A 230,686-nucleotide genomic window follows, 5' to 3' on the forward strand; every position below is an offset into this window, starting at 1 on the left:
ACAGAAGAAATTGATAGCCAAGTGAAGTTGTTTAAGATGGCGTATCAAAATACAGATGCTGAATAATGAAAAAAGTAAAAACCTCTTATGTCTATAAGAGGTTTTTACTTTTTTCTACTCATATGCTCCCAAAATGGGAGGATGAGTAGAAACAATAGTTTTATTATAAGCGTGTAATAAGGTGGCTCGTTGAGAGAATAACATTTGAAATAATCGTTATTTTAACTTAGTAATAGTATGGTTGTTGACATGGTCCACCGTAACAAGGATAAGGTGCTGGCGGCGGGAAAGGTGGTGGATAAGGTGGGTAAAATGGTCGAGGGCCGAAAGCTAATGCTCCGCCGAGTAATCCACCAGCAATTCCAGCTAGAAAGGGAACGCCAAAAAACGGGAAGAAGCGTGAGTCGCCTACTGGACCAATAGGTGCTGAACGGACTGGGATTGGTTGATAATATGGATACATGAACATACCTCCTTTATTGGACTCACTTTCATCATATGGTAAATGAAACGTGGATGAGCGCGTACAAGAAAGGATATGCAAGAAAATAGGCGAATTATTACGAATGTTGGAGTGTAAAAAGTGTAATTTCAGGTTTTGACATAAAACGGAATGGAACACGCGTTCTTCCTAGGCCTCGATTAACATAGAGAGTTAAATCTTGAATTGTATAGAAGCCTTCAATATAGTCTTTGGCGAGTGATGGTGTAATAATAGCTCCTAAAAAAGGAATTTGTACTTGTCCGCCGTGGCTATGACCAGAAAGTTGCAAGTTGATTGGATATCTGGAAACTTGGGGCGCGATATCTGGTTCGTGAACAAGAACAATGTTATAAGTATTTTGTCGTGCATGCTCTAATGTTTTCTCTATTTTGGGTTTGCCTAGTAGTATATCATCGAGACCGAAAATAGAAATCTCACTATTATCCATTAGACGAATTCTTTTTTCATTATTTAGCAATAGTTCAAATCCAGATTCACGCATGATGTGCTCATAGTATTCAGTTCCATATCCACCGTGATCATGGTTACCATAAATAGCGAATTTACCGAAGGGGGCTTGTATATTTTTTAAAATGGATGCAACGAAAGGAGTGTCAGTATACGTTTGGTAATTATCAATGAGATCTCCAGTAAAAAGGACAATATCTGGATTTACAGCATTAATTTTAGAAACAACTTGAGATAAATGTTGAAGCGAGAAATAGTATCCAAGATGTAAATCGCTGAATTGAAGAATTTTCATACCATGAAAACTTTTTGGGATGAGTTGTGATTTTAATGTGTGCTGTGTAAAAGAAATGAAATGGGGTTCTATATATTTAGCATAGTAGTATCCAATGCCACTGGTTATAAATGAATAGAGACAAGTGCGCATACCAATTTTTAAAAAATTTCTTCTTGTAATGTGCTTCATAAAAATATGAGTATACCTCAATGTTTTTATTCCATTTATAGGCTACTCGAATCTCCTTTCAGTTTATTTAAAATATACTTTACATAATAAAAATTTAGTATAGATTACGAAAAAAATGAATGAAAAGAAAATTCTTTACATTAAAATATCAGAAAAGTTTAAAAATATAAAGATTTCTATTAAATAAAGTGATAAAATGAATGTGTATTCATTTTTTGGAGGGGATGTATGTGAAAGAGAAGGTAGTTATTATAACAGGTGGATCGAGTGGAATGGGAAAAGGAATGGCGACTCGTTTTGCAAAAGAAGGGGCACGAGTTGTTATTACAGGACGTACAAAGGAAAAACTAGAGGAAACAAAGTTGGAAATTGAACAATTTCCGGGGCAAGTATTACCTGTACAAATGGATGTAAGAAATACGGATGACATTCAGAAAATGATTGAACAGATTGATGAGAAGTTTGGTCGAATTGATGTTTTAATAAATAATGCAGCTGGAAACTTTATTTGTCCAGCAGAAGATTTATCTGTGAATGGTTGGAATTCAGTCATTAATATTGTGTTAAACGGTACATTTTACTGTAGCCATGCTGTCGGAAAATATTGGATTGAAAAAGGTATAAAAGGGAATATCATTAACATGGTAGCAACATATGCATGGGATGCAGGTCCAGGAGTTATTCATTCGGCTGCAGCGAAGGCAGGGGTATTAGCGATGACGAAGACGCTCGCTGTTGAGTGGGGACGTAAATATGGAATACGAGTTAACGCTATCGCGCCAGGACCAATTGAACGTACGGGCGGTGCTGATAAATTATGGATTTCAGAAGAAATGGCTAAGCGTACGATACAAAGTGTTCCGCTTGGAAGGCTGGGTACGCCAGAAGAAATCGCTGGTCTAGCTTATTATTTATGCTCAGATGAAGCTGCGTACATAAATGGAACTTGCATGACAATGGATGGAGGACAACATTTACATCAATATCCATTTTAAAAGGGATAAAAAAATGAATGTTTGATTCATTTTTTTATGGTTAAATGTGACGGAATTGTGACATATGAAAGAAAAGTGTTTACAAGAGGTCATATATACGTTATATTTAAGACCTCTTTTTTCTTCATAGTAGAATTGCTAATTCCCCTTAGCATTTTACCCCTCTAATCCCTTCAGGAAAACTGAAGGGATTTTTTATTATTTTTCCGTAAATATCATGTTATAATTTTTGAAAAGTAAAGGGAGGGAAGCACGTTGATAGATGCATTAGATGTAATGAGTAACTTGGATAAAGTCCTTCCTTATTATCAAGCTATTTTTAGTGCTGATGAGCATACTGTAATTGGATATGAAGTAGTAGGACGTATTCAAACAGAAGAGGGCATACAAAGTTTAGCTTCTTTCTTTCACGATGATTCGATTCCAAGTGAATTTCAACTGGAAGCGGATAATATTATAGTAGAAAAAGCTTTAAATCGTTATTTAGAAAGCGATCAAAAATTATTATTATTTATACATCGGAATGCTAATGTATTAATGAATGATGATGATGAAAGCTTGCTTCAACTTTTATTGAGGTATGAAGAACAAGGTTTAAATTTAAAACAAATTGTTTTAGAGATTACAGAACATGAATGTAAAGAAGATATAGAGCAATTTAATCATTTGCTTATGTATTATCGTACATATGGTATTCAAATTTCGATTAATAAAGTCGGAACGGGCACAAGTAATTTAGAGCGTATTAGCGTGTTAGCACCTGATATTTTAAAAGTAGATTTAACGAATTTAAGGCAAACAGCACTTTTACAATCTTATCAAGATATTTTATATTCTTTATCATTACTTGCTAGAAGAATTGGTGCAACTTTGTTATATGAAGAAATAGATGCTTTTTATCAACTGCAATATGCTTGGAAGAACGGCGGAAGATATTATCAAGGTAATTATTTGAAAGAATGTTTACCTGATTTTATTGAAACGAATGTTTTGAAAGAGCGACTTGGTAATGAATGTCATCAGTTTATTCAGCATGAAAAGAAGAAGTTACAAAAAATTTATAATTTGACAGAGATGTTACGCGATCGCATTGGCGATGTTTTATCAAAACAAAAAAAGAATGAAGATATAAATGATTGGTTATTACAATTTAGTCAAAGTGTATCACAGTGTAGTTTTCGTATATTTATTTGTAATGAAGATGGTTTCCAACAATCAGGAAATGTTATGAAAAAAGATGGAGAATGGATTGTGATGCCGGATTATTATATGAAGAACTGGAGTTGGCGCCCGTATTTTCTCGAGAATATCATGAAAATGCGTTTTGAGAATAAGGCAAGGCTTTCAGATTTATATGCAGATATCGAAACGGGCGAAATGGTACGAACATTTTCTTTCCCAATAGATGATGACAACTTTTTATTTATAGATTTATCTTATGAATATTTATATGAAGAAGATGTTTTATTTTAATGCACGAAGAGATTCGTGCATTTTTTGTTTGTTTTTATCATAAATTGGTAATAGTGAAAATGGTGATGAAAATGCTGTCTATCGTTGTAAAGATTTTACGAACGAAATCTGTCCTTTCTTTGCATAATCATTGTTACAATGAATACTACAAAGACAAGTTCTTTTAAAAGGAAGGTGAAAAAATGAGGAAATATGGAATATGGCTTGTTCTATTTGTATGTGTTGCCTTTCTAGTTGGTTATAGTGTTACGACTGTTTTAGGGAAAGAGGAAGTGAAAGTTGATCGGAAAGAAGTATTTACAACGATACAAAAAGGCTATGAAACCCAGTTTTCAATTCGTGGGAAGCATTTGCCGATGAATAAGATGATAGAGACGTTATCACCGTATTTTACAGATAATTTCCTTCAAGTGTTTACAGATGAAAATAGCAGAAGTGATAAACAAAGTGGTGAATATTTACTTCCGGCAAAAGAAGCACCGTTTTCTTTTAATTCAGAAACGAAAATATCGTATGATGAAGAACATAAAAATTTATATGTATATGAGCGGACAAAAAGTGGACAATATCAAATTGTAACATTGAAAAGGGATCAAGATAAATGGAAGTTAGCAGGATATCATGAAAGTCAGGAACTCTTAACTGAAATAAAAAGGTTGCAACAATTATAAAGTGAAACTTTTAATCAGTGGGAGGGATTACTAGCCCATCTAACTCCTTTGCTTTAGCTAAATTTTTTGGGTTTTACTACCTACAAATAGCGGGATAAGAATAGGAATAGGTATTTACCTATTCCTATTCTATATTGAGTAGTTTTTGTAACTTTTCAATTTGAAAACCTGCAACTACTTCGCCATCAATTACGACTGTTGGAGTTGAATAAGAATCATAGTCGTTTAAAAGACGATTGCGAGCAGCAGCGTCTTTTTTTACGTCAAATTCTTCATATGCAACGTTATTATGCTTCAAAAATTCTTTAACAATAACACATGGCGGACAATCAGGTTGTGTATAAACCTCAATTTTTTTCATTGTAATTCCTCCTTTTTTCTGTTTTTTATTATATTCTTCCAGTATAAAAACCGCAATAAAGAAGGGGAAATATGTTCTTTCTGTTTTTTCCTTCGCATTTCGACAAATTTTTAGTTGAGTTTCTGGCCAATAACCTTTATCCTAGAGTGTGGAACATTTTTTCTGTTATGACGGATAGAATGAGTATAGCTGTAAAACCTATTGGTAGGAAGATCAGAGAAAGGAGAGATTTCATGTCTCTACTCCAAGGAATTTTAACTCGACTTGTTAGTCTACAAGAACAAGCTGAAAGCGGTGAAGTAGCACAACGCTATTTTGAAGTGAACGGTGAGCGCAAATGTAGCGTGAAATTTTTCGATAAAAGTGAAATGTATGAGTTAGAAGTGTATCAACAAGGTGAAAAACCTCAAGTGTACCAATTCGATAATATCGACATGGTTGCAATTGAGATTTACGATATCATTTCTTGATACATATAAAAAAGGTACTGCCATATGGCAGTACCTTTTTTAGTTCTATTACTTTCCAGCGTAATGTATAGAATTTTTTTATTTTTCCTACAATGGTATTAAAATGAAAATTTAATCTGTGTAAGTTTGCCTATCCATGTGGATAAGTAGTCCCGCCAACCGGATGAATATGTGAAGCTAAACTTCTCACAATTGCTGGGTTCTGCAAATAGTGGGAGAAATATAACTAGGAGGTTATCGTATGGAACATTTACCAGTTGTGATTTGTCCTAATTGTCAAAGCTCTGCTGAGATTACTCATGTATTAACGGCTCAATCTAATCAAAATGTAATTTATACGTGCCAAGTTTGTCACTTTGTAATTCGAAATATTGAAACGAATAAAGGATAGGAAGTTATAATTTTAGTTTTTGTCCCATACAATGAGAATACGAAAAGTCTGTCTAATTGAAAGGACGTGACTCTGTGGACGGTGCACATAAATTTTACAATGTTTCAGAGAGACATTTAAATTTTGATATGGTCTTTAGCCGTATTTGTAGTTTCATTGAAAAGGATCCACGAAATTTATATCGATTATCCATTGGGACAGACTCGCAAGCACATCAAAAGGATACGAGGTTTATTACAGCAATCCATATTCATCGTGTTGGAAAAGGTGCCTGGGGTTGTTTACACCATAGATCAGTAAAAGATAAGCCAGCAACCTTACGTGAGAAAATATATTTAGAAACGCAGTTTAGTCAAGAAATCGCATGTCTATTTACACCTACTCATATACAAACAATATGGGAGTTATTGCATCCTTATGCTCAAGATGGGGCTGGATTCATAATGGAAATTCATTTAGACATTGGGAATGATGGTTTAACAAAGGAATTTATTTTAGATATGACAGAAAAAATTCGAGCGATGGGATTAACTGCAAAAATTAAGCCGGATGCTTATGCGGCGTTTAGCTATGCAAATCGATATACGAAATGACTTTTTGTATGTTTACAATTGCTACATATCTTTTGGTAAAAACTGAATATTACATCTATTAAATAGGTTAAATTTTTTATATAATAAGAGTAACGATGCGATTGTAAGGAGAGGGGTATATGCAAAGGGAAGTTGTTTTAACGAAGGAAGAAGAAAGTTTACTACTAGATATTTTATTTCAGCAAAATTATGCAAGTGAAATTTTAGCTGTGGAACTTACAGATATTGAGAATGGTTTGAAACAGACGGATGTGATGCAATATAAAAAAATCACAAGGTTATTTTACAGATTAAAAAATAAAGGGTATTAAGCGCTACCGGAATGGTAGTCTTTTTTTTGTGCTGTATGCTAAAATAGCTGTGTGATTGTATTTTTATTGAAATAAATTTAGGACAAAATAATAATATGAAAACGCTGTCATAAAATGTGAATAGAGTTATGAACATAAGCAGGAAAAAGGGAAAATGGGGGATGTAATATGATTAGTATTCCGAAAGACGAATTTCAACAAATTCTTGTGAAGGATTTAATGATTTCATCGGAAAAAGTAGCTCATGTCCAAATTGGAAATGGTTTAGAACATGCTTTACTCGTTCTTGTGAAATCTGGATATTCGGCGATACCTGTCTTAGATCCAATGTATAAATTACATGGTTTGATTAGTACTGCCATGATATTAGATGGTATGTTAGGATTAGAGCGTATTGAGTTTGAAAGACTTGATGATATGAAAGTAGAGCAGGTGATGAAGGAAGATATACCTTTTCTTAAATTAGAAGATTCATTTGCAAAAGCTTTAGAAATGACAATTGATCATCCTTTTATTTGTGCTGTTAATGAAGAAGGCTATTTTGAGGGGATTTTAACACGTCGTGCTATTTTAAAATTGTTGAATAAGAAAGTAAGGCAACATAATCGATAACGTGAGAAAAGTGACTTCATAGAAACGAAGAAGTCACTTTTTTTCGTGCATATCACTTGTGTATGTATTATATTTAAAAAGACATAAAACATAAGGAAAGTTTGCGCTGGAAAATTGTATTTTCTGAATGAAAGCTTGTTGAAATAAGGTGTATGGAAGCTAAGGAAAGAGGGAGAAAGTTGCAAATTGATGATTTTCAAATGATGGTTGTGTTAGCTCAGGAATCAAATATGAGAAAAGCGGCGGAACGTTTATTTGTTTCCCAACCTGCGCTGAGTCAACGATTACAATCTATGGAGAAACAATGGGGAATGAAGTTTTTTATTCGCTCACAAAAAGGATTGACAATTACACCTGAAGGGGAAAAAGTTGCAAATTATGCCAAAGAAATGTTGCAAAAGGAAGAGGATATAAAAAGTGAGCTAGCTGTTTTTAGAACGGAAACTCATGGAACGTTAAAAATAGCTGTTGCATCAGTTATTGGTCAATATTGGCTTCCTCCTGTTTTGAAAAAGTTTGTGCATAAATATCCTTCTGTAAAGATATCGCTGTTTACTGGATGGAGTAGTGAAGTGCAAAAGCAGTTTTATGAAGGAGACGTTCATGTTGCTATACTGAGGGGAACACAAGAATATAAAGGTCAAAAGCAAAAATTATTTGAAGATGAACTGTATTTAGTTGATAAAGAAATAAAAGATATTTCGATGCTAAAAGAAACAAATAGGCCGTTCATTCAATTTAAAAGTGACTCGACTTATTATGGACAAATACAAAATTGGTGGTATGGTTTATTTTCTAATCCGCCTAAGCGAACGATTGTAGTTGACCAAATTGAAACATGCAAACAACTTGTTTTAAATGGTATAGGTTATGCCCTTTTACCTTCTACTGTTTTAAAGGAAGTACAGGAAAATATGTATAAAACACCTGTTCAATTGACGAGAGAAACATGGTTGTTAACAAGTGACTCAGCAAGGCAGTTGAAGCAAGTACAAGCATTTTTAGAAATTATAGAAGAAATTCAAAGGGAAAAATAAGATTATTATCTTGCTACTCGCTCTTTCGTTTGGTAGAGTAACATTATAAATGGATTTAGGAGGCAACAAGAATGAAAATGATGGACGCTAACGAAATTATTTCGTTTATTCAAAAAAGTGAAAAGAAAACTCCTGTAAAGGTATACATAAAAGGGGATTTAAAAGAAGTAACATTCCCTGAAACAGTACAAGCATTTGTGAATAAAAAATCAGGTGTATTATTCGGAGAATGGTCTGAAATTAAGACAATTCTTGATGAGAATAATAAGCACATCGTTGACTACGTTGTAGAAAACGATCGTCGTAATTCTGCAATCTCAATGCTTGATTTAAAAGGTATTAAAGCTCGCATCGAGCCCGGTGCTATTATTCGTGACCATGTTGAAATTGGTGACAACGCTGTAATTATGATGAATGCAACAATTAACATTGGTGCTGTAATTGGTGAAGGTTCTATGATCGACATGAACGCAGTACTTGGTGGACGTGCAACAGTCGGTAAAAACTGTCACGTAGGTGCAGGTGCTGTACTTGCAGGTGTTATTGAGCCACCTTCTGCAAAACCAGTTATCGTTGAAGATGATGTAGTAATCGGTGCAAACGTAGTTGTTTTAGAGGGTGTTACAGTAGGTAAAGGTGCAGTTGTAGCAGCGGGAGCTGTTGTAACAGAAGATGTGCCTCCATACACAGTTGTTGCAGGTACTCCAGCACGTGTAATTAAAGAAATTGATGAGAAGACAAAAGCAAAAACAGAAATTAAACAAGAGCTTCGTCAATTAAACCCAGAGAAATAAAAAGAAAAAAAAGCGTAAGAGCGTAAATGGGCTCTTACGCTTTTTATAGATAGAGGTGCAAAAATGACAGTAAGCAAATTTGTCCAAATTCGTAGAGATCTACATAGAATTCCAGAAATTGGATTTAAGGAATGGGAAACACAACAGTATATTTTAGATTATATAGGAACACTTTCTCTTGAATTTGTGGAAGTGAAGACATGGAAAACGGGTGTAATCGTTAAAGTAAATGGAAAAAATCCAGAAAAAATAATAGGTTATCGTGCAGATATAGATGGTCTGCCAATTACAGAGGAAACTGGATATGAGTTTGCTTCTATTCATGAAGGAATGATGCATGCATGTGGCCACGATGTACATACAACAATCGGTTTAGGCCTTCTAACGAAAGCTGTGAGCGAAAGAATAGATGATGACCTTGTATTTCTATTCCAGCCAGCAGAAGAAGGACCAGGCGGTGCTCTTCCTATGTTAGAAAGTGAAGAGTTAAAAGAATGGAAACCAAATATAATTCTTGGTCTTCATATTGCACCAGAATACGCTGTAGGGACAATTGCAACGAAAGAAGGACTGTTATTTGCTAATACTTCAGAATTATATATTGATTTAAAAGGGAAAGGTGGCCATGCTGCCTATCCGCATACTGCAAATGATATGATTGTTGCAGCGAGTCATCTTGTTACACAGCTTCAATCCGTTATTAGTCGCAATGTAAATCCTCTTGATAGTGCAGTAATTACAATCGGGAAAATTACAGGTGGTACGGTTCAAAATATTATTGCAGAAAAATCTCGTTTAGAAGGAACGATTCGAACATTATCAGTGGAATCAATGAAGCGTGTGAAAAGCAGAATTGAGGCAATTGTTGCAGGTATCGAAGCTTCTTTCCAGTGTGAGGCGATTATAGATTACGGAGCAATGTATCATCAAGTATATAACCATGAAGAGTTAACAAGAGAGTTTATGCAATTTGTACATAAACAAACAGATATGAATGTTATTACATGTACTGAGGCAATGACAGGTGAAGATTTTGGTTATATGCTTCGAGAAATCCCTGGATTTATGTTTTGGCTTGGAGTAAATTCAGAATATGGTTTACATCATGCAAAATTAAAACCAGACGAAGAAGTGATTGAAAAGGCAATTACATTTTTAAGCCAATACGTAAAGTGGAAAGGGAATAGAAAATAAAACTTCCGCTTTATTGAAGGTTCCAAAAAACTTTTTGTTATGAGGTGTAAGTAACGCTCGTATAGAGTGATTTTAGACATTTACATACAAATGAAAGAATAAAGTTAATTGGACTGTTTTAATAATGAGCAGGGGGTTTTTAGCCACTGCTCATTATTAATTATTTGACTAACTTATATATGTTTACTTTTAGTATGAAAAGTGTGTAAAATCAATGTGAAACATAGAAAAAAGGGTGGGGAATTACGTGCAAATTAGCAGTGCGATTTTATGTTTCGTCTTATATGCGTATGTTATTATTGCGGCGGTTTATTTTGGGATAAGTTTTTATGCCTATCGTCTAGTAGATAATAATGAATATGACGAAACATACAAATGGGTGAAGAGATATTTATCACCTGTACTAGAAATTATGAATGGGTTTGTGCTCTTTTTATTTATTGGATTAATTGCTTTCTCAACGAGTTTAGTAGGGAATAAAACTACGTTATTTGTATTGGGTATCATTATTTTTATGCTGTTAGGAATAAGGATTGGTAATACGGTCTTTTGGAATGAAAGAAAAGTAGATGGTTGGACGGGAATGTTAATTCCGTGTATGTTAGCTGCAATCGTGACAAATATAGAACATGAATATTATCAATTACATTTTTGGCTCATTATCGTTTTAACAATTCTTTCTGTTTTGTATATAAGCACAGTAGTACTAACATATATTGCACATGAAAAAGGAGATGTTAAAGGCACTCGTTTCTTTAGAGGACGGGCATTATTTTGGAGTGTGCCGACGATGGCAGTTATCGCGCTTATTGCGATATTAGTAAATGGATATCAATTTTCTAATTGGCAACTATTTTTAGAAAATTGGTGGATCTTTATCTTTTCGTTTATTGCTTTTTTAGGTGCAACGCATTATTTATTTCATCAACATCATTACATATGGGCGTTGTTATTTGCATTCATACAGCTGCTATTTGCCTTTTTTGGTCAAGAAACATTATTATTCGTTTTTGAAACATTTAGTTCGTTTGGAAATATATTTGTATTTGCTATGTTACTTGTTGGTATCGCTTTTTACTTGCAACAATATTTTTATATACAAAAACAAAAATAAGAGCTAATTACAGTTTTTGTGACGCATATAAAGTGTGTTACACTGAAAATAAATAGTACTTGAAGTTATTGGAGGAATTCCTGTGGGTGAGAAAGAAAAAGAGTTTGCTGTCATTGGACTTGGTCGCTTTGGTGGAAGTATTTGCCGAGAACTAGCTCAATTAGGTATGGAAGTAATGGCAATCGATTCAGATGAGGATAAAATTAATGAATTTGCAAATATAGCTTCGCATGCTGTAATTGCAGATTCAACAGATGAGATGGTATTAAAAAGCCTTGGTATTCGAAATTTTGATCACGTAGTCGTTGCTATTGGAGATAATTTAAATTCAAGTATTTTAACTACTTTGATTTTGAAAGAATTGGGTGTAAAAAATATTACTGTAAAAGCTCAAAATGATTATCATGAAAAAGTGTTAAGTAAAATAGGTGCAGATCATATTGTGCATCCAGAACGTGATATGGGAAAAAGGATTGCTAATAATATTGCATCAAGCAATGTGTTAGACTACCTTGAGCTTTCAGATGAGCATAGTATTGTAGAGATTATTGCGAATAAAAAAATTGATGGGCACTCTTTAATTGAATTAGATATTCGTGCGAAGTTTGGATTGAATATTGTAGCAATTAAACGAGGTAAAGAAGTTATCGTATCCCCTCGGGCTACGGAGAATATTCAAGCAGGAGATATATTAATTGTCATTGGTCATGACGATGAAGTGGATCGATTTAAACACTTTTTAAGATAAGAGAAAAGAAAAGGACAATGCCTTCATAGCATTGTCCTTTTTCTTATATTTCCATAATGATTGGTAAAATCATTGGACGGCGTTTCGTTTTCTCATATAGGAATGGAGCTAATGTGTCTGTAATTTCATTTTTAATTTCAGACCATTGTGTTGTTTTACGCTCCATTACTTTTTCTAAATGAGTTGTAATTAATGTTTGTGCATCATTGATTAAATCGCTGCTTTCACGCATGTAAACGAAACCGCGTGAGATGATATCAGGTCCTGCTGCAACTTTAAATTCTTTCATATCAATGCTTACAACTACAATTACAAGTCCTTCTTCAGAAAGGATACGACGATCTCGTAATACGATATTGCCGATATCCCCAATACCGTTTCCATCAATGTAGACCGAACCAGATGGGATTTTTCCAGCTACGCTAGCTTCATCAGAACGTAAAGCAAGAACATCGCCATTATCCATAATGAAGCAATTTTCTTCAGGGATACCACAATCATTTGCTATGTTCATGTGCATACGCTGCATACGATATTCACCATGAATTGGCATGAAGTACTTCGGTTTAATTAGACGTAACATTAACTTTTGTTCTTCTTGCCCACCGTGTCCACTTGTATGGATATTTGAAAGTTTCCCGTGAATTACATCAGCGCCAGCGCGGTACAACATGTTAATTGTACGACTTACGCTAATTGTATTTCCTGGAATTGGTGAAGAAGAGAAAACAACTGTATCTCCAGGAATAATTTGAATTTGGCGGTGTGTACCGTTTGCAATACGTGAAAGTGCTGCCATCGGTTCACCTTGACTACCTGTACATAAAATAACAACTTTATTAGCTGGTAAGCGGTTTAGTTGAGATGCATCTATGAATGTATCTTTCGGGCAACGAATATAACCAAGGTTTTGTCCGATTTCAATCGCTGCTTCCATACTTCGACCAAACACAGCTACTTTACGGTTGTTTTCAACAGCAGCTTCAATAACTTGTTGTAAGCGGTGAATATTTGATGCAAAGGTTGCGAATATAATCCGTCCGTCTACTTTACGGAAAATGTCTTGAATGCTATCACCAACGCGACGCTCAGACATAGTAAAGTTTGGAACTTCACTGTTCGTACTATCAGATAATAGACATAGCACGCCATCTTTACCGATTTCAGCCATTTTTGTTAAATCAGCTGGTTCACCAACTGGTGTGAAATCAAATTTGAAATCACCTGTATGAACAACTTGACCTTGAGGTGTTTTCACAACAACGCCGTACGAATCTGGAATACTGTGAGTTGTACGGAAGAAGGATACAGACGTTTTTTTGAATTTAATAACGTCATCTTCTTGAATTTCGTAAAGTTTTGCTTTACGAAGTAAGCCGTGTTCTTCTAATTTGTTTTTGATGAGTGCAATTGCTAATTTTCCGCCGTAAATCGGGATGTTCACTTGACGTAATAGGTAAGGGATTCCGCCGATATGATCTTCGTGACCATGTGTAATGAATAACCCTTTAATTTTATCTTCGTTTCGCACAAAATAAGTGTAGTCTGGTATTACATAATCGATTCCGAGAAGTTCGTCCTCTGGAAATTTAATTCCAGCATCAATTATAATAATTTCATCTTGAAATTGAACAGCGTATGTATTTTTACCGATTTCACCAAGCCCACCGAGAGCAAATACAGCAACTTGGTCGTTTTTTAGAAATTTCATATCGCTATACGATTTCCGCTAATGTTAAATCAGCGTTTTCTTTTTCATATTCAAGATGAGCGCCAGTAACAGACTGAACAAACTCGATATTATATGCGAACTTATTTAATTTTGTACGAACATCCTTTTCAGACGTAGCCTCTAAATATAAAACTTTTGTATTTTCACGTACTGGAACCTCAGTTAATTTTTCTTGATAAAATACTTTAAAAATCATTTGGAAAACCTCTCCTTGTCTATGTTTTGCATTATCTGTTACTTATTATAAAGCAAACAGTCACGATTTTCATGTTTTTTCGAATGAGAATGAAGAAAAAGCCCGAAATGGGCACAATTTAAGCGATTGTCTTTTTACGGACTAGACCGTTTAAATAACGCTTGAGCTTTTTCTTCAGCTTCTTCAGCATGATTACTCCTTCCTTTCCTTATTTTAAACATGCATATTACTAGTGAAAATTCTATCTCTGATATAAGAGATAGGACAAAAGTGAATGGTGAGTCTTGTCCTTTCCCATACAGTGAAAGTTATTCTATAGTAACGATTAGTAGCCGTTAGTTATAGGTATAGTATGAGGAAGAATGGAAAAGAAAATTCATCCGAACAAGTATCCACATGTTTTACTAATATATATATGCAAAGTTTACAAATAAGGTCAGAAAGGGAACGCTTTCTTCACAGATGTTTAATATGTTATACTTTTTTTTAGAATTTGAAAAGTGATATTCAAAATAGGAATATAGAGTGCCAGAAAGGATTTTGACAAATGAATGATAAAATTGTCTTTTTTGATATTGATGGAACATTATTAGATCATGATAAAAAAATTCCACAATCTACACGAGATGCAGTAAAACAGTTACAAGAAAAAGGTGTACATGTAGCAATTGCGACAGGGCGCGCGCCATTTATGTTCGAAGATATTCGTAAGGAACTTGATATACATAATTATGTTAGTTTTAATGGACAATACGTTGTCTTTGAAGATGAGGTAATATTTAATAATCCGTTACATCCAGATTCTTTACATAAGTTTACTCAGTTTGCAAAACAAGAAGGATATCCACTTGTATATCTTGACCATCAAGATATGAGAGCATCAGTGGAATATCATGATTATGTGAAAGAAGGCTTTGGAAGCTTAAACTTTGAGCATCCACCATATGAGCCTAATTTTTATGAGGAACGTAATATTTATCAAACACTACTTTTTTGTGAAGAAAATGAAGAGGAAAAGTTTATTAATCATTATCCAGATTTTCATTTTATTCGTTGGCATGCGTATTCAATGGATATCATTCCGAATGGTGGTTCTAAGGCAAAAGGAATTGAGAAATACATTGAAAAGTTAGGTTTTAATCGTGATCAAGTGTATGCATTTGGAGATGGTTTAAATGATTTAGAAATGATCGAAGCCGTTGGCACAGGTATTGTGATGGGAAATGGCCATGAAGACTTGAAAAAACTTGCAAATCATGTGACAAAGGATGTTAGTGAAGACGGTATATATCATGGACTAAAGTGGGCTGGATTGCTATAAGTGAATATGGAACCCATTTCATAATAAAGAGGCGGAAGATTAACTTCCGCCTCTTTATTATTATCGCTCTAGAGGTTTGGAATCATCAGGAGCGGCAAAAGGATTTTCTTTATTGATATGGTCATAGAACATAACGCCATTTAAATGGTCAATCTCGTGTTGGAATACGATTGCTGGTAAACCTTTTAAACGTAATTTTACTTCTTCCCCGTTAATAGAAGTTGCTTTTACTGTAATTCTTGTATAACGAGGAACATAACCAGGTACTTCGCGGTCTACAGATAGACAGCCTTCACCGCCCTGTAAATATGTACGTTCAACAGAATGGCTAATGATTTTTGGATTGAATAATGCATGGCTATATAATGTACCGTCCGCATCGGTTACATGAACTGCAATCATTTTTTTTGAAACACCGATTTGCGGAGCCGCTAATCCGATTCCAGGGCGTAAACTATATTTTTCAGCCATTTCAGGATCTTGGCTATTTATTACAAATTCAATCATTTCTTTTAGGGTAGTTGTATCTTTTTCGCTTGCCGGTAATGAAACATCTTCTGCAACGTTGCGCAAAATAGGATCTCCTTCGCGAATAACATCTTTCATTGTAAGCATATGTAATCTCTCCTTTTCTCTTTAGTCTACCAAAGGAGATGGAAAAAGTCATCGGCAAGAAAGGGAAGGTATTTTGGAAATCGTTCTATTATAGAGTATTTATGTATGTGATAAACAGAAAAAGACGGCAAAGCCGTCTTTTTCTTTCCATAGTTGTTTCGTTTTACATTAGCGAATGCAAGCAGCACCAACGATAATTAAAAGAATAAACAACACAACGATTAAGGCGAAGCCGCGTCCAGACCCGCCACAAGAACCGCCATAACCGTAGGAAGGATATGAACAAGTTGGATAGCAATATGAGTATCCGTACATGAGATGACCTCCTTTATCATTTCCCGCTAATACTGCGGTTACTATAATGTATGGAAGAGAGGGTAGAAATGTATAGGTATTTACCTAAAAAAGGAAGGATAGTTTGTATATTTTTGTTACGAAGAGAGAAAAACTAAAGAGAATTAAATCGTTTACATATTATTCTAAGAGAAAAAATAAGTGAAAAAGGGAATAATATAACAGTAGGTCAATGCTTACTAATACAGATGTAAAAAATAAAAACACGTTTGTGTAGTAGAAACCTGCATATTATTTATAAAAAAACGTATTCAAAGTAATTGACATCGTAATTAGAATAGTTGTAAACTAAAAAACGTGATCAAGATTGTATTAATATGTTTCTGAAAAAACATTAGTACAGATTGTTAGGTACACAAAATTATTCTCAACCGACAGATAAACATGTTGGTTTACATCGTTGCGCTTTTTAAACTGGAAAATAGCCAGTGAAAGCGTTTCAGAATATGGTTCAAGAGAGGAAGAGGTGAACGGAATGGGTACTAAAACAAAAAAGACCCTATTTAATGTTGATGAGCAAATGAAAGCTATCGCAGCTCAATTTGAAACATTACAAATTTTAAATGAAAACGGTGAAGTTGTGAATGAAGCAGCTATGCCTGAATTATCTGATGATCAATTAAAAGAATTAATGCGTCGTATGGTGTATACTCGCGTATTAGATCAACGTTCTATTTCTTTAAACCGTCAAGGACGTTTAGGTTTCTACGCACCTACAGCTGGACAAGAAGCTTCTCAATTAGCGAGTCATTTCGCACTTGAAGCAGAAGACTTCATCTTACCAGGATACCGTGATGTACCACAATTAGTATGGCACGGACTTCCATTATATCAAGCATTCTTATTCTCTCGTGGACACTTCATGGGTAACCAAATGCCTGAGAATGTAAATGCATTAGCTCCACAAATCATTATCGGTGCGCAAATCATCCAAACTGCTGGTGTTGCGTTAGGTATGAAACTACGTGGTAAAAAATCTGTTGCAATTACTTACACTGGTGACGGTGGTGCTTCACAAGGTGACTTCTACGAAGGTATGAACTTTGCAGGTGCATTCAAAGCTCCAGCAATCTTCGTTGTTCAAAACAACCGTTATGCAATCTCTACTCCAGTAGAAAAGCAATCTGCAGCTAAAACTGTAGCACAAAAAGCAGTAGCAGCAGGTATTTACGGAATTCAAGTAGACGGTATGGATCCATTAGCTGTATACGCAGCAACTGCTTTCGCTCGTGAGCGCGCAGTAAATGGCGAAGGTCCTACTTTAATCGAGACTTTAACATTCCGTTACGGTCCACATACAATGGCTGGTGATGACCCAACTCGTTACCGTACAAAAGATATCGAAAACGAATGGGAACAAAAAGACCCAATCGTACGCTTCCGTAAGTTCTTAGAAGCTAAAGGCCTATGGTCTCAAGAAGTTGAAGAGACAGTAATCGAAGAAGCAAAAGAAGATATCAAACAAGCAATTGCTAAGGCTGACCAAGCTCCAAAACAAAAAGTAACTGATTTAATGGAAATCATGTACGAAAAAATGCCTTACAACTTAGCTGAACAATATGAAATCTACAAAGAAAAGGAGTCGAAGTAAGCCATGGCTCAAATGACAATGATTCAAGCAATCACTGATGCTTTACGCGTTGAAATGAAAAATGATCCTAACGTACTTGTATTTGGTGAAGACGTTGGTGTAAACGGCGGTGTATTCCGTGCTACTGAAGGTTTACAAGCTGAATTTGGTGAAGATCGTGTAATGGATACTCCACTTGCAGAGTCTGGTATTGGTGGACTTGCAGTTGGTCTTGCACTTGAAGGATTCCGTCCAGTTCCAGAAATCCAATTCTTCGGTTTCGTTTTTGAAGTAATGGATTCAATTTCTGGTCAATTGGCTCGTATGCGTTACCGTTCTGGTGGACGTTGGACTGCTCCAGTAACAGTTCGTTCTCCATTTGGTGGTGGTGTTCATACTCCTGAACTACATGCTGATAGCTTAGAAGGATTAGTGGCTCAACAACCTGGTCTAAAAGTTGTTATTCCATCTACTCCATACGATGCTAAAGGTCTTTTAATCTCTGCGATTCGTGACAACGATCCAGTTATCTACTTAGAGCATATGAAATTGTATCGTTCATTCCGCCAAGATGTACCAGAAGGCGAATACACAATTGATTTAGGCAAAGCTGATATCAAACGTGAAGGTACAGATGTATCTGTTATCGCTTACGGTGCTATGGTTCACGCTGCATTAAAAGCTGCTGAAGAACTTGAAAAAGAAGGTATCTCTTTAGAGGTTGTTGACTTACGTACAGTTCAACCATTAGATATCGAAACAATCATCGCTTCTGTTGAAAAAACAGGTCGCGTAGTTGTAGTTCAAGAAGCTCAAAAACAAGCTGGTATTGCAGCTAACGTTGTAGCGGAAATTAACGACCGTGCAATCTTAAACTTAGAAGCTCCAGTTGTACGTGTTGCAGCTGCTGATACAGTATTCCCATTCTCTCAAGCAGAGAGCGTATGGTTACCAAACCACAAGGATATTGTTGAAGCTGTAAACAAAGTAATGAACTTCTAATTTTTAGTTTTTCATGTGCAAAAGAAATCAGCACATGCTGGTTTCTTTTGCACATATTCCATAATAATGAAATGAATCAGGGGGCTGAATTCCGTGGCATTTGAATTTAAACTACCAGATATCGGTGAAGGTATCCACGAAGGTGAAATCGTAAAATGGTTTATTAAACCAGGCGATGAAGTAAATGAAGACGATGTACTTCTTGAAGTACAAAATGATAAAGCAGTAGTAGAAATCCCTTCTCCTGTTAAAGGTAAAGTACTTGAAGTACTTGTAGAAGAAGGAACAGTTGCAATCGTAGGAGATACATTAATTAAATTTGATGCTCCTGGATACGAAAACCTTAAATTTAAAGGTGACGATCATGATGAAGCTCCAAAAGCTGAAGAAGCAGCAGTAGAAGCTCCAGCAGCGGAAGCTACTCCAGCAGCAACTGCAGAAGTAGTAAATGAGCGCGTAATCGCTATGCCATCTGTTCGTAAATACGCTCGTGAAAAAGGTGTAGACATTCATAAAGTAGCTGGTACTGGTAAGAATGGCCGTATCGTAAAAGCTGACATCGATGCATTTGCAAATGGTGGACAAACTGTAGCAGCAACTGAGGCTCCAGCAGCAGTAGAAGCTACTCCAGCAGCGAAAGAAGAAGCACCAAAAGCACAACCAATTCCAGCTGGAGAATATCCAGAAACTCGTGAGAAAATGAGTGGTATCCGTAAAGCGATTGCGAAAGCAATGGTTAACTCTAAGCATACAGCTCCTCACGTAACATTAATGGATGAAGTTGATGTAACTGAGCTTGTTGCTCACCGTAAGAAGTTCAAAGCAGTAGCAGCTGACAAAGGTATTAAATTAACTTACCTTCCGTACGTTGTTAAAGCTTTAACATCTGCATTACGTGAATACCCAATGTTAAACACTTCTTTAGACGATGCATCTCAAGAAGTAGTTCATAAACATTACTTCAACATCGGTATCGCAGCTGATACAGACAAAGGTCTATTAGTACCAGTTGTTAAAGATACAGATCGTAAGTCTATCTTCACTATTTCTAACGAGATCAACGATCTTGCTGGTAAAGCACGTGAAGGTCGTCTAGCTCCAACTGAAATGAAAGGTGCTTCTTGCACAATTACAAACATTGGTTCTGCAGGTGGACAATGGTTCACTCCAGTTATCAATCACCCAGAAGTAGCAATCCTTGGTATCGGCCGTATCGCTGAAAAACCAGTTGTGAAAAATGGCGAGATCGTTGCAGCTCCAGTATTAGCATTATCTCTAAGCTTTGACCATCGTTTAATTGACGGCGCAACAGCTCAAAAAGCGTTAAACCAAATTAAACGTCTATTGAATGACCCACAATTATTAGTAATGGAGGCGTAATAACAATGGTAGTAGGAGATTTCCCAATTGAATTAGATACAGTCGTTGTTGGTGCAGGTCCTGGTGGATACGTTGCGGCAATTCGTGCAGCACAATTAGGTCAAAAGGTAGCAATTATTGAAAAAGCTAACCTTGGTGGCGTATGCTTAAACGTTGGATGTATTCCTTCAAAAGCGTTAATCAATGCAGGTCATCGTTATGAGAATGCAATGCATTCTGATGACATGGGTATCACTGCAGAGAACGTAAAAGTTGACTTTACAAAAGTTCAAGAATGGAAAAACGGCGTAGTTAAGAAATTAACTGGCGGTGTTGAAGGCCTTCTTAAAGGTAACAAAGTTGAAATCATTCGCGGTGAAGCTTACTTCGTAGATGCTAACACATTACGCGTTATGACTGAAGATGCAGCTCAAACTTATACGTTTAAAAATGCTGTTCTTGCAACTGGTTCTACACCAATCGAAATTCCAGGATTCAAATACTCTAAACGTGTTATCAACTCTACAGGTGCTTTAAGCTTACCTGAAATTCCTAAAAAACTTGTTGTAATCGGCGGCGGTTACATCGGTATGGAATTAGGTACTGCATATGCTAACTTCGGTACAGAAGTTACTGTAGTAGAAGCTGGCGACGAAATCTTAGCTGGTTTCGAAAAAGCTATGAGCTCTGTTGTTAAACGTGCTCTACAGAAAAAAGGTAACGTAAATATCCATACAAAAGCTATGGCTAAAGGCGTTGAAGAAACAGAAACTGGCGTAAAAGTTAGCTTTGAAGTTAAAGGTGAAATCCAAACTGTAGAAGCAGATTACGTATTAGTAACTGTAGGTCGTCGTCCAAACACTCAAGAAATCGGTCTTGAGCAAGTTGGAGTTAAAATGACTGACCGCGGCATCATCGAAATCGATGAGCAATGTCGTACAAATGTACCAAACATCTATGCAATCGGTGATATCGTTCCTGGACCACCATTAGCTCACAAAGCTTCTTACGAAGGTAAAGTAGCTGTAGAAGCAATTAGTGGCCATGCATCAGCTATCGATTACATCGGAATTCCTGCAGTATGCTTCACTGATCCAGAATTAGCATCTGTTGGTTACACTAAAAAACAAGCTGAAGAAGCTGGAATGACTGTAACTGTATCTAAGTTCCCATTCGCTGCTAACGGTCGTGCATTATCATTAAACAGCACTGACGGTTTCCTACAACTTGTAACACGTAAAGAAGATGGTCTTCTTGTAGGTGCTCAAGTTGCAGGTGCAGGTGCTTCTGATATTATCTCTGAGATTGGTTTAGCTATCGAAGCTGGAATGACAGCTGAAGATATCGCTCAAACAATCCATGCTCACCCAACATTAGGTGAAATCACAATGGAAGCAGCTGAAGTTGCTCTTGGAATGCCAATTCACATTGTAAAATAATTTAAGTAATGTAAATAGCCCCTCTCTTATTGTAAGAGAGGGGCTATTTTTATTTTCATCAAATGACTTGCAAGGTCTTTAAACGTACTTGTCGAATGAATATATAATACTTTAACAAATGATTTAGGCGTAACTTACTTCAAAGGTAATATATATCATCCTATAATATGTAATTGATTCAAACTTAACCCCATATATTAATAAAATAGAGCATGTCAAAGGAGAAGGTTCCATGAAAATATTACATGTTATATTTTATCATTTACTACTATGGAGTGGCTTTTCCACTGTATTAACATTATCGAATGGTGATAAGTTTCATTATAAAGTTATTCTTTTTTTCGTATTCCTGTATTTAGCCTATGTAATAGCATATTTTGTATTACACGTAAGAAAGCAAGCTTTATTTCTTACATGTTCGAATTGTATACTATTTTTAATCATATTATCTATTTTTTAAATTAACGTTTATAAAAATACATTGTTCTTCCATTAAATAATTGTAACTCTCCTTCTAATTTCTTCGCTAAAAAACGGCAAAATTCATTCGCTTTCCCTTTGTCACCATATGTTGCATTAGGTGGTAAAGAAACTTGGATGAAAGATTGTTCATTTTCTATACCAACACCAATATAAATTAAGTCATACCGGTCGTGATTGGATTGAAGTTTTAATGTTGTTGCTGATGTATCTAAAATTTCATAAGGAAAAGCGGTATTTGTATACGGGTAATTAATTTGGGCACCAGTTTTAGAAGTAACTGTTTTATAATAATGAAAAAGTTGTTTTATATCATCTATTGAAACAGATTGTTGATTGGATTTAGGTACAAGCGTAATAAAGGCATGTTGCATATAAGTTCCCCCTAACTTAGTAGAATACTATTATTCTACATCCTACTGAATTTTTTGACAATTAAAAGGAGTATTACATGTTTTGTTTAATATACTAGTAATGAAACGTGATGTAGAAAGGTGGAAACCAATGTTTGAAAAATTGTATGATGAGCATGAAAGTGTGAAGGTACGATTTTTAGGGTTTATGACACATGATACACGTTATGATTTTGGTGTTATTTATACAAATATGTTTTTTGGAAAACCGCTCATTGTTTGTATGCAAACAGGAAGGTCTACTTTACTCGGAAGAGATGATGTAGAGAATGTTCAATATATACAGGAGATTTTTAAATTAGGGTCAGAAGAGGAAGCGAAGGAGTTAGCTCAGTTTTTCAAATTTCTAGTTCCGTCAACTTCTTTACATGCGGAATATGAAGAATAATTAATGTGAAACAGTCGTACTTATAAATATGGCTGTTTTTTATTTGAATATCGCATACTAATTAAAATTTAAAATATTTAATGTGTTATACTAAAAACCTATTGACGTAAAAAGTATAACATATTAAAATAAAGACAGAAAGTTAAGCGGTTACAAAAAAGTTTTTGGGATTATAAACTTAGGGGGAAATGAAAAATGGGAACAATCGTATGTCAAGATTGTGAAGGTACAATTGCACACTTCGAAGATGAGAAAGTAACGGTACTTTACGGGAAATGTGGATCTTGCGGATGTGATCACACAGAGCATACAAAAGCCCAATAATTGATAGGAAATGGACAGCTAAAAGTTTTTAGGACCATAAACTTAGGGGGAAATAAAAAATGGGAACAATCGTATGCCAAGTATGTGAAGGAACAATCGGACATTTTGAAGATGAGAAAACGACGGTACTTTACGGAAAATGTGGAACAAATTGTGACTGTGCTAGAAAAGATAATGCGAAAGCTTAATGATAAATAAATAGATTACTATTAAAACTCAGGGGGAAATGAAAATGGGAACAATCGTATGCCAAGTATGTGAAGGAACAATTGGACATTTTGAAGATGAAAAATCAACAGTACTATACGGGAAATGTGGATCTCATTGCGAATGTGACCATAAAGAACATACAAAAGCTTAATAATAAGAAAAAGCGCCTACATGTGTAGGCGCTTTTTTAATAAATTGTAGTTGTATGGCCAACTGTTGCAACGATTGCATCATCTCTAATTGGAATAAAGCTTATGGATGTCTGTGGTGTACTAGAAGAAGCGTATTGGCTCATTATACGGCTATCGATACGGGTAATAGTATCGGTCAAGAAAGCTGAAATAAAAGCGTAAGGGACTCGTCGTTCATTTAATGAATAAATAATTTCTTCTTTTGTTTTTACACCTACGCCATGTCCGTAAAAAAAGAAATTTCCTAAATAGATTGTGTTTTCTCCTTGCCACTCAATCGTAGCTGGATTCACTTGTGGGTTTTTAAAGTAAACGAGGTCACCTGGAACAAGATCGCCACCGGTTTTTGTTATGAGCCTTAGATCTTGATCGTAGTCCCATGTATAAAGTAAAAGGTTTGCAAATAGACGATTGAAAGTTTCTTCCTCATACAATGATAATAAAGCTTTATAAAAAATAATGATCATAGCGGTTGCACATTCAGTTCCATATAGTTTTCCGTTTTTGAAAATATCTTGTATGGCAATAGAAGGTGGTATGTTTGGAAGAAGCTCGAATCCTCCAAGGGATGTTCTTTTCCAATACTGGGGGTTGCAAAAGGATTGTTGAAATGTGCGAAACTGAAATCCACTTTGAAAAAGTTCTAGTGCAGAGATAATAATATTAACTCGTAAATTGAGATCAAAGCTGAGTTCATCAGCTGTTCGGAAGGAATAAACTTCTTGATTTCCTGCCATTATTGATAAAATTTGTTGTTTCTCTGCTGCAAATGGCTCATATTCATTTGTAATATAAGGATGTACAATAGAACGGCCTATTACAATCATAATAGTATCCCCACCTATACGTTACATTCTTTAGTATCGTATGAAGAATAGGAAAAAAGGTGAAAAAAAAGCCTATCAACTGATAGGCTTGTACTCTTTAATAACACGTAATGTTTGTAATGTCATATCTTCAGGACCTTGTACAGGTAAACCTGCTTCTAAGTTTTTACGAATATACTCTAAGTTTTCTTGTGTAATAATTTCCCCCGGAGTAAAGATTGGAATCCCTGGCGGATAAACCATAACAAAATCAGCTATAATACGACCCGCTGCATTTTCAAATGGAATGACTTCTGTTTCCGAATAAAAAGCATCTCGAGGAGAAAGTGCTAGCACTGGAATTTCTGGAATCTCTACTTGTACTTGAACACCTTTATCTGCCCTATTTCTAAATGTTGCTGCTAAATCTTGTAATGCTGCAATAAGTGTATTTGTATCACTTTCTGTATCTCCCAAAGTGATAAGACATAGTATGTTGTATAAATCTGAGAGTTCTACTTCAATGTTATATTTCTCTCTAAGCCATACTTCAGCTTGGTGGCCGGTAATACCTAAATCTTTTACAGATACAATTATCTTTGTAGGATCATAGTTAAAGGTAGCATCTGTACCTAACATTTCTTTTCCAGGACAGTAAAGATGCTCAATAGAATTTATAGCATCACGAACATGTTCAGCTAATTGTATTGTTTGTTCTATGAGTGCTGTTCCTTCTGTGGCAAGACGTTTTCTGGCAACATCAAGTGATGCTAACAAGATGTAAGAAGTTGATGTAGTCGTAAGCATGCTAATAATAGATTGGACATGCTTTACATTCACCAAGCCTTCTTTCACATTAAGAATAGAACTTTGAGTTAAAGAGCCTCCTAATTTGTGGACACTTGTTGCTGCCATGTCTGCACCAGCTTGCATCGCCGACATCGGCAATTTATCGTGAAAATGAATATGAACACCATGAGCCTCGTCGACTAGTACAGGGATGTCATAAGAATGTGCTAATTGTACAATCTGTTCTAAGTCTGCAGCAAACCCAAAGTACGTTGGATTAATAACAAGTAAGCCCTTTGCATCTGAGTGCTCTTCAAGTGCTTTTTTGACAGATTGAATTGTGATTCCATGAGAAATACCGAGCTTCGGATCGATTTCAGGATGCATGAAAATCGGTTTTGCACCTGAGAAAATAATAGCTGACATTACTGATTTATGCACGTTTCGTGGTACTAGGATTTTGTCACCAGGACCGCAAACGCTCATCACCATTGTCATAATAGCGCCACTTGTACCTTGAATAGAAAAGAAAGTATGATCTGCACCGAATGCAGCGGCTGCTAAATCCTGTGCTTCTTTAATCATACCTTTTGGATGATGTAAATCATCGAGTGGCGCAATATTAATTAAGTCAATTGCTAATGCATTATGCCCAATAAATTCGCGAAATGTAGGATCCATGCCCTGTCCTTTTTTATGACCAGGAATATGGAATTGAATTGGATTTCGCTTACTGTGCTCAACTAAAGCGGTAAACAATGGTGTTTCGTATTGGGACAATCTATACACCCCTTCTTCTTCATAATATTTAGTATAATTTGTTTTATATAATCCTGCTCTAAAAAAGGTAAGTCTTTTTTTAGAATGAGGCTTGTTTTTCTGCCATTCAAAAAATCGTTTTGAGATGGTAGCTTCACTTTATTTTCTATAAAACAAAAGCATTATATCACCAATAATTATAGATGTATAGAAAAAAATGTTTTTAAGGTGAGTATGTTTAATAGTTAGCCTCAACTAATGAATAGAGGAAGACAATTCCATTAAAATGAATAAATAGTGTATAATGCAGAGTGGCTATAATGAATAATAAAATATTCTCTTTAAGATAGCATAATGAAACAAGAAGAAATGATAAATGAGGTGCGAAATGGAATATCAATATCCGTTAGATTATGATTGGTCAAATGAGGAAATGGTTACAATTGTGAAGTTTTATGAAGCGATTGAGAAAGCTTATGAAAAAGGAATTATAAGAGAAGAATTAATGGGTTTATATCGTCGTTTTAAAGAGATTGTTCCATCGAAAGCAGAAGAAAAGAAAATTGATAAAGAGTTTCAAGAAGTAAGTGGATACTCTATATATCGTGCTATTCAAAGGGCAAAGGAAGTTGAAGAACAAAAGGTTGTAAAAATATAAAAATATTTTGAAAAATAAAAACTGAAGTGATATAATGTGATAACAACTAAAAACGGACAATATAAATTGTCCGTTTTCTACTATCGATTACAAAGTGCATATAAAGGAAGGAGTGGTTGCATCGTAGATTCAATCTTAGCAAGGAATTGTTCGTTGGTCATTGCTGAAAACTCCTCTGGTGATATATGAATACCAACTAATAATTCTGCTTTTTTTACAGTAGCTAGTCGTTCAATCATCTTTTGTAAGTCTTCGGTTTCAAGTGTTTTATGTAATTTCACACTTGGTTTAGTATGGTCAATGGACCAAACGAAGTCATTTGGAATATTTGTTTTTAAATCATTTAAATGTTCTAAGAAGGCATGAGCCGTCTCAACTTTTTGTGGACACTCATAGATTAAACCAAAGTATATGAAGGCATGAGTACCCCATAAGCCGATTTGGAAATGCGGTAGCATTTTATATCCTCGTTTATTTGTTGAAAAAGCAACCCAAGTATCGTTTGGTGGATTGACTTTCCGTCGTGCGTGTTTTGCAACATGATAAAAAAAGTTCTCATCAGTGTGTTTGGATAAGTATTCTGCAAATTGTTCCCCTAAAGCTTCTAGCTTAGGATGAATGTTCGTTTTAATTGCACTCATTCGTTCTTCGAGACCATCAACTGTAAAGACATCAAAATCAGTTGACTTGAATGTTTGTATTGTCATGATTGTTCCTCCAACTCCTATTTTGCTTTTATTTTAGCATAGCTTGTACTATTCATAAAAAAAACAGCACAAAAAAATTAAAATAAAAAATATAATTTTGTTGCATAGATGATTTATCCAACATAGTATAGTATAAAACAAAAAATCAGAAAATTGAATTAATTCTAGTCCGAGGGCAGACGAATATTGGGAGGAGGCAAATAATATGAGACAGGTGATTAATGCGTTAAAGAGAACAGATGCCGAAAAGAGAATACCGGTGCTACGTTTGGAGCTAGATTATGAATTAGCAACTTTATATGATGCGATGATGGAAGATGATAAACAGAAAAAAGAAGAGTGTGTACAAAAGTTAGAAGTGTTAAGACTTGAAATGATTCGTTTAGAAGCGTAATAATAGTATATGTATAAAAAATTAGTTGGTGCGAACCTTATAAAGGGTTCGTTTTTTCTGTGAACAGTATAGATCGGAGTGTTTAAACATGCAAGAAGTATGGAAAGACATCGATGCACACGCCAAACGGTGGATTCGGGATGCAGGAGAGCATTTGATGGCATCAATGAAAAAAGCACTTATTATAGAAACAAAATCAAATGCAGCTGACTTAGTTACAAATATGGACCGAGAGATAGAACGGTTTTTAATTGGGAAAATTAAAGAAACATTCCCGAATCATAATATTTTAGGAGAAGAGGGTTATGGAGACGAGATAACGTCTTCTGGCGGGGTTGTTTGGTTAATTGATCCAATTGACGGTACGATGAACTTTGTTCATCAAAAAAGAAATTTTGCGATTTCAATTGGTATTTATGAGAACGGTATCGGAAAGATTGGACTTATTTATGATCCAGTGCACGATGAACTATATCATGCAGTCAAGGGATCCGGAGCTTTTTGTAATGATATATCAATTCCTCCATTGGAAAAAGGAACTGTAGAGCAAGGTATTGTAGCTTTAAATGCGATATGGCTTACAGATAATCCATTGCTTAATATGGAAAGTATGATGGCACTTGTTAAGAAAGCAAGGGGCACGAGATCATATGGCTGTGCAGCACTAGAGATGATATACGTTGCAACAGGAAGAATAGATGCATATGTAACGCCGAGATTATCACCATGGGATTTTGGCGGAGGACAGATAATTGTAGAAGAAGTTGGAGGTAAGGTGACGACATTCTCTGGAGCGCCACTTTCTATCATAGAGAAGAGCAGTGTGTTAGTTGCAAAACCAGGAGTGTATGAAGAAGTGTTATCGTTTATATTAGAGCAACAAAAAAAGTAAGAGGCTGTGTATAAGCTTCTTACTTTTTAGCGTTATTGTGATTTGCGCATTTTTCTTTTTGTTACAAAACCGTACCCAACTGCAACAAATGTGCCGATAATGCAAATAATAATACCGATTGGACTATTTTCAGCAATCATAATGCCGATACCGATTAAGAAAATAACACCGATAATTGCGGTTAATAAAAAGCGATATTGAATGTGTTCCATTTCTTCACCCTCCAATCTCATTTTACTTTCACAAAAGTAAGAATACAACTATATTTTCATTCTTGCTTTTATTTTAATTGCTATTGTATCCCCTTCGCTCTTATAATAGAGAAGGATTAAAAAGACATTAGGAGTTGGACATGTTGAAAAAACGACAAGATTTACGTAATATAGCAATTATTGCCCACGTTGACCATGGTAAAACAACACTTGTTGACCAGTTATTACGTCAAGCGGGGACTTTCCGTGCGAACGAACACGTTGAAGAACGCGCAATGGATTCAAATGATCTAGAAAGAGAACGCGGTATTACAATTTTAGCGAAAAATACAGCGATTCACTATGAAGATAAAAGAATTAACATTTTAGATACACCAGGTCACGCTGACTTCGGTGGAGAAGTAGAACGTATCATGAAAATGGTTGATGGTGTTTTACTTGTTGTTGATGCATATGAAGGTTGTATGCCACAAACACGATTTGTTTTAAAGAAAGCTCTTGAGCAAAACTTAACTCCAATCGTAGTTGTAAACAAAATTGACCGTGACTTCGCTCGTCCTGATGAAGTAGTTGATGAAGTAATCGACTTATTCATTGAGCTTGGTGCAAACGAAGATCAATTAGAGTTCCCAGTTGTATTTGCATCAGCAATGAACGGAACAGCAAGCTTAGATTCAAACCCAGCAAATCAAGAAGAGAATATGAAATCATTATTTGATACAATTATCGAACATATTCCAGCACCGATTGATAACAGTGAAGAGCCACTTCAATTCCAAGTAGCACTTCTTGATTACAACGACTATGTTGGACGTATTGGAGTTGGACGCGTATTCCGCGGTACAATGAAGGTTGGACAACAAGTTGCTTTAATGAAAGTTGACGGAAGTGTAAAACAATTCCGCGTAACGAAATTATTCGGTTACATTGGATTAAAACGTCAAGAAATCGAAGAAGCAAAAGCTGGGGACTTAGTAGCCGTTTCTGGTATGGAAGACATTAACGTTGGTGAAACGGTATGTCCGGTTGAGCATGAAGATGCGTTACCATTACTACGTATTGATGAGCCAACACTACAAATGACGTTCCTTGTAAATAACAGCCCATTTGCAGGTCGTGAAGGTAAATACATTACATCTCGTAAAATTGAAGAGCGTCTTCGTTCACAATTAGAAACAGATGTAAGTTTACGTGTAGATAATACAGAGTCTCCTGATGCGTGGATCGTATCTGGACGTGGGGAACTACATTTATCTATCTTAATCGAAAACATGCGTCGTGAAGGTTATGAATTACAAGTATCTAAGCCAGAGGTAATCATTAAAGAAGTTGATGGCGTAAGATGTGAACCTGTAGAGCGCGTACAAATCGATGTACCTGAAGAATACACTGGTTCTATTATGGAATCTATGGGTGCACGTAAAGGTGAAATGTTAGATATGGTGAATAACGGAAACGGTCAAGTGCGCCTTACTTTCATGGTTCCAGCACGTGGTTTAATTGGTTACACAACAGAATTCTTAACATTAACTCGTGGTTACGGTATTTTAAACCATACATTCGATTGCTACCAACCAGTACACGCTGGACAAGTTGGTGGACGTCGCCAAGGTGTTCTAGTTTCACTTGAAACAGGAAAAGCATCACAATACGGTATTATGCAAGTTGAAGACCGTGGTGTAATCTTCGTTGAACCAGGTACAGAAGTATATGCTGGTATGATTGTTGGAGAACACACTCGTGAGAACGACTTAACAGTTAACGTTGTGAAAATGAAACAACAAACTAACATTCGTTCTGCGACGAAAGATCAAACTTCAACAATGAAGAAACCACGCCTAATGACTTTAGAAGAATCATTAGAGTACTTAAACGATGATGAGTTCTGTGAAGTAACTCCAGAATCAATTCGTCTGCGTAAAAAGATTCTTGATAAGAGTGAGCGCGAAAGAGCTGCTAAGAAAAAGAAATCGGTTGAAGCGTAAAAACAAAAAAACAACGACCTTTATAAAAGGTCGTTGTTTTTTATTTTGTTTATTTTTTAGAATATTTACTCTTTTTTGTGGACAGTATTTTTTTTGCGAGTTACTCTTGTATTAAGTGTATAAAGAAAATTGTATTTTACTGCTAGGGGGGAAGAGTGTGTTAGAAAGGATGTCTTTTTTTGCAAAATTGTGTAAGGTAGATGAAAATCCAGAGTTAGGAATGTGGTTACTTTATGGGACGATTATTATATTAAGTGCTCTCGTCTATAATTTAGGGTTTGCTAGAAAGTTGTCTGTACTTAAAAATATTGTGATATACATATCATTAGCAATTGGATGTACAGTATTAACCTTTTTTGCTGTATTTTTACCCGTTGGAGAAGGACTTGTTGTAGCAGCAATTGTACTTGGGATTTATAGATTACGTTTGCGTCAAGCGAAACAACAAAAAGCAGGATGAGGAAGGGGGAGTTTTTATGCGTTCAGTACAAGATGCACTATATAATTGGTTAACAATTAAAACAGTTGCTGAAGCACGTCCAGATGATAGTGCTGCAAAAGAAACGTATTTGTTATTTCAAAATATGATATATGAAGAACATAAATTAAAAAATGTGGAAGTCGAAAAGAACGAGGAGATGTATTTAATTACATACGAAATAAATGGAGAACGGAAATCTGCAAGGTTTCCGTTAGAAGCCATTGATTGTTTTTTGGATCAGATGAATCGTGAACCAGAAAAATATAAATAAGTCCTTATCTATATGAGTAAGGACTTATTTACATTTTACCAATCATCTTCGATTTTTTTATCACGATATAATCGGAAATTACCACTTGCATGACGTTCCATTGTACGCTCTGCAATTCGTTCCGAACATTCCATGCACATATATGTATGAATAGGGCGATTACGCAGTTTTTTTGCCATAGGATTTTCATCATCTAACATATCTTTTTTATCACAAATCATACATTTGACTCTCATTTCGTCACCTCAATACGAATTCTATCAGTATAAGTATATCATGGAAGTATAATGTTTTTGAATAATAGTGGGAAAAAATAATATTTTCGCAATTCAAAAAATAAGTTATGATAAGGATATACCAAGTATGTTTGGAGGTGAAAATATGGCGAATGTAGTAGAGCCTACCTTAACAGAGGGTTTAGTACAAACGTTGCGTAAAGAGTGTATTGTTATGATAGCAACGACAGATTTCGAAAAACAAGTTCCTAACGTAAGTGCTATTTCTTGGGTGTATGCAGTGAGTAAAACTAGTATTCGATTTGCAGTAGATCAACGTTCACGTATTGTGGAAAATATACGGCATAATACAGGTGTGGTATTGACTATAATGGCGAATGAATCCGTATTTTCCATAAGTGGTGCAGGTGAAATTTTGACAGATAGAATGGAAGGCATTTCTTTAAAATTAACTGTAATAGAAGTAAATGTGCAAGAAGTGCGTGATGTTATGTTTTATGGAGCGAAACTTGCAATTGAACCAACATATGAAAAAACATATGATCTTCGGGCAGCGAAAAAGCTGGATAACGAAGTGCTAGTAGGGATAAGAGAATTATAAAGATGCTAAATAAGAAATTCGTTTATTCACTTTTGTAATCGGTTATTGTGATTTAACGTTAATAATTATAATAAAAGGTAATATATTGAATAGAAATGAATAAAGAATAAATAAAAGGTTTAATGACTATGATTTTCGATTCTACCTCGTTTACACGGTACATATAATTATAACAATGGTTCGTCCATATTTTATGGATGAAACCCTTGTTCTACAAATTTAAAAGTGGAGTCAGGGGGTAACAGGTTGGATAAAATTTATGTGTTAGATACGAATGTACTTTTGCAGGATCCTTTATCTATTTTTTCATTTGAAACCAATGAAGTAGTGATTCCAGCAGTTGTATTAGAAGAGGTTGATTCGAAAAAACGTTATATGGATGAAGTAGGACGAAACGCTCGTTATGTATCTAAGTTAATAGATAAATTTCGTGAAATAGGAAAGCTGCATGAAAGTATCCCGCTAGAAAACGGCGGAACATTTCGTATTGAATTGAACCATCGTTCATTTGTGCAACTACAAGATATTTTTGTAGAAAAAACAAATGATAATCGAATTTTAGCTGTAGCAAAAAATTTATCTTTAGAAGAACAGGAAAAAGAGGACGGGAAGTCTGTTATTTTAGTAAGTAAAGATGTACTCGTAAGGGTAAAAGCTGATGCAATTGGTTTGAAGGCTGAAGATTATTTAAGTGATCGCGTAATTGAAGTAGAAAATATATATTCTGGCTTTTTAGAAGGATATATATCAAAAGAACAATTGGATTATTTTTATGAGAAAGGTGAATTGCCTCTATCTGAAATTGCGAATCACCCTTTTTACCCAAATCAATTTGTAGTAATGAAAGATGCATTGGGGGGCTCTAGTTCTGCGCTTGGCATCGTGGATCACTTAGGTAAGAAGGTAAAGAAACTTATTTTTCACAATGAACAAGTGTGGGGGATACGACCACGAAACGTGCAGCAAATCATGGGATTAGAATTGTTGCTTCGTGAAGATATTCCGCTTGTAACGTTAACAGGGAAAGCCGGCACAGGAAAAACGTTACTTGCATTAGCTTCGGGACTTATGCAAACAGAAGACTTAGGGTTATATAAAAAATTACTCGTTGCAAGACCAATTGTCCCAGTCGGAAAAGATATCGGTTATTTACCAGGAGAAAAAGAAGAAAAGTTAAGACCATGGATGCAGCCAATTTTTGATAACCTAGAGTATTTATTTAATACGAAAAAGCCAGGAGAGTTAGATGCTATTTTAGCTGGAATGGGTTCAATTGAAGTAGAAGCCCTTACTTATATACGCGGGAGAAGTATTCCAGATCAGTTCATTATCATTGACGAAGCACAAAATTTAACAAAGCATGAAGTGAAAACGATACTAACTAGGGTAGGGGAAAAGAGTAAGATTGTATTGATGGGAGATCCTCAGCAAATTGATCACCCATATTTAGATGAATATAATAATGGCTTAACGTATGTTGTAGAGAAGTTTAAAGAACAGCGCATTAGTGGTCATGTGAAGTTTGTTAAAGGGGAGCGATCTAATTTAGCTCAACTAGCAGCAGATTTATTGTAAAAAGGAGTGAGCTTAAGCTCACTCCTTTTCTTTAAATAATTGTAAATTTACGGATGTTCCGGATTGGATTTTGTCGATTAGATCCATCATTGAAATAGAGATGAACAGGTCCGTCTTCTTTTAATGGCTTTCCTTCTTTTGAAAAACCTAGTATAGCATTTTTGACAGTTTCTAATGGAAGTGTCATTGTATGATCTACAGTTTCAATTTCAACTTGCGTAGCGTCCTCTAAAATTTCAGCGTTAGCAAGGAATGGATGAAATGGTATACCAAATGTTCCAGTAATTAGCTGTTCTTTTTTATATTTCTTTACACTTTGTTGTATCGGCGGGAAGGCAGCACCATCACGAATTTCACGATCCCAATGTTCTGAAGTGTTTTTTAAATAAGTTTCTAGTTCAGACGTGTTTTCTCTAGTTTCATCAAAGTAAGTTGTCAAATCTACTTTTCGATCATCAAAGATCCAAACAGTTGGATCAATAGTGATTGGAAAACGTACTTTTCCGTTAATAAATAAAATTTCGCTCATTGTTGTTCCCCCATTTGTGTTATACTCCCACTTTTCAGTATAATAGCATTAGACACTGTTGTCACAAAAAATGTTTCTATTGCAATTTATGAAAACTATCGCTAATATTAATAGATAGGATAGAGGAGAGTAGGACGGAAACGGAGGGAATCAATTTGGCGTCTGAGACAGTAGCAAATCATCAGGAAAAGGCACTAGCCCTTCTACAAGCGGATGCAGAGAAGATTTTAAGACTTATTAAGGTGCAAATGGACCATCTTACAATGCCGCAATGTCCATTATATGAAGAAGTGTTAGACACACAAATGTTTGGACTATCCCGCGAGGTCGATTTTGCAGTTCGCCTTGGTCTTATTGCAGAAGAACAAGGGAAAGCAATGTTAGGTGAGCTCGAACGTGAGTTATCTGCACTTCATGAAGCGTTTACAAACAAACAACAATAACGGGTTCAAATAAGGGGGCTCAAACTAAATTAGTTTGAGCTTTTTATTTGTATAATAAAGCAGGAAGAATCAATGTACATATGGAATACAACAATAATTAAATTGAAACAGAAAGAGGAAATGAAATGAAAAAAGTATGGAAATCAATGGATTATTCATTGTTACTTCCTCTTGTTATCTTATGTGTGCTGGGAGTTATAATGGTATATAGTTCGAGTTCCATTGTTGCGATTTCGAGGCATAACTGGCCAGCAAATTACTTTTTTAAAAAACAATTAATAACTTTAGCTATTGGAACGGTATTGTTAGCAATTGTGGCTTCATTACCTTATAAGTTTTGGAGGAAACGAATAATTTTATCGGCAATGGGGCTAGGAAGTATTGCTTTACTAGCAGCAGCCTTGATTTTTGGTAAGGAAATAAATGGTGCAAAAGGTTGGATATTAGGTATACAGCCGGCTGAATTTGTTAAATTATCAATTATTATTATATTAGCTCGCTTTTTTGCAAGAAGACAAGAGACAAATACACCTGTTTTTAAAGGATCGGGACTTACACTTGGTTTTGTTGGAATGGCAATGTTTTTAATTTTAAAGCAAAATGATTTAGGTACCGATTTGTTAATTGCAGGAACAGTCGGGATTATGTTTCTTTGTTCAGGGGTACGGATTAACTTATGGATTAAACGAATTGTTTTAACTTCTATAGTATGGATTCCGGCGCTATATTTTCTGGCTAATTATAAATTAAGTGGTTACCAAAAGGCACGTTTTTCAGTTTTCCTTGATCCATTCAATGATCCTCAGAATGATGGATTCCAATTGGTAAATTCTTTTATTGGAATTGCTTCAGGAGGGCTAAATGGTCGGGGATTAGGAAATAGTGTGCAAAAATATGGATATTTACCAGAACCGCAAACAGATTTTATTATGGCTATTATATCTGAAGAGTTAGGTTTTATTGGTGTAGCTATTATTTTAATTTGCTTGCTACTTATTATTATTCGTTCATTCAGGATTGCTCAAAAATGTAAAGATCCGTTTGGAAGTTTAATTGCAATCGGAATTGCAAGTTTAATGGGAGTGCAAACTTTTGTTAATGTTGGTGGTATGTCTGGATTAATACCGCTTACGGGAGTACCTTTACCGTTTATTAGTTATGGCGGGAGTTCCTTAATAGCTAATCTACTTGCGATGGGAATACTACTTAATATTGCTAGTCATGTAAAACGAGAAGAAAAACAACAGAATAGTGTAATAAAAGAAAGAGAACAAAATGGACCACATCTTGTAGTTGTAAAATAAAAAACACATCGTGCTTTAGAGCAGGATGTGTTTTTTATTTTCAAGTAGTTTTAAATATGATGTATTAATTTCTCTTTCAGTTAAAAGATATATCACATTTATTTAAATGTGATATACAATTGAGTTGTTAGAAAAGGAAGAGGTATGCTATACTATTTTTGTGAAACAAATTGCACAGAAAACTTATCATTTGTTAAAAAATAAGGTATGATGGATAAAAATAAAGTGAAGCTTTCTAAGTATAATATAATGTGGAAAGTGAAGAACTTCACGCTTTTTAAGGTGTGTATATATTTTATCTCTAGAGTGGTAGGAAAGTAGAGGGGGAAAATCATGACAAAGCTGCAACGTATTCAAAAAGTATTGGTAGCTAACCGTGGAGAGATTGCAATTCGTGTGTTTCGAGCTTGTTCGGAACTTGGATTAAAAACAGTTGCAATCTATTCGAAAGAGGATAGTGGTTCTTATCATCGCTATAAAGCCGATGAGTCCTATTTAGTTGGGGAAGGAAAAAAACCAATTGATGCTTATCTAGATATTGAAGGCATTATTGAGATTGCAAAAAGTAATCATGTAGATGCAATCCACCCTGGATATGGTTTCTTGTCAGAAAATATTCAATTCGCGAAACGTTGCGAAGAAGAAGGAATTATCTTTATCGGTCCGAAAAGTAAGCATTTAGATATGTTTGGAGATAAAGTGAAAGCAAGAACACAAGCGCAGCTAGCACAAATTCCAGTTATACCTGGTAGTGATGGTCCAGTAGATTCATTAGAAGAAGTCGAAAAATTTGCTGAAAAGTATGATTACCCGATTATTATTAAAGCGTCCCTTGGTGGTGGCGGTCGTGGTATGCGTATTGTGCGTACTAGTGAGGAATTAGGAGAATCATATAATCGAGCAAAATCAGAAGCGAAAGCAGCCTTTGGTAATGATGAAGTTTACGTCGAAAAATTCGTTGAAAAACCTAAACATATAGAAGTACAAATTTTAGCAGATGAAGAAGGCAATGTTGCTCATTTATACGAGCGTGACTGTTCTGTACAACGTCGTCATCAAAAAGTTGTAGAAATAGCACCGAGTGTATCACTTTCAGATGATCTGCGTCAGCGTATTTGTGATGCTGCTGTGAAGTTAACGAAAAATGTAAACTATTTAAATGCAGGAACAGTAGAATTCCTTGTAAAAGATGATGAGTTTTACTTTATTGAAGTAAATCCACGTGTTCAAGTAGAACATACGATTACAGAGATGATCACAGGAGTCGATATCGTTCAATCGCAAATTTTAATAGCTGATGGACATGCATTACATAGTAAAATAGTAGGTGTTCCGAAGCAAGAGGAAGTGGTTGTACACGGATTTGCAATCCAATCTCGTGTAACAACTGAAGACCCACTAAATAATTTTATGCCGGATACAGGAAAAATTATGGCGTATCGATCAGGCGGTGGTTTTGGTGTGCGTCTTGATACAGGAAATAGCTTCCAAGGTGCAGTTATTACACCATACTACGATTCTTTACTTGTAAAAGTTACAACTTGGGCACTTACTTTTGAGCAAGCTGCTGCAAAAATGGAACGTAACTTAAAAGAATTCCGTATTCGTGGTATTAAAACAAATATTCCATTCCTAGAGAATGTAGTAAAACATAAAAACTTCTTATCAGGAGAATATGATACTTCGTTTATTGATGTGTCACCTGAACTATTCTTATTCCCGAAACGTAAAGACCGCGGAACGAAAATGTTAAATTATATTGGTTCAGTAACAGTAAATGGCTTCCCAGGAGTAGGGAAAAAAGAAAAGCCAATATTCCCAGATGCTCGTATTCCATGTTTAAAACATTCAGAGCCAATCCAAAATGGAACGAAACAAATTTTGGACGAGCGTGGAGCAGATGGATTAGTAAAATGGGTACAGGATCAAAACCGTGTACTTTTAACGGATACAACATTCCGTGATGCACATCAGTCATTACTTGCAACTCGTATTCGTACAAAAGATTTACATCAAATTGCAGAGCCAACAGCGAGAATGTTACCAAACCTATTCTCAGCTGAAATGTGGGGCGGTGCAACGTTTGATGTCGCGTATCGTTTCTTAAAAGAAGATCCATGGGAACGATTACTAGATCTTCGTGAAAAAATGCCGAACGTTTTATTTCAAATGTTACTACGTTCGTCAAACGCAGTTGGCTACAAAAACTATCCAGATAATTTAATTCAAAAATTTGTGGAGTGTTCTGCTCAAGCAGGCATTGATGTGTTCCGTATTTTTGATAGTTTAAACTGGGTAGAAGGTATGAGAGTTGCAATTGATGCTGTACGAGATACTGGTAAAATTGCAGAAGCAACAATGTGCTACACAGGAGATATTCATGATCCATTACGTAGTAAATATGATTTGAATTATTATAAAAACTTAGCAAAAGAGTTGGAAGCATCGGGAGCTCACATTTTAGGTATTAAAGATATGGCTGGCTTACTAAAACCAAACGCAGCATATGATTTAGTTTCAGCATTAAAAGAGACGGTATCGATTCCGATTCACCTGCATACGCACGATACGAGTGGAAATGGTATATTAACGTATACGAAGGCAATTGAAGCAGGTGTTGATATTGTCGATGTAGCAGTGAGTTCTATGGCTGGTCAAACGTCACAACCGAGTGCGAACACATTATTCTATGCACTAGGTGGAAATGAAAGACAACCAGATGTTAATATCGATTCTTTAGAAAAGCTATCTCATTATTGGGAAGATGTACGCAAATACTATGCACCGTTTGAAAGTGGTATGAATGCACCTCACACAGAGGTATATATGCATGAAATGCCAGGTGGACAGTATAGTAATCTTCAGCAACAAGCGAAGGCGGTTGGTTTAGGAGATCGCTTTGATGAAGTGAAAGTAATGTACCGTCGTGTGAATGACATGTTTGGAGATATTGTAAAAGTAACACCATCATCAAAAGTTGTTGGCGATATGGCGTTATTTATGGTTCAAAACCACCTGACAGAACAAGATGTTTTAGAGCGTGGACATGCTTTGGACTTCCCTGGATCTGTTGTTGAAATGTTCTCTGGTGATTTAGGTCAACCGTACGGTGGTTTCCCGAAAGAATTGCAAAAGATTATTTTAAAAGGGAAAGAGCCGTTAACAGTAAGACCAGGTGAACTACTAGAGCCAGTAGATTTCGACGCGTTAAAAGAAGAATTATTCCATAAACTTGGACGCGAAGTAACAATTTTTGATGTAGTTGCATATGCATTATATCCAAAAGTATTTATGGACTATGAAAAAGTTGCTGAGCTTTATGGAAATGTATCTGTACTTGATACACCGACATTCTTCTATGGTATGAGACTAGGTGAAGAAATTGATGTGGAAATTGAACAAGGTAAGACATTGATGGTTAAACTTGTATCAATTGGAGAACCACAGCCGGATGGAAATCGTGTCCTTTACTTGGAATTTAATGGTCAACCACGTGAAATTGTCGTGAAAGACGAGAGTGTGAAAGCAACAGTTGCACAACGTGTGAAAGGAAACCGTGAAAATCCAAATCACATTAGTGCAACAATGCCAGGAACGGTAATTAAAGTAGTTGTAAAAGAAGGCGATGAAGTGAAAAAAGGCGATTCTATGGCAATTACAGAAGCGATGAAAATGGAAACGACAGTTCAAGCGCCGTTCAATGGTAAAGTGAAAAAAGTATATGTTAACGATGGTGATGCAATTCAAACGGGTGATTTACTTATTGAATTAGATCACTAAAATAAAAAAAGAGCTGTGTAAATACAGCTCTTTTCTTTATTGCAAAAAATCCCTTGCCGAATTGGCAAGGGATTTTAGTTTTAAATTATTTTGTTTGTTTAGAAGTTGATCCGGCTTCTTTTGCATTCATTTTACTTCTTGTTCCTAACATAACTAAATAGCATAGTACGGCAAACAAGCAAGAAATGAATAGAGAATGTAACAATGCCATTGCTAAACTAGCGTTTGTAAATACAACTAAAATTCCTACTACAGCTTGAAGTGTAACAAGGATAAATGAAATGATCCATCCCCAATATACTACAGGTTGCTGTTTGTAATGACGAATAGCGAGAATCATCGCGTAAAGTATCCAAGCGAAAATTAACATTGCTGCAACTCTATGGCCCATTTGAACCCATTCATGTAGTTGAGTTGGCATAGGTCTGTTTTTGCTACATAAAGGAAAGTCTGGACAGGCTAAGCTAGCTCGTTCGTGACGTACTAAAGCACCTGTGTAGACGACGATATAACTGTAAATTGTTACACCATAAATATGAAATTTCATTTTTTTGTCCATAATAAGAGAACGTGCATCAAATTTTTGGTCAATTTCAAAGATAAGACACGTTAATAAAATGACAGAAGCAAATGAAATTAAGGAAATACCGAAATGGATAGCAAGTACAGCTGGCATTTGTCCCCAAACAACTGCTGCTGCTCCCATTAATGCTTGTGCAACTAAAAATACGAAGGATAAAATTGCTAACGTTTTTGTTTCACGCACATGTTTATAATATTTCCAGGACAAAATACAAAGGAGAGTGACAAGAATTCCAGCTGATCCTGATGTTAATCGGTGGCTAAGTTCAATAATAGTTTCCATTGATAAATTAGATGGAACAAATTCACCGTTACAAAGTGGCCATGATTTACCACAACCTTGACCAGAACCTGTTTTTGTAACTAAAGCGCCTCCTAATAAAACTATTAATAAATCAAGGCTTGTAATGACTGCTAACCATTTAATAAAGCGTTGCAATCTCTTTCACCATCTTTCTGCTATGAAGTTATTGCGAAATATTTTCATTCCATTATGTATAGAATAAAACGCGCTAGTTCCTATGATATATAAAAAATAATAAAATAGCAAAGAAATGGAGGGGAAAGGAAAGGGGGAGAAAAAAGGTGTAAAAACAGGGTTCCTAAGGAAAAATTTAGGTGAAAAATAGGCTGTTTTGAAAAGAAATGGGGAGAATACGTGTTAAATAGGATAAAATAGTTTATTATAGAAGGTAACATCATGTTATGATAAGGACAAGTCAGAATGAAGTTTTTTATATTCGACACAAAAAGTTCATGTTTTCTTCACAAAATGTTCGGGAAATATGATTTAATATATTGGAGTATGGGCGTAGATTAGTAGTAGAATGGGTTAACAATGTTTCTACTGTAATAATATTGCTATATAGAAGCGAATTATTTCATTTGAAATAGGCGCAAAAAGAAAGATGAAAGTTTTAAGAGGGGGTTAGAGTGATGAACCATGCAACAAGTGAGCTGCATGATGAGTCCGCTGTTACAAGTGTACCGGAAACAACTCGGATACAAGATTTAAAAGCACTCGTTAAAATGGGGATTGTAAACTCAAATACACTTACTGTATTTACAGGATTTTGGTTGGCATTACACTTTAATGGATTAAGTGTAATGGACAATCTGGATAAGTTATTCTTTACAATCGTTGGTTCTGGATTAGTTATGGCAGGGGTATGTTGTTTAAACAACTACATTGATCGAGACATCGATCCATTAATGGAAAGAACAAAGACCCGTCCAACGGTTACTGGAAAGTATAAACCAGGATTTGCACTTACATTTGGACTAGTCATATTACTTCTTGGTTTTGTATTTTTATTATTAACAACACCAATGGCAGTCTTAATGGGATTTATTGGTGCTTTCACATATGTTGTTCTATATAGTTTATGGACAAAGAGAAAGTATACACTAAATACTGTTGTAGGTAGTATATCTGGTGCAGTTCCACCTTTAATTGGATGGGCAGCAATCGATCCATCTTTAGGTCATCCAATTGCTTGGATGTTATTTTTAATTATGTTTATTTGGCAAATCCCACATTTCCTTGCATTAGCGATGAAACGTGTTGATGAATATCGAAATGCAGGAATTCCAATGCTTCCTGTAGTTCATGGATTTGAAATTACGAAACGCCAAATTATGATTTGGACAGTATGTTTATTACCACTACCATTTTATATGAGTGGACTAGGGATAACATTTATGGTAATTGCAACACTGCTTAACATCGGATGGATCGTTTTAGGATTTTATGGATTCCGTAAGAAAGATGACATAAAATGGTCCGTGCAAATGTTTGTTTATTCCCTAAATTATTTAACAATCTTATTTGTATCAATGATTGTAGTTACATTCTTCTAAGACAACGACATAATTGGATTTCTTTACGTTGAGATTTACTTTACTTAACTATAAAGTACAATCTAATTCACAAGGAAAGTGGGGGTTGTTTGTATGAAGAAACAGTGGCGACTGCTTTCGTTCGTTTCACTGCTGGCTTTACTGTTAGGGGGATGCGGTAAAGCCTTTCAATCTACTTTAATTCCGCAAGGAGAAGTAGCAAAAATGCAATATGATTTACTTCTACTGGCGAGTGCAATCATGGTAGGAGTAGTACTAGTAGTTACTATTATTTTCTTGTATGTAATTGTGCGTTTCCGACAAAAGAAAGGTCAGGAAGATTATATTCCAGAGCAAGTTGAAGGAAATCACAAGCTAGAAATTATATGGACAGTTATTCCGATTATTCTTTTACTAATCTTAGCTGTTCCAACGGTTACATATACATTCAAACTTGCTGATGTAAGTGCGATGGAGAAAAAGAATATTGATAAAGATACTATCGTTGTTGATGTAACAGCGAATCTTTATTGGTGGGAATTTTCTTATAAATCAGAAAAGATAGTAACTTCGCAAGATTTAGTCATCCCCACAGGTAAGAAAGTGTATTTAAATTTGAAGGGTGCCGATATTAAACACTCATTTTGGGTTCCATCTTTAGCTGGGAAAATGGATACAAATACAGACAATGTGAACAAAATGTGGTTAAAGGCAGATAAATCGGGCACTTATAATGGTTTTTGTACAGAATTTTGCGGCCCATCACATTCTTTAATGCAATTTAAAGTGAAAGCTTTAGATGAAAGCGAGTACAAAAATTGGCTTGCTGATATGAAGAAGATTGATGGGAAGAAAGAAGTAGCTTCAACAAAGGCGCAAGAGGGCCAAGAAATATTTAATAAAAGCTGTATTGGTTGTCACGCAGTTGGATCTAATGATAGTAGACCACCTTCCGCTCGTATCGCACCAAACTTAGCAAACTTTGCGGATCGCGATATGGTTGCCGGTATTGCCGAAAACAATGAAGAAAACTTAAAAAAATGGCTGAAAGATCCTGAAAATATGAAGCCAGGAAACAAAATGACTGGCAAATATGGCAACTTAACGGATGATCAAATTGATGCATTAAATGCATACTTACAAACGTTAAAAGTTGAAAAGTAAAGAGGGATTATTCGCGAAGGGGAGGTTGAAAACGTGAGTTCTGTAGCAAAAAAACAGGGGATGGGTGCTGTCATATGGGATTATTTAACGACAGTAGACCATAAAAAGATTGCCATTCTCTATTTAATTGCAGGTGGATTGTTTTTTGTAATAGGCGGAATAGAAGCTCTATTTATTCGCCTTCAATTAGCGATTCCTAACAACGCTTTTCTTGTTGGGGATGCTTATAATCAAGTATTGACGATGCACGGTACAACAATGATTTTCCTCGCAGCTATGCCACTCGTGTTTGCATTTATGAACGCCGCTGTACCACTTCAAATTGGTGCACGTGATGTAGCGTTCCCGTTTTTGAATTCACTCGGATTTTGGTTATTTTTCTTTGGTGGAGTATTTTTAAATTTAAGTTGGTTTTTAGGTGGAGCACCTGATGCAGGATGGACATCTTATGCATCTTTAGCTTTAGCTTCTAAAGGTCATGGTGTTGATTTCTATGTACTCGGTTTGCAAATCTCAGGTATTGGTACATTAATTGGAGGGATTAACTTCCTTGTCACCATTATTAATATGCGTGCGCCAGGAATGACGTATATGCGTATGCCGATGTTTACATGGACGACATTTGTAACATCTTCGCTTATATTATTCGCTTTTCCACCGTTAACTGTAGGATTAGGACTTTTAATGTTAGATCGTTTATTTGGAACAAGTTTCTTTAATCCAGCATTGGGTGGGAATACAATTATATGGGAGCATTTATTCTGGATTTTCGGTCATCCAGAAGTATACATTCTTATACTCCCAGCTTTCGGAATATTCTCAGAAATCTTCGCGACATTTTCGAAAAAACGATTGTTTGGTTATTCATCGATGGTGTTTGCGACTGTATTAATTGGATTTTTAGGATTTATGGTATGGGCGCATCATATGTTTACTGTTGGACTTGGTCCAGTTGCTAATGCTATTTTCTCAGTTGCAACAATGGCGATTGCGGTTCCGACTGGTATCAAAATATTCAACTGGCTCTTTACAATGTGGGGCGGAAGTATTCGTTTTACGACACCAATGATGTGGGCAGTAGCTTTCATTCCATCATTCGTAATGGGTGGAGTTACAGGGGTTATGCTAGCATCTGCACCAGCTGATTATCAATTTCATGATAATTATTTCGTAGTAGCACATTTTCATTATGTAATCGTTGGCGGTGTTGTATTTGGTTTACTTGCAGGAGCTCATTATTATTGGCCACTGATGTTTAATAAAGTATTAAATGAAACATTAGGAAAGATAACGTTTTGGCTATTCTTTATCGGTTTCCATTTAACGTTCTTTATTCAGCATTTCCTTGGCTTGATTGGTATGCCACGCCGTTACTACACATATCTTGAAGGGCAAGGGTTGGAAATGGGGAATATGATTAGTTCTATCGGAGCGGTGTTTATGGCTCTTGGGACGATTGTTCTTCTATTCAATGTAATTAAAACGACAGTATCAAAAGAAAAAGCTGGTCGTGATCCGTGGGATGCACGTACATTAGAATGGACGATGCCAGCACCGACACCAGAATATAACTTTAAACAACTACCATTTGTTCGCGGATTAGATCCGTTTTGGATTGAAAAACGTGAAGGTAATAAAGAGATGACAGCAGCGGAACCAATTGGTGATATTCATATGCCAAATCCTTCGTTTTCACCATTTGTCATTTCTTTCGGATTGTTTATAGCGGCATTTGGTGCAATGTATATGCAGGGCGGAAAAGATAAGTTCTGGTTATTAGTAGCAATTATTGGTTTAATCATTACATTTGGCGCAATGTTCCTACGTTCAGTAATCGATGATCATGGATACCATATTCATAAGGAAGATTTAGATGATAAGGGGGGCAAGGCATAATGCATGTAGATGAAAAATTAACGAATGAAACATTTCCAGCAGAGCCTGAAAAAGCAACCCTTGAAGGGAAAAATAAGTTTGTTGGTTTTTGGTTATTTCTTGGAGGCGAAACAGTGTTGTTCGCTTCCTTATTCGGAACATATTTAGCATTAAAGAATTCTACAAATGGTGGACCAACATCTCAAGAAATGTTCCAAATGCCACTCGTTTTCATTATGACGATGCTTTTATTAACGAGTAGCTTAACAAGTGTATATGCGATGTATCACATGAAAAACTTTAACTTTAAGAAAATGCAACTTTGGTTACTAGTAACTGTATTGCTAGGTTTAGGATTTTTAGGGTTTGAGATATATGAGTTTTATCATTATACACATGAATTTAAGCATACTATGAGAAGTAGTGCGTTTGGCTCTGCATTTTATGCTCTTGTTGGTACACATGGACTCCACGTATTGTTTGGGTTGTGTTGGATTTTAACATTAATCTTTAGAAATGCGAAGAGAGGTCTAAATTTATACAATGCACCGAAGTTTTATGTTGCATCAATTTATTGGCACTTTATTGACGTAGTTTGGGTGTTTATTTTCACTGTAGTATATTTAATGGGAATGGTGGGATAAACAATGGCGATAAAGCAAACAAATAATCCTAAAGTTGATCTTGTTTATCGGAAGAGAAAAAGTGCGGAGGAAATGAAGCATCAAGTTATTACGTTTGCATTAATGATTTTTTTAACATTAGTTGCATTTGTAGCAGTGGCGTATCCAAAAACTTTTAGTCCGACTTTCTCTGTGCCATTTATTTTACTATTAGCAGTGGTACAAGTAATTTTTCAATTGTATTATTTTATGCATATGAGCCATAAAGGACATGAAGCAGCAAGTTTCTTTCTTTACTCTGGTCTGCTAATAGGGTTAATTACAATTTTAGCTTTTATGACAATTGTGTGGATTTGAAAAGTGAAATATAAGGGAGCTTGTGTTGTCACAGCTCCCTCTTCATATTATGGGATAACCTTACGAAGGTAGGTGTGAAAATGAGTAACTTGTGGATATTTGGTTTTCAGGCTTTATGGAGTCCAATTTTTTTATTATTTATGCTTTCGATTCTTATTGGGTACTTCTTAATTATTGGACCTTATAGAATGCGATTTGAAAATGCGACGAAGGTAAGTAAGAAGCAAATTTTTTATTTTACGACTGGTATTGTTCTTTTGTATTTTGTAAAGGGAGGGCCTATTGATTTAATTGGCCATATTATATTTAGTGCTCATATGTTTGAAATGGCAGTCATGTATATTGCAGTTCCACCGTTACTGTTGCTTGGTATACCAACTTGGTTATATCGTTACATTACTTCTTTTAAGTTCGTTCAAATTATATTAAAGGTATTTGCTAAACCACTTATTGCGTTGTTTGTATTTAACGGCCTGTTTTCTTTTTATCATTTACCAGTTGTTTTTGATACGGTAAAACAAAGTCAAATTGCTCATCCTATTTGTCTCGCTATATTGTTTTTTACAGCAATCATGATGTGGTGGCCGATGTTAAATCCATTACCAGAATATCAAACGTTAAGTGATATAAAGAAACTTGGTTACATGTTTGCTAATGGTATATTATTAACGCCAGCTTGTGCGTTAATAATTTTTGCGACAGCCCCGTTATTTGCAACGTATACGGATCCGGCTGCTTGGATGAAAGCGATGGAACTATGTGTACCAGCGGGCACTTTATCAGATTTAAATATAACGGGACCGGAATTTTTGCACTGGATGCCAGTAGTACAAGACCAGCAAACTGGTGGTATCATAATGAAAATTGTCCAGGAAATAGTGTACGGTACAATTATAGGCTATGTATTCTTTAGATGGGCACGTAGAGAACGTGAAAAGGATAAGGAGCAGTTGCAACAATTGCCGCCGTATTTACAAACTAAGTAAAAAAAGTGTATGGGATTCCATACGCTTTTTTTACTTAGTTTTAGTTTTTCATGAAAGATTGAATTTTCTAATTATTTATGTTAAGTTAGTGTAGGCGTGTACTAAAAGTGGATATAAAATTTACTACTAGCTTTCATGCGTAATAATTCCATATGTGGTGCAAGTTTTTTAGAGAGTTACAAAAATATATTGTTATCTTTAATAAACACGAACTATTTTAATGGGGAATTTTAATGGGTAGTAGTGGAAGTATGGTAAAGCCGATTAGTGGTTTTTTGACAGCGCTAATTCAATATCCAGTACCAGTAGTAGAGTCACGTGCGGACATTGATAAACAAATTCAACAAATCATAAAAACAATTCATTCGACCAAATCAGGTTATCCTGGATTAGAATTAATAGTATTTCCTGAATATAGTACACAAGGGCTCAATACAAAAAAATGGACCACAGAAGAATTTTTATGTACAGTGCCTGGGCCAGAAACCGACTTATTTGCTGAGGCATGTAAAGAATCTAAAGTATATGGTGTTTTTTCGATAATGGAAAAAAATCCTGGTGGTGGAGAGCCATATAATACAGCAGTTATTATTGATCCACAAGGTGAAATGATTTTGAAGTATCGTAAGCTAAATCCTTGGGTACCAGTCGAGCCTTGGAAAGCTGGAGATTTAGGCTTACCTGTTTGTGTTGGACCTGGAGGAAGTAAATTAGCTGTTTGTATTTGTCATGATGGCATGTTCCCTGAAGTAGCTCGTGAAGCGGCCTATAAAGGTGCAAATGTCTTGATTCGTATTTCTGGATATAGCACACAAGTTAGTGAACAATGGATGCTAACCAATCGTTCAAATGCATGGCAGAATTTAATGTATACATTGTCGGTAAACTTAGCGGGTTATGATGGTGTATTTTATTACTTTGGTGAAGGACAAGTATGTAATTTTGATGGGACTACTTTAGTACAGGGGCATCGAAATCCTTGGGAGATTGTTACTGCTGAAGTATATCCAGAACTAGCAGATCAGGCTAGATTAGGATGGGGATTAGAAAATAATATATATAATCTAGGTTCAAGAGGATATGTAGCAACTCCTGGTGGGGTGAAAGAAAACCCATATACGTTTATAAAAGATTTAGCTGAAGGTAAATATAAGGTTCCTTGGGAAGATGAGATTAAAGTAAAAGATGGATCTATTTATGGATATCCAGTAAAAAAAACGATTCATTCTTAGGGAAGGGAAATAAAACAAGCGCATCATATTGATGCGCTTGTTTTTGTTAATCAATAATTTGAAGTTCTTTTAACTCTTTTTCGACATTTTGTAGGAGTTGTTCACTTTTTTGAAGTACATTCGTTGGGAAAGTCTCATCATCGCCATATTCAACGCCGTGAGGATAATAATGTTTTCCTAATAAGGGGGGGAGTAGTTTTACTTCAGCGTGTCTACTGCCGATGTCACCTTCAACAGCAACTCCTTGCACTCGTAAATAATAAATATCCTTTAATATTTCAAATTTATAATCGTATGTAACCCGTTCATAATCCCACTGTCCAGCAAGTACGAAGTGGTTGTTTTCCATGATTTCAGTTAAAAGAGTTAATTCAACGACGGCTCCATTAAATTTCGTATTTGTAAATTGCATATAATACCTCCTTTTTTAATGTTACACCATTATTTTTATAATAGTATGAATAATAAGAAAGTGCAATTCATATTGAGAGAAAAGGGATAATCCAGACTTTTTTCACGAAAATATGATATAGTGAAAAGAGTACGGTACACACAAAAAGAAAGAAAAGGATTTGTGTATATCTCAATTTTATGTTTTGTTCAGGAGGTATATCGTTTGAAGAAATTATTGCGTATCGTAATGATTACATTTTTAATTTTAGCTGTTGATTTATACGGAAAATTACTCGTTTCACAATATATATTAACCCCATCTCAATCAAAGCAAGAAAATAAAATTGTGAAAAAGAAAAAGCAAATTAAGGAAGACTCCTCAGACACTGTTTTAAATATGATTGGTGAAGACTCTGAAAATTTATTGGCGAAGTGGGGAGAACCCTCTCGAATAGAGCCGTCTGCATACGGATATGAATGGTGGGTATACAATCAGGATTTAACTCAGTATGCTCAATTTGGAGTTTCTGAACGTAAAGTTGTAACGGCGTATGCTGCTGGTGAACAAGTTAAGGTTCCACCTTATTATATAAATGAAAAATATGAAGAAGTATATAAAAAAAGTCCGCCTTCGCATGAAATTGCGTTAAAAAGAGGGAAAAATAGTTATCAATTTGAACTATCTGATACCGAAGTCATGGAACAACCGTTAATACCTGTAGAAGATGGATGGGCGCAATTGTATTTTGATCAATTTACACATGAGCTTGTGGGTGTTCGTTATATGGATGATGAAACATTATTACGCCAAAGACCGTATCAGCTCGTTTATTCAGGTGAATTAATAGCAGAACAACCATTGACTCCAGAAAAAATAAAACAAGTAGAAAATGGGAATATGCAACAAATTTTTGATTTAACAAATATCATTCGAAGTCGTCATAAATTATCATTATTAACATGGGATCAGGAAACAGCAGATGTTGCTGTTGGTCACAGTAAAGATATGAAAGACAATAATTATTTTTCTCATGACTCACCTACATTAGGTACGCTAGGAGATCGATTGCAGCGCGGGAAAGTAGGATTTCAACTTGCTGGTGAGAACATAGCGGCGCAACATAGTGATGGAATTGCGGCAGTGCAAGGTTGGTTAAATAGTGAGGGGCATAGAAAGAATTTATTAAATGAACAATTTACAGGATTAGGTGTTGGTGTATACGATAAATTTTATACACAAAACTTTATTCGAAAATAAAGCGAAACTGTAAGCGGTGGGGTGTTACATCACCTAATTAGTTACTTCGTATTCACTGAATTGTAGGTGGGAATCTGACCGTATGCAAATAGCAGAAAAAAAGGTGCATGAATCGTCTGAAAATAGGCGAACCATGTGCCTTTTTTTTCTTACTATATAGTAGATATACATGGAGAGGTGAGGATTATGCCAACAACAAAAGGGCCGTTACATCCATCGGTTCAACAGTTTAAAGAATTTGTAAACCATCACCCTAAAATGGTTCATGAGGTTAGAAATGGTCACAAAACTTGGCAACAATTTTATGAAGAATGGTACTTACTTGGTGAAGAAGATCCAATATGGGCAACTTATAGACCGGATGGAGCGCCTGCGTTTTCTTCGGTAAAAGAAAATAAAAAAGAAAAAGATAATCGAACTGAAGAGGAAAAAACTGCTGATGTGATGGGGCAAATGCTTTCTTTTTTTAAAAAGTTGGACGTGGAACAAATGCAGAACCATTTAGCCAATGTGACGAGTGCTATTGGGAGCGTGCAACAAGTTATTCAGCAATTTCAAGGTAACCGTACGCAGCAAGAACAAAGTACTTCAGAAAATAACCCGTTTTTCTTTCAAAAGGATTAGGGGGGAAAGATGATGAGAGCAGAAATTATGGAGTTTATAAAGGCTGATGAGGATTTATCTCGCTATATTAGAGAGCAACCGTACTGGTATAGAAAATTAACACGAAATCCTGAAGAAAAAGAGGCTTTTGAGTTAGCGGCGATGCAACATTTCAAAAAAACAATACCAGATAAAGTGGAAAAATTTCAAAATCAATTGGCTGTTGCTTCGATCATGATTGATATGTTTCAGTATATGAAGCAACAAAATGCAACCTAATTGCAAGTGAAAAATATGTCCGTCATGCAGAACTTTTGTTACAATAGAGATTGATTATTTAAAAAGGAGTTGCAGCATGACGGAAATTTGTTTAGTACGACATGGACAAACTGATTGGAATTTTCAAGAAATTATTCAGGGGCGAGAAGATATTCCGCTTAATGAAGTTGGTAAGAAGCAAGCGAGTCAAAGTGCAGCTGCTTTACAAGAAGAAACGTGGGATATCATTATAAGTAGCCCGTTAATTAGAGCGCAAGAAACGGCTAATGAAATCGCAAAGGCGGCTGGATTACAATCGATTTTATTAGATGATCGATTTGTTGAACGGAATTTTGGAGAAGCTTCAGGGAAGCCAGTTGCGACTGTTAGAGAGTTGATTGCTGAGGGTAAAGTAGAAGGTATGGAGCAAGATGAAGAGATTGTAGCTCGTTGCTTTGCTGCTTTAGAAGATGTTGCAACAACTCATTTTGGCAAACGTATTATTATTGTTGCTCACTCACACGCGATAAAAGCAATTTTACATGCCATTGAACCAGATGAAATTACATTTAAGACACCATTAAAAAATGCGTGTATTAGTTATGTGAAACAAAATAGTGGGAAATGGGATGTTCTTAAATATAATATAGCGGAACATATTAATGTATAAGTGTGTACGGATATAGTGTGAAAATAGTTTCATTATATCTTTCTTTTGAGTAAGTCACTTCAATTAGTAGTTCTAATCTAAATGTGGTATGATGGATACTCGGAGGTGTCTCTCATGATTGTAGCGACGCTAGAAAGCGTATTAATATTAGATAAGGCAGAGCAGCTTGCAAAAGCGATTATCTGTTCAGATATAGCAGAAGATTATCGTAAGTATTATAGAGAATTACATGAAGATATAGAACTTCAGACGTTAATTCAGCAATTTACAGCGATGAAAGAACGGTATGAGGAAGTACAGCGTTTTGGAAAATACCATCCTGACTACACTACCGTATCAATGAAAATGAGAGAATTAAAGCGTTCTGTGGACTTACATGATAAGGTTGCAGCTTTTAAAAGAGCAGAAACTGCTTTGCAGAAGTTATTAGATGAAGTTAGTGTAGCAATCGGTTCGGAAGTGTCTTCTTCCATTAAAGTACCAACAGGAAATCCATTCTTTGATGCTGGTGGCTGTGGTGGAGGTTGTGGTACTGGCGGAGGTTGTGGTTGTAAAAAAACGGGGTGATGTACCCCGTTTTTTAGAAGTTGGAAGAAAACGTATACAGAGTTTGTCCTGTAATGTTATAAATTTCTGATTGGTTTTCATAGAATATAAAATATATGTTTTTAAAAGGAGAAGATGGAGAAGATTATGTTCGGGCAACGACAAAGTATGATTGTTTATTTACATTCATTGAAACATGCCAAGATTTTAAGGAAATATGGTAACATACATTACATATCAAAACGATTAAAATATGCTGTAGTATATTGTGACATGGAACAAATTGAGCATATGATGCATAAGTTGAACAAACTTCCTTTTGTGAAAAAGATAGAACAGTCGTATCGCCCGTATTTAAAAACGGAATTTGAAAATTCCCGTCCTGATCGAGCAAAAGAATACGATTATAGCTAATAGAAAAAATCCCCTGCTAAGTTTAGTGGGGGATTTTTTAATTGAAATAAAGTGTTATTTCATCGGAGGAATGAAATTGTTCATTCGTAAAATGCCAATTAAATGATTAAAAAATAGTTCTTTTTCTGGGAAAGTTGTAGATGGCTTTACAGTAAAAGTAGCCACTTTTTTTCCGAGTTGCTCTGCCGTTTCTTCAAATAAAATGACACGTTTACTTTTTTTATTTTCAAATACAGGAATGCCTTCACGACATATGTATAATGGTTGGAAATCACCAGTAGTAGTTGGTTTTAATATTACAACAAGCGAACACACTTTTTTATCGTTTTTTATCGTTTCAAATTGTAACATATGTGCTATACGTTCTTGATTTGTTTTGGCAATTTCAAGTAATTCATATAAATCAGAGTAGCCTTCTCCGAGTTCTATAAAGCGTTGAATCATATTTTTTCCTCCTCTTTCTTTTACTGTACCATTTCACTTTTTAAATGAAAAGCACACAAAGAAAAAAAACCCTGCATAGCAGGGCCCTTCTTATACTAGCATGTACTAGTAAGAAGGAAAAGGGAGAGGAGAAACCGGAGGAAGAACTTATGGGGAAACGTAAGTCTTCTCCGCGGTTGGCAACAACATCGAAGGTGATGTTGTTATAATTATTTATGTCCAATCTAAATGAAGATATACATAATGAAATTAAATTTTATGTTGGGCTTTTTATTTTTCTTTTTTTTATTTTGTGATAGGATAAAAAAGATAAAGTGGAACTAATATACATATTGGATTCATATTAGTGAATGATGAGATGAATACATAAAAATAATGAGCGGTTATTTGATGGTGAGTTTTCCGATATTTAGGTGAATGTAATTTGTTAACGGTTACCGAAGTGGGAATGGCTTTGTATAATCGCTCGATAGATTGAAATAAAGGTAGTGACAACAGATGAGAGTAGTTTCAGGAAAATGTAAAGGACACCCACTTAAAGCGGTTCCTGGTAATACAACACGTCCAACGACAGATAAAGTAAAAGAATCTATTTTTAATATGATAGGTCCTTATTTTGATGGTGGTATTGCCCTTGATTTATTTGGTGGTAGTGGTGGTCTTGGAATTGAGGCTTTGAGCAGAGGGATCGATAAAGCGATTTTTGTTGATAGGGATAGTAAAGCGATAAAAGTAATTCATCAAAATTTAGAAAGTTGTAGAATACAGGAACAAGCTGAAGTATATCGAAATGATGCGGAACGTGCAGTAAAGGCGCTAATAAAACGTGAAATGTCATTCGATCTTATATTAATAGATCCTCCATATAAAGAGCAAAAAATTGTATCTTTAATTAGTGTAATGGATCAACATGGATTGCTGCATAGTGATGGATTAATTATGGCAGAGCATGGTAATGATGTGGTTTTACCTAATTCAATAGGCAGGCTTGTGAAAGTAAGAGCTGAGAATTATGGGATTACTGCAATATCGATTTATAAGTATGAAGGTGAGGGGACAGAATGACAAGTATAGCTATTTCTTCAGGAAGTTTTGATCCAATTACCCTTGGGCATCTGGATATTATTAAAAGGGGAGCAAAAGTATTTGATGAGGTGTACGTAGTCGTTTTAAACAATTCATCAAAAAAACCATTCTTTTCAGTTGAAGAGCGATTAGAACTAATTCGAGAAGCGACAAAGGATATCCCGAATGTAAAAGTAGATTCGCATAGTGGGCTGTTAGTAGAGTATGCAAAAATGCGTAATGCAAATGCAATATTACGTGGTTTACGAGCAGTTTCTGATTTTGAATATGAGATGCAAATTACTTCTATGAATCGAAAATTAGATGAAAATATTGAAACATTTTTTATTATGACAAACAACCAATATTCATTTTTAAGCTCGAGTATTGTGAAAGAAGTTGCGAGGTATGGAGGAAGTGTAGTAGATCTTGTACCTCCTATTGTGGAGCGTGCTTTAAAAGAAAAGTTTCAAACCCCGTTAAAGTGAACGGGGTTTTTCTTTATACGTGCGCAAAAATAATAAAATAATATATAAGTATAGACAAAATAATGTAAAAATTGGTCCGTAATGTATAAAAGATGTCCAAATTTCATGTAGTATAGAAGGATGCTTGGATAAAAATACAGGAATATCTTTTGGTATAGGTGAGAAAGAACTCACTTTCTCATAAAATGGTGTCCAAAATACAAATGTAAAAATAGGGGCAAGAATACTTTGAATAATTCGTGCGAAAAAATAGGGTTTAAATCGGATATCTGTTTCAGCTAATATGCTAGCAACTTGTGCCTGAATAGAAAGACCGCTAAATGCTAAAATGAAGCTTGTTACCATAGCTTGTTGTAAGAGCGGTGTTTCATTTATTTGACTAATCATTTGGCTTCCGAGTGTCATTTCGAAAATACCTGATAATATAGGTATACTAAAATCCGTACTTAGTTGGAAGAATGATAAAATATGTTGCATAATAAAAGAAAGAGCTGCTGTAATGTGGAATACAGTAATCATTTTATTTAACACAGAGAATAAAATAATAAATCCGCCAATCATAAGTAATGTTTGAATAGAAGAAACGATAGCATCCCCAAGTAATTTACCGATTGGCCTTTTTTCTTGTAAGCGCGTCTCGTGAAGAATTAAAAAAGGGTTTTGAAAGCGGCGTTTTTTTGTAGTGTGTGTATTATTTTTGTAAGCGGTATTATGTCCGTAAAAACGCATAATTAATCCGACGGCAAAGTTACTGAAATAATGGGCAGCCGCTAATATAATTCCTAATTTCGGATTATTAAAAAAACCGATAGACACAGCACCGAAAATAAAAAGTGGATTAGAAGAATTTGTGAAAGAAACGAGGCGCTCCGCTTCAATCTGAGTTAAAAGATTGCTTTTTCGTAGTCTAGCGCTTAATTTGGCGCCTGCAGGGAAACCAGAAGCCATTCCCATGGCCCAAACAAATCCACCTATCCCTGGAACGCGAAAAAGTGGGCGCATGAGTGGTTCTAATATAACGCCAATAAATTTTACAACACCGATACTAATTAGAAGTTCTGCAATGATGAAAAACGGTAGTAGTGAAGGGAATACAACTTCCCACCATATATTTAACCCGCGAATAGAAGCTTGCAAAGCGGCTTGGGGGTGGAGTACAAGAGAAAAGGTTAAAAATAGCGTTGATATGGTAAGGAAAGCGGTTTTCCATTTTTCATACATGTAAGTAAATCCCCCTTTGTCCCAAAAAACGTTCATTTCAGTATACGTGGATACGTAGTGAATTTAGACCATAAGTATGAAAAAGGAATGAAAAAAATTAAAGGGTGAGAAAAATGAAAGAACCAAAGATTGGTTTAGCGCTTGGGTCTGGAGGAGCGAAAGGGTTTGCTCATATTGGTGTAATAAAGGTTTTAAGGGAAGCGGATATCCCTATTCATATGATTGCAGGAAGTAGTATGGGGGCGCTAATAGGTACGTTTTATGCGGCAAGTAGTAACGTTGAAAGATTGTATAAATTGGCATCTGTTTTTAAGCGGAAGTATTATTTAGATTTCACGGTACCAAAAATGGGATTTATTGCTGGAAAACGTGTCAAAGATATGATTAAAATGTTTACATATAATAAAAATTTAGAAGAGTTAGATATCCCGACGGCTGTTGTGGCTACTGACATACTGAAGGGGGAAAAAGTGGTTTTTACAAGTGGGCCAGTTGCAGATGCGGTTAGGGCTAGCATATCTGTTCCTGGAGTGTTTGTACCAGAAAAAATAGATGGACGATTATTAGTGGATGGTGGAGTTATTGATCGCATCCCAGTATCGGTTGTGAAAGAGTTAGGGGCCGATATTGTTATCGCTGTTGATGTATCTCCAATTAAGGTGAATGGAGATGTTACGTCCATTTATGACGTAATCATGCAAAGTATTGAAATTATGCAGCATGAGCTTGTAATGAATCGGCAAATTGCATCGGATTTAATGATGCGACCAGCTGTAGAGCAATTTAGTTCACGTGCTTTTACGAACATTGAAGACATTATTCGAGTTGGAGAAGTAGAAGCGGAAAAACATGTTTCAAATATTTATTTATTAATTGAGCAGTGGAAGGAGAAACATAATGTTTAAGCGTTTTCGGTTTATATATGCAATCTTAATAGGGGTTATATTGGCGATGTTACTTGTTTACGTACGTTTACCGTATTATGTAACAAAACCAGGAATGGCTGCCAAATTAGAGCCTTACGTTCAAGTTGAGGGTGGAACGAAAGAATCTGGTGATTTTATGCTTGTTACGGTTTCAATGGGGCCAGCAAATGTGGTGAATTTAATAGCGGCACAGTTTAATAAATATACACATATTTCGAAAGCGGAAGAAATATTGCAAAAAGGTGAGAGTGATGAAGAATATCAATTTCGCCAAAATTATGCGATGAAAGATTCACAAAATGCCGCAATTTATAATGCATATAAACGTGCAAATCGCTCTGTTTCTTTTGAAAATAAAGGTGTATTAGTTGCTGGTGTGGCAAAAGGAATGCCGTCAGAAGGAAAGCTTAAGCTTGGTGATGTTATTATAGCTGTTGACGGAAAAACATTTGAAAAGACGGAGCAATTTATTGAATATATGACTGGGAAAAAAGAAAGCGATGCTGTAAGTATTGAGTACATGAGAAATGGAAAACAATTGAAAGAAAATTTAAATGTAAAGACGATTCCTAATGGAAATGGACGTGTCGGTATAGGTGTTTCTATCGTTACGGAAAGAGAATTAGTGGTCGATCCGAAAGTGAAAATTAATTCTCATGAAATTGGTGGACCATCCGCAGGTTTAATGTTTACATTAGAAATATATAATCAACTTGTGGAAGAAGACTTAACAAAAGGACATGAGATAGCTGGAACAGGTACAATTAATGAAAAAGGAGAAGTGGGCCCAATTGGTGGTATAAATCAAAAAGTGGTGGCTGCTAGCGATGCCGGGGCTGAAGTGTTCTTTGCGCCAAATGAAAAAGGTGCGGAGAAATCGAACTATAAAGATGCACTTGAGACTGCAAAGGATATTAAAACAAAAATGAAAATTATACCAGTGGATACGCTGGATGATGCGTTAACATATTTAGAAAAGATGGATAAGGAAAAAACCTCTCTGAAATAGAGAGGTTTTTTTATAGGAATTTTGTAGTTGTTTCATCATAGCGAATAGGATGGTGTGTTATATCCTGTTTTAATAGTTGCGTGCGTAACGGTTCGTGCATGATGGAGAAATATACAGAGTTTGCTTTTTTCTCTATATCTAAAGCGGCATGGTCAAATGTTTTTGTATGAGTAAGGATTGGAAGTTCGATTTTTTTCTTGTTTTTTGAAAGATAAGTTTGTCCTTTTTGTGACATGCCTAACAGGCGGATATATGGTGCGTGTTGTTCTATATTTGCGCTACGTATTTCCTCTTTTGTTGTGTTTGTTAAAATGTGTGTACAAGCTCTTTGTAATCTAGTCCATGTATAACGTTTTGTTTTTAATGCTTCCATGAATGAATAGAAGGAGGAACTGTTTTGTATTTTTGATAAAATACGATGCTCTAAACCTTCTTCTATTTCATATATATGTCGTAAGTCCCCTGGAGACATCGTCATGAGTTTATATTTAAAAAATGAAAAGTATTGTTCCCAATTATGTAATATCCCGTAGTTTTGTTTGTAATTTGCTAAAAGCGAAGTGGTTGCCTGTGGGAGAAAAGGTTCAATTGTTGTAAATGATCCTTCTTCGCTAAAGAGTTGTTTTCGGATGCTTGTCGCGCTTGCAATATATTGGTCATTAAATGTTTCATCATGATAATGAGAGGCAAATCTTTGTATAGTTTGAGCTTGTATAGAACTATTCTGTGACAGAATTGCTTTCATATATTGGAAGCCTAAAATATTATTTGGTTGTGACATATCAATGTTGTTTTCGGATGTTAAAATGTGTGAGAAAGCATCTGATGTTGCTTTTGCATAACTATTACCAGCGTCCATGAATTGTTTTACAAGGCAGTTAAAAGTCTCTTCTTCGTTTTTTTGTACGGAGATGGTATTATAAAAGTTTTTGATTTGTCCATCCTCACTACCGAAACAAATTTCAGAAACACGTAGGGCATTTAAAATGGAAATAGCACCATTTGCGAAGGTTTCAGCCTTTTGTGTTGCAAAGACGTATGGAAGCTCTACAACAAGGTCTACGCCGTTTGCTAAGGCCATTTTAGTGCGATACCATTTGGAAATGAGTGCGGGCTCACCACGCTGTAAAAAAGGACCACTCATAACGGCAATTATTATATCGGATTGTGTTAACTTTTTTGTCTGTTGCACATGATAAAGATGACCGTTATGAAAAGGGTTATATTCAACAACAATACCACCAGCTTTTATGGTAATCTCTCCTTTCGATGTAGCATCTTTTTGAAAAACGTGATACTCTATATATTATTTACTATGATGACTTCATTATAGTGTAAAGAAAAAACATTGACAAATATAAAATGGCTAGCTATAATTTTGTTTGTTGCCTTGAGGTGATATGATATGAAATGGTCCATCCATCAATTGAATAAATTGAGAAATAAAGGATTGACATTGGATGAGATGGTAGATGTAAGTGAGCTAAAAGAGGTCGAGAAAGATATTCGTGAAATTAATCCTGTGCATGTAATGGGAAGAGTTGATTTTGGCTCCGGTAAGTTTACGTTTCATCTACATATAACTGGAAGCATGGTTTTACCATGTTCTCGCTCTTTAGTAGATGTGACATTACCATTTGACATTAAAACAACTGAGGTGTTCCAAACTTCACAAGAAGAATTTGAAACTGAAGCTGAAATTCATTCTTTAGAAGGAGAAGTACTTGACTTACTGCCCGTAATCAAGGAAAATATACTTTTGGAGATTCCAATGCAAATTTTCAGTGATGATGTTTCTGGTGGAGCACCGACGCAAGGTCAAGACTGGCAAGTGATTTCGGAAGAAGACAAAGAAAAGACTGTTGATCCAAGATTGGCAGGACTTGCAAAGTTTTTTGACAAATAATCGGAAGACTGGTTCAGGCCTTCATATGAAAATAACTATTTCTTTTAAGGAGGTGGGAAGAATGGCTGTACCTTTTAGAAGAACTTCTAAAACAGTAAAAAGAAAGCGTCGTACGCATTTCAAATTATCAGTACCTGGTATGGTAGAGTGCCCAAGCTGTGGTGAAGCGAAATTAGCTCACCGTGTATGTAAAGCATGCGGTACTTACAAAGGTAAAGAAGTAATCAGCAAGTAATTGCGGGAAAATAAACGCAGAAGATATCTTCTGCGTTTATTTTTTTTGTCTTAATCTTTAGTTGTTGTATTCTATCTTTTCTAGTAACTGCATATGCTTAATAAAAAATGCATAGGGAGGACTAGAGAGATGGCGACAACAAGACAAGATGCTTGGACTGATGATGAAGATTTGCTTCTGGCAGAAGTAGTACTCCGGCATATTCGAGAAGGTGGAACACAACTTTCTGCCTTTAAGGAAGTGGGAAAAAATTTATCACGTACACCAGCAGCATGTGGATTTAGATGGAATTCTTACGTAAGAAAGCAATATAAAGAACGTATTGAGGAAGCAAAGCAACTTCGTAAAGTAGAAAATTATGAAGTGAAAGAGACGAAGGTGTTAGAACCTACGTCAATTACGTTGAATGATGTTATTGACTTCTTGCAAAATTATAAAGATGAAAACTCTTTAACGGTGTTGCAACAACAAGTTGAATCATTACAAACAGAAAGAGAGCGTCTTCTGGAGCGATTATCAGTATATGAGGAAGAGTATAGAACATTACTTGATTATATCGATCAAAAAAGAAGTGTAATGGTAGTGGAAAGAAACAACGCTCGCTCGAATGAAAAGTTAGAGAAGCTTAAGAAATAAAAAACAGCTGTTATACAGCTGTTTTTTTTATTTATTTATTAAGCCGATTCTTCGTTTGTAACCGTATTCAAATTTGTTTCTGGATGCCAAATATAAAAATCTCCATCAGTTACTGATACGGGGTTGAAACTTAATTTATCCCAAAAACCAGATGAATGAATACGCGCTATCGTTTTAATAGGAAATTGCATTTGTTTCGCATGATTTACAAGCATTTGCCCGAATCCTTGTTTTTGAAAAGTTGGTAATACTTCAAGTTTATAAAGTTCTAGGTAAGGACCTGTAATTTCGAATGGTTCTCCGCCGTTTCTTTTCATATATAGACTCATACGTGCAATTAGTGATCCGCCATAATAAATACCGTAAAATGGAGATTCACTGTCGTTTTCAATAATGTTTGCTTGCAATTCTTCCAGCATAGATAGTTCTTGGGCTCCGCACCCTTTAAATTTTTTAAATTCATCTAACGTTTTATAATTGATGAGCAAGCGCTCAACTTTTGGGAATCCCATTACATCACATCCTTTTCTTATCTCGTTGAATGCAGAAAAGTAAAAATATTTACAATAATAGTATAACTCATTTTTTTATTTTTATGAAGAAGATAGTATATTTCTTTTATTATTTTTTTGAGGATTTGCTAAACTAAGAGTATAAGTGTATTAATAGGCAGTATATACGTAGTGAAAAATGAGAGTGTATTTGTTTGGCAGAGGACAACGAAATTATAGGGCGTGCTCATGTACTTTAAAAAGATATAAAAAAAGGGGGGCGGCAAGGGCGCTTAATGTGAATCCCTTGTGTGAAAATGAAAATTGGAATTGTCGGACCAGGTGCTATTGGTCTATTGTATACATTTTATTTACAAAAAAGTAACCAAAATGTTACGTTGTTTACAAGAACAGCTAAGCAGGCTGAAGAGTTAAATGAAACAGGTGTAACTTGTATTAGAGATAGAACATGTGAAACAGTATATCCATCTGTTTTACCGATAGAAAGTATGGTAGCGCAAAATTTAGATTATATATTTATTGCTGTGAAGCAATATCATATAGATGACATACTACCGTTTGTGGAAGGGGCAGCATCATTAATCTTTTTGCAAAACGGAATGTCACATCTTCAAAAGATGCTGAACATAGGGTGTGAAAATATAGCTGTTGGTATTGTAGAACATGGTGCGAAAAAAGAGGGAGGGCATATCGTTCATCATACTGGAGTTGGGGTAACGAAATTTGGAGTGGTTTGTGGTCAATCTATACATTTCGAAAGTGTATTCCATTCTTTTCCCGTGTCTTATTTTCCAGTTCAAATAGAAACGGATTGGAAAGAGATTATGCATAAAAAATTAGTGGTAAATGTATGTATCAATCCGTTGACGGCGTTATTGGGAGTTAAGAATGGTGAATTAACCAAGAATCGTTTTTTTTATCAAATGATGGAGCAAGTGTTTCAGGAGGTCGCCTTTCTTATTAGAGGAGAAAAAGAGATGGTATGGCAAATGGTACGCAATGTGTGTGAAGGAACGTCTCGTAATACATCCTCTATGCTAGCCGATGTAAGAGCGAATAGACAGACGGAAATTAATGCGATTGTTGGATATGTATTAGAAGAGGCTAAGAAACAGCAACGACCAGTTCCGACACTTCAATTTTTGTTCGATGCAATAAAAGGGTTAGAAACAAGAGTATAAGTGTTATTCTTTGCTTTTACGTGAAACATTGACTACAATGTGGATTGGTGAGAGAACTGGATACGAAAGGAAGAATTATATGGAGATAAAAGAAATCTCTGTTCCGCAACAAGGTGTTGTAGCGGACTATATGAACGGTAAAAAAGAGATACAGTCATGTTTTGATTATATGTTAACAGAAGATGCTTTTAAACAGCGTTTACATGATTTGCGTGAAAGGGAGTTTTTCCGCCAAGATGTAGTAGCGCATTTATTAGAATATAATACAAAATTACAAGCGGGAGAATCTACACTTCAAAATGTAAAAGCGCTTGGAGATGAAAATACATATGTTGTAATAGCTGGACAACAAGCGGGGTTATTAACTGGACCGCTTTATACAATTCATAAAGTTATTTCAATTTTAAAGCTTGCAAAGGAAAAAGAAGAAAGTTTAGGGGTGAAAGTTGTCCCTGTCTTCTGGATTGCGGGTGAAGACCATGATATGGATGAGATTAACCATACTTTTTTAGCGAAAAATAAAAAGATGAAAAAAACTATTTTTTATGATCGTAATCCGAAAAAGGCGAGTGCTTCTGAGTCTGAACTTTCTGTTGAAGATTGTAGAAATTGGATTGAAGAGATTTTTAAAACATATCCAGAAACAAATTTTACAAAGGATGTATTAAAATTTGTTGATGATGCTTTGGAAAAATCGAATACGTATGTAGATTTCTTTGCTCATCTTATTACGAAAATCTTTGCTAATTCTGGTTTAATCCTTGTTGATTCACATCATCCTGAATTAAGAAAGTTAGAAATTCCATTTTTTAAGCGAATTATAAGTAAGTATAAAGAGGTACAAGAGGGCCTTCGTAATCAGCAGGAAGTAATTAAAGAACTAGGATACAAACCGATTATTGAAACGAAGTCTCATGCAGTGCATATATTTATGGAAATAGATAATGAACGAGTATTGCTTGAAGAGCATCAAGGTAAGTTTGTTGGAAAGGATGGGGCGCATTCATTTTCATACGAAGAGTTGATTGAAGAGATGGAGAGAAATCCGGCACGTTTTAGTAATAATGTTGTAACACGTCCTCTTATGCAAGAGTATGTATTTCCTACGCTCGCATTTATTGGAGGTCCAGGGGAATTAGCTTATTGGAGTGAATTACAACAAGTATTCCATACTGTCGGTTTTCAAATGCCACCTGTCGTTCCTCGTCTTACAATTACTTATGTGGAGAGATGTATAGCGACAGATTTATTCGATCTGCAATTGAGAGAAAGTGATCCGTTTTTAAATGATGTCGATAAACTGCGTGAAAACTGGTTGTCTAATCAAATAGAGGAACCGATTGATAATCATTTTGAAAAGGCGAAAAAAGAAATTGCCGATATTCATACATCTTTACAGCAATTTGTAAAGAAAATAGAGCCGGGGTTAAGTGCGTTTGCAGGGAAAAACGAATTGAAAATTAATGAACAAATTGAACTGCTGGAAAGAATGTTGAAAAGAAATGTTGAGAAAAAGTATGAGGTTCAGCTAAATAAATTTCGCCGTATACAATTCGCACTTCGTCCATTAGGTGCGCCGCAAGAACGTGTGTGGAATGTATGTTATTATTTAAATCAGTTTGGTTTGGATTTCGTTGATCGTGTAATGGAAAACCCTTTTTCTTGGGACGGAAAACATCATGTTATAAAATTATAAAATCTTGCTCCTTGGAGCAGGATTTTATTTTTATTCCGTTGAATTTACTGTGAAGTGATTTTTTTCTGAATTATCAATCAAAAAATAGATGTGATAATTGTGTTGGATACTTAAATATATGACAAAATAGCACAAAATGTAAACGTATTATTCGCTTTTTCGACAGTTTTTTATTTAAATTCCCGCAAAAGATGATAAAATTTAGTATATAATAAAAGAAAATAGCGATTTGTATAGTATGTTGCCTTTATTGGTAAGTTAAATGAGTCGTTCTTTCGTATTATTTCATTCTCTAAGCGTGAAAGATGTGTTTAGAGGAAGGGATACATTCAACATAATTAATTGGAAAAAGAGTAGGTGCAACAATGTTTAAACACGTAACAGTGCTTTTAAAGGAAACAGTAGACGGCTTAGATATAAAGCCAGATGGTACATATGTAGATTGTACACTGGGGGGAGGAGGACATAGTTCTTATTTATTATCCCAATTAACTGAAGGTGGAAAATTAATAGCGTTTGATCAAGATGAGATAGCGATTCAAAACGCGAAAGAAAAGTTCTCTTCATACGGTGAACAGTTTATAACAGTAAAGAGTAACTTCCGCTATTTAGCTGAAAAACTGCAGGAAATAGGTATAACAGAAGTAGACGGTATTTTATTTGATTTAGGTGTTTCATCCCCACAATTAGATACACCAGAGCGAGGCTTTAGTTATCATCATGATGCACCGTTAGATATGCGGATGGATCAAGATGCCCCATTAACAGCATATGATGTTGTAAATAGTTGGTCATATGAACAACTTGTAAGGATTTTCTTCCAATACGGTGAAGAGAAATTTTCAAAACAAATTGCAAGAAAAATTGAAGCTTATCGTGAGAATAAAGCTATTGAAACGACAGGAGAATTAGTAGAGCTAATTAAAGAAGGTATTCCGGCTCCTGCTCGTAGAACTGGTGGGCATCCTGCTAAGCGAGTGTTTCAGGCAATTCGTATAGCTGTAAATGATGAATTAAAAGTATTTGAAGAAGCATTGGAATCTGCTATTGAGATGGTTAAGCCAGGTGGAAGAGTTAGTGTTATAACATTCCATTCATTAGAAGATCGTATTTGTAAAACAACGTTTAAGCGAAATAGTACAACGCCACAATTGCCGCCAGGATTACCGATTATTCCTGATGAATTTAAGCCAAAATTAAAGCTTATTACAAGAAAACCGATTTTACCTTCTGATATAGAGCTAGAAGAAAATAATCGTGCGCGTTCTGCGAAGTTGAGAATCGCTGAAAAACGATAAAAGGGAGAGAGAGGTATGACTAATTTAGCTGTAAAGTACAAACAACAAGCGCAAGAAGAGGTGCAAATTCAAACGCCCCCACAGCAGATGGTTAAGCCGAAAGTTAAAGCGAAAATTACAAGAATCGAAAAACTGTTGTATGTAGCGTTTATTGGCTTTTTATTGTATGCCTGTGTCGCGTTTATTGGAAATAAAGCAGGCCTTTATCAAGTTAATGTAGAAGCAGCGACGATAGAAGAAAAAATTGTACAGCAGCAAAAAGAAAATCAAGAATTACAAGCTGAAGTAGAGAAGTTAAGTCGCTATGAACGAATCGCTGAAGTTGCAAAAAAACACGGGCTAGAAATTAATGCGAATAATGTGAAAGGCCTCAAATAAGGCAATAGGTGTGAAGGAACGATGAAGAAGAATATGACTAAATTTCATACCAATAAGGGAGCAGGTTATTTTATGATATTTTTCCTCCTGCTCTTTTTGCTGTTATTAGCCCGATTTTTTTACATACAATCAACAGGAACAGTTCATAATCAAGATTTAGATGCACTTGCTAAACAAAAGCATAGTAAAACAGGAGTTCTTGAAGCGAACAGAGGAACCATTTATGATCAAAACGGTCATGTGTTAGCGCAAGACGCAAACTCTTATAAAATAGTAGCCGCCCTAAAAGGTGCTAACTCTGTTGAGAATAAAGAAGATACTGCAAAGAAAATTGCAGGAGTACTTGGAAAAGGCGAAGAGGATATTTTAGCTTCTTTAAATAAGGAAGGTAGAAGTCAAGTCGAATTTGGAACGTTAGGTAAGGATTTGACGAAAGAAAAGAAGGAACAAATAGAAGCGTTGAAGTTGCCGGGAATATCTTTTATTACAGAAAATGCAAGGGTGTATCCAAACGGTGATTTCGCATCTTACGTTATAGGTCATGCAAAACCAAATGAGAATGGAACCTCGGTAGGTCAATTTGGCATAGAGAAAAGCTTGGATAAATATTTAAGTGCTTCTAACGGAGAAGTAGCATATACAGGTGACCGTAAAGGTGTGTCTCTTGATGGTGGAAAAGTTAATGTAAAGGCACCTAAAAATGGAGATAACGCGTATTTAACAATTGATCACCGTGTCCAAAGTTATTTAGAAGACGCGATGAAAGCAGCAAGTAAGCAATATGAACCAGAAAGTTTAATAGGGATTGTTGCAGATCCGAAAACTGGAAAAATATTAGCGACGTCTACTAAACCTAGTTATGACCCTAATGATCGTCAAATTAAATATTTCTTCAATGACGCAATTGCCAATGCATTTGAACCTGGATCAACAATGAAAATTTTCACGTTAGCGGCAGCTATTAATGAAGGTGTGTACAAAGGGCAAGATTATTATCAGTCCGGGACATATCAAGTCGGAAATAGGAAAATAAAAGATCATAACGGCGGTGCTGGTTGGGGCTCTATCACGTTTGATGAAGGGGTAGAACGTTCTTCAAACGTAGCGTTTGCAATTTTAGGAGATCAAAAACTTGGTCCAGAACGTTTCCGAAAATATATTCATAGTTTTGGATTAGATGAAAAAACGAACATTGATTTATCAGGTGAAGGATCGAATACAATTTTATTTGATCAGCAAATACAACAAGTGACAACAGCTTTTGGACAAGGTTCCACTGTAACACCAATTCAGCTTGTACAAGCTGCAACAGCTATTGCAAATGATGGGAAAATGATGAAACCTTATGCAATTGATAAAATTGTAGATCCGATAACAGGGAAAGTAAAATTAGAACATAAGCCAGAAGAAGTAGGAAAACCTGTTACAAAGGAAACAGCAGCGCAAGTAAGACAGTTATTAGAACGTGTTGTTACATCTCCGAAAGGTACAGGGACAGCTTATAAAATTGATGGATATTCAGTTGGTGGTAAAACAGGTACAGCGCAAATTCCGGATGGAAAAGGCGGCTATATGACAGGGAGACAGAATTATATATTCTCATTCTTAGGTATGGCACCAATGGACGACCCACAACTTGTTGTTTATGTAGCTGTAAAACAGCCGAAATTAAAAGATGATGAGAACGGTGCACAGCCTTTAGCTGATATTTTTAAATATGTAACAAAAAATAGTTTAGAGTATTTAAAGATTAAGCCAAATGAAGTGAAAGATCCGAAAAAACATCTGAAAGAGCAACAAACTACTGTTCCAGATGTAACTGGTAAAACGATGGCTGAAGCGGGGAAAGCAATTGATAAAGCAAAACTTCGTCCAATCGTATTAGGTGAAGGGAAAGTACAGCAACAAGTACCAAAAGCGACTGAACAAACATTGAAAGGCGACCGAGTCTTCTTGGTAGGAGATAAGCCTACAATGCCAAATATACAAGGATGGGCACTGCGTGATGTTATGAATTTAGCGAAGACATTACAGCTTAACTTGAAGCCTTCTGGTACAGGATACGTAACAGAACAAAGTGTGGCGGAAGGAACATTATTACAACCTGGTACAGAATTAGGTGTCACACTCGTACCGCCACTCGAACCACAACAAGAAGCAGAAAAGCCGTAATGGTAAAAGAGAAGAAGTTCTAATTAAATAAGTACAAGCATATATTGGAACAAGCTAGGCGTAAGGGAGGCTTGTTCCGATATGCGTGTATCAAATGTAACAGTTAGAAAACGACTTATTTTTATACTTATATCAGGTATACTTATCTTCACTATTATCGATATTCGTCTTGGATATGTGCAATTTTTTCTTGGGAATATGTTAACGGATCGTGCGAAAGATTCATGGAGTCGTAATATTACTTTTGAACCCGAACGTGGGAAAATTTTAGACCGAAATGGTGTGGAACTTGCCACGAATAAAAGTGCTCCAACTGTCTTTGTTGTACCGAGGCAAATTGAAAAACCAGCAGAGACTGCAGAGAAGTTAGCTGCAGTATTAGGTGTGGAAAAAGATGAGATTTATAAGAGGATTACAAAAAAAGAATCGATTGTAAGGTTAGATAAAGGCGGAAGGAAAATATCACATGACAAAGCGAAAGAGGTACGAGGCTTAAGTTTGAAGGGCGTGTATATCGCAGAGGATTCTATCCGGTACTACCCATTTGGAAATTTTTTATCACATGTATTAGGTTTTGCAGGTAGCGATAACCAAGGTCTTATGGGACTAGAAAAATATTATGATAAGGAGCTAAATGGGGACAAAGGTCATGTGCGTTTTTTTGCAGATGCGAAAGGACAAAGGATGCCTAATGTTGGTGATGATTTCAAAAAACCAGAAGCTGGTTTAAATTTAGGATTAACAATCGATGCGCGTATTACAAGGATTATGGAAAGAGAAATGAATATTGCGGAGTCAACTTATAATCCAGACGGTATGATTGCGATTGCAATGAATCCTAAAAATGGTGAAATTTTAGGTATGTCTAGTCGGCCGAGTTTTGATCCAGCGGATTTTCAAAGTGTCTCTCCAGAAGTGTATAACAGAAATCTACCTGTGTGGAGTACGTATGAGCCTGGTTCAACATTTAAGATCATTACATTAGCTGCAGCATTGAATGAAAATTTAGTAGACTTAGAGAAGGATACGTTTTATGATGATGGAGCAGCTGAAGTCGGTGGAGCTAGATTGAAATGCTGGAAAGCAGGAGGTCATGGCAGTCAAACGTTTTTAGAAGTCGTTCAAAACTCATGTAACCCGGGATTTATTGAACTTGGTGATCGCCTTGGTAAAGACCGATTATTTAAATACATTCGTAATTTTGGTTTTGGGCAGAAGACTGGAATTGACTTGCAAGGTGAAGGCAGTGGGATTTTATTTAATTTAGATAAAGTTGGTCCAGTAGAGCAAGCAACAACTTCATTCGGCCAAGGGGTTTCTGTTACACCAATTCAACAAGTAGCAGCTGTAGCGGCGGCTGTAAATGGTGGAACATTGTATCAGCCGTATATAGCTAAGGAGTTTATTGATCCAAAAAATAATCAAGTTGTTAGTAAAAAGACACCTGTTGAGAAAAGAAAAGTTATTTCCAAGGAAACTTCAGAAAAAGTTCGTTATGCATTAGAGAATGTTGTAGCGAAAGGTTCTGGTAAAGGAGCTTATATTGATGGATATCGTGTAGGTGGAAAAACGGGTACTGCTCAAAAGGTGAAAGATGGTAAATATTTAGAGAATAATTATATTGTATCTTTTATCGGATTTGCTCCAGCGGATGATCCAGAGATTGTTGTGTATGTTGCTGTGGATAATCCAAAAGGGGTTACACAGTTTGGTGGAGTGGTAGCAGCTCCAATTGTCGGGAATATCCTTCGAGATGCTCTTCCTGTTATGGGAGTGAAACCGAGAAAAGAACAAGTTGAGAAAGAATATAAATGGGGCGATACACCAACTGTGGAAGTTCCGAATTTAATTGGAATGAAAAAGAAAGACTTACAAACACAACTCGTCGATTTGCAGCTTGATATAAGTGGAGATGGAGAGAAAGTAATTAAGCAATCACCAGAAGCGGGAGCTAAAGTAAAAGAAGGCTCAAAAATTAGAATTTACTTCGGGAATTAAAGGTAACATAGTACGTTTTATGGTACAATTGGTGGAAGTGAGTTCTTTATAGAACAGTTACTTAATGTGAGACAATAAGTGTCTCATTCATAAATAGGCCAGTAGCACTTACCTCCTTATATAGGAGGTAATGTGTTGCTTACTGAAAAAAAGATAAATAAACAATGTAGAGAGGGTTTAGTGAAATGAAGTTGCATACACTTTTATCATGTTTGCATGATTTTCCAGTTGTTCCAAAAGAAAATCCAGAAATCACATCTATAGAAGCTGATTCACGTAAAGTGAAAGAAGGAAGCTTATTTGTATGTATGAAAGGATATACGGTTGATAGCCATGATTTTGCTAAGCAAGCAGCGGCACAAGGAGCGGCTGCTATTGTTGCGGAAAGACCAATTGATGTTGACGTTCCAGTTGTACTTGTGAAAAATACTTTTCGTTCGTTAGCGGTTTTAGCTGATTATTTTTATGGTCAACCGACACACAAGTTACATTTAATCGGAATTACAGGTACAAATGGAAAGACAACAACATCGCATATTATGGATGAGATTATGCGAGCACATGGTCATAAAACAGGGCTAATTGGGACGATTAATATGAAAATCGGTGATGAAACATTTGAGGTGAAAAATACAACACCAGATGCACTAACACTTCAACAGACGTTTTCAAAAATGGTTGAACAAGGTGTGGACAGCACGGTAATGGAAGTTTCGTCACATGCGTTAGATCTTGGTCGTGTACACGGATGTGATTACGATGTAGCGGTGTTTACGAATTTAACACAAGATCATTTAGATTATCATAAAACGATGGAAGAATATAAACATGCAAAAGGGTTACTATTTGCACAGCTTGGCAATAGTTATAATCATAATCGTGAAAAGTACGCTGTGCTGAATAGCGATGATAATGTAACAGAAGAGTATATGAGAAGTACTGCAGCAACAGTTGTAACATATGGTATTGATACAACAAGTGACATTATGGCAAAAAATATCGTTATGACGAGTGGCGGGACTACATTTACGCTTGTCACACCGTATGAAAGTGTAAATGTTACGATGAAATTAATAGGTAAATTCAATGTATATAACGTACTTGCAGCAACAGCAGCAGGACTTGTTTCGGGTGTGAAATTACAAACAATCATTGCTGTTATAAAAGAACTAGCTGGGGTTCCAGGACGTTTTGAAGTTGTTGATGGCGGACAAAATTATACAGTTATTGTTGATTACGCGCATACGCCGGATAGTTTAGAAAATGTATTAAAAACTGCAAAACAATTTGCAAAAGGTGATGTGTATTGTATCGTTGGTTGTGGCGGCGATAGGGATCGAACAAAGAGACCGATAATGGCAAGTGTTGCAACAAAATATGCAACTCATGCAATTTATACATCAGATAATCCAAGAAGTGAAGATCCAGCGGCTATTTTAGATGATATGGTACAGGGTGCAAGTGGGAATAATTATGAAGTGATTATTGATAGAAAAGAAGCGATACACCATGCGATCGCTAATGTGAAAGCAGATGATATCATTATTATTGCTGGTAAGGGTCATGAAACGTATCAAATTATTGGTAAAGAAGTTCATCATTTTGATGATCGTGAAGTTGCGAAAGAAGCAATTACAGGGCGTTTAAACAACCAAGAGTAACAACGTGAGAGGAGGACTACATGTGCTTGAGCAAGGTTTATTAGTAACGGCTGGGGTAGCATTCTTAATTTCTGTTGCCCTTTCGCCATTGTTTATTCCATTTTTAAGAAAATTAAAGTTCGGACAGAGTATTCGTGATGAGGGACCAAAGTCACATCAAAAAAAATCAGGGACACCGACAATGGGCGGTATTGTCATATATGTATCTATGATGGTCACTTCACTTATTATGGCGATTAAGTTTAATCATTTAGGTGCAGAGGTTTCGTTATTATTATTAGTGACATTTGGTTATGGATTGATTGGATTTTTAGATGACTACATAAAGGTAGTTAAGAAGAGAAATCTTGGTTTAACATCAAAACAAAAATTAGTAGGTCAGCTTGTTATTGCTATTGCGTTCTTTTTAATTGGAAAAGGGCAAGCATTTCACACATATATCATGATTCCAGGTACGGATGTTAAGTTTGAATTAGGTTGGGCGTATTTTGTACTTGTGCTATTTATGCTAATCGGTGGCTCGAATGCGGTTAACTTAACTGATGGTTTAGATGGTTTATTATCAGGAACAGCGGCTATTGCATTTGGAGCATTTAGTATTATTGCAGTAGCGCAAGAACAATTTGGAGTTGCGATATTCTGTATGGCAGTTGTCGGAGCAGTACTGGGATTTTTAGTATTCAACGCGAATCCAGCAAAAGTATTTATGGGGGATACAGGTTCCTTAGCTTTAGGTGGAGCTATCGCAGCTGTAGCAATTTTATTAAAACAAGAATTACTACTTGTAATTATTGGTGGAGTATTCGTAATGGAAACTTTATCTGTTATTATTCAAGTTATTTCGTTTAAAACAACAGGAAAACGTGTCTTTAAAATGAGTCCATTACACCACCATTATGAATTATGTGGTTGGTCAGAATGGCGCGTTGTTGTAACGTTTTGGTCTGTAGGATTTTTATTAGCTGTGTTAGGAATTTATATCGGGGTGTGGATGTAATTGAAAACTGTAACTGAATTTCAAAATAAAAATATTCTTGTATTAGGCATTGCAAAGAGTGGTTATGCAGCAGCTACTTTGTTGCAAAAATTAGGGGCGAATGTCATTGTAAATGACGGAAAGCCTTTAGCAGACAATGTACTTGCTGCAGAATTACAAGCAAAAGGAATGGACGTTGTATGCGGTGGCCATCCTTTAGAATTATTAGAGAGAAATATTTCTCTTGTCGTTAAAAATCCAGGAATCCCGTATTCTAATCCAATATTAGTTGCTGCGAAAGAAAAAGAAATTCCAATTGTTACGGAAGTTGAATTAGCATATCGTATTTCAAAAGCACCATTTGTTGGAATTACAGGGTCTAATGGTAAAACGACGACAACAATGCTGACATTTGAAATGTTAAAAGAAGGGCAAAAGCATCCTGTTATTGCAGGGAATATAGGAACTGTAGCTTGTGAAGTAGCACAGGATGCAAAAGAAAATGAAGTTGTAGTTACAGAGCTTTCATCGTTCCAATTGATGGGAGTAGAATCGTTCCAACCTAAAATTGCAGCGTTCTTAAACTTATTTGAAGCCCACTTAGATTACCATGGGACGAAGAAGGAATATGGTTTAGCAAAAGCAAATGTTTTTAAAAACCAAACAGAAAACGATTATAGTGTAATAAATGCGGATGATGCAGATGTGATGGAGTTATCTGCGGATACTAAAGGTCAAAAAATCCTGTTTTCGACAACGAAAGAAATTGAAGATGGTGCGTGTATAAAAGATAACGCTCTTTATTTCAAAGGTGAAAAAGTTGTTGAAGTAAGTGATATCGTTTTACCTGGTCAACATAATCTAGAAAATATTTTAGCTGCGATGAGTATTGCGAAATTATTAGGTACTTCTAATGAAGCAATTACGGTCGTGTTAAAACGTTTTACTGGTGTAAAACATCGTTTAGAATATGTAACAACGATTAACAACCGTAAGTTTTATAATGATTCAAAAGCAACGAATATGTTAGCGACTGAGAAAGCACTATCTGCGTTTACACAACCGATTGTGTTACTAGCAGGTGGGCTTGATCGCGGAAATGAATTCGATGATTTAATTCCGTATTTCAAAAATGTAAAAGCGATTGTAACATTTGGACAAACAGCTCCCAAACTAGTAAGAGCGGCAGAAAAAGCGGGATTAGATATAATTGAAAGTGTCGATACTTTAGATGAAGCAGTGGTGAAAGCTTATGCTCATTCTAAAGAAGATGATGTTGTTCTTCTTTCTCCAGCGTGTGCAAGCTGGGATCAATTTAAAACATTTGAAGAAAGAGGAGACATTTTTATACAAGCTGTGCATAAACTTATATAAAGTAAATCAAAACATCAGTAGGCTAACACCTACTGATGTTTTGTTACATAGGGCAAAAGGTTCTGCCTAAAGAGGTGGTGTTTGTGGGTAATGAAGAAAACGCCTGATTTTATTCTCATCATCGTAACACTTTCATTGTTGACAATCGGAATGATTATGGTTTATAGTGCGAGTGCAGTTTGGGCCTCTTATAAAATGGGGGACTCATTCTTTTTTGCCAAAAGACAATTACTGTTTGCGGGTCTTGGTGTAGTAGCTATGTTTTTTATTATGAAAATTGATTATTGGGTGTGGCGTACGTATTCAAAAGTAATTTTGCTAGTTTGCTTCATTCTTCTTATTCTCGTTCTTATTCCTGGAGTAGGTCTTGTTCGAGGAGGAGCACGAAGTTGGATTGGGATCGGAGCATTTTCGATTCAACCGTCAGAATTTATGAAGTTTGCGATGATTATTTTCTTGGCAAAGTTTTTAGCGGAACGGCAAAAATTGATTACATCTTTTAAACGTGGTTTATTACCGGCTCTTAGTTTTGTGTTTCTTGCTTTTGGGATGATTATGTTACAGCCAGACCTTGGGACAGGAACGGTAATGGTTGGGACATGTATCATTATGATATTTATTTCGGGAGCGAGGGTCTTTCACTTTGCGATGTTTGGTTTGCTTGGTGTAGCAGGGTTTGTAGGGTTAATCGCATCAGCACCGTATCGAATGAAGCGCATTACATCATATTTAGACCCGTGGGCAGATCCGCTTGGAAGTGGATTTCAAATTATCCAATCATTACTCGCAATTGGACCCGGTGGATTATTTGGACTTGGGCTTGGACAAAGTAGACAAAAATTTCTTTATTTACCTGAACCACAAACTGACTTTATATTTGCAATCTTATCCGAGGAATTAGGTTTTATTGGTGGTTCATTTGTGTTATTATTATTTAGTCTATTATTATGGCGCGGGATTCGTATCGCATTAGGAGCGCCAGATTTATATGGTACGTTTTTAGCAGTAGGTATTGTGGCGATGATTGCGATTCAAGTAATGATTAATGTTGGTGTTGTAACAGGACTGATGCCCGTTACGGGTATTACCTTGCCGTTTTTAAGTTATGGTGGATCAAGTTTGACATTAATGTTAATGGCAGTAGGTGTATTATTAAATATAAGTCGCCATTCTCGCTACTAAACCCTGTTTATAAGACAGGGTTTTTCGTATGTGTGTAAAAATGCAATATGTATATAGAAATAAATATAATGGAAATAAGAAAAGAGAAGCGGAGGAGTTAGTAGTGCGTGTATTAGTGAGTGGTGGGGGTACTGGTGGTCATATTTATCCAGCTCTTGCTTTAATTAGAGAAATAAAAAAGTTAAATCCAGAAGCAAGATTTTTATATATTGGTACGGAAAATGGACTAGAGAGTACAATCGTTCCAAAAGCAGGTATACCATTTCAATCTATTGTTATAAGCGGATTTAAACGAAAAATATCATTAGATAATGTGAAAACAGTAATGCGTTTTCTAAAAGGTGTACAGGATAGTAAACGATATATTCGTCGTTTTAATCCGGATATCGTAATTGGAACGGGTGGATATGTATGTGGACCAGTTGTATACGCTGCAGCCAAATTAGGTATTCCGACTATTGTACATGAACAAAATAGTGTACCAGGTGTAACGAACAAATTTTTAAGTCGTTATGTTGATAAAGTTGCTGTTTGTTTTGAAGCAGCTACAGAGCATTTTCCAGAGTCAAAAGTGGTAATGACAGGTAATCCGCGAGCATCAGAGGTAATGGATCAAAATGGAATGAAAGGGAAACGTTCAGTTGGGCTTTCTCTTCCTAAAAAGTCTGTACTTATATTTGGTGGAAGTCGTGGGGCTAGACCGATTAACGATGCCTTCGTTGAAGCAATTGAACAGTTTGGGAACAAAAGCTACGAAATACTATATGTAACAGGTGAAGTACATTATGACAAAGTGATGGAAGCCGTGAAGCAAAAAGGGAACCCGAACAATGTTATTATTAAGCCGTTCATTCATAATATGCCAGAGGTACTAACTGGTGTAGACCTTGTTGTTTCAAGGGCTGGGGCAACAACACTTGCAGAATTAACAGCGTTAGGAAAACCAAGTGTGTTAATACCGAGTCCGTACGTAACAAATAATCATCAGGAAAAGAATGCACGTTCAGTTGTTGATAAAGGAGCGGCAAAAATGTTACTTGAAAAAGATTTAACAGCTGAAACACTTATTCGTGATATTAATGAGATTTTATTGGATGCACAAACATTACAAAATATGAAGCTAGCTGCTAAGAAACTAGGTATTCCAGATGCAGCAAATAAGCTGTATGAAGTAATGAATAAGCTTGTAAAAAAATAAAGTGAGGCTTTAATCAGTGGGGAGTGATTCTCTCTCGTTGATTATTACCTTTCACTAATCGGATGTTTACTGGCATCCCGATACCGCCTAACTTCTTTGTTACCGCCGAATTTTGATTTAGGAGCTGTAATGCCCGTAAATAGAGGGATAACGTTAGGTGAACGCCCTGCATATTATTGTCATAAGGAGACTTAATATGGGGGAGATTGTCTATGGAACAATTAGTAAATGAGCTTATAGAAGCAGACGTTGGTCGTGTTTTAGTTAACGAGTCGTTAGCGCGTTATACAACTATGAAAATAGGTGGACCAGCGGATATTTTAATTGTGCCTAAGCATGTAGCCGGTATTGAAAAAACATTACAGTTAGTAAAGCAATACAAAACGAAGTGGACTGTAATTGGGCGCGGTTCAAACCTTCTTGTATCTGATCGAGGCATAGAAGGTGTTGTTATTCGTTTAGGAGAAGGATTAGATCACTTAGAGGTCGAAAAACATAAGGTAAGAGTTGGTAGTGGATATTCTCTTATTAAATTGTCAACTTTACTTAGTCGTCAAGGGTTAGCTGGATTGGAGTTTGCAAGCGGCATTCCAGGAAGTGTCGGTGGTGCAGTATATATGAATGCAGGTGCACATAAATCGGATATATCGAGTGTATTATCGAAGGCTCTCATTCTGTTTGAAGACGGTACAATTGACTGGTTAACGAATAAAGAACTGGAGTTTTCTTATCGGGCATCTGTATTGCAAACGAAACGGCCTGGTATTGTTTTAGAGGCGGAGTTTCAATTACAGGCGGGAAAACGTGAAGAAATTGTACGTAGCATGCAAAATAATAAAGATTACCGCCGTGAAACGCAACCATGGAATCACCCGTGTGCAGGAAGTATATTTCGGAATCCAATCCCACATTTTGCAGGCGATTTAGTAGAAAAAGCAGGGCTTCGTGGTTATAGGATTGGTGGAGCTCAAATTTCTCAAATGCATGGCAATTTTATTGTTAATACCGGGGGAGCTTCAGCGCAAGATGTATTGTCCTTAATTGAATTAATAAAACATACAATTAAGGATAAATTTGATGTAGATATGCACACAGAAGTAGAAATCATTGGAAGATAACGGTTATTCGTTCCGCTCATTATCATTTATGTTATAATAAGAAGATAAGAACGGCATGAGGAACATGCCGTTCTTTATGTTACATAGGGGGATCGTACATGAATAATAGTAAAGTGATTAAACTACAAGATCGTGTACCAAAATTGAAAAATCAAAAGAAAAAAAACAAAAAAAATGTTAATCATCGATTGATTTTATACATATCAATTTTATTTTTATTAGTGCTCTTTTTAATTTATTTTCGGTCTCCGCTTAGTAATATAAAAAAGATTAGTGTGTTTGGAAATCATTATATGACGGATGAGCAAGTAATGAAGGATTCAGGCGTGACATATGATACAAGCTATTTCCGAGTGACAGCACATAAAGCTGAAGAAAACTTAACGAAGCGAAAAGAAATTAAAGCAGTAAATGTAAAAAAACGTTTTCCAAACAAGATTGATGTTCATATTGAAGAATATTTAACGATTGGTTATATAAATAAAGAGGGAAAATTACAACCGTTATTAGAGAATGGAAAAACACTTGATGTACTACCTAATGGAAAACTTCCTGTTGCAGCACCGATTTTCGAACCTTTTAAAGAAGAGAAAATGAAGGAGTTAATCGCTGAACTAGAAAAATTAACACCAGCTATTTTAAAATCTATTTCGGAGATTCGCTATTCTCCAACGAATGCGAATGAAGATCATCTTACTTTATATATGAATGAAGGTTATGAAGTGAGCACTACGATTCAAAATTTCGCAAAACGTATGGAAGCCTATCCGCTTATTTTAAAAACAATTGAGCCAGGTAAGAAGGTATTAATTGATTTAGAAGTAGGTGCATATACGAAAGAATTAGGTGCGGAAGAAAAAAAAGAATAGAATGGTAGTTTTCGTTGCTTATAGCAGAAAAAACAAAACAAACGTTCTATTATATGCATACGAATTTAGAAGAATGGTTCATTTGATGAAAAATATGTAAAAATTCTTAGATTCATACTAGTATTGGTACAAGTTTCACTTTTCTATGAGTACATCTTAGTGTAGACTTATACTTGGCGGTAAACTTTACACTCGAAATAGAATTATTTCAAGATAAGCAGTTATTCATAGTTTACTGCGATATTCTTAATTGAATGCTAAATAAAAATAAGAAAAATATAGGGTTAAAAAAGGGAAACGTATAAAGACGTTGAATATTTTTCTTATAAATAGTAAAGTTGCGATTGTTGTTCCATATATTGAGTTGTATGGTATAAATAAAGAAGGAGGTGCCAAAGAATGAACAGCAATGAAATATATGTTAGTCTTGACATCGGTACATCCAATGTTAAAGTCATCATTGGTGAAATGGTTAATGACAGCTTAAACATTATTGGTGTTGGAAATGTAAAATCAAATGGTTTAAAGAAGGGATCGATAGTTGATATAGACGAGACTGTTCGATCAATTAAAAAAGCAATTGAACAAGCTGAGCGTATGGTGGGAATCCATATTGAGCAAGTTGTAGTAGGTGTCAATGCAAACCAGGTACAGCTACTTCCTTGTCACGGAGTAGTCGCTGTTTCAAATGAAGATCGTGAAATCGGGAATGAAGATGTCTTACGCGTTCTAGATGCAGCACAAGTTGTGTCAATTGCTCCAGAACGTGAGTTTATTGATGTGGTACCTCGACAGTTCATCGTAGACGGTCTTGACGAGATTAACGATCCACGCGGGATGATCGGTGTAAGATTAGAAATGGAAGGTACACTTATTACAGGCTCGAGAACTTTACTACATAACCTACTTCGTTGTGTAGAAAAAGCAGGTCTTGAAATTGTTGATATTTGTCTTCAACCTTTAGCGGCTGCAACAGTTGCTATATCTTCAGATGAAAAAAATAGAGGAGTAGCCCTTGTTGATATGGGGGGAGGATCTACAACTTTATCTATTTTTAAAGACGGAGAGTTACAAGCGACGAGCGTATTACCATTAGGTGGAGACCATATAACGAAGGATATTGCAATTGGGTTGAAAACTTCAACAGAAAATGCAGATCAAATTAAGTTGAAATATGGACATGCTTTTTATGATACAGCATCTGAAGAAGAGATGTTTACGGTTCCTATTATGGGAAGTGATCAAACAGAACAATATTCTCAGTTGGAATTATCGGATATAATAGAGGCTCGTGTAGAGGAAATTTTAATGTTTGTTCAAGATGAAGTGCGTAAGTTAGGAGTAAAGCAAGTGGCTTCTGGTTATGTACTAACTGGCGGAATTGCTTCTATGCCAGGTGTTCTTGATCTTGCATATGATATTTTACATGAAAATGTTCGTGTAGCAACTCCTGATTATATTGGTGTGCGTGAGCCCCAATATACAAGCGGAGTTGGATTAATTAAACATTCTTATCAAAAAGCTAAATTACGTGGGAAAAATGTGCAGGAAAAGCAAGAGCATTTTGAAACAGTACCAGCACCAGCACCAACGCCGGTACAACAGCAACCTGCGAAACAAAAAACTCGTAATCAAAACAATAATAATCAAAATGATGACCGTATGATGTCAAAAGTAAAACGTGTATTCCGTTATTTATGGGATTAAAATTGGACACGAAAAATGAGGTTCTAGGGGGATTTCGACATGTTAGAGTTTGATACTACTCAAGATCAATTAGCGAATATAAAAGTTATCGGTGTCGGCGGTGGCGGAAACAATGCTGTAAACCGTATGATTGAACACGGTGTACAAGGTGTAGACTTTATCGCTGTGAACACTGATGCACAAGCATTAAATCTATCAAAAGCTGAAACAAAAATGCAAATTGGTGGAAAATTAACGCGTGGACTTGGTGCAGGCGCAAACCCTGAAGTAGGGAAAAAAGCTGCAGAAGAAAGTAAAGAACAGATCCAAGAAGCACTTCGTGGTGCGGATATGGTCTTCGTAACTGCTGGTATGGGCGGTGGAACTGGAACTGGTGCAGCTCCAGTTGTTGCTCAAGTTGCAAAAGAATTAGGTGCTTTAACAGTTGGTGTTGTAACACGTCCATTTACTTTTGAAGGACGTAAACGTGCAACGCAAGCAGCATCTGGTATTGCAGCATTTAAAGAAAATGTAGATACTCTTATTGTAATTCCAAACGATCGCTTATTAGAGATCGTTGATAAAAATACGCCAATGTTAGAAGCATTCCGTGAAGCTGATAACGTATTACGTCAAGGTGTTCAAGGTATTTCGGATTTAATTGCAACGCCAGGTTTAATTAATTTAGACTTTGCAGACGTAAAGACAATTATGTCTAATAGAGGTTCTGCTTTAATGGGTATTGGTTCTGGTAACGGGGAAAATCGTGCTGCAGAAGCTGCGAAAAAAGCGATTTCTAGTCCATTACTAGAAACATCTATTGATGGAGCTCAAGGTGTTATCATGAATATTACGGGTGGCGCTAACTTAAGCTTATATGAAGTACAAGAAGCGGCAGATATCGTAGCCTCAGCTTCAGATCCAGAAGTAAATATGATCTTCGGTTCTGTTATTAACGAAGGATTAAAAGATGATATCGTTGTAACTGTAATTGCAACTGGTTTTGATGATAGCATTGCAACTCAACCACCAAAACCAATTATTCGTCCGAATGCGAACCACACGCAACAACAGCAACAACCAGTAGCTCAACCTTCAAAACAACGTGAAGTAAAACGTGAAATGAAGCGTGAAGAGCCAGTTGTACATGAACGTCATTCAGATTCAGATGATATCGATATTCCAGCATTTTTACGTAACCGTCGTAGACGATAAAAAAAGGAGCTTTCATGCTCCTTTTTTGTTTTTTAAATGGAAAAGACCTGCTAAGCAGGTCTTTTTTTATTTCGTATATTTCAATATATTTTGTTGGTGAAAATAAGAGTATATCATTCTATGAATTTGTACTTTTATTCTTTACCGACAGATTATGTCTAGAAATCACAAAATAACAAAAAAACACCTCCGCAAATTGACACACTTTCCTATTGGATATGCATTATACTAGTCTCAACTTGAAAAAAGAGGTGAATTGTTTGGTTGTTTACGCCGACGTTGTTTGGTTGTTAAACGCCTGCATTGATTTTCTTTTGCTTTTATTAACAGCTACCGTGTTAAAAAAGAAAATCAAAAGATGGAGGCTTGTGTTAGGGGCATTTATAGGTTCAACTATTGTTATTTTTGCCTTTACTCCTTTTGCTTCTATGATGACACATCCAATTATGAAACTACTGTACTCGTTACTTATTGTGTATACAGCATTTGGGTTTACAACATTTAGAAATTATGCACAGACTGTTTTTACTTTTTACTTTGTAACCTTTATGGTTGGCGGAGGATTAATTGGAACTCATTTCTTTTTGCAAACGAATGAAATGGTAAATGGATTGGTTCAATCTCAGTCAATTTCTTACGGCGATCCAATTAGTTGGTTATTTGTTATTTTTGGCTTTCCGGTAATTTATTATTTTTCTAAAAAGCGTATTGAAAGCGTAGAGGTCACGAAAATACACTATGACCAAATTGTGAAAGTAAAAATTCAATTGGCCGAAGAAGAACTAGAACTGGCAGGTCTTATTGACAGTGGGAACCAACTTTACGATCCATTAACAAAAACACCCGTTATGATTATGCATGTTTCATCATTAGAACATTGCTTACCATCTTGGTTAACAGAACAAATTTATTCCAAAACAGAAATTCCTCAAATACCAGAAAATGATTCTGGTTGGGCGACAAAATTACGTTTAATTCCTTTCCGTGCAGTAGGAGTAGAAAGTCAATTTTTGTGGGCAATTAAGCCTGACAGTGTGCAAGTTGATCATGAAGGTAGTTCTATTGTTGTAAACAAAGTATTAATTGGATTAAATACACAACAACTGTCTACAAATGGGGAGTATCAATGTATTGTGCATCCAAAAATGTTGATTTCACAAAAAATGGTGATCGCTTAATAATGAGAGGCGGGATAATATGATGAAATTAAAATTTTATTTAGTATACCTTTGGTATAAAGTATTGCTGAAATTAGGAATTAAGACCGATGAAATTTATTATATTGGTGGAAGTGAAGCGTTGCCACCACCGTTAACGAAAGAAGAAGAGGAAGTTCTTTTGAATAAATTGCCAAAGGGAGATCAGGCAGCAAGGTCATTACTTATTGAACGTAACTTAAGGCTCGTTGTATATATAGCAAGAAAGTTTGAAAATACAGGGATAAATATTGAAGATTTGATTAGTATAGGAACAATCGGCCTTATTAAAGCGGTAAATACATTTAATCCAGAAAAGAAAATAAAATTAGCAACATATGCATCGCGTTGTATAGAAAATGAAATTTTAATGCATTTACGTCGAAATAACAAAAATCGTTCAGAAGTTTCTTTTGATGAACCGCTAAACATTGATTGGGATGGGAATGAACTGTTGTTGTCTGACGTGTTAGGTACAGATGATGATATTATTACAAAAGATTTAGAAGCTACTGTAGATCGTCACCTTTTAATGAAAGCATTACACCAATTAAATGATCGTGAAAAACAAATTATGGAACTTCGGTTTGGTCTTGCTGGAGGAGAGGAAAAGACGCAAAAAGATGTGGCGGATATGCTTGGGATTTCACAGTCATACATTTCGCGTTTAGAAAAAAGAATTATAAAAAGATTACGAAAAGAATTTAATAAAATGGTGTGAAAGAATAAGACCAGCCGTTATGTAGGCTGGTCTTATTCTATTTAGTTGTATTAGGAAAGATAATTTAAATAAAAAATCGTGAAAAAACCATATGCATAAAATCCCCTTCAAAGGAAATACTTTACACTGTACAGCAACTCCCGATAGGAGGGAACACTTTGACGAGAAACAAAGTAGAAATTTGCGGTGTTGATACAGCTAAACTTCCAGTATTAAAAAATGAAGAGATGCGTAAATTATTTCGTGAAATGCAAAGTGGAGAGATAAGCGCAAGAGAAAAATTAGTGAATGGAAACTTACGTCTTGTACTGAGCGTCATCCAAAGATTTAATAACAGAGGAGAATATGTTGACGATTTATTTCAAGTTGGTTGCATTGGACTTATGAAATCAATTGATAATTTTGATTTAGGCCAAAATGTAAAATTTTCAACGTATGCTGTGCCGATGATTATTGGGGAAATACGCAGATATTTGCGTGATAATAATCCAATTCGCGTATCGCGCTCATTGCGAGATATTGCGTATAAAGCTTTGCAAGTAAGAGAAAAGTTGATTGCAGAAAATTCAAAAGAACCAACAGCAATGGATATTGCAAAAGTGCTAGAAGTAACTCATGAAGAGATAGTATTTGCTTTAGATGCGATTCAAGACCCAGTTTCATTATTTGAACCGATTTATAATGATGGAGGAGATCCTATCTTTGTTATGGATCAGTTAAGTGATGAAAAACAAAAGGACGAGCAGTGGGTTGAAGAATTAGCATTAAAAGAAGGAATGAAGCGTTTAAATGATCGAGAGAAAATGATTATTAGAAAACGTTTCTTCCAAGGAAAGACACAGATGGAAGTTGCAGAAGAAATTGGGATTTCCCAAGCGCAAGTATCACGTTTAGAGAAGTCAGCCATTAAACAAATGAATAAAACGATTCAAGGATAAGGTCTCACCAATTATGGTGAGACCTTTTTATATGTAATATGGTTTGTGCTCATAGTAGGGGATTAGTGTTCATATAATGAAACTAGCATGGTGTTTCGTATAGGTGGCTTCCTGTAAATATGAGAAACAGTTTCCAATTCGTCATATAAGGGAGAGGATAAAAATGGTGATACGAATTTCAGAGTTACAGATGAAGGATGTTATAAATATTTCAGATGGAAAAAGGATTGGGAATATTGGAGATATTGAAATTGATATGAACACAGGGAAAATTTGTTCTGTTATTATTTCCAAACAGACACGTATGCTAGGTATTTTTGGAAAAGATGTTGAGATTGTAATTCCTTGGAAGGAAATTGTGAAAATTGGGGAAGATGTCATACTTGTAAGAGTAAATCCTGTTAATTCTGTAACAGAATCAATACAAACACCGACAATTTCATAAAGAATATTACAAATTCCTCTTTTTTTTCTGTTAGGATTATGAAAAAATAAAAGTATGGTAAAATAGACAGGAAGTACCATGCTTTTTTCTGTTATTTTAATTAAAAGGAGCCGCTTTATTATGAGAGAACCATTTAAATATGTGGACGGTATACTGTATTTACAAGCGTGGAAAGAACTTGGAAACATTACTGCTGGATTTACGACAAAAGATGGTGGGATAAGTACGGGCTCCTTTCATGCGATGAATTTAGGATTACATGTGAATGATATCGTGGAGAACGTTCATGAAAACAGACGCATTTTAGCAAATAAGTTACAAAAACCATTAGAAAACTGGATTTGCTCTGAACAAGTTCATGCTCATCATGTTGAAAAAGTAGGGCAACAGGAAAAAGGAAGTGGCGTCTATTCATATGAGGACGGCATTTCAAAAACAGATGGCATTTATACGAGTAATGAAGATGTTCTGTTAACGTCTTGTTACGCGGATTGTGTTCCGCTCTATTTTTATGCACCATCACATGGTATGATAGGACTTGCGCATGCTGGATGGAAAGGCACTGTACAAGAGATTGCAAAGGAAATGATTCAAAAGTGGAATGCAGAAGGTATTTCAAGTGATGAAATTCATGTTGCAATTGGGCCGTCGATCGGATCTTGTTGTTATGTTGTGGATGATCGTGTATTAACAGCAGCACAGGAAGTAGTTAGCGGTGCTGTTCCTCATCAAAAAATTTCTGACGGGCAGTACGCAATTAATTTAAAAGAAATTAATCGTATATTATGTGTACAAGCAGGCATAAAAGAAGAGCATATTGTAATGTCATCTCTTTGTACAAGCTGTGAAGAGCAACTATTTTTCTCTCATCGTCGTGATCAAGGTAAGACAGGAAGAATGTTGAGTTTCATAGGTTTTAAGGAGGAAGGAAGCAAGTGACAGTACAAGAAAATTTAGTGATTGTAAACGAAGCTATTAAAGAATCTTGCGCTCGAGCTGGACGTTCGTTGCAAGATATTAAACTTGTTGCAGTGACAAAAACTGTAGGGATTGAAAAAACAAACGAAGTAATTGAAGCTGGAATTATCGATTTAGGTGAAAATAGAAATGAAGGTTTCTTACAGAAATACGAGCATTTCGGTTCAAAAGTTAATTGGCACTTTATTGGCTCATTACAAACGAGAAAAGTAAAAGAAATCATTAATGAAATTGATTATTTACATTCGTTAGATCGTCTTTCCCTGGCGAAAGAAATTCAGAAACGTGCTGATAAGAAAGTGAAATGCTTTATTCAAGTGAAAACCTCATCTGAAGAATCGAAGCAAGGATTGGCAATAGAAGAGGTTGTTTCTTTTATTCAAAGTTTGCAAGAATTCGATAAAATTGAAGTGGTCGGACTAATGACGATGGCTCCATTTACAGAAGAAGAGGAAGAAATCAGACGCTGTTTTAAGGAATTACGTATGCTACAAACAGAGGTGCAGGAGCTAGAATTATTACATGCGCCATGTAAAGAATTATCAATGGGAATGTCCAACGATTACACGATTGCAATTGAAGAAGGGGCTACATATATTCGTTTGGGAACGATTTTAGTAGGAAAAGCGTAAAAGGAAGGAGAATCTTATTATGAGTTGGTCAAAAGTAAAATACTTCTTTTTTGATACACCGGAAGAAAAAGAAGCAGCTCAATATGGTTATGAAAAGGAGCAAACAGACATGAAAAAGCAGCAAGATCCACCAGAACAACAAGATGTTACGTTTCCGAAAGCGCAACCGAAGCAAAATGTTGTGAGTATTGAAACAGCAAAACAATCTTCAAAAGTTGTTTTATTAGAACCACGCACATATTCGGAAGCGCAAGGGATTGCGGACCACCTAAAAGGTAGACGAGCTGTTGTAATTAATTTGCAGAGAATGTCTACTGATCAAGCGGTACGTATCGTTGACTTTTTAAGTGGTACTGTATACGCTATAGGCGGGGACATTCAAAAAATAGGACCGAAAACATTTATGTGTACACCTGAAAATGTTGATATTGTTGGTGCAATTTCAGAGTTATTCGGTGAAGAAGAAGAAACAAATATAAAGAGGTGGTAATACGCCATGACAACAGTTTTAATGGTGTTAAGTTCTGCTATCGAGATTTACTCGTGGGCACTGATTATTTACATTCTCCTATCATGGTTTCCTGGTGCAAAGGAATCATCTTTTGGAGAGTTCTTGGCGCGAATTTGTGAACCGTATTTAGAACCATTCCGCAGATTTATTCCGCCGCTGGGTATGATTGATATTTCTCCACTCGTTGCGATTTTTGCGTTAAAACTTGCTAAAAGTGGTTTGTTCAGCTTGTTCGGCTATTTCTTATAGTAAGAGGTTAAATACATGAGCATTTACGAACATTTTAGGCCTGATGAAGAGGTCTTTGTAGATAAAGTGCTAGAGTGGAAGCGAACGGCGGAGTACCATCAAGTGAAATTAACAGATTTCCTTGATCCAAGACAGCAACAAATTGTTTCTATGGTAATTGGACAAGGAGATGTTGCTGTGCAATTTGGTGGTGCAACGCCTAATGCAGAGCGTAAAAGAGCACTCATTTATCCAGACTATCTAGAATTAAATGAAGAAGAATTTCAAGTAGAAGTATTAGAAATTGACTATCCTTCCAAGTTTTATACGCTAGAACATAGGCAAATATTAGGTACATTTATGTCTCTTGGTTTAACGAGAGAAAAATGTGGTGATATTTTGCTGCAAGAAAATCGTGCCCAAATTGTAGTTGCGAAAGAAATCGTATCGTACATTGAGATGAACTTACAAGCAATAGGAAAAGTAAAAGTCTCCTTATCAGCAGTACAAGGAGAACAAATTCTACAGATACATGAAACGTGGGGGGAGAAATCTGGAACGGTTTCTTCACTTCGTTTAGATGTTATGTTAGCTGAAATGTTACATTTATCTAGACAGAAAGTACAACCTTTCATTAAAAATGGTTTAGTAAAAGTTAATTGGAAAATAGTGGAACAAACTTCTTATGAATGTTATCCAGGAGACGTTTTCTCTGTTAGAGGATATGGCCGAAGTAAATTATTTTCTGTAGAAGGTAGAACAAAACGCGACAAATGGAGAATTTTGTATGGTATACTAAAATGATTGGTTTTTTAGAAGGAAATCCTCCTATTTTGTCGAAGAAAAGATATAATTGAAAGAGGAAATTTAGATAACTACTTGGAGGTGGCGTTGTGCCGTTAACACCATTAGATATTCATAACAAAGAATTTGGTCGCGGATTCCGTGGCTATGATGAAGATCAAGTAAATGAGTTTCTTGATCAAATTATCAAAGATTATGAATTGGTCATTCGTGAGAAAAAAGCTTTAGAAGAAAAAGTTGCGCAGTTAGAAGGGAAGTTAGATCATTTCTCTAATATTGAAGATACGTTAAACAAATCTATCGTTGTTGCGCAAGAAGCAGCGGAAGAAGTAAAACGTAATGCGCAAAAAGAAGCGAAATTAATTGTGCGTGAAGCTGAAAAGAATGCTGATCGTATTATTAACGAAGCATTAGTAAAATCAAGAAAAGTTGCTTTTGATATTGAAGAGTTAAAGAAACAAGCGAAAGTATTCCGAACTCGTTTCCGTATGTTATTAGAAACACAGCTTGAAATGTTAAACAACGATGATTGGGATAAACTAATTGAGTTAGAAGACGAAGTAGATGAACTGTTGAAAAAAGAAGAAACAGTGTAAGCTTGACGTTTTTCTCATTATTACATATAATTTTAAACAACATATTTATTAAGAAAAACGAAGATAGGGATAAGTACCTTTTCAAACCTTATATAGCGAACTGAGGACGGTGTAAGCTCAGGATAAGGAGATAGTGGGAATATCACCCTGGAGTTCCGCGCTGAACAAATAGAGTAAGCGTAGGCGTGTATTCGCGTTAAGAATATAAGAGGATTCTATACATATGTATATGATCTACTAGGGTGGTACCGCGGGAGACTTTCTCGTCCCTTTTTGGGATGAGAAAGTCTCTTTTTTATTCCGTTTTTTAAGTATTTCTTATATACATGTAAGGAGGAATTGAGCATGGAGTACAAAAATACATTACTGATGCCGAAAACAGAGTTCCCAATGCGTGGGAACTTACCAAAACGTGAGCCTGCAATGCAAGAAAAATGGGCTGAAATGAATATTTACGAAAAAGTACAAGAACATACAAAAGGTCGTCCTTTATTTGTATTGCATGATGGACCTCCATATGCGAATGGTGACATTCATATGGGACATGCATTAAATAAAGTATTAAAAGACTTTATTGTTCGTTATAAATCAATGACTGGTTTTAGTGCGCCATATGTTCCAGGATGGGATACGCACGGTTTACCAATTGAACAAGCTTTAACAAATAAAGGTGTAAAGCGTAAAGAAATGACAGTTGCTGAGTTCCGTAAGTTATGTGCAGAGTATGCATATGAACAAGTAGAACGTCAACGTGAACAATTTAAGCGTCTAGGTGTACGTGCAGATTGGGATAATCCATATATTACTTTAGAGCCCGCTTATGAAGCACAACAAATTAAAGTGTTTGGTGACATGGCGAAAAAAGGTTATATCTATAAAGGTCAAAAACCAGTTTACTGGTCTCCAACGAGTGAATCTGCTTTAGCAGAAGCTGAAATTGAATATCAAGATAAAAAATCAGCATCTATTTACGTAGCATTCCCTGTAAAAGATGGAAAGAACGTATTAGAAGGTGATGAAAAGTACATCATTTGGACAACAACACCTTGGACATTACCTGCAAACTTAGGTATTTCTGTTCACCCAGAGCTTGAATATAGCATTGTAAAAGTAAATGATGAGAAATATATCATTGCTTCTGAGCTGTTTGAGACAGTTGCAAAAACGTTAGAGTGGGAAAATGCTGAAGTTGTGAAAACAGTAAAAGGTAGCGAACTGGAGTACACAGTTGCAAAACATCCATTCTACGATCGTAATTCATTAGTAATGCTAGGAGATCACGTAACAACAGATGCAGGTACAGGTTGTGTTCATACAGCACCAGGACACGGGGAAGATGACTTCGTTGTTGGTAAAAAGTATGGATTAGAAGTACTTTGCCCAGTTGATGATAAAGGTGTATTAACAAATGAAGCACCTGGATTTGAAGGCTTATTCTATGATAAAGCTAACAAGCCAATTACAGAAAAATTAGAAGAAGTAGGCGCGTTACTGAAACTAACATTCATTACGCATTCATACCCACATGATTGGAGAACGAAAAAACCAATTATTTTCCGTGCGACAGCACAGTGGTTTGCATCTATTGAAGCATTCCGTAAAGAATTAATAGAAGCTGTAGCGGAAACAAAATGGGTACCAGCATGGGGAGAAACTCGTCTTCATAATATGGTTCGTGACCGTGGTGACTGGTGTATTTCTCGTCAGCGTGCATGGGGTGTGCCAATTCCGGTATTCTATGCTGAGAATGGCGATCCAATTATTACAGATGAAACAATTAACCATGTAGCAGATTTATTCCGTGAACACGGTTCTAACGTATGGTTTGAGCGTGAAGCGAAAGATCTATTACCAGAAGGATTTACACATCCAGGTAGCCCAAATGGCGAATTCCGTAAAGAAACAGACATCATGGATGTATGGTTCGATTCAGGTTCTTCTCACCAAGCTGTATTAGAAGAGCGCGAAGATTTACAGCGTCCAGCTGATTTATATTTAGAAGGATCTGACCAGTATCGTGGTTGGTTTAACTCTTCATTATCAACAGCAGTTGCTGTAACAGGTAAAGCTCCATATAAAGGCGTACTAAGCCACGGTTTCGTACTAGATGGTGAAGGACGTAAAATGAGTAAGTCGATTGGAAACATCGTCGTACCGAAGAAAATCATGGATCAATTAGGCGGAGACATCTTACGCTTATGGGTATCTTCTGTTGACTATCAATCTGACGTACGTATTTCAGATGATATTTTAAAACAAGTAGCAGAAGTGTATCGTAAAATCCGTAACACATTCCGTTTCTTATTAGGAAACTTAGACGACTTTAAGCCAAGTGAAAATGCAGTAGCTGTAGCTGAGCTTCGTGAAGTAGATCGTTACATGTTAGTGAAATTAAATGACTTAATTACAAAAGTTAAAGAAGCATATGAGACATACGATTTCGCTGCTGTGTATCATGCAATTCATAACTTCTGTACAATTGATTTAAGTTCATTCTACTTAGATTTTGCAAAAGATATTTTATACATTGAAGGTGCAAACCACGAAGATCGTCGTGCAATTCAAACTGTATTATATGATGTTCTTGTTGCGTTAACGAAACTTGTAACACCAATCTTACCGCATACAGCTGATGAAGTATGGCCATACATTCCAGGCGTAACAGAAGAAAGTGTACAATTAACTGATATGCCAGAAGCTGTACAATTAGATGACGCGGAAGCATTAAAAACAAAATGGGATGCATTTATGACATTACGTGATGACGTGTTAAAAGCACTAGAAGTAGCTCGTAATGAAAAAGTAATCGGTAAGTCATTAAATGCAAGCATTACGCTATATCCAACTGCAGAAATGAAAGCTATGTTAGAGTCTATTAGCGAAGACTTAAAGCAATTATTCATCGTTTCTGAGTATAAACTTGGTGGTATGATGGAAGAAGCGCCAGCAGATGCACCGAAGTATGAACATACAGCGGTTGTTGTTGCTCAAGCAACTGGTGAAACATGTGAACGTTGTTGGGTAGTTTCAGAAACAATTGGTAAAGATGCTGAACATGAAACATTATGTGAGCGTTGTGCAACAGTTGTGAAAGAAAACTATGTAAAATAATAAAAAACTGACTGCTATTTATGCAGTCAGTTTTTTATTTTGATGATATATCAAAATAACTTTCAGGCTCTTTCCTGTGAAGGAAAAATGTGTGTGAGGTAAGCAAATAAATTTCGGACACACTAACTGTACATTACAGCTAGGAGGAATGTACACGTGAATGAAATCTACATGGAAATAAAAGAAGAATTGCAATTGATGAGAAAAGAGTTGCAAGAGAGACTAGCTAAAGAAGTAATGCACAAATATGATGTCGAGTTCAGCCAAGAGCTTGGATATGAAATTAAGGAAGAGATAAAGAAAAAATTGCTATTACATGATATAAAAGAGGATTTAAAGGATGTAGAACGTGCATTATTTAAAATGGAAATAGACATGTACGGTATTTGTGAAGAGACCGGGAGATTAATTTCGACAAAGCAAATGAAAACAATGCCGACTGCCCGAACAATTCATGAATTTTTCTATGAAAAGGTAAATGTATGAATACGCACAACGATATTATATTACCTTTTTTTAATTTATTTTATTCTTCTATAAAGGTTCATTGTGAAAAGGTAGCAGCTATGCTAAAATTTTGAGGTACACTGTCTTTGTGGGGGAAATGAAAATGATATATTATGTAATAGCGTTATTTGTCATTGCTATCGATCAAATATCGAAGTGGTTAATTGTAAAGAACATGGAATTGGGTACGAGTATTCCGATTATCGACAATGTATTATACATAACATCACATCGAAATAGAGGCGCTGCCTGGGGTATTTTAGAAAATAAAATGTGGTTCTTCTACATTATTACAGTTGTTTTTGTAGTGTTTATCGTATTTTATATGAAAAAGTATGCGAAAACAGATAAGCTTCTAGGTATTTCGTTAGGCCTAATTTTAGGCGGGGCAATTGGTAACTTTATTGATCGTGTATTTAGACAAGAAGTAGTGGATTTCATTCACGTGTATATTTTCTCGTACAACTATCCAGTATTCAATATAGCTGATTCAGCGTTATGTATTGGTGTTGTATTAATTATTATTCAAACATTATTAGAAGGCAAGAAAGCGAAGGAGTAATTGAATGAGTGAAGTAGTACAAGTAACAGTTGTAGAAGAGCAAAAAAATGAGCGAATTGATAAATTCGTTGCAGGAATAAATAACGAATGGTCACGTTCACAAGTACAGCAATGGATTAAAGATGATGTTGTGACAGTAAACGGGAAAGCAGTAAAAGTGAATTATAAAGTAAAAGAAGAAGATGAAATTACAGTAACGATTCCTGATCCAGAAGCGTTAGATATTCAACCAGAAGATATGAATTTAGAAATTTATTATGAAGATGCAGATGTGCTTGTTGTAAATAAACCACGTGGTATGGTTGTACATCCAGCGCCAGGACATACAAGTGGTACGCTTGTAAACGGCCTTATGCACCATTGTACAGATTTATCAGGTATCAACGGTGTAATGCGTCCAGGTATTGTGCATCGTATTGATAAAGATACATCTGGATTATTAATGGTTGCTAAGAATGATATGGCGCATGAATCACTTGTAAATCAACTTGTAGCAAAAACAGTAACAAGACGTTACAAAGCAATTGTGCACGGTGTTATCCCGCATGATAAGGGGACTATCGATGCACCAATTGGTCGTGATAAGAAAGAGCGTCAAAGTATGACAGTTGATGAAAATGGTAAAAACGCTGTTACTCACTTCCAAGTGTTAGAACGCTTTAAAGACTTTACACTTGTAGAATGTCGCTTAGAAACGGGACGTACGCACCAAATTCGTGTTCATATGAAATATATTGGCTATCCACTTGCAGGAGATCCGAAGTATGGTCCCAAGAAAACGTTAGATATGAATGGACAAGCACTTCATGCAGGTATTTTAGGCTTTGATCATCCTCGTACTGGTGAATATATTCAGTTTGAGGCACCGATTCCAGAAGTATTTGAAGAAGCATTAAATATTTTACGGAAATAGTATTGACAAATCACAAGAAAACTGAGATACTGACAACAGTTAAATAATGATCCTTTAACACAGCCCCGTGAGGTTGAGAAGGTAACGGTTTGAAATACTTAGGGTATGTTGTACCCTTTTTTCAAAAGTCCTCTCGCACACGCTGAGAGGACTTTTTTTATACCATTACTCTCACGCAAGAAAAAAAGCTTGGAGGTGTAGAGCATGCAAGAGAAAGCTGTCGTTTTAGATGACCAAATGATTCGCCGTGCTTTAACACGAATTAGTCATGAAATCGTGGAACGAAATAAAGGTGTCGATAATTGTGTTCTTGTCGGAATTAAAACTCGTGGAATTTTTATTGCACAACGTTTGGCAGAACGAATTGGTCAAATTGAAGGAAAAGAAATGGAAGTTGGAGAGTTAGACATTACGTTATATCGTGATGATTTAACACTGCAATCCAAAAATAAAGAACCACTTGTAAAAGGTTCTGATATCCCTGTAGATATTACGAAGAAAAAAGTTATCCTTGTGGATGACGTGTTATATACCGGAAGAACAGTTCGAGCAGCAATGGATGCTCTTATGGATTTAGGTAGACCATCTCAAATTCAACTGGCGGTTCTTGTTGATAGAGGTCATCGTGAACTACCAATTCGCGCTGATTATGTAGGAAAGAACATCCCAACATCAAGTGAAGAGCGTATCGAAGTTGATTTGCAAGAGACAGATCAACAAGATCGAGTAAGCATATACGATAAGTAAAGCCCTTTTAAATGTAGTCCTGTGAGGCTGCCAAAGGGTCTTGGCTTTCATATGTCAAATTTGGCATACGAAAGTGTAGGACTCTTTGTGCACAGGCACAAAGAGTTTTTTTATTGCAAAGATTTAAACTGAAGGAGGATGTAACAATGGAACAAAAGCCAGTGTTAGACGTTAATGAAGTACCGAAACCGGGAAAATGGTTATTTTTGAGTATACAACATTTGTTCGCGATGTTTGGATCAACAGTGCTTGTTCCGTTTTTAACAGGATTGAATCCATCAGTAGCATTAATATCAAGTGGATTAGGAACGTTAGCGTTTCTTCTTATAACGAAAGGTCAAGTACCTGCCTATCTAGGATCATCATTCGCCTTTATCGCACCGATTATAACAGCGAAAACGGCAGGTGGACCGGGAGCAGCAATGCTTGGTGGTTTGCTAGCAGGGCTTGTGTACATCTTAATCTCACTCGGAATTAAGAAATCAGGATCAGAGTGGATTATGAAATTACTTCCGCCAATCGTAGTTGGACCGGTAGTAATGGTAATCGGTTTAGCGTTAGCACATACAGCAGTTAATATGGCGATGAACGGTGCGGATGGCAAATATAGCTTTATACACTTTTCAGTAGCATTAGTAACATTAGCAATTACAATTATATGCTCGATATTCGGAAGAGGATTTTTCAGTATCATACCAGTGTTACTTGGCATTATCGGCGGATATATCTTCGCTTACTTCCAAGGGCTAGTAGACTTAAAGCCGGTAGCTGAGGCAAAATGGTTTGTTGTACCAGATTTCACAGTACCATTTGTCACATACACACCAGAGTTTTCATGGAAGATTGTACTCTTGATGGTACCAGTTGCACTAGTAACAATATCAGAACATATCGGACATCAAATTGTACTTGGAAATGTTATTAAAAGAGATTTAATTGAAAAACCAGGTTTACACCGTTCGATCTTCGGTGACGGAGTAGCAACATTAATCGCATCACTAATCGGCGGGCCACCGAATACAACGTATGGTGAAAACATCGGTGTGCTAGCAATTACGAGAGCATACAGTGTATACTTATTCATCGGTTCAGCAGTATTCGCAATCATGTTCGGATTTATCGGTAAGATTTCTGCGCTGATTCATTCGATCCCAACACCAGTTATGGGTGGGGTATCAATCTTACTATTCGGTGTAATTGCATCAAGCGGATTACGCATGATGGTAGATGATAAAACAGATTTAAGTGACAAACGAAACTTAATGATTGCATCAGTAATACTAGTAATCGGTATTGGTGGAGCGGTACTTCACGTAGGAGAATCGTTCCAAGTAGAAGGAATGGCACTAGCAGCAATTGTAGGTGTACTGTTAAATCTACTACTACCGGAAACGAAACAAATAAAACAACCTAAGCAGATTGCTTCATAATAATAACCTTTTAATTCAGTCCTGTGAGACAGAAAAGGGTGGCTTCTTCCTTGCACCCTAGTCTTACATGACTAGGGTATTTTTATACAAATGTTGTTATAAAAATACAAAAGTGGTAACATAAAAATCAGAAAGATGAGGGATGACGATGAGCCATTTGTTAACGATGAGTGAATTATCGGAAGTAGAAATTTCAGAAATCCTAAAAGACGCAGAAGATTTCGCGAATGGAAAAGAGAGCAAAACGACAGAGCAAACTTTTGTTGCGAACTTGTTCTTTGAGAATAGTACGAGAACGAGATTTAGCTTTGAAGTTGCTGAGAAGAGATTAGGACTAGATGTTTTAAACTTTTCAGCGGATGCATCTAGCGTACAAAAAGGAGAAACTCTATACGATACGATAAGAACACTAGAATCAATCGGAACAAAAGCGGTGATCGTCCGCCATGAGCAAGATCGCTACTTCGATGAACTAAAAGATCAGGTAAATATCCCAATCTTAAACGCTGGAGATGGATGTGGAAACCACCCAACGCAGTGCCTACTCGATCTTCTTACAATTAAACAAGAGTTTGGAAGATTTGAAGGATTAAAGATTGCGATAGTAGGAGATGTTCGTCATAGCCGAGTAGCACGTTCTAATGCAGAAGCATTAACGAAACTGGGTGCAACAATTTACTTTGCAAGTCCAGAAGAGTGGAAAGATGAAGACAGCACATTTGGAACATACAAACCATTGGATGAACTTGTTCCAGAAGTGGATGTAATGATGTTACTTCGTGTACAACATGAGCGTCATGATCATTATGAAACAGACATTATGAAAGAGTATCATGAGAGACACGGATTAACAGTGGAAAGAGAAAAGCGTATGAAAGAAGGAAGCATTATTATGCATCCAGCTCCTGTAAACCGTGATGTTGAAGTTGCAAGTGAACTTGTTGAGTGTGAGCGTTCACGCATATTTAAACAAATGGAAAATGGAGTTTACGTAAGAATGGCTGTACTAAAACGCGCCTTACCAAATGTATTAGGAGGAATGAAACATGAATTACTTGTTTAAAAATGGTCGTTATATGAATGAAGAAGGAAAAATCGTAGCAACAGATCTTCTCGTACAAGACGGTAAAATCGCTAAGGTAGCAGAAAATATTACGGCAGATAATGCTGAAGTAATCGAAGTGAACGGAAATTTAATCGCACCTGGATTAGTAGATGTACACGTACATCTTCGTGAACCAGGTGGTGAACATAAAGAAACAATTGAAACAGGTACACTAGCAGCGGCAAAAGGTGGATTCACTACAATTTGCTCAATGCCAAATACACGCCCAGTACCAGATTGCAGAGAACATATGGAAGACCTGCAAAAACGTATTAAAGAAAAAGCGCATGTCAACGTACTACCATACGGAGCAATTACAGTACGTCAAGCTGGTTCTGAAATGACAGATTTCGAAACATTAAAAGAACTTGGAGCATTTGCTTTCACAGATGACGGCGTAGGCGTACAAGATGCTAGCATGATGTTAGCGGCTATGAAACGTGCAGCGAAATTAAATATGGCAGTAGTTGCGCACTGTGAAGAGAATACGCTTATTAATAAAGGTTGTGTACATGAAGGGAAGTTTTCTGAGAAACACGGATTAAACGGTATCCCATCAGTATGTGAATCTGTACATATTGCAAGGGATATACTGCTTGCTGAAGCAGCAGATTGTCACTATCACGTATGTCACGTAAGTACAAAAGGTTCTGTACGTGTAATCCGTGATGCGAAACGAGCTGGAATTAAAGTAACAGCAGAAGTAACACCACATCACCTAGTGTTATGTGAAGATGATATCCCATCAGTTGATCCTAACTTTAAAATGAACCCACCGCTTCGTGGAAAAGAAGACCATGCAGCATTAATTGAAGGATTACTAGATGGAACGATCGATATGATCGCAACTGACCATGCACCGCATACAGCGGAAGAGAAAGCACAAGGAATTGAAAGAGCGCCATTCGGAATTACTGGTTTTGAAACAGCATTCCCACTTCTATACACAAACCTTGTGAAAAAAGGAATTATTACATTAGAGCAGTTAATTCAATTCTTAACAGAAAAGCCAGCTGATACATTCGGCTTAGAAGCAGGTCGCCTGAAAGAAGGTAGAACAGCTGATATTACAATCATTGATTTAGAACAAGAAGAAGAGATTGACCCAACAACATTCTTATCAAAAGGAAAAAATACACCATTCGCAGGTTGGAAATGCCAAGGATGGCCGGTAATGACAATCGTTGGTGGTAAGATCGCATGGCAAAAGGAGAGTGCATTAGTATGAAAAGACAACTTATCTTAGAAGATGGAACAGTATTAATTGGAAAAGGTTTCGGAGGCGAAATTGAAAAGTCAGGTGAGGTTGTATTTACAACAGGAATGACTGGATATCAAGAAACATTATCTGATCCATCATATTGCGGTCAAATCGTAACATTCACGTACCCATTAATCGGAAACTACGGCATTAACCGTGACGATTTTGAATCGATTCACCCATCTGTAAATGGCTTAATCGTAAACGAAATTTGTGATCACCCATCAAACTTCCGTAATGAAATTTCGTTAAATGATTACTTAAAAGAAAGAAATATCCCAGGGTTAGCAGGAATTGATACAAGAAAATTAACGAGAAAAATTCGTCAATACGGTACATTACGTGGACGTCTATGTAACATGGATGCAGATGTAGAATACATCGTGAGCCAATTAAAAGCGACAGTATTTACAGATCACGTGAAACGCGTATCAACGAAAGATCCATACCCAAGCCCAGGCCGTGGACACCGAGTTGTACTTGTAGACTTCGGAATGAAACATGGTATTTTACGAGAATTAAACAAACGTGACTGTGATGTAATTGTAGTACCTTACAATACAACAGCAGAAGAAATTTTACGCCTTAGCCCAGATGGAATTATGTTAAGTAACGGACCTGGAGATCCGAAAGATGTACCAGAAGCAATTGAAATGTTAAAAGACATTATCGGTAAAGTTCCTTTATTCGGAATTTGCTTAGGACATCAACTATTCGCTCTAGCATCTGGTGCGAATACAAGTAAGTTAAAATTCGGTCACCGTGGTTTAAACCATCCAGTAAAACATCTTGCAACTGGAAAAGTAGCAATTACATCTCAAAATCATGGTTACGCAGTAGAAGAAGAATCAGTTAAAAATACAGAACTTGAAATTACACATGTCGCTTTAAATGATGGAACAGTAGAAGGTCTTCGTCATACGAAGTTCCCAGCATTTACAGTGCAATACCATCCAGAAGCTTCAGCAGGACCAGAAGATGCAAATGATTTATTCGAAGATTTCTTAGAAATGATTGAAAACTTCAAGAAAGAAGGGGAAGAGTTATGCCAAAACGCCTAGACATTAACACAATTTTAGTAATCGGATCAGGACCAATTGTAATTGGGCAAGCAGCAGAGTTTGACTACTCTGGTACACAAGCTTGTCAATCTCTTAGAGAAGAAGGTTACAAAGTAATCCTTGTTAACTCTAACCCAGCAACAATTATGACAGATACTGCAACAGCAGATAAAGTATATATAGAACCATTAACACTAGAATTCGTAAGCCGTATCATTCGTAAAGAACGTCCAGATGCAATCTTACCAACATTAGGTGGTCAAACAGGTTTAAACATGGCTGTTGAACTTGCGAAATCAGGCATACTTGAAGAGTGTGGAGTTGAAATTTTAGGAACGAAATTATCAGCAATTGAGCAAGCGGAGGATCGTGATTTATTCCGTACATTAATGCAGGAATTAAATGAACCAATTCCATCTAGTACCATCATTCATACGCTAGGAGAAGCACATGAATTTGTAAAAGAAATTGGATATCCAGTTATTGTTCGCCCAGCATTTACAATGGGGGGAACAGGTGGCGGAATCTGTAGTAATGAAGAAGAACTAATTGAAATCGTATCAGGTGGATTAAAACATAGTCCAGTAACACAATGTTTATTAGAAAAGAGCATTGCTGGTTGTAAGGAAATTGAATATGAAGTAATGCGTGATTCAAATGATAACGCGATTGTAGTATGTAATATGGAAAATATCGATCCAGTTGGAGTTCACACAGGTGATTCTATCGTAGTAGCACCGAGCCAAACATTAAGTGACCGTGAATATCAAATGTTACGAAACACTTCATTACGAATTATTCGTGCATTAGGAATTGAAGGTGGATGTAACGTTCAGCTTGCACTTGATCCACATAGCTTCCAATACTATGTAATCGAAGTAAACCCGCGTGTAAGTCGTTCATCTGCACTAGCATCTAAAGCAACTGGATATCCAATTGCGAAGCTAGCGGCAAAAATTGCAGTCGGTCTAACATTAGATGAAATTATAAATCCAGTAACACAAAAAACATACGCTTGCTTCGAGCCAGCATTAGACTATGTCGTTTCAAAAATTCCGCGCTGGCCATTTGATAAGTTTGAATCAGCAAACAGAACACTGGGTACACAAATGAAGGCAACTGGTGAAGTTATGTCAATCGGACGTAACTTAGAGCAATCATTATTAAAAGCGGTTCGTTCTTTAGAACTTGGCGTTTATCACTTAGAGTTAGAGCATTTAAAAGAACTTGATAAAGAAACAATGAAAAAACGCATTATAAAAGCTGATGATGAGCGACTGTTTATTGTAGCAGAAGCAATTCGTCAAGGTGTAACGAAAGAAGAAATCAACGAATGGTGTGAAATGGACTTCTTCTTCTTACAAAAAGTTGAAAACATCGTAAATATGGAACGTGAAGTAAAAGCGAATGTAGGAAATATGGAAGTACTACAAACTGCGAAAGAAATGGGCTTCAGCGATCACTACGTTGCAGCAGCTTGGAATAAAACAGAGCGTGAAATTTACGATATGCGTAAAGAAAGCAATATAACTCCTGTTTATAAAATGGTAGATACTTGTGCGGCAGAGTTTGAATCTGCAACACCATACTACTACAGCACATATGGTGACGAGAATGAATCGGTTAGAACAGATCGTAAGAGTGTAGTAGTTCTAGGATCTGGTCCAATCCGTATCGGTCAAGGTGTTGAGTTTGACTACGCAACTGTTCACTCTGTATGGGCAATTAAAGAAGCTGGATATGAGGCAATCATTGTTAATAACAATCCAGAAACAGTTTCAACAGACTTCAGTATTTCTGACAAATTATACTTTGAACCATTAACAATTGAAGATGTAATGCACATTATCGATTTAGAAAAGCCAGAAGGTGTTATCGTTCAGTTCGGTGGACAAACGGCAATTAACTTAGCGGCGAAATTAGAAGAACACGGTGTGAAAATTTTAGGAACATCACTTGAAGATTTAGACCGCGCAGAAGATCGTGATAAGTTTGAAGCAGCTCTAACACAGCTTGGTATCCCGCAACCAGTTGGTAAAACAGCAACAACTGTAGAACAAGCGGTAGCAATCGCTGAAGAAATTGGTTATCCAGTATTAGTAAGACCGTCTTACGTACTAGGTGGACGTGCGATGGAAATCGTATATCGTCAAGAAGAATTACTGCACTACATGAAAAATGCAGTTAAAGTTCATGCAGAGCATCCGGTATTAATTGACCGTTACATGGTTGGTAAAGAAATTGAAGTAGATGCAATTTCAGACGGTGAGAATGTATTCATTCCAGGTATTATGGAACATATTGAACGTGCTGGAGTTCACTCTGGTGACTCAATTGGAGTATACCCACCACAAAGCTTATCTGAAAAACTAAAAGAACAAATCATTGAACATACAATTGCACTTGGAAAAGGTTTAAACATTGTTGGATTACTAAATATCCAGTTCGTAGTATTCAAAGATCAAGTGTACGTAATTGAAGTAAACCCACGTGCGAGTCGTACAGTACCGTTCTTAAGTAAAATTACGGGCGTACCGATGGCGAATGTTGCAACGAAAGTTATTTTAGGTCAAGACTTAGTAGAGCAAGGATACGGAACTGGTTATCACCCAGAAGAGAAAGAAGTATATGTAAAAGCGCCGGTATTCTCGTTTGCGAAACTACGCTCAGTTGATACAACATTAGGACCTGAAATGAAGTCAACAGGGGAAGTAATGGGTAAAGACTTAACGCTTGAAAAAGCATTATACAAAGGATTAGTTGCTTCTGGAATTAACATCCCAACGCACGGATCAGTAATCATCACAGTAGCGGATAAAGATAAAGAAGAGGCAATGGAAATTGCAAAACGTTTCCACGAAATCGGTTATAACTTATTAGCAACAGCTGGAACAGCACAATCGTTAGCAGAGCAAAATATTCCAGTGCAAGTGGTAAACAAAATTGATTCTGAAGACTATAACTTACTTGATATTATCCGTCAAGGAAAAGCACAGTTTGTAATCAATACATTAACAAAAGGCAAACAACCAGCGCGTGATGGTTTCCGCATTCGCCGTGAATCAGTAGAAAATGGTGTGGCTTGCTTAACATCACTTGATACAACGAGAGCAATCTTACGAGTATTGGAATCTATGACATTCTCAGCTCATTCAATGAAAGAAATTACGCAAACAAAGCGTCACGAGGTGGTACATGCATGATGCAAAAGCAAAATATGATTGTCGTTAACCAAAAAGAAATCGCAAAAAACATTTACGAATTAGTGCTTCAAGGAACGTTAGTACAGCAAATGAACGAACCAGGGCAGTTTGTACACATTAAGGTAGCAGAGGGCATTGCGCCCCTTCTGCGCCGCCCAATTAGTATTTGTAATGTAGATCAAGAGAAGAACGAATTTACAATGCTATATCGTGCCGAAGGACAAGGGACAAAAACATTAGCAACTAGAAAACAAGGTGAAATGATAGATGTACTAGGACCATTAGGACACGGTTTTCCTGTAGAAGAAGCAGAAGCTGGTCAAACAGCTTTACTAGTAGGCGGGGGAATTGGTGTACCACCACTTTATGAATTATCACAGCGCCTCGTTGCAAAGGGTGTACGTGTGATTCACATCTTAGGTTTTCAAACGAAAGATGTTGTTTTCTATGAAGAAAAATTTGCAGAACTTGGTGATACGTACGTTGCGACAGTAGACGGTACACACGGTACAAAAGGATTTGTCACAGATGTAATTGATAATTACGGAATCGAATTTGACATTCTTTATTCATGTGGCCCGTTAGCGATGCTTCGTGCATTAGAAGGACGTTACAAAGAGAAAAAAGCATATATTTCATTAGAAGAGCGTATGGGCTGTGGTATTGGAGCTTGTTTCGCATGTGTATGCCACTTACAAGAAGATCCAAGTGGACATTCTTACAAGAAGGTGTGTAGCGACGGACCAGTATTTCCAATCGGGGAGGTTGTACTATGAACAGATTGCAAGTTGAATTACCAGGATTATCATTAAAAAATCCAATTATACCGGCATCTGGATGCTTTGGATTTGGTCGTGAATATGCACAGTTTTACGATTTAAGTGTACTAGGATCAATCATGATTAAAGCGACGACAGAACAACCACGTTATGGAAATCCAACGCCTCGTGTTGCTGAAACACCAGGCGGCATGTTAAATGCAATCGGACTTCAAAACCCGGGATTAGACAAAGTAATGAATTCGGAATTACCATGGTTAGAACAATTTGACCTTCCAATTATTGCGAACGTTGCAGGCTCACAGGCTGAGGATTACGTAGCGGTTGCGAAGGAAATTTCTAAAGCGCCTAATGTCCATGCACTAGAATTAAATATTTCTTGTCCAAACGTAAAAACAGGTGGTATCGCCTTTGGTACAAATCCTGAAATTGCTGCTGATTTAACGAAGCGAGTAAAAGAGGTTTCTGAAGTACCTGTATACGTGAAATTGTCACCGAACGTGGCAAACATAGTGGAAATTGCAAAAGCGATTGAAAATGCAGGTGCAGATGGTTTAACGATGATTAATACATTGCTTGGTATGCGTCTAGATTTAAAAACAGCTAAACCAATTTTAGCAAACCGTACAGGCGGATTATCAGGTCCTGCGATTAAGCCAGTAGCAATTCGCATGGTACATGAAGTAAGCCAAGCGGTTAACATTCCAATTATCGGAATGGGCGGTATTGAAACAGCGGAAGATGTAATTGAATTCTTCTACGCTGGCGCAAGCGCAGTTGCAGTAGGTACAGCGAACTTTATCGATCCGTTCGTATGTCCGACAATTATTGAAGAGTTACCAGCATTACTAGATGAATTAGGATTTGATCATATTTCGGAATGTCAAGGAAGGAGCTGGAAGCAAACATGTCACAGTCGTTAATCGTTGCACTAGATTTTCCAGGGAAACAAGAAGTAGAACAATTCTTACACCACTTTGAAGGGGAAGAGTTATTTGTCAAAGTAGGTATGGAGTTATTTTACAAAGAAGGCCCTGCAATTATTACGTACTTAAAAGAAAAAGGACATAAGATTTTCCTAGATTTAAAACTTCATGATATTCCGAATACAGTAAAAAGCGCTATGCGTAGCCTAGCTAGTCTAGATGTTGATATGGTAAATGTTCATGCTGCTGGGGGAAGTAGCATGATGAAAGCTGCGATTGAGGGATTAGAGGAAGGTAAGCAAGAAGGAAAAGAGAGACCGATTTGTATTGCAGTTACACAACTAACAAGCACTTCGGAAGCTATGATGAAAAAAGAGATTGGCATTGAGAAAACGTTAGAAGAAGCGGTTGCTCATTATGCAAAATTAACGAAAGACAGTGGACTTGATGGCGTTGTTTGTTCAACACTTGAAGTTCCAAAATTACGTGAAGTATGCGGAAATGAATTTGTAACAGTAACACCGGGGATTCGTCTTGCAAGTGATGATGTTAATGACCAAGTGCGCGTAGCAACACCGAAACGTGCGAGGGAACTTGGCTCAAGCTACATCGTAGTTGGACGCAGTATTACGAAAGCAGAAAATCCGCTTGAAGCGTATAAAACAGTAAAACAACAGTGGGAAGGTGTAACAGTATGAAAAAAGAAATCGCATCGCATTTATTAGAAATTGGAGCAGTATTTTTACAACCGAATGATCCATTCACTTGGTCTTCAGGTATGAAATCACCAATTTATTGTGATAACCGTTTAACTTTATCTTATCCAAAAGTACGTCAAGCGATTGCAGCTGGATTAGAAGAGTTAATTAAAGAGCACTTCCCAACTGTAGAAGTTATTGCAGGAACAGCAACTGCTGGTATTGCGCACGCTGCATGGGTAAGCGGTCGTATGGATTTACCAATGTGCTACGTACGTAGTAAAGCAAAAGGTCACGGTAAAGGGAACCAAATTGAAGGAAAAGCTGAAAAAGGTCAAAAAGTAGTAGTAGTAGAAGACTTAATTTCAACTGGTGGTAGTGCAATTACGTGTGTAGAAGCACTTCGCGAAGCTGGCTGTGAAGTATTAGGAATCGTATCAATCTTCACATACGAGCTAGAGTCAGGAAAAGAAAAATTAGAAGCAGCTAACGTAGCATCATATTCTTTAAGTGATTACAGTGCATTAACTGAAGTTGCAGCAGAAAAAGGTATGATCGGACAAGCTGAAACGAAAAAATTACAAGAGTGGCGTAAAAATCCAGCTGACGAAGCTTGGATCACAGCGTAACATAAAAAAAGACGACTGCGGGGGAACGCAGTCGTCTTTTTTATCATTGTTAAAAATTCAAGTAAAGTCCTATCGATATCAAAGAAAATTCATATTATAATCTTTCTACTAAAAACTACTTAGCGCTTTCTGCAAGCTCATATCCTCTTACAAACAATAGAGTCATATAAGAAACAATAAATGAGAAGATGCTGTACATGCCAACCCAAAAGAAGAATTTTGGAGTGAAGGCGATAACACCTATTATTAAAAAACTAGCAAACGTTACAATCGGCATTACGTAATACGTTTTCGTCTTGCGTGTTCCAATAACAGAAACGATAAAGATAAGTAATGGACAAATTAATAAGACGAAAATCAATTCATTCATAGTTATGTCCCCTTTTCTAATGGAAGTAATCTGTTCCTCGTAAACGTTTTTTAAATAAATATTCTCTTAATATAACTTCGCTAACATGTAGATAATCCCTTTAGAAAGTCACTGGATTTCATAATAAAAAGCGTAAGCAAGAGAAAACTTGCTTACGCTATAGAATAAACATCGCAACGATCGTGGTGACAATTAAGCCAATCACAACTGGTAAAAAGTTTCGGCGTGCGAGTTCAAATGGATCCACTTTACAAATGGCAGCGGCAGGAATAAGCGCCCAAGGAATTAAAGTCCCGCCTCCGGTCCATATGGCAGCAATTTGCCCGAGTGCTGTTAATGTAGCTGTTCCATGCCCAAGTGCTGTTCCGAAAAGATTGGCAATTGAACCAGCAAGTGATATACCAGAAAAGCCAGATCCATCTAATCCTGTTATGACACCAACGATAGTTAATGTTCCCGCCGATACGTATTGATTTAAAGGAACAGTTTGAGATAAGGCAATCCCTAAGTCGTTAATGATTCCATGTGAACCTTTCGGTAAATAGTCTCCGATAATTTTCACAAAACCGCTATCTCCTAAATAAAAGAGTGCAGCAATTGGAATAACTGGACCAAAGATTTTAAATCCAAATTGGAGCCCTTCTATAAAATAATCGGTTGTTTTATTTAGTCCATTACCTTTGTAGGCGATGAGGGAAATGATGATAATCATAATAACAGTCGTTCCGCCGATAAGTGCTGTTGCATCGCTTCCTTGTAGTTTAAATTGAATCATGCAAAGGATATCGATGATATATACAATAGGGATACATATAGCGAGCCATTTCTTTATGCGAGGAGATAATAAAATAGTAGTTTTAGATGGTTCCGTTGATGCAGGGGAGTCTTGCAACGATAATCCTGTATCAAATTCTTTTCGTAAGAAGAAAAAAGCGACAGAAGTTGTAACAACGCCCATCACGATAACGAGGGGAACACTGGCAGAAACGACGCTGGAAACAGGAAGACCAGCCGCGTCTGCAGTTAATTTCGGTGCACCTTGAATAACGAAGTCGCCAGATAAGGCGATGCCGTGTCCGAATAAGTTCATAGCAATGGCAACCCCAATTGGAGGAAGACCGACGCGTACAGCGACGGGGAATAAAATAGCTCCCATTAAGGCGACAGCTGGAGAAGGCCAAAAAAAGAAAGAAATTGTCATCATTAAAAGGCCGATGATCCAGTAGGCAAGTGCAGGGGTACGAATCATCTTTGTAAATGGTGAAATCATCGTATCATTTATGCCAGTATGAACGAGTAGATTGCTCATTGATACGATAATAGAGATAATTAATATAGTTGGTAATAGCTCAGTAATAGCGTAAATGAAACTTTGAAAAATACCGCTAACGGCAAGAGGGATAGAACTTGTAGCAGTTAATGCTAATAAAAAGATAAAAACGATACAAATAATCGTCGTATCTTTCCGGAGAATAAAAAAGGTAATAATAGTGAGTAAGCAAATAACATAGAGAGCGTGTAATAGCGTTAATTCAACTCCCATAACATTCACATCCTTAGGCATTCGTGTAGTTTATTGTATGAAAGCAGTGAAAGTATGTGAGTATAGAAAAAGAAAAAAAGTGAAATTTCATGTACTGTAATGGTAAGAATAAAAAATGGATGATGCAATACAATTAATCCTAAAAATGGAATTAGAGGAGGGCGTATGTGCAAAAAAATTGGTTTTTGGGGATTTATTATTTCTTGTAGTCCATTAATCATTTTAAATCTATTTACAAACAATGAATGGATAAGTATCACCCCTCTTTTTGGGTTTGTTTTTATACTGTTATACCGATGGGATGACATGAAACAACATAGTAAGAAAAGCATTGGAATTATGATAGGTATCATTGTTGTTTGCTCATTTTTCATAGGGTTTATTTTAATAGAAGGACAGAAACAGATGGAGAAAATGTCTATTTTTCAAGAATAGATGTCTTCTGCAAAAGGTCTTTATATTGTAATTGTAGTTGTTATTTTTCTTAGGTTCACGATAAGAATATGGAGTTACATATTAAAGAGAGGATAGAATGGAGGTAGTAAGAATGAGAGAAAAAATAGGATATTATGGTGTGCTCGTTTGTTTACTATTATCAGTTATTTCAGGGCAATTTTTAAAAAGTGAATGGGTACCAGTTATATTATGTATAGGAGTATTGATTTTTGCACCTATGTATCGCTGGAATAAATGGAAAGCATATAGTCGAAAAAAGAAAATGGTTTTCAGCATCGAATTTGTCATTATAATCAGCACAATTCCGTTTTTGTTATGGAAAGGAAATGAGATAATAGATGGAATTGTAATGTTTCAAGGGTGGTTGTTTATTTCGAAAATGCTATATTTAATATGCATTTTAATGTTGGTAGTGGTAGTCACTAAAATAATAAACGAAAAGCTATTCGTTAATGAATAAAAGAAAATGCCACCTTATTCGGTAGCATTTCCTCATTTTACTGCATGAGCTTTTTGCATCTTTTTAATTAAACGAATTTGTCCACGATGATTGATTTCATCTTCAAAAACGTGAAACCACTTAAAATAGTTATTTGCTGGTTTGTCATACCAAAAGTCTGTCGTTTTAAATAACCATTCATCAGGTAACGATTGAAAAGTCTCGATTGTTTTGGAACGTACTTCTTGTAATGTATTTATGTAAAATTCTATAGCGTTTCCTTTTATTTTCTCACGTCCAAGATCGCCTAATTCAATGCCAGGTAACCAGCGTTCTAATTCAGCCTCCGTTGGTTCACGGTCTTCAAAAGTATGAATCTGGTAGTAAAATTCAATAGCAGCCATATGATACAATAACATGCCAATTGAATTTGCTTCCTTATCATATAAATAATCAAGTTCTTCAATTGTTAAACTTTCCACTGCTTGCATTGTTGTATAGCGAGCGTAATTCATCATGGAAACAAGCTTTGAAAATTCTACATGTAAACCCTCCAATTTATCAATTACAAAATTCAATTAAAATTCCCCCTCTTTAAACGATGACTCCAGAGAAAGAATTCTATGTGCAGAGAAAAACTCCTTTTAAAAAGTTCATGATTTTAACAAGGAATCACAATTAGTTCCCGATTTGATTTTGTAATAACTTCATATCCGTCTTTTGTGATGACAATATCATCTTCAATTCTACAACCGCCCCAGTTTGGTATGTAAATACCAGGTTCAACTGTAACAACCATACCTTCTTCTAAAGTAGCCTGACTTTCTTGGGATAGGCGAAGAGGTTCATGTATTTCTAACCCAAGACCATGACCAGTAGAGTGTCCAAAGTATTGACCGTATCCATGTTCTGTAATGTAATCTCTCGTTATATCATCGATACTTTTCGCAGTTTCTCCAGGCTTAATTGCTTTAGTTCCACGTTTTAACGCTTCTCGTACAACATTGTATATCTTTTTGAATTCTTCTGATGATTCTCCGATTGCTACAGTACGAGTTATATCGGAACAATATCCATCGTAAAGTGCACCGAAATCTAATGTAACGATGTCGCCTCGCTCGATTATTTTATTTGATGCAACTCCATGAGGAAGTGAAGAACGAACGCCAGAAGCTACAATGATTTGGAATGAAGAGGATGTAGCCCCTTTTTTTCGCATGAAAAATTCCAACTCATCTCGTACATCATTTTCACTTATTCCTGGTTTTAGAAACGTAATGATGTGGTGAAATGCTTCGTCAGCAATATTAGCTGCGATTTTCATTGTTTCTATTTCCGGCATGTCTTTAATAATACGAATATTTTCGATGATTTCGCACACTTGAACCATTTCCACATGTACGCATTTTTGTAAGTTTTTATATTGTTGCAATGTCATGTTGTTCTCTTCAATTCCGAGTTTTTGAATGTTTAATTTTGATACTTGATTTGCAATTTCTTTTTCTAAATTTCCTGTATGCATAATAATTTCAGCATCTTTTATTTGTGATTTCGCTTGATCTACATAGCGAAAATCAGTTATAAAAACAGCTTTATCCGCAGAGATTAAGACGACGCCAGCACTACCTGTAAAGCCTGTTGCATATTGGCGATTTTCTTTTTTGGTAATGAGTAACCCGTCAATTTCATAGTTTTGTAGTTGATTTTGGATTTTATTAATTTTTAAAGTCATGTTAATTCCCCCTATTCACAGTATTTAATAAAGCAAATAGTGTGCCAAAATGTATATTTGAAGAAAGGATAGTAGGGAAAACATATATTTTAAGGGAGATAAGAAAATAGCCTGCCATTTGTGGGAGACGGTTTATTCATAAAATCCAGATTGCTTCAATAAATAGCAGGGGGATGAAAAAATATTGATTGGAGTTACACTTGTACGTTATTTACATGCTTTAAAAAAATTTATACAAATGTAAAATGACACTGTCAATTTTTTTGACAATATTGAATGGATATAGCAACTAAATTGAAAATAAATAAAAAATGCGTTGCTTATAAGCAACGCATTTTTTATTTACGCTTTTAATTTCATTACAATATCAGCATCTGGTGTTACATATACGGTTTGCTGATTGTCGTACGTAACAAAACCAAGTTTTGCACCACTCGGTTTTTTGACATGGCGTATTTTGGTGAAATCAACAGGTACAGAGCTAGACTCTTTCGCTTTACTGTAATACGCAGCAATTTTGGCAGCTTCTAGTAAAGTTTCTTCAGCAGGCTCTAAAGAACGAATGACAACGTGAGAGCCAGGTATGTCTTTCGTATGTAACCAAATTTCATCACGGCGGGCAAACTTCGTTGTTAAATAATCATTTTGTTTATTGTTTTTACCAACGAAAATCTCTGTACCATCACTTGCTAAATATTTATCTAATACTGGTTTAGTAGGTTTTTTCTTTGTGTTTTTCTTTTTGCGATTGCGCACATAACCTTCTTCAGCTAATTCTTCACGAATTTCTTCAATATCTTTTGAAGAAGCAGCTTCCATTTGTTGAAGTAAGCTATCAAAATAAAGAATTTCTTCATTTGTTTTTTCGATTTGTTCTTCTACAATAACAACTGAATTTTTCGCTTTTTGGTACTTTTGGAAATAGCGTTGCGCATTGTCAGATGGTGTTTTTAAAGGATCTAATGTAATTTTTACAGTTCCGCTATTTTCGTCGTAATAGTTAACGACTTCAATATCTTTATCCCCTTTTTTCAAAGCGTACATATTGGCTGTAAGTAGTTCTCCAAATAGTTGATATTTATCTGCCTTTCCGGCATCTTGCAGTGTTTTTTCGAGTTTAATGAGTTTTTTCTCGTTTTTATTTTTTTCGTTTTGCATAAAGCGTTCTAAATCATGAGCTTGTTGTTTTACACGATCACGTTCTGCTTTGCCAAAGAAGAAACGATCTAACAATTCGCTCACTGATGAGAATGTTTTTTCTTCTCCTTGCAAGTGTGTAAGAGGGAAAAGATAAAAGAATTCTTTTCCATTTGCAGTAATCATTGCTGGTGTATATGCATGAGATAGTAATGGTGTTTGTATAGAGAAAAATGCTTCTGATAATGCTTTCTCGTTTACCATACCGGCTTTCTTTACTACTTCTTTTGCAAATAATGGGGATATTCCCATGAAAGCCCCGACGAGTTGTTTATCCATATTTCCAGATAGAAAGTCTAGCGGTCTAATAAAATCATCTGCGGTTTCAATTTGCAGAGGATTGATTTTATGTTGGGCTGGTGGCGCGACGTACTCAGCACCAGCATATACAGTTCGGTGACGGTTTACGGCTAATGAAACGTGTTTTAAGCTATCTAAAATCACGTTTGTTTTCGTATCTAATAAGATAATGTTGCTATGTCTTCCCATTATTTCAATTACTAATGTTTTTAATGATTCGTCTCCGATTTCATTACGACTGCGAACTGTAATTTGGATAATCCGTTCTAAGTCGATTTGTTCAATTTTTTCAATAAATCCACCTTCTAAATGTTTACGAAGAAGCATACAAAACATCGGCGGTATTGCTGGCGAATCGTAGTTTTGATTCGTTAAGTGCATACGCGCATATGTAGGATGAGATGAAAGAATTAGTTTTTGGTTCTTTCCATTCGCTCGAATATGTAATAAAATCTCGTATTTTGAAGGTTGGTATATTTTGGAAATCCTTCCCGTGTAAAGAGAATTTTCAATTTCATGTGTAATCGCTCTTGTAAATAATCCATCGAATGCCATTAATGAACACTCCTTTCTAACTAAAAGTTAATTATAGCATTTTTTTGGACGAGGCTGAATAAGCTTTCAATAGAGTATGTCTGGAATCAGGAGGTCGATGGCAGGATGAACTGGTATGGAATGCGAGCACATGAAGTGGAGGAAAGAACGAATACGAATGTAAAGGTTGGACTTACGGAGAAAGAAGCAGAAGGGCGAATTAAGAAATTTGGTACAAATGAATTAGAAGAAGCAAAAAGGCCTTCTGCACTAATGGTATTTTTAGCGCAATTTAAAGATTTCATGGTACTCGTTTTGTTTGGAGCAACAATTGTTTCTGCGTTTTTAGGTGAATACATTGATTCTATTGCTATTGTTGCCATTGTTATTATCAATGGTATTCTCGGCTTTTTTCAAGAAAGAAAAGCTGAAAAATCATTGGAAGCTTTAAAGGAACTAGCTGCTCCACAAGTTACTGTAATGCGGAATGGAAAGTGGGTAAAAGCACCATCTAAAGCACTTGTTTTAGGTGATATTATTAAGTTTTCCAGTGGTGATCGTATTGGGGCTGATGTGCGTCTTGTTGAGGCATCAAGTTTATATATTGAAGAGTCTGCTTTGACAGGGGAGTCCGTACCTGTGCAAAAGAAGGTAGAAGCATTGCAAGGGCAAGAGGTTGCAATTGGTGATCAAAAAAATATGGCTTTTATGGGGACAATGATTACGCGAGGATCTGGAACAGGTGTCGTTGTAGCAACTGGTATGAATACAGCGATGGGTCAAATTGCAAATATGTTACAAAATGCAGAGCAAATGGAAACACCACTGCAAAGAAGGTTAGAACAGCTCGGAAAAATATTAATTATTGTAGCTCTTATTTTGACAGCGCTCGTTGTATTGGCTGGTGTGTATCAAGGGAATGAAGTATATCATATGTTTTTAGCTGGCGTATCGCTAGCTGTTGCGGCTATTCCAGAAGGGTTGCCAGCAATTGTTACAGTAGCTTTATCACTTGGTGTACAGCGTATGATAAAAAAGAGAGCAATTGTACGAAAGTTACCAGCCGTAGAAACGTTAGGTTGTGCTTCCGTTATATGTTCTGATAAAACGGGGACAATGACGCAAAACAAAATGATGGTAACACATATGTGGTCAGGCGGAGAATTGTGGAAAGTGACAGGGCAAGGATATGAACCTAATGGCTCTTTTATGAAAGGTGAAATAGAAGTGAATCCAGCTAAGACAAAAGCACTTTATCAGCTACTTACATTTGGTTCACTATGTAACAATGCAAATATTATTCAAAAGAAAAAGGCGTACGTATTAGATGGAGATCCAACAGAGGGAGCGCTTGTAGCTGCAGCAATGAAAGCTGGGATTACACGTGAGGCATTGAAAGGGAAATTTGAAATTATTCGTGAATTTCCATTTGATTCAACTCGAAAAATGATGAGTGTTATTGTACGAGATCGAGAGGGGAAGAAGTTTATTGTTACGAAGGGAGCACCGGACGTTCTTTTGCAAATGAGTCAAACGATTTTATGGGGGGATAAGCAGCAGCCGTTAAGTGAGTTATATAGAAGAGAAGTACAGGCGGCTATTCATAGCTTAGGTAGTCAAGCGCTTCGAACAATTGCAGTTGCGTTTAAACCTTTAAAAGTCACGGATTCTATTGAACATGAAAGAGACGTTGAAAAAGATTTTATGTTGGTTGGGATACAAGGTATGATTGACCCGCCAAGGCCAGAAGTGGCGCAGGCGGTAAAAGAGTGTAAAGAAGCTGGTATTCGAACGGTAATGATTACAGGTGATCATAAAGTGACAGCAATGGCGATTGCTGAACAATTAGGAGTTTTGCCACCAGATGGACGCGTTGTTGAAGGCGTAGAACTCGCGAATATGGATGTGGAGGAATTAGAAAATGTTGTAGAAGATACGTATGTATTCGCTCGTGTATCACCTGAGCATAAATTAAAAATTGTTAAGGCACTGCAAAATCAAGGACATATAGTAGCCATGACAGGCGATGGAGTGAACGATGCTCCAGCTATAAAAACAGCGGATATTGGGATAGCGATGGGAATTACAGGGACAGATGTTGCGAAAGAGGCCTCTTCACTTGTTTTACTAGACGATAATTTTGCTACAATTAAATCAGCAATTAAAGAAGGAAGAAATATATACGAGAACATACGTAAGTTTATTCGCTACTTATTGGCGTCAAACGTTGGAGAAATTTTAGTCATGTTATTTGCGATGTTACTTGCATTACCACTGCCGATGGTTCCTATTCAAATTTTATGGGTGAACTTAGTTACTGATGGTTTACCAGCGATGGCATTAGGTTTGGATAAGGCTGAAGGAGATGTGATGAAGAGAACGCCGCGCCACCCGAAAGAAGGGGTATTCGCTAGAGGGCTTGCATGGAAAATAATAAGTCGAGGGTTTTTAATTGGGGCAGTGACGTTAGTAGCGTTTATTATTGCGTATAACCAACATCCAAATGAACTGAAATATGCACAAACTGTAGCGTTCGCGACGTTGGTACTTGCTCAGCTTATTCATGTATTTGATTGTCGTAGTGAGCATTCTGTCTTTCACCGCAATCCATTTGGGAACGTGTATTTAGTAGGGGCGGTTATCATTTCGTTACTACTCATGCTAGTGGTTATATATTATCCACCGTTACAACCGATCTTTAGCACAATGCCGATACAAGCAAGAGATTGGTTATTAATTGGAGGTTTGTCATCAATTCCGACTTTCTTACTAGTAGGTTCTTTATTAACAGGGAAAAAGGCGAAAAAGAAAAAGCCAATGTTATATAAGAAGGGATTAAACTTGAAATAGTCAATGTTATGAAAATGTGATATAATTTACAGAAGGTAGTAGAGCCTTGTCTCTATTACCTTTTTCATTGAGTTATTTTATGGCTTGGATGTGATAAAAATGATTTCTAGTATGACAGGGTTTGGAAGATCGAAAGTAGAAAGTGATACTTTTCAAATTACAGTAGAAATGAAATCGGTGAACCACCGTTTTTTAGAGATGAGTATTCGACTTCCTAAGCAAATGATGGTATTTGAGGACAAAATTCGTAAAAAAATTGCACAGCAAGTTCGACGTGGACGCATTGAGGTGTCTATTAGTATAGCAGGTGAAGGACTTGTTGAAAGAAAATTAAGTGTGAATTGGTCACTTCTTGAGCAGTACCAATCGATGATGGAAGATATAAAAGGAAAGTTTCAATTACAAGATTCTATTACACTCGAGCAATTAATGGCAATGCCAGAAGTAACAGCAATTGAAGAAATAGAAAATGTAAATGAACATTTTGAGAACAGTTTATATGAGGCTGTTCGTCAAGCTGCTCATATGTTGAAAACGATGAGAGATGGCGAAGGAGAACGATTACATAAAGATATAGCGTATCGTTTACAAGAGATTAGCAATTGTGTAAATGCAATTATTCCACATGCACCAATTGTTACACAAAAATATCGTGAACGATTAGAAAATCGCTTAAAAGAATTACATAATCAAGAGTTAGATGAACAAAGATTGCTAACAGAAGTCGCAATCTTTGCAGAGCGTTGTGATATTCATGAAGAGTTAGTTCGTTTGCAAAGTCATTTAGAGCAATTTCATGAAACATTGCAGATTGAAGAGCCTGTTGGAAGAAAAATGGATTTCATCGTGCAAGAGATGCATAGAGAAATTAATACGATTGGTTCTAAGGCAAATGACTTAACAATTTCAAAATATGTTGTAGAAATGAAAAATAACCTTGAAAAAATTCGTGAACAAGTACAAAATATTGAGTAGCTTTCAAAAAATATATAAAGTTATACGTGGTGGAGAAATCGGATAGACTTACTAGGAGGCGCAAACTATGGCCATGCGGTTTTTAAATATTGGATACGGAAATATTGTATCTGCTCATCGAATTATTGCTATTGTAAGTCCGGAGTCAGCTCCTATTAAACGAACAGTACAGGAAGCACGCGAACATAATGCTTTGCTTGATGCTACGTATGGGAGAAAAACAAGGGCGGTTATTGTTATGGATGATGGGCATGTTGTATTAAGTCCAATTCAACCAGAGACGATTGCACATCGTTTGAATAATAAAGAAGATTTAAGTGAGGAAGGGTAGGTTTTACATATTTATGAGAAGTAGAAGAGGATTGCTCATCGTTCTTTCAGGGCCTTCTGGGGTTGGAAAAGGAACGGTTCGTAAAGAGCTGTTTAGCCATGAGGATACACGTTTTCAGTACTCTATTTCAGTAACGACACGTAAGCCGCGTGAAGGTGAAGTAGATGGTGTGGATTATTTCTTTAAAGAAAGAGAAGAATTCGAGGAAATGATTCGTAATGAAAGATTACTTGAGTGGGCTGAGTTCGTAGGTAATTATTACGGAACACCGATTGACTATGTTGAAAAAACATTACAAGAAGGAAAAGATGTATTCTTAGAAATTGAAGTGCAAGGAGCAATTCAAGTTAAGAAAGCTTTCCCAGAAGGTGTATTTATTTTCTTAGCACCTCCAAGTTTATCTGAACTAAAGAGCCGTATTGTCGGCCGTGGTACAGAGACTGAAGATGTTATTGAAAATCGTTTAACTGTAGCGAAAGAAGAAATCGAGATGATGGACGCTTACGACTATGTAGTAGAAAACGATCAAGTTGAATTAGCTTGTGATAGAATTAAAGCAATTGTGGTTGGCGAACATTGCCGCCGCGAAAGGGTAGCAAAATATTATAAAGAAATGACGGAGGGTCTATAATTATGTTAAATCCATCAATTGACTCATTACTACAAAAAATCGATTCTAAATACACACTAGTAACAGTGGCTGCAAAGCGTGCACGTGAAATGCAACTTGCTAATAACTGTGTTGTAGAGCAACCGGTTTCTCATAAGTGTGTAGGTAAAGCATTAGAAGAAATCGATGCGGAAGTATTAAGCTACGTACCAAGTGAAGATAAAGTTGCTGAATAAGCCTTTGCCTTCGACAAAATAAAACATAGACTTTATAATTTTCTATGTAACGGTAACAACCTATTTACAAGTAGGTTGTTATTTTTTTACGAAAGGAATGAAATATTGGTACTGACGAGCTGGGAATTCTATTTCAGTATTATAAGTTTGAAAAAGAAAGAGGACGAGTCATATGCTAAAAGGGAAAAAGATACTTCTATGTGTAACAGGAGGCATTGCGGTTTTTAAAGCAGCTGCGTTAACGAGTAAATTGACACAATCTGGCGCGATTGTAAAAGTAATGATGAGTGAGTCGGCAATGAAGTTTGTTACGCCTCTTACATTCCAAGCACTTTCTCGCCATGATGTATATACGGATACATTTGATGAGAAAGACTCGGCTGTTATTGCTCATATTGATTTAGCAGATTGGGCGGATGTTGTACTTGTCGCACCTGCTACTGCCAATTGTATTGGAAAGTTAGCTGGTGGTATTGCAGATGATATGATTACAACTACTTTGTTAGCTACTGCAGCTCCGGTATGGATTGCGCCTGCTATGAATGTGCATATGTATGAAAATAAAATTGTTCAAAAAAATATGATGACATTGAAAACGCTAGGATATACGTTTATTGAGCCTGGGGAAGGCTTTTTAGCATGTGGATATGTAGCAAAGGGACGACTAGAAGAACCTGAAGCGATTATCGCACGGTTAGAGGAAGCTTTCTCAGAACACAAACCATTGCAGGGAAAAAGAATATTAATAACTGCTGGCCCAACACGTGAAAAGGTTGATCCAGTTCGTTTTATGACGAATTTTTCTTCTGGAAAAATGGGGTATGCGATTGCAGAAGTGGCGGCGAATTTAGGCGCTGATGTTATACTCGTTTCAGGACCGACAGCATTAAATCCACCGTTACATGTAACGACAGTGCAAGTGGAATCTGCACAAGATATGTTAGAAGCAGTTCTTCAACATTATCAAAACGTAGACGTTGTCATTAAAACAGCAGCAGTTGCAGATTATCGTCCGAAATATGTTCATGATAATAAAATGAAAAAGCAAAATGGTGATGCTGTCATTGAACTCGAAAGAACGGTGGATATTTTAAAAACGTTAGGTCAGAAAAAGGATAAACAGTTACTTATCGGTTTTGCTGCTGAAACGACAAATGTAGAGGAATATGCAACGAAAAAACTACGTGAGAAAAATGCAGATATGATTGTCGCGAATGATGTAAAAGCGCAAGGAGCTGGATTTGGCACGGATACGAATATTGTAACGATGTATAGAAAAGATGGAAAAGTTATTGAGTTGCCACTTTTAATGAAAAAAGAGGTAGCTCGTGAAATATTAAAGCAAATTGAAATGATGTTAGAAGATGATCGTTTATGAAATTTGCAAGTGTAATTGTTGATGTACCTGCCCGTCAGACAGATCGACCATTTGATTACATTATACCTAAAAAATGGGAAGATATTGTACAGACAGGAATGCGGGTAGTAGTTCCGTTTGGGCCAAGAAAATTGCAAGGTTTTATTATTGGGATTAAAGATTCGGTGGATGTAGAAAGTAAGAAGTTAAAGACGATCCATGAAATATTAGATGTAACACCGGTTTTAAATGATGAATTATTAAAACTTGGATATTGGCTTACAAGTGAAACGTTATGCTACATGATTTCAGCTTTTCAAGTGATGCTTCCAACTGCGATAAAAGCAACGTATAAAAAACGTCTACAACTTTGTAAACAGGAAGAAATAGCACCTGAAATACTATATTTATTTCAGGATAAAGAAGCAATTGATTTTGAAGTAATCGAGCAACAGCCACATTTATACCGGACTATTCAACAAGAAATTAAAAATGGTACGGTTGAAGTCGTTTATCAAGTGAAAGATAAAGTACAAAAGAAGAAGCAAAGAGTTGTTCAGCCGGAGTTGCCAGAAGATAAATTAGAATTAGCGGCATTTGAACTGAAAAGTAAAAAACAACAAGATGTACTCTATTATTTTGTGGAAAATTATAAAAGTGTACCGTTGAAAGTAATTACAGAAGAGTTACAAATAACAGATGCTCCAATAAAAGCACTTGTTAAAAAGGGATTCATTTCAGAAAAGTATGTGGAAGTATACCGAAATCCGTATGACGATGATGGTTTTGAACAAACGAAACCATTGCCACTTACGGAGGAACAAAAACAAGTTATTACACCGATTTTATCATCAATTACAAATGAAACTTATAATCCATTTTTACTATATGGTGTTACAGGAAGTGGAAAGACAGAAGTATATTTACAATCTATAGCAGCAGTGCTCGAGAAAGGAAAAGAAGCTATCGTTCTTGTTCCTGAAATTGCACTAACACCCCAAATGGTGGATCGTTTTAAAGGTAGGTTTGGCTCGCAAGTTGCAGTTCTTCATAGTGCGTTGTCTGTTGGAGAAAAGTATGACGAGTGGCGTAAGATTTTAAGAAAAGAAGTGAAAGTTGTAGTTGGTGCGCGTTCAGCCGTTTTTGCGCCTTTTGAGAATTTAGGGATTATTATTATTGATGAAGAGCATGAATCAAGTTACAAACAAGAAGATAATCCAAGGTATCATGCAAGAGATGTGGCTGTCTGGAGAGGGCAATACCATAAATGTCCTATCGTTCTTGGTAGTGCGACACCAACACTTGAATCGTTTGCAAGGGCGAAAAAAGGTGTTTATGAACTACTAACAATGGAAAAACGTATGAATGAACAAGCTTTACCAACGGTAGAGATTGTTGACATGCGAGAAGAACTTCGTGACGGGAATCGATCAATGTTTTCTAAGGCGCTGCATGAAAAAATAGCAGATCGATTAGAAAAGAAAGAACAGATGGTACTCTTCTTAAATAGAAGAGGTCATTCTACATTTGTTATGTGCCGTGATTGTGGGTATGTTGTACAATGTCCGCATTGTGATATTTCATTGACATATCATAAAATGAATCATCGTTTAAAATGTCATTATTGTAGTTACGAAGAAAATATGCCAACTGAGTGTCCAGCTTGTCAAAGTATATACATTCGTTTCTTTGGTACAGGTACACAAAAGGTAGAAGAAGAAATTACAAAACTATTTCCAGAGGCGCGAGTCATTCGAATGGATGTAGATACGACAAGTCGAAAAGGAATGCATGAAAAATTATTAAAGGCGTTTGGGGAAGAAAAAGCAGATATATTACTTGGAACACAAATGATTGCTAAAGGATTAGATTTTCCGAAAGTAACGCTTGTTGGGGTTTTAACTGCAGATACGATGCTTCACTTACCTGATTTTCGTGCAAGTGAAAAGACATATCAGTTATTGACGCAAGTAAGTGGACGAGCGGGTAGACATGAATTGCCAGGGGAAGTTGTGATTCAAACGTATACGCCAGAACATTACAGTATAGAGTTAGCGAAGAACCAACAATATGATGTGTTTTTTGACCAAGAAATGCAAATGAGACGAACAAGACAATATCCTCCATATTACTATGTTGTACTCGTAACCGTATCTCATCCTGAATTATTAAAAGCGGTACAAGTGACGGAAAAAATTGCCTCGTATTTACGAACGCATTGCTCGCAGCAAACAATGGTGTTAGGACCAGTTGCTTCAGCAATTCCAAGGATAAAAGATAGATATCGTTATCAATGCATGATAAAATACAAACGGGAACCAAACTTAAAGAACGTGCTCAAAATGGTAAATGAACATTATCAAGCAGAAATGCAAAAAGAGCTACAAATCTCAATTGATTTTAATCCAACAATGTTAATGTAGCGGAGGGAAATATGGCAGTTTTAGAAATAGTAAAGCATCCAAATGAAGTGTTAGAAACACCATGCGAAAGAGTAATTAACTTTGATAAAAAGTTAGTGAAATTGTTGAAAGATATGCATGAAACAATGTTAATTGCGGACGGAGTCGGTTTAGCTGCGCCTCAAGTAGGTGTAAGCTTGCAAGTAGCGGTTGTTGATGTCGATGATGATACTGGGAAAATCGAGTTAATCAATCCATCAATATTAGAAAAACGTGGTGAACAAGTAGGTCCCGAAGGATGTTTAAGCTTCCCGGGACTTTATGGTGAAGTAGAACGTGCGGATTATATTAAAGTAAGAGCACAAAATCGCCGTGGGAAAGTATTTTTATTAGAAGCGGAAGGATTTTTAGCGCGTGCAATTCAACATGAAATCGATCATTTACACGGTGTTTTATTTACATCGAAAGTGACAAGATATTATGAAGAAAACGAACTAGAATAGGTGTTAAAAGGAGCGGTTTTTAAATGATAAAAGTAGTGTTTATGGGAACACCGGACTTTTCAGTGCCGGTGCTTCGTCGTCTTATTGAAGATGGCTATGAGGTAGTAGGTGTTGTGACGCAACCTGATCGTCCAGTAGGTAGAAAAAAAGTATTAACACCTACACCTGTTAAAGTTGAAGCGGAAAAACATGGTATCCCTGTGTTACAGCCGTTAAAAATTCGTGAAAAAGATGAATATGAAAAAGTATTGGCATTAGAGCCAGATTTAATTGTAACAGCTGCATTTGGTCAGATTGTACCAAATGAAATTTTAGAAGCACCGAAGTATGGATGTATTAATGTCCACGCTTCTTTACTTCCTGAACTTCGTGGTGGTGCACCAATTCATTATGCAATTATGGAAGGTAAAGAAAAAACAGGTATTACAATTATGTATATGGTAGAAAAATTGGATGCTGGTGATATCTTAACGCAAGTGGAAGTGGAAATTGAAGAGCGTGAAACGACAGGCTCATTATTTGATAAATTAAGTGAAGCAGGAGCACATCTTCTATCTAAAACAGTACCTTTATTAATTCAAGGTAAGTTAGAACCGATTAAACAAAACGAAGAAGAAGTAACGTTTGCGTACAATATAAAACGTGAGCAAGAGAAAATTGATTGGACAAAAACAGGTGAAGAAGTATACAATCACATTCGCGGATTGAATCCATGGCCAGTTGCTTATACAACTTTAGCAGGACAAGTTGTTAAAGTATGGTGGGGAGAAAAAGTGCCTGTAACTGAACCGGCTGAAGCAGGTACGATTGTTGCGATCGAAGAAGATGGTTTTGTAGTAGCAACTAGTAATGAAACAGGTGTTAAAATTACTGAATTGCAACCTTCTGGTAAAAAGCGTATGAGTTGTTCACAATTTTTACGTGGAACAAAACCTGAAATTGGAACGAAGTTAGGAGAAAATGCATGAGACAAAATGTTCGTGAATTAGCTCTTGATGGTTTAATTCAAGTGGAAAAAAGTGGTGCATATAGCAACTTACTTTTAAATAATTTAATTGAAAAAAGTGCAATTGATAGAAAAGATATTGGTTTATTAACTGAAATTGTATATGGAACGATTCAACGTCGTGACACATTAGATTATTATTTACAGCCTTTTTTAAAAAAGAAGGTTGAGGCGTGGGTAAGAGTATTGCTTCGCTTATCTTTATATCAAATGATTTATTTAGACCGAGTGCCAGAAAGAGCGGCTATTCATGAAGCGGTTGAGATTGCAAAGCGTCGCGGGCATAAAGGAATTGCTGGTATGGTGAACGGTGTATTACGTTCGATTCAGAGAGAAGGTGTACCTTCTGTAGATGAAATCAAGGATCCAGTAGAACGGCTTGCAATTGCGATGAGTCATCCAGTTTGGCTTGTACAAGAGTGGACTTCTGCATATGGCTTAGAAACTGCAGAGAAAATGTGCGAAGTAAATATGTTACCTCCTGTACCTACAGCGCGTGTGAATGTTGATAAGGTAACGGTAGAAGAAGCGATTGAGTTGTTGGCAAGTGAAGGTATAGAAGCAAAACGTGGTGACTTGTCAGATGATGCAATTCAGATTGAAAGAGGAAATGTAGCGCATACAGAAGCGTTTAAAAAAGGATTTCTTTCTATTCAAGATGAAAGTTCTATGCTTGTAGCACGCGCTTTAGAACCAAATGAGGGAGAGACAGTTCTTGATAGTTGTGCGGCTCCTGGTGGTAAAACTACGCATATAGCTGAGCGTTTAAAGGGAACTGGTAAAGTAATGTCTCTTGATTTACATGCACACAAAGTACGTTTAATTAAACAGCAAGCAGAGCGACTTGGGTTAGAAAATGTCGAAACAAAAGCGCTAGATGCTAGAAAAGTGCAAGAGCACTTTTCAAATGAAACGTTTGATAAAATATTGGTAGATGCACCGTGTTCTGGATTTGGTGTAATTAGACGTAAGCCTGATATTAAGTTAGGAAAAGATAAAGGCGATAGTGAAAGATTATCGACGATTCAACTTGCGATACTAGAAAAAATAGCACCGTTATTAAAACAAGGCGGTCGTCTTGTTTATAGTACGTGCACAATTGAGAAAATAGAAAATGAACAAGTAATAGATAAATTTTTAAAAGAACATCCTGAATTTGAATGGGATACTACGATAAAAGAACGTATGCCAGAAAAATTAAGTAAGTATATTAATGAAGGTCAAGTACAAATTTTACCGCATTATTTTGCAACGGATGGCTTTTATATTGCTTGTTTAAGGAAGAAGGTGTAGCATCATGGAAACGACTGTAAGAAAACAAAAGAAAAATGTAGAAACGAAGAAACCATCAATTTACTCTTTACAAATTCATGAAATGCAAGATTGGTTAAAGGAACAAGGAGAACCGAAGTTCCGCGCTGGACAAATTTTTGACTGGCTATATAAAAAACGTGTAAAAAATTATGAGGATATGTCAAACCTTTCTAAAGGATTGCGTGATAAATTGTCGAATTCCTTTGATATTACTACTTTAAACACGTTAGTAAAACAAACGTCTTCGGATGGAACGATTAAATTCTTATTCCAATTATATGACGGGTATTCTATTGAAACGGTATTAATGCGACATGAATATGGAAATTCCATTTGTGTAACAACGCAAGTTGGTTGTCGTATTGGATGTACGTTCTGTGCTTCGACGCTTGGTGGACTAAAACGAAACCTAGAAGCTGGAGAAATCGTAGCGCAAGTAGTAGAAGTTCAGCGTGCGCTTGATGAAACAGAAGAACGTGTAAGTTCTCTTGTTGTTATGGGAATTGGAGAACCATTTGATAATTACGATAATTTAATGGGATTCTTACGCATCACTAACCATGAAAAAGGACTTCATATTGGTGCTAGACATATGACTGTTTCGACGAGTGGAATTATCCCGAAAATTTATAAGTTTGCTGAAGAAGAACTACAAATTAATTTTGCGATTTCATTGCATGCTCCAAACTCAGAATTACGTTCAAAATTAATGCCGATTAACCGTGCTTATAAATTACCGGATTTAATGGAAGCTATTAAATACTATGTAAATAGAACAGGGCGCCGTATTACTTTTGAATATGGATTATTTGGAGGAGAAAATGACCAAGTTGAGCACGCTGAAGAGCTTGCTGCGCTCTTAAAAGGTGTAAAATGTCATGTAAACTTAATCCCGGTAAACTACGTACCTGAACGTGATTATGTACGTACACCACGTGAGCAAATTTTCTTGTTCGAGAAAACGTTAAAAGATCGTGGAGTGAATGTAACGATTCGCCGTGAACAAGGTCATGATATTGACGCAGCCTGCGGTCAGTTGCGTGCGAAGGAGCGCAAAGAAGAGACGAGGTGACGAGATGAAAGCCGTATTTCTATCGGATAAAGGAAAAGTTCGTCAACATAATGAAGATAGTGCAGGAGTTTTTCACAATTTAGATGGAAATGTTTTAGCGGTAGTAGCAGATGGAATGGGAGGTCATCGAGCTGGTGATGTAGCTAGCTCGATGACCATTCAATTATTCCATGATTATTGGAAGCAAACGCATAATATGAATGAACCGAAAAAAGTAGAACAATGGTTACATACTAGTGTTGGGATTATTAATGAGCGTATATATGAATACGCTCAGCAAAATGTAGAATGTAATGGTATGGGAACAACGCTTATAATAGCTGTTTGTACAACAAGTTTTGTGACGATAGGGCATATAGGAGATAGTCGTTGCTATATGGTATCAGAAGGAGAAATGACGCTTGTAACGGAAGATCATTCGCTTGTAAATGAGCTTGTGAGACATGGTGAAATTTCAAAGGAAGATGCAGAGTATCATCCGAAAAAGAATGTGTTATTAAGAGCGCTAGGAACAGAAGAAAAAGTTGGATTAGATGTTAAAACGTTGGTGCTTGAGGAAGATGATCAATTACTTCTTTGCTCTGATGGGTTATCAAACAAAGTTTCTATTGATGATATGCAACAAATTTTACAGTTAAATGAACAGCTTGAAGGTAAAGGGCAGCGTCTCATTCAATTGGCGAATGATCGCGGTGGAGAAGATAATATCACACTTGTTCTTATTGATTATGCGGGTTCGACAAACGAAAGTAGGTGAAGTGCAACGTGCTGATTGGAAAACGCTTAAATGACCGTTATAAGCTACTGAAAATGATTGGTGGTGGCGGAATGGCCAATGTATATTTAGCTCATGATGATATACTTGGCCGAGATGTAGCGGTAAAAATATTAAGACTCGACTACTCAAATAACGAAGAGTTTATTAAACGTTTCCATCGAGAAGCGCAGTCTGTTACAACGTTGTCGCATCCAAATATTGTGAATATGTATGATGTCGGAGAAGAAGATGGTATATATTATCTTGTCATGGAATATGTACCCGGGCAAACATTGAAGCAATACATAATTGAGCGAGGTATGTTACCTATAGGAGAAGCTCTTGATATTATGGAGCAGTTAACATCCGCCATGGCACACGCCCATCATTTTGAAATTGTGCATCGTGATATAAAGCCGCACAATATTTTAATTCGAGCTGATGGAATAATAAAAGTAACAGATTTTGGAATTGCGACAGCTACAAGTGCAACAACAATTACACATACAAATTCAGTACTGGGTTCAGTCCATTATTTATCACCAGAACAGGCACGTGGCGGGATAGCAAATAAACAATCGGATATTTATTCTCTTGGAATAGTTATGTTTGAATTGTTAACAGGAAGACAACCGTTTTCTGGCGAATCTGCTGTTGCTATAGCTTTAAAACATTTACAAAGTGAAATCCCATCACCAAAAAGATGGAATGAAAATATTCCGCAAAGTGTTGAAAATATTATATTAAAGGCAACTGCAAAAGATCCTTTCCATCGATATCAATCTGCCAATGCGATGAAGCGAGATATTGAAACTGCGCTATATCCAGAGAGGATAAATGAGCAACCATTTTACATACCAGAAGATATGGAAGCGACGAAAGCGATTCCGATTATTCAACAAGAACAATTATTTGAAAATGTAAGTGATGAAACGATTGTTTTAAAAGGGAGTAAGGTGGAAGAACCGATAAGAGCAGAAGCAGCTGAGTTAGATAAGAAGAAAAAACGGAGTAACAAGTGGCTTAAAGTTTTAATTTCAACATTTTTATTTTTAGCAATAGGAATAACATTAGCGCTTACGGTTATTCCAGGATTATTTATTCCGAAAGATGTGAAAGTGCCTGATGTGGCTGGTATGAAATACACGACAGCTGTAAATACGCTAGTAGAAAAGGGCTTTGAGGTGACGGAGCCTAATATTGTATATACAGATGATGTTGAAGTTGGGGATGTAATAAAAACGGAACCTGTAGCAGGAAGAGTCGTAAAAGAAAACGCTAAAATTACTATCTATCAATCAGGTGGAAAAAAGAAAAGTAAGATGGCGAATTTCACAGGGCAAAACTTTGAGAGTGTAAAAGCTGAGTTAGAAGAAAAATATAAACAAGTTACAGTAAATTATATTGAAAATGATAAGCCGAAAGGTGAAATTGTAGAGCAAATTCCGACGCCTGATCAAATGGTTATAGAAGCGGAGCAAGAACTGAAAATCTGGGTAAGTAAAGGTCCTTATCAAATTAGACCAGGTGACTTTTCGGGGTGGACTGAAAATAGTGTAACTGGTTATTTGAATGAGAGAAAACTAACGTCAGATATAAAACGAGAGTACTCAGATTCAGTCGAAAAAGGACTTGTAATTTCGCAATTTCCAAAACCAGGTACACCATTAAAAGAGGGAGATAAAGTAACTATTATTATCTCTGATGGTCAAAAGCCTAAAGTGACTAAAACGGTAAAAGTGGACAATATCTCTATCCCATATGAGCCTGCTGTAACAGGTGAAAAAAAGCCGCAAACAATAGAAATTTATAAAGAAGACATGCAGCAAAAAATGGATAGACCGGTTGAAACGAGAACAATTACTGAATCAGCGACTATTTCTTTAGAATTTGTAATTCAAGAAGGTTCAAAGGGACACTATAAAATTGTACGAGATGGAGTAACGATTATTGATAAAGAAGTACCATATCCAACTCAATAATAGTGAAAGTCTACTTATTATTATTGCCTGTTATGCTGTCTACAAAGTGGACGGTATAGCAGGCAAAAATATATGATTCAAAAAGCTAGTAAAGTGATGCAGCTGTAAATATTTTTTTGCATTTAATGGAAGATTTAATGTATATTAGCGAAAGTATATATGGTAGGTTTTGAAATCGTTATTTGGAAAATTTAAATCCATTCATTTTTAAATTCAGCATCACCTTATACAAAAAAAGGAGAATTCTATGCCAGAAGGAAAAATTATAAAAGCTTTAAGTGGGTTTTATTACGTGCAGCATGAAGAAGGGGTTACGCAATGTCGTGGGCGAGGTGTATTTAGAAAAAATAAAATTACACCACTTGTAGGAGACCAAGTTGTTTTTCAGGCAGATAATCCAACTGAAGGTTATGTGCTTGAAGTGTTTGATCGAAAAAATGAACTTGTTAGACCTCCTATTGCTAATGTCGATCAAGCGATCCTTGTGTTCTCTGCAGTAGAACCAGATTTTAATCCTGGACTGTTAGATCGATTTTTAGTGCTGATTGAATATCATAACATTAAGCCAATTATTTGTATTAGCAAGATGGATTTAGTAGATGAAAAGATGAAAGCAACTGTTGAAGCTTATGCGAATGATTATCGTGAGATGGGTTATGATGTTTTATTTACTTCTATTAATACGTCAGAAAGTATTGATATATTAAAACCATACTTAGAAAATTGTGTTTCTGTTGTTGCGGGTCAATCTGGTGTTGGGAAATCTTCAATGCTTAATGTGCTACGTCCAGAATTAGAGCTGAAAACAAATGATATTTCCTCCCATTTAGGACGCGGGAAGCATACGACAAGACACGTAGAATTAATTGCAATTGGGAGTGGACTAGTAGCAGATACACCGGGTTTTAGTTCACTAGATTTCATTGATATAGAAGTAGAAGATCTTACATATTGTTTTCCAGAGTTGAAAGAAGCGAGCCAATACTGTAAATTTAGAGGGTGTACACATCTTTCTGAACCGAAATGTGCTGTGAAAGCTGCGGTTGAAGAAGGGAAGATTACAGAATATCGCTATAAGAACTATAAACAATTCGTAGAAGAAATTAGAGAGAGAAAGCCGAGGTATTAGTTATGATTAAAATTGCACCATCGATTTTATCAGCAGATTTTTCAAAATTAGGGGAAGAGATTAAAGATGTAGAAAAGGGCGGAGCGGATTACATTCACGTTGACGTAATGGATGGACATTTCGTACCAAATATTACGATTGGACCATTAATTGTAGAAGCTATCCGTCCAATTACATCATTACCATTAGATGTACATTTAATGATTGAAAATCCTGATAACTATATCCCGACTTTCGCACAAGCGGGAGCGGATATTATTACTGTTCACGCAGAGGCGTGTCCACATCTGCATCGTACAATTCAGTTAATTAAATCTCACGGTATTAAAGCGGGCGTTGTATTAAATCCACATACGCCAGTTTCAGTGATTGAGCATGTATTAGAAGATATAGATATGGTATTACTTATGACAGTAAACCCTGGATTTGGTGGACAGAAGTTTATCCATTCTGTATTACCGAAAATTAAACAAGTTGCAGACATGGTGAAAGAGCGCAATCTAGAAGTAGAAATTGAAGTTGATGGTGGTGTAAATGCTGAAACAGCAAGACTTTGTGTGGAAGCAGGAGCAAATGTACTTGTAGCTGGATCAGCAGTATACAATCAAAAAGACCGCGGTGAAGCAATTCGCGTAATTCGTGGGTAGTGATGAACTTTTATCCTAGTAAGGTATTCATAGGATAGGGTAAAAATATGTAAAAAGGCAATCTACCGAATGGCAGATTGCCTTTTTACAATGGAAGGGGAAGAAAAAATGATTATTCATATTTTGGCAGGAGGACCTTCGGAATATTGCGCAGATTTTGCTCGATATGAGAATGAGGAAGTAGTGTGGGCTGCGGTTGATAGGGGAGTATACCGTCTATTAAAGAAAGGGATTACCCCGGCTGTTGCGTTTGGAGATTACGATTCAGTTACTGAAGAAGAATTAGTATGGATGGGACAGCAAACGAACGAATTACATATTGTTCCGCGGGAAAAAGATCAAACGGATTTAGAAATTGCAATCAACTGGGCATTAGGACAGAAGCCGGCACTAATTCGTATTTTTGGTGCTACCGGTGGAAGACTTGATCACGGTTTGGCAAATATACAAATGCTTTTAAAAGGGTTAGAAGTAGAGATAGAAATGTGTATTGTGGACAATAAAAATGAAATAACAGTTAAAAAAGTGGGTACACATATAATTGAAGAAAATAAAAATTTTCCTTATGTATCTTTTGTACCAGTTACTGAAATAGTGGAAGGGATTACATTGTTTGGTTTTAAGTACCCTCTTACTAATAAAACAATAGAGTGGGGATCAACACTTTGTATTAGTAACGAACTCGTTGAGGAAAAAGGTACTTTTTCATTTACTTCTGGCATATTAATGTTGATAAGAAGCACTGATTGAAGAAACAATTTTGCTCCTTACATCATATAGTGACCAAGTGGAGTAATGGGGATTAGGAGGGAAACCATGAGATTTTATACAATTAAGTTACCTAAATTTCTTGGTGGAATTGTTCGTGCAATGTTAAATACCTTCAAAAAAGATTAAAAAAGCACCTATCACCGGTGCTTTTTCCATTGTTATAGTAAAAAAAGAGCCTATCGGCTCTTTTTTTTATTATTAAACACGTTCGATTTTGCCAGATTTTAATGCTCTAGCAGAAACGTAAACACGTTGAACTTTTCCGTCGATGCGTACGCGAACTTTTTGAAGGTTAGCGCCCCACTTACGTTTTGTAGCGTTCATTGCGTGAGAACGAGAGTTACCAGAACGAGCTTTTCTTCCAGTAATAGCACAAACACGAGCCATTTATATTTCCCTCCCTTGATACCTTACCATACGTAATTTTTCAATGTTAGTCTTTTATGCGATGCTAAAAACACTACTATAATTTAACACAACTAAAAAGAGAATGCAACACCGTAGAAAAAAGAAATCAAGAAAATTTACTTGACACTATATGTCAATGAAGAAAAGTTAAAATCCATAAAAATTGCTTGACATATTATAGTGGTACATGTTGTATAATAACAATGGACTATTTTGCTCATCATAAAAAAGTGTAATTTAAAACATAAAATATGAGAGTGAAAAGAAAGAACGATGGAATTTTCTTTAAAAAGATTATATGATAGTAACTAAAGTAGTCTAGCTCACTTTCACCATTTATGAAGGGGGAAACGAGATGTCAATTGAAATTAAAACGAAGTACGGTCAAATTGATATTAGTACAGATGTAATTGCAACAATTGCTGGAGGTGCCGCGGTAGATTGCTACGGTATCGTAGGTATGGCATCAAAAAATCAGTTAAAAGATGGATTAACAGACATTTTACGAAAAGAAAACTTCACTAGAGGTGTTATTGTTCGTAAAGATGAAGATGAAGTACATATTGATATGTATATTATTGTGAGCTATGGTACGAAAATTTCAGAAGTGGCACATAATGTGCAGACGAAAGTGAAATATACACTAGATCAAACTGTAGGACTAGCAGTAGATTCTGTAAACATCTACGTACAAGGAGTTAAAGTAATAAACTTGTAATGTGCATTAAGGAGGAAAATCTGTGTCAATTCAAAAAATTGATGGAAAACGTTTATCACAAATGATCATGCAAGGAGCGAATAATTTAACAAATAATGTTCAGCTTGTTGATGCATTAAACGTATTTCCAGTTCCAGATGGCGATACCGGTACAAACATGAACTTATCTATGACTTCAGGTGCGCGTGAAGTGAAAGCAAATCCTTCACAGCATGCTGGTAAAGTCGGCGTAAGTTTAGCCAAAGGATTATTAATGGGAGCTCGTGGTAACTCTGGAGTTATTCTATCTCAGTTGTTCCGTGGTTTCTCTAAATCCATTGAACAAAAAGAAGAATTAACAACAGTTGATTTTGCTGCAGCACTAGAAGCTGGAGTAGAGGCGGCTTATAAAGCGGTTATGAAACCGATTGAAGGAACGATTTTAACGGTTGCAAGAGAAACGGGTAAATATGCAGTAACAGTTGCGAAAAAACAGCGCGACTTTGTTTTGTTTATGGAAGACGTTGTGAAAGAAGCAAACGCATCGTTAAATCGTACGCCAGATTTATTACCTGTATTAAAACAAGTTGGCGTTGTAGATAGCGGTGGTAAAGGTCTTGTAGTGGTATACGAAGGATTTTTAGCTGACTTAAAAGGAGAAACGATTTCTTCTGATGCACCGACGCAAACATCTATGAATGAGATGGTACGCGCAGAACATCACCGTAGTGTACAAAGCCAATTGAGTACAGAAGATATTAAGTATGGATATTGTACGGAGTTCATGGTGAAATTAGAGGCTGAAAAGGTGAAAGAGCATAATTTCTCTGAACAAAAATTCCGTGAAGATATTAGTGTATATGGTGATTCTCTACTAGTTGTGTCTGATGATGAAATTGTAAAAGTTCATATCCACGCAGAACATCCTGGAGACGCTATGAACTACGGGCAAAAATACGGTAGTTTAATTAAGATTAAAGTAGAAAATATGCGTGAACAGCATACTGCTTTATTAGATGAACCTGCTATGGTTCCTGAACAACCAGCTCAATCGAAAGAAAAACAACCATATGGTATCGTAACTGTGGCAATGGGGTCTGGTATTAAAACTTTATTTGAGAGCATCGGCGCAACGAAAGTTATCGAAGGTGGTCAAACGATGAATCCAAGTACGGAGGATATCGTGAAGGCAATTGAAGAAGCAAATGCTGAAAAAATCATTATTTTACCGAATAACGGAAATATTGTAATGGCAGCAGAACAAGCGGCATCAGTTGTAGATCAAGAAGTTATTGTTGTTCGTTCGAAAACAGTTCCTCAAGGTATGGCAGCAATGTTAGCATTTAACCCAGTTGGAACGTTAGAAGAGAATGAAGAAAACATGCAAGAAGCTTTATCTCATGTGAAAACAGGTCAAATTACGTATGCTGTACGTGATACGGAAATTGATGGTGTAGCAATTCAAAAAGATGACTTCATGTGTATTGCAGATGGAAAAATTGTATCTACAAATGCTGAAAAAGTAGGAGCTGCGAAGCAATTACTAGAAGCGCTTATTGATGAAGATTCTGAAATCGTAACGATTCTACAAGGTGAAGATGCAACTGACGAAGAAGTAGCGGAGTTAGTTGAATTTGTAGAAGAGAAATTTGAAGATGCAGAAGTAGAAGTGCATGCTGGAAACCAACCAGTGTATTCTTTCATCTTCTCTGTAGAATAAGATAAGATTCGTTTTGAAAATAAATGGATTACTTACTTGCTAATGGATAAGGAGTAGTAATATGAAGTTTATTACTAGTTTTTATTCAAAAGGCTAGCATATTGAAGAGAGAAAAGAGCCTTGCTGCTAATAGTGAGGCTCTTTTTTACTTGTTTTATATAAGGGATTTGAGTAGTTTCTCTTAGAATGCCTATGATAGAATATATAAGGTGAAAGAGAGCGATTACAGATGCTAATTGGTACTCAAATAAAATGCAATAAAGAAAATAATGTGACGGGGTGTGAGAATCTTGAATGATGTTGTACAAGTTCCTGTTACGGATGTAAAGGGGATCGGAGGAGAAACATCTGAGTTACTACATGAGATGGGGATTTATACAGTTTCTCATCTATTAGAACATTTTCCGTACCGTTATGAAGATTATGCGATGAAAGATCTTGCTGAAGTAAAGCATGATGAACGTGTAACGGTTGAAGGGAAGGTTCATAGTGCTCCTTTGCTGCAATATTATGGTAAGAAGAAATCGCGTCTAACAGTTCGTGTTCTCGTCGGTCGTTATTTAATTACGGCGGTATGTTTTAATAGGCCTTACTATAAGCAAAAATTAACGTTAGATGAAACGGTAACGATTACTGGTAAATGGGATCAACATCGTCAAACAATTGCTGTATCAGAACTTCATTTTGGGCCAGTTGTACGTCAACAAGAAGTGGAGCCAGTTTACTCAGTAAAGGGGAAACTTACAGTAAAACAGATGCGTCGTTTTATTGCTCAAGCGTTAAAGGAATATGGAGATTCTATAGTCGAAGTGTTACCGGATGGTTTGTTAGGCCGGTATAAATTATTACCAAGATATGAAGCACTTAAGGCTTTGCATTTTCCGGTAGGACAGGAGGATTTAAAGCAAGCGCGTCGCCGTTTTGTATATGAGGAATTTTTCTTATTTCAGCTGAAAATGCAAACGCTGAGGAAAATGGAGAGGGAAAATTCAAAAGGGACGAAGAAAGAGATTCCGTCAGTAGAATTACAAGAATTTATCGATGCACTGCCGTTTCCGTTAACGGGTGCGCAGCGCCGAGTTGTAGATGAAATTTTAAAAGATATGACATCTCTTTATCGGATGAACCGACTATTACAAGGTGACGTTGGTTCTGGGAAAACAGTTGTTGCTGCGATTGGCCTTTATGCATCGAAATTAGCTCATTATCAAGGTGCTTTAATGGTTCCTACAGAAATTTTAGCTGAGCAACATTATCAGTCGCTTGCTGAAACGTTTTCGCATTTTGGTATGAAGGTGGAACTGCTAACAAGTTCTGTTAAAGGTGCGAGACGACGAGACATTTTAGCGAAGTTAGAACAAGGAGAAATAGATATTCTTGTTGGAACGCACGCTTTAATTCAAGATGAAGTTATATTTCATAGGTTGGGTCTCGTTATTACGGATGAACAGCATCGATTTGGTGTAGCGCAGCGCCGAGTTTTACGGGAGAAAGGTGAAAGTCCAGATGTATTATTTATGACAGCGACACCAATTCCGCGTACGCTTGCAATTACTGCATTTGGAGAGATGGATGTTTCAATAATCGATGAGATGCCAGCAGGGAGAAAGGTGATTGAAACATACTGGGCAAAACATGATATGTTAGATCGCGTCCTCGGTTTTGTTGAGAAGGAGATAAAAAAAGGAAGACAGGCATACGTTATTTGTCCTCTAATTGAAGAATCTGAGAAACTTGATGTGCAAAATGCTATCGACTTACATAGTATGCTGACGCATCATTACCAAGGGAAATGCCAAGTTGGATTGATGCATGGGAGATTATCGTCTCAGGAAAAAGAAGAGATAATGGGACAGTTTAGTGAAAATAAAGTGCAAATTCTTGTATCGACAACAGTTGTTGAGGTTGGTGTGAACGTACCGAATGCGACTGTGATGGTTATTTATGATGCAGAACGTTTCGGTTTATCGCAGCTTCATCAGCTTAGAGGGCGTGTCGGGCGTGGTAGTGAACAATCATATTGTTTATTAATAGCAGACCCTAAATCAGAAACAGGAAAAGAAAGAATGCGCATAATGACTGAAACAAATGATGGATTTGTATTGTCAGAAAAAGATTTAGAATTACGAGGTCCTGGAGATTTCTTTGGGAGTAAGCAAAGTGGCTTACCGGAATTTAAGGTTGCTGACATGGTACACGATTATCGAGCGTTAGAAACAGCAAGGCAAGATGCGGCGATACTAGTAGAGTCAGAAGCATTTTGGCACAATGATCAATACGCTGCCTTGCGTACGTATCTTGATGGGACAGGTGTGTTCCAAGGAGAGAAGCTCGATTAAAGGGAGTCAACAAAAAAATTGTTGCATTCTACTTTCAATGATTATATACTACTGTTAGTACCTAGTCATAAAAATGGATGGTGCGGTATGAAGAAAAGAAGAAGTAAAAAAGAAAGACAAGAATTATTACAACAAACAATCGAATCAAATCCTTTTATTACGGATGAAGATTTAGCGGAAAAATTTCAAGTGAGTATACAAACAGTACGACTGGATCGTATGGAATTGTCTATTCCTGAATTAAGAGAGAGAATTAAACATGTAGCTACAAAGCAACATGAAGAAGATGTGAAATCTTTACCGTTAGAAGAGGTTGTCGGAGAAATTATTGATATTGAATTAGATAGACATGCAATCTCTATCTTTGAAGTAAAGGTAGAACATGTATTTAAAAGAAATCAAATTGCCCGTGGGCATCATCTGTTTGCGCAAGCAAACTCACTAGCTGTTGCGGTTATTGATGAAGAATTAGCTTTAACTGCAAAGTCTACCATTCGATATATTCGCCCTGTAAAATTAGGAGAGCGTGTTGTTGCAAAAGCGCGTGTTGAAGACGTAGAGAATGATAAGGGACGGACGGTTGTCAAAGTGCGTAGCTTCGTTGGAGAAGAACTTGTTTTTACAGGCACTTTTGAAATGTATCGATCTAGTAATTATAGTGAGGAAGGTAACAACTTATGAAAATCGCAATAGATGCAATGGGCGGAGATCACGCTCCAAAGGCTGTAGTATTAGGGGCAATGAAAGCTATTAAGGAATATTCTGATCTACATATTACGTTAGTAGGGAAAGAAGAGGAAATTCGTCAATACTTAACGAGTGATGAACGAATTACTATTCTTCATACAGACGAAAAAATAGAATCGACGGAAGAACCAGTAAGAGCGGTTCGTCGAAAAAAACAAGCTTCAATGGTACTTGCGGCACAGCAAGTAAAGGATGGAGAAGCAGACGCTTGTATATCCGCAGGTAGCACAGGAGCTTTAATGGCAGCTGGATTATTTGTTGTCGGTCGTATGGAAGGAATTGAGCGACCAGCTTTATCGCCTACAATGCCAACTGTAGATGGAAAAGGTTTTGTTATGTTAGATGTTGGAGCAAATGTTGATGCAAAATCAATTCATTTATATCAATATGCAGTAATGGGATCTGTTTATGCTGAGAAGGTAAGAGGAATTGAAAATCCTCGTGTTGGACTATTAAACGTTGGAACAGAGGATGGAAAAGGAAACGAGCTTTCAAAGCAAGTATTTGCAATGCTTAAGGATGCGCCAATTAATTTCGTTGGGAACGTTGAATCGAGAGATTTATTGCAAGGTGTAGCAGATGTTGTTGTATGTGATGGTTTTACAGGGAATGTAGCGTTGAAATCATTAGAAGGAACAGCACTTGCGCTATTCTCTATGTTGAAAGAACAACTAATGAGTTCGTTTACGAGCAAATTAGCAGCGGCGGTATTAAAGCCAAAACTTATGGTATTAAAAGATAAAATGGATTATTCGGAGTATGGGGGAGCTGCATTATTTGGATTGAAAGCACCTGTCATTAAGGCTCACGGTTCTTCTAATGACCAGTCGATATTTAGTGCGATTCGTCAAACGAGAGAAATGGTAGCGAAAGAAGTAATTCCTACAATTTCAAGCGTAATGGAGAAAGAGTCACTCCAATAAGAGGAGGATTTGAAATGGGAAAAATAGCATTTCTTTTTCCGGGCCAAGGTTCACAGGCAGTTGGAATGGGTAAACAATTAGCAGAGAATAATAAAGAGGTTGCAAAAGTGTTTGCAAAAGCAGATGAGGTGTTACAAGATTCACTTTCAGAAGTGATTTTTGAAGGACCGCAGGAAAAGCTTACATTAACAACAAATGCTCAGCCTGCATTATTAACAACGAGTTTTGCTATTTTGACAGCTTTGAAAGAGTATGACATTACACCTAACTTTGTCGCTGGTCATAGTTTAGGTGAATATAGCGCTCTTGTAGCAGCTGGTGCATTAACTTTTGAAGATGCTGTATATGCTGTAAGGAAACGTGGCGAATATATGGAAGAAGCTGTTCCAGACGGGGAAGGTGCGATGGCAGCTATATTAGGTGCTGACCTAGATATGCTGAAACAAGTTACAGAAGAAGTAACAAGTGAAGGATATGCAGTGCAAATCGCTAATATGAATAGTACGAAGCAAATTGTGATTTCTGGAACGAAGCAAGGTGTAGAGGTTGCTTCTCAAAGAGCGAAAGAAAATGGTGCAAAGAGAGCAATTCCACTAAAAGTAAGTGGGCCTTTCCATTCTTCACTTATGAAGCCGGCAGCTGAGAAGTTCCAAAGTGTTTTAAATGAAATTACAATTCATGACACGAATATTCCTGTTATTGCAAATGTTACAGCGGATGTTATTACACGTGGTGCAGACATTCAAGAAAAGTTAATCGAACAGCTTTATTCGCCTGTATTATGGTACCCGTCTATTGAATGTATGGTGCAGCAGGGAGTAGATACATTTATTGAAATTGGACCTGGAAAAGTACTTGCTGGACTTATGAAGTCGATTGATTCATCAGTGAAAGCATATGCGATATATGATGAAGAGACATTAAAAGATACCATTTCAAATTTGAGAGGAGAAAACTGATGTTAAAAGGGAAGGTAGCATTAGTAACTGGCGCTTCACGTGGAATTGGTCGCGCGATTGCGATCGATTTAGCGAAACAAGGGGCAAATGTAGTAGTGAATTATGCAGGTAATGAACAAAAAGCAAATGAAGTAGTAGATGAAATTAAGAAATTAGGTTCTGATGCAATTGCGGTAAGAGCAGATGTTGCAAATGCTGATGATGTTACAAATATGGTGAAACAAACAGTAGATACATTTGGACAAGTTGATATTCTTGTAAATAATGCTGGTGTAACAAAAGATAATTTATTAATGCGTATGAAAGAAGAAGAATGGGATACAGTTATTAATACAAACTTAAAAGGTGTATTCTTATGTACAAAAGCAGTATCTCGCTATATGATGCGTCAACGTCACGGTAGAATTATAAATATCGCTTCGGTTGTTGGTGTTATAGGAAACCCAGGGCAAGCTAATTATGTTGCTGCTAAAGCGGGTGTTATTGGATTAACAAAAACATCTGCAAAAGAGTTAGCAAGTCGAAATATTACAGTGAATGCAATTGCGCCGGGCTTTATTGCGACTGATATGACAGATGTACTAGATGAGAATATTAAAGCAGAAATGTTAAAAGTTATTCCAGCTGCTCAATTTGGTGAAGCGCAAGATATCGCGAATGCTGTAACGTTTTTTGCTTCTGATCAAAGCAAATATGTTACAGGTCAAACGTTAAATGTTGATGGCGGTATGGTAATGTAATAAAAGAATCGATTTCACCTAGTTTTTTTGGTCAATATTTAATATAATATTTGAGGGGAGGTGAATGGAATGGCAGATGTTTTAGAGCGCGTAACAAAAATCATCGTTGATCGTTTAGGAGTAGAAGAGACTGAGGTAGTACCAGCTGCAAGCTTCAAGGAAGATTTAGGAGCAGACTCCCTAGATGTAGTAGAACTTGTAATGCAATTAGAAGATGAATTCGAAATGGAAATTTCTGATGAAGATGCTGAAAAGATTGCTACTGTTGGCGATGCTGTGACTTACATAGAGAGTCATCTATAATGCTTAAGTGAAGTCCCGTTTTTTAGCGGGGCTTTCTGGCTTATATCTGGAGGGACCTATGCCGTACCGAAAATATAGAGAAAAAAAATACGAAACAAAATATCGTGAAGCATTTAAAGTGTTTCAAGAAAAGATAGGTATTACGTTTACAGATGAAAAATTATTGATTCAAGCATTTACGCATTCATCGTATGTGAATGAGCATCGAAAAAAACCGCATGAAGATAACGAGCGTCTTGAATTTCTTGGAGATGCAGTATTGGAACTTACTGTATCGCAGTATCTGTTTCAAAAATATCCGACAATGAGCGAAGGAGAGTTAACAAAACTACGTGCAGCTATTGTATGTGAGCCATCTCTTGTTCGTTTTGCGAACGAATTGTCATTTGGTAGCCTTGTTTTATTAGGAAAAGGTGAAGAAATGACAGGTGGACGTGAACGACCAGCTTTATTAGCGGATGTCTTTGAAGCGTTTATTGGTGCCCTTTATCTTGATCAAGGGTTAGAAACAGTTTGGGAATTCTTAAAAGAAATTGTATATCCGAAAATTAATGAGGGTGCTTTTTCTCATGTGATGGATTATAAGAGTCAGTTACAAGAATTGATTCAGCGTGATGGTAGTGGCAATGTTGAGTATCAAATTTTGCAAGAAAAAGGACCAGCTCACAATCGAGAATTTGTGTCACGTGTTACGTTAAATAACGTAGCTTTAGGTCTTGGTAGTGGTAAGTCGAAAAAAGAAGCAGAGCAACAAGCTGCTGCAGAAGCATTGAAAAAATTAAAAGAACAACTATAAGGAATCCCCCTTTGAATGAGGGGGATTCCTTATGCATAGAATGAAACTTTCTTTTTGTTTGTGAATAAAAGGAAGGGAAATCCGTATGATAGCTCGTTTTTGTATAGATAACAGTTATAGCAACGGAGAATAGGAGGAAGGCCTTTCGTGTTTTTAAAAAGATTAGAAATAGCAGGATTTAAGTCTTTTGCTGAGCGTGTATCTGTTGATTTTGTCCCAGGTGTAACTTCTGTAGTAGGCCCTAATGGAAGCGGGAAAAGTAATATTACTGATGCGATTCGCTGGGTACTTGGTGAACAATCTGCAAAATCATTACGTGGTGCAAAGATGGAGGATATTATTTTTGCAGGCAGTGATACGAGGAGAGCGGTTAATGTTGCTGAAGTAACAATAACTTTAAATAATGAAGATCAACGTTTACCAATTGAATACAATGAGGTGTGTGTAACACGTCGTGTATCTCGTTCAGGTGATAGTGATTTTTATATTAATAAACAATCATGTAGATTGAAAGATATTATCGATTTATTTATGGACTCTGGTATGGGAAGAGAAGCTTTTTCAATTATTAGCCAGGGGAAAGTGGAAGAGATTTTAAGTAGTAAGTCAGAAGAGCGTCGAGGTGTATTTGAAGAAGCGGCAGGCGTACTGAAATACAAACTTCGCAAAAAGAAAGCTGAAGGGAAGTTAGCAGAAACACAAGAAAACTTAAATCGTGTACAAGATATAATTCATGAATTAAGTAGTCAAGTAGAACCTTTAGAAAGACAAGCTTCTATTGCGAAAGATTATCTTGAGAATAAAGAAGAATTAGAGAAAGTAGAAGCTGCGCTTATTGTACATGAAATTGAAGAATTGCATGAGAAATGGGAAGCGCTTCGAAATCAGTTTGGGCATAATAAAGACGAAGAAGCTAAAATGTCAACGGATTTACAAAAAAGTGAAGAAGAGCTTGAGGAATTACGAGGACAATTACAAGCGGTAGATGAGTCTGTAGATTCGTTGCAAGAAGTACTTCTTCTTTCTAGTAAAGAGCTAGAAAAACTAGAAGGACAGCGCGAGTTGTTAAAAGAGAGAAAGCAAAATGCTACGACGCATTGTGCGCAACTTGAGCAGTTAATTGTTGAATTAACAGAGAAAGCTAAAAGTTACGATGGTGAAATTGCGTCAAGTACAGAAGCTTTAATGCAATTTGTGAATGAAGTAAAAGAGTTAGAGCAAAAATTGCATGATAATGAGCAACTACTTGCTACTTTTGCTGACAATTTAGAGGAACAGATTGAGAATTTAAAAGGTGACTATATTGAACTTTTAAATCAACAAGCTAGTCATCGCAATGAATTATCTATGATTGAAGAACAATCTAAACAGCAAACGTCTAAAAACGAGCGGCTGGATGAAGAGAATGCGAAATATGTAGAAATGCGTATGGAAATTACAGCGAAAAAGACGAAACTTGTAGAAAATTACGAACAAGTGAAAGAAAAAGTAGCTGGCATCCTCTCAAACATACAGAAGACAGAGGCGGCGCTCGGGAAATGTAAGACGCAGTATAGTGAAAATGAAACAAAACTGTATCAAGCATATCAATTTGTGCAACAGGCACGTTCTCGAAAAGAAATGCTTGAAGAGATGCAAGAAGATTATTCTGGCTTCTATCAAGGTGTACGTGAAGTATTGAAAGCTAGAGAAAATAGGTTGCAAGGTATCGAGGGTGCTGTTGCGGAACTGTTAACGGTACCTAAAGAATACGAAGTTGCAATGGAAATCGCTCTAGGTGCAGCGATGCAGCACATTGTTGTACAAACAGAGGAACATGCTCGTAATGCAATTGCATTTTTAAAGCAAAATAAACATGGGCGTGCAACGTTTTTACCGCAAGCTGTTATTAAAAGTAGGTCGTTATCATTTGAGCAATTACGCATTGTAAATCAACACCCATCGTTTGTAGGTGTGGCGGCAGAACTTGTGCAGTACAATAATAAATATGAAAATGTAGTTTCAAATTTATTAGGTACTGTTATTGTTGCGAAAGATTTACGCGGAGCAAATGAGTTGGCGAAACAACTGCAATACCGTTATCGCATTGTAACAATCGAAGGGGACGTAGTGAATCCTGGCGGTTCTATGACTGGTGGAGCGGTAAAACAAGCGAAATCTTCTTTATTAGGACGCCAACGTGAACTGGAAGAGTGGACTCGCAAGTTAACTGATATGGAAGAAAAAACAACGAAGTTAGAAAACTTTGTTAAAGCAGTAAAACAAGAGATTCAAGAAAAAGAAGTGAAAATACGCGAACTAAGGAAAACTGTAGAAGCAGAGCGTGTAGATGAGCAGAAATTAAGAGAAGAGATTAATCGTTTAGAATTAGAAGAACATCGTATTAATGACCGCTTGTCTATTTATGATTTAGAGATTGAAGGTTTTTTACAAGATCGAGTAAAAACACAAGGGCGTAAAGAGGCGTTAGAAGGGATTTTAACGAATCTTCAAGCTGATATCACAGAGTTAGATAGTAAAATTGTAGCTTTAACAAAACAAAAAAGTGAGCAACATTCTTCAAAAGAAAAAGTTCAAAAAGAAATGACTGAGTTAAAAGTGCTGGTAGCTGAAAAGCAACAACGCTTATCTAATCAAAAAGAAAAAGTTGAACGATTTACGAAGGAAAAAGAAGAAACGGATGCGACACTTGTAAAAACGAAAGAGGATTTAGCTTTCTTAAAACAAGAAATGACATCTAATTCAAGTGGTGAAGAGCAAATTACGAATATGATTGAGAAGAAAGCGTATGATCGTAATCAAACTTCAGAATTAATTCGCTCTCGTCGCGAACAACGTGTCTCGTTGCAAGAGAGAGTAGAACATTTAGAGCGTAATTTGAAAGAAACGACAGGTAAACATAAATATATTATTGAAATGTTGAAAGATCAAGAAGTGAAAATAAACCGACTTGATGTAGAGTTGGAAAATAGATTACAACATTTACGTGAAACATATACGATTTCATTTGAAGCGGCAAAACTAAAATATACAATGACAATGCCTGCAGAAGATGCGCGTAAGAAAGTGAAATTAATCAAATTATCCATAGAAGAGTTAGGTACAGTGAACCTAGGGGCAATTGATGAATATGAACGCGTAGCGGAGCGTCATACATTTTTACTAGAGCAGAGAGACGACCTAGAAGAAGCGAAAACGACATTGCACCAGCTTATTACCGAAATGGATGAAGAAATGAAAAAACGCTTTTTTACTACGTTTGAAGGCATTAGAATGGAGTTTCAATCGGTATTCTCTGAGTTATTTGGAGGCGGAAGAGCGGATTTAGTAATGACTAATCCAGAGGATTTACTAAATACGGGTATTGATATTGTAGCACAACCGCCAGGGAAGAAATTGCAGAACTTAGGTTTACTTTCAGGTGGAGAGCGTGCTTTAACGGCAATTGCGCTTTTATTTGGTATTTTAAAAGTGCGCCCAGTACCGTTCTGTGTACTAGATGAGGTAGAGGCCGCCCTTGATGAAGCGAATGTAGCTCGTTTTGCACAGTATTTAAAGAAATTTAGTGATGAGACGCAGTTTATTGTAATTACACATAGAAAAGGTACAATGGAAGAGTCTGATGTGTTGTACGGTGTAACAATGCAAGAATCAGGGGTATCTAAACTTGTTTCGGTTCGTTTAGATGCCGGAGAAGAACTTATTGCAAGTGAATAGGAAGGATGGGAAAGTATGAGTTTTTTTAAAAAACTAAAAGAAAAAATTTCAAAACAAACGGATACAGTTACAGAGAAATTTAAACACGGATTAGAAAAAACTAGAAATTCATTTGCGGATAAAGTGAATGATTTAGTGTATCGTTACCGTAAAGTGGACGAAGATTTCTTCGAAGAGTTAGAAGAAATCTTAATCGGTGCAGACGTTGGCGTCGCAACGGTAATGGAATTAATTGATCAATTGAAAGAAGAAGTACAACGTCGTAACATTCAAGATCCAAAAGAAGTACAAGCTGTTATTTCAGAAAAACTAGTAGGAATTTACAAAGGTGACAGCGATTTTAGTAACGAAATTAATATGCAAGAAGACCAATTAACGGTTGTTTTATTTGTTGGTGTTAACGGTGTAGGAAAAACGACGACAATTGGTAAACTGGCGCATAAGTTTAAATCAGAAGGTAAGTCAGTCTTATTGGCGGCAGGAGACACATTCCGTGCTGGGGCGATTGAACAATTAGAAGTATGGGGCGATCGCGTTGGTGTAGAAGTGATTAAACAAGGATCTGGATCTGATCCAGCGGCGGTTATGTATGACGCTGTACAAGCTGCAAAAGCACGTAAGGTAGATGTATTACTATGTGACACAGCAGGACGCTTGCAAAATAAAGTAAACTTAATGAAAGAGTTAGAGAAGGTGAAGCGTGTAATTGAGCGTGAAGTACCAGGTGCTCCTCATGAAGTATTGCTTGTTATTGATGCAACAACAGGACAAAACGGTTTAAGCCAAGCGAAAACATTCCGTGAAGCAACGAATGTAACAGGTATTGTTTTAACGAAGTTAGATGGAACTGCTAAAGGTGGTATTGTATTAGCGATTCGTAACGAAATTGATGTACCGGTGAAGTTTGTTGGATTAGGAGAGCAAATGGATGACTTGCAGCAGTTTGATCCAGAACAATATGTGTATGGTTTATTTGCGAACTTAGTAGAAACAGAAGAAGCGTAAGCGAAAGAAGCGGTATTTCCGCTTCTTTTTCTATAAAAATATATGATGTTAAGAAAAGAACTTGACACTCTTTTGGACTCCATGTAAACTAACTTATGTAAAGGGAAATCACTTAACAAAGGATGATCCAACATGCTCGAAAAAACAACGAGAATGAACTATTTATTTGATTTTTATCAATCGTTGTTAACGCAAAAACAAAGAAGTTATATGTCGCTTTATTATCTAGATGATTTATCTCTTGGTGAAATTGCGGAAGAATTTGATGTAAGTCGCCAAGCCGTGTATGATAACATTAAACGGACTGAAGCGATGCTTGAAGAATATGAAGAAAAATTAGTATTACTTCAAAAGTTTCAAGAGCGACAGCGACTTGTTGCAAAGCTAAAACAGCTAATCAGCGAAGAAGAGCATGTGAATGAAGAAATGAAACAAGTTGTTGAAGCTATCGAAAAATTAGATTAGGAGGGCGGCAATATGGCATTTGAAGGATTAGCCGACCGACTTCAACAGACAATGCAAAAAATCCGCGGCAAAGGAAAAGTTTCTGAAGCCGATGTGAAAGAAATGATGAGAGAAGTTCGTCTAGCTCTTTTAGAAGCAGATGTTAACTTTAAAGTAGTAAAAGATTTTGTGAAGCGTGTGTCTGAACGTGCTGTCGGACAAGATGTAATGAAAAGTTTGACACCTGGACAACAAGTAATTAAAGTTGTACAGGAAGAACTTACAGAACTTATGGGCGGAGAGCAAAGCAAAATTGCTGTTGCTAATAAGCCACCGACTGTTATTATGATGGTTGGTCTGCAAGGTGCGGGTAAAACAACGACGACAGGTAAGCTTGCGAATTTGCTTCGTAAAAAGCATAATCGTAAACCGATGCTTGTTGCAGCGGATATTTACCGTCCAGCAGCGATTAAACAGCTTGAAACATTAGGGAAGCAATTGGACATGCCTGTATTTTCTTTAGGAGATCAAGTAAGTCCTGTTGAAATTGCGAAACAAGCGATTGCAAAAGCAAAAGAAGATCATCATGATTATGTTTTAATCGATACAGCGGGTCGCCTGCATATTGATGAAGAACTAATGGATGAATTAGCGAAAGTTAAAGAAGTTGCGAAACCGGATGAAATTTTCCTTGTTGTCGATGCGATGACGGGACAAGACGCGGTAAATGTTGCACAAAGTTTCCATGAACAGTTAGGTTTAACAGGTGTTGTATTAACGAAATTAGATGGTGATACCCGCGGTGGTGCTGCATTATCTATTAAGGCTGTAACAAACACACCGATTAAATTTGCTGGTATGGGTGAAAAACTAGATGCAATTGAAGCGTTCCATCCAGAGCGTATGGCATCCCGTATTTTAGGGATGGGCGATGTCTTAACATTGATTGAAAAAGCGCAAGCTACAGTTGATGAAGAGAAAGCAAAAGAACTTGAGCAAAAAATGCGTACGCTTTCGTTTACGCTTGACGATTTCCTAGAACAACTTGGACAAGTGCGTCAACTTGGACCGCTTGATGAATTGTTAGGAATGCTTCCTGGTGCAAATAAAATTAAAGGGCTGAAAAATGCGCAAGTTGATGAAAAACAAATTGGGCATATTGAGGCAATTATTCGTTCTATGACTAAATTAGAACGAGAACAACCGGAAATAATCAATGCTAGTCGCAAAAAGCGCATTGCCAAAGGTAGCGGTACAACTGTACAAGAAATCAATCGTCTAATTAAGCAATTCGATGACATGAAAAAAATGATGAAGACGATGACGGGAATGCAAAAAGGCAAGAAAAAAGGACTAGGTGGATTGAAGTTTCCATTCATGTAAGGAAAAAAAGATGGCTCTGTTAAGAAAAAATACTTTACAAAGCAATAGTCTTTTTGCTAATATAATTATCTGTGTGAAATAAATTCGGAGGTGCTTTATAAATGGCAGTTAAAATTCGTTTAAAACGTATGGGAGCTAAAAAAACTCCTTTCTATCGTGTAGTTGTTGCAGATTCTCGTTCTCCTCGTGACGGACGTTTCATTGAGGAAATCGGAACTTACAATCCAGTTGCTCAACCAGCTGAAGTTAAGATCGACGAAGAAGCAGCATTAAAATGGTTAGGAAATGGTGCTAAACCATCTGATACAGTTCGTAACTTATTCTCTAACCAAGGTATCATGGAGAAATTCCACTTATCTAAACAAGGTAAGTAATTGAGGCAATGACTATGAAGAAGTTAGTCGAGACGATTGTCAAGCCTCTTGTCGATCATCCTGAAGATGTAAAAGTTACACAGGAACTTTGCAACGGAGAGATAAAGTATCGATTAACTGTACATCCTGAGGATGTTGGAAAAGTCATTGGAAAGCAAGGGAGAGTTGCGAAAGCGATTCGAATGCTCTTGTATTCAGTGGGACATCATAATGATGAAAAAGTAACACTGGAAATTCAATAAACGTAAAAAGGGCGAGGAGTTATTCCTCTCCCTTTTTTAACATTTAAATAGAGATTGCATGTTCCATCTATGAAATGGAGATGCTTAATTTATATAGAAACCAGGGGTGACATACTATTTATGACAAAGTGGTTTAACGTAGGGAAAATTGTAAATACTCATGGAGTAAGAGGAGAAATCCGTGTGATTTCTCGTACTGATTTTCCAGAAGAGCGATATAAAGTAGGAAACACGCTATACATATCGAATGAGAAAGACACAGACTATCTTCCAGTGAAGGTAACTTCTCATCGCCAACATAAGACATTCGATTTATTAACATTTGAAGGATATAACAATGTAGATGAAGTAGAGAAGTTTAAAGGTTCTTTAATAAAAGTACCGGAAGAGCAGTTAGGTGAACTTGCTGAAGGTGAATACTACTATCACGAAATTATTGGTTGCAGCGTTGTAACGGAAGAAGGAGAAGCGCTAGGGACAATCAAAGAGATTCTCTCTCCTGGTGCAAATGATGTTTGGGTGATTAAACGTCCGAAGGGTCAAGATCTCTTAATTCCTTATATTGATGACGTTGTACTTCAAGTTAATATTGAAAATAAATTAGTAACCATTCATGTAATGGAAGGATTGCTATAATGAAAATTGATATTTTAACGTTGTTCCCAGACATGTTTACCGGTGTATTTGGATCTTCTATATTAAAGAAGGCACAAGAAAAGGAAGCGGTAAACCTTCGTGTTGTTAACTTTCGTGATTATACAACAAGTAAGCATAATAGCGTAGACGATTATCCTTACGGCGGAGGAGCTGGTATGGTGCTTACTCCTCAGCCTATTTTTGACGCTGTAGAAGATTTGACGAAAGAGACAGAGCGTAAGCCGAGAGTTGTCTTAATGTGTCCGCAGGGCGAAAGATTTACGCAGAACAAAGCGGAAGAGCTTGCAGGGGAAGAACATTTGATCTTTGTATGTGGGCATTATGAAGGGTATGACGAACGAATTCGTGAGCATCTCGTAACGGATGAGATTTCTATTGGTGACTATGTATTAACGGGCGGAGAATTAGCTTCTATGGTTATTACTGATAGTGTTGTACGTCTCTTGCCAGGCGTGCTAGGAAATCATGCTTCACAAGTAGAGGATTCGTTTAGTACAGGTTTATTAGAGCATCCTCATTATACACGTCCGGCTGATTTTCGTGGTATGAAGGTACCGGATGTATTAATGTCAGGGAATCATAAAAATATTGACGAATGGCGACATAAGGAATCTTTGCGCCGTACGTATACGCGTAGACCTGATTTGTTAGATGATAGAGATCTATCTAAACAAGAGAAAAAATGGCTTGAGGAAATAAAGCGAGAGCAGTAATAACTTCATATATTTGCTATTGCAACAGGCCTAGTAATATGCTATTATAACATTTGTGCTACTGAAATCAGTAGCCGTATTAACGATGTTCCGCTGTAATTTATTAAGACTTTATAAGAGCATCTGTTTAAAGGAGAGAATTTAATATGCAACAATTAATCGCAGAAATTACAAAAGGCCAATTAAAAACTGACCTTCCTTCATTCCGTCCTGGTGACACTTTACGTGTACACGTAAAAGTTGTTGAGGGAACTCGTGAAAGAATTCAGCTTTTCGAAGGTGTTGTAATTAAACGTCGTGGTGGCGGAATTAGTGAAACATTCACAGTTCGTAAGATTTCTTACGGTGTAGGTGTTGAGCGTACATTCCCAGTTCACACGCCAAGAATCGCGAAAATCGAAGTACTTCGCCGTGGTAAAGTACGTCGTGCTAAGTTATACTACTTACGTAACCTTCGCGGTAAAAAAGCACGTATTAAAGAAATTCGATAAGACATGTATGGGAGCTTGTAAATGCACAAGCTCCCTTTTTCCAATCTATATGAAATTTTGGTATAATACGAACAGCTTACATAACCGTGGAGGGGAAATGCATGAAAAAAGAGAAGAGTTCACTTTGGGAATGGATTAAAGCAATTTTGATTGCTGTTGTATTAGCTGGTGTTATTAGACAGTTTTTCTTTGCGCCAATTCTCGTAGACGGGGTATCGATGGCACCTACTTTACATGATCGTGATCGAATGATTGTAAATAAAATTGGTTATCACATTGGAGATCCAAAACGCTTTGATATTATCGTATTTCGAGCAACAGAAGATAAAGATTACATTAAGCGCATTATAGGCCTACCGGGCGATGAAATAGAGTATCGTAATGATAAGCTGTATGTTAACGGAAAGGCTTATGAGGAGCCGTATTTAGACAAGCAGAAAAAGCAAATTGCTGACGGACCGCTTACATATGATTTTAATCTTGAAGAAATGACAGGCAAGAAAACCGTTCCAAAAGATCAATTATTTGTTTTAGGTGATAATCGTCGTTTTAGTAAAGATAGCCGTTCAATCGGTACGATTTCAATGGATCAAGTAATTGGTAAAGCTAATATGTTATATTGGCCGTTAGAAGACGCACGTATTGTGAAATAAATGAAAAAGAAGGTGGCAACATGGTAATTCAATGGTTTCCAGGGCATATGGCGAAGGCTAGACGCCAAGTAACGGAGAAATTAAAATTAATTGATGTTGTAATTGAACTTGTAGATGCTCGATTACCATTATCATCTCGAAACCCAATGATTGATGAAATCATTACACATAAGCCAAGGCTTGTTGTTTTAAATAAAGCGGATATGGCAGATGACCGTTTAACAAAACAATGGATCGCATATTTTAAAGAAAAAGGTCATATGGCAATTTCGATTAACGCGCAAGCTGGACAAGGTATGAAAGAAATTGCAGCAGCTTGTAAAGTGCTTGTTAAAGAAAAATTTGATAAAATGGTTGCAAAAGGTATTAGACCGAGAGCGATTCGTGCATTAATTGTAGGTATACCAAATGTTGGTAAATCTACATTAATTAATAAATTGGCAAAGAAAAATATTGCTAAAACAGGAGATCGTCCAGGTGTGACAACAGCTCAACAATGGATTAAAGTTGGGAAGGAAATGGAATTGTTAGATACGCCAGGTATTCTGTGGCCTAAATTTGAAGATCAATTAGTGGGTCTTCGCTTAGCGACGACGGGTGCAATTAAAGATTCAATTTTAAATTTACAAGATGTAGCTGTTTACGCATTACGTTTTATGGAGAAACAATATCCAGAACGCTTGAAAGAACGCTATAATTTAAATGAGATTCCAGAAGATATTGTGGAATTATTCGATGCAATTGGAAAAAATAGAGGCTGCTTAATGGGCGGCGGAATGATTGATTATGATAAGACATCTGAGCTTGTACTTCGTGAGCTTCGTGGTGGCAAACTTGGAAAAATGACGTTTGAAACACCGGAAGAGTTTGCAGAGCAAGTAGAAGATGTGGAAAAAATAGAAGAAGTATAAGACGTGCGTTTGTGCGTCTTTTCTTTTTGGATACGTTTAAAAAGGAGTTTGTATAAATGCAAAAAATGACGATAAAAGAAGCGGAAAATGTATTGAAAGAAATTATGAATGAAGAAGATGATCGCTTTCAACTGTTAATGAAAGATGAGCGAAAAGGCGTTCAAAAGCTCGTTTTGAAGTGGTATAAACAAAAAGAGTTAGAACAGAAAGAAAAAGAGAATTTTTTTGAAATGTCCAAGTATGAAAATGCTTTGCGTGAAAAAGGGGTCACATATATCGCGGGTATTGATGAAGTAGGGCGTGGCCCGTTGGCTGGGCCTGTTGTGACGGCAGCTGTCGTCCTTCCAGAGGATTTTTATATTCCAGGGTTAAATGACTCAAAAAAGCTGAGTGAAGCGAAACGTGAGCGTTTTTATGATGAAATAAAAGTACAAGCAATTGCAATTGGAGTAGGAATTGTATCACCGCAAGTTATTGATGACATTAATATTTACCAAGCAACGAAACAAGCAATGTTAGATGCAGTTGCAAATTTATCTTGTACACCCCAACATTTATTAATTGATGCGATGAAGCTTCCTACACCAATTCCGCAAACCTCAATTATTAAAGGTGATGCGAAAAGTATTTCTATTTCAGCTGCATCTATTATTGCGAAAGTAACGAGAGATCGTATGATGAAAGAACTGGGAGAAAAGTATCCTGAATACGGATTTGAGCAACATATGGGATATGGCACAAAGCAACATTTAGAGGCAATTGAAGTGCATGGAGTATTAGATGAACACCGAAAGTCATTCGCGCCAATTAAAGATATGATTCAAAAATAAGCTGTAAATATACAGCTTATTTTTTATTTTGGCATATAAACATTACTATTTTCGAAAAAGAATAAAGCGATTTCAGTTTTCTGACACTTTATTGTAGACAGCGTGCCAATCATCTTATACAATGGCAATGTAATGTTTTTTAAACATTAAAAAACTTTTCGAGTAAAACAGGAAAACAGGGGAGGATGGGACCATGAATATCCATGAGTACCAAGGTAAGGCAGTCCTTAGAAGCTATGGGGTTAGCGTTCCGAACGGGAAGGTTGCATTTACAGTAGAAGAAGCTGTAGAAGCAGCGAAAGAACTAGGAACAGATGTATGTGTAGTGAAAGCACAAATTCACGCTGGTGGACGCGGCAAAGCTGGCGGAGTAAAAGTTGCAAAAAATTTAGATGAAGTTCGTACATATGCAGAAAGCATTTTAGGAACTACACTTGTGACACATCAAACAGGTCCTGAAGGTAAGGAAGTAAAACGCTTACTTATCGAAGAAGGTTGCGATATTAAAAAAGAATATTATGTAGGTCTAGTTTTAGATCGTGCAACTTCTCAAGTTGTTTTAATGGCGTCTGAAGAAGGCGGAACAGAAATTGAAGAAGTAGCAGAAAAAACACCTGAAAAAATCTTTAAAGAATATATTGATCCAGCAGTAGGCTTACAAGGTTTCCAAGCACGCCGAATTGCATTTAACATCAATATTCCAAAAGAGCTTGTAGGACAAGCTGTGAAGTTTATGATGGGCTTATACCGTGCGTTTATCGAAAAAGATTGCTCTATCGCTGAGATTAACCCACTTGTTACAACAGGTGAAGGTAAAGTTATGGCATTAGATGCAAAATTAAACTTTGATTCTAATGCGTTATATCGCCATAAAGACATTTTAGAGCTTCGTGATCTTGATGAAGAGGATTCAAAAGAAATTGAAGCTTCAAAATACGATTTAAACTACATTCCTTTAGATGGAAATATCGGTTGTATGGTTAATGGTGCAGGTTTAGCGATGGCTACAATGGATATCATTAAACATTACCACGGTGACCCAGCTAACTTCTTAGATGTTGGTGGCGGTGCAACTGCTGAAAAAGTTACAGAAGCATTCAAAATTATCCTTTCTGACAAAAATGTAAAAGGTATCTTCGTTAACATTTTTGGTGGTATTATGAAGTGTGATGTTATTGCAGAAGGTGTTATTGAAGCAACGAAACAAGTAGGTCTTGAGTTACCTTTAGTTGTACGTCTTGAAGGTACAAACGTAGAACTAGGTAAGAAAATTTTAAATGAGTCTGGCTTAAATATTGTTGCAGCAGAATCTATGGCAGACGGTGCACAAAAAATTGTTTCACTAGTGGGCTAATAGAAAGCGGGGGAGAAAAATGAGCGTATTAGTTAATAAAGATACAAAAGTTATTGTTCAAGGTATTACAGGTTCTCAAGGTTTATTCCATACAAAACAAATGATTGAATACGGTACGAAAATTGTCGGTGGTGTAACACCAGGTAAAGGCGGCACTGATATTGAAGGTGTACCAGTATTTGATACAGTAGAAGATGCAGTGAAAGCAACAGGCGCAAACGCTTCAGTTGTATACGTTCCACCCGCTTTTGCGGCAGATGCAATTATGGAAGCAGTTGATGCAGAAATTGATTTAGTAGTATGTATTACTGAAGGAATTCCTGTATTAGATATGGTAAACGTAAAGAGATATATGGCTGGTAAACATACACGTTTACTTGGACCAAACTGCCCAGGTGTAATCACACCAGATGAATGTAAGATTGGTATTATGCCAGGATATATTCATAAAAAAGGTCATGTTGGTATCGTATCTCGCTCTGGTACATTAACGTATGAAGCTGTACATCAATTAACACAAGAAGGTATTGGCCAATCTACTGCTGTAGGTATCGGTGGAGACCCTGTTAACGGTACAGACTTTATTGATGCGTTAAAAGCATTTAATGAAGATGAAGAAACACATGCTGTAATTATGATTGGTGAAATCGGCGGTACAGCAGAAGAAGAGGCAGCTGAATGGGTAAAAGCTAATATGACAAAACCTGTTGTAGGCTTCATTGGTGGTCAAACAGCGCCTGCTGGCAAACGTATGGGCCATGCTGGTGCAATCATTTCTGGTGGTAAAGGAACTGCTGCTGAAAAGATTAAAACAATGGAAGCTTGTGGCATTAAAGTAGCTGAAACTCCAGCAGTTATGGGAGAAACGCTAATCTCTGTTTTAAAAGAAAAAGGTCTATTTGAGACTTGCAAAAACTATTAATCTGTTGAAAGACACCTTCTTACTTGAGGGTGTCTTTTTACACTTTTTTCTGTTTACATAATAAAAATTATGGGTAAGGAGAATCAAGATGAAAAGAGAGCGGTTATTACATCTTCATTACTTGCTAGCAGATTATTGGAAAGCGATGGAGAGGCTACTATATGTCGATCCAGAATTAAAGAACATATATAATTTTAACGAAAAACAAATGGAGCACTACACTGGAATATCCTCGAAAAAATCTTCAGAACTAGTGAAATTTCTTCAAAGTTCAAATCTTCCGCAATATATATCTTATTTAGAGAAAAATCGTATCTTTTATATAACGATATGGGATGAAAATTATCCACAATTATTACGTGAAATACAAGACCCTCCCTTCGTTTTATATGGAAAAGGAGAGAAAGATTTTCTAAATAAAGTAAATAAATTAGCAGTTGTTGGAACGAGAGAACCATCATTATATGGTCATGAGAGCTTGAAATTTATTTTACACCCTTTATTAGAAAGAGAGTGGCTTATTGTCAGTGGGTTTGCAAAAGGGATAGATACAATGTCTCATGAGATTACAGTAAGGCATCATTGTCCCACTATTGGGATATTAGGGCATGGATTGTCGTTTATGTATCCGAAAGAAAATAGACATTTATATGAAATGTGGAAGGAATATATATTGTTATTGACAGAGTATCCTCCGCACTATGCACCGAAAAAATGGTATTTTCCAAAAAGGAACCGGATTATTAGTGGTATAAGTAAAGGTGTTTTAGTTGTAGAAGCGAAATCGAGAAGTGGGACACTTATTACTGCAGACCTTGCGTTAGAGCAAAATAGAGAGGTGTTTGCGCTTCCTGGACCTATATTTATAGAGGGGGCATCGGGAACAAATCATCTTATTCAACAAGGCGCAAAATTAGTAAGAAATGCAGAAGATATCTTGGAAGAGATTTTAAATTAACCTTATATTTTTAAATTTTTATTAAACAATTATTGACAAATGGTAGATTGGCACTGTATGGTATATTCATTCTTGATTGACAAAAACAAGAGAAATCAATAAGATTAATGAAGACTTGAATCCACCTCTTAAGGAGGCACTAGCATGTCAGATTACCTCGTGATCGTGGAGTCGCCTTCTAAGGCGAAGACCATTGAGAAATATTTAGGGAAAAAATACAAAGTTGTCGCGTCTATGGGACATGTTCGCGATTTGCCAAAAAGTCAAATGGGGATAGAAGTAAAGAACAACTTCACCCCGAAGTATATTACCATTCGTGGTAAAGGTCCCGTCTTAAAAGATTTAAAATCAGCGGCGAAAAAAGCAAAGAAAGTCTATCTCGCGGCCGATCCAGACCGCGAAGGGGAAGCAATTGCTTGGCATTTAGCGAATACGTTAAATGTGGACGTTGAATCAGATTGTCGGGTTGTGTTTAATGAGATTACGAAAGATGCAATCAAAGAATCATTTAAACATCCTCGTGCAATTAATATGGATTTAGTAGATGCACAACAAGCAAGACGTATACTTGATCGTCTTGTTGGTTACAATATTAGTCCTTTATTATGGAAGAAAGTAAAAAAAGGATTAAGTGCAGGGCGTGTACAATCTGTAGCAGTTCGTTTAATCATCGAACGTGAAAAGGAAATTCAAAGCTTTGAACCTGAAGAATTCTGGACAATTAAAACAGAATTTGTAAAAGGAAAAGACACATTTGAAGCAAGCTTTTACGGTGTAGATGGGGAAAAGGTTCAATTAACGAATGAAACGCAAGTGAATGAAATAATTGAACAGATGAAAGACAATGCGTTTTCAGTTGAAAATGTAACGCGCAAAGAGCGAAAACGTAATCCTGCATTACCGTTTACAACATCTTCCTTGCAACAAGAAGCAGCACGTAAGTTAAACATGCGAGCAAAGAAAACGATGATGCTTGCACAGCAATTGTATGAAGGGATAGATCTTGGAAAACAAGGAACTGTAGGTCTTATTACGTATATGAGAACTGATTCAACACGTATCTCAGAAACAGCTCAAACAGAGGCTCGTACTTACATCACTGAAGCGTATGGTACGGAATACATAGGAACAGAAAAGAAGAAAGAAACGAAAAAGTCAAATGCACAAGATGCACATGAGGCAATTCGTCCTACTTCGGTAATGAGAAAGCCAGAGGAACTAAAAAGTTTCTTAAGTCGTGATCAACTTCGATTATATAAATTGATTTGGGAGCGATTTGTTGCAAGTCAAATGGCGTCTGCTATAATGGATACTGTGACAGCGAGACTCATTAATAACAATGTTCAGTTCCGTGCAAGTGGATCGGTTGTAAAGTTCCCAGGATTTATGAAAGTGTATGTAGAGTCGAAAGATGATGGTGCTGAAGAAAAGGATAAGATGTTGCCGCCTTTAGAAGTAGGGGAAACTGTATTTTCGAAGGATTTAGAACCGAAGCAACATTTTACACAACCTCCTCCGCGCTATACAGAGGCTCGTCTAGTAAGAACACTTGAAGAACTTGGAATTGGAAGACCGTCGACTTATGTACCTACACTTGAAACGATTCAAAAACGTGGATATGTAGGCTTGGATAATAAACGCTTCGTTCCGACTGAACTTGGTGAAATAGTAATTGAACTTATTTTAGAATTTTTCCCGGAAATTATTAACATTGAATTTACTGCCAATATGGAGCAAAGCCTTGATGAAGTGGAAGAAGGAAATGCCAATTGGGTGAAAATTGTTGATGATTTCTACGTAGGATTTGAACCGCGCTTAGAAAAAGCGGAAAAAGAAATGCGTGAAGTGGAAATTAAAGATGAGCCAGCTGGGGAAGACTGTGAATTATGCGGACATCCAATGGTCTTTAAAATGGGTAAATACGGGAAGTTTATGGCTTGTTCGAATTTCCCTGATTGTCGTAATACAAAACCGATTGTGAAAGAAATCGGTGTAACTTGTCCGAAATGTGAAGAAGGACAAATTATTGAGCGTCGTAGTAACAAAAAGAAACGCCTTTTCTATGGATGCGGTACGTATCCAGAATGTGACTTTGTATCTTGGGATAAGCCGATTGGTCGTAAATGTCCGAAGTGTGAAGGCATGCTTGTAGAGAAGAAGTTGAAAAAAGGCGTGCAAGTACAATGTATTTCGTGCGATTATGAAGAAGAACAACAAATGTGAGCGTAACTGCTCACATTTTTTTCGGGAAGAAAAGGAAAGGTGATATATATGACAACACAAGTAGTAAACGTCATTGGCGCAGGTCTTGCAGGAAGTGAAGCGGCTTACCAAATTGCAAAACGTGGTGTCCAAGTTAGATTATATGAAATGAGGCCGGTAAGGCAAACGCCAGCTCATCACACAGATAAATTTGCTGAATTAGTATGTAGTAACTCACTTCGTGCAAACACTTTAACAAATGCAGTTGGAGTTATTAAAGAGGAAATGCGTTTAATGGATTCTGTAATTATTCGTGCGGCAGATGAGTGCTCTGTACCAGCTGGAGGTGCGTTAGCTGTAGACCGTCATGAGTTCGCAGCTAAAGTAACAGAATACGTAAAAAACCATCCGAATGTAACGGTAGTGAACGAAGAGCTTACTGAAATTCCAGAAGGACCAACAATTATTGCAACAGGTCCACTTACATCTCCTGATCTTGCTGCACAATTAAAAGAACTAACAGGTGAAGATTATTTCTATTTCTACGATGCGGCAGCACCAATCGTAGAAAAAGACAGTATTGACATGAATAAAGTATATTTAAAATCGCGTTATGACAAAGGCGAAGCTGCATATTTAAATTGCCCAATGACAGAAGAAGAGTTTGACCGTTTTTATGAGGCTTTAATTGCTGCTGAGACAGTGCCTTTAAAAGAGTTTGAAAAAGAAATTTTCTTTGAAGGTTGTATGCCAGTAGAAGTTATGGCAAGTAGAGGGAGACAGACGCTAGTATTTGGACCTATGAAACCTGTTGGATTGGAAGATCCAAAAACAGGGAAAACGCCATATGCTGTTGTTCAGTTACGTCAAGATGATGCAGCAGGAACTTTATACAATATCGTAGGTTTCCAAACGCATTTAAAGTGGGGACCACAAAAAGAAGTGCTACAGTTAATACCGGGACTGGAAAATGCAGAGATTGTACGTTATGGTGTAATGCATCGTAATACGTTTATTAATTCACCTAATTTGCTTCGTCCAACATATCAATATAAACAACGTGATGATTTATTCTTCGCTGGTCAAATGACTGGAGTAGAGGGATATGTTGAATCAGCAGCATCAGGATTATTAGCAGGAATTAATGCTGCACGTCTTGTGCAAGGTGAAGAGCCAGTTGTATTACCGTCAGTAACTGCGATGGGCAGCATGGCAAATTACATTACGGCAACGAACGCTAAAAACTTCCAACCGATGAATGCGAACTTCGGTCTATTTGCACCGTTAGAGAAGAAGATCAAAAAGAAAGCGGAACGAAATGAAGCATACGCAACACGCGCTTTAGAAACAATTCGAAATTTTGTAAATATTTAGTTAAATTTCTTGCAAAGGCTACTAAGTTGTGATACGATCTAGTAGCCTTTATTGAGGTGAGTTGTGTGAATGTGAAGAAATTGTTACAATTATTCGTTGGATATTTACAAATTGAAAGAAATTATTCAAAATATACAATTGCAAGTTATCAAAATGATTTAGAACATTTTGTGCAATTTATGGAGCGAGAAGGCATATCCTCTTTTTTAGACGTTACATACGCGGATGTTCGTTTGTACTTAACGACGTTGCACGATGAAAAGTTAGCCCGTAAATCTGTCGCAAGAAAAGTATCAAGCTTACGAAGTTTATATCGTTTTTTGATGCGTGAAGGTTATCGGAAAGATAATCCGTTTGCACTTGCGTCACTCCCCAAAAAAGAATTGTCAATCCCAAAGTTTTTATATGCTGAAGAGTTAGAGGAATTATTTGAAGTTTCTGACACGGAAACGCCATTAGGTCAAAGGAATCAAGCTTTATTAGAGTTGATGTATGCGACTGGAATCCGTGTGAGTGAATGTGTCAATTTACAACTTACCGATATTGACTTTGCGGTGGGAACAATTTTAGTAATGGGAAAAGGAAAAAAACAAAGGTATATTCCGTTCGGAAGCTATGCGCAAGATTCTTTAATTACTTATATAGAGAATGGGAGAAAACAGTTAGTTAATAAGACTGACGAAGACTCTCGTATGGTGTTTTTAAATGCGAAAGGTACACCGCTAACAAGTCGTGGAGTGCGTTATGTTTTAAATGAACTCATTAAAAAGGCTTCATTGACAATGCGAATAAGTCCCCATATGTTAAGGCATACATTTGCTACACATATGTTAGATGAAGGGGCGGATTTACGTACTGTACAGGAGCTATTAGGTCATGAGAATTTGTCGACCACACAAATTTATACGCATGTCTCTAAAGAAAGATTGCGTTCTGTTTACATGAAGCATCACCCGCGGGCATAAATTGCTTTAAAAGCTATAAAAACAAATAAAGGAGTTTTTTCTATGGGGAATTTCCACGCTACAACGATATTTGCAGTTCATCATAATGGAGAATGTGCAATGGCTGGAGATGGTCAGGTGACAATGGGAAATGCTGTTGTAATGAAACATACAGCTCGTAAAGTTCGCAGACTTTTCCAAGGTAAAGTTTTAGCTGGTTTTGCAGGTTCAGTTGCTGATGCATTTACTCTTTTTGAAATGTTTGAAGGAAAATTAGAAGAGTATAATGGCAACTTGCAGCGTGCAGCTGTTGAAATGGCAAAACAATGGCGTGGCGATAAAATGTTACGTCAACTAGAAGCGATGCTCATTGTCATGGATAAAACAACTATGCTCCTTGTTTCAGGTACAGGAGAAGTGATTGAACCGGATGATGGTATTTTAGCAATTGGATCTGGTGGGAATTATGCACTTTCTGCAGGTCGTGCTTTAAAGCAATATGCAAGTGAACACTTAACAGCGAAACAAATTGCGAAAGCGAGTTTAGAGATTGCTGGCGATATTTGTGTTTATACGAATCACAACATAATTGTTGAAGAATTGTAGAATCGTAAGGGAGGCATTTTATATGCATTTACATTTTACTCCGCGCCAAATTGTGGAAAAATTAGATCAATACATCATCGGTCAAAAAGACGCAAAGAAAGCGGTTGCTGTAGCGTTGAGAAATCGATACCGTCGCAGTAAATTAGCTGAAAATTTACGTGATGAAATAGCACCTAAAAACATTTTGATGATTGGACCGACAGGTGTTGGGAAAACAGAGGTAGCACGACGAATGGCGAAACTCGTTGGAGCACCTTTTATTAAGGTTGAGGCTACAAAATTTACAGAAGTTGGATATGTGGGTAGAGATGTAGAGTCGATGGTACGTGACCTTGTGGAAACATCCGTTCGTATTGTAAAAGAAGAAATGGTAGTGAAAGTTCAAGATAAAGCAGAAGAGCAAGCGAATCAACGTCTTGTTGAAATTTTAGTGCCGAGTCCGGAGAAGCAATCTGGATTTAAAAATCCATTAGAGATGCTGTTTGGGGGCGCTCAAAATTCGAGTCAAACGTCTGATACACAAGAAGATGGTGAAATTGAAAAGAAACGTCAAGATGTGGAGAGAAAGCTTGCTGCAGGGCTTCTTGAAGACGAAATTGTATCGATTGAAGTGACTGAGCAACAGTCGTCAATGTTTGATATGTTACAAGGAACTGGCATGGAGCAAATGGGAATGAGTTTCCAAGATGCGTTAGGGAGTTTTATGCCGAAAAAAACAAAAAAACGTAAACTTTCTGTAAAAGAAGCAAGAAAACTCTTGACAAATGAAGAGGCACAGCGCTTAATTGATATGGATGAAGTTACACAAGAGGCTGTTTATCGTGCTGAACAGCTCGGGATTATTTTTATCGATGAAATTGACAAAATTGCTGGTAAGCAGTCGAATAGCGTAGATGTATCACGTGAAGGTGTGCAACGTGACATTTTGCCAATTGTAGAAGGGTCGAATGTTGCGACAAAATACGGATCAGTAAAAACGGATTATATTTTATTCGTTGCAGCTGGAGCGTTCCATATGTCTAAACCGTCGGATTTAATTCCGGAATTGCAAGGGAGATTTCCGATTCGAGTAGAATTAACGAAATTATCGACAGACGATTTTGTTAAAATATTAATCGAGCCTGACAATGCGTTAATTAAACAATATATGGCATTATTAGCGACTGAAGGTATAGAAATTGAATTTTCAGACGAAGCTATTCGTAAGATTGCTGAGATTGCTTATCAAGTTAATCAGGATACAGATAATATTGGAGCAAGAAGACTTCATACGATTATGGAGAAGCTCCTTGAAGATTTATCGTTTGAAGCATCTGAAATTACGTTAGAGAAAATAACGATAACCCCTCAATACGTTGAGGAGAAATTAGCAACAATTGCTAAAAATAAAGATGTGAGCCAGTTTATTTTGTAATAGTGTCATCAGGTGACTCGCCCTAGTTTCCAAGTGATGAAAAAATATGTGAGTAACATGTAGGAGGAACTTTTGAAATGGAATTATTAGCAAAAACAAGAAAATTAAATGCGTTATTACAGAGCGCAGCAGGGAAGCCTGTAAACTTTAGAGAAATGTCTGACACAATGTGTGAAGTAATCGAAGCAAACGTATTCGTAGTTAGCCGTCGTGGTAAATTACTAGGTTATGCAATTCACCAACAAATCGAAAACGAACGCATGAAGCAAATGCTTGCAGAACGTCAATTCCCAGAAGAATATACACAAAGCTTATTCAACATTACAGAAACATCTTCAAACTTGGATGTGAACAGTGCTTACACAGCATTCCCAGTAGAAAACAGAGAATTATTTGGTCAAGGTTTAACTACAATCGTACCAATCGTTGGTGGTGGTGAGCGTCTAGGTACATTAGTATTAGCTCGTCTAGGTCAAGAGTTCTTAGATGACGATTTAATCCTTGCTGAGTACAGCTCAACTGTTGTAGGTATGGAAATCTTACGTGAAAAAGCAGAAGAAATCGAAGAGGAAGCACGTAGTAAAGCTGTTGTTCAAATGGCGATCAGCTCATTATCTTACAGTGAGTTAGAAGCAATTGAGCACATCTTCGAAGAATTAAATGGAACAGAAGGTTTACTTGTTGCAAGTAAAATTGCTGATCGCGTAGGAATTACTCGCTCTGTAATCGTAAATGCACTACGTAAATTAGAAAGTGCTGGTGTTATTGAGTCTCGCTCTTTAGGTATGAAAGGAACATACATTAAAGTGCTAAACGACAAGTTTCTACAGGAACTTGCTAAATTAAAAACAAACTAATTTATAAAGAACTCTCCTAGATTGAGGAGAGTTTTTTTGTGCAATGATTGATGGTGCTTGTGAAAAGTGGCATAAGCGTGTTTTCTGGGAAAACTATTAATTGTATTTTGCTTTTTTGCTTAAAAGAAATGAAGGTTGGTAATACTAGAATTCGAGTATGAACAAAGAAAGTTTTACATTGTTCGCATTTTCGACTTGATTGTAACATTTCAGTATGATATAGTAAGCAGTGGTGTCAGTACAAAGTACACACGTTTACTGATTTAAGTGTTGGTGCTACGTTTGTAGTTTCGCTTAGAGATGAAGTAAACGGAGGATATCAAAAACCATTTAGGAGGAACTATATTATGTCAGTAATTTCTATGAAGCAATTGCTTGAAGCTGGTGTTCATTTCGGACATCAAACTCGTCGTTGGAACCCAAAAATGAAGCGTTACATTTTCACAGAGCGTAACGGTATCTACATCATCGACTTACAAAAAACTGTGAAAAAAGTTGAGGAAGCTTACAGAACGATGCGTGACATCGCTGCTGAAGGTGGAGACATTTTATTCGTAGGTACTAAAAAACAAGCACAAGAAGCTATTAAAGAAGAAGCAACTCGTGCGGGTATGTACTTCGTTAACCAACGTTGGTTAGGTGGAACTTTAACAAACTTCCAAACAATCCAAAAGCGTATCAAGCGTCTTAAAGACATCGAAAGAATGCAAGAAGATGGTACTTTCGAAGTACTACCTAAGAAAGAAGTTGTTCAACTTAAAAAAGAGTTAGAGCGTCTTGAGAAATTCTTAGGCGGTATTAAAGATATGAAAGGTCTTCCAAGTGCATTATTCGTAGTAGACCCTCGTAAAGAGCGTATTGCAGTTGCTGAAGCACGCAAATTACACATTCCAATCATCGGTATCGTTGATACAAACTGTGATCCAGACGAAATCGATCACGTTATCCCAGCAAACGATGATGCAATTCGTGCTGTAAAACTTCTTACATCTAAAATGGCAGACGCGATCCTTGAAGCAAAACAAGGTGAAGAAACTGTTACTGCGTAACAAAGTTGGAAAGGTGATAAGGGGTTCGGCCTTTTATCACCTTTTTTAAGGTATAAACACCTTTATAAAAAGTATAAATACATATTTTAGGAGGATGAAAAGTATGGCAATCACTGCTCAAATGGTAAAAGAATTACGTGAAAAAACTGGCGCAGGTATGATGGACTGCAAAAAAGCTTTAACAGAAACTAACGGCGACATGGAGAAGGCAATTGACTTCTTACGTGAAAAAGGTATTGCGAAAGCTGCTAAAAAAGCAGACCGCATTGCTGCTGAAGGTTTAACTTTCATCGAAACAAACGGTAACGACGCTTTAATCTTAGAATTAAACTCTGAAACTGATTTCGTTGCGAAAAACGAAGGTTTCCAAGCATTAATTAAAGAACTAGCTGCTCACTTATTAGCTAACAAACCTGCTAACGTTGAAGAAGCTATGACTCAAACAATTGAAGGCGGCAAAACAGTAGAAGAGCACATCAACGAAGCAATCGCTAAAATTGGTGAAAAACTTACACTTCGTCGTTTCGAAATCGTATCAAAAACTGATGCAGATGCATTCGGCGCTTACCTACACATGGGTGGACGTATTGGTGTATTAACAGTTCTTGAAGGTTCTACTGATGAAGCAGCTGCTAAAGATGTAGCAATGCACATTGCAGCAGTTAACCCTAAATACATCGACCGCGATGCTGTAACAGCTGAAGAAGTTGAGCATGAGCGTCAAGTATTAACACAACAAGCATTAAACGAAGGCAAGCCTGAAAAAATCGTTGCAAAAATGGTTGAAGGCCGTCTAGGCAAATTCTTCGAAGAGATTTGCTTACTTGACCAAGCATTCGTTAAAAACCCTGATATGAAAGTTCGTCAGTTCGTTGAGTCTAAAGGCGGAACATTAAAAGGATTCGTTCGCTACGCTGTTGGCGAAGGTATCGAAAAACGTGAAGACAACTTTGCTGAAGAAGTAATGAACCAAGTAAAAGGTAGTAACTAATACAGATTAGGGAACACATTGTGTTCCCTTTTTTAAAATAAAGATGTAAGCAATTGGAGGTTCATTATGAGTAAACCGAAATATAATCGTGTCGTTTTAAAGTTAAGTGGAGAAGCTTTAGCTGGAGAGCAAGGATTTGGAATTAATCCAACTGTTATTAAGTCAGTTGCAGAACAAGTAAAAGAAATTGCAGAACTTGATGTAGAGGTTGCTGTTGTTGTTGGTGGCGGTAACATTTGGCGTGGGAAAATTGGAAGTGAAATGGGCATGGATCGTGCAGGAGCAGATTACATGGGCATGTTAGCTACAGTTATGAATTCATTAGCTCTTCAAGATAGCTTGGAGAATATTGGAATCCAAACTCGTGTACAAACTTCAATTGAGATGCGTCAAGTGGCAGAGCCTTACATTCGCCGTAAAGCAGTTCGTCACTTAGAGAAAAAACGTGTTGTTATCTTTGCAGCAGGTACAGGTAATCCATACTTCTCTACAGATACAACAGCAGCATTACGTGCAGCGGAAATCGAAGCAGACGTTATTTTAATGGCGAAAAATAATGTGGATGGCGTATATAGCGCAGATCCATCTATTGACCCAACGGCTACGAAATACGAAACGCTTACTTACTTAGATGTATTAAAAGAAGGTTTAGGTGTAATGGATTCTACAGCTTCTTCTCTATGTATGGATAATGATATTCCATTAATTGTATTCTCGGTTATGGAAAAAGGTAATATTAAACGTGCCGTTTTAGGCGAAAATATTGGAACAGTTGTAAGGGGGAAATAAATATGGGACAACAAGTATTGAAGTCTTCAAATGAAAAAATGGAAAAAGCAGTTGCTGCTTATTCTCGTGAATTAGCAACAGTTCGCGCTGGTCGTGCAAGCTCGTCTGTATTAGATAAGGTACAAGTTGATTACTATGGTGCACCAACACCAGTTGTGCAATTAGCGAACATTACAGTTCCAGAAGCACGTTTACTTGTAATTCAACCTTATGATAAAACTTCTATCGGTGATATCGAAAAAGCAATTTTAAAAGCAGATTTAGGCTTAAACCCTTCTAATGATGGAACTGTAATTCGTATTGCATTCCCTGCATTAACAGAAGAGCGTCGTCGTGATCTTGTTAAAGTTGTGAAAAAATATGCTGAAGAAGCAAAAGTTGCTGTTCGTAACGTACGTCGTGACGGAAATGATGATCTTAAGAAGCTTGAAAAAGCTGGCGAGATTACAGAAGATGATTTAAGAGGATATACTGAAGATATCCAAAAAGAAACAGATAAATATATTGCAAAAGTTGACGAAATCGCAAAAAACAAAGAAAAAGAAATCATGGAAGTGTAATAGCGATAACTTCGCAAATATGACCCTCTTCTTAAGGGGGTCTTTTTACACTTTTAGGCATACGTCTGCTTGTTGGAGGGTATGAATGATGTTTAAAAACTTTCCTTTTTTTAAAGGTAAAAAGGACACATCGTTTGATCATCTCGTTGAAGAAGTGAAAAAAGGATATATCCCAGAACATATTGCCATCATTATGGATGGGAATGGAAGATGGGCAAAGAGGAGAGCAATGCCTCGTATTGCGGGACATCATGAAGGTATGCAAGTTGTAAAGAAAATTACAAAATTTGCAAGTAAACTTAATGTGAAAGTGTTAACTCTCTATGCTTTTTCAACTGAGAACTGGAAAAGACCGAAAAAGGAAGTTGATTATTTAATGAAGCTTCCAGAAGAATTTCTAGGTACATTTTTACCAGAATTGATTGAAGAAAACGTACAAGTCCGAGTAATAGGGCAAAAAGATCGTCTTCCTACGCATACACGCAGAGCGATGGAGAAAGCCATGGAAGATACGAAAGAGAATACGGGATTAATTCTTAATTTCGCGTTAAACTATGGAAGTCGAGATGAAATCGTTTCTGCTGTGCAACATATGATGAAAGATAACGAGGAAGGAAAAATTCGTTCTGAAGAGGTAAGTGAAGAAATGCTTTCTTCCTACTTAATGACGAGTTCTTTACCTGATCCAGAGTTGTTAATCCGAACAAGCGGAGAGCTACGTATTAGTAATTTCATGTTATGGCAAATTGCGTATTCGGAGTTTTGGTTTACAGACGTGTATTGGCCAGACTTCAAAGAAGAACATTTGCTAAATGCAATTACTGACTTTCAACATAGAGGGCGCAGATTCGGAGGCGTGTAGAAAGAGAGGGTTTGGTAGTGAAACAGAGAATTATTACTGGAGTGGTTGCTGCCGCGCTATTCATTCCCATCGTAATATACGGTGGCGTGCCTTTTACGGTTTTAGTGTATGCACTTGCTTCTATAGGTTTATATGAATTAATTCGTATGAATAAGCTTACGCTTATTTCAGTACCGACAGTTTTAGCTGCAGTATTATTGTGGATTCTTTTAATTCCAAGTAGTGCATCAGAACTGTTTACATGGATTGGATTAGGTAAATTGGAAATCACATTTGTGATTGTTTTATTACTTTTATCATATACAGTCCTTTCTAAGAATACATTTACTTTTGATAATGCTTCATTTTTACTGATGGCAACGACATATGTGGCAATGGGATTCTTATATTTAAATGAAACGAGAATATTAGGAATTAAATATGTGTTTTGCGCATTATTTATTATATGGGCTACTGATTCAGGCGCATATTTCGTAGGAAAAGCATTAGGCAAGAGAAAATTGTGGCCAGAAATTAGTCCAAATAAAACGATTGAAGGTTCATTAGGCGGCATCGTTTGCGGAATTATCGTGGCACTTGTTTACAACGCGTTCTTCCCAGTTGAATCGAATGTAGTAATTTTAATTGTGCTGACAATTATCATTTCTATTTTTGGACAAATTGGTGATTTAGTACAATCTGCTTTTAAACGTCATTATGGCGTAAAGGATTCAGGTACAATTTTACCTGGACATGGTGGTATATTAGATCGAACAGATAGTTGGTTATTCGTTTTACCAATTCTCTACTTCTTATTACAATACAATTAATAAATGAACGAGGGGTTGGAGTCATGAAAAACATTAGTTTATTAGGTGCGAGCGGATCAATTGGTACACAAACTTTAGATGTATTACGCTCGCACCCAGACCAATTCCGTCTCGTTGCTTTTTCTGTAGGGAAAAATATTGACTACGCAGTAAAGGTAATTCAAGAATTTTCTCCGCAAATCGTCTCTGTGCAAAGAGAGGAAGATGTTTTAAAATTACAAGCTGTTTCTGGTAATACAAAAATTGTATATGGTAGTGAAGGGCTTTTAGAAGTAGCATTACATCCAGATGCGGAGATTGTAGTAAATGCTGTTGTAGGTAGCGTAGGGTTGTTACCAACACTTCGTGCAATTGAGGCGAAAAAAACAATTGGAATTGCAAATAAAGAAACGTTAGTAACTGCAGGACATCTTGTAATGGAAGCAGCACGAAAACATAATGTTTCGTTACTTCCAGTAGATAGTGAACATTCAGCTATTTTTCAATGCTTGAATGGTGAAAATGAGAAAAGAATTTCTCGTCTTATTATAACGGCTTCTGGTGGAAGTTTCCGTGATAAAACGAGGGATGAATTGCATCATGTGACCGTAGAAGATGCGCTTCGACATCCAAACTGGTCAATGGGTTCGAAAATTACAATTGATTCTGCTACAATGATGAATAAGGGACTAGAAGTAATTGAAGCACATTGGCTTTTTGGTATCCCTTACGAGCAAATCGATGTTGTTTTACATAAAGAAAGTATTATCCATTCTATGGTTGAATTTGAAGATCGTAGTGTAATGGCGCAGCTTGGTTCACCTGATATGCGAGTACCAATTCAATACGCACTTACATATCCTGATAGATTGCCTCTTTCAGACACAAAACAGTTAAACTTATGGGAAATAGGGACGTTGCATTTTGAGAAAATGGACCAAGAAAGATTCCGTTGTCTACGTTTTGCGTATGAAGCTGGAAAAGCAGGTGGAAGTATGCCAGCTGTAATGAACGCAGCGAATGAAGTAGCTGTTGAAGCCTTTTTACAAAAGAGAATTGGTTTCTTAACAGTAGAAGACCTCATTGAAAAAGCAATGAACCATCACAATGTCATTGCACGTCCGAGCTTAGAGGAAATTCTGGAAATTGATGCAGCCACAAGACGGTTTGTGATGGAACAAATTTAGCAAAGGTGGTTATGGAATTGAATACAGCGATTGCCTTTATATTAATTTTCGGTGCACTCGTATTTTTCCATGAGCTAGGACATCTATATTTCGCAAAAAGAGCAGGTATTTTATGCCGCGAGTTTGCGATTGGTTTTGGTCCGAAAATATTCTCATTTGAAAAGAATGAAACGGTGTATACGATTCGATTACTGCCCCTTGGTGGCTATGTAAGAATGGCTGGCGAGGATGCGGACACAGTTGAGTTAAAGCCTGGGAAAAAGGTTGGCCTTGTATTAAATGAAAAAGACGAAGTTGTGAAATTAGTTTTTGATGGATATGAAAAGTATCCCAATGTTCGTGTCATTGAAGTCGAACAAGCTGATTTGGAGCACAATCTAACAATTTCGGGCTATGAGGAGTACGAGGAAGAGCTTCAAACGTTCCGAGTGAATGAAAAAGCTCGTATTATTACTGCGGGGGAAGAAATTCAAATTGCTCCGTATAATAGACAATTTGGTTCAAAAAAATTAGGGCAACGCGCTTTAACAATCTTTGCGGGTCCTGCAATGAACTTCATTTTAGCATTTGTTATTTTTGTGATTCTTGGATTTGTACAAGGGGTTCCTATTGACAAACCAATGGTCGGAAAAGTGATGGATAATAGTGCAGCACAGCAAGCTGGATTGAAAGAGAATGATACAATTCAAGCGATTGATGGAAAAAACACAAGTACATGGAAAGATGTTGTTGACATTGTACGTGAAAATCCGGATAAAGAAATTACGTTACAAGTAAAGCGTGATAATGAACAGTTTAATGTGAAAGTAACGCCAACACTCGATAAAGAAGGAAAAGACGAAGTTGGTAGAATTGGTGTTTATTCCCCTGTAGAGAAAACAGTAATGGGTTCTATTAAATCAGGATTTGAACAAACATACCAATGGACGAAACTAATTTTTGAATCTCTTGTGAAATTAGTAACTGGTCAATTTTCTATTAATGAGTTGTCAGGTCCAGTAGGAATTTATAATCTAACAGATCAAGTTGTAGATTATGGATTTACGCGTGTACTAAGTTTAGCGGCAGTTTTAAGTATTAATCTTGGTTTATTCAATTTATTACCAGTTCCTGCTTTAGACGGTGGCCGTTTATTCTTCTTCTTAATTGAGGCGTTACGAGGAAAACCAATTGACCGTCAAAAAGAAGGAATGGTTCACTTTATTGGTTTTGCATTATTAATGTTATTAATGTTAGTTGTAACATGGAATGACATTCGTAAGTTTTTCTTGTAAAATAGAATGAAACTTATAATGAAATAGAGCCCGTAGAATAAAATCCCTCACCTAATTCGAGGTGAGGGGTTTTACTGCGTGTAAGAGTAAAATGAAGAGGTGCAAATAAATGAAACAAAGTATGGTATTCAGTCCTACATTACGTGAAGTTCCAGCTGATGCTGAAATTAAGAGTCATCAATTATTACTTCGCGCAGGTTTTATGCGTCAAAATGCTTCTGGTATTTATAGTTTTCTACCATTTGGGTTAAAAGTATTACACAAAGTAGAACGTATCGTTCGAGAAGAAATGGAGCGCGCAGGAGCTGTGGAATTATTGATGCCAGCTATGCAAGCTGCAGAATTATGGCAAGAATCAGGTCGTTGGTATTCTTACGGATCTGAATTAATGCGTATGAAAGATCGTAACGCTCGTGAGTTTGCTTTAGGAGCGACGCATGAAGAAGTAATTACTGATCTTGTACGTGATGAAATAAAATCATATAAAAAATTACCGTTAACATTATATCAAATTCAAACGAAATTCCGCGATGAACAAAGACCTCGTTTCGGTTTATTACGTGGAAGAGAGTTTCTAATGAAAGATGCATACTCTTTCCATGCTACACAAGAGAGCTTAGATGAAGTATACGATCGCTTATACAAAGCATATTCTAACATTTTTGCTCGTTGTGGTTTGAACTTCCGTGCAGTTATTGCTGATTCTGGAGCAATGGGCGGAAAAGATACACATGAATTCATGGTATTATCTGATGTTGGTGAAGATACAATTGCATACTCTGATACATCTGATTATGCAGCGAACATTGAAATGGCTCCTGTTGTAGCTACGTATACGAAGAGTGACGAAGCGGAAATGGCACTTGAAAAGGTTGCAACGCCAGATCAAAAAGCGATTGAAGAAGTATCTGCATTCTTAAACATTGAAGCTGACAAGTGTATTAAGTCTATGGTATTTAAAGTAGATGAGAAATTAGTAGTTGTACTTGTTCGTGGTGATCACGAAGTAAACGATGTAAAAGTGAAAAATGTATACGGCGCTTCAGTTGTTGAGCTTGCTTCTCATGAGGAAGTAAAAGAATTATTAAATTGTGAAGTTGGTTCATTAGGACCGATTGGTGTAACAGGTGATATCGAAATTATCGCTGACCATGCTGTAGCATCAATTGTCAACGGATGTTCAGGAGCGAACGAAGAAGGATTCCATTATGTAAATGTAAATCCAGAACGTGACTTTAAAGTAAGTCAGTATACAGATTTACGCTTTATTCAAGAAGGAGACCAATCTCCAGACGGAAACGGAACAATTCTTTTTGCACGTGGAATTGAAGTTGGTCATGTATTCAAATTAGGAACTCGTTATAGTGAAGCAATGAACGCAACATTCCTAGATGAAAATGGGAAAACACAACCACTTATTATGGGTTGTTACGGTATCGGTGTATCTCGTACAGTGGCAGCAATTGCAGAGCAGTTTAATGATGAGAACGGCTTAGTTTGGCCGAAAGCTGTAGCACCGTTCCATGTGCATGTAATTCCAGTAAATATGAAATCTGATGCACAACGTGAAATGGGTGAAAACATCTACAACTCATTACAAGAAAAAGGCTATGAAGTGTTATTAGACGATCGTGCAGAACGTGCAGGTGTTAAATTTGCAGATGCAGATTTATTCGGCCTTCCAGTTCGTGTTACAGTTGGTAAAAAAGCAGACGAAGGTATTGTAGAAGTGAAAGTACGTGCTACAGGTGAGTCTGAAGAAGTAAAAGTAGAAGAACTTCAAACATATATTGCAAATATTTTAAAATAAGAAGAGGTACCTCGTAATGGGGTACCTTCTCTTTCTTTGTAAACGTATTTTGTAAAAGAAGAAGTGAGAAATCTTTCTTTGTAGTACGTTTCAATTTATAATAGCAAATGGAAGGAGAGTGCTTATGTCTTTAACAAATGAACAACAAGAGCGATTTCAAATTTTGCTCCAGCAGTTGCAAATACCAGACGACCTTATAAATCAATATTTACAAGGCGGTGGTATTGAAAGGCTCGTTATTGATAAAGCGAATAAAAGTTGGCATTTTGATTTACAAGTGCCACGTATTTTGCCTACAGAATTATATGAATTGCTAGAAACAAAGCTTAAGCAATCATTTTCTCATATTGCAAGAACAACATTTGCATTAGAAACAGAGAATAAACAATTTACAGAAGAAGAAGTGAGGGCGTATTGGCCGCTTTGTACGGAACGAATTACATTTTCACCTATGTTTGCTTACTTAAAGAAACAGCTTCCGCAGGTGAATGGAGTGAAGTTGCTAATAAATGTGAATAATGAGCTGGAGTCTACTGCTTTAAAGAAAAACGTTGCGAAACCAGTAGGGGATCAATACGAAGCTTTTGGATTTCCACGTTTCCAGTTAGACACACATATACAGCAAAATGCAGAAGAAATGCAAAAGTTTCGTGAGCAAACGCAGCAAGAAGACCGCGAGCGTGTTATACAAGCTATGGAAGAAATGGCGAAGAAGCAAGCTGAAGAAAGTAGCGTTGTGTATGAAGGACCGATTACACTCGGGTATCTTATTAAGCCAGATGAAGAGATTACACCGATGCGAGAAATTCAAGATGAAGAAAGAAGAAAAACGGTTCAAGGATATGTCTTCCATGTAGAGACAAAAGAGCTTCGTAGTGGACGTACGTTATTAACTTTAAAAATAACGGATTATACGGATTCTATTATGATCAAAATGTTCTCGCGTGACAAAGAAGATATTCCAATGCTGCAATCCTTGAAAAAAGGAATGTGGGTGAAAGCCCGTGGTTCAGTTCAAAACGATACATTTGTTCGAGATTTAGTAATGATTGCGAATGATATTAATGAAATAACAGGTCCGTCTCGTAAAGATAAAGCGCCAGAAGGCGAAAAGCGTGTAGAACTTCATCTTCACACTCCCATGAGCCAAATGGATGCTGTTACTCCTGTTTCTAGGCTTGTTGCCCAAGCTGGTAAATGGGGACATGAAGCTATTGCGGTTACAGACCATGCTGTGGCTCAGTCGTTCCCGGAGGCATATTCTGCGGGGAAAAAGGCTGGAGTTAAAGTTATATACGGTGTAGAAGCGAATTTAGTTAATGATGGTGTACCGATAGCGTATAACGAAGCGCATCGTTTACTTGCGGAGGAAACGTATGTTGTTTTCGACGTTGAGACGACAGGTTTATCAGCTGTATACGATACAGTCATTGAGTTGGCTGCCGTAAAAGTAAAGGGTGGCGAAATCATTGATCGTTTTGAATCTTTTGCAAACCCACATCAACCATTATCAGCGACGATTATTGAATTAACAGGTATTACAGATGATATGTTAACTGATGCACCAGAAGTGGACGAAGTGTTTAAAAAGTTTGAGGAATGGATGGGTGACCATACCCTTGTTGCCCATAACGCAAGCTTCGATATGGGATTTATTAACGTAGGTTTTAAAAAGGCTGGGTTAGAAAAAACGAATAACCCTGTTATTGATACGTTAGAACTTGCACGATTCTTATTCCCAGAAATGAAAAATCACCGATTAAATACGATGTGTAAAAAACTTGATATTGAATTAACGCAACATCACCGTGCGATTTATGATACAGAAGCGACGGGATATTTACTTGTGAAAATGTTGAAAGACGTAATTGAAAAGGGATTTGAATATCACGATCAATTAAATGATAGTATGGGGCAAGGGGATGCGTATAAGCGTGGCCGTCCAAGCCATCTGACGTTACTTGCCACATCAGATGTTGGATTGAAAAATTTATATAAACTTGTTTCATATTCTCACCTTAATTACTTTTACCGTGTACCACGAGTACCGAGGTCACTATTAAAAAAATATCGTGAAGGAATTTTAGTAGGAACGGCTTGTGATAAAGGTGAAGTGTTTGAGGCAATGATGCAAAAAGCTCCTGAAGAGGTAGAAGAAATTGCACAGTTTTATGATTACATTGAAGTAATGCCTCCAGAGGTGTTGCGTCATTTAGTAGAGCGTGAACTCGTTCGAGATGAGGGACAATTAAAAACAATTATCTCTAACTTAGTAAAACTAGGCGAGACGTTAGATAAACCAGTTGTTGCTACAGGGAACGTGCATTACTTAGATCCAGAAGATGCAATGTATCGTAAAATTTTAGTCAGTTCGCAGGGTGGAGCCAATCCGTTAAATCGACATTCATTACCGCCAGTACATTTCCGTACAACTGATGAAATGCTAGAGTGTTTTTCATTTTTAGGTGAAGACAAAGCGAAAGAAGTTGTTGTGACGAATACACAAAAGGTTGCGTCATTAATTGGTGATGTTCGTCCAGTAAAAGATGATCTATATACACCGAAAATTGAGGGTGCCGATGATGAAACACGTGATATGAGTTATAAAATGGCACGCAGTATATATGGTGAAGAACTACCAGAAATTGTAGAGGCTCGTTTAGAAAAAGAATTGAAAAGTATTATTGGACATGGATTTGCCGTTATCTATTTAATCTCACATAAGCTTGTGAAAAAATCGTTAGTCGACGGATATCTAGTAGGTTCGCGTGGTTCGGTAGGTTCATCGTTCGTTGCAACGATGATGGAAATTACAGAAGTAAACCCATTACCACCACACTATGTCTGTCCAAAGTGCAAGCAATCTGAATTCTTTAATGATGGTTCCGTAGGCTCTGGTTTCGACTTACCAGATAAAGATTGTCCGACATGTAATGTGGCATATGTGAAAGATGGACATGATATTCCATTCGAAACGTTCCTTGGATTTAAAGGAGATAAGGTACCCGATATCGATTTGAACTTCTCCGGGGAATACCAACCACGTGCCCATAACTATACGAAAGTACTGTTCGGTGAAGACTATGTATACCGTGCTGGAACGATTGGTACAGTTGCGGAAAAAACCGCTTATGGATATGTAAAAGGTTATGCAAATGATCACAATTTAACAATTCGAAATGCAGAGATTGATCGCTTAGTAGCGGGATGTACAGGGGTAAAACGTACAACTGGACAGCATCCAGGTGGTATTATCGTTGTGCCAGATTACATGGATATCTTTGATTTCTCACCAATACAGTTTCCTGCTGATTCAATTGGTGCTGAGTGGAGAACAACGCATTTTGACTTCCACTCGATTCATGATAATTTATTGAAACTTGATATACTAGGACACGATGATCCGACCGTTATTCGTATGTTACAAGATCTAAGTGGTATTGATCCGAAAACAATCCCAACGGATGATCCAGAAGTAATGAAAATTTTCTCTGGTCCAGAAACGTTAGGGGTAACGGAAGAACAAATTAACTGTAAAACAGGTACACTTGGTATCCCGGAATTCGGTACGAAGTTCGTAAGACAGATGTTAGAAGAGACAAAACCAACGACATTTTCAGAATTGGTCCAAATTTCTGGGCTGTCACATGGTACTGACGTATGGCTTGGTAATGCAAATGAGTTAATTTATAACGGTACATGTACGCTGAGTGAAGTTATCGGTTGTCGTGATGACATCATGGTATATTTAATCTATCAAGGTTTAGATCCATCATTAGCCTTCAAAATCATGGAGTCGGTTCGTAAAGGTAAAGGTGTACCAGAAGAATGGGAAGATGACATGAAAGGTAATAATGTGCCAGGTTGGTATATTGATTCATGTAAGAAGATTAAATACATGTTCCCTAAAGCCCATGCGGCTGCTTACGTACTTATGGCTGTGCGTATCGCATACTTTAAAGTACATTTTGCACTTTTATTCTATGCGGCATATTTTACAGTCCGTGCAGATGATTTTGATGTAGAGGCGATGGCGAAAGGTTCAGCATCCATACGTGTAAAAATTGATGAAATTGCTCAAAAAGGATTGGATGCAGCGCCGAAAGAGAAGAGTTTATTAACAGTACTAGAAATGACACTGGAAATGTGTGAGCGTGGATATTCATTCCAAAAGGTCGATTTATACCGCTCGCATGCAACTGAGTTTATTATTGATGGGGATACTTTAATTCCTCCATTTAATGCAGTGCCTGGTCTTGGTACGAACGCAGCCTTAAGTATTGTGGAAGCGCGCAAAAATGGAGACTTCTTATCAAAAGAAGACTTACAGCAGCGAAGTAAGGTTTCGAAAACAATTATTGAGTATTTAGATAGCCAAGGTTGTTTAGGAGATTTGCCAGATCAAAACCAATTATCACTGTTCTAATAGGTAGGAAAAGTCTTTGCAAATCAATATTTGCTATGGTATACTATAAACCGAGATAACCATGTCATGTATATTTTGTGAAAAAGAGAGTGGGGAAACCCACTCTTTCGTGTTACTATCTACATTTTATTCATGTAGATAGTAAAGACATTTCTGTCGTATATACATATTTTGTTACAAGTTTTACTTCTTAAATTTGGTAATACTAAGACAGATATTCCCTGCTTAACGGCAGGGGCTTTTGTTAGCTAACGAGAAAGAATAAGATAGACCGTCTTTGTGAACGGGATCTTTTCTTGTAAATGGTACATGGCGGCAGGAAGGAGGCTGTTTATGGATAAGAAAGTCACAGAAGTTGTAGAAGCATTTGCGCAGCCAATCGTTGAAGAGTTAAATCTTGAACTTGTAGATGTAGAGTATGTGAAAGAAGGACAAGACTGGTTCTTACGCGTATTCATCGATTCTGAAAAGGGAGTCGACATTGAAGAATGCGGTGCGGTAAGTGAACGTTTAAGCGAAGCTTTAGATAAAGAGGATCCAATTCCTCACCTTTACTTTTTGGATGTATCATCTCCTGGAGCAGAACGCCCATTAAAGAAAGAGAAAGACTTCCAGCAAGCGGTAGGAAAACAAGTGGCAATTAAAACATATGAGCCAATTGATGGCGAAAAGATGTTTGAAGGAAAGTTACTTTCCTACGACGGTACTACAATTACACTACTATTAACAATTAAAACACGTAAAAAAGAAATCCAAATTCCAATGGATAAAGTTGCAAATGCGCGACTTGCTGTTACGTTTTAGTAAGAAGGGGGATCTTCATGAGCACTGAGTTGTTAGATGCTTTGCTCGTATTAGAGTCAGAAAAAGGTATTAGTAAAGATATTATTATTGATGCGATTGAAGCAGCATTAATCTCTGCTTATAAACGCAATTTTAACCAAGCACAAAACGTTCGTGTGAGCTTTAACACAGAAGTGGGAACAATTCAAGTTTTAGCACGTAAGGACGTTGTTGATAATGTGTTTGATCCACGTCTTGAAATCTCTGTAGAAGAGGCAAGACAAATTAATCCAAACTACCAAGATGGCGACGTACTAGAAATTGAAGTAACGCCAAAAGATTTTGGTCGTATTGCAGCGCAAACTGCAAAACAAGTTGTAACACAACGAGTTCGTGAAGCAGAACGTGGTGTTATTTACTCAGAATTTAGTGATCGTGAAGAAGACATTATGGTTGGTATTGTACAACGCCAAGATGCTCGTTTCATCTACGTAAGCTTAGGCAAAGTAGAAGCTTTATTACCTGTAAGTGAGCAAATGCCAAATGAGCAATATAAGCCACATGATCGTATTCGCGTATTTATTACAAAAGTAGAAAAGACAACAAAAGGACCACAAATTTACGTATCACGTACACATCCTGGTCTTTTAAAACGTTTATTCGAAATGGAAGTTCCAGAAATTTATGATGGAACTGTAGAAATTCGCTCTGTAGCGCGCGAAGCAGGAGATCGTTCTAAAATCTCTGTGCATGCAGAAAACATTGATGTTGATCCAGTTGGTTCTTGCGTAGGACCGAAAGGACAACGTGTACAACGTGTTGTAGATGAACTAAAAGGTGAAAAGATTGACATCGTTCGCTGGTCAAATGACCCAGTTGAATATGTTGCAAATGCTTTAAGCCCATCACAAGTTGTTAAAGTACTTGTAGATGAAGATGAAAAAGCAACAACTGTTGTTGTTCCAGACCACCAGCTATCGTTAGCTATCGGTAAGCGTGGACAAAATGCACGTCTTGCAGCTAAATTAACAGGCTGGAAAATTGATATTAAAAGTGAGTCTGATGCGAAACAACTTGGAATTGTTACAGAAGAAGATAGCGTAATCGCATTCGGATTCGATTCAGTTGAAGACGAAATCGAATAGAGGTGATGAGTATGAGCAATCGAAAAGTTCCGTTACGAAAATGTATTGCGACGCAAGAGATGAAATCAAAACGAGAGCTGGTTCGCATTGTTCGTTCCAAAGAGGGCGAAGTGTCTATTGATTTATCTGGAAAAAAATCAGGACGAGGTGCATATTTGTCAAAAGATAAAGAATGCATTATACAAGCCCAAAAGAAAAACATTTTGGAACATCATCTAAAAGCGAAAATCGACAGTTCTCTGTACGAAGAGCTTCTTGAGCTTGTTGAGAAGGAGTCGAAATAAGTGTCCGATTGGAAATCGTTTTTAGGACTAGCAAATCGCGCTCGAAAAATCATTTCGGGTGAAGAACTCGTTTTAAAAGAAGTACGAAGTGGTAAAGCAAAGCTCGTATTGCTTTCTGAAGATGCGTCAGCGAACACTACTAAACGTATCACTGATAAAACGACGTACTACAACGTACCAATGAAAAAAGTCGAAAATCGACAACAATTAGGGCATGCGATTGGGAGAGACGAGCGAGTCGTTGTAGCTGTGTTAGATGAAGGCTTTGCGAAAAAGCTACGTAGCATGCTCGATACAAATTACCGGGGGTGAAGGTATGAGTAAAATTCGAGTACATGAATATGCAAAAAAAAATAATATCTCAAGTAAAGATCTTATGACAAAACTTAAAGAGATGAATATCGAGGTTTCGAATCATATGACAATGTTAGAAGACGAAGTAGTAAATAAATTAGATAATGAATATAACACTGGAGCGGAAAAACCTTCTGTTGCAGATGAGTTTGAAGTAGAAGAGAAAGTTGTTCGCAGTAAAAAGAACAGCAATAAGAAAAAGAAAAAAGGCAAAGGAAATGAAGACAAACGTCAAGATAACTTTGCTGGAAGACAACAAACACAAATAGTAGAAACACCAGATAAAATTACTTTCTCTGGAAGCCTTACAGTAGGTGAACTTGCTAAAAAGTTAAGCAAAGAGCCATCTGAAATTATTAAAAAGCTCTTCATGCTAGGAATTATGGCGACAATTAACCAAGATTTAGATAAAGATACAATTGAGTTAATCGCTACTGATTACGGTATTGAAGTAGAAGAAGAAATAGTGGTAAGTGAAACTGAGTTTGAAACATTCATGGATGAGCAAGATGATGAAGAAAACTTAAAAGAGCGTCCAGCTGTTGTTACGATTATGGGACACGTTGACCATGGTAAAACAACATTACTTGACTCTATTCGTAATTCAAAAGTAACTGCTGGCGAAGCTGGTGGAATTACTCAGCATATTGGTGCATACCAAGTTGAAGTAAATGATAAGAAAATTACATTCTTAGATACGCCTGGTCACGCGGCATTTACAACAATGCGTGCTCGTGGTGCGCAAGTAACTGATATTACAATCCTTGTTGTTGCAGCTGATGACGGTGTTATGCCACAAACAGTTGAAGCGATTAGCCATGCAAAAGCAGCTGGAGTACCAATTATTGTTGCTGTGAATAAAATGGATAAACCAGCGGCGAATCCTGATCGTGTAATGCAAGAATTAACAGAATATGAATTAGTTCCAGAAGCTTGGGGCGGAGACACAATTTTCGTACCAATTTCTGCAATTCAAGGCGAAGGCATTGACAACTTGCTAGAGATGATTCTTCTTGTAAGTGAAGTAGAAGAATATAAAGCAAACCCAAATCGTTATGCAACGGGTACTGTAATTGAAGCACAGCTTGATAAAGGTAAAGGAACTATCGCGACATTATTAGTTCAAAACGGTACGCTTCGAGTTGGAGATCCAATTGTTGTTGGAACTTCATTCGGACGTGTTCGTGCAATGGTAAGTGATATTGGTCGTCGTGTAAAAGTTGCTGGTCCATCAACTCCTGTTGAAATTACAGGTTTAAATGAAGTACCACAGGCTGGAGATCGTTTCATGGCATTCGCTGATGAGAAGAAAGCTCGTCAAATCGGTGAATCACGTGCACAAGAAGCGTTAGTTGCACAACGTGGTGAGAAATCTAAATTAAGCCTTGAAGATTTATTCCAACAAATCCAAGAGAGCGATGTAAAAGAAATCAACTTAATCGTAAAAGCAGACGTACAAGGTTCTGTTGAAGCGATGGCAGCATCACTTCGTAAAATTGATGTTGAAGGCGTAAAAGTTAAAATCATTCACACTGGTGTAGGTGCGATTACAGAATCTGATATTATTTTAGCTTCTGCATCTAATGCAATTGTAATTGGATTTAACGTACGTCCGGATGTGAACGCGAAGCGTACAGCTGAATTAGAGAACGTTGATGTTCGCTTACACCGCATTATCTACAAAGTAATCGAAGAAATTGAATTAGCAATGCAAGGTATGCTTGATCCAGAATTCGAAGAAAAAGTAATCGGTCAAGCGGAAGTTCGTCAAACATTCAAGGTAACAAAAGTTGGAACAATTGCAGGTTGTTACGTAATTGACGGTAAAATTACACGCGATAGTGGCGTTCGTATTATCCGCGATGGTATAGTAATTTTCGAAGGACAACTTGATACGTTAAAACGTTTCAAAGACGACGTAAAAGAAGTTGCACAAAACTATGAGTGTGGTATTACAATTGAGAGATATAATGACCTTAAAGAAGGGGACATCATTGAAGCATACGTTATGGAAGAAGTGAAGCGATGATTGTCGCTTCACTCTCATTCGAGTGTATGATTTACGATGTACATTCTTTAAAAGAGAAACGGGCAATTTTGCAACGAGTGCTAACTCGTGTGAAACAGCGCTATAATGTAGCTGTTTCTGAAGTTGGGCATCAAGATGTATGGCAACGTACAGAAATTGCGATTGTTTCCGTATCCTCAAATCGTGTTATCTGTGAAAAAGAAATGAATCGTGTACTGGAGTACATCGATTCATTTCCTGAAATTGAACGTACGATAACACAATTGGAATGGTATTGAATGAGGTGAAGAGTTATGAAATTACGTGCAAACCGTGTAGGCGAGCAAATGAAAAAAGAATTAGGCGACATCATTAGTCGTAAAATTAAAGACCCACGTATCGGATTTGTTACAGTAACAGATGTACAAGTGAGTGGTGATTTACAAATTGCCAAAGTATATATTTCTGTTTTAGGTGACGAAGAACAGAAAGAAAATACGTTAAAAGGTTTAGCGAAGGCAAAAGGCTTTATTCGTTCAGAAATTGGCCAACGTATTCGTCTTCGTAAAACACCGGAAATTACCTTTGAGTTTGATGAGTCTATCGGATATGGTCATCGAATTGATACACTTTTACATGAAATTAATAAAGACGGTAAACGTGAAGAATAATGGATAGACATTTGTCTATCCATTTTTTCAATGCAAAATAAGTTTTGGATATTTACTACGAAAGAATTATGATGAGGTGAACATATATGGAAGGTGTAGTATTATTACATAAGCCAAAAGGCATGACATCACATGATTGTGTATTTAAATTAAGAAAGGTATTGAGAGAAAAGAGAATTGGTCATACGGGAACATTAGACCCAGATGTAACAGGAGTATTACCAATTTGCGTCGGAAGAGCAACAAAAATTGCACAATTTTTAACAAGTGAAACGAAAACATATGAAGGTGAAGTAACATTAGGATTTTCAACGACAACTGAAGATGCTTCTGGTGAGGTTGTTGAAACGAAAAATATAGATCGTGCTATTACTCGTAAGGAAATAGAAAAAGTTCTTGCTGAATTAACAGGCACGATTGAACAAAAGCCACCAATGTTCTCGGCTGTAAAAGTAAACGGGAAAAAATTATACGAATATGCAAGAGCAGGACAAGAGGTGGAACGTCCAGTTCGTACAATTACGATTCATGAGTTCGTATTACTTGATGATCGTGAAGTTTTTGAAGGAGAAAATATTTCATTCCGTTTCCGTGTAACGTGTAGTAAAGGAACATATGTAAGAACGTTAGCGGTAATGATTGGGGAGAAACTTGGTTTCCCATCACATATGTCTCACCTTGTAAGAACGGCATCTGGTGAATTTTTATTAGAAGATTGCATATCATTTGAAGAAATTGAAGAAAACGTGCAAAATGGAACAGTAGAGTCTATCTTCATTTCAATTGATGAAGCATTAAGTAAGTTTCCAAAAATGGTTGTAGATGAAAAGCAAGCAGAGAAAATTAAGAATGGTATGTTCTTAAAGAATGAATTAGAAATAACGGCACCATTTATTACAGTGTTTGATAAAAATGATCGTTGCTTAGCAATTTATGAACATCATCCGAAACATCCTGGCATGTTAAAGCCGATGAAAGTACTTGTGAATAATCAAGAACTAAAGCTATAATGAATTATTGGAAGGATTATTACAGAAAAAGGTGAATTCAAGCGTGAAACTTATTCATTTAACTCATCCACATGAACAAAATAAATTAGAATTACCACCTACTGTAATGGCATTAGGATTTTTTGATGGCATTCATTTAGGACATCAATGTGTAATTCGAACTGCGAAAAAAATAGCGGACGACAGAGGATATAAAAGTGCAGTTATGACATTTCATCCCCACCCATCTGTTGTTTTAGGGAAAAAGGATGCGCATGTGGAGTATATTACACCAATGCGTGATAAAGAAAAAATAGTCGAAAGCTTAGGAATCGATATATTATATGTGATTAAATTTGATGAATCATTTGCAGGGTTATTACCGCAACAATTTGTAGATGATTATATTATTGGTTTAAATGTAAAGCATGTAGTAGCAGGGTTTGATTATTCATATGGACGTTTAGGAAAAGGAAAGATGGAGACTTTACCATTTCATGCAAGAGGGGAGTTTACACAGACTGTGATTGAAAAAGTTGAATTTCAAGAAGAGAAAGTAAGTTCTACAGCATTACGAAAGTTAATTCGAAATGGCGAAATGGAACAAATTCCATCTATTTTAGGTAGAGCCTATACTGTAGCGGGAACAGTTATACACGGCGACAAACGTGGACGCCAAATTGGTTTTCCAACAGCTAATGTAGGTTTAAGTGATGAGTATTTATTGCCACCTGTAGGTGTTTATGCAGTGAGATTAAAAGTTCACGATGAATGGTACGATGGTGTATGTAATATTGGATATAAACCGACTTTTAAAGAAGATGAGCGTCAATTATCAATTGAAGTGCACTTATTTGAATTTAACAAAGATATATACGACCAAAATGTTACAGTAGAGTGGCATATGCGTATAAGAGAAGAGAAGAAATTCAATGGCATTGATGAGTTAGTTGAACAAATCGCAAAAGATAAGAAAACAGCACAAGAATATTTTGCGAGCGAAAAGAATATACTTGCTTTTTCAAATGAAAAGTAGTATTCTATGTTATGTACTTTATGACAACCATTGCTTGGCATTGCGACTCACCGACGCTTGCTAGGTAATTGGGGGTTTAATTAATAGGAGGTGAAATAGGATGGCTTTAACACAAGAGCGTAAAAACGAAATCATTGCACAATTTAGAACTCATGAGACTGATACTGGTTCTCCAGAGGTTCAAATTGCTGTCCTAACGGAGCAAATTAACACTCTAAACGAGCACTTACGTACTCACAAGAAAGATCATCATTCACGTCGTGGTCTATTAAAGATGGTTGGTAAACGTCGTAACTTACTAACTTACCTTCGTAATAGCGATATCACACGTTACCGTGAATTAATCACAAAGCTTGGCTTACGTCGATAGTCAAAGAAGCGGGAATATTCCCGCTTTTTTGTTAGGTAAAAATATATCTTCTACGCTTTATAGCTTACTTAATTTTAGGCAATACTAGAGGTAGAATATTGTGATATACTATCCATTTACATAGAAGAATTGAATACTTTAAATTGAGAGGGGTACTTAAATGAGTCAAGAAAAGCAAGTCTTCTCGATAGATTTAGCTGGTCGCCAGCTAACAGTTGAAACTGGTCAGCTTGCCAAACAAGCGAACGGAGCAGTATTAGTAAGATATGGCGATACAGCGGTTCTATCTACAGCAACTGCATCAAAAGAAGCTAAAAATGTAGATTTTTTCCCACTTACAGTAAACTATGAAGAGCGTTTATATGCAGTCGGAAAAATTCCTGGCGGTTTTATTAAGCGTGAAGGTCGTCCAAGTGAAAAAGCAATTTTGGCAAGTCGTTTAATCGACCGTCCAATTCGTCCGCTATTCGCAGATGGTTTCCGTAACGAAGTGCAAGTTGTCAGCATTGTAATGAGTGTTGATCAAGATTGTTCTTCTGAAATGGCAGCTATGCTTGGTTCTTCATTAGCGTTATCGATTTCAGATATTCCATTTGAAGGTCCAATCGCTGGTGCGACAGTTGGTCGTATTAATGGCGAATTCGTTATTAATCCAACAGTAGAACAGCAAGAACAAAGTGATATCCACTTAGTTGTAGCTGGTACGAAAGATGCGATTAACATGGTTGAAGCAGGAGCAGATCAAGTGCCTGAAGAAACAATGTTAGAAGCAATTATGTTTGGTCATGACGAAATTAAACGTTTAATTGCATTCCAAGAAGAGATTGTACAAGCTGTAGGTAAAGAGAAATCAGAAGTGAAACTTTATGAAGTTGACGCTGATCTTAATCAAGCTGTACGTGAAATGGCTGAGAAGGATATGCATTCTGCAATTCAAGTACATGAGAAACATGCACGTGAAGATGCAATTAACGAAGTGAAAAAGCGTGTAATTGAGCATTACGAAGCTGAAGAAGCTGACGCTGATACATTAGGACAAGTAAATGAGATTTTATATAAAATTGTAAAAGAAGAAGTACGTCGTCTTATTACAGTTGAAAAAATTCGCCCAGATGGCCGTAAAGGTGACGAAATCCGTCCTTTAGCATCAGAGGTTGGTATTTTATCTCGTACACACGGTTCTGGTTTATTCACACGTGGACAAACACAAGCATTAAGTATTTGTACATTAGGTGCATTAGGCGATGTGCAAATTTTAGATGGTCTTGGTGTAGAAGAATCAAAACGCTTTATGCACCATTACAATTTCCCATCATTTAGTGTTGGTGAAACAAGACCGATGCGTGGACCAGGTCGTCGTGAAATTGGTCACGGGGCACTAGGAGAGCGCGCACTTGAGCCTGTAATTCCATCTGAAAAAGATTTCCCATACACAGTACGCCTTGTATCTGAAGTATTAGAATCAAATGGTTCTACTTCACAAGCAAGTATTTGTGGTAGTACTTTAGCAATGATGGATGCGGGTGTTCCACTTAAAGCTCCAGTTGCAGGTATTGCAATGGGTCTGGTTAAATCTGGTGAGCATTACACAATTTTATCTGATATTCAAGGTATGGAAGATCATTTAGGTGATATGGACTTTAAAGTAGCAGGTACAGCACAAGGTGTAACTGCACTGCAAATGGACATTAAAATCGATGGTTTATCACGTGAGATTTTAGAAGAGGCATTACAACAAGCGAAAATTGGTCGTGTGCACATTCTAAATCATATGTTATCTGTTATTGCAGAGCCACGTACTGAATTATCAGCTTACGCTCCAAAGATTATTATAATGACAATTAACCCAGATAAAATCCGTGACGTTATTGGACCAAGCGGTAAACAAATCAATAAAATTATTGAAGAAACTGGTGTTAAAATTGACATCGAGCAAGATGGTACAGTATTCATTTCATCAATAAATCAAGAAATGAACGACAAAGCTAAGAAGATTATCGAAGATATCGTTCGCGAAGTACAAGTAGGTGAGATCTACGAAGGAAAAGTGAAACGTGTTGAGAAATTCGGTGCTTTCGTTGAATTATTCAGCGGTAAAGATGGATTAGTTCATATTTCTGAACTTGCACTTGAGCGTGTAGGTAAAGTAGAAGACGTTGTGAAAATCGGTGATGTAATTACAGTTAAAGTTATCGAGATTGACAAGCAAGGTCGCGTAAATCTATCTAGAAAAGTATTGCTAAAAGAAGAGCAAGAAAAAGAAGCTGCTAAAGAAGAAGACAAACAAGAGCAGCAATAAGTAAAAGCCAGTTAAACTGGCTTTTTTTGTTATGTAAAAAACATGATGTTCATATATTTTTATGTCGGTATAGGTATAGTTTTCATTATAACGCTCAAATTAACAAAGATAAGAAGAAAATGTTTTTATATAGTTAATTTGGGAGGGTTTATATGAAAGTTCGTATATTGGCATACATATGTATATTTTCTTTATATGTCAGTTTAGGCTCTTATTCTGTTTTTGCACAAGATAACTTGCATGAAGAAATTCAAAAGCATGCAAAACAGTATGAGATTGCACCTCAAAATGCGATGATTGATAAAATATGGAAGGCAACACCTGGATATAATGGAAGACAAGTGGATATTGAAGCATCGTATAATAATATGAAGAAGCTAAAGGAATTTGATCAAAAATATCTTGAATTCAAAGAAGTCTCACCGAGTGTTCATTTGGAAGATTTATCACCAGCTCCAATTTATAGAGGGCATCCAAATAAAAAGATGGTAGGATTAACAATAAATGTGGCATGGGGAAATGAGTATTTGCCTCGCATATTAGAAATCTTGAAAAAGCATGATGTGAAGGCCACTTTCTTTTTAGAAGGACGTTGGGTGAAAGAAAATTTGCGGTTTGCAAAAATGATTGTCGATGCAAAACAAGAAGTTGGAAATCACTCATACACACACCCTAATATGAAAACGTTATCCTCAGATGAAATACGAGATCAGTTACAAAAAACAAATCGAATGATAGAAGTAGCAACGAATCAAAAAGTAAGATGGTTTGCCCCGCCGAGTGGAAGCTTTCGAGATGAAGTCGTAAAGATTGCAGATGATTTTCAAATGGGAACGATTATGTGGACTGTAGATACGATTGATTGGCAGCGACCTGAGCCAGATGTACTATTGCAGAGAGTAATGAGAAAAATACATCCAGGTGCTATCATATTAATGCATCCTACTTCGTCTACAGCAGAGGCTTTAGATATAATGATTACAAAATTGAAGGAACAAGGATATAAAGTGGGGAATATAACTGAATTACTGGATGAAAAACGTGTGGATTAAATACATTTGCATGACATTCATCCTTAAACTTGTTATCATTAAATAATAGCGTTTTATTTAGAGAAACTGGCAGTAGGAGGAAAGTTTTTGATTAAAAAATATACTTGTAAAAATGGTGTAAGAATAGTTATGGAGAATATACCAACTGTAAGATCGGTTGCAATTGGTATTTGGATCCATGCGGGATCAAGAAATGAAAATGAAAAAAATAATGGGATTTCTCACTTTTTAGAGCATATGTTCTTTAAAGGGACAGAGACACGTAGTGCACGAGAGATTGCAGAATCATTTGATAGCATTGGTGGTCAAGTGAATGCATTTACTTCAAAAGAATATACTTGTTACTATGCAAAAGTATTAGATGAGCATGCTAAATATGCTTTAGATGTTTTAGCAGATATGTTCTTTAATTCAACATTTGATGAGGAAGAACTGAAAAAAGAGAAGAATGTCGTATGTGAAGAAATTAAAATGTACGAAGATGCGCCAGATGATATTGTGCATGATATGTTAACGAAAGCAACATATGAAACGCATCCACTTGGATATCCTATTTTAGGAACAGAAGAAACGCTTAATACGTTTACAGGTGATACGTTACGTCAATATATAAAAGATCATTACACACCTGAAAATGTAGTTGTATCAGTTGCAGGAAATATTGATGAAGCATTTTTACAAACAGTGGAGCAATATTTCGGTAGTTATGAAGGAACAACAAACCGTGAACAAGTACATAGCCCAATTTTCCATTTTAATAAGGTAGCCCGTAAAAAGGAAACGGAACAAGCTCATTTATGTCTAGGATATAAAGGTTTACAAATGGGACACGAAGATATTTATAACTTAATTGTATTAAATAATGTTTTAGGCGGTAGCATGAGTAGCCGTTTATTCCAAGAAGTACGTGAGCAACGTGGATTAGCTTACTCGGTATTTTCTTACCACTCTTCTTATGAAGATACAGGTATGTTAACACTTTACGGTGGAACAGGTAGCCAACAATTAGATACACTGTATGAAACAATGCAAGAAACATTAGAGACATTGAAAAATACAGGTATTACAGAAAAAGAGCTTATGAATAGTAAAGAGCAATTAAAAGGAAACTTAATGTTAAGTTTAGAAAGTACAAATAGCCGTATGAGCCGTAACGGTAAAAATGAATTGCTTCTTCGTAAACATCGTTCACTTGATGAGATTATTGAAAGTGTAAACACTGTAACAAAAGAAAATGTGGACGGATTAATTCGCAACATGTTTACTGATGAATTCTCTGCGGCACTTATTAGTCCAGATGGAAAACTTCCAAAAGGAATAAAACTATAATCGATTTTTATGATGTATCTGATAATAACCTTCTCTCTTTTTAAATGAGAGAAGGTTATTTTTTTTATACATATAGAATAGGTACTAATTATAGACAATGCAAATGAAAAATTCAGTAGTGGGAGTGGAGTATGTATGCGATTAAGTGAATTAAGTGGTAAAGAGGTTGTAGATATAGAAAAAGCGGAAAAAATGGGAGTCTTAGGTTATATGGATTTAGAGATTAATGAGAAAGACGGACAAATACAAACACTTATAATACCTGTAGGGAAGTGGGGAGGTTTTAAAAAGGAACCACAAGAAGTAAGGGTGGCATGGAGTCAAATAAAGAAAGTCGGACATGATATGCTTCTTTGTGATAGTATAGATCGTTCAAATTCGGAGTGAAGGATGGCCATTTTGGTCATCTTTTTTTGTATCTACATAGAAACCTGATAAATCATATGTGCATTTGGATTTTCAATCACCATAAACTCGTACATTACATATGATGTGGAGGAAAAAGAAAAAGTAGGCACTTTTCTTATAAATGACAGAAAAAGAAGGTGAATTAGGGAATGTTGACTGAGATGCATATTGCTGTCATAGGAGGAGATGCAAGGCAGCTAGAAGTAATTCGTAAGCTAGTTGAATTGGATGCGAAACTTTCTTTGATAGGGTTTGATCAGTTAGATCATGGTTTCACAGGGGCAGCAAAAGAAAGTATACAAAATTTAGATTTCACTTCTGTAGACGCAATTATTTTGCCGGTTGCAGGTACAAATGCTAAAGGAGAAGTAGATACTATTTTTTCAAATGAAAAAGTTTCAATAACGAAAGAACAAATTGAAAATACACCAGAACACTTTACTATATATTCGGGTATTGGTACACCTTACTTGGAAAATCTCGTATCTACTACGAACCGAAAACTTGTTAAATTATTTGATCGTGATGATGTGGCAATATACAATTCTATTCCAACTGTAGAAGGTACATTAATGATGGTAATTCAACATACCGACTATACAATTCATGGGTCCAATGTAATGGTTCTAGGATTTGGTAGAACAGGAATGAGTGTTGCGAGAGCATTTCAATCATTAGGAGCCCATGTCAAAGTTGGAGCAAGACGATCTGAACATATTGCACGTATTACAGAAATGATGTTTTCTCCTTTTCATATGCAAGACATAGAGAAAGAAGTAGGAAATATCGATATTGTAATCAATACAATTCCGCACCTCGTTGTAACAGCGAATGTTATTGCAAAAATGCCAGCTCATACGTTAGTGATTGATTTAGCTTCTAAACCAGGCGGTACTGACTTTAGATATGCGGAAAAAAGAGGAGTCAAAGCGTTGCTAGCACCTGGATTACCAGGTATTGTTGCTCCCAAAACGGCTGGGCAAATTTTAGCAAATGTTCTTTCTCAGTTATTAGCAGCAGATGCAATTGCAAAGGAGGAGGAAAAGAAATGAGTTTGAAGGGGAAACGAATTGGTTTCGGATTTACGGGTTCACATTGTACGTATGAGGAAGTTATGCCGCACTTAGAAAAATTAATTGCTGAAGGGGCAGAAGTACGTCCCGTTGTTTCATACACTGTTCAATCAACAAATACTAGATTTGGAGAAGGAGCAGAGTGGATTAAGAAAATTGAAGAAATAACAGGTTTTAAAGCAATTAATTCAATTGTTGGAGCAGAGCCACTTGGACCTAAAATTCCATTAGACTGCATGGTAATCGCTCCTTTAACAGGAAATTCTATGAGTAAATTTGCAAATGCAATGACAGACTCTCCAGTACTAATGGCAGCAAAAGCGACGTTAAGAAATGGCAAGCCTGTCGTATTGGCGGTTTCGACGAATGATGCATTAGGATTAAATGGGGTAAATCTAATTACACCAACAAGGTGACAACAATGCATAAACGCTTATATGTCGCCATCTTGAGGGAGCTTAGGGTAAAGCACAAGTTCGAAATCATCGAGCCTTTGCCACTTTTCCTTTTTATAAACAGCCTTTTCTAAAACCGACTTTAGGAGGCTGTTTTTCTTTTTGGGATCATCTGTTTTAAAGTACAAATCAAGAACATGCTCCACTTGAGGTATTGTATCTTTCTTGACTTTTTCCTTCTTAATTTCGGTTTTAATTTCTTTCTTTAGGTTTTCCATAGTGGAAGTAATTTCAGTTATACGGTCAGAAACTACATTCGAGCGTTCTAAAAACATATCGACTGTGTAAACACCACGTTCTAATAAATCATGTAAATTATTTTTTTGTTTTTGGACATCCACTAATTCTTTTTCAAGCTTGCGTAATGCAGCTTCATTCATTTGAATAACTTGTGTTTCTTTTAATTTGTCATCTTGCTTATGTTTTTCAAAATCAGCTTTATAATTGATGTACCATTCTTTCAATGCCTCGAGTAAACGCTTCTCAATTAATTCAGTATAACTTGATTTGTTTTCACAGCCACGGTGTTTACAATCCATCGTTTCTTTTCGGTTCTTCGGATAACGTTGGACCATACTGTAACCACATTTAGAGCATTTAATAATACCAGCTAGTGGATTTTTAATTCCGTTCGTATTGTAAGGAATGTGATATCTTGAGTTTAATTTTTCTTGTACTTGTTCAAATAGACTTTCAGGTATGATTGGTTCATGTTTGCCATCAGCAATAATCCAATCTGATTTATCTTGTCTTGTACAGCTACGCTTCACAGCATCAGGACGTTTTACTTCTTTTCGTTTTTGCCACGTTACTTTTCCAATGTACACATTGTTCTTTAATATATCTAAGATGCTGTAGGGGTTCCATTCATTACCTAGCTTACTTTTGTAGCCAAGATCATTTAACTTGCTTCGGATTGCGTTAGCACCCATATCCTCATTTGCATACCAATCAAATATCATTCTTACAACTGAAGCTTCTTCTGGATTAATCGTTAAAGTACGTTCTCGCTTATTTAAGCGATGGATATCATATCCGAATGGTGCATGTGTACCAAGGTAATTCCCAGCCTCTACACTGGCGACACGACCTCGTTGCATACGGCGTGTAATAATCTTTAACTCCTTACGAGCCATAAAAGCTTCAAATTCGCTGTATTCTTCATCCCACTCATCATTAAGGTCATAAGTCTTCCTAGGTGTCATAATCTTCGTATTCGAGCGTTTAAACGTCTCTAAAATGATTCCTTGCTCTTTCATACCACCACGACCTAAACGATCCATATCCATACAAAGAACAACATCATATTTGTTATCTTCAATTTCTTCAAGCAGCGCTAACATCTCAGGGCGTTTTACTAAGCTCTCACCAGATACGATTTCCTCACGGACAGATAAAACATTTAAGTTCATTTCCTTGGCAATTTTCAGCAGGGTAGTGCGGTGCTTTGCTAATGTTTCTCCTTCGCCTCGCGCTTCGGCTTCGAGATCGGCACGGGATTTTCGTAAGTAAATTGCGGTTTTCATAGCATATCCTCCTTTTAATAGTTATTATAAGCTTTAATGATGAATATAGAAGCGTTGTTTTCTATGAAGGGAAAAGAACATTCGTTCTTTTTGACTTGAAAAAGAAAAGCCTATAAAGGCTTTCAAGTATTTTATTTGGTAGTTAATGTACCTCAAGCGAGTTTTGTATCTTATAATGCCATTCTGAAGTTTCTGCAGCTATTGTAAATTTGTATTCTCCAGATGTAGTAAAGAGACAATTTCGTTTAGGGCGTTATTTACATTATGTAGATTTATTTATTAGATAGATCAATTTTTTTGTATAAGCGCCATTGATCTTTGTCAGGGTTATATAAATAAGCCTCATTTAGAGTAACTGTATAATCTGGTTCTACTAATACCCATTGATTATCTTTTCGAGTGTATAGATGTATTAATGTTAAATCTTGAATTTTAGTATAATCTATAGGAGTCATTGTATAAAATGATTTTTGTTGTTTGTTAAGATTATAAAGGAATAGTATAGAAGCAGATAAGACTGCATATAGAGCGGGCTCACCTATTAAGATAGACAAGTTATTTTCTATTATTTCAACCTTACTTTGACTTTGTTTAAATAAATTACTAATTACAATACAATGGAAGTACGAGCAATTAAAGATTAATATAAGGAAAATTGGCATAAGAAAAGTTTTTTCAATTTTCGATACGAAAGGAAAGAATATTTTATATTTTATTTTCTGAGTGTTTACTCTGTTTTTTTCCTCCAATGTTATTGACCAGGAAAATACATAGGCAATGTATATAATAAATACTACACCTACTAAAATAAGCATTATTAACATGAATAAGTTAGAGTGGAATCCTCCCCACATATTGGAGAGAATGTACCATACTAACATAGAAATATTAAATAAGATATAAGTTAGAAAGAATAAAAATATGTCTTTAACACATCTCTTTATAAATCTGTTTTGTTTTGGTTCAAAGGCTATATCTAAGTCGTTTTTACTGATATATCTGAAGATAAACGACAAAATAACTGGTATTGGGATGATTTTTAGGACAGTGTTAAATAGGTCTAAATATTTATTCATAGTTATAGTCTCCTATTTTTCAACTATCAAGTATTGATAGTTAACTTTTGTAATTCATTTAATTTCACCAACTACGTTCTAACCATTTAAATCATTTTCATAGGTGCTTACTAATAAAACAAATTGGATAATTTAATAGAATTTCGTGTTTTACTTTAACCATGGTAAATTTTCAAACGAGCGAATCCACCTGGAACCCCATGAATCTCCGCAACTTCTTGAATAGATAAACGAGTATCTTCGTATTCAGAAACCATTTCATCAGTTAGTAACAACTCCACAGCAAATGTATTTGCTTCAATTTCTAAACGATCTACCGAAAAGAATGTTTGGTTACGTAAGAAGGGGGTGTTTGCTTTAGGATGAAGTACAGCATGCCCTAATTCATGTGCACAAACAAATCGTTGAGTGGTTTCGTTAATTTGATTATTAATATGAATAAATTTAAATCGTTTATAAGTGTTGTAAAAACCAAGGGTATTCCCTAAGTCTTCAAACAACACAATGATATTTTTTTGCCTAGCAATTTCAAATGGATCTATTGTTTGATATTTTGCTACGATGTTTAATACGTACTTTTTGATGTCCATAAATTCACTCCACTCAATCTTTTTTATATTTGTTTGGAGTGAATTTTTGTTTTGCTAATTGTTTTGCCATGCGCATTGAGTTTTCCAGTGAAATGCGAATCATTTCTTTTGTGTGTTCATCAATTGGTTCTCCATCAAACATTAATGCTTCTTCACTGTTTTCTAATTGTTCTAATGTTTTTTCTAAATCTTTCGCAATATCACGCTCTTCCTTTTCCGATAAGCCTGGTGTCATGTTAGACAATAATTCCTTTTTTTCAGTTCTACCTAATAGGTAATCAGTTGAAACTTCAAAGAAATCAGCAATTTTTTTTAAAGTATCGTAATCGGGTTCACGTTGTCCTTGTTCATAATTGGCCAACTTTCCTCTTGAAAATCCCAACCTATCAGCAAGATCATATTGGCTTAGTTTCTGATTTTTCCTGAGCTCAGCAATCTTCTTTCCAAGCATAAATTTTCCTTCTTTCTAAATAAGAGTAGAAGCTTTTTTCTTAATTATAGAAACGTATAGTTTCTAAATCCACAAAGGAAACGAAAAGTTTCTAATAAATATTGACAGAAACGAAATGTTTCTATATATTGGAGGTGTAAGGAAACAAAATGTTTCTTAAAGGAGGGGGTATTATGAATAATAAAAGAATTAAAATGATTAAATTAAGAAATGATCAATCGAGAATAGAAGTTGCACAAAAGCTTTCAATTACACCTCAGATGTTAGGTGCTATTGAAAGGGGTGATAGGACACCTTCTTTAGAATTGGCTAAAAAAATAGCGGAGCTCTATAAAACAACAATTGATGATCTTTTTTTTAATTAAAAAGGAAACAAAACGTTTCCTTGGAGGTGATTAAATGCCATCAACTAACATGGCAGTACCAACAGACCCGTCGCATAAACATATAAAAAGCACTTCAAGAGGTGACACCATGAGCCAACAAGAAGAATATGCGGCGACTTATGAATTTGGAAAAACGAAAGTCCATGTTGTGGCTCCTGAGCCAAAATCACAAAAGGATATTGATAAAATCCGTCAAGCATATTACAAGGCTGGTTGGGCCATCATCAAAGAGATACAAGTAAAATCAAACGTTGAGGAATAGTTCCTCTCTTTTTATACGAAAAATAGACAAGTTACATATGTACTAAGTTCATTGTAACTATTTGAAAACTAAATATGGAGGCGAACAGATATGGGAACAAGCATATACTGCAATTCAGCGATAGGAGAATTATTACAGAATGCTAGAGAATGTTGTGACAATGTTCAGCTGAAAACGAAGAAAGGGTTATCTAAGTACCTTGGTATTACACATGAAAGACTAACCCGTATTGAATCTGGACTTTCTAAACCAGAATTTGAACTTGCGATGGATTGGTGCCATGCAACAGGAGCAAAGTTAAATCAACAAGCAATTAAACATATTTATGGTGTTGGATTACCGCCTACAGATCCACGCTTAACTCAAGATGTAAATCTACAATTGATGAACTACATTAAGCAAGCTGAAGAGGGGATTGCGGCAGCTAAAGAAATTATGAATCTACAAGTTACAACAAGGTCATGGAAGCATGATGAAAAAAAGAAACATGAATACGCAGTTCATGCAAAAGAAATTTTCGATACAATCCAAGCTACTCAATGTGTAGTACAAGCCCTTGAACAAGTTCATTTCGGCATTATGGAACAAATACAAAGAAGTTGGTTGCAAAAGGCCATGGCGGAGAACGTTATTATTCAATCAGTGGATAGCTTAATGAATTTAACAAAGGTGCTGTAAAGGGGGAAGGAAAATGACAGTAGATTATAAGAAACCTAGTTTAAAAGAATATAAGGAATTAATTCGTTATGATGCAAAACTAACTGGTGAAATTAAAATAGCAGAATTACTTAATGAGGATTCAAAAACAATTGAGTTAAAGCAAGAAAAGAAATTGTTGGGGATTCGAATCAAAATTATTGAAGCATCATTTATTTTGAAACATAAATGGGCAAAAGAAAAAGCTACCGCCTAGACAACAGTAGCTCTGAAAAATATCGTAAAGCAATTATAACATTATATAAATCATTTGGACAAGCCACTGTGCTTGTCGTTATGACCAGAAAGGGATTGTTCCTCCCACATACCCCTACAATGTTCCTTTCTGGTTGTAACGATGCGTACAGCATTAATTTAATTAGAAAGGAGGTGGGGAATTATGGATATACAAGAAGCTACTAAATTGGCAATAAAGCAAAATAGATATATTTCGCGAGTGCATTTTATAAACACCTTTAAGGTCAAACTTAAACCAACAAATACGTATGATTTATGCAAAACGTATTCTGTAAATCCTGGTGAAGTTGAACCACGAAGGGCATGGAGTCCCCGAGCAGATGATCTAATTGCTGATGACTGGATAGTTATTGATTAGGGCATCCAAGATTTTATCTCTTTAGCAGCTTTGTATCCTTTTTTTAGAAGAGTATTTTCTTCACAATATGCAATTCCTGCTGAAAGTAAAGTAGTCATATAAGCAATACTGTCTGCTTCATATATAGATACAAAACCTTCATCTTGTAAATAACATAAAGCTTTTGAAATTGATTTGTCAGTTTCATCAGGACATAGTTCCTGGAACCTTTCGAAAGAAAACATATCAGTTTCGTGTTTTTTATACTCAGTCGTCATGTATTTTAATAGGATTTCGGATAGCTTAATCATTTTCATATATTACACCTCCCTTAAAGGAAGATTATACCATAGTTTTTTAATGTGTTTATAAAAAGAGACAAGCCACTGTGCTTGTCGTTATGACCAGAAAGGGATTGTTCCTCCCTTACCTCTACAACGTTCCTTTCTGGTTGTAACGATGCGTACAGCATCAAATTAATTAGAAAGGAGATGTAATTCATGAACGATAAAAACAATCGTCTTCATGATCTAGTTCTTCCAGGGGATTTTTCATTTGCGAATAAACTTCGTAACTGTATGAGTGAATGTATTCATAACATGTTTAATGCAGAATCAACCGAAGAATCAAATCACTGGGAAGAAGAGCTGGAGCGATGTATAAGGGAATTTAAAATGCTTCGTGATACAAAAGAGGAACATGAGGCATCGATAAGTTATCGTGTAGTGATTAAAGATTTAAGAGCAAGAGGAGTTAACGCTTCGTTAGTAACACGTAGAAAATAAAAAAGATCTATCACTTGGCAGAGTGATAGACAAACGGTCTTGCAAAGATCTTAGGATTAATTATATCAAATTAGCATTCGTATAACAACGGAGTGTGTTACATGCTTTTAGACAAATCGTTACATAGAGTGTTGCTGAACCCTAAAGTGTTTCAACAAGCAACATCAGAGCAACACCTAATTTACTTAGTAAAACAATATCTCAAAATAGGATACAAGAATTATCGCTTATTACGTGTAGAGGACGGATTCGCGATATGTAAACGGGAGGATGAATAATATGGCAGTTTATAGACCAGTACATGTTTCATTTTGGCAGGATTCATTTGTTTTAGATCTTACACCGGAGGAGAAGTATTTCTACTTATATTTGATGACAAACAGTAAGACGTCTCAATCAGGAATTTATGAGCTTCCACTTCGTATCATTGAAACTGATACAGGATATAACCGTGAAACTGTTATGAAGCTATTAGAACGTTTTGCTGAGTACGGAAAAATTAATTACAACCAAAAAACAAAAGAGCTGTTCTTAATCAACTGGTTAAAATTCAATCCAATTAAAAATGTAAACATTGAAAAGTGTGTCTTAAAAGAGATTCAATCTGTGAAGGACCAGGATTTTTTAGTTGATTTCTATGAAACTTGCTTGCAATTAGAACGAGAACAAGATTTTAAAATTCCTCGTATTAAGGAGTATTTATCAGTCCGTTTGGAGGGGCTTATAAGGGGCTTCCAAGACCCTAGCAAGGAAGAAGAAAAAGAAAAAGAAGAAGAAAAAGAACAACAACAAGAAGAACGCGCAGGCGCGGAAGAAGTTGTTGAGGTTAATCCAATTTCTTTTTACGAGCAAAACTTCGGATTCATTACACCTTTTATCGCAGATGGTATTTATGCTTGGATAGATGATTTAAATGCAGAGCTAGTTATTAAGGCTATGGAGATTGCTTTAGAGAAGAATACGCGAAACATGTCTTACGTAAATACGATTTTAAGAGATTGGCATCTTAAAGGTTTTAAAACAGTAACTGATGTTGAGGCAGCTGATAAAGCATTCCGTGCTCAACGATTAACAAAATCGCAGCAACAAACAAAAGCACCTGATCAACAAAAAGGTCTATCGGAATCTACTAAAAACGTAATACAGCAGCAACAAGCCTGGGAGCAGAACATTCCAACAGAAGAAGAACTTGCAGTACTTAACCAACAGAATGCGTGGTTGGCCAAATGAGTAACGATATGATTCGTAATGTGGAAGCTGAACAAAGTGTTTTAGGTAGCATAATCCAAGAAGGCGATTTAATTAAAGATTGTCAGCTAAAGGTAAAACAGTTTTCTTTACCAACGCACCAAGTGATTTTCAGGGCAATGAGAGAATTAGAGGATGCTGAGGTTCCCATAGATCTTGTTGCTCTCATTGGAAAATTCGATGAAAGCTTTATGTATCAAATTGGTGGAATCGAATTCTTTGTAAACCTGACAGAAGTTGTAACAACAACTAAGAACTTCTCGTATCACGAAGGTTTAGTGATTGAAGCTTGGAAAATGCGACATGCTCAAGAGGTTGCTGGTAATTTATATAACCGCCTTCAGCAAGATAGGGATATGAGTGCTATTAGTACATCAATTGATGAATTAAGCGCCATTGAAGAAACGGGTTACTCAGATGAATTTAACTTGAAAGATACGCTTGTTGATTTGTATAAGAACATGCAAATTGATGTAGGAGATTTAACCGGTATTCCAACTGGTTATGACGACTTGAATAGAATGACTGCAGGGTTACAAGAAGGTGATTTAATTATTGTTGGGGCCCGACCTTCAATGGGGAAAACAGCATTTGTATTAAACGTTGCTTTTCATGCAGCAAGTGCTCATACAGCAACAGGAATCTTCTCGCTCGAGATGGGGGAGGAACAGCTACTTAAGAGGATGATTTCAAGTACTGGAAATATTGATGCTACAAAATTAAAGAATCCTAAGAAGCTATGTAATTTAAAGGATTGGGAAAAAATTAGTCAAGCGATGGGATTAATTAATGATTTGCCATTAGAAATTTACGATAAAGCAAATGTAACGATGCAAGAGATTTATGCAAAGGCTAGGAAATTAAAGCGTAAGTACCCTGATAAAAAGGTTTTAATTGCAATTGATTATTTGCAGCTTATTGTAGGGGATCCAAAGCATAGAGGGAACCGCATGCAAGAAATAGGTGAGATTAGTCGTAAGTTAAAACTGATGGCAAGAGAATTAAATGTATGTGTAGTTGCATTATCACAGTTAAGTCGTGCTGTAGAAAGTAGGCAAGATAAGAGACCATTGCTATCAGATTTACGTGAGAATGGTCAAATTGAGCAGGATGCGGATTTAATCGCATTCTTATACCGTGAAGATTACTATGACCGCGAGACAGAAAATAAAAACATAACGGAAATTATTTTAGCGAAACAGAGGAACGGTCCAGTTGGTGTCGTTGAACTAGCATTTATTAAAGAATTTAGTAAGTTTGTAAATTTAGATAGAAAGTTCAACCACCAACAGGAGGCCTAATCATGTTGTTACGTCAGGAAGTAGAACGTAGAAAATTAATAATCATTCGTAAATTATTGGGATTAGGTTTAGCTGAAATTAACGGACAAACATTAGATCAACTAACATTAACGCAGCTTGAAGGAATTTTAATTGCAAGCTTGCAGGTATTGGAGGGGAAAAACAATGCCAAAGCAATTAACAATTTTTGACGTGGAGCCAGTTGTATCATTTGATCCTAAGAAAGCTCGTATTCAACGTTTAAATTCAAAATTAAGGTATGCAGATGTGGTTGTGCAAATACCACGTCAAGCCAAAGCAATTGATGAATTAAAACCGACAACAGCGCCTGATGAGCGGTATGAGTTGTTTGAAGATTACGTAATAGGGATTTGGCGTTACAAAAGAGCGGAGGATAAACAATTTGTATGGGAAGAGGCTGAAAAAATGTGTAAGCAAGCAAGGGATGAAAAAAAGCCGATTCCAATACGGCTCCATTTGTCACTTCAACAATCATTTGTTCCAGAAAATGTTGTGCGATATCTATAGATAAATAAAAAAAAGCTGAGATTACTCTCAACTTACTTCGACAAAGTAATTATAACATATGGGAGTGATCTTGGTGGGAATTAGAAAAGAAAATCTTGTTGAAATGACAGCTGAAATAGATTTGAAAACAAATGGAATATATATTGTTAAAAATGGTCAGGTGCAACTAATAGAACCACCTCAAGGTGGATTTGGTGAACAATCATTTATATATCAAAGCGGAAAAGTAATTCGTATGGAAGAACGAAAAACACAGTTGATTTAATAAAATTTGAATTTTGTATAGAAGTAGGTGAATGTGACTGTGAGCCGAAAAATAGAAACATTGTTAAATAGAGCCAGCCTTTGGGAGACAAGATCAAAGCAAGCATCTTTAAAGGGAGACTATGATAGGGCTGGAAAACTCCGAACAAAAGCCCTGCAATTAACGCAGGAAGCTCGCAGGGTTGAAGAAACGAGAAAAGTTGATAAAAGAACTTAATAAGCGTTAATTAATTTTCGAACAAAAGCGTTATTTTGTACCAAATAAAAATAAAAGAGCCCTGCAAGAGGGCCACGCGAATATTTTCGCATATCGTATACCTTAGTATATGTATGTCCCAAAAGGATATGATCAAAATAGTTATTTTATAACCAAAAATAAAAGAACCCGTTTGTTATAAACGGATTCTTCCCTTAAGGTGTGCAAGGAATACAAGGTAACTGACCTAGGGAAACCTGTAGAATCCCTTGTGATTGTAATGTATGCAAAGGAATCAATAAGGTTAATGAATTTTAAACAAAATCCTTATTTTAAAGTTAAAGAGCACCTTGTAGAGCGCTCCTTATGCCTAATTATAAATACTTATGTTCGATCTTAGATTAATTTCTTACTTGGAGAAATAAAATGCTCTTAAACAAAGTTTAGATAGACAATCGAGCCCATAATTACAATATAAAATACCGCACAAAAGAAGATTAAAATGTATTTTAATGTCTTGTTCATATTAGTACCGTCCTAAAAGAGGGTTATTTGGATTTTAATATCGTATGTAAAAAAGGTGCATTTATACAAGGGAAGGGTAGCTAGCAAAAGTAAAACAAAATCTTTATTTAAAAACTAAAGAGCGCTTTTTAAAGCGCTCCTTAAGAAAAATAAAAAAGAATACCTCATGATACTGTATGTATGTTTTTTAGGAATGTAAGGATTTAAAACAAAATCGTTATTTTAATTAAAAGAGCAGCTAGCAAAAGCTAACTGCTTGTTGAAAAAAGAATCCACCCCAGGTTATTTACTGGCAGAGTTTCAAGAAATAAATGATTAAATTAATTTAACTTTTCAATTACAATCGAAGCATTTATATTTGTTTGTGTTCCACCTGCTAAAGTTTGCAAAGTAACTGCAGCAGCGGAAGTATGATTATTAAGGGTAATAATATCACCTGCAGCTAAAGCGAGGATTGTTTGGCCGTTGTTTGGTTGAGTTCCTGCACCTGATCCATAAACTGCGCTGGTAACCGGAGCACCATTTAAAAAAAGTGTGAATTGATTAGGCTCAACTCCTGATACAGAAAAAGAAATTTTATAATCTCCTGCATTAAGAACCATTAATTGAGAAGTTCCCAGTGTATGAGTAAAACCAGATGTCATTCTACCATGTGAATTAAAAAGAATAGGTGCTTCTAAGGCAACAACTTGAGCTGCTGTATTGAAAACATAAGCATAATGAGATAACCCAGATACTGTAAGACCGGTAGGCCCAGTAGGTCCGGTAGCTCCAGCGGTTCCTGGTAATCCAGTAGGCCCAGGAATGCCTTGGATGCCTTGGATACCTTGAAGCCCAGTTGGGCCAGTCGGGCCGATAGGTCCAATAAGTCCCGGATTACCTTGAATACCTTGGATACCCTGAATTCCAGTCGCCCCAGTTATTCCAGTGGGTCCAATAGGACCAATAGGCCCCGGATTACCTTGAATCCCCTGAATCCCTTGACTTCCTTGAGGTCCAGTGGGGCCAGGAATGCCTTGGATACCTTGGATACCTTGAAGTCCGGTTGGTCCTGGTGACCCAGAAGGTCCAGTGGGGCCAGTCACTCCGGTTGGTCCTGGCGGTCCCCCAGAAGGTCCAGTCGGGCCCGTTGGTCCTGGCGGTCCCCCGGAAGGGCCGGTAGGTCCAACAGCTCCAGAAGGTCCAGTTGGACCTACAGAACCAGGAATGCCAGGAATCCCTTGAGGGCCGGTCGGACCAGGAATCCCTTGAATCCCTTGAATGCCAGGAATCCCTTGAATGCCAGGAATCCCTTGAATTCCAGTGACCCCTGTTATTCCAGTGGGTCCAATAGGACCTTGAATGCCAGGAATGCCTTGGATACCTTGGATACCTTGAATTCCAGAAGGTCCAGTTGGACCAATAGATCCAGAAATCCCAGGAATCCCTTGAGGTCCAGAAATACCTTGAGGCCCAGTAGGTCCCAGGCTACCTTGAATTCCAGTAGGCCCGGTAGGTCCCCGAGGTCCACCTGAAGGTCCGGTAGCTCCAGTAGGTCCCGAAGGTCCAGTAGCACCGGTTAATCCAGTAGACCCGATTTGAGGTAAAGGAAAGGCACATGGAAAGGGTATGTGACAATTCTTTTTAAATTTACTCATTTTTACACCTCCCTTATAAATTAACTAACAATTTATATTTATACTTTAACAACTTATGAGTAAACAGACACACGGGTGTAAGGAAAAAACCTATGAAAATTACATAATAGGTTTTAAGAGCAAGCCTCTATTTTAAATTCCATACCAAAAAGAGCACCATATATAAGTGCTCTTCGGACCAAAACTCTTAATGTAAAAGGGTACGTGATATCATATGTAATTTTTTCATGGGCGTGAAGTATTTGAACAAAAACGCTATTTTGCACAACAAAGCAGCTAGCTAAAGTAGCTAACTGCCTGCTGTAAATACTATTCCACATGGATACGCAAATTGTAACCACAAGTTACATTTATAGTATAAACAGATTTGAAAATGTTATGCAGGAAAGTAAACTAAATAAAAACTTTCTTTTGCACAACAAAGTAGCTAGCTTAATGAGCTAACTACCTGCTGTACAAAAGAAACTAGGCCCTACAAGTAAATGATATGTAACTTTAAGTTACAGCTATAGTATAAGCAGAATTAAAAGTATTATGTGAAAATAATAATGATCTTAATAAAACTTTCATTTTAATATAAAGCAGAATTATTAAATGGCTTAGGCAGACAATTTATTAAATAAACTGTCCGCCAAGTGAATGAAAGATTATTTGAGCTATAAAGCCCAAGTTTAGTATAGATAGAATCATGAAAGTTTAATCATAAAACAGATAAATTATGTTATAGAAAACCTTCAATTAAAAAAAGAGCAGTTAGCTTTTGCTAACCGCTCGGCTCTCGACCAAGAAAGCTAGAGTGGGAGAAATCGACTTTTTAAAGTCTTGTCTATAGTGTTAGACAATGTTTAGAATTTTATTTACTTAAAACGTAAAAAGAGCAGCTAGCAAAAGCTAACTGCTCTCCAGAAAAGCATTAAGAAGGAAGTTCAGAACTCAAGTGTATTTATAGTATGGACAAGATTTAGAAATTTATTCGAGGAGGAATGGATAATGTGCACTTATTGGGAAAACGCAGTTAAAGAATTCTTTAAAAAGCAAGAGCAGGAACGAAATAAAAGAGCAGCTAGCAAAAGCTAACTGCCCGGGTAATAGAATATGGTTCGAAATGGGTTGTCTACAGTATTAACGGAATATTGAGTTTTATTCAGGGGGTTACTAATTATGTAGGTTACATGAGAAGTCCTATTAACATCCAGGCTGCCCCGATTAGAACTAAAGTTTCAAATGTAATCCAAAATTTTCTTTTTTCTGGTTTTTGAAATTCTTTAATTACAGAGAATAAAGCACTGATTCCTACAAGAATGAAAAGAGCAATTCGGATTGTTTCAGTCATCTACAACACCACCTAATATTTTAATAATTTAATTATATAACAATTACCATTTTGTAGAAACTTAACAAAATAATCCTTTTCTAATAAAAGGTTACTAAAATATGAGAAAATGATATAATAATCCAAATTACACATTTAGTCCTACTGGAAGAACCAGCGGACACTGAACTATGAAGAGCATTATTGATATTGCTCTGTAGTTGGTGTCCGCTTTTTTGTTTTTATTAACAAAATATATAAGGAGTGTTTATATATATGACGCAATTAACTTTCTTACCTAAAATTGATCGCAAAGCAACTCAGGTTCGTTTAGAAGAGATTCTTGAAAATGTTCGTATTTATAGACAATTTGGGATGATTAGACATGAGATGAAGGTTACAGCATCTAGCGAGGTAAGATATCACGGTCCAAGAAATATAGTAGGGAAGCCAGCTGAAGATATTGCTTTAGCAAATGTTGCTATGAGTGAAAGAGAAGTGAAATTACAACGTTTGTCTTTTCAAGTTGATAAGGCGTTAAATCGTTTTAGTAAAAACCAAAGGGATATTATTGTAAAAAGATATTTAGAAGATGAAGAAGTCTTTGATTATATGGTTTATAACGAAATTGGTATGAGTGAGCGTACATATAGACGAAATAAATCTAATGCTTTTTATAAATTAGCTTTTGCTCTCAGATTAGAAGTATATGAGGCAGAAGAAACTGGAGGTAATGAATAATGAATTTTGTTCAACCAATACGTGATCCAGAGCAAATACAGCATTTAAAAGAGTATTTTAAGGAAAAGAGCTTACGTAATTACATTCTCTTCATTATGGGTATTAATACAGGTCTCAGAATCTCAGATATTTTGAAATTGAAAGTAGGGGATGTTAAAGGCAGTCATATATCTATGCGGGAAAAGAAAACAGGGAAACAGAAACGAATACAAATTACTGCAGCACTGAAAAGAGAACTAAAATGGTTTATTATAGAGAGAGAAGACAATGAGTATTTATTGCAAAGCAGACAAGGTAAGAATCGTCCAATTGGTCGTAGCATGGCATATAAGATATTAAGCGGGGCAGCGGCAGAGTTTGGGTTAGATGAAATAGGAACACATACGTTAAGAAAAACATACGGGTATCACATGTACATGCAAACGAAAAACATAGCATTACTCATGGAGATATTCAATCACTCGTCAGAGAAGGTCACGTTACGTTATATAGGTGTAAACCAAGATGCAATGGATAAAGCAATGACTAGGTTTAAAATCTAATTATTGCTTATTTCTTTTTCATTAAAAGTTAAGCACCCCAAATCCCCTTAAAAAATTTGTATTCGGAATATTGTAACAAAATAAAAAAAAGACCCTACAAGAGAGTCTTTCATCAGCTAATATTAAGCTTTTTGAACATTAGTAGCTTGTAGGCCACGTTGTCCTTGTTCTACTTCAAACGTTACACTTTGTCCTTCGTCTAAAGATTTGTAACCGTCGATTTGGATAGCTGAGAAATGTACGAATACGTCTTCTCCACCTTCACGCTCGATGAATCCAAAACCTTTGTCTGCATTAAACCATTTTACTTTACCTTGTTCCATAATTGTTGCCTCCTAGTGTGGATACCCACACATATGTTACTACCCTTGTTCAAATACCTTAGACGAAAAACAAAATTTATTCTTAATCTCAAACCGAACAAAAATAGGTCTTTCTTAAATTAACATACTTTCTAAAAAATAGCAAATTTCAAAAATAAGTCCTTATGGTAATTAGCTACTAATAGTTGTTGTTGGAGAAAAAGTCACTATGATAGTCATCACAGCAAGAAATTGCCAAAGGATCTCAACAATATCCTTGGTTTGATTTTTTTCAGACATTCAACAACTGATAAAATTAGCTATTTTCGAGTTAAATTTTACTTCTGATAACGATAATTATGTAAATAAGCTGTCCATATGGGCAGCTTATTTTATTTTTCCGCATAGCGTAGGTTATTTTGAAAAATGTTGGTGGTATCCCTATACAGTTACTCATAATTTTTGTAATGTATAACTCAAAAGAGAAAGTTAAATGAAATCAATGATACCAAGGGATTTCACGATAGGACCAGTTACACACAATATAAGATATGGGTAACTCATTAGAAATAAATACATAAGAGAAAATGATAGTTAAAGAAGAAAGAGTAAGTGGCAGAGTTATGACCGCTTTTTGGCCGCAAATGTGCCGGTTGTTTTGGATTAAGCATGATATAGTTGTATAGTGAGAAGTGACGGAAAACACAACTCACTATGTTGAATCTAGAATTCTAAACGGTTCATATTGACGGTACATTAAAAATCCGTAATCAGACTTTGTAGTTATGAGTGAATCAAAACCCATATAAATATAATTAAAACGAAAATAGTCAGTAGATATTTTAGGGATTCCATGACATACTCCTTTTACAAAGTAGTATGTGTGAAAAAGTGAAAAAGTATCGATTTGGGTGCTTTCCTTTTATAAATAGTAAGTTGAGCCAAATGGAATTGTTGTAAAATCAGCTGGATACATATCTTGATATATGAAGTGGGTTGGGGATGAAACTGTATGATGGGATGATAGTACGGCATATAGTGCATTGCATGATGATAAACTGCATGAAGTGTCGCTTGTGCTCCAGAGAGTGTGTAAACTGAGCCAATCGACCTTTCGATGTTAAAGTAATGACTTATCATAATAATCCATCTCATTTCTTTATAGATAGTTAAATTTCCTTCTACATGTTATGTTTAGCTACTGAATCAAGTGTAGTATTTCATTAAATATATGTATAATCTATAATTTAAATTTAATCATATTGTAGTGCTTAAATTAGTAGGATTAATGGGACTTTTTAAATGCTGTGATTTATAGAAAACCTATGCAAAAGCTTCATGACATACTCCTTTTAGAAGTAGTGTATGTGAAATAATGATAAAGCATCCATTCGTGTGTTTTTCATAATATATAATACGAACAAAATTTACTGAAGAAGTTACATAAAGAGTCCGCCGTAATCGGTGGACTCTTTATTTTGAACAAAATGGTGATTTGATTAGCCGTATGCTTCCTAAGAATAAAATTTATAAATTATCTTTTATCTACTTGCTCTTTAAAAAATAATATAGGAACCAAACAGCATGGTTTTGTTCATCTGCTGCTGCTCTACGAAATATTTCTTTAATGTATTGATCAGTTGTATCATCTGAGATTTCTAAGTAAAAATCAACAGTATGTTGCTCATCTTGAAGTGCGAATTCCAATCCTTTTAAGTAAATATCTGGACAATTTTCAGTTATTTTTGGTTGCGGTTGACGGCCAGTTAAACTGACATAAATCTGTACGAATTGTTGAAAATGCTTTATTTCATCTTTTCGGATTTCCAGGATCTGATTACGTTCATTATCGTGTGTGGCTAAATTAGCAAGTTTAGCATAACAATTAATAGCGCTATACTCACCATTAATTGCCTTTTCAATATCACTAATTAATTTTTCGTTTTGTCTGTAGAGCAAATTGTAACTATTTAAATAGGTATTCATATGCGAACCTCCAAATTTATTCTTAAATATCCTATGTGTAAATAAGGGAATCGTGCACATCCTACAGGCTAGTTACTATGTTAATGTAGGTGTTGCTGGAATCTGTTTAGCGTCTTATTTGTTGTTAAGGAAAGATAAGGGGTGAGGGTATGAATTGGTTTGTTATTTTCTTGGATATGGTACAGGATTTATAGTTTGTTTGGTAATCATGATCCAATTCCTCAAAACAAAAGAAGTAAAGGAATTGGATTGATAACGGATGAAAAGGGGCGAGATAAATGAAACTAACAAAACAAGAACAAACAGTTATTATCGGTAAGTTAATCAACAACATTCTCGGAGTGGAATTGGTGAAGGAACACATTGATCCACAGAAACTTGAGAAGGCTGTTGCTATGCATAATATAATGAATGATGATATGACACCAAGGGAAACAAGAGAAGCGCTTATTAGTGTGTTAGGTAGAGCGATAGATGAATTCCTTGAGAATAAGGAGTGAAATATACGAAATTAACTAAGCTTGAGAAAGCAATTGCTATTGGTACAATTCTTTCTGCTGTAACTGAAGAAGAACTTAAAGAGTATGTTGTTTTAGAAAAGTTACAGTCATTTATTAAACAGGGTGATGTATTATCTGGGAACACAACACCAAACGAAAAGAAAGAAGCTGATATAAGTTTAATCAATAAGCTAATTGACTCATTCTTAGAAGAAAGCAAATCGGTGGAGAGCGATGAGAGAATACAAAACCAAACAACAGAAGCGTAAGTTCTATGACAGTGGTGAGTGGAAGAGTATACGCGAACAAGTAAAGAAGCGTGACAACTATGAGTGTCAAGAGTGTAAGCGCAAAGGTCGTGTTCGTATTGATACCAATGAGTACAGTGAGAGTGCCAAGCGTAAGAAGATACAACTCGTTGTCCATCATATAAAAGAACTTGAACATCATCCAGAGCTTGCATTAGAAATAGAAAATCTTGAAACAGTCTGTGTGGATTGCCATAATAAAGAACACGGAAGAACATTCAAAAAGAAACAGAACAAATGGGAACATGATGAAAAATGGTGAAAATGATTCAGTATTATCCCCCCCTTTCAGGATTTGAGAAAAATCTCGTATAAGGGGCACCGGAGGAGGGGGGCGTTTTTCCAGATTTTTAAGTTGTTTCGTATAGGACCCCTACCCAGTATGAAAATATGATTGAATCGAGGTGATATTATGGCGGATATTGATGAGCGTGAGGTGCTAGTTAACAAAGAAAAAAATCGTTTGAAAAGATTATTTAAAGACATCCCACCTAGTAAGTTAAAAGTGGTTGAAGGATTAATTATTCAGGCAGCAAGATTACGAGTTTTATTAAATGAGATGTGGATGGATATATCTGAGAATGGTGACTATGAAATGTTCTCACAATCTGATAAAACAGAGCCGTATGAAAGAGAACGACCTGTTGCCCGGTTATATAATACCCGTGATCAATCATATCAAAGGGTCATTAAACAACTAACGGATTTGTTGCCAGAAGGAAATAATAAAAAAGAAATTAAGAAATATTCGGCAAGTGATTTAATATGATTGTTCATAAGTGTGTAAGTGAATATATAGAACTATATGAAATAGGAACAGTGGTATTAAATAAAGAACGTATCATGCTTATAAATTATTTAAAGCAAGATATATTAACCCGTAATGATTTACATTTTGATGTGGATTTAATTCATAAATGTGTAACTTTCATAGAAAAGTGGCATTTCAAATTAAATTCCTTTCAGAAATTTTTAATAGCATTTGTGTTTTTGTTTGATGAATATGAGGATGTTTATTTTGATCAACACTTCTGGATGATGGCAAGGGGTGCTGGTAAAAACGGATTGATTAGTGCATTGACACACTTCTTTATTAGCGAGTTGCACGGTATTGAGCATTACAACGTATCAGTAGTTGCTAATACAGAAAGACAGGCTAAAACTTCTTTTATAGATGTTTATGAAAAGAATAAAAAACATGAAATATTAGACGAGTTATTTGTATCAACAAAACAATTGATAACAAATAAAGCTACTCGTTCGACTTTTGAATTTCATACGTCTAATGCAGGGAGTAAAGACTCGTTAAGGGACGGGTGTGTTATTTACGATGAGATACATAGATATGAAAATAGCGATGTTGTAGAAGTGTTCTCTAGCGGTTTAGGTAAAGTTCCTAACTCTAGGGAATTTTTTATTACCACAGATGGATTTGTTCGTGAGGGGTATCTTGACAAAATGAAAGAGCGAGCTATGAATATCCTGAAAGGGAAAGAAAAAGAAGATAGATTGTTTCCTTTTATTTGTAAGCTTGATAACGCTGAAGAAGTAGATAATCCTGATATGTGGGAAAAAGCAAATCCGATGTTTAGTAAGCCAATGAGTCAATACGCTAGAGGATTGTTTAAGAAAGTTATGCGTCAGTATAAAAATCTAGAAAACGATCCGTCTAATAGAGAAAATTTCATGACTAAGAGGATGAATATACCGGAAGTAGATTTAACAAAGTCTGTAGCTTCATGGGAAGAAATCATGCGTACTGGTTTTGAAGAAGATGGAGAAACACTGAGAGAAGTTCCGGATTTAAAGCACAAAGTAGCTGTAGGCGGTCTCGACTTCGCCAGCATCAAAGACTTCGCAGCAGTCGGCTTGCTATTTAAACATGGTGAAGATTATATATGGAAAGGCCATTCATTTGTACGTAAAGGATTCTTGGACAAGGTGAAATTAAAAGCGCCTATTTATGAATGGGCTGAAAATGGCTTACTAACTATTGTGGATGAGCCGGTTATTAATATCTCTCATATTGTGGATTGGTTTGTAAAAATGCGTGAGATATACGGATTTAACACAATAGTAGCTGATACATTCCGTCTTGATCTTGTTAAAACAGCACTTGAAGCTGAAGGCTTCATATTGTTATACATTCGTAACCCAAAAGCTATTCATTCTTTATTAGCGCCAAGGGTAGAAACGTTATTTGCAAACAATCGTATTATTTTTGGTGATAATCCATTAATGCGTTGGTACACCAATAACGTCTACGTCCACATCAAAAAAGACGGCAACAAAGAATATTTGAAGAAAGATGAATTTAAGAGAAAAACAGATGGATTCCAAGCCTTTATCCATGCATTATGGCAAGCGGATAACATTCTTGTGGATGAATTCGACTTTATGTTAGACGGTATTAAATTCTAATAAGGGGGGTGATAATCATTGGATGGTTGGACGCAGTATTTAAAAGAAATAGTGAAGTAGGATTTATGTTTGATGTGGAAATGTTTATCGAAAAGGCAAATAGAGTCCATATGAAGCGACTAGCGATTGATACATGTATTTCTTTTTTAGGAAGAACAATAAGTCAGTCGGAATTCAGAGTGAAAAACGGTGAAGAATTTGAAAAGGATGAGCTTTATTACCGATTAAATGTTAGACCAAATAAGAATATGACAGCAAGTACCTTTTGGGAGAGTTTCATTTATAAACTTATTTATGATAATGAAGCTTTGATTGTCCAAGCGGATGATGGTGATCTACTTATTGCTGATGACTTTGAACATAACGAATATGCTGTGTTTGAAGATACTTTTACAAATGTCACTGTAAAAGATTATCAGTTTAAGAGAAGTTTTAAACAAAGTGAAGTCATTCATTTAAGATACAGGAATGATAAGTTATCACCTCTTATCGATGGTTTGTTTACTGATTATGGTGATTTATTCGGTAGAATATTAAGTTCTCAAAAACGTAAGAATCAAATTCGTGGAACAGTTGATATGGACATGCTCGCTGCAAAGAGCAAAGAACACCAATCAAAACTGCAAGAGTTCATTGATAACATGTACAAAGCGATTGGAGAAAAAGATGTCGCTATCATTCCACAACAACCAGGTTTTAAGTATGCTGAAACGTCAGGTGGAGCAAATTCTGGGCAGAGTGTGGAGGAAATTAATAAAGTAACAAATGGCTTCTTAAATCAAGTAGCAATGGCTTTTGGTATTCCAACTGCTTTGATATATGGCGAAATGGCTGACGTTGAGAAGCAAACGAAAAATTATATGCTTTTCACAGTGAAACCTTTATTAAAAAAGATTTCTGATGAAGCAAACGTTAAATTTTTTGAAGAAGAAGAGTATCTTTCAGGTCAAAAAATTGAAGTTAAAGCTGTTTCTTATCAAAGTATATTTGATCTTGCAACAAGCATCGATAAACTCATTTCTTCAAGTGCATTTACAGGGAATGAGATTCGATTAGAAGTAGGATATGAAGTTTCTGATGATCCTAACTTAAATACACATCATATTACGAAAAACTATACGAAACTAACTGATTCTGAAGGAGGTGAGAATACAAATGACGGTGAAAATTGACGTTAAAGGACCAATAATTTCAAATGATGAAGCTTGGATTTATGATTGGTTTGAAATGGATGCTACAAGCCCAGGTAAAATTTCAAAAGAACTAACTAATGCCAATGGTGATGATTTAATTGTATCGATTAACAGTCCTGGTGGTTATGTACACGAAGGGTCAGAAATTTATACAGCATTAAAAAATTATCCTGGTAATGTGGAAGTTCAAATTGTTGGTTTGGCTGCAAGTGCGGCTTCTGTTATTGCGATGGCTGGTGATAAAGTCCAAATTTCACCTACAGCACAAATTATGATTCATAATGCTTCAATGTGGAATGGTGGAGATCATCGTGACATGGAAAAGGCAGCTGAAATGTTGAAAACAACAGATAGAGCAATTGTAAATGCTTATGTCATTAAAAGCGGTAAATCAGAAAAGGAACTACTTAATATGATGGCTGAAGAGACTTGGATGGGTCCGCAACAAGCATTAGAAAATAATTTTGTGGATGAAATTATGTTTATGGATAATCAGGTTAAAATGACAGCTTCAACTGCTACTGCCACCATGCTTCCGCAGAAAGTAATCGATGGCTTTAGAAATGGAACAATGAACAAAGGCCAAGGGATTACAAAAGAAGATTTAAATGCAGCATTATCAGGATTAAAAAATGAAATCCTGAATGATTTACAAAACAATATAGAAGAACCAAAGGAGCCGCATCCTAAACCTGTAAAAAACAGTGGGATTAAAGGGCTCCTTTTAAAATTATAAAAATTGGGGGAAACACATAATGACGATTAAATTTAATAAATCTGAAGCATTTAATAAAGCAAAAGCAAAATTGACGGACACTTTAACTAACGCGGAAAGTACAGAACAAGAACAAACGTCAGCGTTTGAAGGTTTCTTTGATGCACTACAAACAGATGTAGCAAATACGGTCCGTGAACAAGTAAATAACGATATGCTTGATCGTTCAATTTTACAGCAACGTGGTCAAAATGTTTTAACTTCAGCAGAAACAAAATTCTTCAATGCAGTTGTTAAAGAAGGTGGATTTACAGATGGCTCAATCCTTCCTGTAACGACTCAAGAGCGTGTGTTTGAAGATTTAGTTACAGAACATCCCTTATTAGCTGAAATTGGTTTGCAAGATTTAGGAGCAGTTACGAAGTTTATTTACTCTGATGCAACGAAGGCGTATGTATGGGGCGAATTATTCGGGGAAATCCGTGGGCAAATTGATGCTATCTTCAAACAAGAAAAAATTGGCCAACTTAAATTAACTGCATTTGCAGCAATTCCAAATGATATGAAGGAACTTGGCCCGGAATGGATTGAACGTTATGTTCGAACTGTTTTAGTAGAAACATATTCAGTCGGTCTAGAATTTGGCTTTATTAATGGTGGCGGATCTGTAGCACATCAACCAGTTGGTTTAATGAAAGATGTAAATCCAGAAACAGGCGCTGTTACTGATAAAAAATCTTCTGGTAAACTAACATTTGCTCCGTCTGATAAAGGGGTAATTGTAGCAGGCGAACTTTATGAAGTAGTAAAAGCTTTATCTGTTGATGCAAAAGGGAAATCCAGAAAAGTATTAAATAAAATTGTAATGGTAGTTAACCCGATTGATGCGATTGGCGTACAAGCACGTAATACAATCCAGACCGCAACAGGTCAATGGGTAATGGCATTGCCTTATAACATTAAACCTGTCGAGTGTGAGGAAGTTCCTGTTGGTAAAGCATTATTCTTTGTAAAAGGACAATATATTGCTGCAATCGCAGGTGGATACAAGCTAAAAGAATTTGATCAAACATTAGCTTTCGAAGATGCTACTCTTTATACAATTAAACAATTTGCTAATGGGAAACCAAAAGATAATAAAGCGGCTCTTGTTTACGATTTAGCAATTTCATTTACACCACCTGCAGAAACAAAATCTAAATAAAGGGTGAAACGAATGAGAAACGCAACGATTTCAGATGAAATATTGCAAGAGTTCAAAGAAAGGATGCACTTAGGAGATGAGGAAGACGATAACCTAAAGCGTATCCTTTCAACGTCCAATAAGGCTTTATTAAGAGTTTGTGGCGATTATGGTTTAAATAATAACGAGGAGTTCAAGGAATTAGTCTTTGAACGCTCTCGTTATGCCTATAACGATGCCTTAGAGTATTTTGACAAGAATTTTTTAAGTCAGATTAATAGTTTAGGTGTTGATAAAGCGTTAGAAGAAATTAAATTGGATGGTGATTAATATGCGTCCTTTTCAGTATAAGAAACCATTGAATACGGGAGATTTTCGCAATCGAATTCGTATCGAAAAACCTGTAGTAATAAAAGATGAATTAAACCAAGTAATCGAAACATCTTGGCCAGAATTTAAAAAAGCCTGGGCGATGATAAAAACAGTGAAAGGATCTGAGTACATTGAAGCTTCCGCTTCACAAGCTACACGAGTTTATCGATTCGTAATCCCATACACTTCTGGTATTACGGAAGAAATGCGAATTAATATGAAAGGTCGTATCTTTGATATCATCGAACCGCCAATGAATGATGATGAAATGAATCAAACATTGACTATAATCGCAAAGGAGTATGTTTAATATGAATGATTTTGCGGGAGAGCTCGCTAGAGAATTACAAAGATATGCAAATGTTGTAGAAGAAGAATTGATAAATGCACAAGAAGATGTAGCTGATATCGCTGTAGGTAAGTTAAGACAGAATAGTCCTAAGAAAACAGGTGGTTATCGTAAAGGTTGGCGAAAGAAAAAAGTTGATAAAGCCATTGTTATCCATAATACAAAGGGACAATTAACGCATCTTTTAGAAAATGGCCATGCGAAAACTGGTGGTGGCCGCGTACTGGAAAAAGTGCATATTCGTCCTGTTGAAGAGTATGTAATTGATGAATTGCCGAAACGTATTGAAAGGGCAATTGAATCATGACATTAACATTAGGAGAATTTATAAAAATCCTTGAAGCTACAGGTTATCCTGTGGCTTATTCGCATTTCACAGCAACACCAGGGAATCCAGTTCCAGCGCCACCGTATATCTGTTTTCTTGTGGATGGGTCAGCAAATTTAATGGCTGATAACAAGGTGTATCACAAGATAAATGATGTAAATATAGAGCTTTATACAACTAAGAAAGATTTAGTTGCGGAAGCCAAGCTAGAACAAGTCCTAGATGATCACGAGATTCCTTATGGCTCGTATGGGACTTTTATTGAATCTGAAAATATGTATCAAAAATTTTATGAAACGAGGTTGATATAAATGAATGAAAATAAAGTAGCATTTGGTTTAAAGAATGTCCATTATGCGCTTTTCGATATTAAAGATGGTGTAGTTACATTTAATACACCAATTCCATTACCTGGTGCGGTTGAATTAACGTTTGATCCACGAGGGGATTTAATTGAATTTTACGCTGATGACATGCTTTATTACGCTGCAAGTAATAACCAAGGGTATGATGGAACGCTTTCTATTGCGACTATTCCGGAACAATTTGCAATTGATGCATTAGGAGAGGAATTAGACGAAGAAGATGGTGTGTTAAATGAGTTAGCCGATGCGAAAGGAAAATCATTTGCATTATTATTTGAATTTGATGGTGATGTACGAGCAACTCGACACGTTATGTTTAACTGTTCTGCAAGTCGTCCAACACTTGCATCTAAAACGAAAACAAATTCAGCAGAGCCAAATACAAATGAACTTAAATTTGTATCCAGTCCTATTGATATTAATGGAAAACGTATGGTTAAAACGAAAACTACTACTAAATCAAAAACAGATATTTATAATAATTGGTACAAAAAAGTGTATACAAAAGTACCTGCATTACCAAAAGGAGCGTAAGTAAATGGAAAAGACAATTACAATAGACGGAAAACAGGTCAAATTAAAAGCTAATGCAGCATCAGCCAAGCGATATAAGGCGCAATTTAGACGGGATTTATTTGCCGATATGTTTAAATTAGGAGCTATAGGTACATTCGCTTCGCAAGATGCAACAGAAGGTACTATTGATTTTTCTAACTTAGATTTCGACAAGGTAGATTTTGAAGTTTGTTACGATTTAGTTTGGTTATACGCTAAAACAGCTGATCCTGAAATTCCAGACCCGATGACTTGGTTAGAAGGATTTGATGAGTTTCCTATTTACGATATAATGCCGGAAATTAATGAGATGGTTCAAAAAACAATGGGAGCAAAAAAAAAGTAAAGAAAATTAATGGAGAGCAAGGGACCTTAGGTGATGAAGAATTAAGCACTGAATTGTTCCTTGCTCTTTGTTATGAAGCAAAGCTCACATATTGGGACTTAGAAGTGATGACGATTGGTGATTGTTTTGATTATATCGCTGAGTATGCTGAAATGAAAAATCCAGGAAAAGAAAAAGTTCGAAAAGCAACTCAAGAAGACTTTAATGCTTTCTAAGAAAAAGGGGTGAGATAATGGCGGGAGGAAAAATTAAAGGAATTACGATTGAAATTGGAGGGAATACGCAGCCGTTACAAAATGCCTTAAAAGACGTGAATAAGCAAAGTGATTCTTTGACTAAAGAGTTAAAAGATGTTGAACGTTTATTAAAGTTTAATCCCGGTAACGTTGAGGCACTTGCTCAAAAGCAACAGTTGCTTACACAACAAATTGAAAAAACTACACAAAAGCTCGATAAATTAAAAGAAGCGGAGCAACAGGTTCAAGAGCAATTTCAAAATGGGAAAATCTCAGAAGAGCAGTATCGCGCATTTAGGCGTGAAATTGAATTTACACAAGGGTCACTTGATGGTCTGAAAAACAAGCTCGGTAATATGAAAGCCGAACAAGAAAATGTGGCAAGTTCAACACGACAATTAGAAACTTTATTTAGTGCTACAGGAAAAAGTATTGATGATTTTGCGAGCGCATTAGGTAATCGTCTTGTAAATGCAATTAAAAGTGGATCGGCTACAAGTCGACAGTTAGAACAAGCAATTGGTCTTATTGGTCGTGAAGCTTTAGGAACTGAAGCTGATATTGAAAAATTACAACGTGCCCTCCGATCTGTGGATGCCGGAAACTCTATTCAACAAGTACAAAATGAGTTAAGAGACTTACAACAAGAAGCTGGCAGAACCGAGAAGAAGTTTGAAGGTCTAAAAGTAGGATTAGAGAATGTTCTCGGTGGATTAGCAGCTGGTGGTGGAATTGCGACAGCTGTTGAAAAAGCACTTGATATTTCAAAATTGAAAACCAAAATTGATATATCTTTTGATGTCCCTGAATCCTCGAAAAAATCAGTAGAAGAAGCAATAAGAGGAGTAACAGCTTATGGAGTGGATGCTGAAGAATCACTTGCTGGTGTACGTAGGCAATGGGCTTTAAATAAAGATATTAGTGATGAAGCGAATGCATCTATCGTTAAAGGTGCAGCAACAATCGCGCAATCCTATGAAGGTATAGATTTTACAGAGTTGATTCAAGAAACCTATGAAATAGGAAATGAATTAGGAATAACGCAAGATAGTGCTCTTGGTATGGTTGATGCTTTGTTAAAAATGGGATTTCCGCCAGAACAGTTAGACATCATTGCTGAATATGGTAGCCAGCTAACCCGTGCAGGCTTTAAAGCTGAGGAAGTCCAAGCGATTATGGAAGCTGGTGTTGAAACTGGTAGCTGGAATATTGATAATCTTTTAGACGGACTGAAAGAAGGGAGGATTCAATTAAGTGAATTCGCACAAGGAGCTGATAAGGCTTTAAAAGAAGCGCTTGACGGTTCTGGTATTGCGACTGAACAAATAGAAAAATGGGGAGCATCTGTCGCTAAAGGCGGAAGAGATGGCGCAGCAGCGATGGTAGAAGTAGCTAAAGCTATTGACGGAATAGAAGACCCAGTTAAGAAAAATCAGGTTGGGGTCAAAGTTCTAGCCACTATGTTTGAAGATCAAGGTCAAAATTTAACAAACACTTTAATTGAAGCTTCTAAGAAAACAAAAGATCTTCAACAAAACCAAGACAACTTAAATGAATCTGTTAAAAAATTAGATGCAAATCCAGCAGTAAAGTTCCAAAAAGCGATGGGCGATTTACAAATGGCTCTTGAACCTATACTAGGAGTAATTGCTGATGTTGTTGCTAGTATTGCTGATTGGATTTCTAATAATCCAGAATTAGCAGCGACCTTAGCAGCAGTTGCAACGGCTATTGGGGTAATTTCAGGGGCACTTATGGCAATTGCACCAATAGTTATGGCGGTCATGGGTGTATTTGAAATCGGAGCCGCCGCCGCACTAGGCATAGTTGCAATAGTTCCTATTATCATAGCGGCTATAGTTGCTCTAGGAGTGGCTATTTATAAAAACTGGGATGATATTAAAAATTGGACAATAGAAGCATGGGATTCTATTAAAGAGTACTTAGTAGAGCTTTGGGACGAGATATCCCAGTCCTGTAGTGAAGCATGGTCTTCATTTTTAGAAGCAATGCATGAATTTTTTGATCCGATAGGTCAATTTTTTAGTGATTTATGGGAGGGTGTGAAGCAGGCGTGTAGCGATGCATGGAATTCTACTGTTGAATTCTTTTCTGAAGCATGGTCTTCTTTCATAGAAATGATGCATAGTTTCTTTGATCCGATAGGTGAATTCTTTAGTAGTTTATGGTCTGGGATTGTTGAAACTGCTTCCTCTTGGTGGTCCTCTTTAGTTGAAACAGCATCTGAATTGTGGGGAACATTAACGCAAGCATGGCAAGAAACATGGGATACAATTCTTACTGTTTTAGATCCAATTATTTCGGCAGTTTCTACCGTTTTAGAAGCTGGTTGGTTGTTAATACAGGCAGGTGCACAAATTGCATGGGCGGCAATCTGTCAATATATTATTCAACCGATTCAGGAAGCTTACGACTGGGTAAGTACACAAATCGGTGAAATGGTCACTTGGCTTGGTACACAATGGGAAATTGCAAAAGCTATGGCATAAATTGCTTGGGGACTATTTAAGCAATATATTATTCAACCTGTTCTAGACACTTGGAACTTAGTAAAAGAAAAGTTCAGTGATTTAGTTTCTTGGCTAAATTCACAATGGGAGACAGTTAAATCATATACATCAGCAGCATGGGGGTTATTTAAACAATATATTATAAAACCTGTACAAGATACTTGGAATTTAGTAAAAGAAAAGTTTAGTGATTTATCCAATTGGATGTTAGGAATTTGGGCGAAAATAAAAGGCTATACACTTGAAGCATGGAAGATGGTTTACACATATATCGTTGAACCAGTTATTTCAGCTTATAATTCTGCAAAAGAGAAATTCAATGATATGTACAATACAGCACGGGAAAAATTTGATTCTGTTAAGAATGCAGCTCAAGAAAAATTTGAAGCGGCAAAACATTTCATTATAGATCCAATTAAAGATGCAGTTGACAGTATAGAAAAATTTATTGGAAAGATTAAAGGATTCTTTAGTGACTTGAAGTTGAAAATTCCAAAACCAGAAATGCCACCTCTTCCACACTTCAGCTTACAAACAAGCACGAAAAATGTTTTAGGTAAAGATATTACATTTCCGTCAGGAATTAATATTGATTGGCGTGCAAAAGGCGGTATCTTTACTAAACCAACTATCTTTGGAATGAATGGCGGAAACTTGCAAGGTGCAGGAGAAGCGGGGCGAGAAGCAGTGCTTCCTCTGAATAAAAAGACACTTGGAGATATTGGTGCAGGAATTGTGGCAGCCATGCCACGACAACAATTTGCTATGCCGAGAGAAATAAATCAACTAATGGGTGACATGAGCCGTATAATGGCTAGTTCTGTGAGTCAATTATCAGGATTAAAGAGTGTCATGAGTGGTGTGTATGGAAGCATGTCAAATAGTAGACAAGCTATGGCAAGCAGCGTATCAAATCAAGTGATTAATTACGGATCTAGTTCATCTTCTAGTGGTGAAGTTATTCCAATGCTTGGTGGAGATTTAGTTATTGAAGTGCCTGTTAATTTAGAAGGAAGAGACGTGGCACGCGGTACTTATCGCTATACAACCGAGTATCAAGAAAGAGAAGCAAAAAGAAACTCAGCCTTTTAGGTTTGGGTTTCTTTTATTTTATAAAGAAATGAGGTGTTGGCATGAGTTCTTTTACTTTTAACAACCAACGAAAGGAGTACATTCAAATAGAAAAGGGATGGAGTCCACCAACATGGGCACCTCTAAAACGTAATTTCTTAAAAACACCTGGATATCCAGGTGCAAGATTATTAGGAACGGATACAGACCCTCGTCCACTTCCTGTCCCTGTAGGAATTATCGTTCCAGATGGAACAGAGTTAGAAACGTTAAAAGAAGAAATAGCAGCATGGTTAATTACAGAAGAAGCAGTTGAGCTAGTATTTGATGCAACTCCTGATCGAACATATTTAGCTATAATTGATGAAGATTTTAATCTTGATGATTTCGTTACGTTAGGTAAAGGTACTTTGAAGTTTATTTGTCCGATGCCTTATAAATTAGGACCCACCCGAACAGTAGAATTTCAAACAGGTGCACTGGGGTTAATGGCAAACGTTCAAAATAAAGGAACTGTTCATTCTAATCCTATTATTGAGATCGACATTACGAAACCAAACAATTTTTTAGATGTATGGTTTGAAGATAAATATTCAAAGGAACCGGATTATTTCCGTATTGGAGTGCCATTAAAAATGGAGCAATTGCCTGTAGAAAGAAATCAACGTCTTATATGGGATGAAATGTCCACAACTGTAGGGTGGAGTAAGGTTAGTTCTATGGAAGATGGTAATCCAGTTGGTGAAATGAAAACAGATAATTACCAATTCTATTGTTCGGACTATGGCTCGGGTAATGGATGGCATGGCGCAGCTGTTAAGAAGAGTATCCCTGGTGGGCCAGTACAAGATTTTATTATGCAAGCCCACGTTACATGTAAAAGTAAAAAGATCAATGAAATGGGACGAGTTGAGATAGCAATACTCGATGAAAACAGCAAAGTTCTTTCAAAAATTGCCATGAATGACCTCTATTGGCAAGCTGAACAAAATTTTGGAACGATGGTAATTGGATATGATAATAAGCCTGGAAAAACAGGTTTAATTTATGAGAGTGGTGATTATCCGAATACATGGAATCAGTATTATGGTAGGTTGTGGATTGCTAGAACCGGTAATGATTGGGAAGCTTATATTTCAAAATTTCTTCCTGGAACAGAAAAAGATGATTCAGAACGCTTTGCAAGATGGACCGATAAAGACAATAAACATATGGAAAAAGCGGCTCAAATACAGATTAGTATCATGCAGTGGCAAGATGTTCCGCCAGTAGAAGCCATGACAGTTTCGGATTTGAAATTTTGGAAAGTGAATTTAAATAATCAAAATACACCGCCTTATATAGTCGATGTTGGTGACAAAGTCGTAATTGATACAGAAAATAGTCATGTAATGATTGAAGGGAAGGATGCGATTAATATTAAGGACATTTTCAGTAATTTTCCTATCATTAATAAAGGTATGAATACACTAGAAATCATGCCTTCTGATATCGGAACAGCAAAGGTTAAATATAGGGAGCGGTTTAGATGAGAACACCAAGTGGAGTCTTACATATTATTGATTTTAAAACCAGTCAAATCGTTTCAGCTATACAACCAAAAGATTATTGGGATGATAAACGTCATTGGGAAATCAAGAATAATATCGATACTTTAGAGTTTAAAGTATTTGATAACACGAAATATGCAGCAACACTTATGCAACAAAACTTAGTATTAAAAGAAGTAAGAGATGGGCGTATTGTTCCGTATGTAATCACTGAAGTAGAAAAAGACCCTGACGATAGATCCGTAATTGCTTATGCATCAGGTGCATGGATTAATCTTGCTAAAGATGACTATATTCTTCCGCAGAAAATTGAAGGTAAGACAGTAAATGAATTTATGGATGTTGCTCTTGTAGGTACAAAATGGAAGCGTGGTAAAACGGAGTATGCTGGATTTCATTCTATGACTATTGATGAATTTATAGATCCATTGAGTTTCTTAAAAAAGATAGCTTCCCTATTTGAACTAGAAATTATATACCGTGTTGAAGTGGTTGGTTCTCGAATTGCAGGTTGGTATGTAGACATGGTGAAAAAAAGAGGAAGAGAAACAGGAAAGGAAGTCAAGTTAGGTAAAGATTTAGTTGGAATTAAACGTATTGAAAACTCACAAAACATTTGTACAGCTTTAATTGGCTTTATCAAGAAAGAAGGTGGAGAAGTTCTCACTATCTCAGATATAAATAAGGGTATCCCATATATTGTGGATAACGATGCATTTCAACGTTGGAATGAAAAAGGTAAACACAAATTTGGATTTTATACTCCAGAAACAGAAGAAGAGATAACACCAGAACGCTTATTGACTCTTATGAAAACAGAGTTAGCAAAACGCGTGAATACCTCTGTCTCTTATGATGTTCAAGCACAAAGTATAGGGCGTGTATTTGGACTGGCTCACGAGTTAATCAATGAAGGAGATACAATCCGAATTAAAGATGTTGGATTCACACCTAAGCTTTATTTAGAAGCAAGGGCAATCGCTGGTGATGAATCACATACTGATCCTTCGCAAGATAAATACGCATTTGGTGATTATCGTGAGATTACAGATTTAAATGAAGAACTACGAAAGATTTACAATCGTATTCTTAGTTCACTAGGAAGTAAGCAAGAACTGATAGATCAGTTAGATGAATTAGTGAAAAATGCAAATGAAACAGCTAATAATGCTAAGAGAGAATCAGAAGTAGCAAAAACACTGGCTGAAAAAGTTCAAGAGAATCTTAAAAATAATACAGTAAATATAATTGAAGCTAAAAATCCACCGACTGATAACCTTATAATAGGCAAGACGCTATGGCGAGATATTAGCGACGGTAAACCAGGTATTTTAAAAGTGTGGAACGGTAAAGGTTGGGAACTCCTTATTCCTGATGTAGAGTCAGTAAAACAAGAAACACTGAAACAGGTTAATAAAGATATTCAGCTCACAAAAGAAGAATTAAACAAAAAAGTGGAAGAAGCGCAAAGTGAAACCAATGGACAATTTAATAAAGTAACAGAAAATCTTCAAGAAGTTACAAGAACGATTAAAAATGTACAAAGCTCTCAAGGTGAAATTAATAAAACTGTCTCTGAAATGAAACAAACCAACGAAGGTTTTACTAAATCTATTGAGTTATTAACAAAAAAAGACGGTGAAATCACTGAAAAGTTTAATACAGTAGAAGAGACGTTCAAAGGTACAAAAAAGACAATCTCTGAGGTGCAGCAAACAACAAATGCTTTAAAGAAAACCACAACTGAAATTACAGAAAAGGCTGGTCAGACTAGTGAGAAGTTGGAGAGTGTAGAAAAGAAAGTTAATAACGATAAAGCTGGAGGACGTAATCTGTTATTAGATTCAAATGCTAAATACGAAAAAACAGATTATCTAATCAATCCATATTCTCTAACCGAAAATTTCTCTACAGGTGAAGAATATACATTTGTAATTAAAGGTAGCGTTCCGAAGGGACAGAAGTTCGGGATTTGGCAAAATGGTGGTTCGAATAATGTTGGATATGCAACAAGTGTTTATGCGAATGGAATTGCCTATGTAACTTTTAAAGCTGTAGCAGCAACGAGTGGAAATGAAAGAAAGTTGAGTCTGTATAACTTTCCAAGTAACACTACAAAAGCCATTGTAGAATGGGTTGCTTTATATAAAGGGAATAAGCCACAGGATTGGACACCAGCACCAGAAAATCAAGTAACGAGTGATGAATTTACTAAGAAAACAACCGAGATTGAAAAAAGTGTGGATGGTATTAAAGAAAATATTAAAACAGTAGAAAAAACACAAACTTCTTTCAATGAACGTGTTAACACTGTAGAAAAGAACGCAGAAGGAACAACTGCAAGTGTTAAGAAATTACAGGAAACACAAACTGAGCAAAGTAAAACACTTAGTGAGGCTACTACAACAATAGGTCAACATTCTGAAGCATTGAAATTAACAATGAAAAAGAAAGATGTTGAGGATTATGTAGGCGGTTTAGGTACTGTTAACGAGTTGCGTGATGCTGATTTTAAGTTAGGACAGAAATATTGGTTTTGGAATAGTGGTAATGGGGCTATCGGTTCTGTTGATACGAATTTAAAATACAAAGGTATGAAGACATTTTCAATTACTGCCACTGGCCAGACTCAAGATCGTTGGTGGGGACTTACAAGTCAATTCATTGAGTGTCAGGTTAACGAAGAATTTGTTGCATCAGGTTATTTCAATACTGATGGGAAAACACCTATTGATAGTGGCGGCGCATTTATTGAAATTGAATGGTGGACTGCTGACAAAAAAACTCGCATTAAAACAGCTAGAACGAATATCAAGGTTGTAAATCATACATGGATTCGTGCTGTATGTACAGATAAAGCACCAGCCAATGCAGCGTTTGTGAGATGGCGTTATTACGTTACAAGAAATGGGCGTTTATGGTGTGCTGCACCTATGTTACAACGTGGCACGATAGCTACAGAATTTTGGTTACATCCGAAAGATCAAACCGATGTTGATAAAATGCTAGAAGATATAGCTAATAGAGTAGCTACTGAGAAATACAATCAGAAAGTTACAGAGTTAGAAAGAAGTATTAGTGCTACTGAAAAAGGCGTTTCAATCATCTCTGGAAAACAAGAAACGTTTATAAATGAGACTTATAATGCCTATGTAAAGAAAACGGAATCTAAGTTAGAAGTGTTAGATGGAGGGATTTTAGCTCAGATTTTAAAGGACGGCATTGTCACTGCGATCAATATGTCCCCTGGGAAAATTACAATCAATGCTGCAAAATTAGATGTTAATGCAGATACAATGGTCAAATGGCTGACAGCAAAAGGCATTGATACGAATCTTATTAGAATTAACGGTGACAAGATAACCATTGATAAAGATGGTGTAACTGTTAAAATGCTAGACTTCCTATTCCAAGACGAATGGGGAACAAAAACAACTGCAGTATCAAGACGAAACCTAATAGCAGATCCCGACTTTTCTAGTGTTACAAAGAAAAACATTGGACATAACGATTATTATGGGTTTGAAGGTGGATACGGTCTTACTTGGAGGTCATGGGGAAATGTCGTAATAGAAAAGAATACACATATATTCGATTACGAGCAAATGGTGAATGCTACAAGGGTAGACATGTATAATTATCCAGAAGCAATCGTGAATAATGGCATACATCCCGGAAATGAATACACAGTATCTGCTCACTTTAGAGCATCTATGATAAATGGTGTACGTAAAACAGGGAAACCACGCTTGCATGTATGTTGTGTTAAATTCCGAGACAATGTAAGTTACGATATATGGAATGAACAAAAAATGGACTTTCCTGAGCCGTCTACATTTTATGGAGAAATTAGAAGATATTCATTTACCTTCAAAGTGCCGAAAAACTATATTCCACAACAACATGCATTGATTATTAAAGTTTGTTCAGGAAGTGCTGACATGAGACAAGGGACAGCACTTTGTGTAAGTGGTGTAACGCTATACAGTGGCAAATATGCATCTATGTATAATTGGGATCGTGCTGCAGCAGAAAGAGCGGATGGTATTCAGCCATTTAACGCACTTGCTGTAGGTGGTGTGAATAATAATATAAAACCAGCAGCAGACGGACAAACGTTTGATATAAGTACAGAAAAGGATGTAAAAGTTTTTTCTAATATAAGGGCGATGCAAGGAATTAATTTAGGCGGCGGTGGATTCCAACAATGGGGACATATTCGTTTTGTAGAAGGAAACCGAGGGTTAGGATTCTATGTCTGTAACTCAAATGGATGGCACTTTAATAGTTTGGGATAAGGAAGAAAGGAGTAATAGTATATGAATCAGAATTCAGCTGTTACAACTCCACAACGTGGGGATGTAACACCGTTTATGGGATATTTAGTAGAGTTGGAAAGATCTGAAACTGGAATTTTTGTAAACATCCCTATTAATGTATTAAATAATGCAGGGCTTTCAAATGGCATGAATAAAGTTGAGGTATGGAGGGAACTTGATGGAACTATAAGCTTTAGAATCGCAACAAGATGCGAAATCTGTAAACGTGGAGCACGTCTATATGAACTAGATATGGGATTTGCAAAAAAGCATATTTGTATAGAATGTTATACATCGCTTACGGGGAATTATCCATCACAGCAACCACCAACTAATGAAAATACAACGCAAATAGAGCAGCCATAAGCTGGTCTTTTTTTATTGTCAAAAAAGGAGATGAGAACAGTGGAAGATGCAATTTTCAACTCAGTTATTCAACAAGGTGCATTTGCAGCGTTATTTGTGTGGATGCTATTTACTACGCAAAAAAAGAATGAGCAGCGTGAAGAAAAGTATCAACAAGTAATTGATAGAAACCAACAAGTCATAGAAGAGCAAGCAAAGGCTTTTGGATCTATCTCTAAAGATGTAACAGAAATCAAACAAAAACTATTTGAAGGAGATGTTCAATAATGGGGTATATCGTCGATATTTCAAAATGGAATGGTAATATTAACTGGGATGTAGCAGCACTGCAATTAGACTTAGTAATTGCTAGGGTACAAGATGGTTCTAACGTAGTTGATCATATGTATCAAAGTTATGTTGGTGAAATGAAAAAACGTGGTGTTTCTTTTGGTAACTATGCGTTTTGTCGATTTGTTTCTGAAAATGATGCACGTGTAGAAGCTCGCGACTTTTGGAATCGTGGAGATAAAGATGCATTGTTTTGGGTAGCGGATGTGGAAGTGAAAACAATGGGGAATATGTTAGCTGGAACGTTAGCTTTTATCGATGAATTACGCCAGTTAGGTGCTAAAAAGGTTGGGCTATATGTTGGTCATCATACATATAAAGAGTTCCAAGCGGATAAAGTAAACGCTGATTTCGTATGGATTCCTCGATATGGTGGGAATAGACCAGCTTATCCATGTGATATCTGGCAATACACAGAGACAGGTAATGTACCTGGTATCGGTAAGTGTGATTTGAACCAATTGATTGGCGGTAAACCGTTATCTTGGTTTACAGGAGAGGAACATACAAAACAATCTGTTGCTAATGGTGGCTATCAATATGTTAAATCTGGTGGGTTTGGCATTTCACTGGTTCAGGAAGTCGTAAATGCTATGAATGAGCGTGGAACAAAAGGGAAGGTTATCTCTGATCCATTAACTGGTTTAGCGTACTTACAAACTGAAGTACTGCCTAATGGTGAACTTGATAAGATTACAGCTTGGATGGATGAAAGAAACTGGTGGTACGAGTACATTAAAAAATAAACATTGAAAGCCATCCTGTTGGGCGGCTTCTTTTAATTTATATTTACTAATTCATCATATCTAAACTGAGTATTTAAGCCGAAAGCACCCGTACAATATAAAGAACACGATTTAAAAGGAAAAAATTACTGAATTATGACTTATAACGTCTATATTTCTATAAAATAAAAAAAGGCCAGCTTATATAGGCTGGCTCTTTTTTTATGGATGATATACTCCGTGAGAGTAATGATAAACTGTTTTTTCATTTGCTTTTGAAATCGGATTAGTTTTGTTAGGACCATTGTAATAACCAAGATTCACAATATCGTAGTAGTGTGTTGATCTTGAAGCCCAGAAAGAATAATTCCCCTTACCACTAGGCATTTCCACTGAACCTTCAAATGCGCCATTTGCTCCTACAGTACATAAAATATCTTTTTTAGCAAAATTTAGTGCGCCATCGAAGTAAATGTAAAAAGTTGTACCAGCAGGTACTGCTTGTCCATTTGCGTCATATGCATATCCTTTGAATGTTGTGTTTTTATATGCATAAACTCGATACTTTTTACCTTGCCCATAGTCGATATACTCATTGTTTCCGATGTTAGTAATTTGCACTTTGTCGACAAGTGGTGTGTTTTCAGCTGCACTTGCATTATTGCTTGGTAAAATAAAGCCAAATACTACTAATCCAATTAGCATAAGTGAAGTTAAAATTTTCTTCATAATCACATCTCCTATAATATTTTTTACACCCTAAATTTTACAGGGGTTAAATGTAAATTACAACATTTATATATATTATAACAATATGCAATGTTGCATATTGTTAATGGTGCCAAATATAAATTACACAATAGCAAAGGGATACTATGTAACGGCAAATGAAGTCTATGCATATACTAAATATTTCATAGAAAAGAATAGTTTTATGAACTAAAATTATTATCTGGTTCTATATGTAGATAATTATATATTGATTTTCATCTTTATAAATGTTAGGGTAAATATACACCGTTTCTTATTTATCTATGAGTACTGTCTGTAGAACGAATAGAATAATTTGAAAAAAATCCCCTTTTGCACCTATATGCAGAAGGGGATTTTAATATTTATGAGATTTAAAATTTACTTTTAGATAATGCTTTAAGTATTGGCTTTACAATTAAACTTATTAAACGAAAGCCTTTAAATATAGAGCGTACAACTTTCAAGGAATGTTCCTCCTAGTTGATGTTAATAAATGTATCATTATATAAAAAATAGAGATATAAAAATTTTTCTTCCATTTATCTTGTTCTTTTAAATTCTTCTTTCTTTGCCCTTAGAATCTAGCAAAATAGCATAAAAATTAATTAAAAAAGACAATTATTCTATTTATAAAACTATTCACTAAATTATTACCTTGATTAATCTTTAGAATCCTCATCGCTCATAATATATTCGATATCTTCATCTGTAAATTCATTGCCTTTAAATACTGGATGCCCATTTGGATCGAGCATACCCATTACTTTTTTATCTCTATCAGACACAATTAGTGTATAGTCCTCCATAAGAAAAGGGTTTTTTGGTAAATCCACTAATATTCTCCAAGCTGGTCTTATATCATCATTGTTTCTATTTTCTTTCACAATTTTAAATGTATAAGCCTCATCAAAGAAAAGCTGGTTGATATCTTCATTAACTACTCCATCTAATTTATTTTTCTTATGATAATGTTTAGCAATTTCTATTGCTTCCTGAGGCTTTAACATTACATCTACAGTAATTTCATTTATTTTCCTATAATGTCTTGAAAAATCTTCTTGCTTTAATTTTATATAATTTTGAAATTCTTCAGTAGACAATTGTTTAAACTCTTCATCAGACATATTTTTATACTTATCTAAAGACATATAAAATTCTCCTTTTATTTATATTTCAATCTTAATCTTTCGATATATTCTATTGAATGGTCAATAGAAGCTTTATCAAATAAATGTTTATTTTTCATTACTTGTTCAAATACATATTCTTCTCTTTCTAACCTACTAAGATTCATATATTGCTCTTTTCCTATATCTAACCACTGCTCTGCATGAAAACCCTCATGATGCATATTTATGACGGATGGTTTTTTCTTTAAATATATATCCCCATTAACAAAATCAAACGCTGCTTCTACATTGTTTGGAAGAATTGTTCCTTTTTTATCTATATTAACTTTTATACCTAATTCTCCCCATTCCTTTTTATACGCTCGAATTTCCTTTCTAGTAGCTAAAGTTTCTCCAATTTCATTGGTTTGAATATTTACTTTTCTAAAATCCAAGTCAGCTCCGCTTGTTGCCTTATTAACTTCAGCTGTACTTTCAGCAAACTGATGAGTCAATAATTTTTCTTTAGATTGTTTAAGGGCATTGCTATCTGAGAAAGAGTCTACAATATTTCTTCCTGTATAAGCAAATTGATTTTTTGGCATTAGAATATTATTCAACATGTCAACGCTTTGCTTATACTTATCTAAAGTTATTACGTTTTTAGTGCCGTGTATAAAATTTACACTTTCACTAAGTTTTGAGGTTTTGCCTAACGTTGAAACTTTATCTACACCTTTTGTTCCTACGAATAATTCAGCGATTGCTAATTTAACTTGCATCTCTACATTTCCATACCATTTAGCTCTGCTATTCCAATCTCCATTTACAACATCTTGATTCCACGAATCAGAAATAGCTTGTTCTACAGCAGCAAATGTTTCGTCGATGTGAGAAAGAGCATACACAGCACCCTCAACACTATCTATTGGATGTAAAATTGTGTTTAATATTCCTTTAAGTTCATCTAACACCGCTTCATTCTGCCCTTTTTTGTAATTATAATATTGCCCGATAATAGGAGTGTTTTCTATCTGTCGAATAAACTTTTCGTACAAATGATCTATCGCTTCTACGTTATTTTCAACAGTATCTTTAAATTTATCGAACAACGATTCTTCTATAATATTACTTCCTTCAGAATGACGTTTTTTTTCTTCTGTAATCGCTTGGATAGAAGTTATCCACTCCATATTCAACCCTTGCGTACTAAATGTACCACTTGCAGGACTAAAGCCTTTTCCACTTTGAACTTCCGCCAAACCCATCGCAATGCTAGCGGCTAGTTGGAGTGCAGTATCATAATTATTACTAGAAGTATAATTAAATTCATATAGATGTTCTAATTTTTCTTGCAGTTTTTTCCTCATGACAGTAAAAAGATTCGCCATAGCGTCCATACCCGGGAGTGGCACAGCTTGATTGATGGCTTCTATACTTGTTTTCATTCGGTCAATTTCTCGAATTTGTTCTAGTAACTCTTGTTCAACGACATCCGTGGAAGCGACTTGTGATTGGAATTGACTTGGAAAAGCATCATTCTGACGAATTAACTCTTCACACAGATAAATGATTCCTTGTGCTAAAGGACGAAAGGTTTGTACAAAAAATGATTTTGCACTGCTATATGTTTGCCCTTGTAACACAGTATCCATTGCAAAAGCGTCAATCGACTGAATCGCTTGTTCCATACCTTGAATGGTAGCCGTACATACAGCATTCATACTTTGTGTTTGGGCATGTACTTCCCCTAAATACATATTTAAACTCAAAAATCTCCCCCCCTTTTATGCGAACAAGTAAATCATACCAATTAAAGGATATATATGTAAATATGCTGCTGTAGTAAACTCAATATCAAAGTAGAACTTTTCCATTTAATTACTAAAGTACCGTCTAATTCGTTTATGGGTACCTGTGAAGAATATGGTATACAAAATAAATTTACAGGATTTGAAATAAATATATAATAGAAGAAAAAAGAAATGTTTATATTGTCGCTACCATGTTGTCGTCAACCTCATGCGCCTAATGGCAACAAAAAACATCTACTTCGTTCCATTCGGTCAAGATGCACCAGAGAAAAAACCCAACTCAATGGTAGCTCGCATGGAGCTGCTGGAAGACACAGTATTAGAAGCACTGCAAGGAAAGCAATTGCAACCGGTGGTCGTAGAAAAATTCAGATATATGAATTAAAAAACGAAAAAAAACGGACAATTTTTGATGAAACCATCATTCTTACTGTAGAATATGATAAAATTAACGTTATTAAGATTAGAAGGGGTATTGTATACTCCTTCTGATTCTAAGTTATAGAAGGATTGGTATCTAGAAAGGGGCATAGTGATGGAAAAGCAAAAAACTTTTCATGTCGCTGTAGTTGGAGCAACCGGCGCAGTTGGTGAACAAATGTTAAATACTTTAGAGAAACGAGAATTTCCGATTGGGAAGTTAACGTTACTTTCATCTAAACGATCTGCAGGTAAGAAACTTGTATT

Annotated in this window: 238 protein-coding genes, 4 pseudogenes and 1 other annotated feature (2 of these 243 running past the window's edge); of the genes and pseudogenes, 204 read left to right on the top strand and 38 right to left on the bottom strand. The window is 36.3% G+C overall.

Annotation, left to right across the window (positions count from 1 at the left end):
* Positions 1–66, top strand: the end of a protein-coding gene (locus tag ASE54_RS06510; RefSeq protein ID WP_000423553.1) for a polyphosphate kinase. 2,043 nt of this gene lie to the left of the window's left edge; only the last 66 of its 2,109 coding nucleotides appear in the window; the start codon falls outside the window, past its left edge; its stop codon occupies positions 64–66.
* Between the two features lie 160 nt (positions 67–226).
* Here ASE54_RS06510 and ASE54_RS06515 read toward each other — a convergent pair whose 3' ends face one another.
* Positions 227–463 (bottom strand): hypothetical protein, encoded by a 237-nt coding sequence (locus tag ASE54_RS06515; RefSeq protein ID WP_000283738.1) that lies wholly within the window; start codon positions 461–463, stop codon positions 227–229.
* A 97-nt stretch (positions 464–560) separates the two neighbouring features.
* On the bottom strand, positions 561–1,418 hold the full coding sequence (locus ASE54_RS06520; RefSeq protein ID WP_002082238.1) for a metallophosphoesterase: 858 nt from the start codon (positions 1,416–1,418) through the stop codon (positions 561–563).
* Positions 1,419–1,648: 230 nt separating this feature from the next.
* Between ASE54_RS06520 and fadH the strand changes: the two genes are divergently transcribed.
* The 3 genes from fadH (at position 1,649) to ASE54_RS06535 (ending at position 4,557) form a co-directional block, all read left to right on the top strand.
* Positions 1,649–2,413, top strand: a complete 765-nt coding sequence (gene fadH, locus ASE54_RS06525) for a 2,4-dienoyl-CoA reductase (RefSeq protein ID WP_000660913.1) — start codon at positions 1,649–1,651, stop codon at positions 2,411–2,413.
* A gap of 255 nt (positions 2,414–2,668) precedes the next feature.
* Positions 2,669–3,886 carry an EAL-associated domain-containing protein gene (locus ASE54_RS06530; protein WP_000564306.1) on the top strand — a complete coding sequence of 406 codons (1,218 nt, stop codon included), beginning with the start codon at positions 2,669–2,671 and terminating at the stop codon, positions 3,884–3,886.
* A 182-nt stretch (positions 3,887–4,068) separates the two neighbouring features.
* On the top strand, positions 4,069–4,557 hold the full coding sequence (locus ASE54_RS06535) for a DUF3993 domain-containing protein (RefSeq protein ID WP_001233816.1): 489 nt from the start codon (positions 4,069–4,071) through the stop codon (positions 4,555–4,557).
* 124 nt (positions 4,558–4,681) lie between these two features.
* On the opposite strand, the gene ASE54_RS06540 is transcribed toward ASE54_RS06535, so the two are convergent.
* A complete protein-coding gene (locus tag ASE54_RS06540) occupies positions 4,682–4,918 on the bottom strand; it encodes a glutaredoxin family protein (protein WP_000717872.1) in 237 nt (78 codons plus the stop codon).
* Positions 4,919–5,151: 233 nt separating this feature from the next.
* Between ASE54_RS06540 and ASE54_RS06545 the strand changes: the two genes are divergently transcribed.
* The 10 genes from ASE54_RS06545 (at position 5,152) to ASE54_RS06585 (ending at position 12,182) form a co-directional block, all read left to right on the top strand.
* The gene (locus ASE54_RS06545) at positions 5,152–5,388 is read left to right on the top strand and encodes a YkuJ family protein (protein ID WP_000055151.1); all 237 of its coding nucleotides are present in this window, start codon (positions 5,152–5,154) and stop codon (positions 5,386–5,388) included.
* A gap of 241 nt (positions 5,389–5,629) precedes the next feature.
* On the top strand, positions 5,630–5,779 hold the full coding sequence (locus tag ASE54_RS36230; RefSeq protein WP_000400650.1) for a hypothetical protein: 150 nt from the start codon (positions 5,630–5,632) through the stop codon (positions 5,777–5,779).
* 74 nt (positions 5,780–5,853) lie between these two features.
* Positions 5,854–6,372, top strand: a complete 519-nt coding sequence (locus ASE54_RS06550) for a ribonuclease H-like YkuK family protein (RefSeq protein ID WP_000348492.1) — start codon at positions 5,854–5,856, stop codon at positions 6,370–6,372.
* A gap of 119 nt (positions 6,373–6,491) precedes the next feature.
* Entirely contained in the window at positions 6,492–6,683 is a 192-nt protein-coding gene (gene abbA / locus ASE54_RS06555; protein WP_001188692.1) for an antirepressor AbbA, read from the top strand.
* A 168-nt stretch (positions 6,684–6,851) separates the two neighbouring features.
* Positions 6,852–7,295, top strand: a complete 444-nt coding sequence (gene cbpB, locus ASE54_RS06560; RefSeq protein ID WP_000623573.1) for a cyclic-di-AMP-binding protein CbpB — start codon at positions 6,852–6,854, stop codon at positions 7,293–7,295.
* 152 nt (positions 7,296–7,447) lie between these two features.
* Positions 7,448–8,332, top strand: coding sequence for a LysR family transcriptional regulator (locus tag ASE54_RS06565; protein ID WP_003261853.1), 885 nt, complete (start codon positions 7,448–7,450; stop codon positions 8,330–8,332).
* A gap of 71 nt (positions 8,333–8,403) precedes the next feature.
* Positions 8,404–9,126, top strand: coding sequence for a 2,3,4,5-tetrahydropyridine-2,6-dicarboxylate N-acetyltransferase (dapD, locus tag ASE54_RS06570; RefSeq protein WP_000783242.1), 723 nt, complete (start codon positions 8,404–8,406; stop codon positions 9,124–9,126).
* Between the two features lie 63 nt (positions 9,127–9,189).
* Entirely contained in the window at positions 9,190–10,320 is a 1,131-nt protein-coding gene (locus ASE54_RS06575) for an N-acetyldiaminopimelate deacetylase (protein WP_000218667.1), read from the top strand.
* A 247-nt stretch (positions 10,321–10,567) separates the two neighbouring features.
* Positions 10,568–11,434: a hypothetical protein gene (locus ASE54_RS06580; RefSeq protein ID WP_001167320.1), complete on the top strand. Its 867-nt coding sequence runs from the start codon at positions 10,568–10,570 to the stop codon at positions 11,432–11,434.
* Positions 11,435–11,516: 82 nt separating this feature from the next.
* Positions 11,517–12,182: a TrkA family potassium uptake protein gene (locus ASE54_RS06585; RefSeq protein WP_000504032.1), complete on the top strand. Its 666-nt coding sequence runs from the start codon at positions 11,517–11,519 to the stop codon at positions 12,180–12,182.
* Between the two features lie 43 nt (positions 12,183–12,225).
* On the opposite strand, the gene rnjA is transcribed toward ASE54_RS06585, so the two are convergent.
* Together rnjA and ASE54_RS06595 are read right to left on the bottom strand one after the other, a co-directional pair.
* Positions 12,226–13,893 carry a ribonuclease J1 gene (gene rnjA, locus ASE54_RS06590; RefSeq protein ID WP_000670375.1) on the bottom strand — a complete coding sequence of 556 codons (1,668 nt, stop codon included), beginning with the start codon at positions 13,891–13,893 and terminating at the stop codon, positions 12,226–12,228.
* A gap of 4 nt (positions 13,894–13,897) precedes the next feature.
* Positions 13,898–14,110, bottom strand: a complete 213-nt coding sequence (locus ASE54_RS06595) for a DNA-dependent RNA polymerase subunit epsilon (protein WP_000576435.1) — start codon at positions 14,108–14,110, stop codon at positions 13,898–13,900.
* A 547-nt stretch (positions 14,111–14,657) separates the two neighbouring features.
* Here ASE54_RS06595 and ASE54_RS06600 point away from each other — a divergent pair.
* Positions 14,658–15,431 (top strand): Cof-type HAD-IIB family hydrolase, encoded by a 774-nt coding sequence (locus tag ASE54_RS06600; protein ID WP_000998270.1) that lies wholly within the window; start codon positions 14,658–14,660, stop codon positions 15,429–15,431.
* A gap of 60 nt (positions 15,432–15,491) precedes the next feature.
* Here ASE54_RS06600 and def (ASE54_RS06605) read toward each other — a convergent pair whose 3' ends face one another.
* Together def (ASE54_RS06605) and ASE54_RS06610 are read right to left on the bottom strand one after the other, a co-directional pair.
* Positions 15,492–16,046 (bottom strand): peptide deformylase, encoded by a 555-nt coding sequence (gene def / locus ASE54_RS06605; protein ID WP_000957043.1) that lies wholly within the window; start codon positions 16,044–16,046, stop codon positions 15,492–15,494.
* A 168-nt stretch (positions 16,047–16,214) separates the two neighbouring features.
* Positions 16,215–16,361, bottom strand: a complete 147-nt coding sequence (locus tag ASE54_RS06610; RefSeq protein WP_000274562.1) for a YjcZ family sporulation protein — start codon at positions 16,359–16,361, stop codon at positions 16,215–16,217.
* 514 nt (positions 16,362–16,875) lie between these two features.
* On the opposite strand from ASE54_RS06610, the gene pdhA reads away from it, so the two are divergent.
* The 5 genes from pdhA to ASE54_RS06635 all read left to right on the top strand — a co-directional run bounded on the left by pdhA (position 16,876) and on the right by ASE54_RS06635 (position 22,230).
* Entirely contained in the window at positions 16,876–17,991 is a 1,116-nt protein-coding gene (gene pdhA, locus ASE54_RS06615) for a pyruvate dehydrogenase E1 component subunit alpha (protein ID WP_000536895.1), read from the top strand.
* Between the two features lie 3 nt (positions 17,992–17,994).
* On the top strand, positions 17,995–18,972 hold the full coding sequence (gene pdhB / locus ASE54_RS06620; RefSeq protein ID WP_000068163.1) for a pyruvate dehydrogenase complex E1 component subunit beta: 978 nt from the start codon (positions 17,995–17,997) through the stop codon (positions 18,970–18,972).
* Between the two features lie 93 nt (positions 18,973–19,065).
* Positions 19,066–20,352: a pyruvate dehydrogenase complex dihydrolipoyllysine-residue acetyltransferase gene (gene pdhC, locus ASE54_RS06625; RefSeq protein WP_000863421.1), complete on the top strand. Its 1,287-nt coding sequence runs from the start codon at positions 19,066–19,068 to the stop codon at positions 20,350–20,352.
* A 5-nt stretch (positions 20,353–20,357) separates the two neighbouring features.
* Positions 20,358–21,770, top strand: coding sequence for a dihydrolipoyl dehydrogenase (lpdA, locus tag ASE54_RS06630; RefSeq protein WP_000260104.1), 1,413 nt, complete (start codon positions 20,358–20,360; stop codon positions 21,768–21,770).
* Between the two features lie 232 nt (positions 21,771–22,002).
* Positions 22,003–22,230: a hypothetical protein gene (locus ASE54_RS06635; RefSeq protein ID WP_000697469.1), complete on the top strand. Its 228-nt coding sequence runs from the start codon at positions 22,003–22,005 to the stop codon at positions 22,228–22,230.
* Between the two features lies 1 nt (position 22,231).
* Here ASE54_RS06635 and ASE54_RS06640 read toward each other — a convergent pair whose 3' ends face one another.
* Positions 22,232–22,624, bottom strand: a complete 393-nt coding sequence (locus ASE54_RS06640) for a DUF1885 family protein (RefSeq protein ID WP_001163294.1) — start codon at positions 22,622–22,624, stop codon at positions 22,232–22,234.
* Between the two features lie 130 nt (positions 22,625–22,754).
* Between ASE54_RS06640 and ASE54_RS06645 the strand changes: the two genes are divergently transcribed.
* The 4 genes from ASE54_RS06645 to ASE54_RS06660 all read left to right on the top strand — a co-directional run bounded on the left by ASE54_RS06645 (position 22,755) and on the right by ASE54_RS06660 (position 23,736).
* Positions 22,755–23,051, top strand: a complete 297-nt coding sequence (locus ASE54_RS06645) for a DUF3055 domain-containing protein (protein ID WP_000462038.1) — start codon at positions 22,755–22,757, stop codon at positions 23,049–23,051.
* Between the two features lie 195 nt (positions 23,052–23,246).
* Positions 23,247–23,375 (top strand): GapA-binding peptide SR1P, encoded by a 129-nt coding sequence (locus tag ASE54_RS06650; RefSeq protein WP_000536778.1) that lies wholly within the window; start codon positions 23,247–23,249, stop codon positions 23,373–23,375.
* A gap of 59 nt (positions 23,376–23,434) precedes the next feature.
* A complete protein-coding gene (locus tag ASE54_RS06655) occupies positions 23,435–23,563 on the top strand; it encodes a GapA-binding peptide SR1P (protein ID WP_000536803.1) in 129 nt (42 codons plus the stop codon).
* Positions 23,564–23,607: 44 nt separating this feature from the next.
* The gene (locus ASE54_RS06660; protein ID WP_000536796.1) at positions 23,608–23,736 is read left to right on the top strand and encodes a GapA-binding peptide SR1P; all 129 of its coding nucleotides are present in this window, start codon (positions 23,608–23,610) and stop codon (positions 23,734–23,736) included.
* A gap of 36 nt (positions 23,737–23,772) precedes the next feature.
* Here the strand turns inward: ASE54_RS06660 and ASE54_RS06665 are convergent, their stop codons facing one another.
* Together ASE54_RS06665 and speA are read right to left on the bottom strand one after the other, a co-directional pair.
* On the bottom strand, positions 23,773–24,603 hold the full coding sequence (locus tag ASE54_RS06665; protein WP_000635339.1) for a protein-glutamine gamma-glutamyltransferase: 831 nt from the start codon (positions 24,601–24,603) through the stop codon (positions 23,773–23,775).
* A 75-nt stretch (positions 24,604–24,678) separates the two neighbouring features.
* Positions 24,679–26,151 carry an arginine decarboxylase gene (speA, locus tag ASE54_RS06670; RefSeq protein ID WP_000084903.1) on the bottom strand — a complete coding sequence of 491 codons (1,473 nt, stop codon included), beginning with the start codon at positions 26,149–26,151 and terminating at the stop codon, positions 24,679–24,681.
* Positions 26,152–26,518: 367 nt separating this feature from the next.
* On the opposite strand from speA, the gene ASE54_RS06675 reads away from it, so the two are divergent.
* Positions 26,519–26,788, top strand: coding sequence for a UPF0223 family protein (locus ASE54_RS06675; RefSeq protein WP_000456553.1), 270 nt, complete (start codon positions 26,519–26,521; stop codon positions 26,786–26,788).
* A gap of 80 nt (positions 26,789–26,868) precedes the next feature.
* Here the strand turns inward: ASE54_RS06675 and ASE54_RS06680 are convergent, their stop codons facing one another.
* Complete coding sequence (locus ASE54_RS06680) at positions 26,869–27,495, bottom strand: DUF1054 domain-containing protein (protein WP_000155316.1); 627 nt, start codon at positions 27,493–27,495, stop codon at positions 26,869–26,871.
* Between the two features lie 205 nt (positions 27,496–27,700).
* On the opposite strand from ASE54_RS06680, the gene ASE54_RS06685 reads away from it, so the two are divergent.
* Together ASE54_RS06685 and ASE54_RS06690 are read left to right on the top strand one after the other, a co-directional pair.
* Positions 27,701–27,889, top strand: coding sequence for a hypothetical protein (locus ASE54_RS06685; RefSeq protein WP_001250164.1), 189 nt, complete (start codon positions 27,701–27,703; stop codon positions 27,887–27,889).
* Between the two features lie 88 nt (positions 27,890–27,977).
* Entirely contained in the window at positions 27,978–28,781 is an 804-nt protein-coding gene (locus tag ASE54_RS06690) for an inositol monophosphatase family protein (RefSeq protein WP_001158709.1), read from the top strand.
* Between the two features lie 32 nt (positions 28,782–28,813).
* Here ASE54_RS06690 and ASE54_RS06695 read toward each other — a convergent pair whose 3' ends face one another.
* Positions 28,814–28,993 (bottom strand): DUF5325 family protein, encoded by a 180-nt coding sequence (locus tag ASE54_RS06695; RefSeq protein WP_000400123.1) that lies wholly within the window; start codon positions 28,991–28,993, stop codon positions 28,814–28,816.
* A 140-nt stretch (positions 28,994–29,133) separates the two neighbouring features.
* Between ASE54_RS06695 and typA the strand changes: the two genes are divergently transcribed.
* The 3 genes from typA to ASE54_RS06710 all read left to right on the top strand — a co-directional run bounded on the left by typA (position 29,134) and on the right by ASE54_RS06710 (position 31,730).
* A complete protein-coding gene (typA, locus tag ASE54_RS06700; protein ID WP_000914761.1) occupies positions 29,134–30,978 on the top strand; it encodes a translational GTPase TypA in 1,845 nt (614 codons plus the stop codon).
* Positions 30,979–31,135: 157 nt separating this feature from the next.
* Entirely contained in the window at positions 31,136–31,438 is a 303-nt protein-coding gene (locus ASE54_RS06705) for a YlaH-like family protein (RefSeq protein WP_000893662.1), read from the top strand.
* 16 nt (positions 31,439–31,454) lie between these two features.
* Positions 31,455–31,730 (top strand): hypothetical protein, encoded by a 276-nt coding sequence (locus tag ASE54_RS06710; RefSeq protein WP_001258138.1) that lies wholly within the window; start codon positions 31,455–31,457, stop codon positions 31,728–31,730.
* Positions 31,731–31,765: 35 nt separating this feature from the next.
* On the opposite strand, the gene ASE54_RS06715 is transcribed toward ASE54_RS06710, so the two are convergent.
* Positions 31,766–31,966 carry a YlaI family protein gene (locus ASE54_RS06715; protein WP_002082250.1) on the bottom strand — a complete coding sequence of 67 codons (201 nt, stop codon included), beginning with the start codon at positions 31,964–31,966 and terminating at the stop codon, positions 31,766–31,768.
* 145 nt (positions 31,967–32,111) lie between these two features.
* Here ASE54_RS06715 and ASE54_RS06720 point away from each other — a divergent pair, with 145 nt between their 5' ends.
* Both ASE54_RS06720 and ASE54_RS06725 read left to right on the top strand, forming a co-directional pair.
* Positions 32,112–32,567 (top strand): pyridoxamine 5'-phosphate oxidase family protein, encoded by a 456-nt coding sequence (locus tag ASE54_RS06720; RefSeq protein WP_000024600.1) that lies wholly within the window; start codon positions 32,112–32,114, stop codon positions 32,565–32,567.
* A 246-nt stretch (positions 32,568–32,813) separates the two neighbouring features.
* A complete protein-coding gene (locus ASE54_RS06725) occupies positions 32,814–34,142 on the top strand; it encodes a PhoH family protein (RefSeq protein WP_000358083.1) in 1,329 nt (442 codons plus the stop codon).
* A 31-nt stretch (positions 34,143–34,173) separates the two neighbouring features.
* Here ASE54_RS06725 and ASE54_RS06730 read toward each other — a convergent pair whose 3' ends face one another.
* Positions 34,174–34,671 (bottom strand): hypothetical protein, encoded by a 498-nt coding sequence (locus ASE54_RS06730; protein ID WP_001289810.1) that lies wholly within the window; start codon positions 34,669–34,671, stop codon positions 34,174–34,176.
* Positions 34,672–34,826: 155 nt separating this feature from the next.
* Here ASE54_RS06730 and ASE54_RS06735 point away from each other — a divergent pair, with 155 nt between their 5' ends.
* From ASE54_RS06735 to pyc, 3 genes are all read left to right on the top strand, one after another.
* Entirely contained in the window at positions 34,827–35,114 is a 288-nt protein-coding gene (locus ASE54_RS06735) for a YlaN family protein (RefSeq protein WP_000135694.1), read from the top strand.
* Positions 35,115–35,239: 125 nt separating this feature from the next.
* Entirely contained in the window at positions 35,240–36,418 is a 1,179-nt protein-coding gene (locus ASE54_RS06740; protein ID WP_000758407.1) for an FtsW/RodA/SpoVE family cell cycle protein, read from the top strand.
* 333 nt (positions 36,419–36,751) lie between these two features.
* Positions 36,752–40,198 (top strand): pyruvate carboxylase, encoded by a 3,447-nt coding sequence (gene pyc / locus ASE54_RS06745; protein WP_000164052.1) that lies wholly within the window; start codon positions 36,752–36,754, stop codon positions 40,196–40,198.
* Between the two features lie 85 nt (positions 40,199–40,283).
* Here pyc and ctaA read toward each other — a convergent pair whose 3' ends face one another.
* On the bottom strand, positions 40,284–41,219 hold the full coding sequence (gene ctaA, locus ASE54_RS06750; protein WP_001188739.1) for a heme A synthase: 936 nt from the start codon (positions 41,217–41,219) through the stop codon (positions 40,284–40,286).
* Between the two features lie 497 nt (positions 41,220–41,716).
* Here ctaA and ctaB point away from each other — a divergent pair, with 497 nt between their 5' ends.
* The 7 genes from ctaB (at position 41,717) to ASE54_RS06785 (ending at position 48,856) form a co-directional block, all read left to right on the top strand.
* Entirely contained in the window at positions 41,717–42,640 is a 924-nt protein-coding gene (gene ctaB / locus ASE54_RS06755; RefSeq protein WP_001015054.1) for a protoheme IX farnesyltransferase, read from the top strand.
* 93 nt (positions 42,641–42,733) lie between these two features.
* Entirely contained in the window at positions 42,734–43,783 is a 1,050-nt protein-coding gene (gene coxB / locus ASE54_RS06760; protein WP_000745273.1) for a cytochrome c oxidase subunit II, read from the top strand.
* A gap of 60 nt (positions 43,784–43,843) precedes the next feature.
* Positions 43,844–45,679: a cytochrome c oxidase subunit I gene (gene ctaD / locus ASE54_RS06765; protein ID WP_153587159.1), complete on the top strand. Its 1,836-nt coding sequence runs from the start codon at positions 43,844–43,846 to the stop codon at positions 45,677–45,679.
* Positions 45,679–46,302, top strand: coding sequence for a cytochrome c oxidase subunit III (gene ctaE, locus ASE54_RS06770; protein WP_000557861.1), 624 nt, complete (start codon positions 45,679–45,681; stop codon positions 46,300–46,302). The genes ctaD and ctaE overlap by 1 nt, the downstream gene beginning before the upstream one ends.
* 3 nt (positions 46,303–46,305) lie before the next feature.
* Positions 46,306–46,638 (top strand): cytochrome c oxidase subunit IVB, encoded by a 333-nt coding sequence (gene ctaF / locus ASE54_RS06775; RefSeq protein ID WP_000985703.1) that lies wholly within the window; start codon positions 46,306–46,308, stop codon positions 46,636–46,638.
* A gap of 80 nt (positions 46,639–46,718) precedes the next feature.
* Positions 46,719–47,624 carry a cytochrome c oxidase assembly factor CtaG gene (gene ctaG / locus ASE54_RS06780; RefSeq protein WP_000069031.1) on the top strand — a complete coding sequence of 302 codons (906 nt, stop codon included), beginning with the start codon at positions 46,719–46,721 and terminating at the stop codon, positions 47,622–47,624.
* Between the two features lie 233 nt (positions 47,625–47,857).
* The gene (locus ASE54_RS06785; RefSeq protein ID WP_000535809.1) at positions 47,858–48,856 is read left to right on the top strand and encodes a formamidase; all 999 of its coding nucleotides are present in this window, start codon (positions 47,858–47,860) and stop codon (positions 48,854–48,856) included.
* A gap of 46 nt (positions 48,857–48,902) precedes the next feature.
* Here the strand turns inward: ASE54_RS06785 and ASE54_RS06790 are convergent, their stop codons facing one another.
* Entirely contained in the window at positions 48,903–49,268 is a 366-nt protein-coding gene (locus ASE54_RS06790; RefSeq protein ID WP_001160945.1) for a YugN family protein, read from the bottom strand.
* Positions 49,269–49,472: 204 nt separating this feature from the next.
* Here ASE54_RS06790 and ASE54_RS06795 point away from each other — a divergent pair, with 204 nt between their 5' ends.
* The 6 genes from ASE54_RS06795 (at position 49,473) to ASE54_RS06820 (ending at position 52,998) form a co-directional block, all read left to right on the top strand.
* Positions 49,473–50,507 carry a CAP domain-containing protein gene (locus tag ASE54_RS06795; protein ID WP_000735371.1) on the top strand — a complete coding sequence of 345 codons (1,035 nt, stop codon included), beginning with the start codon at positions 49,473–49,475 and terminating at the stop codon, positions 50,505–50,507.
* A gap of 186 nt (positions 50,508–50,693) precedes the next feature.
* Positions 50,694–51,131 carry a YlbD family protein gene (locus ASE54_RS06800; protein ID WP_001143333.1) on the top strand — a complete coding sequence of 146 codons (438 nt, stop codon included), beginning with the start codon at positions 50,694–50,696 and terminating at the stop codon, positions 51,129–51,131.
* Between the two features lie 12 nt (positions 51,132–51,143).
* A complete protein-coding gene (locus tag ASE54_RS06805; protein ID WP_001200990.1) occupies positions 51,144–51,389 on the top strand; it encodes a YlbE-like family protein in 246 nt (81 codons plus the stop codon).
* A 76-nt stretch (positions 51,390–51,465) separates the two neighbouring features.
* Entirely contained in the window at positions 51,466–52,038 is a 573-nt protein-coding gene (locus ASE54_RS06810) for a histidine phosphatase family protein (RefSeq protein ID WP_000134944.1), read from the top strand.
* Between the two features lie 114 nt (positions 52,039–52,152).
* Entirely contained in the window at positions 52,153–52,605 is a 453-nt protein-coding gene (locus tag ASE54_RS06815) for a YlbF family regulator (RefSeq protein ID WP_000634361.1), read from the top strand.
* Between the two features lie 126 nt (positions 52,606–52,731).
* Complete coding sequence (locus ASE54_RS06820) at positions 52,732–52,998, top strand: YlbG family protein (RefSeq protein ID WP_002082261.1); 267 nt, start codon at positions 52,732–52,734, stop codon at positions 52,996–52,998.
* 54 nt (positions 52,999–53,052) lie between these two features.
* On the opposite strand, the gene ASE54_RS06825 is transcribed toward ASE54_RS06820, so the two are convergent.
* Positions 53,053–53,442 carry a hypothetical protein gene (locus tag ASE54_RS06825; protein WP_000616017.1) on the bottom strand — a complete coding sequence of 130 codons (390 nt, stop codon included), beginning with the start codon at positions 53,440–53,442 and terminating at the stop codon, positions 53,053–53,055.
* Between the two features lie 498 nt (positions 53,443–53,940).
* Between ASE54_RS06825 and rsmD the strand changes: the two genes are divergently transcribed.
* Both rsmD and coaD read left to right on the top strand, forming a co-directional pair.
* Positions 53,941–54,507: a 16S rRNA (guanine(966)-N(2))-methyltransferase RsmD gene (rsmD, locus tag ASE54_RS06830; protein WP_001266977.1), complete on the top strand. Its 567-nt coding sequence runs from the start codon at positions 53,941–53,943 to the stop codon at positions 54,505–54,507.
* Entirely contained in the window at positions 54,504–54,995 is a 492-nt protein-coding gene (coaD, locus tag ASE54_RS06835) for a pantetheine-phosphate adenylyltransferase (RefSeq protein ID WP_000200601.1), read from the top strand. The genes rsmD and coaD overlap by 4 nt, the downstream gene beginning before the upstream one ends.
* Here the strand turns inward: coaD and ylbJ are convergent.
* The gene (gene ylbJ, locus ASE54_RS06840; RefSeq protein WP_000273087.1) at positions 54,987–56,216 is read right to left on the bottom strand and encodes a sporulation integral membrane protein YlbJ; all 1,230 of its coding nucleotides are present in this window, start codon (positions 56,214–56,216) and stop codon (positions 54,987–54,989) included. The two genes, coaD and ylbJ, sit on opposite strands and share 9 nt — an antisense overlap.
* A gap of 113 nt (positions 56,217–56,329) precedes the next feature.
* Between ylbJ and ASE54_RS06845 the strand changes: the two genes are divergently transcribed.
* Entirely contained in the window at positions 56,330–57,121 is a 792-nt protein-coding gene (locus tag ASE54_RS06845) for a patatin-like phospholipase family protein (RefSeq protein WP_000662584.1), read from the top strand.
* The gene (locus tag ASE54_RS06850; RefSeq protein WP_000476296.1) at positions 57,114–58,151 is read left to right on the top strand and encodes a SepM family pheromone-processing serine protease; all 1,038 of its coding nucleotides are present in this window, start codon (positions 57,114–57,116) and stop codon (positions 58,149–58,151) included. Before ASE54_RS06845 ends, ASE54_RS06850 begins: the two co-directional genes overlap by 8 nt.
* 10 nt (positions 58,152–58,161) lie before the next feature.
* On the opposite strand, the gene ASE54_RS06855 is transcribed toward ASE54_RS06850, so the two are convergent.
* Complete coding sequence (locus ASE54_RS06855) at positions 58,162–59,343, bottom strand: nucleotidyltransferase (RefSeq protein WP_003307657.1); 1,182 nt, start codon at positions 59,341–59,343, stop codon at positions 58,162–58,164.
* A gap of 213 nt (positions 59,344–59,556) precedes the next feature.
* Between ASE54_RS06855 and ASE54_RS06860 the strand changes: the two genes are divergently transcribed.
* The 3 genes from ASE54_RS06860 (at position 59,557) to ASE54_RS06870 (ending at position 60,928) form a co-directional block, all read left to right on the top strand.
* Complete coding sequence (locus ASE54_RS06860) at positions 59,557–60,057, top strand: DUF177 domain-containing protein (protein ID WP_000872137.1); 501 nt, start codon at positions 59,557–59,559, stop codon at positions 60,055–60,057.
* A gap of 61 nt (positions 60,058–60,118) precedes the next feature.
* On the top strand, positions 60,119–60,292 hold the full coding sequence (gene rpmF / locus ASE54_RS06865; RefSeq protein WP_001984764.1) for a 50S ribosomal protein L32: 174 nt from the start codon (positions 60,119–60,121) through the stop codon (positions 60,290–60,292).
* A gap of 129 nt (positions 60,293–60,421) precedes the next feature.
* A complete protein-coding gene (locus ASE54_RS06870; protein ID WP_000246470.1) occupies positions 60,422–60,928 on the top strand; it encodes an RsfA family transcriptional regulator in 507 nt (168 codons plus the stop codon).
* Between the two features lie 38 nt (positions 60,929–60,966).
* Here ASE54_RS06870 and ASE54_RS06875 read toward each other — a convergent pair whose 3' ends face one another.
* Positions 60,967–61,440 (bottom strand): N-acetyltransferase, encoded by a 474-nt coding sequence (locus ASE54_RS06875; RefSeq protein ID WP_000506699.1) that lies wholly within the window; start codon positions 61,438–61,440, stop codon positions 60,967–60,969.
* A gap of 296 nt (positions 61,441–61,736) precedes the next feature.
* Here ASE54_RS06875 and panE point away from each other — a divergent pair, with 296 nt between their 5' ends.
* The 39 genes from panE to pyrE all read left to right on the top strand — a co-directional run bounded on the left by panE (position 61,737) and on the right by pyrE (position 105,423).
* The gene (gene panE / locus ASE54_RS06880; RefSeq protein ID WP_002082267.1) at positions 61,737–62,621 is read left to right on the top strand and encodes a 2-dehydropantoate 2-reductase; all 885 of its coding nucleotides are present in this window, start codon (positions 61,737–61,739) and stop codon (positions 62,619–62,621) included.
* A gap of 79 nt (positions 62,622–62,700) precedes the next feature.
* Positions 62,701–64,317, top strand: coding sequence for a bacillithiol biosynthesis cysteine-adding enzyme BshC (bshC, locus tag ASE54_RS06885; RefSeq protein WP_000403044.1), 1,617 nt, complete (start codon positions 62,701–62,703; stop codon positions 64,315–64,317).
* 365 nt (positions 64,318–64,682) lie between these two features.
* Positions 64,683–65,615 (top strand): 16S rRNA (cytosine(1402)-N(4))-methyltransferase RsmH, encoded by a 933-nt coding sequence (gene rsmH / locus ASE54_RS06890; RefSeq protein WP_000472508.1) that lies wholly within the window; start codon positions 64,683–64,685, stop codon positions 65,613–65,615.
* Between the two features lie 15 nt (positions 65,616–65,630).
* Positions 65,631–65,993, top strand: a complete 363-nt coding sequence (gene ftsL, locus ASE54_RS06895) for a cell division protein FtsL (RefSeq protein ID WP_000182806.1) — start codon at positions 65,631–65,633, stop codon at positions 65,991–65,993.
* 72 nt (positions 65,994–66,065) lie between these two features.
* Complete coding sequence (locus tag ASE54_RS06900; RefSeq protein WP_002082273.1) at positions 66,066–68,165, top strand: penicillin-binding protein; 2,100 nt, start codon at positions 66,066–66,068, stop codon at positions 68,163–68,165.
* An 81-nt stretch (positions 68,166–68,246) separates the two neighbouring features.
* Positions 68,247–70,163 carry a stage V sporulation protein D gene (locus tag ASE54_RS06905; RefSeq protein WP_001266235.1) on the top strand — a complete coding sequence of 639 codons (1,917 nt, stop codon included), beginning with the start codon at positions 68,247–68,249 and terminating at the stop codon, positions 70,161–70,163.
* Positions 70,164–70,348: 185 nt separating this feature from the next.
* Positions 70,349–71,824 (top strand): UDP-N-acetylmuramoyl-L-alanyl-D-glutamate--2,6-diaminopimelate ligase, encoded by a 1,476-nt coding sequence (murE, locus tag ASE54_RS06910; protein ID WP_000766292.1) that lies wholly within the window; start codon positions 70,349–70,351, stop codon positions 71,822–71,824.
* A gap of 22 nt (positions 71,825–71,846) precedes the next feature.
* On the top strand, positions 71,847–72,821 hold the full coding sequence (mraY, locus tag ASE54_RS06915) for a phospho-N-acetylmuramoyl-pentapeptide-transferase (RefSeq protein ID WP_000893058.1): 975 nt from the start codon (positions 71,847–71,849) through the stop codon (positions 72,819–72,821).
* Positions 72,822–74,174: a UDP-N-acetylmuramoyl-L-alanine--D-glutamate ligase gene (gene murD / locus ASE54_RS06920; RefSeq protein WP_000860096.1), complete on the top strand. Its 1,353-nt coding sequence runs from the start codon at positions 72,822–72,824 to the stop codon at positions 74,172–74,174. It begins immediately after the preceding gene.
* A 90-nt stretch (positions 74,175–74,264) separates the two neighbouring features.
* Positions 74,265–75,356 (top strand): stage V sporulation protein E, encoded by a 1,092-nt coding sequence (gene spoVE / locus ASE54_RS06925; RefSeq protein ID WP_000753521.1) that lies wholly within the window; start codon positions 74,265–74,267, stop codon positions 75,354–75,356.
* A gap of 103 nt (positions 75,357–75,459) precedes the next feature.
* Positions 75,460–76,554 carry an undecaprenyldiphospho-muramoylpentapeptide beta-N-acetylglucosaminyltransferase gene (gene murG, locus ASE54_RS06930; protein ID WP_014895328.1) on the top strand — a complete coding sequence of 365 codons (1,095 nt, stop codon included), beginning with the start codon at positions 75,460–75,462 and terminating at the stop codon, positions 76,552–76,554.
* A 212-nt stretch (positions 76,555–76,766) separates the two neighbouring features.
* A complete protein-coding gene (gene murB, locus ASE54_RS06935) occupies positions 76,767–77,672 on the top strand; it encodes a UDP-N-acetylmuramate dehydrogenase (RefSeq protein WP_000437031.1) in 906 nt (301 codons plus the stop codon).
* A gap of 98 nt (positions 77,673–77,770) precedes the next feature.
* Positions 77,771–78,541: a cell division protein DivIB gene (gene divIB / locus ASE54_RS06940; RefSeq protein ID WP_001065791.1), complete on the top strand. Its 771-nt coding sequence runs from the start codon at positions 77,771–77,773 to the stop codon at positions 78,539–78,541.
* Between the two features lie 399 nt (positions 78,542–78,940).
* Positions 78,941–80,248, top strand: coding sequence for a cell division protein FtsA (gene ftsA / locus ASE54_RS06945; protein ID WP_001087559.1), 1,308 nt, complete (start codon positions 78,941–78,943; stop codon positions 80,246–80,248).
* 39 nt (positions 80,249–80,287) lie between these two features.
* Positions 80,288–81,442, top strand: coding sequence for a cell division protein FtsZ (gene ftsZ, locus ASE54_RS06950; RefSeq protein WP_000888984.1), 1,155 nt, complete (start codon positions 80,288–80,290; stop codon positions 81,440–81,442).
* Positions 81,443–81,702: 260 nt separating this feature from the next.
* Positions 81,703–82,620: a sigma-E processing peptidase SpoIIGA gene (gene spoIIGA / locus ASE54_RS06955; RefSeq protein WP_000261975.1), complete on the top strand. Its 918-nt coding sequence runs from the start codon at positions 81,703–81,705 to the stop codon at positions 82,618–82,620.
* Between the two features lie 19 nt (positions 82,621–82,639).
* Positions 82,640–83,359 (top strand): RNA polymerase sporulation sigma factor SigE, encoded by a 720-nt coding sequence (sigE, locus tag ASE54_RS06960; RefSeq protein WP_000976948.1) that lies wholly within the window; start codon positions 82,640–82,642, stop codon positions 83,357–83,359.
* 158 nt (positions 83,360–83,517) lie between these two features.
* Entirely contained in the window at positions 83,518–84,297 is a 780-nt protein-coding gene (sigG, locus tag ASE54_RS06965) for an RNA polymerase sporulation sigma factor SigG (protein WP_000197755.1), read from the top strand.
* A gap of 163 nt (positions 84,298–84,460) precedes the next feature.
* Positions 84,461–84,742, top strand: coding sequence for a YlmC/YmxH family sporulation protein (locus tag ASE54_RS06970; protein WP_000236745.1), 282 nt, complete (start codon positions 84,461–84,463; stop codon positions 84,740–84,742).
* A gap of 120 nt (positions 84,743–84,862) precedes the next feature.
* Positions 84,863–85,681, top strand: coding sequence for a peptidoglycan editing factor PgeF (gene pgeF / locus ASE54_RS06975; protein ID WP_001209008.1), 819 nt, complete (start codon positions 84,863–84,865; stop codon positions 85,679–85,681).
* Positions 85,678–86,352: a YggS family pyridoxal phosphate-dependent enzyme gene (locus ASE54_RS06980; RefSeq protein ID WP_000218005.1), complete on the top strand. Its 675-nt coding sequence runs from the start codon at positions 85,678–85,680 to the stop codon at positions 86,350–86,352. The genes pgeF and ASE54_RS06980 overlap by 4 nt, the downstream gene beginning before the upstream one ends.
* Positions 86,353–86,371: 19 nt before the next feature.
* Positions 86,372–86,842, top strand: a complete 471-nt coding sequence (locus tag ASE54_RS06985) for a cell division protein SepF (RefSeq protein WP_000119129.1) — start codon at positions 86,372–86,374, stop codon at positions 86,840–86,842.
* A 6-nt stretch (positions 86,843–86,848) separates the two neighbouring features.
* A complete protein-coding gene (locus ASE54_RS06990; RefSeq protein WP_000214323.1) occupies positions 86,849–87,112 on the top strand; it encodes a YggT family protein in 264 nt (87 codons plus the stop codon).
* A gap of 15 nt (positions 87,113–87,127) precedes the next feature.
* Positions 87,128–87,895, top strand: a complete 768-nt coding sequence (locus ASE54_RS06995) for an RNA-binding protein (RefSeq protein ID WP_000029712.1) — start codon at positions 87,128–87,130, stop codon at positions 87,893–87,895.
* Positions 87,896–87,984: 89 nt separating this feature from the next.
* A complete protein-coding gene (gene divIVA / locus ASE54_RS07000) occupies positions 87,985–88,491 on the top strand; it encodes a septum site-determining protein DivIVA (protein ID WP_001131611.1) in 507 nt (168 codons plus the stop codon).
* 51 nt (positions 88,492–88,542) lie between these two features.
* Positions 88,543–88,765, top strand: a binding site (T-box leader).
* A gap of 71 nt (positions 88,766–88,836) precedes the next feature.
* A complete protein-coding gene (gene ileS2, locus ASE54_RS07005) occupies positions 88,837–91,602 on the top strand; it encodes an isoleucine--tRNA ligase (protein ID WP_000455957.1) in 2,766 nt (921 codons plus the stop codon).
* A gap of 156 nt (positions 91,603–91,758) precedes the next feature.
* Positions 91,759–92,088 carry a molecular chaperone DnaK gene (locus ASE54_RS07010; protein ID WP_001002956.1) on the top strand — a complete coding sequence of 110 codons (330 nt, stop codon included), beginning with the start codon at positions 91,759–91,761 and terminating at the stop codon, positions 92,086–92,088.
* 124 nt (positions 92,089–92,212) lie between these two features.
* On the top strand, positions 92,213–92,671 hold the full coding sequence (lspA, locus tag ASE54_RS07015) for a lipoprotein signal peptidase LspA (protein ID WP_000642180.1): 459 nt from the start codon (positions 92,213–92,215) through the stop codon (positions 92,669–92,671).
* Between the two features lie 4 nt (positions 92,672–92,675).
* A complete protein-coding gene (locus ASE54_RS07020; RefSeq protein WP_000005854.1) occupies positions 92,676–93,584 on the top strand; it encodes an RluA family pseudouridine synthase in 909 nt (302 codons plus the stop codon).
* 204 nt (positions 93,585–93,788) lie between these two features.
* The gene (gene pyrR / locus ASE54_RS07025) at positions 93,789–94,331 is read left to right on the top strand and encodes a bifunctional pyrimidine operon transcriptional regulator/uracil phosphoribosyltransferase (protein WP_001156491.1); all 543 of its coding nucleotides are present in this window, start codon (positions 93,789–93,791) and stop codon (positions 94,329–94,331) included.
* 146 nt (positions 94,332–94,477) lie between these two features.
* On the top strand, positions 94,478–95,761 hold the full coding sequence (uraA, locus tag ASE54_RS07030; RefSeq protein ID WP_000435925.1) for a uracil permease: 1,284 nt from the start codon (positions 94,478–94,480) through the stop codon (positions 95,759–95,761).
* Positions 95,762–95,909: 148 nt separating this feature from the next.
* Entirely contained in the window at positions 95,910–96,824 is a 915-nt protein-coding gene (pyrB, locus tag ASE54_RS07035) for an aspartate carbamoyltransferase (RefSeq protein ID WP_000018846.1), read from the top strand.
* Entirely contained in the window at positions 96,808–98,094 is a 1,287-nt protein-coding gene (pyrC, locus tag ASE54_RS07040) for a dihydroorotase (protein WP_001108387.1), read from the top strand. The genes pyrB and pyrC overlap by 17 nt, the downstream gene beginning before the upstream one ends.
* Positions 98,091–99,188, top strand: coding sequence for a carbamoyl phosphate synthase small subunit (locus tag ASE54_RS07045; protein WP_000828669.1), 1,098 nt, complete (start codon positions 98,091–98,093; stop codon positions 99,186–99,188). The genes pyrC and ASE54_RS07045 overlap by 4 nt, the downstream gene beginning before the upstream one ends.
* The gene (gene carB, locus ASE54_RS07050; protein WP_001126145.1) at positions 99,173–102,391 is read left to right on the top strand and encodes a carbamoyl-phosphate synthase large subunit; all 3,219 of its coding nucleotides are present in this window, start codon (positions 99,173–99,175) and stop codon (positions 102,389–102,391) included. Before ASE54_RS07045 ends, carB begins: the two co-directional genes overlap by 16 nt.
* Positions 102,388–103,167: a dihydroorotate oxidase B electron transfer subunit gene (pyrK, locus tag ASE54_RS07055; protein WP_000983355.1), complete on the top strand. Its 780-nt coding sequence runs from the start codon at positions 102,388–102,390 to the stop codon at positions 103,165–103,167. Before carB ends, pyrK begins: the two co-directional genes overlap by 4 nt.
* Positions 103,164–104,093, top strand: coding sequence for a dihydroorotate oxidase B catalytic subunit (gene pyrD / locus ASE54_RS07060; RefSeq protein WP_001081049.1), 930 nt, complete (start codon positions 103,164–103,166; stop codon positions 104,091–104,093). Before pyrK ends, pyrD begins: the two co-directional genes overlap by 4 nt.
* Positions 104,078–104,794 carry an orotidine-5'-phosphate decarboxylase gene (gene pyrF / locus ASE54_RS07065; RefSeq protein ID WP_000083509.1) on the top strand — a complete coding sequence of 239 codons (717 nt, stop codon included), beginning with the start codon at positions 104,078–104,080 and terminating at the stop codon, positions 104,792–104,794. The genes pyrD and pyrF overlap by 16 nt, the downstream gene beginning before the upstream one ends.
* Positions 104,791–105,423 carry an orotate phosphoribosyltransferase gene (gene pyrE, locus ASE54_RS07070; protein WP_000711463.1) on the top strand — a complete coding sequence of 211 codons (633 nt, stop codon included), beginning with the start codon at positions 104,791–104,793 and terminating at the stop codon, positions 105,421–105,423. Before pyrF ends, pyrE begins: the two co-directional genes overlap by 4 nt.
* A 115-nt stretch (positions 105,424–105,538) precedes the next feature.
* Here the strand turns inward: pyrE and ASE54_RS07075 are convergent, their stop codons facing one another.
* Positions 105,539–105,793 carry a YbeF family protein gene (locus ASE54_RS07075; protein WP_001003933.1) on the bottom strand — a complete coding sequence of 85 codons (255 nt, stop codon included), beginning with the start codon at positions 105,791–105,793 and terminating at the stop codon, positions 105,539–105,541.
* A gap of 157 nt (positions 105,794–105,950) precedes the next feature.
* Entirely contained in the window at positions 105,951–107,336 is a 1,386-nt protein-coding gene (locus ASE54_RS07080; RefSeq protein ID WP_000537903.1) for a membrane protein, read from the bottom strand.
* A gap of 165 nt (positions 107,337–107,501) precedes the next feature.
* On the opposite strand from ASE54_RS07080, the pseudogene ASE54_RS07085 reads away from it, so the two are divergent.
* Together ASE54_RS07085 and ASE54_RS07090 are read left to right on the top strand one after the other, a co-directional pair.
* Positions 107,502–107,867 (top strand): annotated as a pseudogene (locus ASE54_RS07085) (YoqO family protein).
* A gap of 16 nt (positions 107,868–107,883) precedes the next feature.
* The gene (locus ASE54_RS07090; protein ID WP_001208268.1) at positions 107,884–108,252 is read left to right on the top strand and encodes a YoqO family protein; all 369 of its coding nucleotides are present in this window, start codon (positions 107,884–107,886) and stop codon (positions 108,250–108,252) included.
* 32 nt (positions 108,253–108,284) lie between these two features.
* Here ASE54_RS07090 and ASE54_RS07095 read toward each other — a convergent pair whose 3' ends face one another.
* The 3 genes from ASE54_RS07095 to ASE54_RS07105 all read right to left on the bottom strand — a co-directional run bounded on the left by ASE54_RS07095 (position 108,285) and on the right by ASE54_RS07105 (position 112,015).
* Entirely contained in the window at positions 108,285–108,809 is a 525-nt protein-coding gene (locus tag ASE54_RS07095; protein WP_001012056.1) for a DUF664 domain-containing protein, read from the bottom strand.
* Positions 108,810–108,892: 83 nt separating this feature from the next.
* Positions 108,893–109,963: a Xaa-Pro peptidase family protein gene (locus tag ASE54_RS07100; protein ID WP_000172798.1), complete on the bottom strand. Its 1,071-nt coding sequence runs from the start codon at positions 109,961–109,963 to the stop codon at positions 108,893–108,895.
* A 342-nt stretch (positions 109,964–110,305) separates the two neighbouring features.
* Positions 110,306–112,015 (bottom strand): NFACT RNA binding domain-containing protein, encoded by a 1,710-nt coding sequence (locus ASE54_RS07105; RefSeq protein ID WP_000863281.1) that lies wholly within the window; start codon positions 112,013–112,015, stop codon positions 110,306–110,308.
* Between the two features lie 105 nt (positions 112,016–112,120).
* Here ASE54_RS07105 and ASE54_RS07110 point away from each other — a divergent pair, with 105 nt between their 5' ends.
* The 17 genes from ASE54_RS07110 (at position 112,121) to spoVM (ending at position 130,062) form a co-directional block, all read left to right on the top strand.
* Positions 112,121–114,844, top strand: coding sequence for a calcium-translocating P-type ATPase, SERCA-type (locus ASE54_RS07110; protein ID WP_001104763.1), 2,724 nt, complete (start codon positions 112,121–112,123; stop codon positions 114,842–114,844).
* Between the two features lie 99 nt (positions 114,845–114,943).
* Entirely contained in the window at positions 114,944–115,819 is an 876-nt protein-coding gene (locus tag ASE54_RS07115) for a YicC/YloC family endoribonuclease (RefSeq protein ID WP_000625874.1), read from the top strand.
* Positions 115,820–115,886: 67 nt separating this feature from the next.
* Positions 115,887–116,150: a DUF370 domain-containing protein gene (locus ASE54_RS07120; RefSeq protein ID WP_001251456.1), complete on the top strand. Its 264-nt coding sequence runs from the start codon at positions 115,887–115,889 to the stop codon at positions 116,148–116,150.
* Between the two features lie 13 nt (positions 116,151–116,163).
* Entirely contained in the window at positions 116,164–116,781 is a 618-nt protein-coding gene (gene gmk / locus ASE54_RS07125) for a guanylate kinase (RefSeq protein WP_001257742.1), read from the top strand.
* 2 nt (positions 116,782–116,783) lie between these two features.
* Positions 116,784–116,996, top strand: a complete 213-nt coding sequence (gene rpoZ, locus ASE54_RS07130; protein WP_000933962.1) for a DNA-directed RNA polymerase subunit omega — start codon at positions 116,784–116,786, stop codon at positions 116,994–116,996.
* Between the two features lie 172 nt (positions 116,997–117,168).
* Complete coding sequence (gene coaBC, locus ASE54_RS07135) at positions 117,169–118,374, top strand: bifunctional phosphopantothenoylcysteine decarboxylase/phosphopantothenate--cysteine ligase CoaBC (RefSeq protein ID WP_000911744.1); 1,206 nt, start codon at positions 117,169–117,171, stop codon at positions 118,372–118,374.
* Entirely contained in the window at positions 118,371–120,776 is a 2,406-nt protein-coding gene (gene priA, locus ASE54_RS07140; protein ID WP_000666721.1) for a primosomal protein N', read from the top strand. The genes coaBC and priA overlap by 4 nt, the downstream gene beginning before the upstream one ends.
* An 11-nt stretch (positions 120,777–120,787) precedes the next feature.
* Complete coding sequence (gene def / locus ASE54_RS07145; protein ID WP_000279470.1) at positions 120,788–121,258, top strand: peptide deformylase; 471 nt, start codon at positions 120,788–120,790, stop codon at positions 121,256–121,258.
* A 23-nt stretch (positions 121,259–121,281) separates the two neighbouring features.
* Complete coding sequence (fmt, locus tag ASE54_RS07150) at positions 121,282–122,226, top strand: methionyl-tRNA formyltransferase (RefSeq protein ID WP_000598805.1); 945 nt, start codon at positions 121,282–121,284, stop codon at positions 122,224–122,226.
* Complete coding sequence (rsmB, locus tag ASE54_RS07155; protein WP_001249660.1) at positions 122,223–123,557, top strand: 16S rRNA (cytosine(967)-C(5))-methyltransferase RsmB; 1,335 nt, start codon at positions 122,223–122,225, stop codon at positions 123,555–123,557. Before fmt ends, rsmB begins: the two co-directional genes overlap by 4 nt.
* A 4-nt stretch (positions 123,558–123,561) precedes the next feature.
* A complete protein-coding gene (gene rlmN / locus ASE54_RS07160) occupies positions 123,562–124,650 on the top strand; it encodes a 23S rRNA (adenine(2503)-C(2))-methyltransferase RlmN (RefSeq protein ID WP_000450548.1) in 1,089 nt (362 codons plus the stop codon).
* Between the two features lie 4 nt (positions 124,651–124,654).
* The gene (locus tag ASE54_RS07165) at positions 124,655–125,407 is read left to right on the top strand and encodes a Stp1/IreP family PP2C-type Ser/Thr phosphatase (RefSeq protein WP_000648712.1); all 753 of its coding nucleotides are present in this window, start codon (positions 124,655–124,657) and stop codon (positions 125,405–125,407) included.
* A gap of 8 nt (positions 125,408–125,415) precedes the next feature.
* Entirely contained in the window at positions 125,416–127,389 is a 1,974-nt protein-coding gene (gene pknB / locus ASE54_RS07170; RefSeq protein WP_000904750.1) for a Stk1 family PASTA domain-containing Ser/Thr kinase, read from the top strand.
* 247 nt (positions 127,390–127,636) lie between these two features.
* Positions 127,637–128,518, top strand: coding sequence for a ribosome small subunit-dependent GTPase A (gene rsgA, locus ASE54_RS07175; protein ID WP_001113932.1), 882 nt, complete (start codon positions 127,637–127,639; stop codon positions 128,516–128,518).
* Positions 128,519–128,520: 2 nt separating this feature from the next.
* Positions 128,521–129,165 carry a ribulose-phosphate 3-epimerase gene (gene rpe / locus ASE54_RS07180; protein ID WP_000589970.1) on the top strand — a complete coding sequence of 215 codons (645 nt, stop codon included), beginning with the start codon at positions 128,521–128,523 and terminating at the stop codon, positions 129,163–129,165.
* Between the two features lie 69 nt (positions 129,166–129,234).
* On the top strand, positions 129,235–129,915 hold the full coding sequence (locus ASE54_RS07185; protein WP_000752665.1) for a thiamine diphosphokinase: 681 nt from the start codon (positions 129,235–129,237) through the stop codon (positions 129,913–129,915).
* A gap of 66 nt (positions 129,916–129,981) precedes the next feature.
* Positions 129,982–130,062 carry a stage V sporulation protein SpoVM gene (gene spoVM, locus ASE54_RS07190; protein ID WP_001213599.1) on the top strand — a complete coding sequence of 27 codons (81 nt, stop codon included), beginning with the start codon at positions 129,982–129,984 and terminating at the stop codon, positions 130,060–130,062.
* Between the two features lie 72 nt (positions 130,063–130,134).
* On the opposite strand, the gene rpmB is transcribed toward spoVM, so the two are convergent.
* A complete protein-coding gene (gene rpmB / locus ASE54_RS07195) occupies positions 130,135–130,323 on the bottom strand; it encodes a 50S ribosomal protein L28 (RefSeq protein WP_000124776.1) in 189 nt (62 codons plus the stop codon).
* A gap of 376 nt (positions 130,324–130,699) precedes the next feature.
* On the opposite strand from rpmB, the gene ASE54_RS07200 reads away from it, so the two are divergent.
* The 56 genes and pseudogenes from ASE54_RS07200 to dpaB all read left to right on the top strand — a co-directional run.
* Entirely contained in the window at positions 130,700–131,062 is a 363-nt protein-coding gene (locus ASE54_RS07200; RefSeq protein ID WP_000021109.1) for an Asp23/Gls24 family envelope stress response protein, read from the top strand.
* A 22-nt stretch (positions 131,063–131,084) separates the two neighbouring features.
* Positions 131,085–132,761, top strand: coding sequence for a DAK2 domain-containing protein (locus ASE54_RS07205; protein ID WP_000027131.1), 1,677 nt, complete (start codon positions 131,085–131,087; stop codon positions 132,759–132,761).
* Positions 132,762–133,051: 290 nt separating this feature from the next.
* The gene (recG, locus tag ASE54_RS07210) at positions 133,052–135,100 is read left to right on the top strand and encodes an ATP-dependent DNA helicase RecG (RefSeq protein ID WP_014895327.1); all 2,049 of its coding nucleotides are present in this window, start codon (positions 133,052–133,054) and stop codon (positions 135,098–135,100) included.
* An 87-nt stretch (positions 135,101–135,187) separates the two neighbouring features.
* The gene (gene fapR / locus ASE54_RS07215; RefSeq protein WP_000747349.1) at positions 135,188–135,781 is read left to right on the top strand and encodes a transcription factor FapR; all 594 of its coding nucleotides are present in this window, start codon (positions 135,188–135,190) and stop codon (positions 135,779–135,781) included.
* Positions 135,778–136,770 carry a phosphate acyltransferase PlsX gene (gene plsX / locus ASE54_RS07220; protein WP_000684103.1) on the top strand — a complete coding sequence of 331 codons (993 nt, stop codon included), beginning with the start codon at positions 135,778–135,780 and terminating at the stop codon, positions 136,768–136,770. The genes fapR and plsX overlap by 4 nt, the downstream gene beginning before the upstream one ends.
* Before the next feature lie 14 nt (positions 136,771–136,784).
* Positions 136,785–137,729 carry an ACP S-malonyltransferase gene (gene fabD / locus ASE54_RS07225; RefSeq protein ID WP_000515908.1) on the top strand — a complete coding sequence of 315 codons (945 nt, stop codon included), beginning with the start codon at positions 136,785–136,787 and terminating at the stop codon, positions 137,727–137,729.
* Positions 137,729–138,469, top strand: coding sequence for a 3-oxoacyl-[acyl-carrier-protein] reductase (gene fabG, locus ASE54_RS07230; RefSeq protein WP_000911774.1), 741 nt, complete (start codon positions 137,729–137,731; stop codon positions 138,467–138,469). Before fabD ends, fabG begins: the two co-directional genes overlap by 1 nt.
* Before the next feature lie 69 nt (positions 138,470–138,538).
* On the top strand, positions 138,539–138,772 hold the full coding sequence (acpP, locus tag ASE54_RS07235) for an acyl carrier protein (protein ID WP_000786062.1): 234 nt from the start codon (positions 138,539–138,541) through the stop codon (positions 138,770–138,772).
* 58 nt (positions 138,773–138,830) lie between these two features.
* On the top strand, positions 138,831–139,568 hold the full coding sequence (gene rncS, locus ASE54_RS07240; RefSeq protein WP_001146875.1) for a ribonuclease III: 738 nt from the start codon (positions 138,831–138,833) through the stop codon (positions 139,566–139,568).
* Positions 139,569–139,715: 147 nt separating this feature from the next.
* Positions 139,716–143,285, top strand: coding sequence for a chromosome segregation protein SMC (gene smc / locus ASE54_RS07245; protein ID WP_000478964.1), 3,570 nt, complete (start codon positions 139,716–139,718; stop codon positions 143,283–143,285).
* A gap of 15 nt (positions 143,286–143,300) precedes the next feature.
* Complete coding sequence (gene ftsY / locus ASE54_RS07250; protein WP_000007640.1) at positions 143,301–144,290, top strand: signal recognition particle-docking protein FtsY; 990 nt, start codon at positions 143,301–143,303, stop codon at positions 144,288–144,290.
* A 132-nt stretch (positions 144,291–144,422) separates the two neighbouring features.
* Complete coding sequence (locus ASE54_RS07255; protein WP_000891062.1) at positions 144,423–144,755, top strand: putative DNA-binding protein; 333 nt, start codon at positions 144,423–144,425, stop codon at positions 144,753–144,755.
* 12 nt (positions 144,756–144,767) lie between these two features.
* Positions 144,768–146,117 (top strand): signal recognition particle protein, encoded by a 1,350-nt coding sequence (ffh, locus tag ASE54_RS07260; RefSeq protein WP_000863460.1) that lies wholly within the window; start codon positions 144,768–144,770, stop codon positions 146,115–146,117.
* 101 nt (positions 146,118–146,218) lie between these two features.
* Positions 146,219–146,491, top strand: coding sequence for a 30S ribosomal protein S16 (gene rpsP, locus ASE54_RS07265; RefSeq protein WP_000268748.1), 273 nt, complete (start codon positions 146,219–146,221; stop codon positions 146,489–146,491).
* Positions 146,492–146,505: 14 nt separating this feature from the next.
* A complete protein-coding gene (locus ASE54_RS07270) occupies positions 146,506–146,733 on the top strand; it encodes a KH domain-containing protein (RefSeq protein WP_000737393.1) in 228 nt (75 codons plus the stop codon).
* A gap of 120 nt (positions 146,734–146,853) precedes the next feature.
* Positions 146,854–147,369: a ribosome maturation factor RimM gene (rimM, locus tag ASE54_RS07275; protein WP_000170272.1), complete on the top strand. Its 516-nt coding sequence runs from the start codon at positions 146,854–146,856 to the stop codon at positions 147,367–147,369.
* Entirely contained in the window at positions 147,369–148,103 is a 735-nt protein-coding gene (gene trmD / locus ASE54_RS07280) for a tRNA (guanosine(37)-N1)-methyltransferase TrmD (protein WP_000686905.1), read from the top strand. The genes rimM and trmD overlap by 1 nt, the downstream gene beginning before the upstream one ends.
* A 146-nt stretch (positions 148,104–148,249) precedes the next feature.
* Positions 148,250–148,594, top strand: a complete 345-nt coding sequence (rplS, locus tag ASE54_RS07285) for a 50S ribosomal protein L19 (RefSeq protein ID WP_001186516.1) — start codon at positions 148,250–148,252, stop codon at positions 148,592–148,594.
* Positions 148,595–148,695: 101 nt separating this feature from the next.
* Complete coding sequence (gene lepB, locus ASE54_RS07290; protein ID WP_000711853.1) at positions 148,696–149,247, top strand: signal peptidase I; 552 nt, start codon at positions 148,696–148,698, stop codon at positions 149,245–149,247.
* A gap of 20 nt (positions 149,248–149,267) precedes the next feature.
* Positions 149,268–150,158, top strand: coding sequence for a ribosome biogenesis GTPase YlqF (gene ylqF, locus ASE54_RS07295; RefSeq protein ID WP_000236705.1), 891 nt, complete (start codon positions 149,268–149,270; stop codon positions 150,156–150,158).
* 56 nt (positions 150,159–150,214) lie between these two features.
* Positions 150,215–150,988, top strand: a complete 774-nt coding sequence (locus tag ASE54_RS07300; protein ID WP_001171121.1) for a ribonuclease HII — start codon at positions 150,215–150,217, stop codon at positions 150,986–150,988.
* Between the two features lie 193 nt (positions 150,989–151,181).
* Complete coding sequence (gene sucC / locus ASE54_RS07305; RefSeq protein ID WP_001020791.1) at positions 151,182–152,342, top strand: ADP-forming succinate--CoA ligase subunit beta; 1,161 nt, start codon at positions 151,182–151,184, stop codon at positions 152,340–152,342.
* A 19-nt stretch (positions 152,343–152,361) separates the two neighbouring features.
* Positions 152,362–153,264, top strand: a complete 903-nt coding sequence (gene sucD, locus ASE54_RS07310) for a succinate--CoA ligase subunit alpha (protein ID WP_000115178.1) — start codon at positions 152,362–152,364, stop codon at positions 153,262–153,264.
* Positions 153,265–153,352: 88 nt separating this feature from the next.
* Positions 153,353–154,222, top strand: coding sequence for a DNA-processing protein DprA (dprA, locus tag ASE54_RS07315; protein ID WP_000818044.1), 870 nt, complete (start codon positions 153,353–153,355; stop codon positions 154,220–154,222).
* Between the two features lie 144 nt (positions 154,223–154,366).
* Complete coding sequence (topA, locus tag ASE54_RS07320) at positions 154,367–156,445, top strand: type I DNA topoisomerase (RefSeq protein WP_001286957.1); 2,079 nt, start codon at positions 154,367–154,369, stop codon at positions 156,443–156,445.
* A gap of 48 nt (positions 156,446–156,493) precedes the next feature.
* Positions 156,494–157,798: an FADH(2)-oxidizing methylenetetrahydrofolate--tRNA-(uracil(54)-C(5))-methyltransferase TrmFO gene (gene trmFO / locus ASE54_RS07325; protein ID WP_000213007.1), complete on the top strand. Its 1,305-nt coding sequence runs from the start codon at positions 156,494–156,496 to the stop codon at positions 157,796–157,798.
* Between the two features lie 65 nt (positions 157,799–157,863).
* Entirely contained in the window at positions 157,864–158,763 is a 900-nt protein-coding gene (gene xerC / locus ASE54_RS07330) for a tyrosine recombinase XerC (protein ID WP_001101244.1), read from the top strand.
* 42 nt (positions 158,764–158,805) lie between these two features.
* Positions 158,806–159,348, top strand: a complete 543-nt coding sequence (hslV, locus tag ASE54_RS07335; protein WP_000526274.1) for an ATP-dependent protease proteolytic subunit HslV — start codon at positions 158,806–158,808, stop codon at positions 159,346–159,348.
* Positions 159,349–159,370: 22 nt separating this feature from the next.
* Complete coding sequence (gene hslU, locus ASE54_RS07340) at positions 159,371–160,762, top strand: ATP-dependent protease ATPase subunit HslU (protein WP_057272978.1); 1,392 nt, start codon at positions 159,371–159,373, stop codon at positions 160,760–160,762.
* 77 nt (positions 160,763–160,839) lie between these two features.
* Positions 160,840–161,619 carry a GTP-sensing pleiotropic transcriptional regulator CodY gene (gene codY, locus ASE54_RS07345; protein ID WP_000421290.1) on the top strand — a complete coding sequence of 260 codons (780 nt, stop codon included), beginning with the start codon at positions 160,840–160,842 and terminating at the stop codon, positions 161,617–161,619.
* Between the two features lie 347 nt (positions 161,620–161,966).
* Complete coding sequence (rpsB, locus tag ASE54_RS07350; protein ID WP_000111485.1) at positions 161,967–162,668, top strand: 30S ribosomal protein S2; 702 nt, start codon at positions 161,967–161,969, stop codon at positions 162,666–162,668.
* Positions 162,669–162,771: 103 nt separating this feature from the next.
* Positions 162,772–163,659, top strand: a complete 888-nt coding sequence (tsf, locus tag ASE54_RS07355) for a translation elongation factor Ts (protein WP_001018576.1) — start codon at positions 162,772–162,774, stop codon at positions 163,657–163,659.
* 66 nt (positions 163,660–163,725) lie between these two features.
* Positions 163,726–164,448: a UMP kinase gene (pyrH, locus tag ASE54_RS07360; RefSeq protein WP_000042669.1), complete on the top strand. Its 723-nt coding sequence runs from the start codon at positions 163,726–163,728 to the stop codon at positions 164,446–164,448.
* A 2-nt stretch (positions 164,449–164,450) separates the two neighbouring features.
* The gene (gene frr / locus ASE54_RS07365) at positions 164,451–165,008 is read left to right on the top strand and encodes a ribosome recycling factor (RefSeq protein ID WP_000531505.1); all 558 of its coding nucleotides are present in this window, start codon (positions 164,451–164,453) and stop codon (positions 165,006–165,008) included.
* Positions 165,009–165,093: 85 nt separating this feature from the next.
* Complete coding sequence (gene uppS / locus ASE54_RS07370; RefSeq protein ID WP_000971296.1) at positions 165,094–165,870, top strand: isoprenyl transferase; 777 nt, start codon at positions 165,094–165,096, stop codon at positions 165,868–165,870.
* A 17-nt stretch (positions 165,871–165,887) separates the two neighbouring features.
* Entirely contained in the window at positions 165,888–166,679 is a 792-nt protein-coding gene (cdsA, locus tag ASE54_RS07375; RefSeq protein WP_000813589.1) for a phosphatidate cytidylyltransferase, read from the top strand.
* 23 nt (positions 166,680–166,702) lie between these two features.
* The gene (gene dxr, locus ASE54_RS07380; protein WP_000790358.1) at positions 166,703–167,845 is read left to right on the top strand and encodes a 1-deoxy-D-xylulose-5-phosphate reductoisomerase; all 1,143 of its coding nucleotides are present in this window, start codon (positions 166,703–166,705) and stop codon (positions 167,843–167,845) included.
* Between the two features lie 17 nt (positions 167,846–167,862).
* Positions 167,863–169,119: an RIP metalloprotease RseP gene (rseP, locus tag ASE54_RS07385; RefSeq protein ID WP_001090241.1), complete on the top strand. Its 1,257-nt coding sequence runs from the start codon at positions 167,863–167,865 to the stop codon at positions 169,117–169,119.
* Between the two features lie 109 nt (positions 169,120–169,228).
* The gene (locus ASE54_RS07390; protein WP_000814295.1) at positions 169,229–170,929 is read left to right on the top strand and encodes a proline--tRNA ligase; all 1,701 of its coding nucleotides are present in this window, start codon (positions 169,229–169,231) and stop codon (positions 170,927–170,929) included.
* Between the two features lie 124 nt (positions 170,930–171,053).
* Complete coding sequence (locus ASE54_RS07395; protein ID WP_000059996.1) at positions 171,054–175,355, top strand: PolC-type DNA polymerase III; 4,302 nt, start codon at positions 171,054–171,056, stop codon at positions 175,353–175,355.
* 333 nt (positions 175,356–175,688) lie between these two features.
* Positions 175,689–176,159 carry a ribosome maturation factor RimP gene (rimP, locus tag ASE54_RS07400; protein WP_000359095.1) on the top strand — a complete coding sequence of 157 codons (471 nt, stop codon included), beginning with the start codon at positions 175,689–175,691 and terminating at the stop codon, positions 176,157–176,159.
* Between the two features lie 17 nt (positions 176,160–176,176).
* The gene (gene nusA, locus ASE54_RS07405) at positions 176,177–177,283 is read left to right on the top strand and encodes a transcription termination factor NusA (RefSeq protein WP_000102611.1); all 1,107 of its coding nucleotides are present in this window, start codon (positions 176,177–176,179) and stop codon (positions 177,281–177,283) included.
* Between the two features lie 11 nt (positions 177,284–177,294).
* Positions 177,295–177,567, top strand: a complete 273-nt coding sequence (locus ASE54_RS07410; protein ID WP_000071123.1) for a YlxR family protein — start codon at positions 177,295–177,297, stop codon at positions 177,565–177,567.
* A complete protein-coding gene (locus tag ASE54_RS07415; RefSeq protein WP_001286522.1) occupies positions 177,568–177,879 on the top strand; it encodes a YlxQ family RNA-binding protein in 312 nt (103 codons plus the stop codon).
* Positions 177,880–177,883: 4 nt separating this feature from the next.
* The gene (gene infB / locus ASE54_RS07420) at positions 177,884–179,950 is read left to right on the top strand and encodes a translation initiation factor IF-2 (RefSeq protein WP_000036346.1); all 2,067 of its coding nucleotides are present in this window, start codon (positions 177,884–177,886) and stop codon (positions 179,948–179,950) included.
* The gene (locus tag ASE54_RS07425) at positions 179,947–180,228 is read left to right on the top strand and encodes a DUF503 family protein (RefSeq protein WP_000634349.1); all 282 of its coding nucleotides are present in this window, start codon (positions 179,947–179,949) and stop codon (positions 180,226–180,228) included. The genes infB and ASE54_RS07425 overlap by 4 nt, the downstream gene beginning before the upstream one ends.
* Before the next feature lie 15 nt (positions 180,229–180,243).
* On the top strand, positions 180,244–180,600 hold the full coding sequence (gene rbfA, locus ASE54_RS07430; RefSeq protein ID WP_000776437.1) for a 30S ribosome-binding factor RbfA: 357 nt from the start codon (positions 180,244–180,246) through the stop codon (positions 180,598–180,600).
* A gap of 86 nt (positions 180,601–180,686) precedes the next feature.
* Positions 180,687–181,610 carry a tRNA pseudouridine(55) synthase TruB gene (truB, locus tag ASE54_RS07435; RefSeq protein ID WP_000399363.1) on the top strand — a complete coding sequence of 308 codons (924 nt, stop codon included), beginning with the start codon at positions 180,687–180,689 and terminating at the stop codon, positions 181,608–181,610.
* A 43-nt stretch (positions 181,611–181,653) separates the two neighbouring features.
* The gene (ribF, locus tag ASE54_RS07440; protein WP_000766703.1) at positions 181,654–182,625 is read left to right on the top strand and encodes a bifunctional riboflavin kinase/FAD synthetase; all 972 of its coding nucleotides are present in this window, start codon (positions 181,654–181,656) and stop codon (positions 182,623–182,625) included.
* A 100-nt stretch (positions 182,626–182,725) separates the two neighbouring features.
* Positions 182,726–182,995: a 30S ribosomal protein S15 gene (gene rpsO, locus ASE54_RS07445; protein WP_001229392.1), complete on the top strand. Its 270-nt coding sequence runs from the start codon at positions 182,726–182,728 to the stop codon at positions 182,993–182,995.
* Positions 182,996–183,155: 160 nt separating this feature from the next.
* Positions 183,156–185,294 carry a polyribonucleotide nucleotidyltransferase gene (gene pnp, locus ASE54_RS07450; protein ID WP_000076743.1) on the top strand — a complete coding sequence of 713 codons (2,139 nt, stop codon included), beginning with the start codon at positions 183,156–183,158 and terminating at the stop codon, positions 185,292–185,294.
* A gap of 152 nt (positions 185,295–185,446) precedes the next feature.
* Positions 185,447–186,346 carry a polysaccharide deacetylase family protein gene (locus ASE54_RS07455; RefSeq protein ID WP_000868223.1) on the top strand — a complete coding sequence of 300 codons (900 nt, stop codon included), beginning with the start codon at positions 185,447–185,449 and terminating at the stop codon, positions 186,344–186,346.
* An 87-nt stretch (positions 186,347–186,433) separates the two neighbouring features.
* On the top strand, positions 186,434–187,675 hold the full coding sequence (locus tag ASE54_RS07460) for a pitrilysin family protein (RefSeq protein ID WP_000593001.1): 1,242 nt from the start codon (positions 186,434–186,436) through the stop codon (positions 187,673–187,675).
* Positions 187,676–187,810: 135 nt separating this feature from the next.
* Complete coding sequence (locus ASE54_RS07465; protein ID WP_001239759.1) at positions 187,811–188,062, top strand: YlmC/YmxH family sporulation protein; 252 nt, start codon at positions 187,811–187,813, stop codon at positions 188,060–188,062.
* Positions 188,063–188,232: 170 nt separating this feature from the next.
* On the top strand, positions 188,233–189,135 hold the full coding sequence (gene dpaA / locus ASE54_RS07470; protein WP_000954735.1) for a dipicolinic acid synthetase subunit A: 903 nt from the start codon (positions 188,233–188,235) through the stop codon (positions 189,133–189,135).
* Positions 189,132–189,557: pseudogene (gene dpaB / locus ASE54_RS07475) on the top strand (dipicolinate synthase subunit B); the annotation flags it as partial. The gene dpaA and the pseudogene dpaB, both read left to right, overlap by 4 nt.
* Positions 189,558–189,589: 32 nt before the next feature.
* Here the strand turns inward: dpaB and ASE54_RS07480 are convergent.
* The 4 genes from ASE54_RS07480 to ASE54_RS07495 all read right to left on the bottom strand — a co-directional run bounded on the left by ASE54_RS07480 (position 189,590) and on the right by ASE54_RS07495 (position 193,254).
* Positions 189,590–191,137, bottom strand: a complete 1,548-nt coding sequence (locus tag ASE54_RS07480; protein WP_000844788.1) for a recombinase family protein — start codon at positions 191,135–191,137, stop codon at positions 189,590–189,592.
* Positions 191,138–191,409: 272 nt separating this feature from the next.
* Positions 191,410–192,213 (bottom strand): hypothetical protein, encoded by an 804-nt coding sequence (locus ASE54_RS07485; RefSeq protein ID WP_001046154.1) that lies wholly within the window; start codon positions 192,211–192,213, stop codon positions 191,410–191,412.
* Positions 192,214–192,368: 155 nt separating this feature from the next.
* Positions 192,369–192,803 (bottom strand): ImmA/IrrE family metallo-endopeptidase, encoded by a 435-nt coding sequence (locus ASE54_RS07490; protein WP_000351864.1) that lies wholly within the window; start codon positions 192,801–192,803, stop codon positions 192,369–192,371.
* 13 nt (positions 192,804–192,816) lie between these two features.
* Positions 192,817–193,254, bottom strand: a complete 438-nt coding sequence (locus ASE54_RS07495) for a helix-turn-helix domain-containing protein (protein ID WP_000900757.1) — start codon at positions 193,252–193,254, stop codon at positions 192,817–192,819.
* A gap of 173 nt (positions 193,255–193,427) precedes the next feature.
* On the opposite strand from ASE54_RS07495, the gene ASE54_RS07500 reads away from it, so the two are divergent.
* From ASE54_RS07500 to ASE54_RS07520, 5 genes are all read left to right on the top strand, one after another.
* Positions 193,428–193,619, top strand: a complete 192-nt coding sequence (locus ASE54_RS07500) for a helix-turn-helix domain-containing protein (RefSeq protein WP_001060851.1) — start codon at positions 193,428–193,430, stop codon at positions 193,617–193,619.
* Positions 193,620–193,653: 34 nt separating this feature from the next.
* Positions 193,654–193,902 (top strand): hypothetical protein, encoded by a 249-nt coding sequence (locus ASE54_RS07505; RefSeq protein ID WP_001141265.1) that lies wholly within the window; start codon positions 193,654–193,656, stop codon positions 193,900–193,902.
* A gap of 90 nt (positions 193,903–193,992) precedes the next feature.
* Positions 193,993–194,580 (top strand): hypothetical protein, encoded by a 588-nt coding sequence (locus ASE54_RS07510; protein ID WP_000537277.1) that lies wholly within the window; start codon positions 193,993–193,995, stop codon positions 194,578–194,580.
* Positions 194,581–194,593: 13 nt separating this feature from the next.
* Positions 194,594–194,815, top strand: coding sequence for a hypothetical protein (locus ASE54_RS07515; protein ID WP_000215309.1), 222 nt, complete (start codon positions 194,594–194,596; stop codon positions 194,813–194,815).
* A gap of 183 nt (positions 194,816–194,998) precedes the next feature.
* Positions 194,999–195,214 (top strand): hypothetical protein, encoded by a 216-nt coding sequence (locus ASE54_RS07520; RefSeq protein ID WP_000354295.1) that lies wholly within the window; start codon positions 194,999–195,001, stop codon positions 195,212–195,214.
* Here the strand turns inward: ASE54_RS07520 and ASE54_RS07525 are convergent.
* On the bottom strand, positions 195,211–195,510 hold the full coding sequence (locus ASE54_RS07525) for a hypothetical protein (protein ID WP_000782004.1): 300 nt from the start codon (positions 195,508–195,510) through the stop codon (positions 195,211–195,213). The genes ASE54_RS07520 and ASE54_RS07525 overlap by 4 nt on opposite strands.
* 183 nt (positions 195,511–195,693) lie before the next feature.
* Between ASE54_RS07525 and ASE54_RS07530 the strand changes: the two genes are divergently transcribed.
* The 6 genes from ASE54_RS07530 to ASE54_RS07555 all read left to right on the top strand — a co-directional run bounded on the left by ASE54_RS07530 (position 195,694) and on the right by ASE54_RS07555 (position 199,320).
* Positions 195,694–195,978 carry a hypothetical protein gene (locus ASE54_RS07530; RefSeq protein WP_000998369.1) on the top strand — a complete coding sequence of 95 codons (285 nt, stop codon included), beginning with the start codon at positions 195,694–195,696 and terminating at the stop codon, positions 195,976–195,978.
* Between the two features lie 279 nt (positions 195,979–196,257).
* Positions 196,258–197,208, top strand: coding sequence for a DnaD domain protein (locus tag ASE54_RS07535; protein WP_000312141.1), 951 nt, complete (start codon positions 196,258–196,260; stop codon positions 197,206–197,208).
* The gene (gene dnaB / locus ASE54_RS07540) at positions 197,205–198,527 is read left to right on the top strand and encodes a replicative DNA helicase (protein ID WP_000063910.1); all 1,323 of its coding nucleotides are present in this window, start codon (positions 197,205–197,207) and stop codon (positions 198,525–198,527) included. The genes ASE54_RS07535 and dnaB overlap by 4 nt, the downstream gene beginning before the upstream one ends.
* A 2-nt stretch (positions 198,528–198,529) precedes the next feature.
* Positions 198,530–198,718, top strand: a complete 189-nt coding sequence (locus ASE54_RS07545; RefSeq protein ID WP_000926798.1) for a hypothetical protein — start codon at positions 198,530–198,532, stop codon at positions 198,716–198,718.
* Positions 198,693–199,055, top strand: coding sequence for a hypothetical protein (locus tag ASE54_RS07550; protein ID WP_001126004.1), 363 nt, complete (start codon positions 198,693–198,695; stop codon positions 199,053–199,055). The genes ASE54_RS07545 and ASE54_RS07550 overlap by 26 nt, the downstream gene beginning before the upstream one ends.
* 73 nt (positions 199,056–199,128) lie before the next feature.
* The gene (locus ASE54_RS07555) at positions 199,129–199,320 is read left to right on the top strand and encodes a DUF3954 domain-containing protein (protein WP_000512856.1); all 192 of its coding nucleotides are present in this window, start codon (positions 199,129–199,131) and stop codon (positions 199,318–199,320) included.
* 1,040 nt (positions 199,321–200,360) lie between these two features.
* Here ASE54_RS07555 and ASE54_RS07560 read toward each other — a convergent pair.
* Together ASE54_RS07560 and ASE54_RS36235 are read right to left on the bottom strand one after the other, a co-directional pair.
* Positions 200,361–201,677, bottom strand: a complete 1,317-nt coding sequence (locus ASE54_RS07560; RefSeq protein WP_000032820.1) for a collagen-like protein — start codon at positions 201,675–201,677, stop codon at positions 200,361–200,363.
* Between the two features lie 1,168 nt (positions 201,678–202,845).
* Entirely contained in the window at positions 202,846–203,010 is a 165-nt protein-coding gene (locus ASE54_RS36235; RefSeq protein WP_000140896.1) for a hypothetical protein, read from the bottom strand.
* Between the two features lie 255 nt (positions 203,011–203,265).
* Between ASE54_RS36235 and ASE54_RS07570 the strand changes: the two genes are divergently transcribed.
* Both ASE54_RS07570 and ASE54_RS07575 read left to right on the top strand, forming a co-directional pair.
* Positions 203,266–203,730, top strand: coding sequence for an ArpU family phage packaging/lysis transcriptional regulator (locus tag ASE54_RS07570; RefSeq protein WP_000192854.1), 465 nt, complete (start codon positions 203,266–203,268; stop codon positions 203,728–203,730).
* A complete protein-coding gene (locus ASE54_RS07575) occupies positions 203,730–204,272 on the top strand; it encodes a site-specific integrase (RefSeq protein WP_001012125.1) in 543 nt (180 codons plus the stop codon). Before ASE54_RS07570 ends, ASE54_RS07575 begins: the two co-directional genes overlap by 1 nt.
* A 122-nt stretch (positions 204,273–204,394) precedes the next feature.
* Here ASE54_RS07575 and ASE54_RS07580 read toward each other — a convergent pair whose 3' ends face one another.
* Positions 204,395–204,595: a cold-shock protein gene (locus ASE54_RS07580; RefSeq protein WP_000434817.1), complete on the bottom strand. Its 201-nt coding sequence runs from the start codon at positions 204,593–204,595 to the stop codon at positions 204,395–204,397.
* A gap of 1,524 nt (positions 204,596–206,119) precedes the next feature.
* Complete coding sequence (locus ASE54_RS07585; RefSeq protein WP_001099642.1) at positions 206,120–206,560, bottom strand: ferritin-like domain-containing protein; 441 nt, start codon at positions 206,558–206,560, stop codon at positions 206,120–206,122.
* A gap of 278 nt (positions 206,561–206,838) precedes the next feature.
* On the opposite strand from ASE54_RS07585, the gene ASE54_RS07590 reads away from it, so the two are divergent.
* The 20 genes and pseudogenes from ASE54_RS07590 (at position 206,839) to ASE54_RS07685 (ending at position 226,344) form a co-directional block, all read left to right on the top strand.
* A complete protein-coding gene (locus ASE54_RS07590) occupies positions 206,839–207,060 on the top strand; it encodes a hypothetical protein (protein ID WP_000778987.1) in 222 nt (73 codons plus the stop codon).
* On the top strand, positions 207,057–207,329 hold the full coding sequence (locus ASE54_RS07595) for a hypothetical protein (protein ID WP_000877970.1): 273 nt from the start codon (positions 207,057–207,059) through the stop codon (positions 207,327–207,329). The genes ASE54_RS07590 and ASE54_RS07595 overlap by 4 nt, the downstream gene beginning before the upstream one ends.
* The gene (locus ASE54_RS07600) at positions 207,295–207,630 is read left to right on the top strand and encodes an HNH endonuclease (RefSeq protein WP_001209624.1); all 336 of its coding nucleotides are present in this window, start codon (positions 207,295–207,297) and stop codon (positions 207,628–207,630) included. The genes ASE54_RS07595 and ASE54_RS07600 overlap by 35 nt, the downstream gene beginning before the upstream one ends.
* A gap of 150 nt (positions 207,631–207,780) precedes the next feature.
* Positions 207,781–208,137, top strand: a complete 357-nt coding sequence (locus tag ASE54_RS07605; RefSeq protein ID WP_000763336.1) for a hypothetical protein — start codon at positions 207,781–207,783, stop codon at positions 208,135–208,137.
* Entirely contained in the window at positions 208,134–209,789 is a 1,656-nt protein-coding gene (locus ASE54_RS07610; RefSeq protein WP_000635288.1) for a terminase TerL endonuclease subunit, read from the top strand. Before ASE54_RS07605 ends, ASE54_RS07610 begins: the two co-directional genes overlap by 4 nt.
* A gap of 65 nt (positions 209,790–209,854) precedes the next feature.
* Positions 209,855–210,961 (top strand): phage portal protein, encoded by a 1,107-nt coding sequence (locus ASE54_RS07615; protein WP_043333521.1) that lies wholly within the window; start codon positions 209,855–209,857, stop codon positions 210,959–210,961.
* Positions 210,945–211,718 (top strand): head maturation protease, ClpP-related, encoded by a 774-nt coding sequence (locus ASE54_RS07620; protein WP_000216398.1) that lies wholly within the window; start codon positions 210,945–210,947, stop codon positions 211,716–211,718. The genes ASE54_RS07615 and ASE54_RS07620 overlap by 17 nt, the downstream gene beginning before the upstream one ends.
* A gap of 19 nt (positions 211,719–211,737) precedes the next feature.
* On the top strand, positions 211,738–212,901 hold the full coding sequence (locus tag ASE54_RS07625; RefSeq protein WP_000152777.1) for a phage major capsid protein: 1,164 nt from the start codon (positions 211,738–211,740) through the stop codon (positions 212,899–212,901).
* A 12-nt stretch (positions 212,902–212,913) separates the two neighbouring features.
* Complete coding sequence (locus ASE54_RS07630; RefSeq protein ID WP_001243202.1) at positions 212,914–213,210, top strand: hypothetical protein; 297 nt, start codon at positions 212,914–212,916, stop codon at positions 213,208–213,210.
* Between the two features lies 1 nt (position 213,211).
* Complete coding sequence (locus ASE54_RS07635) at positions 213,212–213,562, top strand: phage head closure protein (RefSeq protein ID WP_003310446.1); 351 nt, start codon at positions 213,212–213,214, stop codon at positions 213,560–213,562.
* Between the two features lies 1 nt (position 213,563).
* Positions 213,564–213,908 (top strand): HK97 gp10 family phage protein, encoded by a 345-nt coding sequence (locus ASE54_RS07640; protein ID WP_000997535.1) that lies wholly within the window; start codon positions 213,564–213,566, stop codon positions 213,906–213,908.
* On the top strand, positions 213,905–214,240 hold the full coding sequence (locus ASE54_RS07645) for a hypothetical protein (RefSeq protein ID WP_000176454.1): 336 nt from the start codon (positions 213,905–213,907) through the stop codon (positions 214,238–214,240). The genes ASE54_RS07640 and ASE54_RS07645 overlap by 4 nt, the downstream gene beginning before the upstream one ends.
* On the top strand, positions 214,241–214,828 hold the full coding sequence (locus tag ASE54_RS07650) for a major tail protein (RefSeq protein ID WP_001004907.1): 588 nt from the start codon (positions 214,241–214,243) through the stop codon (positions 214,826–214,828). It begins immediately after the preceding gene.
* Between the two features lie 4 nt (positions 214,829–214,832).
* Positions 214,833–215,195 carry a hypothetical protein gene (locus tag ASE54_RS07655; RefSeq protein ID WP_000415912.1) on the top strand — a complete coding sequence of 121 codons (363 nt, stop codon included), beginning with the start codon at positions 214,833–214,835 and terminating at the stop codon, positions 215,193–215,195.
* A gap of 232 nt (positions 215,196–215,427) precedes the next feature.
* A pseudogene (locus ASE54_RS07660) lies at positions 215,428–219,054 on the top strand (DUF2207 domain-containing protein).
* A 41-nt stretch (positions 219,055–219,095) separates the two neighbouring features.
* Positions 219,096–220,565, top strand: a complete 1,470-nt coding sequence (locus ASE54_RS07665) for a distal tail protein Dit (RefSeq protein WP_000094137.1) — start codon at positions 219,096–219,098, stop codon at positions 220,563–220,565.
* Positions 220,562–224,881: a phage tail spike protein gene (locus ASE54_RS07670; protein WP_001260218.1), complete on the top strand. Its 4,320-nt coding sequence runs from the start codon at positions 220,562–220,564 to the stop codon at positions 224,879–224,881. Before ASE54_RS07665 ends, ASE54_RS07670 begins: the two co-directional genes overlap by 4 nt.
* 21 nt (positions 224,882–224,902) lie before the next feature.
* Entirely contained in the window at positions 224,903–225,268 is a 366-nt protein-coding gene (locus ASE54_RS07675; RefSeq protein ID WP_001075307.1) for a hypothetical protein, read from the top strand.
* A 30-nt stretch (positions 225,269–225,298) separates the two neighbouring features.
* Positions 225,299–225,535, top strand: coding sequence for a BhlA/UviB family holin-like peptide (locus tag ASE54_RS07680; protein WP_001261076.1), 237 nt, complete (start codon positions 225,299–225,301; stop codon positions 225,533–225,535).
* Positions 225,535–226,344 (top strand): GH25 family lysozyme, encoded by an 810-nt coding sequence (locus ASE54_RS07685; RefSeq protein ID WP_000540632.1) that lies wholly within the window; start codon positions 225,535–225,537, stop codon positions 226,342–226,344. Before ASE54_RS07680 ends, ASE54_RS07685 begins: the two co-directional genes overlap by 1 nt.
* A gap of 201 nt (positions 226,345–226,545) precedes the next feature.
* Here the strand turns inward: ASE54_RS07685 and ASE54_RS07690 are convergent, their stop codons facing one another.
* From ASE54_RS07690 to ASE54_RS07700, 3 genes are all read right to left on the bottom strand, one after another.
* Entirely contained in the window at positions 226,546–227,052 is a 507-nt protein-coding gene (locus tag ASE54_RS07690; protein ID WP_000722940.1) for a hypothetical protein, read from the bottom strand.
* A gap of 683 nt (positions 227,053–227,735) precedes the next feature.
* Complete coding sequence (locus ASE54_RS07695; protein ID WP_000050864.1) at positions 227,736–228,224, bottom strand: hypothetical protein; 489 nt, start codon at positions 228,222–228,224, stop codon at positions 227,736–227,738.
* Positions 228,225–228,238: 14 nt separating this feature from the next.
* Positions 228,239–229,957 (bottom strand): zincin-like metallopeptidase toxin domain-containing protein, encoded by a 1,719-nt coding sequence (locus tag ASE54_RS07700; RefSeq protein WP_000056017.1) that lies wholly within the window; start codon positions 229,955–229,957, stop codon positions 228,239–228,241.
* A gap of 241 nt (positions 229,958–230,198) precedes the next feature.
* Between ASE54_RS07700 and spoVFB the strand changes: the two are divergent.
* Together spoVFB and asd are read left to right on the top strand one after the other, a co-directional pair.
* Positions 230,199–230,384: pseudogene (spoVFB, locus tag ASE54_RS33785) on the top strand (dipicolinate synthase subunit B); the annotation flags it as partial.
* Between the two features lie 150 nt (positions 230,385–230,534).
* Positions 230,535–230,686 carry the start of an aspartate-semialdehyde dehydrogenase gene (gene asd / locus ASE54_RS07710; protein ID WP_000414846.1) on the top strand. The gene runs 895 nt beyond the window's last position, so the window shows 152 of its 1,047 coding nt (coding positions 1–152); its start codon is at positions 230,535–230,537; its stop codon lies off the right edge, out of view.

The sequence above is a fragment of the Bacillus sp. Root131 genome (assembly GCF_001429475.1).
GTDB lineage: Bacteria > Bacillota > Bacilli > Bacillales > Bacillaceae_G > Bacillus_A > Bacillus_A thuringiensis_S.

Coding starts and splice junctions, on each gene's coding strand:
- sucD (WP_000115178.1), top strand. CDS start 152,362: ATGAGCGTATTAGTTAATAAAGATACAAAAGTTATTGTTCAAGGTATT.
- ASE54_RS06710 (WP_001258138.1), top strand. CDS start 31,455: ATGCGTTCAGTACAAGATGCACTATATAATTGGTTAACAATTAAAACA.
- ASE54_RS06600 (WP_000998270.1), top strand. CDS start 14,658: ATGAATGATAAAATTGTCTTTTTTGATATTGATGGAACATTATTAGAT.
- truB (WP_000399363.1), top strand. CDS start 180,687: ATGGAAGGTGTAGTATTATTACATAAGCCAAAAGGCATGACATCACAT.
- fabG (WP_000911774.1), top strand. CDS start 137,729: ATGTTAAAAGGGAAGGTAGCATTAGTAACTGGCGCTTCACGTGGAATT.
- ASE54_RS06540 (WP_000717872.1), bottom strand. CDS start 4,918: ATGAAAAAAATTGAGGTTTATACACAACCTGATTGTCCGCCATGTGTT.
- def (WP_000279470.1), top strand. CDS start 120,788: ATGGCAGTTTTAGAAATAGTAAAGCATCCAAATGAAGTGTTAGAAACA.
- ASE54_RS07390 (WP_000814295.1), top strand. CDS start 169,229: ATGAAACAAAGTATGGTATTCAGTCCTACATTACGTGAAGTTCCAGCT.
- ASE54_RS07530 (WP_000998369.1), top strand. CDS start 195,694: ATGAACGATAAAAACAATCGTCTTCATGATCTAGTTCTTCCAGGGGAT.
- ASE54_RS07090 (WP_001208268.1), top strand. CDS start 107,884: ATGAGAGAAAAAATAGGATATTATGGTGTGCTCGTTTGTTTACTATTA.
- ftsA (WP_001087559.1), top strand. CDS start 78,941: ATGAACAGCAATGAAATATATGTTAGTCTTGACATCGGTACATCCAAT.
- coaBC (WP_000911744.1), top strand. CDS start 117,169: ATGCTAAAAGGGAAAAAGATACTTCTATGTGTAACAGGAGGCATTGCG.
- uppS (WP_000971296.1), top strand. CDS start 165,094: ATGATGTTTAAAAACTTTCCTTTTTTTAAAGGTAAAAAGGACACATCG.
- ASE54_RS07650 (WP_001004907.1), top strand. CDS start 214,241: ATGAATGAAAATAAAGTAGCATTTGGTTTAAAGAATGTCCATTATGCG.
- rimP (WP_000359095.1), top strand. CDS start 175,689: ATGGATAAGAAAGTCACAGAAGTTGTAGAAGCATTTGCGCAGCCAATC.
- ASE54_RS36235 (WP_000140896.1), bottom strand. CDS start 203,010: ATGACTGAAACAATCCGAATTGCTCTTTTCATTCTTGTAGGAATCAGT.
- ASE54_RS06970 (WP_000236745.1), top strand. CDS start 84,461: ATGGTGATACGAATTTCAGAGTTACAGATGAAGGATGTTATAAATATT.
- ASE54_RS06650 (WP_000536778.1), top strand. CDS start 23,247: ATGGGAACAATCGTATGTCAAGATTGTGAAGGTACAATTGCACACTTC.
- ASE54_RS07165 (WP_000648712.1), top strand. CDS start 124,655: ATGAAAGCCGTATTTCTATCGGATAAAGGAAAAGTTCGTCAACATAAT.
- rpe (WP_000589970.1), top strand. CDS start 128,521: ATGATTAAAATTGCACCATCGATTTTATCAGCAGATTTTTCAAAATTA.
- dnaB (WP_000063910.1), top strand. CDS start 197,205: ATGAGTAACGATATGATTCGTAATGTGGAAGCTGAACAAAGTGTTTTA.
- ASE54_RS07535 (WP_000312141.1), top strand. CDS start 196,258: ATGGCAGTTTATAGACCAGTACATGTTTCATTTTGGCAGGATTCATTT.
- rpsP (WP_000268748.1), top strand. CDS start 146,219: ATGGCAGTTAAAATTCGTTTAAAACGTATGGGAGCTAAAAAAACTCCT.
- ASE54_RS06575 (WP_000218667.1), top strand. CDS start 9,190: ATGACAGTAAGCAAATTTGTCCAAATTCGTAGAGATCTACATAGAATT.
- ASE54_RS07545 (WP_000926798.1), top strand. CDS start 198,530: ATGTTGTTACGTCAGGAAGTAGAACGTAGAAAATTAATAATCATTCGT.
- fmt (WP_000598805.1), top strand. CDS start 121,282: ATGATAAAAGTAGTGTTTATGGGAACACCGGACTTTTCAGTGCCGGTG.
- ftsL (WP_000182806.1), top strand. CDS start 65,631: ATGACTAATTTAGCTGTAAAGTACAAACAACAAGCGCAAGAAGAGGTG.
- hslV (WP_000526274.1), top strand. CDS start 158,806: ATGGGGAATTTCCACGCTACAACGATATTTGCAGTTCATCATAATGGA.
- ASE54_RS06685 (WP_001250164.1), top strand. CDS start 27,701: ATGAGACAGGTGATTAATGCGTTAAAGAGAACAGATGCCGAAAAGAGA.
- pyrR (WP_001156491.1), top strand. CDS start 93,789: ATGCAAGAGAAAGCTGTCGTTTTAGATGACCAAATGATTCGCCGTGCT.
- ASE54_RS07625 (WP_000152777.1), top strand. CDS start 211,738: ATGACGATTAAATTTAATAAATCTGAAGCATTTAATAAAGCAAAAGCA.
- rpmB (WP_000124776.1), bottom strand. CDS start 130,323: ATGGCTCGTGTTTGTGCTATTACTGGAAGAAAAGCTCGTTCTGGTAAC.
- rncS (WP_001146875.1), top strand. CDS start 138,831: ATGCCGTACCGAAAATATAGAGAAAAAAAATACGAAACAAAATATCGT.
- ASE54_RS07575 (WP_001012125.1), top strand. CDS start 203,730: ATGAATTTTGTTCAACCAATACGTGATCCAGAGCAAATACAGCATTTA.
- ASE54_RS06595 (WP_000576435.1), bottom strand. CDS start 14,110: ATGATTTTTAAAGTATTTTATCAAGAAAAATTAACTGAGGTTCCAGTA.
- pgeF (WP_001209008.1), top strand. CDS start 84,863: ATGAGAGAACCATTTAAATATGTGGACGGTATACTGTATTTACAAGCG.
- ASE54_RS06610 (WP_000274562.1), bottom strand. CDS start 16,361: ATGTACGGATACTCATATTGCTATCCAACTTGTTCATATCCTTCCTAC.
- ASE54_RS07495 (WP_000900757.1), bottom strand. CDS start 193,254: ATGCTTGGAAAGAAGATTGCTGAGCTCAGGAAAAATCAGAAACTAAGC.
- rsmB (WP_001249660.1), top strand. CDS start 122,223: ATGAGACAAAATGTTCGTGAATTAGCTCTTGATGGTTTAATTCAAGTG.
- ASE54_RS06800 (WP_001143333.1), top strand. CDS start 50,694: ATGCCAACAACAAAAGGGCCGTTACATCCATCGGTTCAACAGTTTAAA.
- ASE54_RS07465 (WP_001239759.1), top strand. CDS start 187,811: ATGCGATTAAGTGAATTAAGTGGTAAAGAGGTTGTAGATATAGAAAAA.
- rimM (WP_000170272.1), top strand. CDS start 146,854: ATGACAAAGTGGTTTAACGTAGGGAAAATTGTAAATACTCATGGAGTA.
- plsX (WP_000684103.1), top strand. CDS start 135,778: ATGAAAATCGCAATAGATGCAATGGGCGGAGATCACGCTCCAAAGGCT.
- ASE54_RS06695 (WP_000400123.1), bottom strand. CDS start 28,993: ATGGAACACATTCAATATCGCTTTTTATTAACCGCAATTATCGGTGTT.
- ASE54_RS06815 (WP_000634361.1), top strand. CDS start 52,153: ATGATTGTAGCGACGCTAGAAAGCGTATTAATATTAGATAAGGCAGAG.
- ASE54_RS06995 (WP_000029712.1), top strand. CDS start 87,128: ATGAGCATTTACGAACATTTTAGGCCTGATGAAGAGGTCTTTGTAGAT.
- priA (WP_000666721.1), top strand. CDS start 118,371: ATGAAATTTGCAAGTGTAATTGTTGATGTACCTGCCCGTCAGACAGAT.
- ASE54_RS07080 (WP_000537903.1), bottom strand. CDS start 107,336: ATGGGAGTTGAATTAACGCTATTACACGCTCTCTATGTTATTTGCTTA.
- ASE54_RS07255 (WP_000891062.1), top strand. CDS start 144,423: ATGCTCGAAAAAACAACGAGAATGAACTATTTATTTGATTTTTATCAA.
- pyrF (WP_000083509.1), top strand. CDS start 104,078: ATGTCACAGTCGTTAATCGTTGCACTAGATTTTCCAGGGAAACAAGAA.
- rsgA (WP_001113932.1), top strand. CDS start 127,637: ATGCCAGAAGGAAAAATTATAAAAGCTTTAAGTGGGTTTTATTACGTG.
- ctaB (WP_001015054.1), top strand. CDS start 41,717: ATGAACCATGCAACAAGTGAGCTGCATGATGAGTCCGCTGTTACAAGT.
- infB (WP_000036346.1), top strand. CDS start 177,884: ATGAGTAAAATTCGAGTACATGAATATGCAAAAAAAAATAATATCTCA.
- ASE54_RS07485 (WP_001046154.1), bottom strand. CDS start 192,213: ATGAATAAATATTTAGACCTATTTAACACTGTCCTAAAAATCATCCCA.
- ASE54_RS07670 (WP_001260218.1), top strand. CDS start 220,562: ATGAGAACACCAAGTGGAGTCTTACATATTATTGATTTTAAAACCAGT.
- ASE54_RS07120 (WP_001251456.1), top strand. CDS start 115,887: ATGGCCATGCGGTTTTTAAATATTGGATACGGAAATATTGTATCTGCT.
- ASE54_RS07525 (WP_000782004.1), bottom strand. CDS start 195,510: ATGAAAATGATTAAGCTATCCGAAATCCTATTAAAATACATGACGACT.
- ASE54_RS06545 (WP_000055151.1), top strand. CDS start 5,152: ATGTCTCTACTCCAAGGAATTTTAACTCGACTTGTTAGTCTACAAGAA.
- lspA (WP_000642180.1), top strand. CDS start 92,213: ATGATATATTATGTAATAGCGTTATTTGTCATTGCTATCGATCAAATA.
- ASE54_RS06690 (WP_001158709.1), top strand. CDS start 27,978: ATGCAAGAAGTATGGAAAGACATCGATGCACACGCCAAACGGTGGATT.
- pyc (WP_000164052.1), top strand. CDS start 36,752: ATGACAAAGCTGCAACGTATTCAAAAAGTATTGGTAGCTAACCGTGGA.
- ctaD (WP_153587159.1), top strand. CDS start 43,844: ATGGGTGCTGTCATATGGGATTATTTAACGACAGTAGACCATAAAAAG.
- gmk (WP_001257742.1), top strand. CDS start 116,164: ATGAGAAGTAGAAGAGGATTGCTCATCGTTCTTTCAGGGCCTTCTGGG.
- rnjA (WP_000670375.1), bottom strand. CDS start 13,893: ATGAAATTTCTAAAAAACGACCAAGTTGCTGTATTTGCTCTCGGTGGG.
- ASE54_RS07510 (WP_000537277.1), top strand. CDS start 193,993: ATGGGAACAAGCATATACTGCAATTCAGCGATAGGAGAATTATTACAG.
- ASE54_RS06640 (WP_001163294.1), bottom strand. CDS start 22,624: ATGCAACATGCCTTTATTACGCTTGTACCTAAATCCAATCAACAATCT.
- ASE54_RS07270 (WP_000737393.1), top strand. CDS start 146,506: ATGAAGAAGTTAGTCGAGACGATTGTCAAGCCTCTTGTCGATCATCCT.
- ylqF (WP_000236705.1), top strand. CDS start 149,268: ATGGTAATTCAATGGTTTCCAGGGCATATGGCGAAGGCTAGACGCCAA.
- rpsB (WP_000111485.1), top strand. CDS start 161,967: ATGTCAGTAATTTCTATGAAGCAATTGCTTGAAGCTGGTGTTCATTTC.
- ASE54_RS06860 (WP_000872137.1), top strand. CDS start 59,557: ATGAAATGGTCCATCCATCAATTGAATAAATTGAGAAATAAAGGATTG.
- ASE54_RS06790 (WP_001160945.1), bottom strand. CDS start 49,268: ATGCAATTTACAAATACGAAATTTAATGGAGCCGTCGTTGAATTAACT.
- ASE54_RS07410 (WP_000071123.1), top strand. CDS start 177,295: ATGAGCAATCGAAAAGTTCCGTTACGAAAATGTATTGCGACGCAAGAG.
- fabD (WP_000515908.1), top strand. CDS start 136,785: ATGGGAAAAATAGCATTTCTTTTTCCGGGCCAAGGTTCACAGGCAGTT.
- ctaG (WP_000069031.1), top strand. CDS start 46,719: ATGAGTAACTTGTGGATATTTGGTTTTCAGGCTTTATGGAGTCCAATT.
- ASE54_RS07615 (WP_043333521.1), top strand. CDS start 209,855: ATGTTTGATGTGGAAATGTTTATCGAAAAGGCAAATAGAGTCCATATG.
- ASE54_RS07610 (WP_000635288.1), top strand. CDS start 208,134: ATGATTGTTCATAAGTGTGTAAGTGAATATATAGAACTATATGAAATA.
- ASE54_RS07695 (WP_000050864.1), bottom strand. CDS start 228,224: ATGTCTTTAGATAAGTATAAAAATATGTCTGATGAAGAGTTTAAACAA.
- ASE54_RS07605 (WP_000763336.1), top strand. CDS start 207,781: ATGGCGGATATTGATGAGCGTGAGGTGCTAGTTAACAAAGAAAAAAAT.
- panE (WP_002082267.1), top strand. CDS start 61,737: ATGAAAATTGGAATTGTCGGACCAGGTGCTATTGGTCTATTGTATACA.
- cbpB (WP_000623573.1), top strand. CDS start 6,852: ATGATTAGTATTCCGAAAGACGAATTTCAACAAATTCTTGTGAAGGAT.
- ASE54_RS07640 (WP_000997535.1), top strand. CDS start 213,564: ATGAATGATTTTGCGGGAGAGCTCGCTAGAGAATTACAAAGATATGCA.
- coxB (WP_000745273.1), top strand. CDS start 42,734: ATGAAGAAACAGTGGCGACTGCTTTCGTTCGTTTCACTGCTGGCTTTA.
- ftsZ (WP_000888984.1), top strand. CDS start 80,288: ATGTTAGAGTTTGATACTACTCAAGATCAATTAGCGAATATAAAAGTT.
- ASE54_RS07045 (WP_000828669.1), top strand. CDS start 98,091: ATGAAAAGACAACTTATCTTAGAAGATGGAACAGTATTAATTGGAAAA.
- ASE54_RS07585 (WP_001099642.1), bottom strand. CDS start 206,560: ATGAATACCTATTTAAATAGTTACAATTTGCTCTACAGACAAAACGAA.
- dprA (WP_000818044.1), top strand. CDS start 153,353: ATGAAAAGAGAGCGGTTATTACATCTTCATTACTTGCTAGCAGATTAT.
- codY (WP_000421290.1), top strand. CDS start 160,840: ATGGAATTATTAGCAAAAACAAGAAAATTAAATGCGTTATTACAGAGC.
- nusA (WP_000102611.1), top strand. CDS start 176,177: ATGAGCACTGAGTTGTTAGATGCTTTGCTCGTATTAGAGTCAGAAAAA.
- ASE54_RS07600 (WP_001209624.1), top strand. CDS start 207,295: ATGAGAGAATACAAAACCAAACAACAGAAGCGTAAGTTCTATGACAGT.
- murE (WP_000766292.1), top strand. CDS start 70,349: ATGAAGTTGCATACACTTTTATCATGTTTGCATGATTTTCCAGTTGTT.
- ASE54_RS07645 (WP_000176454.1), top strand. CDS start 213,905: ATGACATTAACATTAGGAGAATTTATAAAAATCCTTGAAGCTACAGGT.
- ASE54_RS06515 (WP_000283738.1), bottom strand. CDS start 463: ATGTATCCATATTATCAACCAATCCCAGTCCGTTCAGCACCTATTGGT.
- pdhA (WP_000536895.1), top strand. CDS start 16,876: ATGGGTACTAAAACAAAAAAGACCCTATTTAATGTTGATGAGCAAATG.
- lepB (WP_000711853.1), top strand. CDS start 148,696: ATGAAAAAAGAGAAGAGTTCACTTTGGGAATGGATTAAAGCAATTTTG.
- abbA (WP_001188692.1), top strand. CDS start 6,492: ATGCAAAGGGAAGTTGTTTTAACGAAGGAAGAAGAAAGTTTACTACTA.
- pdhB (WP_000068163.1), top strand. CDS start 17,995: ATGGCTCAAATGACAATGATTCAAGCAATCACTGATGCTTTACGCGTT.
- ileS2 (WP_000455957.1), top strand. CDS start 88,837: ATGGAGTACAAAAATACATTACTGATGCCGAAAACAGAGTTCCCAATG.
- tsf (WP_001018576.1), top strand. CDS start 162,772: ATGGCAATCACTGCTCAAATGGTAAAAGAATTACGTGAAAAAACTGGC.
- rsmH (WP_000472508.1), top strand. CDS start 64,683: ATGTTTAAACACGTAACAGTGCTTTTAAAGGAAACAGTAGACGGCTTA.
- rpsO (WP_001229392.1), top strand. CDS start 182,726: ATGGCTTTAACACAAGAGCGTAAAAACGAAATCATTGCACAATTTAGA.
- spoVE (WP_000753521.1), top strand. CDS start 74,265: ATGAAGAAAACGCCTGATTTTATTCTCATCATCGTAACACTTTCATTG.
- ASE54_RS07425 (WP_000634349.1), top strand. CDS start 179,947: ATGATTGTCGCTTCACTCTCATTCGAGTGTATGATTTACGATGTACAT.
- ASE54_RS07185 (WP_000752665.1), top strand. CDS start 129,235: ATGGCAGATTGCCTTTTTACAATGGAAGGGGAAGAAAAAATGATTATT.
- ASE54_RS07075 (WP_001003933.1), bottom strand. CDS start 105,793: ATGAATGAATTGATTTTCGTCTTATTAATTTGTCCATTACTTATCTTT.
- ASE54_RS06985 (WP_000119129.1), top strand. CDS start 86,372: ATGAGTTGGTCAAAAGTAAAATACTTCTTTTTTGATACACCGGAAGAA.
- trmD (WP_000686905.1), top strand. CDS start 147,369: ATGAAAATTGATATTTTAACGTTGTTCCCAGACATGTTTACCGGTGTA.
- ASE54_RS07580 (WP_000434817.1), bottom strand. CDS start 204,595: ATGGAACAAGGTAAAGTAAAATGGTTTAATGCAGACAAAGGTTTTGGA.
- ASE54_RS07110 (WP_001104763.1), top strand. CDS start 112,121: ATGAACTGGTATGGAATGCGAGCACATGAAGTGGAGGAAAGAACGAAT.
- topA (WP_001286957.1), top strand. CDS start 154,367: ATGTCAGATTACCTCGTGATCGTGGAGTCGCCTTCTAAGGCGAAGACC.
- pyrC (WP_001108387.1), top strand. CDS start 96,808: ATGAATTACTTGTTTAAAAATGGTCGTTATATGAATGAAGAAGGAAAA.
- divIB (WP_001065791.1), top strand. CDS start 77,771: ATGAATAATAGTAAAGTGATTAAACTACAAGATCGTGTACCAAAATTG.
- ASE54_RS07455 (WP_000868223.1), top strand. CDS start 185,447: ATGAAAGTTCGTATATTGGCATACATATGTATATTTTCTTTATATGTC.
- frr (WP_000531505.1), top strand. CDS start 164,451: ATGGGACAACAAGTATTGAAGTCTTCAAATGAAAAAATGGAAAAAGCA.
- ASE54_RS07620 (WP_000216398.1), top strand. CDS start 210,945: ATGACGGTGAAAATTGACGTTAAAGGACCAATAATTTCAAATGATGAA.
- ASE54_RS06520 (WP_002082238.1), bottom strand. CDS start 1,418: ATGAAGCACATTACAAGAAGAAATTTTTTAAAAATTGGTATGCGCACT.
- ASE54_RS07570 (WP_000192854.1), top strand. CDS start 203,266: ATGACGCAATTAACTTTCTTACCTAAAATTGATCGCAAAGCAACTCAG.
- ASE54_RS06535 (WP_001233816.1), top strand. CDS start 4,069: ATGAGGAAATATGGAATATGGCTTGTTCTATTTGTATGTGTTGCCTTT.
- ASE54_RS36230 (WP_000400650.1), top strand. CDS start 5,630: ATGGAACATTTACCAGTTGTGATTTGTCCTAATTGTCAAAGCTCTGCT.
- ASE54_RS07685 (WP_000540632.1), top strand. CDS start 225,535: ATGGGGTATATCGTCGATATTTCAAAATGGAATGGTAATATTAACTGG.
- ASE54_RS06655 (WP_000536803.1), top strand. CDS start 23,435: ATGGGAACAATCGTATGCCAAGTATGTGAAGGAACAATCGGACATTTT.
- ASE54_RS06825 (WP_000616017.1), bottom strand. CDS start 53,442: ATGATTCAACGCTTTATAGAACTCGGAGAAGGCTACTCTGATTTATAT.
- rsmD (WP_001266977.1), top strand. CDS start 53,941: ATGAGAGTAGTTTCAGGAAAATGTAAAGGACACCCACTTAAAGCGGTT.
- ASE54_RS07300 (WP_001171121.1), top strand. CDS start 150,215: ATGCAAAAAATGACGATAAAAGAAGCGGAAAATGTATTGAAAGAAATT.
- lpdA (WP_000260104.1), top strand. CDS start 20,358: ATGGTAGTAGGAGATTTCCCAATTGAATTAGATACAGTCGTTGTTGGT.
- typA (WP_000914761.1), top strand. CDS start 29,134: ATGTTGAAAAAACGACAAGATTTACGTAATATAGCAATTATTGCCCAC.
- ASE54_RS06905 (WP_001266235.1), top strand. CDS start 68,247: ATGCGTGTATCAAATGTAACAGTTAGAAAACGACTTATTTTTATACTT.
- ASE54_RS07395 (WP_000059996.1), top strand. CDS start 171,054: ATGTCTTTAACAAATGAACAACAAGAGCGATTTCAAATTTTGCTCCAG.
- rplS (WP_001186516.1), top strand. CDS start 148,250: ATGCAACAATTAATCGCAGAAATTACAAAAGGCCAATTAAAAACTGAC.
- ASE54_RS06900 (WP_002082273.1), top strand. CDS start 66,066: ATGATATTTTTCCTCCTGCTCTTTTTGCTGTTATTAGCCCGATTTTTT.
- pyrE (WP_000711463.1), top strand. CDS start 104,791: ATGAAAAAAGAAATCGCATCGCATTTATTAGAAATTGGAGCAGTATTT.
- rpoZ (WP_000933962.1), top strand. CDS start 116,784: ATGTTAAATCCATCAATTGACTCATTACTACAAAAAATCGATTCTAAA.
- bshC (WP_000403044.1), top strand. CDS start 62,701: ATGGAGATAAAAGAAATCTCTGTTCCGCAACAAGGTGTTGTAGCGGAC.
- ASE54_RS06720 (WP_000024600.1), top strand. CDS start 32,112: ATGGCGAATGTAGTAGAGCCTACCTTAACAGAGGGTTTAGTACAAACG.
- ylbJ (WP_000273087.1), bottom strand. CDS start 56,216: ATGTATGAAAAATGGAAAACCGCTTTCCTTACCATATCAACGCTATTT.
- dpaA (WP_000954735.1), top strand. CDS start 188,233: ATGTTGACTGAGATGCATATTGCTGTCATAGGAGGAGATGCAAGGCAG.
- ASE54_RS07550 (WP_001126004.1), top strand. CDS start 198,693: ATGCCAAAGCAATTAACAATTTTTGACGTGGAGCCAGTTGTATCATTT.
- ASE54_RS06820 (WP_002082261.1), top strand. CDS start 52,732: ATGTTCGGGCAACGACAAAGTATGATTGTTTATTTACATTCATTGAAA.
- ASE54_RS06635 (WP_000697469.1), top strand. CDS start 22,003: ATGAAAATATTACATGTTATATTTTATCATTTACTACTATGGAGTGGC.
- ASE54_RS06850 (WP_000476296.1), top strand. CDS start 57,114: ATGTTTAAGCGTTTTCGGTTTATATATGCAATCTTAATAGGGGTTATA.
- ASE54_RS06645 (WP_000462038.1), top strand. CDS start 22,755: ATGTTTGAAAAATTGTATGATGAGCATGAAAGTGTGAAGGTACGATTT.
- pyrD (WP_001081049.1), top strand. CDS start 103,164: ATGAACAGATTGCAAGTTGAATTACCAGGATTATCATTAAAAAATCCA.
- ASE54_RS06730 (WP_001289810.1), bottom strand. CDS start 34,671: ATGAGCGAAATTTTATTTATTAACGGAAAAGTACGTTTTCCAATCACT.
- ASE54_RS06870 (WP_000246470.1), top strand. CDS start 60,422: ATGGCGACAACAAGACAAGATGCTTGGACTGATGATGAAGATTTGCTT.
- ASE54_RS07655 (WP_000415912.1), top strand. CDS start 214,833: ATGGAAAAGACAATTACAATAGACGGAAAACAGGTCAAATTAAAAGCT.
- ASE54_RS07505 (WP_001141265.1), top strand. CDS start 193,654: ATGCCATCAACTAACATGGCAGTACCAACAGACCCGTCGCATAAACAT.
- ASE54_RS06785 (WP_000535809.1), top strand. CDS start 47,858: ATGGGTAGTAGTGGAAGTATGGTAAAGCCGATTAGTGGTTTTTTGACA.
- ASE54_RS07635 (WP_003310446.1), top strand. CDS start 213,212: ATGCGTCCTTTTCAGTATAAGAAACCATTGAATACGGGAGATTTTCGC.
- coaD (WP_000200601.1), top strand. CDS start 54,504: ATGACAAGTATAGCTATTTCTTCAGGAAGTTTTGATCCAATTACCCTT.
- ASE54_RS06565 (WP_003261853.1), top strand. CDS start 7,448: ATGGAAGCTAAGGAAAGAGGGAGAAAGTTGCAAATTGATGATTTTCAA.
- ffh (WP_000863460.1), top strand. CDS start 144,768: ATGGCATTTGAAGGATTAGCCGACCGACTTCAACAGACAATGCAAAAA.
- rbfA (WP_000776437.1), top strand. CDS start 180,244: ATGAAATTACGTGCAAACCGTGTAGGCGAGCAAATGAAAAAAGAATTA.
- murB (WP_000437031.1), top strand. CDS start 76,767: ATGGAACAATTAGTAAATGAGCTTATAGAAGCAGACGTTGGTCGTGTT.
- ASE54_RS07520 (WP_000354295.1), top strand. CDS start 194,999: ATGGATATACAAGAAGCTACTAAATTGGCAATAAAGCAAAATAGATAT.
- ASE54_RS07115 (WP_000625874.1), top strand. CDS start 114,944: ATGATTTCTAGTATGACAGGGTTTGGAAGATCGAAAGTAGAAAGTGAT.
- ASE54_RS06675 (WP_000456553.1), top strand. CDS start 26,519: ATGGAATATCAATATCCGTTAGATTATGATTGGTCAAATGAGGAAATG.
- ASE54_RS07630 (WP_001243202.1), top strand. CDS start 212,914: ATGAGAAACGCAACGATTTCAGATGAAATATTGCAAGAGTTCAAAGAA.
- ASE54_RS07560 (WP_000032820.1), bottom strand. CDS start 201,677: ATGAGTAAATTTAAAAAGAATTGTCACATACCCTTTCCATGTGCCTTT.
- spoVM (WP_001213599.1), top strand. CDS start 129,982: ATGAGATTTTATACAATTAAGTTACCTAAATTTCTTGGTGGAATTGTT.
- pnp (WP_000076743.1), top strand. CDS start 183,156: ATGAGTCAAGAAAAGCAAGTCTTCTCGATAGATTTAGCTGGTCGCCAG.
- dapD (WP_000783242.1), top strand. CDS start 8,404: ATGAAAATGATGGACGCTAACGAAATTATTTCGTTTATTCAAAAAAGT.
- rlmN (WP_000450548.1), top strand. CDS start 123,562: ATGGAAACGACTGTAAGAAAACAAAAGAAAAATGTAGAAACGAAGAAA.
- ASE54_RS07675 (WP_001075307.1), top strand. CDS start 224,903: ATGAATCAGAATTCAGCTGTTACAACTCCACAACGTGGGGATGTAACA.
- carB (WP_001126145.1), top strand. CDS start 99,173: ATGCCAAAACGCCTAGACATTAACACAATTTTAGTAATCGGATCAGGA.
- ASE54_RS06990 (WP_000214323.1), top strand. CDS start 86,849: ATGACAACAGTTTTAATGGTGTTAAGTTCTGCTATCGAGATTTACTCG.
- ASE54_RS07480 (WP_000844788.1), bottom strand. CDS start 191,137: ATGAAAACCGCAATTTACTTACGAAAATCCCGTGCCGATCTCGAAGCC.
- ASE54_RS07200 (WP_000021109.1), top strand. CDS start 130,700: ATGTCAATTGAAATTAAAACGAAGTACGGTCAAATTGATATTAGTACA.
- ASE54_RS06805 (WP_001200990.1), top strand. CDS start 51,144: ATGAGAGCAGAAATTATGGAGTTTATAAAGGCTGATGAGGATTTATCT.
- dxr (WP_000790358.1), top strand. CDS start 166,703: ATGAAAAACATTAGTTTATTAGGTGCGAGCGGATCAATTGGTACACAA.
- ASE54_RS07665 (WP_000094137.1), top strand. CDS start 219,096: ATGAGTTCTTTTACTTTTAACAACCAACGAAAGGAGTACATTCAAATA.
- ASE54_RS07515 (WP_000215309.1), top strand. CDS start 194,594: ATGACAGTAGATTATAAGAAACCTAGTTTAAAAGAATATAAGGAATTA.
- def (WP_000957043.1), bottom strand. CDS start 16,046: ATGCTTACAATGAAAGATGTTATTCGCGAAGGAGATCCTATTTTGCGC.
- ASE54_RS07680 (WP_001261076.1), top strand. CDS start 225,299: ATGAGAACAGTGGAAGATGCAATTTTCAACTCAGTTATTCAACAAGGT.
- pyrB (WP_000018846.1), top strand. CDS start 95,910: ATGAGCCATTTGTTAACGATGAGTGAATTATCGGAAGTAGAAATTTCA.
- ASE54_RS06810 (WP_000134944.1), top strand. CDS start 51,466: ATGACGGAAATTTGTTTAGTACGACATGGACAAACTGATTGGAATTTT.
- ctaE (WP_000557861.1), top strand. CDS start 45,679: ATGCATGTAGATGAAAAATTAACGAATGAAACATTTCCAGCAGAGCCT.
- ASE54_RS06660 (WP_000536796.1), top strand. CDS start 23,608: ATGGGAACAATCGTATGCCAAGTATGTGAAGGAACAATTGGACATTTT.
- ftsY (WP_000007640.1), top strand. CDS start 143,301: ATGAGTTTTTTTAAAAAACTAAAAGAAAAAATTTCAAAACAAACGGAT.
- sucC (WP_001020791.1), top strand. CDS start 151,182: ATGAATATCCATGAGTACCAAGGTAAGGCAGTCCTTAGAAGCTATGGG.
- rpmF (WP_001984764.1), top strand. CDS start 60,119: ATGGCTGTACCTTTTAGAAGAACTTCTAAAACAGTAAAAAGAAAGCGT.
- acpP (WP_000786062.1), top strand. CDS start 138,539: ATGGCAGATGTTTTAGAGCGCGTAACAAAAATCATCGTTGATCGTTTA.
- ASE54_RS06680 (WP_000155316.1), bottom strand. CDS start 27,495: ATGACAATACAAACATTCAAGTCAACTGATTTTGATGTCTTTACAGTT.
- ctaF (WP_000985703.1), top strand. CDS start 46,306: ATGGCGATAAAGCAAACAAATAATCCTAAAGTTGATCTTGTTTATCGG.
- hslU (WP_057272978.1), top strand. CDS start 159,371: ATGCATTTACATTTTACTCCGCGCCAAATTGTGGAAAAATTAGATCAA.
- ASE54_RS06845 (WP_000662584.1), top strand. CDS start 56,330: ATGAAAGAACCAAAGATTGGTTTAGCGCTTGGGTCTGGAGGAGCGAAA.
- trmFO (WP_000213007.1), top strand. CDS start 156,494: ATGACAACACAAGTAGTAAACGTCATTGGCGCAGGTCTTGCAGGAAGT.
- ASE54_RS07020 (WP_000005854.1), top strand. CDS start 92,676: ATGAGTGAAGTAGTACAAGTAACAGTTGTAGAAGAGCAAAAAAATGAG.
- ASE54_RS07500 (WP_001060851.1), top strand. CDS start 193,428: ATGAATAATAAAAGAATTAAAATGATTAAATTAAGAAATGATCAATCG.
- ASE54_RS06875 (WP_000506699.1), bottom strand. CDS start 61,440: ATGGGATTCCCAAAAGTTGAGCGCTTGCTCATCAATTATAAAACGTTA.
- ASE54_RS07490 (WP_000351864.1), bottom strand. CDS start 192,803: ATGGACATCAAAAAGTACGTATTAAACATCGTAGCAAAATATCAAACA.
- fapR (WP_000747349.1), top strand. CDS start 135,188: ATGAAGAAAAGAAGAAGTAAAAAAGAAAGACAAGAATTATTACAACAA.
- pyrK (WP_000983355.1), top strand. CDS start 102,388: ATGATGCAAAAGCAAAATATGATTGTCGTTAACCAAAAAGAAATCGCA.
- ASE54_RS07105 (WP_000863281.1), bottom strand. CDS start 112,015: ATGGCATTCGATGGATTATTTACAAGAGCGATTACACATGAAATTGAA.
- ASE54_RS06715 (WP_002082250.1), bottom strand. CDS start 31,966: ATGAGAGTCAAATGTATGATTTGTGATAAAAAAGATATGTTAGATGAT.
- pyrH (WP_000042669.1), top strand. CDS start 163,726: ATGAGTAAACCGAAATATAATCGTGTCGTTTTAAAGTTAAGTGGAGAA.
- ASE54_RS07100 (WP_000172798.1), bottom strand. CDS start 109,963: ATGACTTTAAAAATTAATAAAATCCAAAATCAACTACAAAACTATGAA.
- sigE (WP_000976948.1), top strand. CDS start 82,640: ATGATGAAATTAAAATTTTATTTAGTATACCTTTGGTATAAAGTATTG.
- ASE54_RS06740 (WP_000758407.1), top strand. CDS start 35,240: ATGAAAAAAGTATGGAAATCAATGGATTATTCATTGTTACTTCCTCTT.
- ASE54_RS07690 (WP_000722940.1), bottom strand. CDS start 227,052: ATGAAGAAAATTTTAACTTCACTTATGCTAATTGGATTAGTAGTATTT.
- ASE54_RS06665 (WP_000635339.1), bottom strand. CDS start 24,603: ATGATTGTAATAGGCCGTTCTATTGTACATCCTTATATTACAAATGAA.
- uraA (WP_000435925.1), top strand. CDS start 94,478: ATGGAACAAAAGCCAGTGTTAGACGTTAATGAAGTACCGAAACCGGGA.
- ASE54_RS07590 (WP_000778987.1), top strand. CDS start 206,839: ATGAAACTAACAAAACAAGAACAAACAGTTATTATCGGTAAGTTAATC.